Below are 230,686 nucleotides of genomic sequence, written 5' to 3'. Positions count from 1 at the left end.
CGTACCTGGCAAACTGAAACGTTATGGTAAATATTCTGGTTACACTCCAGAGTGGAAAAAAGCCATCGTTAAGCTTAGCCCGGACAGCAAACCGCTTGAATTTTTTGAAGCGGTAGAATAATACTCTGTTGAAGTAAGGAGGGAACTACAGTGCCAATCAAAAAGTACAAACCGACCTCTCCGGCAAGACGCGCTATGTCCGTGTCTACGTTTGAAGAAATTACAACAAACCAGCCAGAGAAATCGTTGCTTTCTCCGCTGTTCAAACATGCGGGACGCAACAACCAAGGTAAAATTACGGTTCGTCACCATGGCGGCGGACATAAACGTAAATACCGTATTATCGACTTCAAGCGGACTAAAGACGGCATACCAGGTAGCGTTGCTACAATCGAGTATGACCCGAACCGCACATCTAATATTGCTTTGATCCACTATGCTGATGGAGAGAAACGTTATATCATCGCTCCTAAAGGTCTAAGAGTTGGGGATAAAGTAGAGTCTGGTCCTGCGGCCGACATCAAAATTGGTAACAGTCTTCCACTGGAGAATATTCCAGTAGGTACAGTTATCCACAACATTGAGTTGAAACCAGGTAAAGGCGGACAATTGGTTCGTGCAGCTGGTACAGAAGCTCAATTGCTTGGTAAAGAAGAAAAATACTGTTCCGTTCGTTTGTCATCCGGTGAGGTTCGTAAGATCCTTAGCGTATGCCGTGCAACTATCGGTTCCGTAGGTAACGAAGATCACGAATTGATCAAAATCGGTAAAGCTGGACGTAGTCGCTGGCTCGGCCGTCGTCCTGAAGTTCGCGGGGTAGTAATGAACCCTAACGATCACCCACACGGTGGTGGTGAAGGTCGCGCTCCAATCGGACGTAAATCGCCAATGTCTCCATGGGGCAAACCAACCCTTGGTTACAAAACGCGTAAGAAAAACAAGGCATCTGATAAATATATCGTTCGCCGCCGCACTAAATAAGACGCTTCTGGCAAGTTAATAAAGCGCGAAGCGTCGATTCGCGGTTTGAAGAACCGGATGAAGGGAGGATTCACACATGGGTCGCAGTTTAAAGAAGGGGCCGTTTATCGATGGCTACCTGCTTAAAAAAGTTGAGGAACTGAACGAGGCTGAGAAAAAGGTTGTTGTTAAAACTTGGTCCCGTCGCTCAACCATTTTCCCTCAGTTTATCGGACATACGTTTGGTGTATATGACGGCCGTAAACACGTGCCTGTATACGTAACAGAAGATATGGTAGGTCACAAGTTGGGCGAGTTCGCGCCAACACGTACTTACAAAGGCCACGCGGGTGACGATAAGAAAACAAGAAGATAATAATAAGGTCTCTGTTTGAAAGGAGGTTAAACAATGGAAGCAAAAGCACATGCAAGATCGGTGCGAATTTCCGCTCGTAAAGCGAAACTGGTTGTTGACTTGATTCGCGGTAAGCAAGTGGGGGAAGCAATTGCTATTCTTCGCCACACTCCGAAATCCGCTTCTCCGGTCGTTGAAAAGTTGCTTAATTCGGCAATTGCGAATGCTGAGCATAACTATTCTTTGGACGTGAACAGTTTGTTCGTTAGCGAGGTTTTCGTTAACCAAGGACCTACTATGAAACGTTTCCGTCCGCGCGCCATGGGCCGCGCAAGTCGGATCAATAAACGCACGAGCCACATTACACTGGTGGTATCTGAGAAATAAGGAGGGATAACACGTGGGTCAAAAGGTAAATCCAATCGGACTCCGAATCGGTATTATTCGCGATTGGGAATCTAAATGGTATGCAGGAAAAGATTTCGGTACTCTTCTGATGGAAGACGTCAAAATCCGGGAATACCTTAAAGGCAAATTGAAGGATTCCGCTGTTTCCCATATCGAGATCGAAAGAGCGGCTAGCCGCGTGAACGTTACAATTCATACAGCTAAACCAGGTATGGTTATTGGTAAAGGCGGAGCAGAAGTAGAAGTACTTCGCAGCGCAGTTACAGCAATCGCTGGTGGCAAAAAAGTACACATCAACATCAATGAAATCAAGCACCCTGAATTGGATGCAATTCTTGTAGCTGAGAGCATTGCTCAACAATTGGAACGTCGTGTATCGTTCCGTCGTGCCCTCAAACAAGCGATTCAAAGAACTATGCGTTCTGGCGCAAAAGGGATTAAAACTCAAGTGGGCGGACGTCTTGGCGGAGCTGAGATTGCTCGTTCAGAAGGTTATAGCGAAGGAACAGTTCCACTTCATACGCTTCGTGCCGATATCGATTACGGAACGGCTGAAGCACATACAACTTACGGTCTTATCGGCGTAAAAGTATGGATCTACCGTGGAGAAGTTCTTCCCCCAGCTAAGAAACAAGCTGCTCAGGAAGGAGGCAACTAATCATGTTGGTACCAAAACGCGTAAAACACCGCAAGCAACAACGCGGACACATGAAGGGTATGGCAAAAGGCGGTACTGAATTGAACTTCGGCGAATTCGGCCTGGTTGCACTTGAACCGTCTTGGATCACTAACCGTCAGATCGAAGCTGCTCGTATCGCGATGACACGTTATATCAAACGTGGCGGTCAAGTTTGGATCAAGATTTTCCCAGATAAACCTATTACTCAAAAGCCTCTCGAGGTTCGTATGGGTAGTGGTAAAGGTAACGTTGAGAAATGGGTAGCCGTAGTTAAACCGGGCAAGATTATGTTCGAACTCGGAGGCGTGTCGGAAGAAATCGCTCGTGAAGCGATGCGTCTTGCCGCTCACAAGCTGCCTGTAAAGACTAAGTTTGTGAAACGTGAAGAATTGGGTGGTGAAGCAAATGAAAGCTAATGAACTTCGCAACTTAACCACTGCTGAGATTGAACAAAAGATCGCTGGATTCAAAGAGGAACTTTTTAATCTCCGTTTTCAATTGGCAACTGGCCAATTGGACAACCCAACTCGGATTCGTGACGTGCGTAAGGAAATAGCTCGTGCTAAAACCGTAATCCATCAAAGAGTGCTTGGGATTAGTTAAGTGAGACGGATCGCAGATCCGTATTCAGGAAGGAGGCTAACTAATGAGTGAAGAACGTAATGCACGTAAAGTGCTAATCGGTAAAGTGGTCAGTGATAAAATGGATAAAACCATCGTAGTTGCTGTTGAAACCTATAAGAAACACAATTTGTACCACAAACGCATCAAGTCTACGAAGAAATTCAAAGCACATGATGAGGGAAATGTTGCAAAGATTGGCGATACCGTAAAACTCATGGAAACTCGTCCGTTGTCTAAGGACAAACGTTGGAGACTAGTTGAAGTGGTAGAAGCAGCGGTTATCATCTAAGATAATCAAGAGAGTTTTTCCGGAAGGAGGAAATTATAATGATTCAACCATTTACACGTTTGCATGTGGCTGACAACTCTGGTGCGAAGGAACTGATGTGTATCCGCGTACTGGGTGGTACTGGACGCCGTACAGCAGCAATCGGTGATTTGATCGTTTGTTCCGTTAAACAAGCAACACCAGGCGGCGTTGTCAAAAAAGGTGATGTTGTTAGAGCGGTAGTTGTTCGTACGAAACGTTCCGTTCGTCGTAAAGATGGATCTTACATCGCATTCGACGAAAATGCAGCTGTTGTTGTTAAAGACGACAGAAGCCCTCGTGGAACACGTATCTTTGGACCAGTTGCTCGCGAACTTCGCGATAAAGACTACATGAAGATCGTTTCCTTGGCACCGGAAGTTATCTAATAAACACGGCACCAATAAGTTGAAGGTTAGTTATAGGAGGTGTAATAAATGCCTAGAGTGAAAAAAGTTCTGGAATCCCATAACAATAAACTGCACGTGAAGAAAGATGACGTGGTGCTTGTGATCAGTGGTAAAGACAAAGGCAAAAAAGGCCGTGTCATCGCTGCTTATCCTCGTGAAAACCGCGTTCTGGTAGAAGGCGTCAATATGGTGAAAAAACACCAAAAGCCGAACCAGCTGAATCCACAGGGTGGAATTATTGAGCAGGAAGCTTCGATTCATGTGTCCAACGTAATGCACATCGATCCGAAGACCGGCAAAGTAACCCGTATCGGTTACAAAGTTTTGGACAATGGTAAAAAAGTTCGGATTGCTAAAAGATCCGGAGAGATTATCGACTAATCTAGCCCTTAAGAAAGGAGGTTAAATCTTCATGGCAGCAAGAATGAAAGAACGTTTTCTTAACGAAATTACACCTGCTTTGATGCAGAAGTTTAACTATACAACTGTTATGCAAGTGCCTAAGATCGAGAAGGTTGTCATCAACATGGGTGTGGGTGACGCTGTTCAAAACTCCAAAGTACTTGATGCTGCAGTTAATGACATGCAGTTGATCGCTGGTCAAAAACCAGTAATCACTAAAGCTAAAAAATCCATCGCTGGTTTCAAACTACGCGAAAATATGCCGATTGGGGTTAAAGTAACACTGCGCGGAGAGCGTATGTATTACTTCTTGGACAAATTGTTCAACGTAACACTTCCACGTGTACGTGACTTCCGTGGTGTTTCCACTAAAGCCTTTGACGGCCGTGGTAACTACACACTTGGTCTCAAAGAACAATTGATCTTCCCTGAGATCGAATATGACAAAGTGGATAAAGTCCGCGGTATGGACATCGTTATTGTAACGACTGCTAAGACGGACGAGGAATCCCGCGAGCTGCTGGGTCAGCTGGGAATGCCTTTCGCAAAATAAAGTCGGTTAATCCATTTTCTCCGAAAATGTTTAGGAGGTGTCAGGCTAAGTGGCAAAAACTTCGATGAAAGTTAAACAACAACGTACGCCTAAGTTTAAAGTACGTGCATACACACGTTGCGAACGTTGTGGTCGTCCACATTCGGTACTGCAAAAGTTCAAAATTTGCAGAATTTGTTTCCGTGAATTAGCTTATAAAGGCCAGATCCCTGGCGTGAAAAAAGCAAGTTGGTAAGAAGTTTATAAACGGGAAGGAGGTTTACACACATGACTATGTCTGATCCTATTGCAGATATGCTTACTCGTATTCGTAACGCTAACATTGTGCGTCACGAGACGGTAGAAATGCCTGCTTCTACTATGAAGAAACAAATCGCTGACATTTTGAAGCGTGAAGGTTTCATCCGCGATGCGGAATTCGTTGAAGATAGCAAACAAGGGATTATCCGTATCTTCTTGAAATACGGCCCTAACCAAGAGCGTGTTATTTCTGGTTTGAAAAGAATCAGTAAACCAGGCCTTCGCGTATACACGAAGAGCAATGAAGTGCCTCGTGTACTCGGTGGTCTAGGAATCGCGATTATCTCCACATCTAAGGGAGTTATGACCGACAAAGAAGCTCGTCAATCAAAATCTGGCGGAGAAGTTGTCTGCTACATTTGGTAATAAACGTCACAAGATAAGGAGGTGCAACACATGTCTCGTATTGGTCGCAAACCAATCGCAGTACCTAGCGGTGTAGATGTCACTTTGGACAACGCCGTTATTACAGTAAAAGGTCCAAAAGGTTCTTTGACTCGTGAGCTTCATAAAGACATGAAGGTTACAGTTGAAAATAACGAAATTACCGTTGTTCGCCCGTCGGATAACAAATTGCATCGTTCACTTCACGGCACAACCCGCTCCGTTGTCAACAACATGGTAGCAGGTGTGACTGAAGGTTTCTCGAAATCTCTGGAACTGGTTGGGGTCGGATATCGTGCAAGCAAATCCGGAGATAAAATCGTTCTGAACGTTGGTTATTCCCACCCGGTTGAAATTACACCGGAAGCTGGTATCGAGTTCGAAGTTCCTGCGAACACGAAGATCATCGTTAAAGGTATCGATAAAGAACGCGTTGGCGCATACGCTGCTAAAATCCGTTCCGTTCGTGAACCAGAACCGTATAAAGGTAAAGGTATCAAATATGAAGGCGAGCGTATCATCCGCAAAGAAGGTAAAGCTGGTAAGAAGAAATAACCAGTTTAAACTTAATTGTAAGATACCCCGTGCATCTTAAAGTGAAGCTGTTTACGGCAAACTGAAGGGAGTGAAAGGGAAGTCATGATTACAAAAGAAGATAAAAACAAGGCTCGTCTCAAAAGACACCTGCGTGTTCGTAAGAAGATCCAGGGAACTACTGAGCGTCCACGTTTGAACGTATTCCGTTCTTCGAAACACATCTACGCTCAACTGATCGATGATGTTAAAGGGGTTACTATCGTATCCGCTTCTACACTTGATAAAGATCTGAGCGCTAACATCGGTAATGGCGGCAGCGTTGAAGCTGCTGCGAAGGTTGGCCAATTGGTCGCTGAGCGTGCCAAAGAAAAAGGATATGCAGTGGTCGTATTCGACCGCGGAGGTTACTTGTACCATGGACGGATTCAAGCATTGGCTGATGCAGCTCGTGAAGCTGGTCTTGAATTCTAGAATAATTCTTAAAAGGAGGTTAACGACTTGCGTGTAGATCCGAACAGTTTAGAACTGACAGAAAGAGTTGTACACATTAACCGTGTTGCAAAAGTTGTAAAAGGCGGACGCCGTTTCAGCTTTAGTGCACTTGTTGTTGTGGGCGACGGCAACGGCTACGTCGGTGCTGGTATCGGTAAAGCCGGCGAAGTTCCGGATGCCATCCGTAAAGGCATTGAAGACGCCAAGAAAAACCTGATTCACATCCCAATCGTAGGAACTTCGATTCCCCATCTCGTTACTGGACACTTCGGCGCAGGACGCGTGTTGCTGAAACCAGCATCAGAGGGTACTGGCGTTATCGCTGGCGGTCCAGTTCGTGCGGTATTGGAATTGGCAGGCGTTGGCGACATTTTGACAAAATCACTGGGTTCTTCGAATTCCATGAACATGGTCAATGCAACTTTGGAGGGACTTTCCCGTCTGAAACGCATTGAAGAGGTCGCGAAACTTCGCGGCAAATCTGTCGAAGAATTGCGCGGTTAAGGAGGGGAACGTCAATGGCAAAATTGCAAATTACCCTCGTACGTAGTGTAATCGGACGTCCAGAAACACAACGTGTTACTGTTAAGACGCTCGGCCTGCGTAAACTCAACACGACAGTGGTTCACAATGACAGTCCTGCAATTCGCGGAATGATCAATAAAGTGAGTCACTTGCTATCTGTAACTGAAATTGAAGGCTAAACGCCTCGCATAAATTAACAAACATAAGGAGGTGCAAACGATGAAGTTACATGAACTTGCTCCAGCTCCTGGTTCCCGCAAAGAACGCAATCGCGTTGGTCGTGGTCCTAGTAGCGGAAATGGTAAAACTTCCGGTCGCGGTCACAAAGGTCAAAACTCACGTTCTGGCGGTGGTGTTCGTCCGGGCTTCGAGGGTGGACAAAATCCGCTCTATCGTCGTCTGCCTAAACGTGGTTTCGTCAATCCTACCCGTAAAGAGTATGCGATTGTGAACCTGGAAGATCTGAATAGCTTTGCAGAAGGAACTGAAGTGACTCCGCAGTTGTTGCTTGAAACTGGTGTTGTCAAGAATTCCAAAAGCGGCATCAAGATTCTCGGCAACGGTGAGTTGACCGTAAAATTGACTGTACAAGCAAATAAGTTCTCTCAATCTGCGGTAGAGAAAATCGAGGCTGCCGGCGGTAAAACCGAGGTGATCTAATGTTCAAGACGCTTAAGAATATCTGGCATGTTGAAGATTTGCGCAAAAAGATCCTGTTTACCTTGTTCATTCTGATTATCTACCGTATCGGTTCGTTTGTTCCGGTTCCTGGTGTGAACAAAGATGTACTGCAAACAGCAAATCAGAGCGGTGACGCTTTGATGGGACTCTTGAACACCTTTTCGGGCGGAGCGCTCAAAAACTTCTCGATATTTGCGATCAGTATTTACCCGTACATTACAGCATCCATCATCGTGCAATTGCTGTCGATGGATGTTGTTCCCAAGTTTGCTGAATGGGCTAAACAAGGGGAGCACGGGAAAAAACAATTGGCGCAAATCACTCGTTACGGTACAGTGATATTAGCCCTGATCCAAGGTTTTGCTACGTCGATAGGGTTTAACCGGATTTATGAAACTCAAATGATGCCGAATGCGACATTTGCTGATTACTTGCTGGTTGCCATTATCTTGACGGCGGGTACTTCTTTCTTGATGTGGCTTGGTGAACAGATTACCGAAAAGGGAATCGGGAACGGGATTTCGATCCTGATTTTTGCGGGAATCGTCGCCGCCATTCCGGGATATATCACAAGTACGGCTAACTCAAGTTTTATTCAGCCGGATCAGGTGTTCCTGAATATTCTTAAAGTCGTTATCGTGCTGATTGTGATTGTAGCGATTATTACAGCAGTTATCTTCGTACAGCAAGGTATTCGGAAGATTCCTGTTCAATACGCTAAACGCGTAGTCGGCAATAAAATGTACGGTGGACAGAATACACATATCCCATTGAAAATTAATGCGGCAGGTGTAATTCCGGTAATCTTCGCCGTATCATTGCTTCAGTTCCCAGTTGTTCTCTCCAGTTTCTGGTCAACACATGCCTGGGCTCAATGGATTGCTAAGTATTTAGCAACCGATGCTCCACTTGGTATGCTTCTGTATGTAGTGATGATCATCGGGTTCACGTTCTTCTATACGTTCGTGCAGATGAATCCTCAGCAGATGGCTGATAACATGAAGAAGAATGGTGGGTACATTCCAGGTATCCGTCCTGGTAAAGCTACAGAGAAATATCTGACTAGAGTAATGTCTCGTCTGACTATGTCTGGCGCGCTATTCCTAGCTCTGATCTCTGTTTTGCCGATGTTCTTCGGTGCTATATCTGGATTGCCTAAAGAAGTTCGAATTGGCGGTACTGCACTGCTAATCGTAATCGGTGTGGCATTGGATACTATGAAGCAGATCGAGAGCCAATTGATCAAACGCCATTACAAAGGCTTCATCAATAAATAGGTGATAGGTTCCGGTGAAGCTTAAGTTTTTATTCTTCCCGGCACCTATTATGCTGTTTCTTGCTTGGTGGCGAACTTTTGGGGGGAGAGAGAAATCGTGAACATTTTATTCATGGGCCCTCCTGGGGCAGGCAAGGGAACACAAGCGGCAGAAATCGTTAAAGAATTTGGTATTCCTCATATTTCGACAGGAGATGCTTTCCGTTTGGCAATCAAACAGGAAACTCCGGTAGGATTGAAGGCCAAATCATTTATAGATCAAGGTTTGCTTGTACCAGATGATGTGACCATTGGGATAGTCGAAGAACGGCTTCAGCAGTCCGATTGCGAAAAAGGATTTCTATTGGATGGTTTTCCAAGAACTCTTTCGCAAGCGGAAGCGCTGGATGATATTCTTAGCCGTTTGAACACTTCTTTGGATCATGTCATCAACTTGAATGTTGACCGTGGATTGCTAATGGCGCGTCTTACTGGACGTCGTATCTGCAGCGTTTGCGGAGCATCCTACCATTTAATCTTCAACCCGCCGAAGCAAGATGGCATTTGCGACATTGATGGCGGTGAATTATATCAACGTCCGGATGACAACGAAGAAAGTGTAGGCAAGCGCCTGGATGAGTATGATAATAAAACAGCGCCGCTGCTTGCGTTTTATGATAATAAAGGTCTTTTGCGTCAGGTAAACGGGGAAAACGAAATTAATGTCGTTACTTCTGAAATCGTGTCTTTAATGCGGGGTTAATGTAATGATCATTTGTAAATCCGAACAGGAACTTGCCTTTATGAGGGAAGCTGGTCGAATTGTTGCCGAGAGTCACCGTCTTATTGCTCAGGCCATCGAGCCTGGCATTACTACGGGCGAGCTCGACAGAATCGCCGATCAATACATTCGCAGTCAAGATGCTGTGCCGTCTTTCAAAGGCTACAACGGTTTTCCTGCCAGCATTTGCGCTTCAGTCAACGAACAATTGGTGCATGGATTTCCAGGTAAACGTAAACTGATCGAAGGCGATATTGTTACGCTGGATATCGGTGCAGAGTACCGCGGTTATCACGGTGATTCCGCCTGGACCTACGGTGTGGGCAGCATTTCCGAAGAGGCTCAGCGTTTGCTGGACGTTACGGAAGGCTCCTTGTACGCGGGACTGGCGTTAGTTAAGCCGGATGTGCGCTTGTTTACAATCTCCCATGCTATTCAGCAATACATCGAAGAGGCTGGTTTCTCAGTCGTACGTGAGTATGTTGGTCATGGTATTGGGGCAAAACTGCATGAAGAACCGCAAATTCCGAATTATGGCATAGCGGACCGCGGACCACGTCTGAAACCGGGTATGGTGCTCGCGATTGAGCCGATGGTAAACGCAGGAAAGAGACATGTCAGAACACTGGAAGATAACTGGACTGTCGTTACGGTTGATGGCTCACTATGTGCTCACTTCGAGCATACAGTAGCAGTTACTCCGGACGGCATGGAAATTTTCACAAAACTGAATGCGTAGGTGATCTCCACTTGAATACTGTGAGCAGCCCGCAGGTTGGTCAATTAGTGAGAATTCTCAAAGGCAAAGATGCCGGAGAGGCAGCCGTTGTTATCGCAGTTGTTGATAGCAGATTTGTATACATTGCAGATGGAGACAAACGTAAGTTTGATGGGCCAAAGAAGAAGAATATTCTTCATCTTGAGCTCATACCCTTCATCAGCAGTGAGGTTGTGGACAGTTTGAAGGAAACTGGGCGGGTAACAAACGGAAAGCTGCGATTCGCAGTTATGAAGTATGCTGGACCCACCGGAATAAGTGCTGATGAGAAAGGAGACTAACTGTGGCTAAGGAAGATGTCATTGAAGTAGAAGGTACTGTCCTTGAACCGTTGCCAAACGCAACGTTTAAGGTTGAGCTTGAGAACGGTCATCAAATACTTGCCCATGTATCCGGTAAATTGCGGATGCACTTTATCCGTATTTTGACCGGAGACAAAGTGGTCGTGCAGTTATCGCCTTATGATTTATCAAAAGGTCGTATAACTTACCGTAAATAGATGGGAACTACGAAAAAAGTTTTGCTTCGCAAAACTTTGAGGAGGTAATTAACATGAAGGTAAGACCTTCTGTAAAGCCCATTTGCGAGAAATGTAAAGTAATCCGCCGCAAAGGGACTGTTATGGTGATTTGCGAAAATCCGAAACACAAACAAAAACAAGGTTAAGAAGGGGGTGTAGCGTAAAATGGCTCGTATAGCTGGAGTGGATTTGCCACGTGACAAACGCGTTGAGATCGCCTTGACTTATATTTTCGGAATCGGTAAAACGACTTCTCAGAAAATTCTTAATGAAACAGGCATTAGCGCTAATACACGTGTCCGTGATTTGACGGAAGATGAAGTCAGCAAACTGCGTGAAACGATCGACAAAACGGTTAAGGTTGAAGGTGACCTGCGTCGTGAAATTTCCTTAAATATTAAACGTCTTACTGAGATCGGCTGTTACCGCGGTGTTCGCCACCGTCGTGGATTGCCTGTTCGCGGTCAACGTACTAAAACGAATGCCCGTACCCGGAAAGGCCCGCGTCGTACGGTAGCAAACAAAAAGAAATAATAAGGGGGGATAAGAGACAATGGCTAAACCGAAAAAAGTCGTACGTACCAAACGTCGCGACCGTAAAAATATCGAATCCGGCGTGGCACATATTCGTTCCACGTTCAACAACACCATCGTTACCATCACGGATCCTCACGGAAATGCAATTTCCTGGGCAAGCTCCGGCGGCCAAGGATTTAAAGGTTCCCGTAAGTCCACTCCATTCGCAGCGCAAATGGCAGCTGAATCAGCAGCTAAAGCAGCTATGGAGCACGGCATGAAGTCGGTTGAGGTTATGGTTAAAGGACCGGGCGCGGGCCGCGAAGCAGCCATCCGTTCCCTTCAAGCTGCAGGGCTTGAAGTTAACCTTATTAAAGACGTAACTCCGGTTCCTCACAATGGATGCCGTCCGCCTAAGCGTCGTCGCGTATAGTGAAATCAGTATTGTGAATGTGGTATAATTCTGACGCATCTGCTAATAATAGGTGTTTAGGCATACTACATGATGCACCTGATGGGGTGACAGTTTCATATAGGAGCGACGTTGAAGGAGGGGTAAACTCGTGATAGAAATCGAAAAGCCGAAGATTGAGACCGTAGAAGCTAATGATGAAGGTACCTATGGGAAATTCGTAGTTGAACCGCTGGAACGTGGGTATGGCACGACTCTGGGGAACTCGCTTCGCCGGATATTGCTTTCTTCGCTTCCAGGAGCCGCAGTGACTTCGGTCCAAATTGACGGCGTTCTGCATGAGTTCTCGACCGTTCCAGGCGTAATGGAAGATGTGACGGAAATCATTCTGAACCTTAAAGCCTTGTCTCTGAAGATTCATTCAGACGAGGAAAAAGTGTTCGAGATTGATGCTGAAGGGGAAGGCATCGTTACCGCAGGTGATATCCGTGCGGACAGCGATGTTGAGATCCTCAATCCGGATCTTCACATTGCAACGCTGGGACCTGGTGCGAGACTTCATATGCGTATTTTTGCAGGCCGTGGTCGCGGCTATGTCCAAGCGGACCGGAACAAACGTGACGATCAGCCAATTGGTGTTATTCCAGTTGACTCCATCTACACTCCAATTTCACGCGTTAACTACGGCATAGACAATACACGTGTTGGTCAAGTGACTAACTATGACAAATTGACGCTTGAAATTTGGACGGATGGAAGTATCAGACCGGAAGAGGCTGTAAGCCTCGGAGCCAAAATTTTGAACGAGCACCTCGTTCTGTTCGTAGGTCTTACGGACGAAGCGAAAGACGCCGAAATTATGGTTGAAAAAGAAGAAGACAAAAAAGAAAAAGTACTTGAGATGACAATCGAAGAGCTTGATCTTTCTGTTCGTTCCTACAACTGCCTCAAACGTGCTGGTATTAATACCGTACAAGAGCTTACCACGAAGACTGAAGAAGATATGATGAAGGTGCGTAACCTTGGTCGCAAATCTTTGGAAGAAGTTCAGGAAAAGCTTGAGGAACTTGGTTTGGGTCTCCGCACAGAAGAATAGCTGCAGATTGCTTTAGTAAAGGAGGGAAAACACAATGGCATACCAAAAATTGGGCCGTGATTCCAGTGCGCGTAAAGCGTTATTTCGCGACATGGTAACGGATCTGTTTTTATACGAGCGCATCCAAACAACGGAAGCTAAAGCGAAAGAAGTTCGTTCTATCGCTGAAAAGCTGATCACTAAAGCTAAAAAAGGTGATCTTCATGCTCGTCGTCAAGTAGCTGCATTTGTTCGCCGCGAGACTGTTGATGGTGAACAAGATGCAATTCAAAAATTGTTCTCTGACATTGCTCCTCGTTACACTGAGCGTCCAGGTGGATACACTCGTATCCTTAAACTAGGACCTCGTCGTGGCGACGCTGCGCCTATGGTTTATCTTGAATTGGTAGACCGCGCGTAGTATCACAAGTATTGATTTCCGATGCTTCCCTTTCATCCAGCCCTCTTTGGAGTAAAGATGGGGGAAATATCAGCGTTATTGTGCTGCAGAGGCGCAAGACTCTGCTGTACTAATAACCGTGGGAATCACCTTGGTTCAATTGAAGGAGCTCCCGCAGGGGCTCTTTTTTTTGAAATTAAGGATCCTATAGGACTTGTAGTTCTATATATGAAAAATGGATGCCGTCCTACTAGGGACGGCGAAGCCATTTCTTCAAATAGAAGATCAGACAGTGCTTCGATCGACGTTCTGCTGACCGGTTTAAAAAGGAGAACGGAATGCGTAATCTATTGATGAAGGTCAATTATGACGGAACGAATTATGATGGCTTTCAGACCCAGCCTCAGGGCAATACGATTCAGGATCGGCTGGAGCAAGCCATACTCCATCTGACAGGTGAGAAGCTTAAGATTACTGCTTCAGGCCGCACAGATGCCGGAGTACATGCCTATGGCCAGCCTTTTAACTTTACAACCTCCTCTCGAATCCCAACTGAACGTTGGTGTCTAGCGCTTAATGCCCGGCTGCCACAAGACATCGTGGTTACAGAGGCTAGGGAAGTTCCGCTAACGTTTCACTCTCGTAGAGGGGCTAAGCGTAAAACTTACCGATACACGATCAATGGCAACAGGTTTCCAGATCCGTTTCAGCGGCGCTGGCAGCTTCACCATCCAGTGAAGTTGGATATTCCTGCGATGCAGCAAGGCTTAACGCAAATTATAGGGACACATGACTTCACTTCGTTTGCATCACGACGGTCTACGAAGACTTCTCATGTACGAACGATCTTTGAAGCTCATATGGAAGTAGACCGCAGTATGTGCCGACCCTCTTCATCAGATCAAGGAGTTATCCATACTTATATAACGGGTAGTGGATTTCTTCAGCACATGGTTCGCATTATTATGGGGACTTTGATCCATGTGGGGGAAGGTAAAATACCTGCTGATAAGGTTGCTGAAATATTGGCAGCATGTGATCGATCACATGCCGGTCCAACAGCTGTGGCCATGGGGTTAGCTTTGTGGAGTGTTGAATATGACGAGATTGAAAGTGAATAGTTTTTTCTATAAATTTCTTCCTGATTAATAGGTTAAATGTTTAAAAATCACTTGCACTTGTTATGTTTATACTGTAATATAAAAGTTGTGTTTTCTTGATGGCTATCCCACAGCCCCGATCGAGAAAATGCCAAAAAAATGCTTTGCTTAACTCACATAATCGTAATTCAATGAGAAACAAGATATACGAAACAGAAGATTTTCGTACGAGAACAAGGAGGAAACATTCATGCGTACCACCTATATGGCGAAGCCGAACGAAGTTGAACGCAATTGGCACATTATTGATGCCGAAGGCAAAACACTCGGTCGTTTGGCCAGCGAAGCCGCTGCTTTGATCCGTGGCAAACACAAACCGCAATTCACTCCACACGTTGATACAGGAGATTTCGTTATCGTTATCAACGCTGAGAAAATTCACTTGACCGGTAAGAAATTGCAAAACAAAAAATACTACCGTCACTCGATGCACCCAGGTGGTTTGAAAGTTACTAATGCTGAAACTCTGCTGAATACTAAACCAGAACGCGTAATTGAATTCGCGGTTCATGGTATGATTCCTAAGACTCGTCAAGGGGACCACATGAAGCTGAGATTGAAAGTATATGCAGGCGCCGAGCATCCACATGCAGCACAAAAACCTGAAGTTTACGAACTTCGCGGATAAGAATAGAGGAGGACAGTTTCATGGCACAAGTACAATACTATGGGACAGGTCGTCGTAAACATTCGGTAGCACGTGTTCGCCTTGTACCGGGTGAAGGACGCATTGTCATTAACAAACGTGAGATGGACGAATATTTCGGTGTGGAAACACTGAAAATGATCGTAAAACAACCTTTGAACCTGACTGAAACACTGGGCAACTACGATGTAATCGTTCTTGCACATGGTGGCGGCATTTCCGGTCAAGCTGGAGCAATTCGTCACGGTATCTCCCGTGCATTGCTTAAAGTTGACCCTGAATATCGCGGTGCATTGAAGAAAGCCGGTTTCCTGACTCGTGACCCACGTATGAAGGAACGTAAGAAATACGGCTTGAAGGCTGCACGTCGTGCGCCTCAGTTCTCGAAACGTTAATATTTACAGAATTCAACCCTTGGCCTTATGGCCGAGGGTTTTATTTTTTATATCAGAACAGAATCATATTTAGAGCTGTGTTTCAAACTAACCTATTTCTTTCGGGAATAGGTTTTTTTATTAATATTTTTTTATTTAATCATAGAAACTTTTTCCAATTATAGGCGTTTAAGGTTATAAAGGAGGAGTTGAATTTATGGAAATTGAGAGTTCTTTGAGTAAGAGGAAATTTATTTTGTCTTCAATCGTTCTAATGGTTGTTGCTTCAATTTTTATCTCTCAGGTAGATGCTTATGTACTTCGCGGAAATAGAGTGGATAGACCTAACCAAGTTAAATATTGGCTTGATGCCTCTATATCTTCAATTGGCTACAATGCCGCTGCCATACATGGAAGTACAGCGTGGAATGGTCTTACTGCTGGTAGACTGTCTATTAACGTTACTTCAACAACTTCAGCCTCTGCTGCTGACGTAAAGTGGTACGCTTCGTCAGAAACAAATGATCTTGGACAATTTTATGCGCAAACCTCTACTTCAGGTACACTAACCTCTACATCAATCGTTAGAATTAACACGGTAAGATTCAAGACAGTAGATGGAAATAGACAAAAAGAAACCACTGCTCATGAAATGGGACATGTACTAGGCTTAACTCATGAAGATACAGTTCCGTCCATTATGCTTTCTGGACCAGCTTGGTTATATGGAACTTACCCAGTACAAGATGATAAAGATGGTATAGCGCATATTTACCAATTTGATTAAGGGGGTCAATATATGAAAAAACAAAATAAGTTTCTTTCAATAGGTGTGTTGGCTTTCGTATTGGTTGTCGGTGCTGCAGGATTCATTAACAATAACAAAGCTGTAAAGGGAGATAATTCTCCTGCATTTATCAGTTCTGAAGCAAAAGTTATTGGTTATCGTGATTTTAATGAGCTAGACAACACGGCTGAATTGATACTGAAAGGCACAAAAGCTAAAGTCATAAATACATTTATCGATAAAAATGAATTTGGTGAAACGATTGATTATCATACGCAATCTGCAATAAAGATTAATCAGATTTTCAAATCTGATAATCAAGATATTGTAGAGGGCTCTGAAGTTACAGTGCAAGAAAATGGAGCTATCGAAACAACAGAAGATGGAACATTGATCTATGGAATTGAAGGTTATCAGTTAATGAATGAAAATGAAGAGTATTTATTATTCTTAGATAAAAGTTTAACCGATCCTAATGTTTATTTTGTTAAAGGAGTTTACTACGGTAAAATTCCTTTGAGTGAACCCAAAGTGAATAAGATATTGGAACAGTCTGAGGAAGAGTCTTCTCAAGATTTAGAAATCTATGGTGAGTATCCTGAAGCGTTAAATACTATATTTAAAGAAGCCTTAGAAAAATACGGGAGATAAAAAAGCACATAAGAAACCTTTAACCTTTATGGTTAAGGGTTTTTCTTGTTTAGCCCCTTTCCACAAGAAATGGGCTTTTTTTGCATCTATTTACTAATTCTAACGGATGAAACGCATTGACTTCCTCAGTAAAAGTTATATACTATTTCATATAGAATTAGTTGGTTTTATTACTTCTTTTACCTCATTTATTCATACGATTAATATTTTGGATGGAGGAATACCTTAATGAACCTGCTCGAGAAAGAGGATTTAATCAAAGTTAAGGCCGAAGAATTAGAAACTGCTTCACCCGAGGAAATTATCCGCTGGGCTGTAGAAACATTTCCTAACATTACTTTTGCCTGCAGCTTTGGTGCCGAAGATGTAGTGCTAGTTGATATGCTTCACAAAGTTAGTCCGTCTACAGACGTCTTTTATCTCGATACAGATTATCATTTTAAGGAAACCTATGAGACCCGAGATTTGATGGCAGATAAATACGGGCTGGAGTTCGTACGAGTGTCTCCACAAATCACTCCGCAGGAGCAAGCACTTCAACACGGTGATGCGTTATGGACAGTAGATCCTAACCAATGCTGTGGGATTCGTAAAGTAGAGCCGCTGACTCGTATCCTATCTCAATATGAAGCTTGGATTACAGGCATTCGTCGTGACCAAGCCCCTACCCGTGCTAATGCCAAAAAGGTTGAGTATGATTATAAATTTGGTTTGGTTAAGTTTAATCCAATTGCAGATTGGACAACCGAGGATGTATGGAACTATATTCGTGAAAATGATGTGATTTATAACCCTCTACATGACCGTAACTATCCAAGTATCGGCTGTGAGCAATGTACACGTCAGGTTATGCCTGGTGAAGATCCGCGTGCTGGACGTTGGGCTGGATCAGAGAAGACTGAGTGCGGATTACACAAGTAAGACCTATCCCCGTGAGAACACAGAAGGAGAGACGATAATGACTTCAATACGTCCGCATGGCGGAACATTAGTTAACCGTGTAGTAGAGGGTACAGAAAGAGAAGAATTGCTGCAGCTTGCACGTGAATATAAGACGCTTGCCGTGAACACTTGGACTTTATCTGATTTGGATCTAATAGCGGTAGGTGCATTTTCTCCACTAACTGGATTTTTGAATGAACAAGATTATCACTCCGTAGTCAAAAACATGCGTTTAGCAGATGGCACAGTGTGGAGCATTCCAATAACACTTGCTGTAGAAGAGGATGTGGCCTCTGGTTTAGCTATTGGAGACAAGGTATCTCTAATCGGTGAAGAGGATGGCGAGATCTACGGTTTTTTGGATATTGAGAGTATTTATACGGTTGATCAAAACCTTGAAGCGCAAAATGTATTCAAAACAACAGACCCTGAACATCCAGGAGTAAGTAAGCTGTTGGCCCGCCCGGCTACCTATGTAGGAGGACCAATTACAGTGCTGAATAGACCACAGCCAGAAAAGTTCGGAGAATTTTATTTTGACCCTTCAGCTACACGTAAGATATTTGCAGACAAAGGCTGGAGAACAGTTGTAGGCTTCCAGACGCGTAACCCTGTTCATCGTGCACATGAATATATTCAGAAGTGCGCTATGGAGGTTGTAGACGCTCTGTTCTTAAACCCGCTAGTGGGTGAGACGAAGTCTGATGATGTTCCGGCAAATGTACGAATGAAGAGCTACCTGGCGCTTTTGGAGAATTATTATCCTGAGGATCGTACCTTTCTAGGTGTTTTCCCGGCGGCCATGCGTTATGCTGGTCCGAGAGAAGCGATTTTTCATGCTATGGTTCGCAAAAATTACGGCTGCACCCATTTTATTGTCGGACGTGACCATGCGGGCGTAGGTGATTACTACGGAACTTATGAAGCGCAAGAAATTTTCGCGAATTTCACCGCTGAGGAACTTGATATTACTCCATTATTTTTTGAACACAGCTTCTTCTGTAAAAAATGCGGAAATATGGCTTCCAGTAAAACCTGCCCACATCCTGGCGATGATCATATGACTTTGTCGGGTACAAAGGTACGGGCTTTGCTTCGGGAGGGTCAATGTCCGCCTCCTGAATTTACGCGACCTGAGGTTGGGCAGATTCTAATTGAAGGCATGACTCAAGAAGTAACAGCTTAATCATCGTTAGCTAGTACTATTTGGCCTTCTTGTCCCATATAGATGAGTATTATCTATCGGGACGAGGGGGTCTTTGTTATGTCTGGCCGAAAACACAGTAAAGTCTCGGTCTGGATCTCATGGAGCAGTATCAAAAAATGTATGCTGGGCGCGACACTGCTGGCTATAATGATCGGCATTATAGCGTATGACATGCCTACTGCCAAAACGTTAAATTATTGGAGTCTGCCTTTGTCTGGTAAAGTGATCGCTATCGACGCTGGACATGGGGGAGCAGATGGAGGGGCAGTTAGCCGGGAAGGGCTAATTGAGAAAGACATTAATCTTGCAGTCTCTCTTTATTTACGTGATTACCTGCAACAGGCAGGGGCTATTGTTGTGATGACCCGTGAGGGGGATTATGATTTGGCTCAGGAGGGCACTAAGGGCTATTCTAAGCGCAAGACTGAAGATCTTAAGCAAAGAGTAAGAAGCATTGAAGAGAAGGGCGCAGATCTTTTTATAAGCGTTCACATGAACAGTGTGCCTTCAAACCGATGGAGCGGGGCGCAGACCTTTTACTATCCCAATCACAAGGATAATAAAGCTATCGCAGAGTTTGTACAGAGTGAGCTGAAGACTACACTGGAGAATACTGATCGTGTAGCTAAGACTGTAAATACTGTTTATCTACTAAAAGCATTAAAAATACCTGCGATCCTTGTAGAGGTCGGTTTTTTGTCGCACCCTCAGGAATCAGTTCTGCTCGGAGATGATGTTTATCAACGCAAGGTAGCGACTAGCATATATCGTGGCATTCTTCGTTATGCTTCCGAGTAGCCGGGACTACTCATCAGGAGATGGGTAATGCTATAATAGACAAAAACTCCGGAAGAATTCTCCTCCGGAAAGGAAACAGAGGTGCTTTCCATGCTGACTAGGGAACATATCCAGGAAATACTGCAGTCAATAACAGACCCGGAAACCGGAAAAAGCCTTGTGGAACTACAGCTGATCCGTGACATTATGATTAAAGAAGATCGTATATCTTTATCAATCGTGTGTCTGGATCCTGAAGAGCAAAGTCGCATGGACCTAGAACAACGGGTTCGTGAGTTACTTGAAGCGGGTGGAGTCACTAATGTGCATATCCGGCTGCGTGATGCAACCGATTATGAACGTGCTCTACTACGCGGAGAGAGTGCTGGGGAAGAGCCATGGGCTGATGAACCGGGGAAACTTAAGGGACATGCAGCAGGTCTTGACGATCATGAATTAATCAATGAGAACTCTGGTGTTAACTTTATCGCCATTGCCAGTGGTAAAGGCGGTGTTGGAAAGTCTACAGTTACTGTGAATTTGGCAGTAGCTTTGGCTAGAAAAGGTAAAAAGGTTGGATTGATTGATGCGGACATTTATGGGTTTAGCATCCCTGATATGATGGGAATCGAAGAGGGACCCGTTGTAGAAGAGGGAATCATTATTCCTGTGGAACGTTTCGGAGTGAAGGTCATGTCTATGGGCTTCTTTATCCGTGAGAATAGTCCGGTAATTTGGCGGGGACCTATGCTTGGCAAAATGCTGCGCCAATTCTTCAGTGATGTGGGCTGGGGAGAACTTGATTATATGCTGCTTGATCTTCCTCCAGGTACAGGTGATGTGGCGCTTGACGTACATCAGATGCTCCCTCACAGCAAAGAGATTATTGTTACTACCCCTCATGCTACCGCAGCGTTTGTGGCGGCTAGAGCGGGCTCTATGGCTCTGCAGACAGAACATGAGATTATTGGGGTCATTGAGAACATGGCTTATTATGAGTGTAAAGACTGTGGTAAAAAAGATTATATTTTTGGCAGAGGCGGAGGCGCTCGGCTTGCGGAGACACTCCATACCGAGCTGCTTGCACAAGTTCCATTGGGCGCACCGGACAACCATATTTCTGAACCGGATTTCTCACCTTCCGTATACAAGGAAGACACAGCTACTGCGTTGTTGTTTGCTGATATCGCCGATAAGCTGATTGCGAAATATGAGCACTAATTATTGTGCATAAAAAGAGGCCGTCCCACTTTGTTAGGTGGGATAAGGCCTCTTTTTGGTTATGTGCTTGAATCATCGCCGCTACCGCTGCCACTTTCACCACCGCTGCCGCTGCCTTCCTGTTTATCGCCGCTTTCGCCGCCCTTTTTCTGTTCCTTCGGTTCGAGCTCGTCCTGAACGACCTTTTTAAGTAAATTCAATACCTCCATCCGGAATAATGGAGTCTGCATAGATTCCTGGATGGTCTTCATGGATTGCTTTCGGTAGTCAGGTGTTTTGGTGAGATTAAGAAACATGGTCATCATTTCTGGAGACTTCATGATTTCCTCGACGGATTTTTGATAGGTGGGATCTTTAATTAGTTGCAGGTGCAATTCTTTGCTTTGTGATTGAATGGCTTTAGCAAAATCGCCTGCGAACTTGGGATCAGTCATAATTTTCTCGATTTCCTTTTGATATTCCGGTGCAGTGAGGGTATCTTTAACAGCGGTTTTTATATCCTCTGTTGTTTGAAGTGGCATCATTTTCATACTCATTCCGCTGGTGCCTCCAGAACTGGAATTTGATAATGATTCCTCAACTGCTTTTTTTCCATCTTCACTTTTTAATATATCAATAACCATGGTCTTCATTTCTTTATAACTGCCCTGACCAGAAGAAGAACTGCTCTGCTCACTTCCGCAAGCCGTTAAGGCCATAACAAAGCTTAAAGCCAAACCCACAGATCCGATAAATCTCCATTTCATTGGCGCTGCCCTCCTTTATTAGGATTCTCCAGTTGTATTATGCCGCATTAACACACATTTATGTTGCTGATGTAATGGTGTTTTGTCGGTATCCTTGGTAAAATAAATCTGACATAGGGGAGGTGAAGTGGCTGAGTATAAAAAAATGGTTTTATTTATTTTGGACAACCCTTCTAATAGGAGCGGGCGGAGCAGTAATCGCAGGTCTGGCACTGCAATTCGTGAACGGTCGAATTGATTTCAAAAGTGTCGCTGATTTCTTTTTATACCCGCTGATACTATTCGGCTACGGTATGCTTGTCAGTGTTTATGCGCAACTTGGTTTTTTTGCTTATCTAATTTTGAATTACATGGGCAATGGTGTTTTCCCGCCAAAAATTTGGAAATACATACAACTGGTGCTTTCTGTGCTCGCATTGCTTGAACTGATTTTTTTGCGTACCGTCGTTGGCGGGGAAAGAAGTGTCTTGTCTGATCTAATATTAGGAATCTTTATTTTGTTAGCTGCCATTATTGTGTCTTATTTCAAAGTGAAAAGTACAAACATCTCAGCTTGGATTCCAACCCTCTTTTTTATGACAGCTATTTCAATTGTGGAAATTATCGGCGTGCTCAGTATAGGTGTTGATAGTGCGACAGTGTTTATTGTTGTTCCGCTCATCGCCTGTAATGCATTCCAGATTTTGATGCTTCACCGTATTCTCAAGCCGGCAGCCGGATAAAGGCTGGGGCGAATTCAGCAAATCATGAACCCCGTACTCTGGCCTTCAGAAAACGGGGTTTTTTGCTCTAGAATGTATCCTAACGATTAAAATCGGCTGGAGGAGGTTAATCTTAAAGAACAATAGAGCGGATTCTTTGTGTGTAGCAACGCTCACAAAACTAAGCAGATGCTTCCGAAGTGAGTTTTGTACGAAGTTTTTCAATGATGCATATGCTTTACAAAACTAAGCGTATGCTTCCGAAGCAGTTTTGTACGAAGTAATACAAGCGTAGCAACGCTCACAAAACTTTTAGGAGGGGAATATATGGACATCAAGCGTTATATGATAAAAGACACAAATGAAATCCAGCTTAACAAGCTGGACCCGGACGATACAGGTAACTTTAAATCAAAAAAAGAAGCAGAAGCCAAAACAGAGCAGTTAAAGGAACGGTTGGCAGAGCTTCAAGATATTCTTTTTGCACAGAAAAAGCATTCACTGCTCGTAATTCTGCAAGGGATGGATTCCAGCGGTAAGGATGGAACGGTTAAACATATTTTTTCAGGGATTAATCCACAAGGCTTTATAGTGACCAGCTTCAAGAAACCTTCTCTGGAGGAAGAAGCTCACGATTTCTTATGGAGAGTGCATCAAAAGACACCCCCTAAAGGCTACATCTCTGCATTTAACCGCTCACACTATGAAGATGTATTGGTACCGCGGGTACATGGGGGATTGAAAAAGGATGATTTGAAGCGCCGCTTTCGTTACATACGGCAGTTTGAGGAGATGCTGGTGGAAGAGGGAACGACAGTTATCAAGCTTTTTCTGCATATTTCAAAAGAGAAGCAGCTTAAGAAAATCAAAGAACGGCTTGAAGATCCCAAAAAACACTGGAAATTTGACGCAAGTGATCTACAGGAGCGGGAGTTTTGGGATGATTACCAAGAGGCATATGTAGATGTTTTTAAGGAGTCAAGTATTGATAAAGCACCCTGGTACTGGATACCAGCCAATCATCAATGGTACCGCAACTATTTGGCCTTATCCATCGTTGTAAAGACACTGGAGAGTCTGGATCTGAGCTATCCGAAGCTGAATACCCCCACACCCGACATATCGGAGCTCATTTCCCCGCGTCATTAATATTTGGATAAGACCAACATCTATTGCGGTACCTAAGATTGGGAGGAGCGTTACAGCCCGGCAGCATCCTCTAAGGCACTATTTAGTGAGGCCGAGTCGCGAACCTCTTTACCCTCCGCATTGCTTTGGCTGATCAGCTCAGAGACGGTAACGAATTCATAACCTTGTCTGCGGAGCTCATCGATAATTTGCGGAAGAGCTTCGTGAGTTTGTTTGCAGGAATCACTGGCATGTAGTAGAACGATATCACCAGGATGTGCTTTAGTCGTTACACGCTTCACGATATTGTCTACACCTATGTTCTTCCAGTCCAGAGAGTCTGTGTCCCACTGGATGACTTTGTAACCAAGATCATTGGCCACTTGCAGAACTCTTTTGTCAAAATCACCATTAGGCATACGAATTAAATTTGGTTCTTTACCGGTTAATTCTGTAAGCACAGTGTGAGCCGTTGTGATCTGAGTGCGAATCTCTTCGTTACTTAGAGTGCTGTAATTGACGTGTTTATGGCCATGACTGCCAATTTCGAATCCTGCGTTTTTAATGCTTGTTACAATATCCGGGTGAGTCTTACTCCATGGTGACGATAGGAAGAAGGTGGCTTTGTCCACTTTCTTGTCTTCAAGTACCTTCAAAATTGGTTCGGGTCTCTTTTCCCCCCAGCTAATATCGAAGGTTAGGGCAATCAGCTTCTTCTCTGTTGGCACACTGTAAATGGCAGAAGGTCCAGCCTCAGAAAAAACGGTGATATTACCCCTCTCGACATAGACAACTCCAGCAGCAAGAAGCACAGCGGCGAAGATATAGATGAACCTTTTGATCTTTTTGCCGCTGAATACATAAAAAGAATTCATTAATGACAGCGCTCCTCTCCCATGCGAAATGCTTGTTTGTTCTAAATGTATGCTCGTACCGCACGGTTATGACCTAAGAAACAGAGATCACAATTTCAGGAGGTATTTATGTTGTCGTTCTTCACGTTTGTTAAAGATATTAAATCAATCCGCAAGGCTTTGCTGCTGTCCTGTCTGCTCTTCGTAATAGGAGCGGTTGTTGGCTGGGTAGCGACAAGTAGTCTGGAAAAACTATTGGTTCAGCAATTGGAAGGGCTTAGTGAGATCAGTGGGAACTTAAGAGATACCTCTAATCCGCAATGGAACTTCTTTGTATTTATATTTCTGAATAACGCCATCAAGGGCGTGGTTATTATTTTCCTGGGAGCGTTGTTCGGCATATTGCCAGCTATATTCTTATTTATAAACGGAGCGGTAATTGGCTACTTGATACATTTATCCGCACTGCAAGGGCAGGATTTGTTCGATTTAATCGTAAAAGGATTGCTGCCACACGGGATTATAGAGATTCCGGCAATCATTATCGCTTGTGCCTTTGGACTGCATTTTGGCGGGAAAGTGATTTCAAGTTTATTTCGATCTACAGATAGAAAAGAGGAGAAAAGCGCAGACTGGTCTGCATTCATGCGTCAAACACTTACTGCTTCCATATGGACTGTAATCCTGTTATTTGTTGCAGCCATTATTGAAAGTACAATTACTTTTTCACTTTTATCATAAAACTTCCGGGAATAGAGCATAACATTAAGGGCGTTCATCCAAGGATTGCCTAAAGGTAAGGAGTATATAATCGAGACGAAACCATAAAGGGAATTTTTAATAATTATGGTTATAAAAAGAGGACTCCGGTTAATCTAGTGTAAGAGGATCTTAAGGCAGCTTTCTCCATGAGATGTACTTACTGATTATCCAAAAAAGGTTTTGGGGGTTTAGAGAAGGTGTTAATTGCAACTTCATGAAGGAGGCCAAGCATATGTTGGGAATGTTGTTTAACGAAAAGGAATGCAAGGAACTGGATTATGTTTTGAGAAAAGAACTAGATGAGATGCTGTTAGATTTGAGTGATCAGCGCTTGGACCAAAATATCAGGCACGCCATCGCTAATAGATATAAGACTGTATTCCGGATGTATGCTCGCTTCGCTCCTCAGAAAGAGCTTTCCAAGTATGCATGGGGTGGGCGTTCTTCTCAGTATAAACACTGAAGATATACGAGAATTGCTACAGTTTTATAAAGTTTTCAGATTATTTAATAAAATAGCTTGACTAAAAAGGAGTGCTCATGATAAATTATATCTCGCGCTCCTTTTGCTTGTGTAAAAGGGAAGCGGAAGGCAAGAAAAATTGAAAAAAAGATTTTTCAAAAAAAAGACTTGCCAAACAGCTTAACACTGTGATATATTATAAAGGTCGCCGCTGATAAACAACGACGACGAAACGAGAGACATTGATCTTTGAAAACTGAACAACGAGTGAGTGGGAAATCACGCAAGTGAAATCCAAATTAGAGAATTAATTTTCTCGTCAGATGTTTCAAAATGAGCATATCGCTCTTTTCAATACTAATTGGAGAGTTTGATCCTGGCTCAGGACGAACGCTGGCGGCGTGCCTAATACATGCAAGTCGAGCGGAGTTACTTTGAAAGCTTGCTTTCAAAGTAACTTAGCGGCGGACGGGTGAGTAACACGTAGGCAACCTGCCCTTCAGACTGGGATAACTACCGGAAACGGTAGCTAATACCGGATAATTTCTTTTTTCTCCTGAGAGAAGAATGAAAGACGGAGCAATCTGTCACTGAGGGATGGGCCTGCGGCGCATTAGCTAGTTGGTGGGGTAACGGCCCACCAAGGCGACGATGCGTAGCCGACCTGAGAGGGTGAACGGCCACACTGGGACTGAGACACGGCCCAGACTCCTACGGGAGGCAGCAGTAGGGAATCTTCCGCAATGGGCGAAAGCCTGACGGAGCAACGCCGCGTGAGTGATGAAGGTTTTCGGATCGTAAAGCTCTGTTGCCAGGGAAGAACGTCCGGTAGAGTAACTGCTACCGGAGTGACGGTACCTGAGAAGAAAGCCCCGGCTAACTACGTGCCAGCAGCCGCGGTAATACGTAGGGGGCAAGCGTTGTCCGGAATTATTGGGCGTAAAGCGCGCGCAGGCGGCTATTTAAGTCTGGTGTTTAAACCTTGGGCTCAACCTGAGGTCGCACTGGAAACTGGGTGGCTTGAGTACAGAAGAGGAAAGTGGAATTCCACGTGTAGCGGTGAAATGCGTAGATATGTGGAGGAACACCAGTGGCGAAGGCGACTTTCTGGGCTGTAACTGACGCTGAGGCGCGAAAGCGTGGGGAGCAAACAGGATTAGATACCCTGGTAGTCCACGCCGTAAACGATGAGTGCTAGGTGTTAGGGGTTTCGATACCCTTGGTGCCGAAGTTAACACAGTAAGCACTCCGCCTGGGGAGTACGGTCGCAAGACTGAAACTCAAAGGAATTGACGGGGACCCGCACAAGCAGTGGAGTATGTGGTTTAATTCGAAGCAACGCGAAGAACCTTACCAGGTCTTGACATCCCTCTGAATCTGCTAGAGATAGCAGCGGCCTTCGGGACAGAGGAGACAGGTGGTGCATGGTTGTCGTCAGCTCGTGTCGTGAGATGTTGGGTTAAGTCCCGCAACGAGCGCAACCCTTAACTTTAGTTGCCAGCAGGTAATGCTGGGCACTCTAGAGTGACTGCCGGTGACAAACCGGAGGAAGGTGGGGATGACGTCAAATCATCATGCCCCTTATGACCTGGGCTACACACGTACTACAATGGCCGGTACAACGGGAAGCGAAGCCGCGAGGTGGAGCCAATCCCATCAAAGCCGGTCTCAGTTCGGATTGCAGGCTGCAACTCGCCTGCATGAAGTCGGAATTGCTAGTAATCGCGGATCAGCATGCCGCGGTGAATACGTTCCCGGGTCTTGTACACACCGCCCGTCACACCACGAGAGTTTACAACACCCGAAGTCGGTGGGGTAACCCGCAAGGGAGCCAGCCGCCGAAGGTGGGGTAGATGATTGGGGTGAAGTCGTAACAAGGTAGCCGTATCGGAAGGTGCGGCTGGATCACCTCCTTTCTATGGAGAATCGTTCTCTGCAATGAGAACATTCAAATCGGAAGCTAAGCTTCCACAATAGAACCTTCGGGTTCGAACACTCACTCGTGTTCAGTTTTGAAAGAGCAAGTCTCTTTCGTATGCGTTTGGTGGCGATAGCGGAGGGGTTCCACACGTACCCATCCCGAACACGACCGTTAAGCCCTCCAGCGCCGATGGTACTTGGACCGAAGGGTCCTGGGAGAGTAGGACGTTGCCAAGCGGACAACCAATTCATTGGTTGATTCACAATGTTATATATGTTATATGGGCTTTTAGCTCAGTTGGTTAGAGCGCACCTCTGATAAGGGTGAGGTCGGTGGTTCGAGTCCACCAAGGCCCACCATATAACATTATAGAGAAATTTTATGGGGCCATAGCTCAGCTGGGAGAGCGCCTGCCTTGCAAGCAGGAGGTCAGCGGTTCGATCCCGCTTGGCTCCACCATAAATTTTAAAATGAATAACTTTTTCAACTTGATCCTTGAAAACTGGATACCGAAACGAATTTGCGTTTTAGAACATCTTTTAGCAACTTGTGCAAACAAGTAAATGTTATTAGTGAGATGATTCCAAAGAGAATGTCATCGTATGATATTTTCCTGCGGAAGAATCAAGGTTAAGCTAATAAGAGCACACGGAGGATGCCTAGGCGCCAGGAGCCGACGAAGGACGTGGCGAACAACGAAACTGCCTCGGGGAGCTGTAAGCAAGCTTTGATCCGGGGGTGTCCGAATGGGGAAACCCAGCTGTGGTAATTCGCAGTTACTCATACCTGAATACATAGGGTGTGTAGAGGCAGACCAGGGGAACTGAAACATCTAAGTACCCTGAGGAAGAGAAAACAATAGTGATTCCGTCAGTAGCGGCGAGCGAACGCGGAACAGCCTAAACCTAAGAGCTTGCTCTTAGGGGTTGTGGGACGTCTCACATGGAGTTACAAAGGAATATGGTAGGTGAAGAGGTCTGGAAAGGCCCGCGATAGAGGTAAAAGCCCTGTAACCTAAACTGTATTCTCTCCGAGACGGATCCCGAGTAGTGCGGGGCACGTGAAACCCCGTATGAATCCAGCAGGACCATCTGCTAAGGCTAAATACTACCTGGCGACCGATAGTGAAACAGTACCGTGAGGGAAAGGTGAAAAGCACCCCGGAAGGGGAGTGAAATAGAACCTGAAACCGTGTGCTTACAAAAAGTCAGAGCCCTATTAATGGGTGATGGCGTGCCTTTTGTAGAATGAACCGGCGAGTTACGTTTAACATGCAAGGTTAAGCCGAGAAGGTGGAGCCGCAGCGAAAGCGAGTCTGAATAGGGCGATTGAGTATGTGGACGTAGACCCGAAACCGTGTGATCTACCCCTGTCCAGGGTGAAGGTGCGGTAACACGCACTGGAGGCCCGAACCCACGTACGTTGAAAAGTGCGGGGATGAGGTGGGGGTAGCGGAGAAATTCCAATCGAACTCGGAGATAGCTGGTTCTCCCCGAAATAGCTTTAGGGCTAGCCTCGGTATAAGAGTAGTGGAGGTAGAGCACTGATTGGGTGCGGGGTCCGCAAGGATTACCAAGCTCAGTCAAACTCCGAATGCCATATACTTATTGCCGGGAGTCAGACAGTGAGTGCTAAGATCCATTGTCAAAAGGGAAACAGCCCAGACCATCAGCTAAGGTCCCCAAGTGTGTGTTAAGTGGGAAAGGATGTGGAGTTGCACAGACAACCAGGATGTTGGCTTAGAAGCAGCCACCATTGAAAGAGTGCGTAATAGCTCACTGGTCGAGTGACTCTGCGCCGAAAATGTAACGGGGCTAAACACACCACCGAAGCTATGGCTAGATACGTATGTATCTGGGGTAGGGGAGCGTTGTGTAGGGGTTGAAGGTGTACTGAAAAGAGCGCTGGACACTACACAAGTGAGAATGCCGGTATGAGTAACGAAAAGATCAGTGAGAATCTGATCCGCCGAAAGCCCAAGGTTTCCTGAGGAAGGCTCGTCCGCTCAGGGTAAGTCGGGACCTAAGGCGAGGCCGAAAGGCGTAGTCGAAGGACAACAGTTTGAAATTACTGTACCACCGTAATCCGCTATGAGCGATGGGGTGACGCAGGAGGGTAGTGACGCGGACTGATGGATGTCCGTCTAAGCAGTGAGGCTGATGTGTAGGCAAATCCGCACATCATTAAGGCTGGGCTGTGATGGGGAGCGAAAATTGTAGTAGCGAAGGTCATGATCTCACACTGCCAAGAAAAGCCTCTAGCCAGGAGAAGGTGCCCGTACCGCAAACCGACACAGGTAGGCGAGAAGAGAATTCTAAGGCGCGCGGAAGAACTCTCGTTAAGGAACTCGGCAAAATGACCCCGTAACTTCGGGAGAAGGGGTGCCCCGGTAGTGTGAATAGCACGAGGGGGCCGCAGTGAAAAGGCCCAAGCGACTGTTTAGCAAAAACACAGGTCTGTGCGAAGCCGCAAGGCGAAGTATACGGGCTGACGCCTGCCCGGTGCTGGAAGGTTAAGGGGAGTGGTTAGGGGTAACCCGAAGCTATGAACCGAAGCCCCAGTAAACGGCGGCCGTAACTATAACGGTCCTAAGGTAGCGAAATTCCTTGTCAGGTAAATTCTGACCCGCACGAATGGCGTAACGACTTGGGCGCTGTCTCAACGAGAGATCCGGTGAAATTTTAATACCTGTGAAGATGCAGGTTACCCGCGACAAGACGGAAAGACCCCATGGAGCTTTACTGCAGCTTGATATTGAATTTGGGTACGATCTGTACAGGATAGGTGGGAGCCGTAGAAATCGGAGCGCAAGCTTCGGTGGAGGCGCCGTTGGGATACCACCCTGATCGTATCTAGGTTCTAACCTAGTGCCCTTATCGGGTACGGGGACCGTGTCAGGCGGGCAGTTTGACTGGGGCGGTCGCCTCCTAAAGAGTAACGGAGGCGTTCCAAGGTTCCCTCAGAATGGTTGGAAATCATTCGCAGAGTGCAAAGGCATAAGGGAGCTTGACTGCGAGACCTACAAGTCGAGCAGGGACGAAAGTCGGACTTAGTGATCCGGTGGTACCGCATGGAAGGGCCATCGCTCAACGGATAAAAGCTACCCTGGGGATAACAGGCTTATCTCCCCCAAGAGTCCACATCGACGGGGAGGTTTGGCACCTCGATGTCGGCTCATCGCATCCTGGGGCTGAAGTAGGTCCCAAGGGTTGGGCTGTTCGCCCATTAAAGCGGTACGCGAGCTGGGTTCAGAACGTCGTGAGACAGTTCGGTCCCTATCTGTCGTGGGCGCAGGAAATTTGAGAGGAGCTGTCCTTAGTACGAGAGGACCGGGATGGACGTACCGCTGGTGCACCAGTTGTTCCGCCAGGAGCATGGCTGGGTAGCTACGTACGGACGGGATAAGCGCTGAAAGCATCTAAGCGTGAAGCCCCCCTCAAGATGAGATTTCCCAATTAGTAAGACCCCTTGAAGACGACGAGGTAGATAGGTTGGAGGTGGAAGTGCAGCAATGCATGGAGCTGACCAATACTAATCGGTCGAGGGCTTATCCTATACGTAGAATGCAGATTTGTTTCGGATTCAGTTTTCAGGCGATTAAGCCTGAGCATTTACGCTGTAAATGCCCGTTTGGTGGCGATAGCGGAGGGGTTCCACACGTACCCATCCCGAACACGACCGTTAAGCCCTCCAGCGCCGATGGTACTTGGACCGAAGGGTCCTGGGAGAGTAGGACGTTGCCAAGCGGATATTCCCTGATAGCTCAGTTGGTAGAGCACTCGACTGTTAATCGAGTTGTCACAGGTTCGAGTCCTGTTCGGGGAGCCATGCTCTCATAGCTCAGCAGGTAGAGTGCTTCCATGGTAAGGAAGAGGTCACCGGTTCGAATCCGGTTGAGAGCTCCACAGATTTGCAAGGCCCGTTGGTCAAGGGGTTAAGACACCTCCCTTTCACGGAGGTAACATGGGTTCGAATCCCATACGGGTCACCAACTTTTACTTGTACTTACCCTTAGAGGGTCCCATAGATATGGAGGCTTAGCTCAGCTGGGAGAGCATCTGCCTTACAAGCAGAGGGTCGGGGGTTCGATCCCCTCAGCCTCCACCATAATCTTGCTAAGAGATTATGGGCAACATAGAGGTACCATCAATGGGGATTAGCCAAGCGGTAAGGCAACGGACTTTGACTCCGTCACTCATAGGTTCGAATCCTATATCCCCAGCCAAGTGCGAGCCATTAGCTCAGTTGGTAGAGCACCTGACTTTTAATCAGGGTGTCGAAGGTTCGAGTCCTTCATGGCTCACTTTTATTATTATCATGCGCGTGTGGCGGAATGGCAGACGCACCAGACTTAGGATCTGGCGTTTCACGACGTGGGGGTTCAAGTCCCTTCACGCGCACCACTTATTGCGGACGTGGCTCAGCGGTAGAGCATCGCCTTGCCAAGGCGAGGGTCGCGGGTTCGATTCCCGTCGTCCGCTCCATAATTTTGCGCCCTTAGCTCAGCTGGATAGAGCGTTTGACTACGAATCAAAAGGCCGGGAGTTCGAATCTCTCAGGGCGCGCCATTTTATTATTAAGCAATTATAGTATTTATAACGGGATGTAGCTCAGCTTGGTAGAGCACCTGGTTTGGGACCAGGGGGTCGCATGTTCAAATCGTGTCATCCCGATTTTCACCTTTGCGGGTGTAGTTCAATGGTAGAACTTCAGCCTTCCAAGCTGATAGCGTGGGTTCGATTCCCATCACCCGCTCCATAATTTTATAGTAACGGGATGTAGCTCAGCTTGGTAGAGCACCTGGTTTGGGACCAGGGGGTCGCATGTTCAAATCGTGTCATCCCGATACTCAGCTTAATCGCTGCTCAAAAGCTCTTACTTCGGTAAGGGCTTTTTGTTATGTATTGAATATACATATAAATACAGCTAAAGAACATATGTTCTATTATTCCTCCAAAAAAAATCGGACTTCCGGTGGAATTCCAATCCGTAGATAATAGTTTCTCCATGATTCCTCTTGTTCGGGGCTTCGGCCCGAAGAAAGTAATTTTACAGCAAAGACATTAGCTTGACGTTCAAGCTTCCCAGGAGAGAAATAGGAGCTTTCCTCCAGAAAAAAGCGATTGATCCCCTTGTGAAGCCGATCATGTCCTAATTCATGCGCACAAACGAAGCGCTGCCATTCTACAGGCAACTCATTATGAATGACGATAAACCTTCTTCTTAGTTTTCGATAATATAATCCCTTTGTGCCAGTCCCCAGGTTCATGAAGCGGATTTGAATGCCTAGTGCTGCGGCAAGCTCGAACGGGCAGTTGGTTTTATATTTTTTAATCAGACTATTGATCAGTTCATCCATGTTCTTCACCTGCAGCATGTTAGTATAGTTATTTAGTGTCTTTGGATTTTTTTCTCTTATTCATCTGTTTGGCTTCCCAGAACAATCCGGTTAGTACATCTTTAATCCTCTGTTTATCTTCTTTGTCTAATGGAATTCCGTCAAACATCAGCTCTCCATCATCCTCTAGCATTTTTCGAAAGTCTCTTTTATCTTTGCTTGTAGCCCAATCTGGGACAGCCTCATCGCTTGAAAGAGTCTGGTCCTGCAAATACCCTGCCTGATCCATTAGCTCCCCGTAGGGGACGCCAGTGGCCTCAGCAATTTTGCGTAACGTGGTTGGTTTAGGAACCCCTCTTAATCCATTCTCAATCCGGGAAATTTGCGAACCGCTAATTCCGGCTGCTGCTGCTAATTGATTAATGGTGAGTCCTTTTGTTTCCCGAAGATGCTTCATATAATCCCCGAATTCCTGTTTCATCTCAACTCACTCCTTATTGGCTTTAACCTTATGATAATAATATAAGCCATTTTTGCCAATAGGTAAACAACAAAGCGTATATTATTGCCAAAAGGCAAGATAATGGAGGGATATACGCTCTTTTTCGATAAAAACAGCCTAAAACGGGGTTTTACGAGATTGGTAAAGAAGTGGTATATTATAGAAAAATACGAACAGAATACGAACAAGGTTTATTTTATCACATTGGGCTGGAAAATTCCGCAAATTAAATCTCATTCAGTTAAACCCAAAAGGAGTGCATAAATGATGAACATATCAACTTTACCAGAGTTGGACCGTCGCCGAACCCAGGTCGCTATAGAGAGCATGTTGGAGAAATACCGTATTTTTAAGACCGTTACATTTGAAGCTAAGGAAGCAAGCACAACTTATTCATACACAGAAAGATTTCATGGTCCTACTAACACTGTAACTGATCAGACTGCTGCGATAGCTTCTTATAATGTGGACATCCCCGCCGCAAGGAGAGCTTATTGTTCCGCAATAGACTCTGTGGTAGAGAGACTCGATACGAGAGAACAGCAGCTGGTACGGGAAAGGTATATGAGAAGAGACGAGATGTACGATTATACGATTTACAATCATGTGTTTGATCCACCGGTAAGTAAGGACACTTACGTGAAGATACGCTCGAAGGCTTTTTACAAGATGGCATTAGCGTTAACGGATCTCGGCTTACTGTCTCTGCAAACTTTAGTAACAACAGCGTCTAAGGTAAAGAAAGAGAAAATGAGTATTACTTAATAGAAATAGAATAGTGTGATTAGTAAAGAAGACTGTATCGTCCGAGCGGATGATGCAGTCTTTTTTTGAATTATAAGAAACTATAAGTTTCAGAATGTACTTTATCCTTATAATCCTCGCACAAAAACTTGCCGTCCATAAAAGGAGGGACCAAGGCTCTTTAGCTTGTCTTCAATTGTCTACCTCCAAAAAACCGCTCAATACCATCCCAAAGCTAGCCAAAACCTCGTCCGTTTACCCTCTCCGCAAGGATAATATGGGGGTATGATTATAACATGGCAAATGAAGCAAAAGAACACCGCAAGAGCATGAATGCTCTGCTAATAGTTCCGCCCTAAGGGTGATGAGAACAACCTAGCGGTGAAAGATTCTTCTCGCATTTGCCTAATGAAGAAGGGATATTATCCAACCTCGGATAGTATCCTTTTTTCTTAAATCTAGTTGAGGGGGTGTCTGCTTAATGTTCATGCAGTTGAAGGTTAACACCATCAAGGATCGACGGACGGTCGCAGATCAGAAAGGAATGGAGTGATGTCGGTACAACAATTGCGAGAACACATTACAAGTACACTTGAACGGTATTTTCCTGATGTGCCTGTATATGTAGAAGGAGAAAAACCTCAAACCGCTTATTTTCATCCCGGATTGATCTCAGCAACACTGGATCGGCAGCGGGAGGGCAGGTATTTAGCGGTCTACCGTTTTGGCATCCGTTATGAGCAAGGCAATTTGCTGGAAGCTGAGAGAATGGCAGATAAGCTGAGTGAGGCGATGGCAGGAATGGAGCAGGATGGTGGAGCTTTTCGTGTAGTTAGGCAAGCTTGGGAAGCTGGAACTGAAGGGCATGGGCCGCTGTTTACAGTTGACTATATGTTGTATTTGCAAAACGACAAGCCTGACAGCATTAAGATGGGACAAATGATTGGAGGAGAACGATTGAAATGAGTACTAAAGGAAGTAACGGGAATGGGTTCAGTAAGGAACAGATTGTGAATTGCCCACTTTTTACGCCGAGGGAAAAGGATATATTGAACGTTATTTTGCAGGATGGCAAGAACTATACGCTAGAAGAAGCAAAGCAATCTATGGGATTGTTCAAAAATAAGGAGGTAATGAACTAATGGCAGGCGGAACATGGACAACGCAAAATAAGGTGCGCCCCGGGGTGTACGTAAATGTAGCATCAAATCAAGGTGCCATCGGCAAAATGGGAGAACGCGGGATTACGGCATTGGCGCTTGCCCTATCTTGGGGAGAGCCGGGAGTAATCATGAGGATTACCCCGCTGGATGATGTGAATAAGCTGCTAGGAGTGGATTTGGAACATCCAACTCTACTGCCAGTGCGTGAAGCGCTGAAACGGGCGGGAACCTTGCTGCTCTATCGATTGAATGAAGGTGTTAAAGCGGCAGTCACGAATAACGGCCTTCAGGTAACAGCTAAATATGGCGGTGTACGCGGAAATGATCTTTCGATTGTAATTGAGAAAAATATAGAGAATGCTGCTCTTTTTGATGTAAAGACGTTGCTTAATGGAACCGAACTGAACAAGCAAACGGTCGGAACGGCTGAAGAGTTGGTCGCGAACGATTATGTTCAATTCCAGAAAAATGGTGCAGAAGGCTTGAAGCTAATTGCAGGCATGCCGCTTACAGGGGGGGCTAACGGAACCGTGACGAATGGAGCACATAGTGACTTCCTGTCTGCTCTTGAGGTGCAGGAATTCCAAACAGTGGGTCTAGTATCGCAGGATAGTGCTCTGAAGGCACTCTACAGTTCTTTTGTGAGACGGCTTCGGGATACAGAAGGGAAAAAGGTACAGGCTGTACTATCCGATTATGTGGCTGCAGGTCATGAAGGTGTGATTAGCGTGAATAATGGGGTAGTACTGAGCGACGGAACTACGATTGATAACGTCAATGCCGTTGCTTGGGTAGCTGGTGCTACAGCAGCAGCTGCTGTTAATGAATCGCTGACTTATCAGGGTTATGATGATTCGGTGGATGCTGATGTAAGACTTAGCCATTCTGAGACTACAGCTGCGTTGCTAAAAGGAGAGCTTATCTTTACTTACAGTGGCGGACGGGCTGTGGTGGAACAGGATATCAATACATTTACCGCGTTTTCACCGGACAAAGGCAAAGCATTCTCCAAAAATCGTGTACTGCGCGTGCTGGATGGAATTGCAAATGATATGAAGCGTATTTTTGAGAACTACTATATCGGTAAGGTCGCAAATAATGAAGATGGCCGTGCTCTTTTCTGGTCACAGTGTGCGACTTATATGAATGATTTGCAGGATATGGGTGCGATTGAGGGCTTTAACGCGCAGACAGATGTTGTAGTTGTGGCTGGTGCAGATAGTGATAGTATCGTGCTGGATGTGGCTGTGAAACCGGTAGATTCGGTAGAAAAAGTATATATGAAAGTGAAGGTGGTTTAAGATGGCATTTTTAAAAGCTAGTGATACAATTTCCGGCCAGGAGGGCCGTGCTTATGCTGTGATTGGTACGCAAACCGAAGAGATGTTCTATGTGAAAACTCTTGAAGCTACAGTAGAAAAAACAAAGGCAGAGGTGAAAACACTGGGCCGCCGGGGTGTTCAGCATAAAGCGACTGGATGGTCGGGCAGCGGTTCGATGACGATTTTTTATATGACTAGTCGTTTCCGCCAGATGATGCTCGATTATATGAATACGGGTGTTGATCAGTACTTCGATATTGAGGTTACGAACGAAGATCCATCGTCCAGCGTGGGGGCACAGCGGATTATTCTAAAAGGGGTGAACCTTGATAGCGTCATCATGGCCTCACTCGATACAGAGTCAGATGCTCTGGAAGAAGAAGTTAGCTTTACCTTTGAAGATGTGCAGATTGTGCAAGCTTTTGGTGCTCCGGCAGGCTCCGGGCTTTAATTAAGCCAACAACTAGATAGATTGGAGCAAGCAAGACCCGAACGTAGAATGAGCGGCGGGTCTCTTCTCTGTCTATTGGCAGCTAGTAGCAGGAGAAGTATCTAAATAAATAATTCTAGGAGGAAGACAATGAGCGAATTAAGTTTATTTTTTGCCCAAAATGTAGCATGTGACACGACCGAGGAGTTTGTAGTATCCCAGCGTTTTAAGGATAAGGAAGGAAATGCGGTAGCCTGGAAGCTGCGCAGTATGACTGAGGATGAGAATCAGGAATGCCGCAAGGCCGCAACCCGCAAAGTCAAAGGTAAAAACGGAGTGTATACCTCCGAAATTGAGCCTAACGATTATATGGCGAAGCTGATGACCTCAAGTGTAGTGCATCCGGATCTGAAAAATGCTGAATTGCAGCGTTCTTATGGCGTACTTGGCGCTGAGACACTGCTGCGTAAAATGCTGCTACCGGGTGAATTCGCGGCGTTGGGTGAGCGGGTGCAGGCCTTAAATGGTTTTGGCACGGACATGAACGAGCTGGTGGATGAAGTAAAAAACTAATCAACGAGGGCGATAGTGAAGCCAATTTTGCTTATTACGCCCTCCATGAGCTGCACATTTTACCCCATGAGCTGATGAAGCTGTCTTCGCGCGAACGCGCCGCAATATATGCGATGATTGCTGTTCGAGTAGAGAAGGAGAAGCGGGATCAGGCACGGAGTAAGGCGAGGAAGAGATAGTTAGGGGGTGAGAGAATGGCAGGTGTACAAAATAATATAGCTGGAATACAGCAAGTCTCTAATCAATGGATCAATGATATAACCAATCAGATTACAACACAGGTTTCGGCAAATATTTCAAATTCCTTCTCAGCAACCTTAAACCGTATCAGTATGAAAATAGTCAATAAACCCGTGTACAACATCACTAATAATTACAGTGCAGCTTATACCAGAATTCAAGCATCTATTGGAGGTGCGGTTCAGGCTCAGGAGAGACTGAATGATGCGGCTGATAGAGGGGCTGGAGGAGCTGAAAAGCAAGCAGGAACCTGGGAGAAGCTTACTGGAGCCTTTGAAAAGGCTAAGGGTATGGTGGAAAAAGTTAAAGGTGTCATGGAGAAGGTGCTTGTGCCAGCTGCTGAGCAGCAAAAGTGGGAAGATCTTTTTAAAGCAAAAACCGGAAATGCTGATGTTGGTGTAGCTATGTTTGATAAATTCAAGAAGAGAGCGCTAGAAACCGGACAGGACGTCAGCAAGTCTATGGAAAGTGTCTTGTCGTTTTATCCTAAAACACAAAATACGGACCAGCTAGATAAGCTAATGGATTATTCCACAAGGCTTAGTATGATGTCTCCAGAAGGTAAGGATATTGGCGATACTTCATCAGCGATTAATTCTGCATTTGATGGAGACTCTAGTGACTTAGCATCGATGCTTCAGGTAGATGAAGAGGAGCTTGGTGGACTCGACCTAGTAGCCAGTACGGGGAACATGGGCGCTTTTTTAAGTACTTTGGGAGATATCATGACAACGGCAGGTATGACGAGTACTTCGCTGCAAACCATGATGGATTCACCCGTAAATCAGTGGCAGACGCTTCTTGGAAACTATAACAATTCCTTAGCTGGTATGGGGCAAGGGGCTCTTGCAGCATTTTCCCCGTTGTTAAGCATTCTTAACGATGCGTTCTCAGAGGGTACCTTTCAGCCTATTATCGATGGGATGGCCATTGGATTGGCTATTATAGCACAAGGTTTTTCACAAGTAGTACAGGGAGCTTTGTTCCTTTGGAGTGTTCTTAGCAGCACGTTGCCTTATGTAGTACCAATTCTTTTGGGAATTGTTGCTGGGATTATAGCTTATAAAATTGCCATGGGTGCAGCTGCAATCGCAACTAATATGTCAGCAATTGCGACTGGGATCGCTACTGCTGCGCAAGGGATTTACAACGCTGTGTTAAATGCTAATCCTATTGCGCTTGTAATTGGACTTGTTATTGCACTTATTGTGGCTTTCCTAGGAATTGTCGCAGCTCTTCAGCCAGTAAGAGATTTTCTTGCCAATATGTTTAGGGCTCTGGGACAGATCGTTGCAGATTTTGTAGGTTATGTGATTGATCTTTGGACCGGGTTTATTAATGGCATCATTGATGCTGCCAATTTTTTATTAGGTGGTATTAATAAAGTAATTGGCGCTGTTGGTAAATTTATTGGTATAGAATCAGAGATTAATCTTCATCTTGAACAGGTTGACAGCAGTCAATTTAAACAGAACGTGGAGATGAGCATTGAAAATACTTTTGATACAGCTGCGAATTTCACGCAAGATTTTGATGTTAATAAATTTAAAGAAAGCCTAAACGTTGGGGGAAACACGAATAACGAGACTACAATCAATCAATGGAATACTACTCATCAAGATGATTCAACGAAACCTCCGAAATCGCCTACCATTCCTGAGGTTCCAGTAGTTCCTGTGACGACGAATCCTGCGTTAAATACGCCTTCCGCTGTAGGTTCTTTTCAAAATGCAGGAGTACCGGGTAATCTGAACACCGTCAACCGTGTGAACGAGCTCGGCTCCATCAACGACACCGTAGACATCTCCAGTGATGATCTGAAAATGCTGCGCGAGCTGGCCGAGATTCAGGCGATCCAGAATTTTGTGGAGCTTACGCCGACGGTGCAGGTGACGACCGGGAATATTAACAATGCCGGAGACATTGATACGATTATCAACAAGATCGGGCAAAAGCTGAACGAGGAGTTTGTCTCTACGGCGCAGGGGGTGTATACGTAACGTGGAAGAGTACGGGATTTTTTTGGGCTTTAATAATCAGGAGGATGCAATCCGGCTGCCAGTCAATCCAGAGACCTTGGAAATCAAGGAGAGTGGAGATGGAAAAAGCTATACCATTATCGATCTGGGTGAGATCAATACGATTGCTTATCCGAAGCTTACGGAGATCACAATTGAAAGTATTTTCCCGGCACAAAGGTATCCGTTCGTATTGGTGCAAGAGGATGGATTGAAAAGGCCTTTTGAATATGTGGAACTTATTAAGAAATGGATGAAGAGTCGTCGGCCTATTCGGTTTGTGTTCTCCGGTGTGAGGTATCCCGATGATACGAAAAAGGATGAGAAGAAGTTAAACAAACCGCAGAAATGGCTAGAGGAATCTTCAATTAGTGAGGATAGATCTTTAGAAATTGATTTTGCTGTGAATATGGCTATGAGCATTGAAGGTTTCACTTGGAAGCTTAGTGCGGGTACGTCAGGGGATATTGAATATTCGTTATCTCTCAAAAAATACGTATTCTATCAGGCGGTAGCTGTGAAGGTTGTCAAAGGTGAAGTGAAGGCGGAACAGAAGCGGGCCAATGAAAAAGCAAAGCCTACTACCTATACCTTAAAAGCTGGAGACAGTCTATGGAGCATCGCTCAAAAAAACCTAGGAGATGGCTCGAAGTACAAAGTCATTCAGAAGCTTAATGGCATTCCGGATAGTGAGCTGAAGAAGCTGCCCATCGGTAAAGTCATCAAGCTGCCGTAGGAGGATGTTATGGAACTGCTAGTGAAGAATAAAGAAGGGAATCTATGGGATATTTCTGGCATCGTCTCAGATATTTCTTGGAAAACCGCACGGTCAGGTAAACCGTCAACGCTAGAGTTAACGCTTGTGGATAGCGGAATCTATCAGCTCCCCAAGTTCGGGATCAGCAATGGTGATATTATTCAGTTCAGTAAAGATAATGTGGATGTATTTTACGGATTTGTGTTCAGCATTGATACGGGCTCGGATCAGGAGATTAAGCTGACTGCCTATGATCAGATTCGTTATTTGCTGGGCAATGGTAGTTATGTTTTGCAGGATGTTACGGCTAGTGATGTGATCAAGAAAATAACAACGGACTACGGATTAAAGACAGGTGTGCTGGAGGAGACAGAGTACCGGATTCCTTCTTTAATTGAAGATGACAAAAAGCTGTTGGACATCATTATGGGAGCCATCGGCAGTGAGCTTCAGTATAAGGGGCGGTTGATGGCTTTTTACGATGATTTTGGGAAGCTGACGCTGCGTAAACCGGATTCTATGCTGCTTAACCTGGTGCTCGGAGCGGGTCATTATCTGTACGATTATTCGCTCAAAAAAAGTATTGATGACGATACGTACAACACGATTTTTCTGTACAAGGATAACGAGGCATCGGGCAAACGCGATTTCTATCCGGTTAGTGACAAGGACAATGTGAAACGCTGGGGTATCCTGCACTTGTATCAGAAGGCTGATGACAAAGCGAATGCTGCCCAAATTCAGGAGAAGGCAAACAATTTACTGAAAATGCACAACCGTGAAAAGCTCAGTCTCTCCGTACAGGCGATTGGTGATATGCGTGTAAGAGCAGGCAATTTCATTTATGTCCTATTGGATGAATTCGAGACTCAATTGTTTCTGGTGGACCAATGCAGCCATAAGATTTCTGGAGGGGAGCATACCATGTCCCTCGATATTAAGGTGGTGTAGAAATGATGTTAGATATTATTAAAAAAGCAAGTCTAGGAGCCGTGGGGAGTACAAATCCCGTGGCTTTTTCTTATGGAACGGTAACGGAGGCAGCTCCTTTGCAGATCCAGGTGGATCAGCGGTTTATTTTATCGGGGAATGCGTTAGTGCTGCCTGAATCGGTAATGGAAAGCAAGATCGACATCGAGGGCAAAGAAGTAATACTTCGGCGAGGACTAGCGAGTGGGGACCGCGTATTAATGGTTCGAATGCAGGGCGGACAAAGCTACATTGTTCTGGATCGGCTGGTGAGCCCGATATGATCCCTGCGATTGGAAAAGCTGGACCGATAACGGCCCTGCTTGAGGGGGAGGTCAACCTTGAGCGTGGGGAAAGCCCTAGTCTTACGTACCGAATGGATTGGGAGAGAAAAAGGATTACAGGCCAAACGGATGGACTAGAAGCAGTTCAACAGGCAGCGGCAAAAATTTTGCGAACCGATCGGTTTGAACATCTGATTTACAGTTCTGATTACGGAACAGAGTGGCGGTTGGTGCTTGGTAGGGACCGGCTGCTGGTTAGAGCTGAAATCAGACGTATCGTTAGTGAGGCACTACTTCAGGATGAACGAATACTTAGCTTAGAGAATATTGTTGTTTCGTTTACCGGAGATAATCTAACTTTTGACTGTAAAGTCGTCACACGTTACGGAAATTTTCAGCTGAGAAAGGAGTGGAATGAGGATGTATGAGGATCAGACGTATGAGGCTCTTTTGGAGCGGATGCTGGACCGGATTCCATCAGGATTGGATAAACGCGAGGGCAGCATCATTTATGACGCGTTGGCTCCAGCAGCCGCTGAGTTGGCACAGATGTATATTGAGCTGGATGTGAATAATAATCTGTATTTTGCAGATACGGCTACCGGAGAGTACTTAGAGCGAAGTATCTCCTGGTCAGGCATTGTAAGGCGTGAAGCTAGCAAGGCGCAGTTGAAAGGGATTTTTTATAAAGCGGATGGAGGATTGTTAGATGTTCCACTCGGCAGCCGCTTCTCACTCGAAATGCTGAATTATACGGCTGTGGAGAAGTTATCTCCTGGAGTGTATCGCTTGGAAAGTGAAACCGCTGGAGAAGAAGGAAATCGATATTTTGGCTCTTTACTGCCAGTGGATTATATCTCAGACCTAGCGCGCGGAGAAATAGCTTCTCTTCTGATCCCTGGGGAGGACATTGAAACGGATGATGCACTACGCCAGCGTTATTTGGATTCAGCCAGACGCCCAGCTACTAGCGGAAATAAATATCACTATATGGAGTGGGCACTACAAGTTCCGGGTGTGGGAGGCGCACGTGTTTTTCCATTATGGAAAGGTCCTAAAACTGTGAAGGTGATTATTGTGGACGCCGAAAAAAAACCAGCATCCGAGCTGTTGGCGGCTCAGGTGCAGCAATACATTGATCCGGTCTCAGGAGCGGGTGAGGGACAAGCACCGGTAGGGGCTGTTGTGACCGTGGCACCGGCTGCGGGCAAAAACATCAGTATAAGCGCCAAGGTAACCCTTGCTTCTGGCTATGCACTGCAAGCTGTAAACCAAGGCTTTCAGGTGATGCTTGAGAAATATCGCAAGGAGAAGGCTTTTTCAGCAACCTATATCAGTCAGTCTGTCATCGGGGCATTATTGCTTGCTACTGAAGGAGTTGCGGATTACACAGAGCTGAAGTTGAACAGTGGAGCGGGCAATGTGATGTTGAACGAAGAAGAAGTACCGTTGTTCGGCAACGTTCTACTGGAGGTGTAGCATGGGTTATCCAGAGCAAATTGATATTTTTCAAGAAAAACTTAATAAAAAAGCAAACGGTAGCAGTTATGTTATCGAAGAGAGATTACCGCTTGTAAATGGCGTTTACAGTGGTCTTCTAGCGCATGACAATATTAATAATCAGACCATTGCGGTGTACACAGGGTCACAGTATTCCGGGATCGAGCTACGCAATTTCACTGTGTCTTTTCCGGATGAGGCGCCCTGGCGGCGGTTGATTAAGATTTTTGCCGATGTGCCTGAGGTATATGTGACTTACGAAACTCCCGGCGATACGGTTGAAGCAGAGGATATTAACGGTTTGCAGGTGAGTCTTACTGCTGTCCAGACTGAAATAGAGCGTTATAAGAACAAGGGCCAGATTGACGGAGGATCATTTAGAAGAGAGGTGTAAAATGGCACAGACCATACAAATAAAGCGGGGTACAAAGGCTGAGCTAACGAGTTATGGCGTGTTGAAGGCAGGCGAGCTTGGTTTTTGCAGTGATACTAAGGAAGTTTATATTGGTGACGGCACGTCCAATTCCATGGTCGGCAGGGCGCTGTCAGGGCCAGAAGCTTCGCGTCCGGTTGCAGGAGCCGTTGGTCGTTTGTATTACGTGACTACGGGTTCGAATAGCGGATATTTATATTTTGATGATGGGGCAGCTTGGCGGCGGGTGAATGCGCAGAAGCTTACCGATCTGACAGGTACAATTGACGATATCGCTGATGGAGCAACCTATGCGAAGGTGCTTAAAGCGGATATTAGTGCGGGACATATCAATAAAGTATCGGATGGCACAAACGTAAAGACTGCCGCTGAGATCAAGACTCACATTGATGATGTGGCCAAGCACCGGACAATCAATGATACAGGGACTACGATTACAGACTTGTGGTCAGCGCAGAAGATTAAAAATGAAATTGAGTTGGCCAAGCATAACATCGAACCGCAAGCATCGGTAAAAGACCAGAACCTGCTGGCTCCACCTGCCAGTCCGGTTGAGGGTGATCGATACATTATTCCAGCGGGAGCAACCGGGGCATGGGCGGGGAAAACGAATCAAATTGTTGAATACCAATCTGCCGCTTGGGTATTTTATGTTCCTGCCGTCGGTTGGACCGCTTACGTCGATGATGAGCAGAAGATTTATAGCTGGAACGGCAGCGCATGGGTACGTACCGGTGGTGCACTACAGACCATTACAGCCGGGAGCGGGCTGATTGGTGGTGGTCAAGCCGATGCTGTGACGCTGAACATTGGTGCGGGTAATGGGATCACGGTCACTGCAGACGCGATTGCGGTTACCGCTGGAAAAGGAATCACCGTAGATGCAGCCGGTGTAGCTGTAAGTGTGGATGGAAGCAGTATCGTTTATGATGCTGCGAATGGCAATAGACTTACCGTAGCCAGTATTGATGGCGGAACATTCTAGGGGGTGGGACAATGGCTCTAAAAACATTGATTCAAATACGCCGCGGCTTGGAAAGCGCCATTGGAACGCTGGCTATTGGTGAGCTTGGGTATTGTACAGACAGTGGCAAGCTGTACATTGGTTCTGCCGCTGGTAATGTCTTGCTGGTAGCCGCGCAGAGTACCGGGGATATGCTGAAAAGCATTTACGATACGAATAACAATGGCAAGGTGGATTTTGCGCAACAAGCGGATAGTGTAGCTTGGGCGGGGGTAGCAGGTAAACCAGTGGTATTTCCTCCGGCGGCGCATACACATGATTATTTGCCCAAAGGCCCCCTAACCTGGAATCAACTGAAGGGGGTGTAGAGGATGAGTTACGGCAGCTCTTTATACAGCGAATTGCAATATTCCGCAGATAAAGATTCGAGCCATCCGGGTGAAGTCGAGGCGCCTGATCTAATGCAGTATTTGCCGGACTATTATAAGGATGTCCGCGAAATGGAGAAGCTTCAGGAGACCATCGGGCTAGAAATTGGTGGACTGGAGCTGGGCACTATAGACGTACTGGATCAGGCTTTTGTTGAAACGGCAACGGTGAGCCTTGGACGATGGGAAGCTGAGCTTGGACTAAATATCGATTCATCCAAGTCATATGCCACACGCCGAGAGATGATTAAGGCAAAGCTGCGTGGAAATGGGACGACCACACCGGAGATGATTCAGCGGACGGCGTCAGCTTTTTCAGGTGGAGTGGTTGAAGTAAAGGAAGTGCCTGAGGAGTACCGTTTTGAGATTCATTTTGTGAGTACGCTGGGCATTCCTCCAAATATGGCAGGGTTGATTCAAATCATCGAAGAGATTAAACCTGCGCATTTAGCTTATGAATTTGTGTTCAGCTATACCTGGTGGGACTCTGTTATGGCTTTGACTTGGGAGAGTGCTCACAGTAAAACATGGAACGAATTAAGAACTTATAGATAGGAGAGTGACATATGCAAACCACAGGAAATTTGGGCTTAAAAAAGCCAGAGGGAACAGATATCGTTGATATTGCCGATTTGAACGGGAATATGGACATTTTGGACAATGCAGTGAATGGCAAGGTCGATAAAGTAACAGGCAAACAGCTATCTACGAATGACTACACCGCAGCTGAGAAAACAAAGCTGGCGGGGATTGCAACAGGAGCGAATAATTATGTGCATCCTAATCACACGGGGGATGTTATAAGTACTGGTGACGGGGGGACCGCAATTGCGGCTGGGGTGATTGTAAATGCCGATGTTAATGCTTCAGCCGGAATTGATGCTTCGAAGATTGGAACGGGAGTGGTCTCTAACGCGGAGTTTGGGTACTTGGATGGGGTGACTAGTGGGATTCAGGGGCAGCTGAATGGTAAGGCGCCGTTGGTTACTACGCCTCAGCAGACGACAGCGGATATTACGTACTACGTACGGACGGACGGGGATGATAATAATACGGGATTGGTGAATACGGCGGGTGGGGCGTTTAGGACGATTGATAAGGCTGTTAGCATGTTGCCTAAAGTTATTAATCATGCTGTTGTTATCAACGTAGCAGCAGGAATGTATACAGAAGAATTACTTCTCGCAGGATTTTCAGGTAGCGGATCAATTTATGTAATAGGAAGCGAAACACTTGCCGGGGCAATAAATTATAAAATTATAAACCTATACGTATATAGGAACAGTATCCGAATGAATGTAAACGGCTTTGAATTTACGGGAGCACCTGCTAATCGCTTTAATTCAAGTGTTCGGATTAATGAAAACCCTGGTTTTTTTGAAGTTGCTTTGTGCAGATGTGTTTTTGTGGATACAACAAAAAATGGTGTAGCTGCAACGGGTAGTCCTTCTGTCGACGTGTATCAATGCGAGATTAGCAATAAACAATTCGCCTGTTTTTCGTCGTACGCATCTCACTTAACTGTGCAGGATTTTTTAGGTAGCGGAAATTCATATCGTTTTAGGGGTTCGGGTGGTGGTTTGATTTCGTACTTTGGTACAACGTCCTCTGGAACAGATGTGTCTGACGCAGGTTCTATCGTTATTTCAACTGTAGGCGTTCTTAACCCATGGGGAGATAATACATGGGGAAGTCGACCTGCTTCGCGTGCTATTACATCTAGTTCTGTTCAACAATCTTTATCGGCAGGTGTTTGGGCGAAAATTGATTTTACTCAAGAAGTATTTGATAACTTGAATAATTACAATTCCATTACTAGCAGGTTTACAGCTCCTCAAAACGGTATCTATCAAATTAACGCGTCAGTTGTTTTCCTTAATCCCATAGGGAACGGTGCGTGCGAATTGAACTTATTTCAAAATGGTGTTAATATCCGTAGATTTGATTATAAAATTGCTACAGCCTTAAGCAGTCTTAGTGTACAAGGATCAGCTGCCATCCTGATGGCGGCGGGAGATTACATTGAAATATTTGCTAGAGGTACTGGCGCAAGTAATTTATCCCTAGGGTACGATAATAACTTTGAGGTTGTAAAAATAGCATGAGGGGGCTTAAAAAATGAATATAGCACTAGCAATTATGTACATCTATCCAAATGCCGATCCAATGAAAGATTTTGTCGTGCAGGACAACGGACCTGAGCCAGTAATACGCGAAGGAGCAGAAGAAAAAGGACGTGTCCGCTACGAGATAAAACCACCAGAGATCGGAGAGGAACTGGTAGAAGGAATACACTATCGTTATATAGTGGACTATAACCTACTGGTTGAAGGCAAAGACTACGACATTATTGAACGCGGTCCATACATTGCGGCCTGGAACCTAGCTGCCCCGCAACCAACGGAAGCGGAACTCGAAGCCGCGTGGGAAGCGTATCTAGAAGCAGAAGCTAACAAGATGCCAGAGTTAAGTGAGGTTGAGCAACTCCGTGCTGAAAATATTGCTTTGCAGGATCGGCTTCAAGATGTCGAAGTTATTATGGCTGAATTACTCAGCATATAAACCCAAAAGGAGGTGAGTTGTAATCATGACAATGAATTCATTAACAGCCGCCAAAATTCGGTTGATGGCTAATGCCTGCATCACTCGTTTTGATCGTGAGGAGGGTCCGATAGAGAATATCATTTCTTCCTATAACATGCAGCCGGATAATGAGATTTTGGTTAAGGATCAGATTATCGAGAAACGATCAGATATTCATTTTGCTGAAAACGATTCGACTGAGCAAGCTTCATCACCAAATAATTAGCACGCATCCACACAGGAGCGTGTTTTTTTGTGCCCTCGGTGGTGCCGGGGGCTATTACGCATCAACATCATTACAGAAAGGAGCGGACGAATGGGCGAAGGGGATATTGCGCAATTGGAGAAGCTGCTGCCGCTGGCAGATAAGTATGGGCTGGCTTATATCGTTGCTTTCATTTTGATGATCGTGCTGATGGTGTTATTGCGTGCGATTGTCAAAGGGAACCTTGTACCGCGAGAAATGCTGGATCGGGCAGAGGAGGATCGGGATCGTCTGCAAGCGATTTTGGATAAGGAGCGCTCGGAGTTTATGCAGCCCACACTGGACGTCTTAAAGAAACTGAAGATTGACCATACGGAAGACAGGGGGAGTTAGGAATGCTGTCACAATGGATTCGGCGGCTGCTTCTCCCCCGGCATGTTGATAAAGAGATGGAGCTCCGCAGAGCCTCTACCAGCGTTACGCTGACCATAAGTCATTATAAAAATGTCTCGCAGGAAATTCAGGAGGAGATTGATCGTAACCGGTTCGCCAAATATTTAGTTTATGATCGAGGGGATCATGATGCACATGATTGATTTTTTATTATTGGTGCTATATGGCACTACTACGGCCTGCGGATTATACATTATTCATCGCCACAGGCAATATTTTTACGAAAGATTCCAAAAAGGTGTGGTCAGCGTGTTTATGCTGGCTATGCTTTTTTTCTTATTGGCTTATACATTCAATATGCTTATCGTTCTACTATTCCGTTTGGCAGAATTACTAGGAGTGGACATGGCAACAGGGCTGACTTGGCTTCATTATAGCTGGGCTATTGCCCAATTCGGTACAACTGGTGGAATTATCATATTAGCGATACTGACACGTTCCGGGAAATACGACCAATTTATTTATCTGAAAAAGATAGACAGAAAAGAGGAACATCATGCTGACATTAACTCAGGTGAAAAATAAATCAGCCCAACGCCTAACAGGCCTTCATCCCGTAGTCCGTTCCGCTGCTACTGCTCTAATCGAACGTTGCTACAAACTCAACATCCCCATTCTCATTACGCAGGGACTGCGCACGATAGCTGAACAGGATGCTTTATATGCACAAGGCCGCACCAAGCCCGGAGCAATTGTTACCAATGCACGTGGCGGATATAGCTATCACAATTTTGGACTGGCCGTAGATTTTGCTCTTTTGCTGCCGAATGGATCTAGTGTGTCTTGGGATATGTGCCGGGACGGCAATAACAACCAGATCGCAGATTGGCAGGAGGTTGTGAAGGAGGCAAAAGGGCTGGGCTTCGAGTGGGGAGGCGACTGGACAAGCTTCAAGGATTACCCCCATTTTCAAATGGCGTTTGGGTTAACACTCACACAGTTACGAGCAGGGACAAAACCCTCAACATCTGCGGTGGAGTCAGCGTATAAGGTCATCCATCGGAAGGAGGAGGAAGAATTGAAGAGTGATGTTATTGCTGTCGTAAAGGTTAACGGGGTTAAGGTTGCAGATGGAGTGCTTGAAAAAGGCATCACCTACGTTCCTGTACGTGTTATTGCAGAAGCGCTGGGTGCTCAGGTAGGTTATGATTCTGCGACTCGAACGGTTGAGATTACAAGTACCCACTAAGGAGGGGAAATGATGGAAACTGGAACAATTTTAGATAATGTTGTGGCATTCGCCTCTATATTAGCAGTATTCGTACTGGCACTGGTTCAGTTGGTCAAAAATAGTATCAACATCCCGCGTAATGCAGTCCCGATTATCGGACTATTGATAGGTTTGTTCATCGGCGTAGTAGCGTATCCTTTTACCGAACTAGATTTAGTGCTTCGCCTTTGGGCTGGGGGCCTTGCAGGTTTATCTGCGACGGGGTTGTTTGAGCTAGCTTTTAAGGATCGCCCGGGCACGACGAAAGGGTAAGCGGATAATAGGTACGAATTATAAAAAGGGCTGTTCCAAAAAGTCTGAAAAAGACCTAAGGAAGAGCCCCATTGTTTTTCTCATGATATTACATAAATAAGTTTCAGAACGAAAGCGTGCTGCCGGGTTGTAAAGAATATAGTCCTGTGAAACCTTCTCCTTTTAATATAGAAGCTACTTGGTCGATATGTGGTTTGGGAGCATGGACGAGCACTGTCCGGTGGCTGGGAATCGTTTGGAGCATTTTGCGAATGTCCGGCAAGCCTTGATGGACTTTATAGCGGATAAGTGAGATTGTACAGCGTATGCTGCTAGATTCTCCGATCATAGCTTGCTTAAGAAGACGATGTCCAAAGCTTCCCGCCGCTAAATGTCCCGTAAAAATCACATGGTTGTCAGGAGAAACAGAGAGCTGGTGAAAGTATTCTTGTGCTTTTGCTGACTGCATCATCCCGTCATTGGTGAATACGATAGCTCCCTTAAGATTCAGCATTGCCTTCGCGCGTTCGTCCGAATTAGATACAACACACAAGTTTTTTCTGTTAAAAAGGGCATTTACGCGCTGAATAGCGTCCTCTTTCAGCCATTCCACCTTGTCGCTTAATGCTCGTAAAGGAGCGACGAGTGCTTCTTCAACGATCAATTGATGATCTGGAAAACATTCATTTGCCCATACGACCAATTCCTGGCTTCTGCCATGGATAGGCACAGGAAGGAGGACGGAACCCCCTTTTTGCAAGGTGTTGTGGATGGCTATCTCTAATTGCTGTAATTTTACAAGCTGCTCATCAGGATCTGCCCCATATGCGGCATCGATAATGGACAGATCAGCTACATTTTTAGCTTCGGCTTCCATAATTGCTGGGGTGTCTGCCGTGAGCAGCTGCGATTCCTCCGAATAATCCCCCGAGAAAAATACAGTTTTGTCCTCCCATTCTAAGCCCAGCCAAACCGAACCTGCTAAATGCCCGCTACGTCCCCATTGAACTCGAAGGTTAGGCGCAAGCGTCAGCCAAGTTTGAGGGGAGACATGCTCCTCTAAATACATGAATTGAATAGCTTCTTTATCCGTTTCCTCATAGGGGAGCGGGGCGGACTGAGCCGCCACATATTTATCCCAGGCCTCGAAATAATCAGGAAGCTGTAATGAGGTAGATCTAGTTGTCCAAACCTTACCTCTGTATCCGTGTTTATAAAGTAAGGGCAGCGCTATGGAATGATCCTCATGAGCATGAGACAGAAATACTGCCTGCAAATGTGGAATAATATCCTTATCAAGTAGGGGGTATTCACCGGGGCCTTCTTTTTTTACGCCACAATCGAGCAGGATGCCATTTCGTGAATCCTTGCCCTGCAAAAGATAGGAGGAACGGCCATGCTCTCCGGCCCCTCCCCAAATCGTTAGTGTGCTCATTGTTGTCTCCGCTTTCTATCTGGGCTTAAATATTCTAAGACTAATAGTAGTATGGTGGTGATACCTACTGAAATTACAGCCATGGCCATCCCCATCGCTACCGCACCTTGTTCAAACTGGGCGAAAATATAGGTTGCCGAGGTCTGCATTGAAGGCGGAAGAATGAGTAATGAGGCTACCAGTTCCCGATTGGAAATGGTGAAGGTCATCATCCAGCCAGCCACCATCCCCGGAAGGATGAGAGGAAGCAGGATACGGCGGAACACATACAGCTTACTTCCTCCGAATACTTGTCCCGCTTGCATCAGAGAGGAATCGATCTGCCCATAGCTTGCTTTTACATACTGAACAGTATAAGGAAGGAAAAGTACGACATAAGTCAGTACAACCATCCAGTAGGTATTATAGAGCGGGATAGGCATCCAGCGGGCATTCCACAGCAGAATTAGCCCTACTACAATTACAATTCCAGGGACTGTATTTGGAAGCAAGCTGAATAAATCTGTAATTTTCTGCTTGAATGTAGCCCCTTTTCCTACCGTCAAGGCAAACCAAGTCCCGAGAATAACAGCGATACTGGAAGCAACGATAGCTAATGTAAAGCTATTTAATAAGGCCTCTAGTCCTTGCGAACCTGGGGATAACAGCTCTGCATAATGTTTTAAGGTTAGATTGCTCCAGGATACACCTTCTCCCCGAAGTTTCAATAATGAGGCTGTTATGATAGAGAAATAAGGAATGCCGATGGATGCCAGAAGCAATAGAAGAACATAACCCCAGCTAAGAAACCCTACGATGCCTGTACTCTTATAACGTTTAGTACGAGTTCCTTTTCCACCGATCAGACGGTAAGAGTAGCGGCTGCTAATTATAGTTTGGATGTACCACATGACAAGACAAACTCCGAGCAGCAAGGAGGCTAGTGAAGTAGCCTTACCAAAATCAATCGGCCAACTGGAGATATATTTATGGATCTCAGAGGTCAGCACGTAAAAGCCGATCCTGCGGCCAAAGGTCGCAGGGGTACCGAATTCAGCAATGGTTTTGACGAAGATGAGCAGTGCTCCAAGCCCATAGCTAGAGAGCAGTAAAGGAATAATCACTCTTTTAAATCTGTAAAAGAAGGGGGCGCCGTGAACAGAGGCTGCTTCCTCCAGATTGCCCCCGATCTGCAAAAGCGCATTGCGCAGCAGCAGGTACAGGAAGGGAAACAGGTGAAGGCTCATGATCAGCACCATACCCCCATAGCTAAAGAAATATGGTGTTAACACGGAGGAGGAGGGCAGAAACTGCTCCATATATCCACCCGTCTGCATAAACAACATCCAGCCCATAGAACCAATGTAAGGCGGCGTCATAAATGGAATTAACAGCACGACATCCAGCCAGTTGTGGCGCCCTAAGTCGGTTTTTGCCATAATCCAGGCTAAAGGTAGCGCAAACAAAGTAGTTAGCAGAATAACGCTTACCCCAAGCCCGATAGAATTCAGCAGCACCTCTACTAGGTCATTGCTCCCCATAATGGTTCGTAGTGGTGCGGCTATGTCGAGATGCCCCTCTGGATAAATACTGGTCCAGAAAATGAGCAGGAGTGGCAGCAGCACGAGCACGGTTAGTATAAATAAAGCCAGTCCACCGCTCACCCATTTAAATGAGCGCAAAGAGTTAGTATTCATTACGCTTATTTAAAAATTTGTGTGAAGGTCGAGGAAACTTCATCGCCGTGCTCATTCATCCATTCCCAATTCACATCAAATGTTTTGATTTCTTCAAGATTGGCACGATTTTCTGCCTTCACGTCAGTTCTGCCTGGCAGCAAATAGGCTTTGGCAACAAGGGCTTGCGCTTCATCGGAGAGCAGGTAGTCGATAAAAGCCTTAGCGTTATCTACATTTGGGCTTGTCTTAATGATCGCAGCCGGACGAGGGCTGATTACAGTTCCTTCAGCAGGATAGACGATATCCACAGGTTCTCCGTCAGCTTTTGCTTTATAAGCCATGTAATCTACGCCAGCAGCAACGACGGATTTAGCACCGGTAATCACCGGATCAAGTGCCTCTTGATTGGCGCCTGCCATAGCTACTTCATTGCTTTTATATTGTTTGAAAAGATCCCAGCCACTGTCCCCCTTAGCACTTAAATACCCAGTCATGAAATCAAGAGCCGAGCCGGAAAGTGAAGGATCAGGGATATTGACTGCACCCTTCCATTCCGCTTTGCTGAGGTCATCCCAGGAGGTCGGCGGTGAGCTTACTTTTTTTGTATTGTAGACAATACCGAGTGCGGATGCACTGTAACTGAAATAGTTTCCTTCATCTATATCTGACCAATCGCTAACCAGCTTGTCTGCATTAATCGTTTCTTTATATGGAAGTAATAATCCGTCGTTTTTCATTCCTTGCATGGACGGAAGAGAGGCGAGGACAACAACATCAACGACCGGGTTGGATTTTTCTGCTTCCATGCGGGCAAGTATTTTTCCTGTAGTGCCTTGGAACATTTCAACCTTAACGCCGGTTTTGGCTTCAAACCCGTCTTTGATTTTATTGGCTAAACCTTCAGGGCCTGCACTGTAAACGACAAGATTGCCGCTTAGTGTCTTTTCTGTTGGTTGTGGGGCTTCAGTTTGCGTCGCCGCCGCAGTATCGGTTTGGTTGTTGCTTGCGTTAGCCGCAGGGGTGTTCGAGGAGCCGCAGCCCACTAAAGTAATACCAAGTGCAGTTGTTAGAAGAAGTGAACTTAACCCTTTTGTCTTTTTCATTTGATTCAATGTTATTGCCTCCCTAATATTGTTGTGTGCATCTTGCTGCATGGAACAGCATCATATAGAGCCATTCCATGCAGTGGACGCTTAATTCAGATGATGGATTTGGTGCTCTGAAGCGTACAGCTGAATCTTTTCCCCTACAGGTAGGCGCCGCTCATGATAAGCGGTCCAAGTCCCATTGTGCTCCATGTCCAGAATGATCTCATAGCGATCCCCCATATAACTCACATGCTGAATAGTCCCTGCAAAAGGAAGAGAGGAAGCATTCTCTCGAGACCAGCGTAAATGTTCTGGACGCAGCATCTGTTTATCCGGAACGATCCAGTTGGATTTACCAATAAAGTGGGCTACAAAAGGATGACTCGGTTTACGATAAATGTCCTCAGGAGATCCACTTTGTAAAATAGTACCACCTTGCATTACAACTACTTCATCTGACATAGACATCGCTTCGGTTTGATCATGCGTCACATACAGGGCTGTAATGCCCATGTTTTTTACCAAGGAGATTAACTCCAGCCTCATTTCATCTCGCAAGACCGCATCCAGCGCACTTAAGGGCTCATCGAATAATACAAGCTGAGGGCGCATGACTACGGCTCTGGCAAAAGCAACCCGCTGCTGTTGTCCACCAGACAACTGATGTGGAAAACGCAGCTCCAGCCCCTCCAGCTTGACCGATCGAAGCGCCTCCTGCACCCGAACCCGTAAATTCTTTTTTTGTTTGGAAGCTCGAAGGCCGAAGGCTACATTCTCGAACACAGTCAGATGCGGCCAGAGGGCGAAATCTTGAAAAACCATGCCAAAGTTACGGCGATGAATGGGGTGGCTAATTCTTTTGCTGCCTGAAAAAATAAACTCATCATCGATCAGAATTTCTCCTGCATCCGGTATTTCCAGCCCAGCAATCAGACGGAGTAGTGTCGTCTTTCCACAACCTGAAGGACCGAGTAATGTCGTAAAGCTTCCAGCGGGAATCTTCAGATCTGCAGCTTTCAAGGCATGCACATCTCCGAATTTCTTTTCCAATCTGTGGATTGTAATTTCCTTCATTCTATCTACCTGCCTGTTCTTAAGCTTGTTCTTAGTGTAAAGGTAAAGAATTCCCGCTATATTTGCTGAATGTAACTGTGATATTAACTTTTTTGCCGATTTATTTTAACATTCATAGAATTCTTCTATGTTACCGTTTAGGAAAAGGCGAGGGAGTGGAAGAGAATGAACCTTAATCTAATGAAGCTGGAAATTGTAGAACTGCTGAATAAACATAAGAAAATTACCACGGTAGCAGATAAACTCGGACTAAAGCAGCCCACCGTTACGTATCATTTGAAGAATTTAGAGCAGCAATTGGGGGAGAAGTTATTTGAATCCAGAATGGATAAAATGATTCTTACGGAGAGTGGCAAAGCGTTTCTTCATTATGCGATCAAAATCAATGCGCTTGCTGCGGAAGCGGAGCGGGTGGTAAAAGAGTTTAGTCAGGCAGGTCGGGGGACACTGAAAATTGGCGCCAGTTATGTTCCAGCTACTTATATTCTTCCACAAATATTGGGGCAGTTTGGCGAACAGCATCCGGGGATTACCATTTCTTTATCGGTTAAGCCTTCACCGGTGATCAAAGAAATGCTTGCCAGCCATGAGATTGATCTTGGTATTTTGTCTACGGAATCTTTTTATCTGCCTGATCTGCATACTCAAGCCTTATGTGAGGATGAGCTTGTCCTTGTTTTTGCACCTACACATGATTTTGCCGGATTTTCTAATTTAAACTCGGCGATGATTGCTTCAGCGAGCTTTATTTTACATGACAAGGAATCAAGCACACGCCAGTTGACGGATAAATGGTTTGAACGAGAGGGAAAAGAATCAAAACCGCATATTTTACTCGATTCACTGGAGGCAATTAAGCAATCGCTCATGAGTGGACAACATGTTTCATTTATTTCACGCCTTGCTGTGGAGGACGAGGTAGCCAGAGGAAGATTGCTAATGCGAGCCATTCCGGATTATAATTTTGAAAGACATATTTATTATTCGTATAACCGTGATCGTCATTATTCTCCTTTAATTGGGCTGTTCATTGATCAGCTCCGCACAATCCGAATATAAGCATACATAGAGAATATACGATAGAGCCATTATATATATGAAAGAATACATAAAATATAAGGACTGTATAAATTCAGAAATTGGTGTATAATCTTAGGTACTGTGTCGCTTTACAGCACAAAAAAGTTGCAGATTTTCAAACGGTTTTATTGTATGATATGAGGAAGCTTTAATAGACGATATTTAGACAGACAAACTTAACACATTGATCCGGAAGAGAATGGGGGGAGCAGCATGACCGAACTTACGACTACCGTCAGCAAAAGCAACTCTAACAATCTGCTGCGACGGGACGTACGGTTCTTGGGGAACATTTTAGGAGAGGTCTTGGTTCACCAAGGCGGTAACGAACTGCTAGAGATCGTGGAGAAGATCCGCGAGACCAGTAAATCGCTACGCTCACTATTTTTACCTGAACTGCATAGTGAATTTAAGGAGTTAATCAATTCTTTGGATCCGGAGAACCGTCATCAGGTAATAAGAGCGTTCGCCATTTATTTTCAATTGGTGAATATTGCCGAACAGAACCACCGGATTCGCCGTAAACGTGACTATGAACGTTCAGCTGGGGAGACAGTACAACCCGGTTCTATAGAAAGCGCTATTCAAGAGCTTCGTGAACGTGATTTCTCTCATGAGGAAGTCAACGAGATTATTGAAGGATTGTCTCTGGAACTTGTAATGACGGCACATCCAACGGAAGCTATGCGCCGTGCGATTCTCGATATTCATAAACGGATATCCGATGATGTTATGGGTCTTGATAACCCTACCTTAACTTTCCGTGAACGTGAACAGCTTCGCGAGAAGTTATTGAATGAAGTGATTACGCTTTGGCAAACGGATGAACTGCGTGACCGCAAGCCTACAGTACTCGATGAAGTGCGTAATGGAATGTATTATTTCCATGAGACGATTTTCCATGTATTGCCCGACGTGTATCAAGAGCTTGAACGCTGTCTGAGCAAATATTATCCAGGACAGAATTGGCATGTGCCAACCTACTTGCGTTTTGGATCATGGATTGGCGGAGACCGTGATGGTAACCCATCGGTAACCTCAACAGTCACTGCGCAGACTTTACGCATGCAGCGTAAGCTGGCCATTCGTGAATATCAGCGTATTATGCGTGAACTCATGAAATATCTAAGCTTTAGCACAAGTATTGTTAAAGTGACGCCTGAGCTCGTAGAATCCATCGAAGCTGATCGTCAGATCATTAACCTAGGCAAGATGGAAGAATGGCGCAATGACAATGAACCTTACCGTATTAAACTTAGCTACATGATCTCTAAGACACAAAATGTTTTGGATGATGAGAAAAAAGATACTCCTGAGCGTTATGCTACACCTGAGGAGTTCATAGATGATTTGAATGTCATTGACCGCAGTCTACGGCATCACTACGCCGACTATGTGGCCGATACTTATATTAAAAAGCTAATCCGCCAAGTGGAGCTGTTCGGATTCCATACGGCAACTCTTGACGTGCGTCAACACAGTCAAGAACATGAGAATGCCATGACAGAAATTTTGGCGAAGATGAACATTTCGCCGGATTACTCTAAATTGACGGAGATTGAGAAGATTGATCTGCTGGAGAAATTGCTGAATGATCCACGTCCGTTGACCTCTTCTTACCAGACGTATACTGAAAGTACAGAGGAGTGTCTGGCTGTTTACCGGACGATCTTCGCATCGCAGGAAGAGTACGGCAAACAATGTATCACCAGTTATCTGATCAGTATGGCTGAAGCTGCGAGTGACATTCTGGAGGTTATGGTCTTCGCCAAAGAGGTAGGACTATTCCGCAAGGATAACGACGGTACAGTTGTATGTACCCTGCAAGCTGTACCACTTTTTGAAACGATTGATGACTTGCATGAAGCACCGCAAATTATGAACACACTGCTCAATATGCCGATCTACCGTGATGCGGTAAGAGCAATGAATGATTTGCAGGAAATCATGCTTGGATATTCAGATAGTAATAAAGATGGCGGCGTGGTTACTGCTAACTGGGAACTGCGTGTTGCCCTAAAAGAAATTACAGCGACAGCGGATAAGTTCGGAATCAAGCTGAAGTTCTTCCATGGTCGTGGTGGAGCGCTCGGTCGCGGGGGTATGCCACTTAACCGCAGTATTCTTGCTCAGCCTGCTTCGACAATTGGCGGCGGGATTAAGATTACCGAGCAGGGAGAAGTAATCTCCTCCCGTTACTCCATGCAAGGGATTGCTTACCGCAGTCTGGAGCAAGCGACATCTGCGCTTGTAACAGCAGCAATTAGTGCGAGAGTGCCACAAGCGGATCTTTATGAAGAGAAATGGGAAGAGATTGTTGCCCGTATTTCTGAGGTCTCGCTGAACAAATATCAGGATTTGATCTTCCGTGATCCGGATTTCCTGACTTATTTCAAAGAATCAACACCTCTGCCTGAGGTAGGAGAGCTTAATATCGGTTCCCGTCCTTCCAAACGGAAGAACAGCGACCGTTTTGAAGATTTGCGTGCAATTCCTTGGGTATTTGCATGGACACAAAGCCGTTATTTGCTCCCAGCCTGGTACGCTGCTGGAACCGGACTGCAGAGTTTCTATGAGGGTAAGGAAGAGAATCTGAAGATAATGCAACATATGTATGAGAACTTCTCATTCTTTACTACACTGATAGATACGCTGCAAATGGCTATTTCAAAAGCGGACTTGATCATTGCTAAGGAATACGCCAGCATGGGCAAGAACGAGGAAGCACGTCAACGGATCTTTGGCCAGATTGAAGATGAATTTAATCTGACCTCTGAGCTAATCCTGAAGATTACAGGCCAGCAGGATATTCTGGATAACGTTCCTGTGATTCAAGAGTCGATCAGACTCCGCAATCCATACGTTGATCCGCTTAGCTACCTGCAGGTTCAATTGCTATCTGAGCTTAGAGCGCTCCGTGAAATTGATGGAGATGATAGCGAGCTGCTTCGCGAAGTATTGCTTACCATCAACGGCATTGCCGCCGGTCTTCGGAATACCGGCTGATATAGTCTTAACAACAAAAAGTCCGCCCTATTTGGGGCGGACTTTTTTTGCCTAATACAAGTTGTTGTGATCATAAACTGTATATTGCTGCTGTGAACTTTATTTGTTCCTAAATATTGGAGAGTCATACCCGATATATCTTTATTACCCTACCCAAGTAACCGAGTTGTAATCGGAGGTAATTAACGTGGCACTTATTACTTCGGTGATGGAGCAGCGTAGAGAATATTTGGAACTGTAGGAGCGCCAGCGTTCGCCTTTATCCTCAGATTTCGACCGCTATATGCGGTTTCTAATCAGGAAATCAGAGGATAACAGCGACCGAAAGTCCAACATTCTTTAGAATGCTATCGTATTCACACCGTGTTTTATTCCTAAAAATTAACTCAGTTTACATAGAAGGTTACAATACAATCCTTGATTTTTACACAAACTTGAATTACGATTTAATTGCTTGTACCGTGGATATTTGCGAAGAAATACCAAGGGCGGCAAGTCTGGGGGAGTTAACAGGTGGAGAATTTGGAAGGCAGATTGACAAAGCTCGCCTTGAAGGGCGACCAAAGGGCATTTGCCGAGCTTGTGGAACTATATAAAGACAAAATATATCATTTAGCTTACAGGATGTTGAACAATCGCCATGAGGCGGAGGATATTGTTCAGGAGACCTTTTTGCGTGTGTATAGGAATTTGGATCGTTATGATGATAAACAGAAGTTCTCCACATGGATTTACCGGATTGGAACGAACCTCTGTATTGATAGATTGCGTAAACGAAAACCAACCTATTCGCTGGATGCTGAAATGAACGATCAGGAGGGCCTTGATGGCTATTCATTGATTCCGAGCGACAATGTGACACCTGAGACCGAACTATTGCTCTCTGAGACGCAGGGGCTAATCTATGAAGCGATTGACAGTCTGCCTGTGAAATACAGGTCGGTGATGATTCTGAGATACCTGCAGGATCTGTCCCTTCAGGAGATTAGTGATGTCCTGGATATGCCCGTGACCACGATTAAGACGCGTGTACATCGAGGCCGTGAATTTTTGCGTAAAAAATTAGGCCCAAAAATGTAAAAATAGATTTTATTTATGAAACATCTTTTCGAGAGCGACGTATGTAAGTTAAGCAAGTCTTATGTGTCCTGACCCTTTGTCTTAGGATAATTAAATAGCACTCATGAAAGGATTGGCTCCTATGGAATGCAAACTGGCCGTCTCTATGATGCATGACTACTTGGATGACGACTTGCCCGAACAGCAGCAGAGGGAATTGAAGGAGCATCTTCTATCCTGTCCAGATTGCCGTGCAAAGTTTAAAGAATTGGAACAGACAGATATGTTGATGTTCTCCCTAATGCATCAGAATCCTGTAGCTTCAGATGATCTTGTGAGCCGGATAATGAGTTCATTGCCAAAGACTAAGAAAGAAAAAGCCTTTATTACCTGGATCAAGAGGCACCCTGCACTTACAGCGGCATCTCTATTCCTTGTCGTTATGCTGATGAGCACCGTAACTTTTTGGAGTCCAGACAGACAACTTGTAGTTAGAGGTGTTGATTTGGATCAAGTAGTCATCAAAGGGGATACTGTAATTGTACCTTCCGGCAAAATAATTACCGGAGACCTTACCATAGAGAACGGTAAAGCACAGGTATATGGAGAAGTGAACGGCAACGTGACAGTCATTGACGGATCTCTATATCAGGCTTCAACAGCTCATATTTCTGGGCAAGTCAAAAGCATAGACCAGGCAGTAAGCTGGTTCTGGTATAAAGTGACGAACATGTTCTCTGAAGTTGCCTACCGTTAATGCGGGCAGTGGTTATCTTGAGCAGGAATATTAATTAGCGCCTCTTTTTCCGGAAAGATGGCGCTTTTTTGTTTCCTTAAATTGGGTGGTTTCGGAAAGGATTGAGGGACTAAACTTGCAACTGAAGCCCGAACGTTATAACCTAGATATGTTACAGAGCTAACAGACATTTTACATAAACCCAGCTAATTTGAAATGACGGGGGTTTTAGGCAATGAGTTATTTTACTGAGCTAACATGGAAAGATTCCATTAAAGATATAATTGATATCCTAATCGTCAGTTACATTATTTATAAAGTGCTTAATATGGTACGCGGGACGCGGGCAATTCAGCTTTTAAAAGGGATACTGGTCTTGGTCTTGATTTGGGCGGTAAGCACAATCTTGGACTTGTATACACTTAAATGGCTAATGAATCAAATGTTTACATTCGGGGTCCTAGCTGTCTTTATCATTTTTCAGCCGGAACTACGAAGGGGACTGGAGCAGCTTGGACGGGGCAGATTTTTCGGACGGGCTGGAGAAAGTGATGAGGAGATCAGTAAGTTAATCGGCGAAGTGATTAAAGCCGTGAATTATTTATCTCGCAGAAAAATAGGAGCGTTAATCGTTTTTGAGCGGGAGACGGGACTAAACGAATATACAGAGTCAGGTATACCCATGCGTTCCCTGGTCAGCTCAGAATTGCTCATTAACATTTTCATTCCCAATACACCTCTGCATGACGGAGCCCTTATTATGCAGGGAAATCAGATTGCTGCGGCTGCTTGTTACTTGCCTTTGTCCGAGAATCCTTTTATCAGCAAAGAACTGGGAACCCGGCATCGGGCTGCTATAGGAATAAGTGAGGTTGCGGACTCGGTGTCTGTCATTGTCTCGGAGGAGACAGGGCAGATTTCCCTTGCGATCAATGGCCAGATCGTGAGAGACATTAAGGAAGAATCTATGATATCGAAGCTCCATCAAGAGCTTAGTGTAAGTTCATCGCTGAAGGAGAAGGGTTCAACTTTCTGGAAACGGAAGGGGGACAAGAATCATGGATAAGTGGATGAACAATAACAATTTCAATAAGATTCTGGCCCTTGTGTTTGGGATCATTTTGTTTACGATGGTTCATGTCGATACTGCGCCTTCTGGACAGACAACAGTGGATATTAAAACAAAAACTATTGAGAATGTGAAGATTGAAGTGACCGGTCTTGACGAGGACAAATATGTCCTTGAACCCTTGGCTGTCGATAGTGTCAGTCTGGAGGTAGCGGGTAAAAATTCCGATATCTCCTTTCAGTTCTCGGATGACTATAAAGTGATGCTTGATCTGAGTAAGGTTGAACCTGGAGACACCACATTGCCACTTTACTATAAACTACCCAAAGGTGTATCTCTGGTAAGAATGAATCCTAAAGAGGTTACTGTACATGTAGAACCGCGAAACACGAAGTCTTTTCCCATAACATTGGTTACAAAGGGAAAACCTGCAGCGGGCTATCAAATAGGCACGCCTGTCCTGCAGCCTACAGATACTGTAAAAGTGACACTTGCGGATAATGAACTAAGCAAGGTAGCCAAGATACAAGGGACTATTGAGCTTAACGGTGAGAACGAAACCTTTGTAGAAAAAAAGCTGAAGCTACACGCTTATGATAATAATGGAAATGAAATTAAAAATGCTGTAATTGAGCCTTCTACTGTATCTGTGGAATTGCCGATTACCTTACCTTTTAAGAGTGTGCCGCTGGAGATTGGCTTTACTGGGCAACTTCCAGATTCACTCGTATTATCCAAAGTGACCCCTGAGCAGGAAACGGTCGTAGTGTATGGACAGGCAGAGGCTTTAAAAGCTTTATCTGCTTATGAAGCTACAGTCGACCTTAGTGCAATAGATTCTGCTGGAACGAAACAAGTGAAGGTTGATCTGAAGGCACCGGCTGGAACGGAGAAAGTTATGCCAGAAGCTGTGAATGTTTCATTAACCATCTCAGAAATTGCTGAGCGGACGATTGAGGCGGTACCCATCAAGCTCCAAGGCGTGGGGGATGATTTGGAAGGAAGTATTGTTAATCCTTCAAGCAAGGAAATTGCGCTTACCTTAAAGGGTGCACCTGCTTTACTTGATCAACTTGATAAGAAAAATATAGGGGTTGTGGCTGATGTTAGCGGACTTTCAGCTGGAACTCACGAGGTTTCTTTGCGGGTATCATTACCCAAGTTCATCGCATTAGCCAATGCAGGTGTGCCACTTACTGTGACCGTGCAGCTGCTATCGCCTGCAGCACCAGTCCCTACGCCTCATCCAGATACGGGGGGTGTGACTACTCCTGAGCCGAGTTCTGAACCTGTTATAGGCGATGTGGAACCTACGGAGAAGCCCACGCATAGTGGAGAGGCTGGTGGAGCAACACCAACGCCTGTCCCGACGGATAACAATCCGGAGAATAACGGCACAGCTAACACAAGTACGAATTCCGAGAATCCTGTAAGTACAGGCGGGACGTAATCTTTTGAGCCCAGAGGTACACCAAAATAGTATGCAATTCATATGATAGTACATTAAGCTAACGTAGCGTATTCAAAGGAGAAAAATAATGGGGAAGTATTTTGGAACTGACGGTGTGCGGGGAGTAGCAAACCGTGAATTGACTGCAGAAATGGCTTATAGTATTGGCCGTTGTGGAGGATATGTACTAGCGGGTAACTTGGATAAACCGAAGGTTGTTATCGGAATGGATACACGTATTTCCGGTCCTTTATTGGAATCCGCGCTGATAGCGGGCTTATTGTCTATTGGAGCCGATGTAATCCGTATAGGCGTAGTGAGTACCCCTGCTGTTGCTTATATTACGAGATTGTTAAAAGCAGACGCAGGCGTCATGATTTCAGCTTCTCACAATCCTGTAGAGGATAACGGCATTAAGTTCTTTGGTGGGGATGGCTTCAAGCTTACAGATGAAACTGAACTGCGCATTGAAGAGCTTATGGATGCTGAGGTAGATGAATTGCCACGTCCTATCGGTTCGGGTTTAGGTATGGTTACCGTAGATAATGATGCTAAGTATCTTTATCTGGAGTATTTGAAAACTACCATTTCTCAGGACTTTAAGGGAATCAAGGTTGTACTGGACTGTGCGCATGGCGCAGCGTATGAGCTTGCTCCAAGACTGTTCAGAGAGCTTGGCGCTGAGGTTATTTCTATCGGGGCTGAGCCAGATGGATTGAATATTAATGATGGATTTGGTTCGACACATCCAGAGACTTTGCGTGAAGAAGTCTTGCGTCATGGAGCCGATTTGGGACTTGCTTTTGACGGAGATGCTGACCGCCTGATCGCTATTGATAATAACGGTGATGAAGTTGATGGCGACTTTATCCTTTGTATTTGTGGTGATGCCATGAACCGTGCAGGTAAGCTGAAGGATAGCACGATTGTATCAACCGTTATGAGTAACATCGGATTCTATAAAGCTACCGAGAAATTATCCCTGAATACTGCTAAGACAGCTGTAGGGGATCGTTATGTTATGGAAGAAATGCGTCGTGGGGGCTTTAATCTAGGCGGAGAACAGTCTGGACATGTTATTTTCCTGGATTACAATACAACTGGTGATGGTATTCTTACAGCTATTCAGCTGGTAGATACGCTTAAGGCTACAGGCAAACAGCTTAGCGAAGTTAAGAGTATGATGACTAAATACCCGCAAGTGCTGGTTAATGTTCGTGTACAGGATAAGACTAACTACCCTAATAACCCGGCTATAGAAGCGGCTATCGCTGAAGTGGAAGGTAAGCTAGGTGACAATGGCCGTGTGCTTGTACGTCCGTCAGGTACGGAATCTCTAATCCGCGTTATGGCAGAGGGACCAGATAAGTCAGATCTAGATCTTTATGTGAATCAAATTGTGGAAGTAGTTCAACGCGAATTGGTATAATCCATTACCCTAACTATAAGGCTGGTGCAGTGTGCGGGAGCGATTCGAACTCGTTGCACCAGTGTTATTTTATTTTAGGATTGGATCGTTTGAACTGCTTTTGTAAAATTTAGGTTGATGCGCCATTGCCAAAGTACTACAAGGTGCATATAATAGATTAAGTGTCATTCTAGAAGGAAAGCGGGGATTGTGAGGTTAGCAATAGCAAGCGCCAGAGCTTGGTCTAGCGCGGGGGAGAAGGGAAAGCTGCTTACTTGTTATGTAGGCTATGGCTTGAACGGATCACGGCAGACGTAAGCTGACGAGGTGGAGGTGTTCGAAATGTTCGGCGGGGACCTCCCGGTGATGCACCAGAGCCGTAAATGGATACGGAAAATGAAAGGGCGACCTTTCACACAACGTTTTCATGGGTGCAACAAATTATATTATTCATGTGTGCGCGCATCAGAAGGAAACACGTTATTTCTGCCACGGCAGAGGAGAAGGCTGTGCATTTCATGAACATTAGAATGTAAGTGACAGTTTATTTTGTTGATCCTAAAATACAACAGAATATTTGCTTTTTCTCAAAAACATGCCGCACGGCACGTTTCTTTCCTTATGCCGCCACATTACGATAACTCGGACGGGGGAAATTATAATGTGTGGTATTGTAGGATATATTGGTAATCAGAATTCGCAGGGGATCTTGGTTGAGGGTTTGAAGAAATTGGAATATCGTGGATATGATTCCGCTGGTATTGCTGTATTTACCCAAGAAGGACTGCAAGTAGTGAAAGCTCAAGGCCGTTTGGCGAATCTGCAGTCGAAGCTCGAAGACAGCCCGCTGGCAGGTAGCGCGGGTATCGGACACACACGCTGGGCGACTCACGGTAAACCATCCGATGAGAATTCACATCCACATACGGATAACAGCATGAAGTTCTCGGTAGTTCATAACGGTATTGTCGAAAACTATCTGGATCTGAAAGAAGAGCTGATCGCTGGCGGATGCCACTTTGTCTCTGAAACCGATACAGAAGTTATTTCACATCTGATTGCTCGCGAATATGACGGAAATATCGTGAAGGCTGTACAAAAAGCGATTACGTTCATGCGTGGTGCGTTTGCATTAGGTGTCCTGACTGAATATGAGCCAGATAAACTGGTGGCTGTGCGTCAAGCTAGCCCGCTCATTATCGGTCTTGGCGAAGGAGAAAATTTTATCGGGTCAGATATTCCGGCACTGCTTGAATATACCCGTAACGTATATATTTTGAACGACGGCGAAATGGCTGTGCTGACAAGAGATGCTGTCGAATTGATGACGATTGAAGGCAACTTTATTTCTCGGGAAATGATTACTGTCGATTGGGATGCAGTTACCGCAGAAAAAGGCGGCTACGAGCATTTCATGCTGAAAGAAATACACGAGCAACCTAAGGCTTACCGCGACACCATGCGTGGTCGTATCAATGCCGAAGGTAACAAGGTTGTATTGCCTGAACTGAACATGACTGAAGAACAAATCAAGAACATTCGTAACATTCAAGTCGTTGCTTGCGGAACGGCATACAACGCAGGTGTGGTAGGACGTACTATGATCGAATCTTTGGTTCGTATTCCAGTTGAAAATGATATCGCTTCGGAATATCGTTACCGTTCACCAATCGTGACTCCAGAAACTTTGGTTATCGTAGTCAGCCAATCCGGTGAGACTGCAGATACTTTGGCAGCTCTGCGTGAAGCGCAAGCTAACGGGGCACACGTATTGGCGATCACTAACGTAGTGGGCAGCTCTATTGCTCGGGAAGCAAACGATGTGTTGGTAACCTTGGCGGGTCCGGAAATTGCAGTAGCTTCGACCAAAGCTTACACTTCACAATTGATCGCATTTGGATTGTTTGCTCTTTACTTGGCTGAAGTTCGTGGTACACAAACCGAAGCACAAGTTACTAAGATTCTTGCAGCTATGCAATCTCTACCAGAGCAAGTAGAAGAGATCCTAGCTCAAAAAGAAGCGATCAAAGGTTATGCTGAACAAATTTCTGAGCACAAAAACTTGTTCTTCATCGGCCGTGGCGTAGACTACGCTGTTGCTCAAGAAGGATCCTTGAAGCTGAAAGAAATTTCTTATATTCACTCCGAAGCTTATGCTGCAGGTGAATTGAAACACGGTACATTGGCTCTGATCGAAGAAGGTGTTCCAGTTATTGCCCTGGCAACTCAGGAAGCTGTACTTGAGAAGACCGTCAGCAACATCAAAGAAGTGAAAGCTCGTGGCGCAGATGTGCTGGCAATCACGCACCAAGAGCATTTAACTGACCTGCTTAGATCAGTTGATCAAGTGTTCGTGATTCCTAAAACACTTCCAATGCTGACAGCAGCTTTGTCCGTAGTGCCTCTGCAATTATTGTCCTATTATGCTTCTCTTGCGCTGGGTCATGATGTGGATAAACCACGTAACTTGGCGAAGAGTGTTACTGTGGAGTAGAATTGGTGATGTAAAAGTACAGTTGTTTGACTAATTACATTAATGTGTTGTTCTGAACATTAAAGTATTGTTTTGAGTAACAAAATTGCAATAAAATGAGTGTGGAACAGCAACACTGACATCTAGAGCCGTCCTGAAAATACAGGGCGGCTTTATCTTTTTTTTTATATGGGGGAAGATGATCTCACAAGGCCGACTTAGTGAAATTGAGCAGGGAAAGACTAAACCCTCTGCCGAAACTCTAAAAGAATTAAGGAAAGAAATTAATGTTGATTTAAACTGGTTATTCGACGAGGATATTTAATTTTGTGAATATGTTGATGGTGTGCTACCCGCGTACGTTCTTTAATAGGTAATTGGAAATGGAATATAATGAGGAGGACGCAGCCCAAGCGAAGGCGCGGGAGCGTTCTTTTTATTAAACTAACGGGAGGATATCCCTCAATTCAATGTTTTAAGTACGGCAGCATAACGAAACAGTAGTTCATTAGCGTTCGAACCAAAACAGTGAGATACAGACAACTGAAGCACGGATGAGTCGGAACGAAACTATCATACGGACGAAGATCCTGTCAGGCAGCATATCTGACCTCCACCTCATGGACAGGTTGAATGAAGGAATGTGGGAGCTAGGCTGTGAGACTTGGGAGGGTTGACCTCCATGAGGAATGTGGAGATCCATAAGTGCAACCATACTTTTCCTAGATAACCACTTTCTTCAGGGTGTGGTTAAGGAAATGTTCTTTTGCGCTTTTCCTCATCCCAACATTTTCTTCGATTTCAACTTGATTCCACCATGAAGTCGTCTGCACTGAACGAATAAAATCAGAAACCTAAGATATTACGAGCATTCAAGAGAAAAGTGATTCCTCATAGAGGGAGAATAGTTTAACAAAGGACAGGATACCGAAGCACCTGTTCTTCAATAATTTCACCATACTTCGGCTACTCTTTGTAAGTGGATTGATCTGTGTCCATGTAGACTACACATTAAAAGACTTATTAGAACATAATATTACATAGAGGAGAATTGGAGATTATTGCGTAAGGAAATTAATATTATAGTAAACTGATGTTCACATGCACTTTAAAAGGTAGTATGATAAAATAAGGAAAATAATACATTATATAGTTTGATCTTTTCCTTTACGGACCTTATCCATTCGTTCAACATTTAAGTGAATATAATGTTTTAAAGTAGGAAATAATTATTGGTATAGAAAGGGCGGGATAATATGTTTAAAAAAATATATTTAATAGCCTTTGCAGTGACTATTATTTCAGGAGTGGCATTAATATCAAATTCAAAAGCAGACACCTATCCAGAAATGGAAACCGTAAATAAGACAGTTGAAAATCCTGTTAACACTAATTTTTCAACAAATAACGTAAAATCCGTAGAATCCGTAGAATCAGTAAAAAACGTAGAATCCGTAGAATCAAAAATCGCAAAAGGGTATTATAGTCAACTATATACACCTCATGGCATGTTCTTGCGAGCAGATAAACAAAGTATCTTTAAGGAATCGGAGATAGCAAGAAATTTAGATCAAATCGGGCCTAATACGAATCAACTAATTTTTGAAGGCGAGTTTTTTTTAAAAGTAGATGAATCAACATTTCTTAAATCGTATCCCAATTCGTTGATCTTAAATGAAACCTTAAATGAAACAGATGAAAACCCGATTAGACTGACGATGCTTCATTAAGCTAACTGGCAGGATGGTTTGAATATTCAATATACGGTATTATTTTAATTATATCGATAGTAGTACTTTTTATATGCATCGGATACATTCAGTTCCAAAGGATGGTTCAAAACAGTCAAACAAAATCATGAAGGTATAAGCCGCTGTAATGCGGCTTATACCTTATTTTGATGGAATTCACTATCAAGCTTATATATTTTGGCCTTCGGGTACATCATAAGATAATCGATTTACGGGTCGGATTAACAACTTTATCAAGGTGCTTTTCCATTACAAGAGGGAGGGATATTGTATCGTTCATAGGCCGGTGGAATAGTCGAAGAGGTAGGACCAGAAGTTTCAAAAGTGAAACAGGGGTTATCCCTTTCAATATTGTATCTGACTTCATACGAGCTAATATTTAACTACTGGCTACTCAGAAAATTGTAAGGTAATATCGCCGTTATTTGTATAAGCAGATAATTTTTTTGAGCCATTCTCTTTATTGGCAGGCAAATTGCTATCTCCTTTCTTTACCTTGCTTAAGATCGCGAAATCATCATATGACCCTAGAATAGAACCGCTAATATTTCCGTTTTTTGTTTCAAGGGTTATAGCCGTCCCTGCATTCAATTTGTCCAGTTGGATATTTCCGTTATTTATGTTTACTTCCACTGTCCCTAAAAACGCGATTGTTGGTAATACAATATTTTCATTTGATGTTTTTAATGTCAAATTTTTTAAAGTTGTATCAGGTATCCATACCTGAATAGTTCTGGTTACTTGCGAGTCTTTTCCTCCGATATAGTCGTTCCATTCCTTATTACTGACACTTACCATTGACAGTTCTTTATCATCAGATAGATCTATCTTGTAAAAATCTTTCTCACTTTCATAGTAAACAATATGAATTTGTTCATCTTTAGATTGGAGAATAGTTATTTTTTTGTCCTTTACATCAATTGTTAAGGTATCAATCTTTTGGGCAGGGATGATGTAATTTTTTTCCTCCATGGAAGTGGAGTGGGAGGAGCATCCTGCCAATGATATCAATAGTGTCACCAATATGCCTATAGTAGTTAGTAATTTTTTTGCAGTACTTTTCATTATAAAATGCTCCTTTATTAAATCATTTTTTTTTTAATATAGCTAGTCCTACGAATGCCAATCCTAAGCTTCTATGCAGAAAAATTGCGATATGCAACAAAGTATTAGAGTTGAACATAATAATCTTGAAAAAGTAATAAATGTCTTTAGAGGGGTTGACTGTGCTACCAGAAGGGGACTATCTGTGTGCAAACTGTACCGAAGAGAATAAGAATGCTGTATTACAAAATTTACTTGAAAGGGCAAAGACGGAATACGATGTGTGTCCAGATTTTGTTCTTCATAACATTATTGTGACTGGAATATTGCAGTGGGATTATCAGATACAACTGTTCATTAAGAAACGCACATGTTAGATTAAATACAAAGGAAAGGGTTTAGAAAAAGAAAATTGTTTGATTAAAAGTCGCTAATTTAGCGGATTTTTTTGATTAAGGAAGCACGTTTCTTGCCCCAGGCTGAGGACAAGAACGTTATACTTCGCCGATTAGCTAAATATTTAACTATAGTTCAATGTTATCTATTTAGCTAACTGGCAGATTAACGCTATAAGTCTTAGGAATAGTATGCTTAAGTGAAAAAAGTATTTTCATGAATTCTCTAATGTGAATAAATACAAATTCCACTGCAGTTAATCCATTTTCTATACATATTTTTAATAGTACATTGAGGTAAATAAAGTGATTATTCACTTTGATAAATTCGAAATTGCTTTGTCGGTATTATTTTATGGCTTCGTAAGGATTGCAAAACCATCGAAATATGGGAGTTTAAAACAGATGTGTGCCGTAGTTAGTTTTATGAAAGGAAGGTATAGCGGTGAGTATTTATTACGCTTCAAGCAAAGAGGATATCACTAAGGATGCACTCCAAGAGTTATTTCTTTCGGTAGAATGGGAGTCTGGCAAGTATCCAAACGAGCTTTTACAAGCAATCGGAGGGTCTCATTCAATTGTTACCGCTTGGGAAGGAGGAAAGCTTGTCGGTTTAATAAATGCTTTGTCAGATGGTGTTTTAACGGTATATTTTCATTATATGCTTATTAATCCGAGTTATCAGAGTATAGGTATAGGTAAGGAAATGATGAATATAATGCTTGATAGATATAAAGGGTGTAAAACAAAGGTATTAATTTCATATCCTCATGCAGTGGTCTTCTATAATAAATTTGGCTTTAATACAGAGGATGGAGCTACACCAATGTTTATCTCAGAGTTGATATGATTAAACTAATGGGACACGATAGTTTAATCGCAACAAGAAGGCAGCCGATCAGAGGATCAGCTGCCGTTTTTATTGAAGTAAAGGGGCAGGATAACTCAGTAATTTCGCGAATACTCAAAAGATGGAATTATCACAAAGTTCCCGAATAAGACGTTATAAGAAATCGGCGAGAAACTATAAGGAGCAGAAAACATGAAATGCCCTCACTGTAACAACGAATTAAGTGAACTTCCTTTATGTTACGGAAGTGAAGCACCATATTATTTTTACACTGTACCAGAAGAGAAAAGAACAGAATTAATTAGAGATTTTTGTGTAATTGATGAACAGCATTTCTTTATTAGAGGCCATATTGAAATACCAATAATCGATAGCAAAGAGAAATTTATATGGAGTGTGTGGGTTTCTCTTAGTGAAGAAAACTTTCTGAAGTCTAATGAATTATTGCACGTAGAAGGAAGGGAGACGGAAGAACCTTATTTTGGTTGGTTATCGACTGAACTTTCAATATATCCAATAACTACATTATCGTTAAAGACAATGGTGCATACACAAGAGGTTGGTGCTGTTCCGTTAATAGAATTAGAACAAACGAATCATCCACTTGCAGTTGAACAAAGAGAAGGAATTACAATGGAGAGAGTTAAAGAAATTGCTCATTTAATAAACCATAGTCAGTAAGAGAAAAATTTGAATCTATAGTCGAAGAAGCTGCCGACAGCTTATTAAATCATATCTACGCCAGCAGACACCCCTGCAAGGCTAAACTCGGTGCGTAATGTCGTTTAAGCTAACAGGAGACTTTTGTTCAATGAAACAGAGACAGTCTTAATATTTTATTTTCTGCTGACAATGACACTTTTTTATCCAATCCAAAAGGCAAACTTTCCGAGGGTATATTCTTGAGGCAGACTAAGCTAACTGAAGTGTTTTTTTATAAGTTGTCGCCCGTGAAACACTCAACGTCACCCCGTACTCCTATAAGGGAGTTAACGGGTGGCGTTTTTTCATGCCCGATTCTACAGATGTAGTATCAACAAGGCGTGCCCTAAATCATTACACCTATAAAGATCACGGGTTAAATTGCAATCAACTTCAGTGATGGAAAGTTAGCTTTACATGTATAATCCAATATATTATTCTTACGGAAAGTTAACTTTCCATAATTGCTTCAGGAGGTAAGATATTGAAAAACAGGCTTGAAGAGATTAGAAAAGAAAAGGGCATTAAACAAGAAGAACTAGCGGATAAATTGGAAGTATCCAGGCAAACGATTGGTTCACTTGAAAATGGCCGGTATAACCCATCCATCATTCTTGCATTTAAGATTGCGCGGTTTTTTGAAATGAGTATTGAAGATATTTTCATTTACGAGGAGGAGCTGGGTAATGAAAACGGCAAGTAAATGGGTGCTCTTAACAATTGCAGGTGCTATTATGGTTTATATGGGTGGATTTATTTTAACTGACGAGAAGCTAAAAGGAATTTCCGGTTTGCTCATTGGTGTGGGTTCAGTCCTTGCAGTGCTTGGAGTAGGAAATATGGTGTATTCGTTATGGCTTAATAAGCCCCAGAACAAAATAAAGAATGATGAGAAAGTTAGAATGAGTAAAATTGAGGCTAATGATGAACGGAAAATAAGAATAAGAGAAAAAGCGGGTTGGAAAACTAATATTGTTAACTTTTACATCCTAATGGCTCTAACTGTTGTATTTAGTTTAATGGGAGTAGATCAAACTGTAGTCACTGTGTTATGTGGTGTTTTTGTTTTTCAAATCTCCTTAGGAATCTTCCTGTTTAATTATTATGCTAAGAGAATGTAATTGGAATGACGTAACATCAATTAGAATATTCGAAAATATTTTGTTAGGAGAGAATGACATGGAAGTATTTGCAGAATATTTAGCGCAGATTGATAACCCGCAACATCGGGAAAGAATGGAAGAGGTTTTAGCTTGGGTAGCTGGAAAATTTACTGATTTAAAGCCAAAAGTTGCGTGGAATCAGCCTATGTTTACCGATCACGAGACTTTTATTATTGGTTTTAGTGTATCCAAACATCATTTGGCGGTTGCCCCTGAAATTGCAGGAATTAATCGTTTTTCTGATGAAATATTGCAGGCAGGTTATGATCACACCAAGCAGTTGTTACGCATCCGGTGGGAAAGTCCCGTTGATTTCTCATTACTTGAAAAAATGATCGAGTTTAATATTTTGGATAAGGCAGACTGTTCAACTTTTTGGCGGAAATAAAACGTATTATTTAGCGTTAAATTCTTTTTAAGCAAATTTATATGTGGAAGCACCGGAGGACAAGTCACTTTTAATATGTGATTTGTCTTTTTTATTTGAATTCTCAGCACGAAATATTCAATATTTTGGAAGGTGGATGGAATGTTGGAAGCGAATTTATACACGTTAGTTCAACCTGCTGAATGCTGAAAAATGGAAGTGAGACAAATGGCTGCTTCCATTCCGAGAGTCTTTTTTAATAAATATGATACAGTTGGACAAGAAGGGATATTGTTGATGGAAGATCTGACCCCGACACATAACAATTTAGCTGACTGGGAAGTACCTATTGAATCTGATAAATTATATTCAGATATCAAAATACAACATGCATCCATGGTGATCTAAATGTTGGCAATTTATTATATCCGATGTTCAGCAGTTCAAGGCCGTGCATCATTGATCCTGAAGCAGTGAAGGTTGGGCTTTGTACGGAGGATCTCGTTATGTTATTTATCCACGATTTGTTTCATGGCAGTGAGGAGACTACACGTATTTTTGATCTGTATTTTCATTCAATTAACAATAAAATCAAGAGCGCATACACGTACACACAATTTGTGGAGGATGTTAGATTATCGATTATGGAAGGAATCTTTTTTCCAATAAAGTTATTTGTTCATGAAGGAATTAAGGATGAGGAGCATATATGGAAATCGATAAATGCTTATAAGGATTTAGTTAGGTTTGATTGAAAGACCACTAACAAGTTGTAAGTCAACAAGCCATTATTTAGTTACATTGTATAAGCTGAAGTGGAATAATTGGGATATAACTGTATTAGGTATTGAGATAAGAAGTATTATATACAACAAAAAGTACGTACTTCAAAAAATTCGCTAAAATTCTCGTTTGTACATCCTGCAGCTGTTGTTAGAATGTCATGAACAGTGGCTTAAATGAACTCTACATTTCTACTTTTGTCGCCACTCGTTAACTGGCGTGTATTCCCAGGTTGATTCAGCTGATAACTTCATCACGCTCAATCGTAATCTCATATTAAATTATTGCTGGTGTTTTCTATCGTTGATAAAGTGATTCATGTATTTATAAGGAATTTAAGATTAGGAAGTATTCTAAATGTGTTTGTTTGAATTATTATGGGTACTAAACTATAATTTAGAGGTCTAGGAATCTTTCGACAATCGCGGACTCTTGATTAATAGGAGGTGTAATATGAAATTCTTTAGAGATTCTTCAAAGTGGCTAAGTATTATTGGCCTAATTCTAGTGTGGATTAGTGTGTCATATATTTTTGGATTTATTACTTATATATCGTTATTCGTTTTACTTTTACTTATCCAAGTAATTCTCATTTCTTCTTCTAATATTCAAATTAAAAAGAATCAGAGACGTGTAATCGTTATAGGTGGACTAGTAGTGTTAATTGGTATTGTAAGTTTTATCATCGCCTTTTTTATTGAAGTACCTATTTGGTATAAGATATTTCTATTAATTGCTCAAGGAGCGTTTGCTTATGCGGAAATTAAAATGTTAATTGAAGCAAGAACATCAAAAAATAGACTGACTAAATAATAGTAATCTGCAAATAAAAATGAGAGGCGATCCCCAATTTGGGTCGCCTCTCATTTTTATATATCAATGTACTTACGCTACTGCTGTATATTCTGTAGTTGTGTAATACGTCCAGTAGGACATGGTTGGATTTACAATAAGTTTTTGCCAAGTAGTAACTGTAACTTTAATTCTAGTGAAATTTTTATAGTCATTTAAGAGGGTATTAAGAATTTCTTTCAACTGATTAGCGGGTGTATAGCTATCAACCTGTTGAATAAGTTGACCAACTGTAATTAGTGTTGCTGCGGCAACAAGAGCACCTGCAATAAAGGGTGGAAGCTTAGCTTTTATAGCGTTAGTAGCTAGCCCGATTCCTACTGAAGTAACAGCGAGACCGAGACCGGTATAACTACTCCCAACGTGAGAGTTAATCATATCTACAAGCTGGGTCTTAGAAATATAATTGGTTTCCGTAGCACGAACTTCCGGACTTCCAACACCTGCCATTACTTGCTGATTTCTTGCTTCTGCCCGTTCTATATTTAGTAATTCTTCCAGCGATGATTCTTTGATAAATTGATTGTTTTCGTTCATTTTAACTCCTCCAAAAAGTTTATTGAAAGAATGGGGGATGTAAGTTCACAAGAAGAATCCCCTTCTTCTAGGAACAAACATTCTTTTCAAGGATTAATATATCATATAGCGTAACGTAACGCAATATATAATTAATAAAAATATCCAATTATGAAAAAACAGACTTTTCATTCATGAGGAAACTTCTCTTTACTAAGGTTTAAGAACATAAAAATAAAGTGTATTGTCACGATACGTTATATCTTTTTATAATATTTTTTTGTGTTACTATAAATATTATTAAATCCTATCTCTATAAATATTCCTGATTAGGAAGGCTTATCTCACTTATTATCAAAATTCCAAAAATCATTGTAATGATTTGATGAGTATTAATTAAATTTTAAAGGATATAACGAATGAAAAAGTGAAGAATATGGTAGGACGTAACAAATCGCTATATAATGATCAAAATAAATAAGGAGGTTAACCATGAAATATACCATAAATCTATTTGGTTATAACGTTGATTGTCAATTAACCGTGGGAAATGAAGGATTGCATATTAACATTCTTGAAGATGATCAGCGGGCTTTGAAGCAATATCTAATTCGAGTGTTGCCTAAGTATGGGAGAGAGGTTTCTAGCGCTTCTTCATTACAAACACTGCTGGAGCTTGCCTTAGATGCGGAAAAAACGCTAGAGGGCCGTATGGCCGAGCCTAAATTAAAGCTACCTTATGAGTTTCAACCCGAAATCAAGGAAAAACTAATCGAGGCTGCTTCCTTGCAAGAAATGTCTGCTACTCAACTATTGATCCGTATTATTGAAAAAAAATATCAAGAAATTATTGGATAGGAGAGATACAAAAATGGCCTATGGTAATAAGGTGAAATTTCATTATGATGTACCAGCTTACATTAAACAACAGTTGGCAGAAGCGGCTAAACAGATGGGAATGACAGCAACAGAACTACTATCAAGATCAATAGAAGAAGAGTATGAACGTATTAAGAAAGAAAAAAACTCATCGTCTACAAATTCGATAGTTGGGAAATAAACTGGCCAAAAGTCACTATCTGTTCTAAAGGCATACTTTGATAGGTGTAATCAATTCCGATTCTATCACAGAAAAAAAAGTGTCCTATTTTATAGGATTCTCTTAGACTACTCTCAATTAAATAAATGTAGATATTTGGAGTCGTATCTTCAATCTTACAAGAAAATTCAGATGTTGAGCTTGCATTCATAATTCTTATGATATGCTCGTGAACATGCGCAGGAATTAGTGGTTCAAGGAAAGTAAACGGGAACTGTTGACGTAAGTTCTCATAAATTAGCATAAGATACTAAACCCCTTTCTAGTTTATTATATGTAATCATAACCAGTTTGTTCATTATAACAAACATACGTTCGTATGTTAAGAGAGCAAATAGCTAATATTTTAGAAAATGAATCCCGACAACATATATCAAATACTTAGCAGATTCATTAATGCTGAAGGAAGTGGCCCTCGTTGTTTTTTCTTCAGATGTCTGGATACCCCGGATCAGGGAAGTCTTCATTAGCCAGAGTAATAGCGCAGCATACTTCTGCTGTTATTCTTGATCACGACATTGTAAAGTCTTCTCTTATGGAATCACTTGGAGTAAACATTGGGTTCAAGGAAGTTGGAAAAATTTCGTATGACATTGAATGGGCTTTGATAGATTTCCACTTATCTCAAGGTCATAATGTTATACTCGATAGCCCTTGTTTATACTCTGAAATGATAGAGAGAGGATTGAATCTGACCCGGAAATATAATGTGGAATATAAATATGTAGAATGTCTATTAAATGACTATGATGAGCTCAATAATAGACTGCGAAATAGAAAAAGAATGATTAGCCAGATTGAAAGAGTGCCTTCTGAAGAGACATTGCTAAAAACTATTGAAAATGCTAAAAAGCCATCTAATGTCAGAATACATATTGTTAATACAAAGGAACCGATTGAATCCTATATTAAAAGTGTCATTGAATACTTAAATACTTAGCCTAAATTTTGAGGAGGGGAACAGATGGATTTTGAGAAAGCAGCCCATTTCATTTGGACACATGGCAGATTATTAGAAAGAAGGGTTTTTGAATATATTTTCCACGGTGGATCAATGAGCAATGTTATGACTTCACTAACAGCCTACCAAAACGAAGATGGTGGGTTTGGAAATGCAATAGAGCCGGATTTACGGGCACCCGGTAGTCAGCCACTTTTCATGGAATTTGCACTACGTTTTTTATATGACTGTAACATAAAAGACGAAGAACTTTCTCAAAAAGCATGTGATTATATTTCAAAGCATGCTGATTTAAAAAAAGGGATTCCAACAATATTTTCTTCATCAGCAAACTATCCAAGAGCAAAACATTGGAATAACCCACTTTCTACAGAGCCATCATTTAGCAGACTTACTGGTCTTGTCGGGCTTCTTAAGTGGCAAGGGATAGAACATTCCTGGCTTGATAAAGCGACAGAAATTTGTTTGGAAGATATTCACGCACAAGCATATGACGATGCGCATACAATTTTGACTGCATTTTATTTATTGGAAAGCCTACCTCAATCGGATTATATCAAAGGATTATTTCAAAAATTATCTAAGGAGCTTATTACTGCCAACTTCTTTTGTATGGATGCCGCATCCCACAGTTATGGACTCTCTCCTCTAGAATTTTCGCCATCACCCACTTCTTACTGTAGCAGCATATTTTCTGATGAAACCATTCTTGATCACTTAAAAGTATTAGAACACCAACAGGAGGATGATGGAGGATGGCAGATAACATGGGAGCCTCCCGGTGAAACAGCGAGGTTGGAATGGAGAGCCTATAAGACGCTAAAGAGTTTGATGATACTAAATTCATACAATAAGATTAATCTATGAGACTATTAAGGAGATAATAAACACTCCAAGGAGAGGAACCTATGAACAAATTAAGGGCAATCATAGTTCCGTTATTCTTAATCTTTTTATTTGGATGTAGTAAGGAGCAAATTAGCGATAATTCAAAAAAAGAATATAGCAAAGCTGAACAATTTATTACCGATATGGGCTATCTGATCATTAGTAATGAAGGAATTGTTTCTGAATATTTATTAGATAAAAAACTGCTGACGGAAATGCCATACATGCAATACTGGAGTGTTCAAAGTGTTGATCCAGTCGATTATATAGGCAAGGAAATAACTACAAGTAAGTTCATCGTTAAAAATCACCCCTTAGATAATGAGAAGGATAATACAAAAAAACAAACCCTGATTTTTCTGCTAGAAGCAGACGATGAAGTGATAGGAGGCTATAGTTTTCCTGATTTCGATGAATTACATATGGGTTGGGTTTACACCATTGATGGAAAAACACTCGAAGAATTGACCGGAGAAGCTTTCCCGAAATGGTCAAAGGAGTGGAATTTAAGATATAAATAACGGTTGGGGAGTATTTATAAAGGAGCAGATATGAAAAAACTAATCCTAGTGCTTGTAGCTGTGGTTATTATTTCGAATGCGATATGGAGTTATTTATATTTCAATAAAGAGGTCGAAACAAATTTAAACACTGGTGTTCAAGTATATACGCTTAAGGGTACAGGGGATACATGGGATGTTTTAGATTACAAAATAATAATTTCATCTAGCAAAATTTTACGGGGACATGGGAAGTTAGTGTTCAAGGGAGACCCAAGCGCTTTAGTGAACAGTAGCTATTATAAGTATGAAGTCAATGAAAAAAACAATAATAATAAGGATGAAACAGTTCTTGTAAATGAAGCTAGGTCAACGGATGGACCCGTTTCAATATTAAGTAACACTGATATCGCGTCTATAACAGGTCCGTATTCGTATGACGAATTAAATAAAAATAGACAAAATTATGAAAATACCACTTTATCTATTACATGGAATGATAATGAAGGGGAGCTTCATTCCGAAACAATAAGTTTAGATATTGCGAGTGGAATTTCTCTTAAGGATGATCTTTAAGGGTGATAAATCCAAGAGACTAAGATTGAATCTCAACGGACTGAAGGAAGATCGTCTACGCCCCAAAAGCCTGCCGGTACTTCACAGGAGACATGCCTTCAAACCTTCTGAACACTTTAATGAAATAGCTGGACTGGGCAAAACCGGACTGAGTCGCAACCTGAGCAATGGAGAGTCCTGTGGACACCAGTAAAAGCTTGGCTTTAGCCAGCCGACAATCGGTTAAATAACGGTTAGGTGTTTTACCCATAACCACCCGGAACAGCCTTAGAAAATGATAGCTGCTGTACCCGGTCAATCTTGCCATCGATTCCAGAGACCAAGGGCTGGCACATTCGACATGGATGATATCTGCAGCACTGCGGATGGACTGCCTAACCTCGTGCGGTACTGAGCCGTGAAGCGGCTCGGAGTTCTGCAGCAATTTTACTAGAAGCTCATACAGCAAAGCAGATAATCTTGGCTCGCTACGGGTCACGTAGGAAGCGCTTAGTAGGTACATTTCCTCGAATAGCTCGTCCAGCTTAGCATCCAAATCAAAAGTGAACAGGTATGCACGAGACTGGTCCACTTCTTCTAATAAGGGAAGGACAATTTCAGTGTTAAAATGAACCCAGCGGACATCCCAAGGCTCGCCTGGGTCAGATCCGTATTGCTGATAAGCCCCTTTAGGGTACAGAAAACCTCGTCCTCTACTCATCGGAATACGTTCGCCCTCATGGAATACATAACCCTCCCCATCAAAGATCAAATGCAGGTTATAACTCCCCAGAAAACCTTCGCTTCTTCTCTCTGTATGTTGTGGAAAGTGAGTGTAATGTCCCAAAAATTCAGGATAACAGACATATTTCGAAAAAGCCGGTGTCGGCAAATACCATTGTTTCTTCATGTTTGGCAGCACCCGTTTCTGTAGCGCAACAGAGCGCAAGTTGGATTAAGGCAATGAACGCAAGATTGTTATATGATAGCAATATTTTGTTATATAAGACCTCTTATCATTGATACTACAATAGAATTATAAAATATTGAAAGCATATTTTTAATACTTTGGAGGTAATGATGAAGAAACCTGTCGCAACTGAAAAATTCGAGCTTGGCGTCTGTTATTATCCGGAGCACTGGCCAGAAAACATGTGGGAGGACGATTATCGCCGGATGCGTGAACTCGGCTTTACGATCATTCGGATGGGGGAGTTTGCTTGGTCTATTTTTGAACCAGCAGAAGGGCAGTTTCAATTCGGGCTCTTTGATCGGGCGATTGATCTAGCACATAAATATGGTCTTCAGGTTGTACTTGGTACTCCGACGGCGACGCCTCCAGCTTGGTTGACTGATAAGTATCCCGAAGTTTTAAATGTTACCTACGAAGGTGTTACACTTCAGCATGGCATGCGCCGTCATTATAATTACAGCAGTCCTAAATACCGGGAACTGTGTGCACGTATTGCAGAACAAATGGCTGAACATTACGGCAATCATCCGGGTGTAGTTGGCTGGCAAATTGATAATGAGCTCAACTGTGAGATCAGTGAATTTTATTCGGAGAGTGACCATAAGGCTTTCCGGGAATGGCTACAGCAGAAATATGTTACACTTGAGCATTTGAACGAGGCTTGGGGAACTGTTTTTTGGAATCAAAGCTATAGTGACTGGTCTCAGGTCTATCTTCCACGTCCGACTCCAGTACCGAAGCAACCCAATCCTCATCAGGCATTGGATGAAAAACGGTTTATTTCGGACAATACAATTTCTTTTGCCAAAAACCAAGCGGATATCATCCGTAAACTTGCCCCTAAGCAGTGGGTAACCACGAACGGTCTGTTCGGGCATCTCGATAGCCATGAAATGACGGATGAACTGTTGGATTTCTTCAGCTATGATTCCTATCCTCAGTTCTCTACTATTTTTTATGACCCGAATGAGCGGAATCCGCTGAATGATAGAGGCTGGGGACTGTCGTTATCTGTTGTTCGTTCGATATCCCCGAATTTCTGCATTATGGAGCAGCAGTCGGGCCCGGGTGGCTGGGTGAACCGGATGGATATGCCTTCTCCAAAGCCCGGGCAGATGCGGTTATGGACTTATCAGTCGATCGCTCATGGAGCAGATATGGTGTTATATTTCCGCTGGCGGACAGCTACGATGGGCAATGAAATTTATTGGCATGGAATCAATGACTATCATAATCAGCCTAACCGGAGAGTGCGGGAAGCGGGGCAGATCGGTCAGGAGCTGGCAGCAGCAGGTCATGCGTTTGTCGGTACTCGTAATCAGGCTAACATTGCTATTGTTCGTGATTATGACAATGAGTGGGATGGAGAATACGATGTTTGGCATGGCCCGTTTATGTGGAAGAGCAATAAGGAGTGGTACAAGGCGCTTCAGCGGAAGCATATCCCGAATGACGTACTCTATTTACGCAAAAAAACAACGCTGGAGGAGCTTGCAAGGTACGACGTGCTTATCTATCCTCACCCAGCGATTATGACAGATGAGACAGCAGCACTGCTGGATGAATATGTTCAGCAAGGCGGCAAACTGATCTTCGGCTGTAGAACCGGCTATAAGGATGAGCGCGGACAATGTTATATGCGTCCTTTCCCAGGTGCTGCTAAGGATCTATGCGGGATCACAGTTGAAGAATTCACAATGGTTAAGGGCAGTCGTCAGCCAACAACAATTAGCTGGTCGGGCGTGACCGAAGTCGTTACAGGAGCAGATGACTTTAATGATATTCTCAAAATAGAGGAAGCTTCGGTTGAAGTGATGGCGGTTTACGCCTCTGATTATTATGCGGGAAAACCGGCGGTAACTAGAAATCGTCGCGGCAAGGGTGAGGTTTGGTATTACGGAGCCGTATTTAATGAACAGGCAGCGGCTGAGATCATAAATTTAATTGATCTACAATCGCCAGCAGATTGGCTGGAGCTCCCAGAAGAGGTAGAGCTGCAAGTCCGTACCGGAGCTTCTTCCAGTTATGCTTTTTTGCTTAATTATAGTGAGACTCCTGTCACGATCCATCTTCATGAGACCAAAACAGATTTACTGAGCGGCACAACATTGTCGGGCGAGGTGCTTCTGGAAGGATTTGGGGTATTGGTGTTAAACTAACGTATACATTGATCTCACATTTGAGTAGATTTGGATAATTCTCTCTTTTCGGTTATACTTTGAAGTAGCAATTATATAGTCACGGGAGCTTGGTGGAACCAGGCTGAGAGGATAGTTATAACTATCGACCGTCAAACCTGATCTGGATAATGCCAGCGGAGGAAATGGAGCTCTATTTCTATTTGTCTACTCTAAGGCCGCATCTTATACAGATGTGGCCTTTTCTATGTGTGGGGAGTAGACCGTCTCCGCTTGATCAAATCACCTTATAGGAGGAATTGAGATGACAAGCGAATTGAACAACGATCCAATCAATCTATCAGCTTTTCCAGCAAGTCAAAAAGTGTATGTAAAGGGTTCACGGCCTGATATTCAGGTGCCTATGCGGGAGATCTCACTTAGTCCAACTGCGGGCATAGACGGCGAAGAGGAGAATGCTCCAATTCATGTCTATGACACAAGCGGGGCTTATACGGATGCTAATATTCATACTGATATTCGTCAGGGGTTAGAGCCCAATCGTCTAAGCTGGATTGAGGAACGAGGGGATGCGGAAGCGTACGAAGGAAGAACCGTGAAGCCTGAAGATAACGGGAATGCAACGGGAAAAGCTGTGGCGGAAGTGTTTCCAGCGCTCCATAGAAAACCTTTGCGAGCGAAAAAGGGGCGTAATGTCTCTCAAATGCATTATGCACGCAAAGGGATTATTACTTCGGAAATGGAATACGTTGCGATTCGTGAGAATGTGACACCGGAATTTGTAAGAGATGAAGTAGCCCGCGGCCGCGCCATCATTCCAGCGAATATCAATCATCCAGAGAGTGAACCAATGATTATTGGACGCAATTTTTTAGTGAAGATCAATGCCAATATAGGAAATTCCGCAGTATCCTCATCCATAGAAGAAGAGGTAGAGAAGATGAGATGGGCCACCCGCTGGGGTGCAGATAATATAATGGATCTCTCCACAGGTAAAAACATCCATACGACACGCGAGTGGATCATCCGTAATTTTCCTGTTCCTATTGGAACGGTGCCTATCTATCAAGCGTTGGAAAAAGTGAATGGGAAAGCGGAAGATTTAACATGGGAAGTGTACCGTGATACGCTCATTGAGCAAGCGGAGCAAGGGGTTGATTATTTTACCATTCATGCGGGGGTTCTGCTTCGTTATATCCCGTTGACGGTACAACGTATGACAGGCATTGTTTCAAGAGGTGGCTCCATCATGGCGGCATGGTGTCTTGCGCATCATCAAGAGAACTTTTTATATACACATTTTGAAGAGATATGTGAAATCATGAAGCTGTACGATGTTTCTTTTTCCCTAGGCGATGGATTACGTCCGGGTTCGATTGCTGATGCGAATGATGAAGCACAATTTGCCGAGTTAGAGACGTTAGGTGAATTAACAGCTATAGCTTGGAGTCATGATGTACAGGTGATGGTAGAGGGTCCAGGACATGTGCCGATGCACTTGATTAAAGAGAATATGGATAAGCAACTTGAAACTTGTAACGAAGCCCCTTTTTATACATTAGGTCCACTGACTACAGATATTGCGCCTGGTTATGATCATATTACCTCTGCTATAGGTGCAGCGATGATTGGTTGGTTCGGTACAGCTATGTTATGTTACGTAACTCCGAAGGAACATCTTGGCCTGCCTAATAAGGAAGATGTACGTATAGGGGTCATTACTTATAAAATAGCGGCTCATGCCGCAGATTTGGCGAAAGGGCATAAAGGAGCACAAGACCGGGATAATGCTCTTTCGAAAGCCCGTTTTGAATTTCGTTGGCGTGATCAATTTCATTTATCGTTAGATCCTGAGCGAGCGCTCGAATATCATGATGAGACATTGCCTGCGGAAGGCGCTAAAACAGCTCATTTCTGTTCCATGTGCGGGCCGAAATTTTGCAGTATGAAGATCTCTCATAATATCCGGAATACGACGAGAATTGAATCAGGAATGCAAGAGAAGGCGCAAGAGTTTCTCCAAGGCGGGAGCCTCATTTATAGATAACTTTTTCTGCTAAAAAGAAATATCTAAAAGAAGTCGTCATTGGCGGCTTCTTCTTTTATACTTTGAATAGATAGGAGTTGATGAAATGGAAGCGATTCGTTCAGAGGAAGCCATTTTAGAGGATTTAAGTAATAGTTTCTATCATTTTTTTGGATTGAAAGTCCTTCATGCTACCCCAATAAAACGTGGCTGGTTAAATCTTAAATGGAAAATCATAACGGATTCAGGACCATTTCTACTTAAACAATACAACAAAAAAAGATATAAATTGTATAACCCAGAAGAGCTGAACTTTGCTTTTTCTCAACAGAAAAGATTGTATCTACAGGGGCTCCCATGTCCCGGATTGTTGGCTTATAACCATAAAGTTTTATTGGAATCAGATATGGGAGAGACGTTTATGGTTATGGAATATTGTGAAGGGCGTGTCATAGAGCCGGGCAAAATTAACATCCTTCAAATGTTTGATTTGGGTCGTGCCACAGGTAAAATGCATCGTTTATTAAATGATGGGACCCTTAGTTTGAAAAGAACCCCACAATTTATTCCCCAAAGCCCTGAGGAACGTTTAGAACATTGGAATGTACTCCTACAACAATCAAAGGAAATGGGCAAAACTTCACTCATCACTGACCTAGAGATACAACTGAGAGCGACTGAAGAAATAGATCCGGAAATATTCGAAGGACTTGTAGCTGGATGGGCACATCGTGATTTATGGGTTGATAATCTTTTATTTCAAGATAGCCAATTGTCTGCAATTCTAGATTTTGATCGGTTCAAATATGATTATCCGCAGCTTGATGTAGCGCGAGCAGTGATGTCATGTGCTTTAGATGAAGATTTAGATGGAGCACTAGCTTCAGCATTTATTGACGGATATCGTGAGGAACGAACGGTGGAGCAGGGGTATTTAACAAAATCATTGCAGTTGTTGTGGTATATGGAAAGCCCGTGGTGGATTAATGCCGCGATGGACAAACATAGTGTACCTCCAAAACGTTTTGCAAAAGAAATGAATTGGCTGGCTAAGAACCTGAACAATTTACCTGCTATCTTAGGGAACTTATAGTGAAAACGATTGAATTATAGCCTAAAAGATGCATTGACCAGCAAAAGTTTGGCGCCTATAATCTTAACAAGGAAAATTCATCAGATATTGAACCATTTGTAAACGCATACAATGAGTTTTTTCCTTATTAATCATTGAAGGAGGAGATTAAAACTATTAAGTATTTCTTTTTTTCTCATTTTTGCAAACGTTTGCACATCACGATGGGCTTAAAATCGTAAGCTGCACTTAAAATTATGAGGAGGTTATTTACTTGGTATCCAAACAATCCAGGCGTTATATTTCGTGGTTAATTATTTTTTCACTCATTTTTAGTTTATTTGGTTTATCGGGTGGAGCATCGGCCAGCAATACGGATCATACAGTCACCTATACCAATCCTACAGCGGCAGCTGTGACCTTACATTGGACTACGAATAACTGGGCTAATACTACGGACACGGTGATGACCAAAAATGGAACCACGTTCATCGCCAACCTCAACGTTCAGGAAGGTGCCACCCTAATTTATTGTTATCACATCACGGCTCCAACGGATAGTTGGGACAATAACGGCGGGAAGAACTGGACGGTTGTTATTCCGGTCGCCGGAAAATACGAAGCAGAGAGTGCATCCCTATCTGGTGGTGCAAAAGTAAATACGAATCACACCGGATATTCGGGCACTGGTTTTGTTGATGGATATACAACTACAGGAGCAGCCACCACTTTTAACGTCCAGGCTTCCGCAGCAGGGTCCTATAATGCCACGCTTCACTATGCTAATGCATCCGGCAGTGCTAAAAAAGTGTCCATTTATGTCAATGGAATAAAGGTTACACAGACAACATTAGCCAACCTGACCAACTGGGATACATGGGCAGACCAAACAGAAACACTCTCTTTACAGGCAGGAAATAACACGCTTGCTTATAAATATGACTCGGATGATAGCGGGAATATTAATATCGACTATGTGACCCTTTCGGCCGGAGCTACACCAACACCAACGATAACTCCTACCCCAACAGTGACACCAACACCTACGGTAACTCCTACCCCAACAGTGACGCCAACACCTACGGTAACTCCTACACCAACAGTGACGCCAACACCTACCATAACACCCACACCAACGCCAACAGTGACGCCAACACCTACACCTACTTCAGCGGGGCTAACCGTTCACTTTAAGAAACCAGCAAGCTGGAATGCAGCGATCCGCATCCATTACTGGAATCTGAATCCGGCAACCGTTCCGACTAGTGGAGCATGGCCGGGAATACTGATGAAATCGGACGGGAACGATTGGTATAGCTATACTGTTCCAAATGCTACAGGGGCAAGCCTGATCTTTAATGACGGCAATGGCAAACAGACGGCTGACTTATCTCGCAGCGTAAAAGAGGGCTGGTATAACTCAGATAACGTATGGTATGACGCCAATCCAGACGTTCCTAAGGTTCCGGTGATATCCGTCTCTCCTGTGCCCAAAACCTATGATTCTGCCCAAACGGTGACCCTATCCAGTACAAATAGCGGCGATAAAATTTATTATACGACCGACGGATCAACACCTACGACAACCTCAACGTTGTATACGACTCCAATCCAAGTACCTTCTTCTTTGACTATCAAAGCATTCGGCGTTAACTCTATAGGGCAAGCGGGTAATGTCGGCTCTTTTGCTTATGTGATTGATCTGAATGCCGATTTGCAAGCTCCGATTATCACTGCGAATCTGCCTGTTGGGAATTCGAGCTCAGCGGTTTCCGTATCTTTTAATATAAAAGACAACAAGGCGGCAACGACCACAGCATATTACACAGATAATGGTACGGAACCAACAACGAGTTCAAAAGTCTATATTTCAGGCAATGCACTGACATCTCTTACCGGACCGTCTATCTTGATTAACAAGACGACAACCTTAAAATTCCTTGTGATCGATGGTGCCGGAAATGAAACTAAACAGAGTTTTGTTTATAACATTGGTAATAAGGGCGATTTTCGTGAAGATACGATTTATTTTGTAATCACTTCCCGGTTTTATGACGGTGATCCGAGTAACAACGAACATGCATGGGAGGATGCCAAGGCAGGAAATCCGGACTCTGATCCAGCTTGGCGAGGGGATTTCAAAGGACTGATTCAAAAGCTCGATTACATTAAAGCCTTAGGATTCAGTGCCATCTGGATTACACCTGTGGTGCAGAATGCCAGCGGATATGATTATCATGGGTACCATGCAATAAATTTTGCAAAAGTAGATCCAAGATATGAATCCGCAGGGGCATCCTATCAGGATTTGATCAATGCAGCACACGCTAGAGGGATAAAGGTTATTCAAGATATTGTCGTCAATCATACCGGTAATTTTGGAGAAGAAAATCTGTTCCCGATGTTCAAAAAAGATCCAACGGCGGCGGACACCGTGAGTAACATGCTCAAAATTACGGATAAGCTGCCAGCTAACTATGATTCCATGACCCCGGATCAGCAATATCAGGCAAGACTTGCCTTAATGAAGACTGCGGAGACTAACAATAACATTTACCATACGGAAAAAAGTCTTTCTTGGGAGTCTTACACCGTCCAGACAGGACAGATTGCGGGAGACTGTGTGGACTTAAACACAGAGAATCCTCTAGTGAATCAGTATCTAATCGACAGCTATAATCAATATATTGATATGGGTGTGGATGCTTTCCGGGTCGATACTGTAAAGCATGTAAGCCGGTATATTTTTAACAAATATTTTGTGCCGGCATGGAAAACAAGAGGGGGCTCAGACTTCTTTGTCTTTGGGGAAGTGGCTACTCGGTACAGAGATGTGTGGAACAGTGGAATTCCGGCGATATCAACACCATTTTATACTTGGAAAAGCTCAAAACCCTATCCAGGTGACGGTCAAAATGACTACGCTTCCAACAAGCTATCGGTGGAACAAGAGTGGGCAGATAACTCTACTACAGCAGGACAACCTACCTCGAACAATGCATTTTTAACAGGAAATACTTATCATGCGCCTGACTATTCGATGAAATCGGGTATGGATGTTATTGATTTTCCAATGCACTGGGCCTTCAAGACTGCTCAGGAAGCATTTAGTATGAGAAGCGGTGATCAATTCTATAATGATGCTACCTGGAATGTAACTTATATTGACTCTCATGACTATGCACCTGACCAGGCACCAGAAAATCAAAGATTTGCAGGCACACAGGACACTTGGGCTGAGAATCTCGCGCTGATGTTCACCTTCCGAGGAATACCTGCGATCTATTATGGTTCTGAAATTGAGTTCAAAAAAGGATCAGTCATCGATGTAGGTCCAAATGCGCCGTTAAGTACAACAGGCCGTGCTTACTTTGGCGATCATATTGAGGGTAGTGTTACTGTTCAAGATTACGGTAAATATATCAATGCTACTGGCACACTTGCAGACTCATTAAATTATCCTCTGGCGAAACATATCAGACAACTTAATTTAATTAGAAGAGCTGTTCCTGCTTTGCAAAAAGGCCAATATTCTACAGAAAATGTATCAGGTGATTTGGCATTTAAAAGAAGATACACAGATAGTAGCAAAGGAATCGATAGCTTTGCTTTGGTTACGATCTCAGGAAATGCAACATTCACCGGAATTCCTAACGGAACATATGTGGATGCGGTCACTGGTGATACCAAAACCGTTACCAACGGTGTGATCACAATCAACTGCTCCGGGAAAGGAAATGCGCGAGTGTATGTATTGAACGGTAGTGGTGGAATCGGAGAGTCAGGAACCTATCTGAAGTAGAACCTTGTATATTAGTTATCAAGAATAACCTCAGTTCGGGATGAACCCGTACTGAGGTTGATTTTATATAGTACAGATTGAAACGTCAGTATTTTTACCCGTGTTTAATGCAAAGTTCTTGCCATTTCATAAGCCAACTATATTGTTCATCGCAGAATTCTTTGGATATACTTTGCAATCCTTGACACTGCACTATTCTTGAGATGATTTGAAAATGTCTGATCGCAATAAAATCGAAAAGAGCCTTAAACTCATTACTACTTATTGTACGTGTTGTACTATAACCCGAATAAAAACGTTCGTACAAACGCATGGTTTGATCATACATCGATTCATTTGAGTGATTAAAATCGGTAGCATCACACATGTATGCAACATCCATACTCGGATAATCACCCGAAGCATCATCGAAGTCCAAAAGAATATATTCACCGCACTCATTTCTGAGCATATTTCCTGTGTGAAGGTCACCGTGACAAAAGCTTTTGGGAAGCCTTGTGATACGTTCCCATAATTCATTGCCGTAATGATTTAGTTCAAGGATTTTTCCTGGGTCAAATTGGAGATCTTGCATATTGGAGATATAACCATCGATGTAATCGAATTTTGTTCTACGGATAAGCTTCTCGGGGTATCGCTCCATTAAGTTATGGAGTTTCCCGATCTGTGTCCCGATGCTCTTCGCCTCGATTTTACCATCGGGTGTTGCTCCCTCGACATAATCGTATAGTATTCCAACGCAGCTGCCAGCCTGACTACTGAGTATAATGTGGCTATCATTCTGTACAGTTCTAATCACAGAAACTGCTGGATATGAGTTAGCTTTTAAATAATCGAGGATGCGAACCGTCTGCAGAGCATCATCCGTTTTAAAGCTACGAAATATTTTGAACATATACTTTTTCTCTTGGTTCTGCAAAAAATACACCCTACCGATCATCTCACGATGAAGGTTGATATTCTCTATATTTATTTGATAGGAGTGTTTAATTTCATTGATAAGGCTATCATATTCCATATACAAAGATCTCCTTCTGATATATATCGAGCTATAAAAAAGTATATTCTCTTTGTACTTTATAACTAATATATAAAGCTTACACATACCATATGTCACAAGAAAATATTTAAGACAACCAAATAATGCTTGTAAATCATGATTGGAGATATTTATGCATACTATAGACGTCGATTTAGTAGCAAGATTAATAAATGAACAATTTCCTGAATGGTCCGATTTAGAGATCAGGCCTGTAAAATTCAGTGGGCATGATAATCGGACTTTTCATTTAGGTGAACAGATGAGTGTGCGATTACCAAGTGCAGCCGCTTATGTTCCTCAAGTGGAGAAAGAACAAAAATGGTTACCTTTTTTAAAGAAAGGACTTACGTTACCTATTTCAACACCATTAGCGAAAGGGACACCTACCAAAGAATATCCCTGGCCTTGGTCTATTAATAATTGGCTAGAGGGAGAGACTTTATCCCATGAGAACATTAATGATCTCAATCAATTTGCGAGAGACTTGGGAAGCTTTTTAATTGAATTACAGTCTATTGATGCTAGTGGGGGACCTTTAGCCGGAGAGCATAATTTTTATAGAGGTGGGTCCTTAGCTGTATATGATGAGGAATCTAGAAATGCGATTGAGCATAATAAAGATATTTTTAATGAAGGTCTATTGAAAAAGATCTGGAAACTGGCATTAGACTCTGAATGGGAGTCAGAACCAGTTTGGGTTCATGGTGATGTCGCACCTGGAAATATATTAGTCAAAGACGGACAGCTTTGTGCAGTCATTGATTTTGGCATATTAGGGGTGGGTGATCCTGCTTGTGATGCTGCAATGGCGTGGACTTTTTTTGATGAGGCTAGTAGAAGAATCTTTAAAAAGGTATTAAACATGGATGCACAAACGTGGAATAGAGCAAGAGGGTGGGCTTTATGGAAAGCACTGATCACCTATAATGGAAATCGATATTCTAATCCAACAGTAGCGGAAGAATCCTTGAATATTATCAATCTAATAGTAGAAGACATCGAATTGTAGAAATTGAACTACATAAAACATGTAAACTAAACCATAATAGTCAATAAGCACGAATGAGCATCAGTCAGATGATAAAGTGTTGTATTTAAATCCGAAAGAAAGGAATTTGTATGAACATTTAGCGACTGACAACGATTATCATATTAGAATTATTATAAATAACTTGACAGGCCTTAATTTGGTTAATTATAATAATTATAAATAGTATCCACTCTATTCATAAATTAAACCCAAAGGAGATTAAACAATATGTCATTAATCGGAACAGAAGTACTACCATTCAAAGCAAGCGCATTTCAAGATGGGAAATTTATCGATGTTACAGAAGAAAACTTCAAAGGTAAATGGAGTGTAGTTTGCTTTTACCCAGCTGACTTCACATTCGTATGCCCAACTGAACTAGAAGATTTGCAGAACCAATATGAAACCCTCAAACAACTAGGTGTTGAAGTATATTCCGTTTCTACTGACACACACTTTACACATAAAGCATGGCATGAAAGCTCCGCAGCAATTGGCAAGGTGAAGTACATTATGATCGGCGATCCTTCCCATGTGGTTTCCCGCAACTTTGATGTATTGATCGAAGCTGACGGTCTTGCAGATCGTGGTACATTCATCATTGATCCAGACGGTGTTATTCAAACTGTTGAGATTAATGCTGGTGGTATCGGTCGCGATGCTAGCGCTCTTGTTAACAAAATTAAAGCAGCGCAATATGTACGCAATCATCCAGGTGAAGTTTGCCCAGCGAAATGGTCGGAAGGTGCAGAAACTCTTAAACCAAGTCTCGATCTTGTAGGTAAGATTTAAGGAGCGAAAGCTAAATGAAACTAGATCAAGAAATAAAAGCTCAACTAGCGCAATACCTTGAACTCTTGGAAGGCGATGTAGTACTGAAACTCAGTGCAGGCGCTGACGAGGCATCACAAGAGATGACCGAACTAGTTGATGAAATTGCCAAAATGTCACCTAGGATTACGGTGGAAAGAACCGAACTGTCTAGAACCCCAAGCTTTAGTGTAAATCGTGTGGGTGAAGATACGGGCGTAACCTTTGCCGGAACTCCGCTTGGACACGAATTTACTTCATTAGTATTGGCTCTGTTGCAGGTTAGCGGAAGAGCTCCTAAGGTTGAGCAAAGTGTAATTGATCAGATCAAAGGCATTAGTGGTGAATATAAGTTTGAAACTTATGTTAGCCTGAGCTGTCATAATTGCCCTGATGTTGTACAAGCACTGAATCTTATGAGTATCTTTAATCCGGGCATTACCCATACGATGATTGACGGTGGAGTATTCAAAGAAGAGGTAGAAAGCAAAGAAATTATGTCTGTTCCAAGCGTCTACCTTAATGGTGAATTTTTCGAAAGTGGTCGTATGACGGTTGAAGAAATTTTAGCTAAAATGGGCAGCAGTGTGGATGCATCTGAGTTTGACAATAAAGCTCCATATGATGTGCTTGTTGTCGGCAGCGGCCCAGCTGGTGCAAGTGCAGCCATTTATGCGGCACGTAAAGGTATTCGTACAGGTATTGTTGCTGAACGCTTTGGCGGACAGGTTAACGACACGCTTGGTATCGAGAACTTTATTAGTGTGAAGTACACTGAAGGTCCTCAACTCGTAGCTAAACTTGAAGAGCAAGTAAAAGAGTATGGCATTGATGTGATGAAATTGCAGCGTGTCAGACGTCTAGACAAAAATGACTTAATTGAAGTTGAACTCGAGAACGGTGCTGTTCTAAAGAGTAAGACGGTCATTCTGTCTACAGGTGCTCGTTGGCGGAATATGGGCGTGCCTGGTGAAGCTGAATTCAAGAACAAAGGTGTAGCCTACTGCCCACACTGTGATGGTCCTTTGTTTGCAGGCAAAGATGTTGCAGTTGTTGGCGGCGGTAACTCAGGTATTGAGGCAGCTATTGACCTTGCAGGTATAGTGAAGCATGTAACGGTTCTGGAATTTGCTCCAGAGCTCAAAGCTGATGCTGTACTGCAAGATCGTCTCTATAGCCTTCCTAACGTTACTGTTCTTAAAAACGTGCAAACTAAAGAGATTACCGGAACTGATAAGGTAAATGGTATTTCTTATGTTGATCGTGCGACAGAAGAGACTCACCATGTTGAATTGCAGGGTGTATTTGTACAGATTGGTCTGGTTCCAAATACAGAATGGCTAGGTGACACAGTTGAACGTACTCGCGTAGGTGAGATTGTTGTAGATAGCCATGGTGCTACTAGCTTACCAGGAGTATTCGCTGCTGGTGACTGCACTAATAGTGCTTATAAACAAATCATTATCTCGATGGGATCCGGTGCAACTGCAGCGCTAGGAGCATTTGATTATCTGATCCGTAACTAATCGATATTATTAGTAACAGCAAGAGAACGAAAGCCCTCACTTTTCACAAAGTGGGGGCTTTTTTTATGTTATTCGTCTTTTGTGAGAGAGAAATGGGTGTTTGTAAACTTTTTTGGAGGATTTTATGAAGATTTTCGCGAATACATATCTAAAATATGAATTAAGCAAAATTAAGGATTTAGATTAAATGCATGTCTGCAAGGCATAATCTGGTTAGACTTGGTGCGCTATAAATAACGTTTTGCTGGAATGGAGACTATATTTCTGTGATTAACAACATTGAATCTTTAGACAAATTTATCTCACTTATACCAATTATAAAATTATCTATCCCCTCTGATTTATCAATAGCGATATGTGATTTGGAACGGTTCGTTGCTTATTTTCCTGGCGACACTATAAATTTAAACATTAACGAAGGACAACCTTTACACAAAGAAGAACCACTTTACTTAGCGATACAAGAGAATCGTACCTTGAAGTCCGATGTTCCAGCCCACTTTTATGGATTTGAGTTTACAGGTACAGCAACACCTCTTCACGATCAAACGGGACAAGTCATTGGCGGGATTGCAGTTCAGATTCGAAGACAAAGTGAATTAAAAGCCATTGTAGAACAAATCTCGGAATCATTATCCCAAGCCAATGAGCAAATTAATAATATTTCCTATGGCGTAAGTTCACTTTCGGATCACTCTCAGGAACTACTCATTCAATCTCAGCAGGCTGGAAAAGATGTGGAGAATACAACAGAAGTCCTATCCATTATAAACAGGGTTGCTGATCAAACGAATTTACTTGGGCTGAATGCTGCAATAGAAGCAGCGCATGCAGGTGAGAAAGGTAGAAGTTTTGAAGTCGTAGCCAAGGAAATCCGGAAATTTTCAAGGGAAGCCGTCGCCTCGACGCAAAACATAAATAAAACCATGTTACAGATTAAGGGAATTACGAATCAAATGGCTAATTCGATAGAGAAGATAGCAGCTATCGGGCAAGAACAGGCGGCATCTGTTCAGCATACTTCTACATTTATTGAGGAAATAAAGATAATGTCCCAAAAACTTAATGAGTTTGCTAATAAATTATAAAAAGAGATTCAGTAGCAGTATTTTTGTCGCAATAAAAGAAAATTTTAAACGTATATTTAAAATCATGAATGGTATAGTAAGATAGTAATGAGTAATCAACATAGGAGGAATAAATTATGTCAACGCCGCACAATGCAGCACAAAATGGTGAAATCGCCAAAACAGTATTAATGCCAGGAGATCCTTTGAGAGCGAAGTATATTGCAGAAACCTATTTGGAGAACCCAACCCAATTTAATACGGTACGTAATATGTTTGGATATACAGGAACTTATAAAGGCAAAGAGGTTTCGGTAATGGGTTCGGGAATGGGAATGCCAAGTATCGGTATTTATTCTTATGAACTATACAAAAACTATGGTGTGGAAAACATCATTCGTATCGGTAGTGCTGGAGCATATACTGATAAATTGAATTTATTTGACGTGGTGTTGGCGGATAGCGCGTGGAGTGAATCTACATATGCCTATGTGCAAAGCGGTGTAGAAGGAGATATCCAGCTGCCAAGTAAAGAATTGAACGAAGTCATTGAAGCAGCGGCTACACGTATTAACAAGCCAGTTCTGACGGCGAGAATTCATTCCAGCGATGTATTCTATCATGAAGACAATGTGCCTGGAGTTAATGAATTTTACAATGAACATGGCTGTGTTTGTGTAGAAATGGAGAGTTATGCGTTGTTCCATAATGCGAAAGTGTTAGGTAAACAAGCTGCATGTATTCTTACCATTTCCGATTCGTTAGTTACTCATGCTGTAACCACGGCAGAAGAAAGACAAAATTCTTTCAACGGCATGATGGAAGTAGCTTTAGAAGCAGCGATTTCTATTTAATAAAAAAGATTAAGCAGCTTAAAAAGTTCTACGAGAAAAAGCTTGAAAGCCTATTAAATTCAGGATTAAGTCCTGATATTTGATAGGTTTTTTTCTCATTTGTAAGGTTGTGGAAATGGATAGGTGAAGCGTGTAAATTATTGTTGTTTTTAATCAAAATTTAATGTTAAATTCGTAATAATTCTCTCGGATTATACCGATATAAAAATCAAACCAAATGGCTACAAATCTTAGACAAGACATCTAATCTCCATATGGTGGAAGTAATTATATTTTGGTGTAATGCCAAAGGGGGAAAATTGTGATTAAGCGGAGTGGCAATCTTTTATTAGCAATAAGTTTAGTATTCTCTATCGTCAGTTCTCTGTTTATGCCTGCAGTAATTTATGCAGCACCCAGCAATAGCAATATCATAGATCAAAGCTCCACATCAGCTGGAAATTTGAGCAGTGTTGCTTTTGGTAACAATGTTTTTGTAGCGGTGGGCCAAGGAGGGATATCTACATCATCAAATGGCGTAGATTGGTCTATCTCAAAAAAGGCGGGGAACCCCAAACTAACTTCTATTGTGTTCGCTAATGGGCTGTTCTTAGCTATTGATGGTAGCGAAAAGGCAGTTTACAATTCACTCGATGGTGAAAATTGGACAAAAAAAACGTTAGCTATCACACCGGAAAGGTTGAAAGCGGTCAATGAAAAGTTCTTTGTATGGCAGTCAGTATATAAACCTGGCACCAATCCACCTTCTTATGATGTAACTCTACTACAATCCTCGGATGGCATTAACTGGACAGACACAGGAATCACTTCTACCAATGCAATATTCGGAATGCAAAGCTTAACGGATATTGCTTATGGCAACAACAAATATGTGGTCTCTGCTAACAATGCTGTCTATTATACCTCAACGAATCTGATCAATTGGACAACGGTCACCTTAACCGATCTTGTGATCAACCACTATAACTCTAGTTGGCCTTATGTTACGAATGTAATCTATTTAAATAATCGTTTCTTTAGTTATATCGTGACTCCGTATGCTAAAAAAGTATTCACCTCTACAGACGGTGCTAATTGGACCGTTGATGCCTCATGGGATAACAAGCAATTTTATGGGGGAGGTTCTTTAAATGGGAGCTATTTGTTGTTTGGGCAGGGTGTAATTTATAAATCTTCTGCGGCTCCGCTGGACAGCACCCAGTGGACATCTTCGGATTCCCATACAACAATGATGGTGAACAATATGGTTTACGGAAATGGCAAATATGTTGCCTCAGGGGGCAGCGGCTTACTGGTTTCTTCTGACCTATCGGCGTGGAGTAATGTCAGCGGTAATCTGAAAAGTATTGCTAAGGATGGTAATGGCAATTATGTTGCCGTCTCATCCGGGGAATATGGCTCTATTTACAAATCTAATAGCTCCGCAGTATGGAACGATGTCACACCCTCCAAGCTGCCGGGAATGAATGCGGTCACTTATGGAGCAGGGAAGTTTATTGCGGTTACAGATAAAGAAAACTACAATCTTAACGCCAAAGTGGTGACCTCGACCAACGGTGATACTTGGACTATGACAGATACCGGAGTGCAGGACAATCTGACTGGCGTTGCTTTTGGCACAAATCAGTACGTTGCTGTTTCCGATTATGGCGGAATTTATTCTTCAGTTAACGGAACCTCATGGACAGAGAAATTTAAAAATGGGGATTTTGCATTTAATACAGTAGTTTACTTGAATAATCAATTTGTAGCTCTTGGGATGAAATACAATAGTACTACTTATGAGCAAGAGAGCGTTGTTATCGCAAAATCATCAGATGGAATACAGTGGAATGTGCCCTTAGAGATTGGGTTCCCCAATACTTCTTTAAAGGGAATTGCCTATGATGGTAGAGCTTATATTCTGGTTGGAGAAGATACACTTAGCCAGCAGGCAGTAATTCTAACCACAGAAGATTTGGTAACTTTTACGAAGGTTACAATATCAGCTAGCGCACTAAATAATATCAGCTTTGGTAATGGAAGTTTTCTGGCTGTTGGATTGAAGGGGGAGTTATTCTCTTCGGCAGACGGATCCACGTGGACTCAGGAAACATCAGAGCTTACCTCTAATCTTAATGGCATTATTTACGATGGTACTAATTTTAAGGTCGTGGGGGATTATTTCACTAAAATGACCCTGAACCTAGGACCTACTCTTGCATATAGCATCACCGCCTCAGCGGCGACGTTGACACCTGTCGTAGGTGTAGATAATGGGATTACGCTGACCGTGAAAAATTCGCTGGGCAATACGGATACAACGTTCACCGGAACAAAAGAAGTGACGGTAACGGGTTATGGTGTTGCGCCGGACGGAACGTACGGAAGCTTAGGAAGCACTGCTTTGGCAGCTTCACCGAACAAGATCAACGTTAATTTCGTTGCGGGTGTAGCACAGGTGAACCTTAAGCTGAATAAAGCGGGAGCACAGGCTGTTGTGTTTAGCCAAGCAGGCGTAACTTCGCCAGCGGCAACAGCGCTGAACATTGCACCTGTCGCAGGTAGCACAGCGACAATGAAGCTGACTACGGGCGTAAGTGCCCCGCAGGTCAATGGCGGCAGCTTCGCGCAGCAGCCAGTGATAACGCTGCTGGATCAGTTTGGGAATGTAAACCTTGGCGACAACAGTACGGTTGTTACTGTGTCGAAGAAGGACACAGGAAGCTGGACGTTGACGGGGAATACGACGTTGACGGCAGTAGCGGGTGTCATTTCCTTTACGGATCTGGGAGCTACGAATGCAGCTGGAATCACCGGAGCGCAACTGGCATTTGATGCGACAGGTCTTCCACAGAACACTAGCGCTACCGTGAATCTTCCACAACCACAGGGAGCGCAAAGCATCACCGCCTCAGCGGCGACGTTAACACCTGTCGTAGGTGTAGATAATGGCATTACGCTGACCGTGAAAAATTCGCTGGGCGATACGGATGCAACGTTCACCGGAACGAAAGAAGTGACGGTAGCGGGTTATGATGTTGCGCCGGACGGAACGTACGGAAGCTTAGGAATCACCGCTTTGGTAGCTTCACCGAGCAAGATCAACGTTGATTTCGTTGAGGGTGTAGCACAGGTGGATCTGAAGCTGAACAAAGCTGGCGCGCAAGCGGTTGTGTTCAGCCAAGCAGGCGTAGCCACGCCAGCAGCAACGGCGCTGAACATTGCACCTGTCGCAGGTAGCACAGCGACAATGAAGCTGACTACGGGCGTAAGTGCCCCGCAGGTCAATGGCGGCAGCTTCGCGCAGCAGCCAGTGATAACGCTGCTGGATCAGTTTGGGAATGTAAACCTTGGCGACAACAGTACGGTTGTTACTGTGTCGAAGAAGGACACAGGAAGCTGGACGTTGACGGGGAATACGACGTTGACGGCATTAGCGGGCTTCATTTCCTTTACGGATCTGGGAGCTACGAATGCAGCTGGAATCACCGGAGCGCAACTGGCATTTGATGCGACAGGACTTCCACAGGTCACTAGTGTAGCGTTGAATCTTCCACAGCCACAGGGAGCACAAAGCATCACCGCCTCAGCAGCGACCTTGACGCCTGTCGTAGGTGTAGATAATGGCATTACGCTGACTGTGAAAAATTCGCTGGGTAATACAGATACAACGTTCACGGGAACGAAAGAAGTGACGGTAACGGGTTATGGTGTTGCGCCGGACGGTACGTACGGAAGCTTAGGAATCACCGCTTTGGCGGCTTCACCAAGCAAGATCAACGTTGATTTCGTTGCGGGTGTAGCTCAGGTGGATCTGAAGCTGAACAAAGCTGGCGCGCAATCGGTTGTGTTCAGCCAAGCAGGCGTAGCCACGCCAGCAGCAACAGCGCTGAACATTACACCTGTCGCAGGTAGCACAGCGACAATGAAGCTGACCACAGGCGTAAGTGCCCCGCAAGCTAATGGCGGCAGCTTCGCGCAGCAGCCAGTGATAACGCTGCTGGATCAGTTTGGGAATGTAAACCTTGGCGACAACAGTACGGTTGTTACTGTGTCGAAGAAGGACACTGGAAGCTGGACGTTGACGGGGAATACGATGTTGATGGCAGTAGCGGGTGTCATTTCCTTTACGGATCTGGGAGCTACGAATGCAGATGGAATCACCGGAGCGCAACTGGTATTTGATGCGACAGGTCTTCCACAGATCACTAGCGCTACCGTGAATCTTCCACAGCCACAGGGAGCGCAAAGCATCACCGCCTCAGCGGCGACTTTAACACCTGTCGTAGGTGTAGATAATGGGATTACGCTGACCGTGAAGAATTCACTGGGCGATACGGATACAACGTTCACAGGAACAAAAGAAGTGACGGTAACGGGTTATGATGTTGCGCCGGACGGAACGTACGGAAGCTTAGGAATCACCGCTTTGGCAGCTTCACCGAGCAAGATCAACGTTGATTTCGTTGAGGGTGTAGCACAGGTGAACCTGAAGCTGAACAAAGCTGGCGCGCAAGTGGTTGTGTTCAGCCAAGCAGGCATAGCCACGCCAGCGGCAACGGCGCTGAACATTGCACCTGTCGCAGGTAGCACAGCGACAATGAAGCTGACTACGGGCGTAAGTGCGCCGCAGGCTAACGGCGGCAGCTTCGCGCAGCAACCAGTAATTACTTTGCTGGATCAGTTTGGGAATGTAAACCTTGGCGACAACAGTACGGTTGTTACTGTGTCGAAGAAGGATGCAGGAAGCTGGACGTTGACGGGGAATGTGACGTTGACGGCAGTAGCGGGTGTCATTTCCTTTACGGATCTGGGAGCTACGAATGCCACTGGAATCACCGGAGCGCAACTGGCATTTGATGCGACAGGTCTTACAGAGATCACTAGTGCAGTTATTGACCTTACCTGGCCTGAACTTGCTGCGCCAAGTATTGAGTCTGTAACAGCAGGGAACGGACATATTCGAATTACTTGGAGTCCCGTATATGGTACCGATAGTTACGCTGTATATCAGTCTACAGCTTCAGGTGTTTATGGAGCTGAGGTAGCTACTATAAGTGGCTCTGAGAACAGTTACGATGCTGTAGGATTAATTAATGGAACTGCTTATTATTTTATTGTTAAAGCTGTTAATCCTGATGGTATCAGTGCGGCTTCCAATGAAGTAACTAGAACGCCTCAGGTTCCAGCGCCGGGCGCGCCAATACTTCATTCACCTGTGGCAAGTAATGGCCTCATCGGCTTAACATGGGATCCGGTGAAGGGTGCGATTGGATACACTATATATCAAGGTATCACTTCTGGAATCTATGAGACCCAAGTGGCTACAGTAAGCGAATCTGTCTACAACTATGATGTGACAGGGTTAACTAATGGCCAATCTTATTATTTCGTAGTTAAGGCATCTAATCCGGGCGGGGAGAGTGCAGCTTCTAACGAAGTCAGCACGAAACCAAGAACATCACCATCTGCACCTACGGACTTAATAGCGGTAGCGGGAGATGGCGAGGTGACTGTGACATTTGCAGTTCCTGATTCGAACGGGGGAACTCCAATTACGAATTATGAGGTAACTGCTTCTCCGGGAAATATCGTAACGGTTGGGGCAACAAGTCCAATAAAGGTAACTAGTCTAGCGAATGGAACCACTTATTCGTTTACAGTTAAAGCGATTAATAGCGCTGGTAGTAGTGTAGCTTCTGAAGTTTCGAACTCCGTGACACCGAAGTCATCAACGGAGGTTGAGGTTACACCTACACCGCCAACACCAACGCCAACGCCAACAGAATCACCGACATCAACACCGACATCAACACCGACTGCACCACCTTCAACAACTGCACCAACTGCAACAGCAGGATCCACTGCTACAGCTACAGCTACACCATCTAGCAGCATGGTTGAGGTATTGGTGAACGGTAAGGTTGAAAATGCCGGAACAGCAACGATATCTGAGTATAACGGGCAGACGGTTACCACGATTGTTGTAGATCAGGCAAAAATAGAGCAACGTATCGAAAAGGAAGACCAGAATGCAATTATAACTATCCCTGTGACTGCGACTTCAGATGTGATTATTGGCGAGCTTAATGGCCAAATCATCAAAGATATGGAGCAGAAGCAGGCGCTGCTAATCATTCGTACTCCAAAAGGTACTTATACAATATCAGCAGCACAGATTGATATCAGTGCAATTTCAAAACAGTTTGGCACAGACATTGCTCTACAAGATGTGAAGGTGCAAATTTCAATTTCTGTTCCGACTGCGGATGCACTGAAAAGAATAGAAATGTTGGCAGCCAATGAAAAGCTAACGTTGGTAGCTCAGCCATTAGATTTCACGGTGAAGGTTACTTACGCTGGGAAAACTGTTGAACTCACTAAGTTTAATACCTATGTGGAAAGAACTATTCCTCTAGCGGATGGTGTAGACCTTAAGAAGATCACGACTGGGCTAGTGCTTGAAGCGGGGGGGACATTCCGCCATGTACCCACACAGATTGTTGCCATTGATGGCAAACACTTTGCGAAAATACACAGTTTAACGAACAGTACGTATTTTGTAGTTCAAGATCCACAGAACTTCAAGGATGTCGCCACCCACTGGGCTAAGGACATTGTCAATGAGATGGCTTCCCGTAAGGTTATTAATGGAGTCGGCGACGATTTGTTTAACCCTAATCTGGAGATTACACGTGCAGAATTTGCGGCGATTATCGTACGTGGATTGGGATTGAAGTTGGAAAGCGGGACAACATCCTTTGCGGATGTAAAGGTCTCAGATTGGTATAATGATGCGGTGCAGACAGCTTACTCCTATAAGCTAATCAACGGTTTTGAAGATGGAGCGTTCCATCCAACAGACAAGATTACTCGGGAACAGGCGATGAGTATTATTGCTAAAGCTATGGTGATTACCGATTTGAAGACAAATCTTCCGGCCAAAGAAGCAAGCGAGCTGCTGAGCATTTACACGGATGCGAATGAAGCATCAGACTGGGCGAAGAGTGGCATCGCAGACAGCCTGCAAGCAGGAATCATCACGGGCAGAAGCGGAAATGTACTTGCCCCACAAGCCTTCATTACGAGAGCAGAAGTTGCGGCTATCATCCAAAGATTGCTGCAACAATCAGATTTGATCTAATACACGGTTCTGATTCGAGAGGATCCTTCATGCAGGAAGAGCTGCGGAGGGTCCTCTTTATTTTATTAGGTCAGAGACAATCATTTGTTGCTTTTTTATTGACAAGAAGAAAAATCCAGTCAATAATAACATATGAACACATGCTCATATGTTATTATTAACTGGAGCTTTTGAATGTAACTGCGCAGGGCTACGAATACTATCTAGCTGAAGGTAATAGGAGGTTAAGCATGATGAACAAGAAGAACAAACGCAATCATCAGGTCGAAAATGTACACGGGCAACGGTCCAATCACGATCACAGTAACCACGACCACGCTCATGAAGGACACAGTCACTCCCATGGCTCTCACGGGCATCAACATTTTGATCCTAGTGGAAATAAAAAAGGGCTTTTGATTGCGTTGATCATTACGGTTGGAATTATGTTTTTGGAGTTTTTTGGTGGGTTGATTACTAACAGCTTAGCCCTGTTATCGGACAGTGGGCATATGCTAAACGATGCAAGCTCTCTAGCATTAAGCCTAGTAGCGGTCTGGTTTGCAACTAAACCTGCTTCTCCGAACAAAACGTATGGTTTTCATCGATTTGAAATTTTGGCGGCACTCTTAAACGGAGTTACTTTATTTGTAGTTGCTGGATTTATTATTGTAGAAGCTTATGGGCGGTTTTTTGAGCCGCCGACAGTTGCCAGCGGATCTATGATGCTGATCGCAAGTATTGGTCTTTTAGCCAATGTGGCTAGTGCATGGTCGCTTATGAGAAAAGGGGATGTAAAAAATAACATTAATCTCCGTAGTGCTTATCTCCATGTGCTTGGTGATGCTTTAGGTTCAGTAGGGGCAATTATTGCCGGTTTAATCATGATGATTTTTGGCTGGTATGTTGCTGATCCAATCATAAGCGTACTGGTTGCTCTATTGATTCTTAGAGGGGCATGGGGAATTATCAAACATACCGTTCACGTCCTTATGGAAGGCACCCCGATTACAATTAATCCAGCTGAAGTAAAGGAAATCCTCGAAAGCATTGAGGGGGTTAGAAATGTTCATGACCTGCATATCTGGACCATTACTTCGGGTTTAGATTCACTCAGCTGTCATATCTTAATTGAAGAGGAAGCAGATGGGCAACACATTTTGCAGCAAGCTATTCGGTTAATTGCCGATCATTTCAAAATTCAACATACAACCATTCAGGTTGAAACTTTCGCTATAGTTCATGAAGAATTGAAAATCTAATCAATGATTTATTTTTTGAATAGAATAGGGGGGCTATAGTATAATAAAAATACGAGGAAAGGGGTGACCGGTGCATGGATAATCTGACTCACGAGCATGAATCATGCAGTACGGATGAGCGGAAAAGTCATCACTCAGATAAAACTAAAAAGAATTTGATTAGCCGGCTCAATAGAATTGAAGGTCAGGTTAGAGGGCTAAAAGGGTTAATTGAAAAAGACACCTATTGTGATGATGTGCTGCATCAAATCTCCTCGGTCCAATCTGCATTGAACGGCGTGGGCAAGCTTTTGCTGGAGCATCATATGAAAAGTTGTGTAGTGGAACGTATCCAGGAAGGTGAGAACGAGGTACTGGATGAACTATTAGTTACCATCAATAAATTAATTAGATAATTGATCAATCGGAAGGATTCCCCGGAATCCTTTTTTATTTGCTCAAATTGGGTATATATAGAGTAGGGGACTATCCTAATTTATGATTTGAGAGGAGAATGTGTTATGGCACATCAAAACTACAAAGAGTGTATCGAAGAGTGTTTAAAATGTATGATAGCTTGCAATCACTGTTACTCTGCTTGTTTGGATGAGGATCATGTGGGGATGATGAAGGAGTGCATTCGCCTGGATCGTGAATGTGCAGATATATGCGAGTTTGCAGCTCATGCCATGTCGATGAACAGTAAATATGCAAAAGAGATTTGTTTAGCTTGTGCAGAAGCTTGTGAAGCCTGCGGCAACGAATGCCAAAAGCATGATCATGAACATTGCCAGCAATGTGCAGAAGCTTGTTTTGCTTGTGCAAAAGTTTGCCGTGAAATGGCGGCGTAATTTAAAGCTTGAAACTGAAGGGGCTGCTGCGGCAGCCCTTTATTCATGAATAGGAAGCCAAATCTAAGGGCAACTAGTGAGGTTTTGTAAAATTATTAAGTAATATAGGTAAATATAGTGTTAAAATTTATTGAAATAATACCTTTATAATCAAGAGATATAGATGCCATAGGGGATGGCTGAGAAAAATAAACAGTTATGAGAGGGATGTTAACGACGGTATGATCAATCTTAGTCCAGAACGACTCCAGCAAGTTAGCTACATAGGGATTAATGAGGCTGATTTAGAATTATTAAAAAGCAAGGAGAAAGAATTCAACTTAATCGTTAGCTCATTGGTTGAGGAGCTGTATAAACAGATGACGATGGAGCCAGAGCTGCTCCTCATCATTGAGCAGCACAGTACACTGGATCGATTGAAAGAAACACAGCAGTGGTATTTTTTATCCATGGCCGCTGGTGTGATCGATGAAGCATTTATTGAAAGACGTTTGCTTATCGGGAAAATCCATTCTCGTATTGGATTAACAACGAATTGGTATTTGGGGACGTACATATTATATCTGGATTTGGCTACTGCTTATTTTGAACGGATATTACCAAACGAATGGAAGCCTGTTATTCATGCCTTAACCAAGATGTTTAATCTCGATTCACAGCTCGTTCTTGAAGCCTATGAAGTGGATGAAAAAGCAAAAATAGAAAACTTGCTGGAGAAGCAAAATCACCTGCTTACAGGAGTGAGTTCAGCCGTTCAGGAGCTGGTATCTTTGATGGTTCAATTAAAGGATAGCAGTGAATCGATAGAAAGTTTAGCTAGTAAAAATGCTGATTATCAAGAGAAAACGCATCAAACGGTATTATATTTGGACAAAGAGGTGGAGTCTATTCATCAAGTGGGTACGATGATTAGAGAAGTGGCTGATCATACGCATCTTTTAGGCCTAAATGCAGCTATTGAAGCAGCCAGAGCTGGGGAGTTTGGAAGAGGTTTTGAAGTTGTGGCTAATGAAGTTCGTAAGCTAGCCCGTCGCTCAAAGGATTCACTGGTAACCATTGACCAGAAACTCGACAATATCAATGCCACCCTTTCCAAGGTGAAAAAAGAATCGGAACACAACTCCATGTATTCCAAGGATCAGGTCAAAAGCTCTCAAGAGCTGGCTTCCTTCGTGAACTTAATTGAAAAAGTGACTGCTGAGTTAGAGAGCTTGAAATGAAACTGCTACGGATTGAAACACTCCTTCAGAAAATTCTGAGGAGTGTTTTTTTGTTTGAAGAAGTTATTAGCGGTATAGCTTAAACATCAGTTTTGGAGACACCGTTTAAGCTGGGCACATAATCAGCAGCCTTATCGATGTTCACCATCTGAGCGGCTTCATTGAAATTGTTGTTATTCTCCGCATTGTTTTTCTTACTTGGTTGATGTTTTCCTGGAGCTTCTTTGGGATTGGCACTATTTTTGGGCATGACATTCACCTCCATATTCTTCACCTAGTATGAGAAGGTAGTTTGAATTTTATGCCAGCAGTTGACAAGTGTATCATTAAAAGATATAGTTCATTTAATGATATATCTTTTAATGATACATATGAGGAGGTGATTAAGTGTCAAGAACGGACTCATTGGAAATGGGAGAGCTCACAGACACTGCATTTTATATTCTCTTGTCTTTAGTCGAAGCCAAACACGGATATCTGATTATGAAATCAATCGAAACGATGACGAACAATCAATTTTCAATTGGGCCTGCTTCCATGTATACAACCATTAAGAAGCTGTTAGCGGCTGAATTTATTGAGCTGTATAAAGAAGAAGAGGACGACAAACGAAAAACGTATATTGCAACGGAAAAAGGAATTGGATTGCTAAGAAAAGAAGTAGAGCGCCGAAAAGAAATGATTAGACATGCAGAACAAATTCTCAAATAAAAGGTGGGGAATAGGCATGAAGAATACAAAATATGTGACCAGCGGGGGCTTAGCTTTTACTGAAAAAGGAGATATGCAGAAATTGAGTAAGTATGCCAAAAGGGGCTGGCTCCTGGAGAGCTTTGCACCTTTTGGTTATAAGTTAAGAAAGGGAGATCCCCAGAATCTTGAGTACAGTGTAGATTATCACACGAATGTCGATGAGGAGTATTATTTGATTTTTGAAGATGCCGGATGGACATATGTCTGTTCTGCCGGAAATGGGTTTCATATCTTTCGGGCAGCTGCAGGCACGGCGCCTATCTACTCGGACACAGGGACCCTCATTGACAAATATGAACGTGAAAAGAAAACGATGAGCAAAGTAGCCTTGCCATTGCTTATAGCTTTGATTGCTTTTATCTTCCTAGCGATCTTGGGCGTTAATGGATGGTTACCTGAGATCGTGAGGAATATCAGCCTGGTGTTAGTAGTGGTCACACTTTGTATGTTGGTCTTTCCGGGTCTTCCATACATTGCGTATCGATTCAAATTGAATAAATTACGAGAATAGCGAATGGATTTTTATCTAAAGGATGTTTGCACAGCCATGAATGAAGTTGGTTGTGGAACCATCCTTTTTTTAGTTGAGGAGTGAGAACAAATCTAAGTCTCAGATATATAGTACTAATGATCTATTAATGGAATTGCTTATATATTAATTCCATATTCTGTATTACAATGATAGCGAATACGAATTAGCTTGCTGTTTTCTTTCAAATTTATTACCACAATTGAAGAGGAGGCAATGAATGATGAAGAAGGATGCAAAGCTTAGGTTGAGTTGGAAAAGCCTTATTGTCGTATGCTTGGTAATTAGTATTCTTCCTGCCGGTTCCGCGTTTGCAGCAGTGAACAAACCTTTTCCGCAACATTCCACCTACACGAGTGGATCTATCAAGCCAAACAATGTAACCCAGACCAGTATGGATAATTCAGTGAAGACCAAATGGGATGCGTGGAAAACGGCCTATCTCAAACCAGCTGGCACTGGCAAATATTACGTTAAGTATAATTCAGATGGAGAAACGGTATCTGAAGCACATGGTTACGGGATGTTGTTCACAGTTTTGATGGCTGGTTATGACAGCAATGCTCAGACTTATTTTGACGGCTTATATAATTATTACAAGGCTCACCCAAGTGCAATTAACCCTTATTTGATGTCCTGGAAGCAAAACAGCAGCTTTCAAAATATTGAAGGCGAGGACTCTGCTACAGATGGAGATATGGATATAGCGTTCTCATTGCTGCTTGCGGACAAGCAGTGGGGAAGTAGTGGTACGATCAATTATTTACAAGCTGCAAAAGATATCATTAATGCGATTATGGACAATGAGATTAACCAGACACAGTGGACGATCCGTCTAGGTGACTGGGCGAATAGCGGCTCGTATAATACGGCAACTAGACCTTCTGATTTCATGCTAAATCATTTAAAAGCATTCCAACAGGCTACAGGAGATACCCGCTGGACGAATGTTATCGATAAAACGTACACGATTATAAATAGCCTTTATACGGGTTATAGCTCTAGCACTGGGCTGTTGCCTGATTTCGTAGTTTACTCTGGGGGTGTGTATAAACCTGCTGCGGCGAATTTCCTTGAGGATGCCAATGACGGGAATTACAATTACAATTCTTGTCGTACCCCATGGCGGATCGCAACAGATTATTTGATTACTGGAGACAGCAGGGCGCTTACGCAGCTCAATAAGATGAATAGCTGGATTAAGACTAAAGTAAGCAGTACACCTGGTAGTATAAAAGATGGGTATAAGCTAAACGGAACCGTATTTGGAAGTTACAATAGCGGTGCCTTCTATGCTCCATTTGGAGTCAGTGCGATGACCTCATCAACTTACCAAAGCTGGTTGAATTCTCTCTGGAGCCACACAGCAAGCAGTGCTGCAGAAGATTACTATGAAGACAGCATCAAGCTGTTTTCGATGATCGTTATGTCTGGTAACTGGTGGACCTATTAAGATAACGTATAGTTAGAAAAAGGCTGTCCCCAAAACGTTCATGCCCAAAACCATAAAAGTCAAACAGAACAGCGATTCTCCTAATATTGGAGAATCGCTGTTTTGCATTTTTGGTCAACTACTGTTTGTTTCAGTAGATTAGGGGCAAAAGTAAAGCCACCTGATCTCTAATGTTACGGTGGAGCATCCTTTATTTGATAACCAATTGAATCAAGGGGCGTACCTATTGATGCTCCAAAGGATGCAATAAGTGAAGCACTTATACAGCAATTGGGGAATTTCTCCCTAAAATTCAGAGATTTCTGTTCATCAGACTTATAATTAGGGAAAACTTCCCTGAATTTTGGCCGATTCAGTAACTAATAAAGAAATCCCCCTGATTATTAGGGAGGAATTCCCTGATTCCGTCCTTTTAGAGCCAAAATCGGCTATTTTCAGGGAGTATTTCCCTAATTAGTTTACACTTACGCTGCACATCGCACATCGCACATCGCACATCGCTCACCATTTCACTATTTTTAGGACAACCTTACTGAAGACTTTGCGGCATACAGATATGCAGTACCGCAAAAGAATTGTGGTTTTAACGAACGTTGTTTTCGGTGAAACGTCCTGCCTGGTTATATACAATTGGATTAAATAGGAAGATATAGTTCCTTATATCTAAAAAGGTTAGGTGATAATATTGCTCTCAGACAAGAAACAATCTCTTCTATTTATTATTATCGTATGGGCAATGGCGTTAGGGATGTTGCTGCTTCCGGAATCGGCACAAGGTCTGTATGGATTTACTCCTTTTTTCACAGTATGTATCATGATGTTTCTGATTGTGAGAGATGGATACAGTGCTGAGGGATGGAGAAGGTTGGGCTTCAAATTTAGGGGAGGCAAAGAATACATATTGGCTTTAGTTATTCCCTTAGGTTCACTGGGAGCGGGATATGCTGTCTATTGGATGGGATGGAACTCAAGCTTAATTTCTCCAGATTCATGGATCAAGACTGCTATATATTTGCTCGTTTACATTGTTCTTGGTTCATTATCTGCTTTGGGGGAAGAGATCGGTTGGAGGGGTTGGCTGCTCCCGCGTTTTCAATGGATGGGAAGAGTAAGTTCTAGTGTAACAATGGGCTTAATCTGGGCTATATGGCATTATCCGGCGATTCTTGGGCCGCGTGCTTATCATTCCTCTGGAAGCCGCTGGCTCGTGGTGGTGCTCTTTACCTTATCTGTTATGTTTGCGGGCATCATTATAAATGAACTGCGTCTGACCTCCGGTAGTATTTGGCCGGCAGTGCTTTTACACGGAACTAATAATGCTGTAGATAGTGTTTTGCACAATATTACTGTCAGTTCTTCACCTATGTTGGAGTATGTAGCCGGGGAGAGTGGTTGGTTTCCAGTGATTTTATATGGCTGCGCAGCGATATGGATTCTGAATCGAAACCACAGAGTGAACCAGCAAAAAGCCAGGATAGAGCTATAATTCAATGCGGATATTTAGAGGAGAAGGAATATCATGCATAAAAGTATATAATTCCCTTTGTGATTCATATAAAATGGTAGGGGAATACCAAATAAGAATAGAGATATGTATAATTTTGTTCGTTCGGGGGATTTGAAATGACAGTAAAACTCCGCCAGTTATTCATATCAGGGTTACTTTGCCTTTTTGTTTTTCTTATTATTCATTTTGTGTGGGTCATTCACTCTAACATCTTGCTTGGCGTTGGTCTGGAGCAGAATGAAGAAGGGCAATATTATATTGCTGAGGCAGACGTTTCAAGCGAAGGGTATAAACAGAATCTAAGGGAAGGGGATATCTTATTACGGGTTAATGGGAAACCGATTGATAAAGTGGATGAAGCTGTGAGATATGGAAGCTTAACTCAGGTTCAATCCGTTGACCTTCTTCGTAACTCCAAAGGGGGGGCTCCACTTGCTTTGCATTATGATATTGAGAATAAGTCCTCCATCTATCATACGTTTACCCAGCTTGTAGTCCCTGGAGCGACATTTGTTTTTTTGGCAGTGTTAAGCCTTCTATTATACCGCAGGAAAAGCGGGGATCGCTCAGCAGAGCTGCTGATTTTATTCTTTTTATTAGTCGGAATAACTTACTTTGCGGGATATGCCTCAAGTAGATCTGATCTTATAGGTAGAATCGCGATGGGTAGCGTGTTGGCTTTAATTCCACTGGTTTTTATTCACTTTCTCCAAGTATATCTGAAACGATTTGATGTATTAGTTCTATCTACTACTGTAATCAAAATATACTATGGCCTGGTCATTTTACTAAGCCTATTTTCCACCTCCAGTCTAATGGTTTACTCCTGGGATAGATCCTTGTATTCCTTTGTAAGGTTAATTATTATTGGGTTCTTTGTTTTTGGGATTTTTTACAGCATATTTAAGCTGCTATATTTATACATTACTTATCGAAGCACAGCGCTTAAATCGATGTTTAAAATTATGCTTACCGGACAAATCCTTGCGTTTACACCGTTTGTTCTCTTCTCAGCTGCACCCATTGCTGTTGGGGTCAACCTGATTCCTTACGAAATTACTACGATCTTTTTGTTTTTGATGCCAGTTACTTATTTTTATCTGCTGACGGCTAGGCAACTATTTGATATTGATTTCGCTTTTAATCGGTTTAAATATTATTTATTAATTGCTTTTTTTCCGGCGCTAATGATTGTAGCCGTACTTGCGATCATTCAGAGCAGGCAAGAGTATGATTGGATCAAATGGATTCAGATGTTTTTGGTTGTATATTTATCTATTACAATCTTTTTATTCTTTAAGGAGAAAATAGATTATTATTTCCGGCCTAAACTGTTCCGTGAGCTTTATCATTATCAAGGTAGTCTGGAGCGATTCTCGAAGCAAATCTCCAAGGTTATGATGCGGTCTGATTTGGAGGCTGCAATTTACAAGGAAATCAATGAGATTTTACCGGTTAGTCGGTCTGCTTTTTTTGAGAGAGATGAGGATATGAGTAACCTCGAACAAATAGTCGACAATTCGGGCCAAGAGATCAACATAGAATTTGTATCGAAATCTCCAGTTTTTAAGGTAGGAGAAGTAGTTCAACTCAAACAGGGGATCTTACTCGTAATCGGACGTCACCAAAAAAAATTTCATCTCCTCTGGATTGATCATAAGAAGAACCATACAAAGCTTAATTCGGATGAGCTTAACTGGTTAAATACCCTCGCAAATTATGCGAGTATTGTCTATGAGAATTTATATCTTATTGAAGGCTTGATTGAAGACCTTGAAGCAGAGATGAAAAAAGAGCTACATGCAGCACCATGGGTTCTACGCCTGATCTTTAACTTATCAGAGAAAGAACGCAGAAAGCTGGCGGCGGATTTACATGATTCTGCTCTTCAGGATCAGCTTATTTGGCTTCGCAGGCTGGAAACACTGATCTCGGATCATGATATTGAGGCGGATATTTTGCCAGAGCTGCTTCAGATTAAAGAGGGACTTCTGGATGTGATATATCAGATTAGGGAGACCTGCAATGAACTGCGTCCACCGCTGCTAAGAGAGACCGGAATTGTGAAGGCACTGGAACTATTGTTTGAGTATGCCCAGCTGCAGTCCAACTACATTATCACTTTTACATCCAGTCCGATTGGTGAGCTAAGTGATGACCTGGTGATTGCGTTGTATCGAATAGTACAGGAGCTCCTGCGGAATGCCGGGAAACATGCCAAGGCGAATCAGATTGAAATTGAGCTGGACCAGCAAGAGCATCTCTATTTTCGATATAAGGATGATGGGATTGGCATGAATATAGTTGATATCAGGGAATCTTTTCAGCATATGGGCCTGTCTGGAATCAAAGAACGTGTTGCTAGCTTAGAGGGGGAGTGCACTTTTACCTCGGAGAAAGGGAAGGGACTGGAGGTTATTATTTATTTACCGACAATGGCTTTTGTAGAAGAAAAGCACAGAGGAGGCGATGACGATGATACGTATCTTGTTGGTTGATGATCATCCTTCAGTCGGAGAAGGAACCAAAACTATGATTGAGCAGGACGCGGATATGGAGGTTACTTTTGTTTTGTCAGCGATGGAAGCTTTGGATAGGCTGGAGCAACAAGAATTTGATGTGATCTTATGCGACCTCAACATGCCTACGATCAGCGGACTTGAATTCGCCAAAAGAGCCGTTCAACGTGATCCTGAATCTAAAGTGGTGATTTATACCGGATATGAGATCAGTGCTCATTATAATCTTTTGATGGAGTCAGGGGTCACAGGATTTATCTCTAAAACAGCTTCCCGGGAACAGTTGTTAAATACCATTCGTTGTGCACTAAGGAATGAGGCGGTCATTCCGGTGTCTTTACTTAAACAGCTACGAAGAAATGATATCAAGATTTCTAATCACCGGGATAATCGGCTGCTTGAAGAAGTGTCCATTAATCAAAGAGAACAGGAAATACTCCAAGAAGTAGCTAGTGGAAAAAGCAATAAAGACATAGCCAGCAAGCTTTTAATGTCACAAAGGACTGTAGAGTATAACCTGACGAGAATCTTTGAGAAGCTTAGTGTACATTCCAGATCCGAAGCTATAGTGGAAGGGAAGCGACTAGGTCTTGTTAGGATGGAGACTTTCTAAGTTGAAGCCCATACAACCCAATACATAGTTTTGTTAGTTTTATTCATGGTGTTAAGCACCTCACTTTTGCATCTTGATCGTCATTACCTGTAATTCATAATTCTGAACCATTCAGGTATTTAGAGTATTATTCTGAAGAAATCAAGGAGGAACATCCATATGATTGACATGAACCAAATATTTTTGATTACAGATATCCCAGGTTACTCCCCGCAAATCAGCCGACTTTTATCCATGATGAACTATGCAAGATATACAACATTAGAAGCCGTTAAGGGTCTAACTGTGGAACAACTGGATTATTTATTGGATGCTCAGAGTAACTCTATTGGAGCGTTATTATTGCACTACGCTGCTGTAGAATATGCATATCAAGTGGCAACGTTTGAGCAAAGAGATTTGTCTGAAGAAGAGCTAACGAGATGGGGGCCAGCATTAAATTTAGGAGGCGAAGGACGAGCCAATATTAAGGGGAATGACCTGAGCTATTATTTAGATCGCCTAAATGAAGTTAGACAAAAGACTTATGAATTATTCGCAACCGTCGATGATAATTGGTTATATACTGAAGAGGAATTCTGGCATAACAAACCTGCGAACTACTATTTTATGTGGTTTCACGTTTTTGAGGATGAAATCAATCATAGAGGCCAGATTAGGCTGATCCGAAAAAGAGCACTAGCTTAAGAAAGGAGGCGCGCGCGAATGGAGTACATAGAGAAAAATATAAAGCCTTTATTTAAGAAATATCCGCTGCTCTCGAAATTTATATTAACAGTGGTGATTATAGACATCGTTTATTACGCCGGAAAACAAGTTGGAGGATTAGCTTATCACCTCATGCACTAATTTCTTTTGAAAATAAGTCGAATAGAAAAGGTGAGTTCCACTCATTTTGAGTGTGAATTCGCCTTTTTATATTGCTTAACCTAAATATTTGCTGTAGCTCTGACTCTTCCATGTGGCTAGCCAGTTCATTATCAGTTCACACAAATTTGTTAGGATATGAAACATCAAAAGAGATATAGAGCATGACCAGGAGAGGAAGAGAAACAAATGAAAATATTAGAAGTTAAACATGTAAAGAAATCATATACTTTGTACGGTAAAGAAAAGGTACCAGTACTCCATGATGTGAATCTAAGCTTTGAGACAGGTGAATTCGTCTCTATTCTAGGTGAGTCTGGCTGCGGAAAGTCCACACTGATGAACATCATTGGGGGAATGGACTCCGATTATGAGGGCGAGGTCCTTGTCCGCGGAAAGAATTTAAGCACGATGACCGAAAAGGAAATGGATGATTATCGTAAGAACAATATTGGTTTCGTTTTTCAAAATTTCAATCTGATCCCGCATCTATCAGTTTTGGAGAATGTTACAGTGGCGATGCAGATGACGGATACCAGTGAGAAGGACCGTAATAAACGTGCTATAGATATTTTGACTGAGGTAGGCTTGAAAGAGCACCTGAAAAAACGTCCCAATCAGCTGTCCGGTGGACAGAAGCAAAGAGTGTCCATCGCCCGCGCGCTAGCGAATAATCCTGATATTATTTTGGCAGATGAACCTACAGGGGCCTTGGACAAGGATACCGGCGATCAAATTTTAGCCTTATTGGACAGCATAGCCAAAAGAGGGATATTGGTCATTACCGTGACCCACTCACAGAAAGTAGCCGACTCTGGTACCCGTATCGTAAAGGTGGAAGAAGGACGGATTAAAGATGATATTCAGTTAAAGGACCGCTCTTTGATTAGTTACGATGGAGGAGAGGGGTCATCCCGGAATCTCAGTTTATTTGCATCTTTTAAAATGGCTCTGCAGAACATGAAACTCAACGCCAAACGTAATGTATTGGTAGCTTTGGGTGGGTCTATTGGTATTTTAAGCGTACTGTTGATGCTTTCCTTAGGGAATGGAATTACGAACTATATGAATGACGAAATTAATTCAAGTATGGATCCTTTACTCGTGGATATAACTAAACCCAGTGAAGAAGCTAAAGGCATGCAAGGTCCAGAGGCAATGATGTTGCCCGGCGAAACGTTTACGGCTGCCGATATTGAAACCATCCGAAATATTCCAAATGTTGATTATGTAGAAACCATCACTTCCATTTCGGGCAAATCTACTATGGTTTATGCAGATCAGACGGTTAGTCTTACACAATTAACAACCTTAACGGATGCTTTTGCTAAAGAGACGATTACCGCAGGGGCTTTTCCAGAGGGCAAAGAGATATTATTACCCGTGAAAACGGCAAGTAAATTAAGCGGAAATGACAGTCCAGAGTCTTTAGTAGGGAAATCGATTTATCTATATATTAATGAAATGGATGCTAAGCATAAACCGATCACATTGGAACAAGAAGTCACTATCTCTGGTATTTATGAAAGCACTGATCCAAGAGCGCAAATGCAACCCACGGGTTATCTTCCAGCGCAGACTTTGGAGCAAATGTATGTTGACAAGGGGATTACAATAGGTCCAATTCAAGTTAATGCTTTTGCAACCGATATGAAATATGTGAATGATATTAATGCAGCCGCTGTTGATGCTGGATTCTCAGGTTCTCAATCGGCAAAAATCATGGAGCGAATCACAACTTATGTGAATATGGCTACTATAGTTCTCTCTGGTATTGCCGGGATTTCACTTCTCGTATCAGGGATCATGATATTGGTTGTGCTATATATCAGTGTAGTGGAACGGACTAAGGAAATTGGGATTCTTCGGGCAATTGGCGCAAGGAAAAAAGATATCAAACGTATATTCTTTTCTGAATCAGCTTTATTAGGTGTATTCAGCGGTATCTTTGCGGTACTCTTTGCCATTGTCATTAGTTATGTGTTAAATATTCTCTTGGACAATGCTTTTGGAGTGAAACTTATTAATCTATCCGGTTATTATGTGTTATTTGGGATCGTTGTGAGTACCCTGATTAGTATTATCGCCGGTTTGATGCCATCCTCTAAGGCTGCCAAACTGGATCCAATGGAATCTCTACGATATGAATAAATAGGTTAGCGGAGAGGAAAATTGAGAGATGAACACGATTCTAGTGGCGGATGATGATTCTCATATCCGTAGATTAATACGATTATATCTTGAAAAAAACCAATTTTCCGTAGTGGAAGCAGCAGACGGTCAAGAGGCATTAGACATTCTAGCGCATACAAAGATCGATTTGGTGATTGTAGATGTGATGATGCCAAATGTAGATGGTATTGAATTGACCGAAGATATCCGGTCTTATATCGATATTCCAATTCTGATGGTTACAGCTAGAGGAGAATCTAAGGACAAAGTCAGAGGATTTAATGCCGGATCAGATGATTATTTAGTCAAACCGTTTGATCCCATTGAATTGGTCCTGAGGGTAAAATCACTATTAAAAAGATATCATTTAACCTCCTCGAGTGTGATTCAACTAGGCGCAGTGATGATTGATCTGGGGAATTTGAACGTTGTTACGGCTCAGAGAACGGTGGAGTTGAAGAAAAAGGAATGTGAGTTGTTATTTGCTCTGGCGGGTTCGCCAGGGCAAATATTCACGCGTTCTCAGCTCATAGAAAATATTTGGGGTGTCGATTATGAAGGCGACGAGCGTACGGTAGATGTGCATATCAAACGTCTGAGAGAAAGACTTGAATCGATTCCCGAGCTAATTATTTCTACGGTAAGAGGACTTGGATACCGTCTGGAGTTGGCCTGAATGTTGAAAAAAAGCCTGCGTCTGCGTATTGTCATTACGTTCATTGGGATTGTGATCGTCAGCTTAATGATCTCTTTTTTGCTAAATGTACGGTTTTCCGAAAATAATGTGACCCCAAACCATATCTTCATTAGAGTAGCTGGAGACGTAGCCAAAGTGCTTACCCTAATCGATGATCCGGAAAAAGCACAGGCATTTACTAAACTGCTCAATAAATATGGGGTCGATATTGCGAAAGTGAGAGTGAATGAGTGGAGTGATGCTGTTTTTTCAGTGGATAAGGAGAAGGTTGCCGCTCTATTTAAGCCGGATTCCACAGACGCAGTGATGCTTAATGATAAGTCTGGTGTTGCTATTGTTGGCATTCCCATCGTAGATAAGGAGAAAGCTGCGCTCATCATTAAAATTGATTTTTCGTCGAGCTTGATCACATTCAGACGCAACGTGTTTTTTACACTTCTAACGGTTTTAGTCATTGGAAGTTTACTGATTCTCTTGATGTCCGGATTCATTGTTAAGCCTATCAAACGTCTGACGGAAGCAGCTAAAAAAATGGCATCAGGCGATTTATCTGTGCGCTTGACGCATAAAAATCAAGATGAGTTCGGGGAACTGATGGAAAGCTTTAATCATATGGCTAGTGAGCTGCAAAAGATAGACTCTGTTCGTGATGATTTTGTCAGCAATGTCTCTCATGAAATGCAGTCTCCGCTTACGTCCATTAGAGGGTTTACTAGAGCGCTGCAAGATGGTGTGGTTCCAGTAGAAGAGCAAAAAGAACATCTGGATATTATTTATCAGGAAACGCTGCGCTTATCCCGCCTAAGTGACAATCTGCTTAGATTAGCGTCGCTTGATTCAGAACATCATCCGGTTAATCTCACCACTTTTCAGCTGGATGAACAGTTAAGAAGAGCGATCGTTCTGGCGGAGCCACAATGGGCACAGAAAAACATTCAGATAGAATTGGATTTATTACCCTGCCAAATTACGGTGGATAAAGATTTGTTTGATCAAGTCTGGCAAAACCTAATCAATAATGCTATAAAATATACAAGCCAAGAGGGTATCATTCATGTCGAAATCGAGCGTTCTATAGCGTTTGTGAAGGTTTCTATTAAAGATTCTGGTCAAGGCATACCAGAGGCAGCATTGCCCCGCATTTTTGATCGTTTTTATATGGTGGATAAAGCGCGGAGCAGCGTTCATAAAGGGAATGGACTTGGATTATCTATTGTATTAAAAATTCTAAAAATGCATGATTGTAAAATAGAAGTGGAGAGCAAGGTTGGGGAAGGAACCCAGTTTATCGTCTGGATCCCTGTCTCTCAACCCTATGAATAGTTAACAGGCTGAAGCTTAAGGCAACCGCAGACCCTTTCATTTGTGAACCAAGCAATAGAAGACTCTCAAAAAGTTCCCAGAACTCGGTTCGCGCAAGCCATAGTTGCAGTAGGAACTGAACATTTGATCGGCATGATTGAATTAAATATTAGAAGCCATACAGACAGAAGCGGCGAAATCGGCTATATTGTCCATCCTGATGCCTGGGGACAGGGAGTCGCTACAGCAGCGGCCAGACGAATGTTGAAATTTGGTTTTGAAGAACTGCAACTACATCGAATATATGCGACCTGTGACCCTAGAAATAGCGGATCATCCAAGGTACTCACCAAGATAGGTATGACCTATGAGGGAAGATTAAGGGATGCTTTGCTTATTAAAGATGGATGGCGGGATTCTTTGATGTTCAGTATGTTGGAGCATGAGTGGACGATAGCCCGCTAAAAATCAACTCTTGCTTCCGACTGGTAGATTCACTAGAATATAAGTATTAGCTTATATACTTTCAAGAGGAGGAGAGAAGGAATGCAGACACTAACGGAGATTGCTGAAGACTTGAAGCTGTTCGGAGATAAGACACGATTGGCAATGCTTTCTCTTCTGAAAGAGCGGGAATGGTGCGTGTGTGAATTCGTTGATATCTTTGACATTTCCCAGCCGGCGATTAGCCAGCATTTACGGAAATTGAAAAGTAGAGGAATCGTTCGGGAAAGCAAGCGGGGACAGTGGGTACATTATTCGTTAAATGTCGAGGATAAACCACATCTTAAAGCTGTTCTTCAACAGATGCCTAGTTCCAAATCGATATTGGCTGAACTGAATAAAGAGGCTAAAGAGCCATGCTGCGACTAAATTTCAGGTAAGAATTTTTATGACTTATATATAACTATATAGTTATATAATGATGTTGGATTGAAGTCACATGCTTATATAGGAGTGTTGAAAAAGATGTGGATTGGCAGTAAAAGGGGGATGGCACTTTGGCTATTGTAGCTATCCTTATATTTTTAGTAACTTTAATCCTTGTAATCTGGCAGCCCCGTAATTTATCGATTGGATGGTCAGCCTGCGGTGGCGCGATTATAGCTTTGCTAGCTGGGGTAGTCAGCTTTAATGATGTTCTGGATGTAACGCAGATCGTGTGGAATGCTACTTTAGCGTTTGTGGCTATTATTCTGATTTCTTTAATTCTGGATCGAATCGGATTTTTTGAATGGGCTGCTTTACATATGGCGCGGGCTGCCCGCGGGAATGGCAGACGAATGTTTGTGTATGTCATCGTTCTTGGTGCGTTAGTGTCTGCATTTTTTGCGAATGATGGAGCGGCTCTGATTCTTACGCCTATTGTGCTTGCGATGGTAAGGGCGCTGCATTTTGATGAGAAAAAAGTATTTCCGTTTATTATCGCCAGCGGTTTTATTGCCGATACCACCTCATTGCCGCTCGTGGTCAGCAATCTGGTCAATATCGTATCAGCGGATTTTTTCGGGATTACGTTTATGGAGTATGCAGGCAAGATGATCATACCTACGCTGTTCTCACTTGTGGCGAGCATCGTGGTGCTCTATTTCTTTTTTCGCAAAAGTATTCCCAAGCACTTTAACGATTCACAGCTAAAAGATCCGCATGAGGCGATTAAAGACAAAAAAATGTTCCGGCTGTCATGGATTGTATTGGCTGTTCTTTTGGTAGGATATTTTGTCAGCGAATTTTTGGGTATTCCGGTATCTGTGGTTGCGGGGATCATAGCTATTTTGTTCCTTCTTCTCGCGAGAAGAAGCCCTTACGTCAAGGTGAAAGAAGTGATTACCGGAGCGCCTTGGGCGATCGTGTTCTTTTCTATCGGAATGTATGTCGTAGTATATGGACTTCGAAATGTTGGGCTGACGGATTTACTTGCTAAGATGATTGGGTCTATTGCTGATCAGGGCTTATTTGCCGCAACGATGGGTATGGGCTTCATAGCTGCATTGATCTCATCGCTGATGAATAATCTGCCTACCGTTCTGATTGACGCGCTTGCCATTGATGCGACGCATACCACTGGAATCATTAGAGAGGCTTTAATATATGCGAATGTTATAGGTTCGGACTTAGGACCGAAGATCACTCCGATTGGCTCACTCGCCACACTGCTGTGGCTACATGTACTTTCGGCTAAAGGCGTGAAGATTTCTTGGGGAACGTATTTTAAGACAGGTATTATTTTAACCATTCCAACGTTATTTATTACGCTTTTAGGTCTTTATATGTGGTTGTTGATTAACTAATTTGGACAGGGGAAGATCAAGATGAACAAGAGAACGATTTATTTTTTATGTACAGGGAATTCCTGCAGAAGTCAGATGGCTGAAGGCTGGGCTAAGCAATATCTAGGAAAAGAATGGAGCGTGTACAGTGCAGGTATTGAAGCTCACGGTCTAAATCCAAAAGCTGTACAAGCGATGAGCGAAGTAGGCATAGATATTTCCGGCCAGACTTCGGATATTATTGATGCTAATCTGCTGAATAATGCCGATCTGGTCATTACCTTATGTGGAGATGCTGCGGATAAATGTCCAATGACCCCTCCGCAGGTCAAACGGGAACACTGGGGCTTCGATGATCCGGCAAAAGCGCAAGGGAGTGATGAAGAGAAGTGGGCAGTGTTCCAGCATGTGCGTGACCAGATTGGTGAAAGAATCAAACAATTTGCGGAGACGGGTGAATAAGCAAAGGGAGAAAGTAACCTATTCTTTTAACTTAGGGTATTTCACCACTGGCCATTTCACTTTCCGTAAGGCATTGATCACTTCGGGCCCAACGTTCAAATTACTTTGAACCAATTCATGGGGAGTGAGAGCCATCCATTGGTTCAGAGAGACGTCGGCAAAACGGTCACTTTTGAACATTTCGAGGAACCACAACGATTCTTCTCCTGTATTCTGAATATAATGTCCAAATGCAAAAGGAACATACCCAACATCGCCAGCCCTGTAATTAAAGGTACGTGCTGCACCGTTTCCGGCAAACACAGTCATCCGTCCTTTTCCGGTAAGATAATATTGCCACTCATCGTTGTTGGGGTGCCAGTGGAGCTCTCTCATTCCTCCAGGTTCAATCTCTACCAGTGCAGCAGCCACGGTCTTGGAGACCGGAAAGTTGCTGGAGTCAACGATTCTGACGCTCCCGCCAGGAGTCTTCAATGGAGGCTGTGCCAACAGCGAATGTTTGAAGCTCTGTGGAATTTCTCCATATGGCGATTGCACCTTTTGGCTTTGTAATGACCCGGGAACTTGATCCTGATAAATGTAAACCTGTTCAGTGGGGATGGAGTCGAAGGCCTCGGCAGGTATTCCAAAGTTAGCTGAAAGTACCTCTTTAGGCGTATGGGCGAACCAATCGGAAATAGACAAGGTATTCAGATCGGAGAAGCTCCCGTCGTCAAAGACTAGGAGGAATTCGCAGCCTTCTTCAAGACCTTGTATAGAGTGAGGAATACCCGGCGGAAAATACCATAGATCACCAGGTCCTACATCTGCTATAAAGTTCCGTCCATTCTGATCCACAGCAGTAATCCGGGCGCGGCCTAACAGCATATAAGACCATTCCGCTTGCTGATGCCAGTGAAGCTCTCGTACTCCACCGGGGGTCAGGCTCATATTCACACCTGCCAGTGTAGTTGCGATAGGGAGTTCTCTGACGGTTACTTCTCTGGACCAGCCACCATGATTAAGCTGCATATGCGTATCTGAGAAAGAAAATTTTAAATTGGGAACCAGGCCCGCATCAGTCACCGGAGGTACGAACATATCCGGGTTCTCAAGATCCCGCATAACATCGCGGGGTCCTTTATCTAATCCCCCTGTGCCATCGCTTCGGATGGGCTGGGGGATGTTTGTTTTGTTTGCCGAATCCTGTCCAGCAGAAGTCATAAGAGGTTCTCCTTTCTTGTTCCTAAAGCGTTCAATGAAAATATATGCGGAATGCTGTCTTTTATGATGGATAGCAGAAGTGGTACAAGTTGACATGTGTAGGGTCATCATTGATTATTACTAATAGAGGCTAAGGTTCTAGATGAACTGGAGAGGGGTTTGTGATGATTCACATCAAGGAGTCCTTACAACGATTAGGGAAAATAAAAGCTTACGTAATAGGTCTATTAGTGATTATGTTCGCCGCGGGATCTGCGGTTACACCTACATCGGTGTCGGCAGCTGTCCAGTTAGGGACACAGGTAATGCCACTGTCATACGGGGGATATTACGTGCTTTTTCCAGGTAAACTCGCCCCTTATTTCAAAGCAGGTAAATTAATGGTGCCGATTCGAGCCTTCTCCAATGCGATTGGCGCAGATTTGCTCTATGACGCTCTGAGCAAGAGTATTACTGTTTCACTGCTGGACCGATCGGTAGGAAATATTAAAGCAGGGCAGCTAGAGGCAGATTTTAATGGGGAGACCGTAGATTCATTAGGCGTTGCTCCAGAGATAAAGGATGGCACTCTGTTTGTTCCGGCGTCCCCCATTTTAGAAGGGCTTAAGTCTTTTCGCTGGGAAGTGCAATTTAATAATGTGAATAAATTAACCCTTGGCATTGGAGCCAGAAAAGGGGAGGAATGGGTGAAGTCTGAGGCAGATCGTGCGCTTGCTCCTTATCCACTCGAAACGACAGCACATCCGTATCCGTTATATCCTACTATGCTAACGCAGGCTCAATCCGGGAAAGAATATAGATTAACCTTAGGCGTGCAAAATACCTCCGGATTCATCATCCCTAAAGGAAACGCGGAATTAGAGCTGGTGAGTGTGGACAGTAAAGGGAATTCTTTTTATCAAACGTTGAAAGGACCTGATTCGTCAACCTCCAAGGCGGCATTATTAACATTTTCCGTTACCATTCCAACAGAGGCTGAATACGTCATTTTCAGGTCACGCACCTTGAGAGCGCAATAAGGCAATTGCTATAGATTATTCCAACAAGCTAGACAGAGAGCGGGTAAAGAAACAGATGACAGGTAACAAAGAGCAGCAATATCGCTTCAGCGAAGCACCGATTTGGGAATTGCAACGAACATATTATGAAGAGCAGGGATTAAAGGCTTGGAATAATGATCAGGTCCCGCAGTACATCACGAGTAACCCTATGATTGCGACAGCATACGCAGAGATGATCTTTGGATTTCTGCAAGACCGGGCTGGACAAGGGCATCTCTCAGAGACCGTTACGATTCTAGAACTTGGAGCGGGAGCAGGCCGGTTAGCCTTCCATGTGCTTAAAAAGTTATGTGAAATCGTAGACTACGCAGATATTCCTCTTCCTCCTTTTCGTTATGTGATGAGTGATTTGCCTTCCAAAAATATATCCAGCTGGCAGCAGCACCCGAGCCTACTTCCTTACGTAGAGCAGGGTATTTTGGACTTCGCTCGTTTTGATGCTGTGCAGGATGTAGAACTACATTTAGTACACGCTAAGCTCAGCATTCGGCCGGGTGATTTACAGCAGCCATTGGTGATTGTGGCAAATTACTTTTTTGACAGCATTCCGCAAGAATTAATTTATGTGGATGAAGGAAAAATATATGAATGTGAGGTTTCGATCCAGTATTCGGCGGAAGTTGATCCGGATAACCCCTCCGATGCGCTCGGCAAAATCATCCCGCAGTACCATTATCGGCGTGCGGCTAGTTATGAAGAGGAGACTTATCCCTATCATGACGTTATAACGCTTTATCAGCAGAAGCTGGAGGATTCACATATACTCTTTCCGGTGGTGGGGCTTACTTGTCTGGAGCGGCTTGCGCGGCTCTCTACAGAGGGATTCGTGCTGCTTACAGCGGATAAGGGTGACCATCGCTTAGAGAACTGGGAATTTGCAGAACCTCCATTGCTGATTCATCACGGAAGCTTCTCTTTGACCGCGAATTATCATGCGATAGAGCATGTGCTGAAACAAAAGGGTGCGCATTCAATATTCACCAGTCATCACTATAAAAACCTGAACATCGGCTGTATTCTTATGCTTCCAACACCGCTGAGCTATACAAACACTCGGCTGGGTTACAAGCGGTTTATAGAACGTTTTGGCCCGGATGATTTCTTTAGTATGAAGGAATGGATGGATCAGCAATTAGATACGATGGGGCTGCAGCAAATTTTGGCCTTTTGGCGTTTGGGTGGGTATGATGCTGAATGGTTTATCCATAGCGCTGAACAGATTTCGGAGCTGCTGCCGGGTGCCAGTGATGAAGAAATGCTGGATCTACAGCGAGGTATACAGTTGATGTGGACGGGCTATTATCCGATGGAACAGAGTTATGATTTGTCGCTAGATGCGGGGTTGCTGCTGTATGAAATGGATAAATTCGCGGAAGCATTGGGTTACTTAGAACGCTCCATGCATGCGAGTACGGAAGAACCATTGGCATCAGTGCTGTATAGCATGGCAATCTGTAACTATGAGCTAGGAGCTGAAGCTGCTGCATTGGAATACGCGCGTAGAGCTTTGGCTGCAGAGCCTGACAATGAAGTAGTATTGGAGCTCCTAACGGCGCTTAGCGGGGAATAAGCACATTTACATAGGGTTATCTTTTTGGTATCCTATACAAAATAATCAAACGCGATGACGAGAAGAGTACATGAAATCATTCCTTCACAGAGAGCCCTGGATGATGAGAACAGGGTAAGGGGGATTTTATCGAAACAAGCCTCTGAGCGGCATATCGGAACCGGACTAAGGGGATGGTATGACGGGAGCTCCTGTTATAGAGCTAGAGTATAAGCATTGCGCAAGATGTTTTGCCGTACTTGATGAGATTAATATGGCGACATATTAATGAACCTGGGGTGGTACCGCGAGAATTTCGTCCCCAAGACCATAAGTCTTGGAGGTGAGGTTCTTTTTATTTTGCAGATTAAGCAGGCGGATATCACTTATAAACAGGAGGTAACACCAATGAACGAGGAACCGGAAGTATTAACAGAGAGTTACATCGACAGATTGATTCAAGAAGAGCTGGAAGCAGGGACTTACAGTAGAGATATATGCACGAGATTTCCACCGGAGCCTAACGGGTATCTGCATATTGGCAGTGCGTATGCTATTCATACAAACTATACGACTGCGAAAAAGTATGGCGGGAAGTTCCATTTGCGCTTTGATGACACCAATCCTTTAAAAGAGGATCTGGAGTATGTAAATGCCATCATCGAAGATATTCAATGGATGGGCTATCCACCGGACTATATTTTTTATGGATCAGACTATTCTGAGAAAATATACAATAGCGCAGTTACGTTAATCCGAAAAGGAAAGGCGTATGTCTGTGATTTATCACCTGAAGAGGTGACAGCCTATAGAGGGACGCTTACGGAGCCGGGAAAAAACAGCCCGTTCCGGGAGCGTTCTGTGGAAGAGAATTTGCGGTTATTTACGGAGATGAAAGCTGGAGATTATCCAACGGGAGCCAGAGTGTTGCGGGCTAAAATAGATATGAGCTCACCTAATATCAACTTACGTGATCCGGTGATTTACAGAATCATTCATGCGGAGCATTATAGAACGGGTAACGAATGGTGTATCTATCCGATGTATGATTTTGCCCATCCTATACAAGATGCTATCGAAGGGATTACGTATTCCTTATGCTCGATTGAATTTAAGGATCATCGGCCGCTCTATGAGTGGGTATTGAAGGAGCTGGATATCCCTGAGGCTCCTAAGCAAAGAGAGTTTGGACGGGTGAACATCACCGGAGTTGTGACGAGTAAACGGTATATCAGACAGCTGGTTACAGGCCATTATGTGGATGGCTGGGATGACCCGAGACTTCCTACGCTTCGCGGTTTACGCAGAAGAGGTTTTACGCCGGAGAGTATCCGGAATTTTGTGAAGGAAATTGGCTTTGTCAGAAATAGCACCATTGTGGATATTGCCATGTTAGAGCATGCGCTTAGACAAGATCTGAAGGCAAAGGTTCCAAGTGTGATGGCTGTTCTTAAGCCTTTAAAAGTGGTCATTACTAATTATCCTGAAGATCATAATGAATGGCTGACGATTGAGAATAACAGTGAAGATAAGTCACTTGGAGAAAGAGAGGTTCCTTTTTCACGAACCCTTTATATTGAACAAGAAGATTTCATGGAGGAGCCGCCAAAAGGGTATCACAGGCTGACTATGGGGAACGAAGTAAGGCTGAAGGGTGCTTATTTCATAAAGTGCAATGAAGTAATCAAGGATGAAGTTACCGGAGAAATCCTAGAGCTTCGCTGCACCTATGATCCGAGAACGAAGAGCGGAAGCGGGTTTAATGAACGGAAGGTTAAGGCAACCATTCACTGGGTATCGGCAGACCAGGCTATCAAGGCTGATGTTCATCTATATGAGCGTCTGCTGAAAGATAACGACGGTCCTAAAGAAGACGGTGAGCGCTGGGACGCGTATCTTAATCCAGATTCCTTAACGGTCCTGAAGGATTGTTTGCTGGAGCCATCGATGGGCAACGCAAGACCAGAGGATAAGTTTCAATTGATCCGGCATGGATTTTTCTGCGTGGATAAGAAGTATACCACGGCAGATAAGCTGGTGCTGAACCGGATAGTACCGCTGAAGGACACATGGAAGAAAAATTCATAAGCAGCTTAAGCTGGGCGAAGATCGGGTAATTCCTGATCATCGTCCAGCTTTTTTTGTGCCTAGTCGTTGGTGAACAAGCAAATGAAAATTCCATATGAAACATGTTTACATTTTTCAGAAATAAGCATATACTTTAAATATAAGTTGCACAGGGGAAACTTTCGTGTATATAGACAACTTTTTCAGGGCAAGAGGAGGAATTGAAATGCTCGAACAAACTTTAGTAGAACAACCACATATAAAACAACATAAGAACTCGATTTCAGCACAAGCCGTACTTAACGGGGAGATCAAAGGGATTAAACGATTACTTCCTTTTCTAGGCCCAGCTTTTATCGCTGCTGTTGCTTATCTGGATCCAGGTAATTTTGCCACCAATATTACGGCGGGCTCCAAATATGGATATCTCTTATTGTGGGTGATCGTGGCCTCTAATCTAATGGCTGTGCTAATCCAAGCGTTATCCGCCAAGCTGGGGATTGCGACAGGCAAGAACTTGCCTGAGATCGCCCATGATCGTTTTCCGAAGAGTGTATCGATCTTCTTATGGATTCAAAGTGAGCTAGTGATTATAGCTACGGATCTGGCAGAGTTTATCGGGGCGGCATTAGGACTATATCTCTTATTTGATATTCCGATGCTGCCAGCAGCACTGATTACTGCGGTGGGCTCATTTGCTATCTTAGAGCTGCAACGCCGGGGATATCGCTCCTTAGAGGCAGGGATTGCCGCGATGATCCTTATAGTCGTATTAGCCTTCGCTTTTCAAGTTATTGTAGCTAAACCGGATATGGGAGCAGTTGCCGTAGGCATGTTTACACCTAAGTTTGAAGGGGTGGACAGCATCCTATTGGCCGCAGGAATTTTAGGCGCAACCGTGATGCCACATGCGATTTACCTGCATTCATCACTTACACAGAACCGTATCGTCGGGGTGAATGAATCGGAGAAAAAACAGATTTTCAAATTGGAATTTATAGATATTATTATTGCGATGATTATCGCAGGTGCAGTAAATCTGGCTATGGTTATTGTCTCCGCGGCATTGTTTTTCAAAAATGGTCTCGTGGTTGAGGATCTGGATGTCGCGTTTCAACAATTTGGTCACTTAGCTGGGCCAGTAACGGCGATCTCGTTTGGGTTGGGACTACTCATTGCGGGACTGTCGAGTTCCTCCGTAGGGACTATGGCTGGCGATGTGGTTATGCAAGGCTTCATCAACAAAAGAATTAACCTGTACTTGCGCCGTGCGATTACCATCATTCCGCCACTAGCGATCATTGGTTTTGGTGTGAATCCAACCAAAGCGCTCGTGATCAGTCAGGTGATCCTGTCCTTTGGGATTGCGTTCGCGTTGATTCCGCTGGTTGTGTTTACAAGCAATCGCCAGATTATGGGCGGGTTAGTGAATCGCAAAATGACAGCCACTCTGGGCTGGATTATCTCCGGTCTGGTTGTATCGTTGAACTTGTTCTTGGTCTATCAAATGCTCGTATAAGGAAGCAGTCAAAAGAGCCCGACCCACAGATCTCCTCAGATCATACCTGAGAGATACATGGGTCGGGCTTTTTTTTGGAGTGTTGTTCCAGCCAGTTATTTAAAATAATCCGCAACGCCTTCAGCGATGGCTTTAGCCGCTTTTTTCTGATAGGAGGCCTTGCGGACAATGGACTCGTCTGTAGGATTGGTAAGGAATCCAAGCTCAACCAAGGTAGCTGGAATCCGATTCTCCCTTAGGATGTGATAATCGCCAAAGGACAACCCGTTGCTTTTCAGACCGATGCCTTGCCCCAGCCGGGTTTCAATCGCCCGCGCCAGCTTCAAATCATCCGCTTCTGAATAAAAGAAGGTCAACGTTCCGGACACATTTTTAGGTGAAGAATTATAATGAACGCTTACAAAAGCATCAGCACGCAGGGCTTGGCTCATCTGAACACGACGCGCTAACGTCGGCTTCTGATCATCTCGGGTGCGCGTCATCTCTACCCGTGCTCCTTTAGCAACAAGAGCATCGCGGACATAAAGTGCAGTATGCAGATTCAAATCTTTTTCCATGGTGTTATATGTAGTGCCAAGCATGCCTGGATCACTCCCGCCATGACCAGGATCGATGACGATCAGCTTTCCTCGTAGTCCGCCTTTATGCTGGACGGTACTTATGCTGCTCGTACTGCTTGATGTGCTTCCACTTCGGATATACTGCTCTGCCACCCAACCGGTTTCACCGCTGGCTGTACGAATTCGAGCCCAGCCGTTCTGATGAAGAAGGAGAGTGACTGTATCCTTGGCTTTTAAAGAACCGAGCACCTTATATTGTGTTCCTGGGCCATTTCGGATGCGCAGAGAATTAGCCGTGACTGTAGCCTTTGAAGTTCTACTAGAAGCATTGGCTGATGTTGACGAGGCAGTATTGGTTTTAGTAGCAATAGACGTTCCAGAAGCGCTGGATTGCAGGGAGTTGCTGTTCACCTTTTTTAGGTAATAACCCGCTACCCAGCCAGAGGTGCTCCCCGCCTTAACCTTTAACCATCCGTGCTGCTCATCAGTCACAGTAACCCGAGCCCCATTCTTAATTGATCCTACAACAGTTGCATTCTTAGCCGGTTCATCGCGTACATTTAAAGAACTCGCATATACCTGTGCGGTATAACTTCCCGCTGCTGTCTTTGCTCCAGCAGACTGTGGCGCTGCTATACCCAAAAGGCAAGCTGTGAGCAGGGTGACACCTATCATTTTGTTCATAGTATCCTCGCTTTTTGAGAGTAGTCGTAATTCCTTACCCAATTTACGAGGTTTAGAATAATATTTTTTGAGAATATGGCCTCTTTTCTGGTGGTCTAAAGACTTGTATAATTATTACATATCGGGAAAGAGGATGAAGGAGCATTGCCGTGACTAAACCAAAGCTATTCATTGGATCTTCCAGGGAGTCTATACGTTATGCAAGAGCGATTCATGAGCAGCTGAAGAGGGATGCTGAAGTGCATCCTTGGTATGCCAACGCTTTTCGGGCGAATGAATACACTATGGAGGCGTTGGAGCGAAATTTGGATGAGAGCGATTTTGCCGTATTTGTGTTCTCGCCAGATGATGTCGCCAAAATCCGTGGTAAATATTATTATGTGACCCGCGATAATACGGGGTTTGAAATGGGTTTGTTTTGGGCTAGATTACGGCGCAGCCGTGTTTTTTGTCTAGTGCCTGATCAGGTAACTGCGCGTGATGATCTCATCCCTGGAGAAAATGTAGAAGAATATCATCTGCTATCTGATTTAGCGGGAATTACATCTTTAGAGTATGAAGTACATCACGATAATCCTACGGCTGCTGTGGATGTGAGCTGTGGTAAGATTATTAATAGTATTCAAGAGCGTGGAAGATTCCGTGACCCGCTTAAAGATTTAGAGCAGCTAAGGATGGATTTAAGGCGCAAGGAAAGTATCCTTCATTTTTTTTGGCAATATAATAGTAATGTGACCATCTCCGAGAATGGAGAGAAGTATCACGCACTTAGTGAGGCGATACGCAATTCCTTTTTACCTCCGAAGCATTGTCGTGTAATCGGTGCAGCCATCTGGCAGGCACAAGAGAAGGAACAACTTGTTCAGGTGGGGGGGAATGTCGGACGCGGTCACTCCTATCCCTTGTCTGTAACGAAAGGGAATGAGAAGCAGCCTAGTGTGGTAGATGCATTTTTATCGAGTAAATGGACTTTTTTTCAACGCACGGAAGTTGCAGAGGTATATATCCTATGCTATCCTCTAGGTAAGAAGTATGTTCTTTCCGTTCATTTCTCAGGAAGTGATGGATTATCTGCAGATGATCTTAAGGCGGTAGTTGGGAATAATCAGGATTTATTCCGTACCATCAATCATTTAGTAGGAGAGGATTCAGCATGAAGAGAATAAAAGGTATTAACAGCTTATCCGATGCTGTTCTCCGATCTGCGAGTGGTGGGAGCAGGAGTGCAGGCGGCGATGACAAAAGCACCAAAAGAAAAGCAGGCTCGAGTCATTCTGCTCAGCAGCCAGCTTCAGCTCAGATTTATACTGCACCTTCTTTGGACGGCGGAGACGACGAATATAAGAAGCTTATCAGCGGAAAAGTAGATAATAATAAACCATCCTTTGCGTGATTTTTCTTATAAAAAGGGGGCCTCAGCCGTTGGCTTGAGGGCCCCTTTTTGGTATTCCATTCTAACGGCTGTTCTTCTTGGCGATCTCACGCCGTACGACAGGTGCAACCTCTGTTGCCAAAAGTTCAATGGCTTTGGCTACCTTAGCGTAAGGAAGGCCGCCGATATCGAGCTGAGTCATAAAGCGGCTATGACCGAACAGCTCATGCTGATAGAGAATTTTTTCGATAATTTGCTGCGGGCTGCCCACAGCCATCGTGTTATCAGCAGATACATATTGCCCAAAGTCCTCACGAGACACCTTGTACTCTTGACCCGGTTTTGGACTGATAGAGTTACGGTAACTATAGTAGTAAGAGTAATATTCATCCAAAGCCTGCTGTGAGGTTTCAGCAATGTAGCCGTGGCTAGTGATCGCAATCTTTAGATCCTCAGGTGGATGTCCTGCTTGAATTCCGGCACGCCGATAGGTTGCGGCAAGCTCTTGAAAAGGCTCTGGACTGCCGCTTAGGATGGCGATAGCCATTCCGGTCCCGAGCATCCCGGCCTTCTCCGCGCTTTCTGGAGAACCGCCTACACCAATCCAGAGCGGAAGATTCTCTTGCAATGGACGTGGAGCAATCTCCGAATCCTTCAGAGATGAACGGAAGGAGCCCTCCCAGTTCATAACTTCATGTTTGTTAAGCTCCAAGAGTAAATTGATGTTCTCGGAGAATAGACGGTGATAATCTTCAAGCTCATACCCGAAGAGCGGAAAAGACTCCACAAAAGCACCACGCCCCGCAATAATCTCTGCACGTCCATTCGACAGCAAATCAAGTGTGGCGAAATCCTCGAACACCCGTACAGGATCAATGGTACTTAATACGGTTGTTGCGCTCGTTAGTTTAATTCTGTTAGTAACCTGAGAAATGGCAGCCAGCACCACTGGCACCGAAGAAATTACAAAATCAAGACGGTGATGCTCACCTACACCAAATACATCAAGTCCCGCCTCATCTGCCAGCTTAGCTGCAGCTACAACTTCGTCGAGACGTTGTTTTGGACTGATCTTTTTCCCTGTATGACAATCCGCTACGATGTCTCCTAAGGTATAGATACCAAATTCAAAATCGGATGCTGGTGCTGCGGTTGCTTCGTTACTCATGCTCACAAACCCCTTGTTATTCATATATTTGCTAAAGCCTGTCCGTGTATGGAGGAATGTGATTATTATAACACAATGACTTACAAAATGTAAGTTTGTGAGTAAATGTTTTGATTTCTTCTATTGTTTTTGACAAAATGGAATAATAATCCATAAGGATTATGTCCTGCTCGTCCAATATTATTATATTTGATTTTAAGAAGCTATCCAAATGAGGCAGTTACTTATACGAGGAGGAGTTTGGTGGTGAGAGGAACAATATTGAAATCTTATCTTCGTACTGCAGTTATTGGTTTAGGGGTATTGCTTATGGTAAATCCGGTACAAGCAGCTGCGGTTGATCCACACACCTCTTTTATAGGCTCGAATGGTGATGATTACTATGCAAACCTGCCTGCTGCGAAGGTTGAATGGTCAACAACAATGGATTTGCCAGCTTTGAAAGATGTACCGTCGGATTATATCATGGGTAAGGGTGTTGTTGCAGTTGGCGCGGGCAAAGCTTTTATCCTTCAAAAGGGTCAGCTTTTAGCGATTAACGTCCAGACTGGAAAAGTAATGTGGAAATACGGCTCCAAATTAAAAACGCCGCTGCTCTATCAGGATGGCGTGGCTTACGTCACTTCGGAGGCAGGTACGATCTATGCAGTTAACGCGGCTACGGGCAAAAATAAATGGAGCTCATCGGCGACCAGTAAAGGTGTTAGTAAATTGGTAATTGATAAAGAGCAGCTATTTGCTGCTAATGGCGATATTCAAGCCTACAATCTGAAAGATGGCAAGTTGCAGTGGCGCGATAATTTCAGCGAAATGCTGTTTGAACCATTTATGGTTGAGGGGAATCTGGTGCTAGCTCAAAACTCAGAATCCGGAGCATATACGTATGACATTTTACATGCGTTTGATCGAACAACAGGTAAAGAGCTTTGGAGTAGTGATAATCATAGTCTTCCGATTGCAGCAGATGGGACTACGCTTATCTCACAACGGGAAGCTACATTGGTAGACCCTCTTCCTTTGACGACACTCGATCATTTGGATGTGAAGACAGGTAAGCTTGTAAAGGCTGTAGAGTATAACCCCACTCATATAGATCCTAATCATCCGAAACCAGAAGAAGAATATATGACTAGCGGAGGCAGAGCCTGGATCATTGGGGACAGGATATATATTGGGGGACAAAAAGGAGTCTATGGCTACCCAGTAAATGTTGATCCAGCTGCCGTAACACGAGATAATTATTCGTATGAATCCATCGGAGCTAAGTTATCCTACGCGGCGGGTCCTTATGATGGAAGAATTCTTTTTAGTAACGAACAGAGCATCTATGGTGTTAAAATATCTAATAAATCTGTGTTCCAGTACGGAGGAATCAGCAATCCGATTGCCCGCTTCGATCTGCTCGGACATGGCATGTATGTTGCCCAGACCGATGGGAAATTGGTTGCTATTGATCTAATTACCGCCAAACCGATCGTGCAGCTCAAAACATCTGGTAGAGTATTCGGCCCAACCTTGCTGGAGGATGGGATGATTATTGTGCAGAGTAAAGGGAAGTTAACTGCTTTCAAGGAGCCTCAGGCTCTGAAAATGAAATAATCGAATCCACAACGGCTCTCCGATAAACATCCGGCAGAGTCGTTTTTTAGTGGAATGATTCCACAATCCCAGTGCGAAAAATACAAATCTATTTTATGATAATAAGGTTATAGGATGAGTAGACTGTAAGTTAACGAAATTACATAGAAGGACCGAGGGATATTATGGAACAGCAAGCGGTTTGGGCGATAGGTATTTTTCTGCTGATTTATGGACTTATTATTTCCGAAAAGATTCACCGTACCATTCTGGCGATGTTAGGAGCTATCGTCATGATAGCGATGGGCATTGTGGATCAGGAGACGGCACTACAGCACATCGATTTTAATACTATAGGATTGCTTGTAGGGATGATGATGATTGTAGGGATTACCGCTGAGACGGGTCTCTTTAAATACGCAGCTGTGAAATCAGCTAAGTTGGCGAAGGGGAAGCCGAAGAGAATACTGATTGCTTTGTTTGTGATTACCGCAGTGGCTTCGGCCTTTTTGGATAATGTGACGACAGTGCTGCTTATGGTGCCAGTCACCTTCAGTATTACAAGACAACTGCGCATACACCCGCTGCCTTTTTTGATGTCACAAATTATCGCATCTAATGTAGGGGGAACGGCAACCTTGATCGGAGACCCGCCTAATATCATGATTGGCAGTGCGGTTAAGGAGCTGACCTTCATGGCTTTTATTAGCAATCTGACACCCGTGATTATCATCATTGTTTTGGCGTATATCCCGCTGCTGTTATTGATGTTCGGTAAACAAATTAAAACTACACCTGAACTGCAGCAGAGCATCATGGACATGGATGAGAAGGTTATGATTACGGATCATAAGCTGCTGCGAAAATGTTTGATCGTACTGGCAATTACGATTGCCGGGTTCTTTTTACATCAGGCGTTACATTTGGAGTCCGCTACGGTTGCGCTGGCTGGTGCATTTTTACTGCTGCTGCTGACCGGAGGGGAACATATGCTGGAAAAAGCTTTTCACAGCGTGGAATGGATTACGATCTTCTTTTTTATCGGACTGTTCGTGTTGGTGTCAGGGCTTGTAGAGACAGGTGTGATTGCAGAGCTGGCAGCAAAAGCGATTGAAATAACGAATGGTGATGTGCTGATGAGCTCAATGATGATTTTATGGGTCAGCGCCATTACCTCGGCATTTCTGGATAACATCCCTTTTGTAGCAACTATGATCCCGCTGATTCAGGAGATGGGCAATATGGGGATCAGCAATTTGGAGCCGTTATGGTGGAGTTTGGCCTTAGGCGCTTGTCTGGGTGGGAATGGCACATTGATTGGTGCGAGTGCTAATTTGATCGTAGCGGGTTTGGCAGGAAAAGAGGGGTACCCGATTACATTCATGAAGTATTTGAAGGTCGGATTTCCTTTAATGCTGTTATCCATTGTGATCTCCAGCGTGTATTTATATTTAAGATATCTGATGTAAGCAGCGTTGCTAAGAGCCGGGGGAGCGATATGCTTGAAGTGATATTTTGAAACGGTAGAAGTTGTGGAGGAAGTAGAAGGAGTAGAGGAAGTAGAGGAAGTAGAGGAAGTAGTGGAAGTGGTGGAAGTAGTGGAAGTGGTGGAAGTGGTGGAAGTGGTGGAAGTAGTGGAAGTGGTGGAAATAGAGGAAGTAGTGGGAGTAGAGGGAGTAGATGCAGAAGTATAAGTAACAAGTGGAGGCAAAATGCAGATTTTGAAGCGGTAGACATAGGTTGGAGTGACGGTGGGAGCATATAAGTGTATTTTGTACAGTTATAACTCATCGAATAAATTGTCCCCAAAAAATAGCTGTATTCAGTACACTTATTTTCATGATTTCCTCAGCTAAAGGTGATTTTTCTGGATTTTAATTGTATAGAATACAGTTATATTCAGGACAACCCCTTTTTTATACGAAATAAGTGTACAGAATGCAACTAAATCAAAGATTGGGTTTAGATTCGGTAATTAAAATATACGGGGGGTCCGGAGGAGTTATTCCGAGGTTTACCCAAAGTCGACTTAACCCTACGCAATGCAGATAAACAAGCAGGCAGTGTTTCTCCAATATCTGGAGGCTCACTGCCTGCTTGTTTTTTACATTAGAAAGGGCTGCTTAAGGAGTATGGCTTCCAAAATACTGGTAAGTTCCTTTGGGATATTGATTCCACTCGCCCTCAAGTGAATACTGCTGTGATCCAGTGTATATACCAGATTTACGGACAATAGTTCCACCTGTGGAGAGGAATTGCTGAGTAGAGGTAGGGTCACCGATAACATCTACGATTTGGCCGTTTTTCTTCAGTACTAATGCTGTAATATTATATGTTTTTGGATTATATAGACTCAGCTCATCATTGTAATAGGAGATATTCATTAAATCAAATGCGTCCCCAAAAGTAGAATCTATAAACATATACGGCATTGCTACAGGTACAGGAAATAATGGCCGGGAATAAACCTGTTTGGTTTGGGTGGCTTTCATAAATTGGTGAACTTCAAGGGTGTAACCTTCTGCTTTTCCTGCGGGATTACCATTTCCTTTATAGTACAGCTCAACTGCGATTCTGCCGTCACCGCCGTCCAGATACTCTGAGAAGAATAGCTCAGAGGTACCCTGTGAAGCCACGCTTATAGATAATACAACCGCTTTGCCATCAGAACCTACTATCCATACCGTTCCTGGACTTGTAGGACCATTCCATATAGCTCCATTCAGAGTTGCAGGTCCGCTCAATGAACCTGTGCTGCTTTCTGTATACACTTTAAATTGACTCTGATTAGGAATCAGCTTGGAAATATCGAAGGAAATATTGGATACACCTTGCTTGGTGGTTATTGGCACAAAGCCGTTGTTTACAAGCTGGGCTGTAATCAAGGTGAAAGTTGAGGTAGCTGAACCTCCTTTATCATCCGTTGCTGTGAGGGTCACTAAACCACTAGCTGAACTATTAGCTGCCGGAGTTACCGTCAGAGTGTTGCCATTAAGGCTAAGTGTACCAGCATTTACGTTATCTATAGAAGCTGAATAAGTAAGCATGTCATTGTCGGGATCTTGAAAAAGCTGGGCCAGATCAAATGTACGTGGTGCAGTGATACCTGGTGTTAAGAGTTGAGTAGTGATTCCAGATATCGCAATGGGTGGCTGATTAGACGTTACAGTGAATGCAAAAGTAGCAGTGTTAACGCCACCTTGGCCGTCCATTGCTGTTATTGTAATCATGGCTGTGCCTGAATCGACCGGCAAAAGGTTGAGATGATTCCCATTTACAGATACAGTGGCAACGCTAGCGTTAGAGGATGCAGCTGCGAATGTAAGCGGGTCGCCGTCCGGATCAATGAACACATTACTGATGTCGACGTTTTGGACACCACTTGTGATCAGAGCAGATATTGGATCAATATTATTTTGCACGACTGGTGCATGGTTCACCGGAGTAGGACTAGGAGTCGCGACCGGAGTAGGCTCAGGAGTCGTCGCCGGAGTAGGCTCAGGAGTCGTCGCCGGAGTAGGCTCAGGAGTCGCCACCGGAGTAGGGCTAGGAGTCGCGACCGGAGTAGGCTCAGGAGTAGGCTCAGGAGTCGTCACCGGAGTAGGCTCAGGAGTCGTCACCGGAGTAGGACTAGGAGTCGGCGCCGGAGTAGGCTCAGGAGTCATCACCGGAGTAGGCTCAGGAGTCATCACCGGAGTAGGCTCAGGAGTCGTCACCGGAGTAGGACTAGGAGTCGCCACCGGAGTAGGACTAGGAGTCACTACGGGAGTAGGCTCAGGAGTCGCGACCGGAGTAGGACTAGGAGTCGCTACGGGAGTAGGGCTCGGAGTCGTCACCGGAGTAGGGCTAGGAGTCGCCACTGGAGTAGGAATCGGAGTCGCGACCGGAGTAGGCTCAGGAGTCGCAACGGGAGTAGGCGTCGGAGTCGGATCGCTCACGGCGTTAGCAGACGTGGACGAAGTATACACAGGAGCAACGGCTCCAGATGCATTTTGAACCTTTTGGATATTATTTTGAATGGCTGTGTAATTTGTTATGAAATGTGAAGGCAGACTGTTGCCAGGCAACTGCAGATTTTGAATAGACAAGGAGGGATCGATGGTGATCTTAGCGCCGCCTTCAACTATTTTTAAGGTTTGCAGGGAACCGCTGCCATGAATAGTAACTGGAGTTATAGAATCCACAATGATCTGCCCAACTTGGCCCTGAAAAGTTATACTCGAAACGCCATTTTTAATCTTCAAATCACCGGTAACATTGCCTTTAATAACAACATCATTTCCAGAAATATTGAGCAAAGAACCGGAGGGTAAGCCGGCGGTATTTAGTTGAACCCCTTTTTGTACAATTTCAAGCTCTTGCAAACCATCTACATGACGATTCAAGGAATTGAACTTAAGGACAGCTCCTCTTAAAGCATCATGGTTGCTATCACCCATTAATTCTTTGAGTGTACCTTCAATGAGGTAAGGCGTGCCATTGATCGTTACGAAATCTCCATCTATATTGTCGATCGTTGCAGTTTGTTGTTCTTCTTTAAAAATATTCAGCAGAAAAGAAGCCATATCCTGCCGCTGAACAGTACCTTTGGGGCTGAACATATCTTCGGGAGAGTCTATAAGTTTAAGACGTAGTGCGACATCAGTATACTCTTTTGCCCAATTGCTGATTGTGGATTCGTCATTAACCTTGTTGGCTTGTCCGCCTTGTGCTCCAGTTCCGCGGATGGCACGTACAAATATAACTGCAAGCTCTTCTCTAGTTACAGGTCTGGATGGATTAAAATTACCTGTAAGATCACCCTCCATAAATCCTGCCTTTTTAACAGCCTCAATAGCGGAGACACTCCAACTGGAATCAGATACGTCTCTAAAGGAAGAAGCGGAATTCACTGGGGAATCTAGCTTTAAGGTCTTCGCTAAAATGGCTGCCAGCTCTTGGCGAGTCATAGTCGCAGTGGGTCTGAATTGTCCATTGGGATCGCCTTTAAGCAATCCTAGACGAGAAGCCTCAAGGATTGCGGCACTTTTCGTCTGTTGTATTTCGGTTAAATCGGAGAACGGTGGAGTGATTTCAGCTGCAGATGCATAGAGAGTACCACCGAACAAGGTGTTAAGGGCAACAAGTGTTGCTCCCCATTTTAATGATATGCTTTTCAAGCAAAAGCCCCTTCCTTAGAACCAATTTGTCATAAGCTTACTTCATTATATCGACGCAAAAGCAAAGTTTTTTAATACTTTCATCCTACTAAAAGTGATTAAATTCATTGCTTTTCAAACTTATGAACTAGAAATAACTCCACTTCTGTTCCATAAAAGGGCTTGTTTTTTGTTGACAGCTTATAAAATCGATGATATTTTAAATATTATAATTCCAATTGATTTACTTTGAATAATGATTGCCGACTGTTCCTACAGAGGTATTGCGAATGTAAAAACGCAATGCCTCTGTTTTTTTGTCCATACAGATTAAAGGAGGGGTCAAGGTGGGAGAAGCGTTGCTGTCTATTTCGAACCTAAATAAACGTTTTGAGTCTGCCGGTGGTCATGTTCAAGCACTCCATAATGTAGATCTCCATGTACAGGAGGGCGAATTTATTACAGTCATCGGCCCCAGCGGCTGTGGAAAAAGCACACTATTACGCATCGTAGCCGGTCTGGATAGCGGGTACACTGGCAGTGTCACCCTGGAAGGGGCGGAGATTGGGGGTCCTGGGATCGATAAGGGTTTTATTTTTCAGGAGCATCGCCTCTTTCCCTGGCTTACCGTTGAGAAGAATATTGCCTCTGATTTACCGCTAGGGAACAAGGAGGTTAGGCGGAAGGTCGATGAATTGATTGATCTGGTGAAGTTAAATGGATTTGAGAAATCTTATCCCCGCGAGTTGTCGGGAGGGATGGCCCAGCGGGTGGCAATAGCTCGTGCACTTCTGCGCAATCCGAAAATACTGCTGCTGGACGAACCGTTTGGTGCACTGGATGCATTCACTCGGGCTCATATGCAGACGGTATTGCTGGACATTTGGCGGGCTAACCAAACAACCATGATTTTTGTGACACATGATATTGATGAGGCTGTGTTCTTGGGGAATCGGGTAGTGATTCTAGAGCCGCGTCCCGGGAAAATACGTAAAATTGTACCGATAGATTTACCGTATCCACGGAAAAAAACAACGACCTCCTTTCAAGAGCTGCGTTTGAAGGTGTTGAATTATTTTGAAAAGGTAGATGAGCTAGAGCTTACAGACGGAGCCGGAATATAAAATAGGTCGACCATACCCATGGAGACTTTCGAAGGCATTACATTCGAGGGTCTCTTTCTGTTTATTTAAAGTGATTGTAAATCTGGAAAAAGGTGGGTACAAAGTATGACAAATCGGGCTGTAGCCATAAGAACTTCCGGAAGACCCGGAAAGGCGGCAACACTAGGACTTGGTCTTTTGCTGCCGGGCAGTGTGCTAATTCTGTGGCAGACGCTCGGGCATTATGGAATGATCTCGGAGATGCTGTTCCCTACGCCGTATACGATTGCGGAATCTTTTGTAACTTTAGCGGCTTCAGGCGATTTGTGGCCGAACTTTAGGATCAGCTTGGTCAGAGCCTTTTCTGGATTCCTGCTAGGTGGTGGACTGGGGCTGCTGTTAGGACTTCTCGTAGGTCTGTTCCGCAGATCGGAGAAGCTGTTAGATCCCTCCCTGCAAATGATCCGCATGATTCCCAGTCTGGCGGTAGTACCGCTGTTCATTTTATGGTTCGGGATCGGTGAGGAGTCGAAGGTGCTATTGATTGCCAAGGGAGCTTTTTTCCCGCTTTATATTAATACGTTCATGGGAATTCGCGGCGTGGATAACAAGCTGTTCGAAGTTTCCCGGGTACTTGGCTTCAGCCGGTTGAAGCAGATTGGCAGGTTAGTACTTCCAGCAGCGCTGCCGAACATTATTCTCGGAGTGCGTCTCTCTCTAGGGCTTTCTTGGCTGGGGTTAGTAGTGGCAGAGCTTATTGCATCTACCTCAGGCATTGGGTACATGATGTCCGATGCGCGTCAATTTGCGGACACACCAGTGGTGTTCGTGGGGATTATTATTTTTGCCGTAGCTGGATTGTTGAGTGATTCCATTGTTCGTTACATTGAACGACGGTTGTTGAGATGGCAAGACAGTTATCGCGGATAACCTTGAACGCTCATTAAACAAAAGGGGGATGCACCATGAGCGATGGAGTAGAAGCTATTATCAAAAATACTAAAAGAGCCAGAGAAACGCTGGATAGCGGCGGCACAGCTCCTTTATCCAAGAAGACACCGAAGAAACCCGCAATACAAGTTGCATGGAAACCCCTGCTCTCTGATTGGGGAATAGGTGCAATTATCCCGGTGGTGACGTTAGTCCTTTGGCAGCTGGCAGGGAGTACGGGGCTGGTCTCAGCAACCTTTTTGCCGACTCCGCTTTCGATTGCAAGAGCTTTTACCGACTTGTTGGTTACTGGAGAGTTAACTCATCATCTGGGCGTCAGCATGGGTAGGGCGGGCATCGGATTTCTTATTGGAGGTGTGTTGGGTCTTCTATTCGGCGTACTGACTGGCTTGTTTCGCAGTGTAGAATATGTGCTCGATCCTAGCGTACAAGTGCTTAGGCTTGTTCCCCATTTAGCTATAGCGCCGCTCATTATTCTCTGGTTCGGGTTTGGAGAGATGTCAAAAGTTGTGATCATTATGACAGGCTCATTTTTTCCGCTCTATATTAATACATTTATGGGCATCCGCAATGTGGACAATAAATTGTTCGAAGTAGCTCGTGTATTGGGATTCAGTCCATATCAGAAGCTGCGCAGGCTTATACTCCCGGCGGCGCTGCCCGGAATTTTGTTAGGGCTAAGATTGTCGCTGGCTGTAGCTTGGATTGGTTTGGTTGTAGCAGAGCTTATTGGATCACAGTCAGGTATTGGTTTTCTTATCAATGAGGCGAAGCAGAACTCTAATACGGATGTTGTATTCGTAGGCATTATTATTTTCGCAATTGTCGGTAAGCTGATCGATTCCTTGTTCCGGATTATTGAACGAAAGTTCCTGTTCTGGCGCGATAGTTACGAAGGCTAAACAAACTGAGGAGGTCTTAAACATATGAGTGGATCGGTGAAAAAAGGATCGGTGAATTTGGTGGCAGACGTGCTCGTTATCGGAGGAGGTCCGGCAGGAACGTGGGCAGCCCTTACTGCATCAGCGAAGGGGGCCAAAGTAATCCTTGCAGATAAAGGGTACTGCGGTTCAAGTGGGGCAACGGCACCGTCGGGAACGGGAGTCTGGTATGTGAAGCCGGATGAGAAGCTCCGGAAAGAGGCAAAAGCAAGTCGTTATGCGCTTGGCGGGCAGCTGGCTGAATCTCGCTGGATGGACCGGGTGCTGGATCAAACCTATGCCAATATGAACAAGCTGGGTGTTTCCGGTTATCCATTCCCTGTAGATGAGCAGGGCAATCAATTCCGAAGAAGTCTGCAAGGACCGGAATATATGAAATTAATGCGTAGGCTGGTGAAAAAGGCAGGCGTTAAAATTCTAGATCACAGCCCAGCCTTGGAACTCCTGGCAGATGAGCATGGCGTAGCTGGAGCGGCTGGAGTTCATACCCAGAGTGGAGAAACCTGGACTGTTCAGGCAGGAGCAGTCGTCATTGCTACCGGAGGGTGCGCCTTCCTAAGCAAGGCACTTGGCTGCAACGTGTTGACCGGAGATGGCTATCTCTTTGCTGCTGAGGCTGGGGCGAATCTGTCCGGCATGGAATTCTCTAATGCCTATGCGATCTGCCCTACGTTCTCTTCGGTGACCAAGACGGCGTATTACAGCTATGCCAGCTTTTATTATGAGGATGGAAGCGTTGTGGAGGGAGCCGGTTCCAAGAAGGGCCGTTCTGTAATTGCCCGGAATTTGTTGGCAGGTAATCAGGTGTACGCCAAGCTGGATGGGGCACCAGAGGATTTGAGACCGCTGCTGCGGGTGGCGCAGACGAACTTTTTCCTTCCTTTTGACCGCCAGGGAATTGATCCGTTCAAGGATGCGTTTCCGGTTACTTTGCGGCTCGAAGGCACGGTTCGGGGGACGGGTGGCATCCATATTACAGATGAAAGCTGCGGCACAGGTGTTCCCGGACTTTACGCGGCAGGAGATGCGGCTACCCGCGAGCTGATTTGCGGAGGTTTTACTGGCGGTGGCAGCCATAATGCGGCGTGGGCGATGTCTTCAGGTTCTTTTGCTGGTGAAGGAGCTGCTGTCTATGCACAGAGTCTGGGGTCGCACGCTGCGCAGCGTAGTCCAGTCGGCTTATCATCATCACCACTGGTGCATCAGGAAGTGAAGCCGGGAGTGGCGGCCCAAACGGCAGAGTATGTGTCTGCTGTACAGGCTGAGGTGAAGCCGTATGACATCAATTTGTTCCGGACAGAACAAGGGCTGACTTCTGCACTAGATCGTCTGGATGGATTGTGGAAAGAGCAACGAAGCCGCGAAATTCAGCGTACGCCAGAAGGGGTCAAGGCACGGGAAGCCGAAGCCATGACCGCAACAGCCCGCTGGATGTACAATTCTGCACTTGCTCGTACAGAGACGAGAGGCATGCATAAGCGTGAGGATTTCAAGGCTACAGATCATGGCCAGCATCACCGCTTGATCAGTGGCGGATTAGATCAGGTATGGGTGAAGACGGAAGCCGTGGCTAAGGAGGGTGTTCTATCGTGATTGAGGTGATCAGCGCTGCCAGATGTGTAGAGTGCAACCAATGTGTATCTGTCTGCCCGACTAATGTTTTCGAACGGGTAGAGGATGGCATTCCTGTTATTGCCCGGCAGAGCGATTGCCAGACTTGCTTTATGTGTGAGCTGTATTGTCCTGTCGATGCTCTCTACGTTGCACCAGACTCTGAGAATATTATTGGTGTGACAGAAGCGGAACTTCAGGAGCAGGGACTACTTGGCGGTTATCGTGAAAAAGTAGGCTGGGGTAAGGGCAGGCAGCCGGTAGCAAGCCATGAATTTATGTATAAATTGGCATCGAGGGCAGGGTTCTGAGCTGGATCAAGATTTAAATAAATAGCATAAACCTAGGGGGAGAAACAATGAAACAAGCGTACAGAGAGATTCAAGGGAAACGTTCTAGGAAGATTCGGTTTGCACTTTTAACTACAATTATGATGGCCATGCTGGTGCTTCAGGCTTGCGGAAATAATACGGGCGGCAATGGAGCGTCTGCCTCCGGGGGATCAAATACGGAGAAGGCGGGAGAAGAGGCCACGAGCACGAGCAATGTTCCAGCGGTATTGAACTTTGGGTTTATCGGTTCCAACAAATTGAATGTGCCCGGCGGTGCAGAGGGTTGGGGCTTTTATAAAGGGATTATTCAAGAAGAGTTGAAGAAATACGGCATTACTGAAGTAAAGCTTACTGGCTTTCCAAACGGTCCGGATCAGACAGAATCCTTGATTAGTGGTCGGCTGGATATCGGCAGTCTTGGAGATACACCTGCTATTATTGCCTACGCTTCTGGGGCCAAGACCCGTCTGATTTCACAATCTTCCGCGAACACGATTGGTTATTTGATCGGCAAGAAGGATGGGCCCAAGACGGTGAAAGATCTGCAAGGTAAAACTATCGCGATTCAAAAAGGCTCCTTCATGCACCGATATGTAGTTGGATTACTACAGGAAGAAGGCGTGACCGACTACAAACTCGTGCATATGCTCATTCCTGATGCTACTGCAGCTTTAGCCCGTGGAGATGTAGATGCTACAACAAATCTAGGTGTTCCTGCGCTGAAGCTGATTGACCAAGGTTACACTCACTTGGATGATGCCTCGAAGCACCCGAACCTGCTTGGTTCTAGCGCAACAGTTGTGTCTGAGGATTATCTGGCGAAATTCCCTGATTTTCCGAAGGTATGGAACGAAGCTAGAGAGAAAGCCTTGGCAGACTTGAAGCAGCATGAAGATGAGTATTATCAATTTCTGGCTGAAATCGGAGATACAACGCCTGAGCTGGCGAAGCAAGTGAATCCGATTAGTGATATCAAGGATACTGCGTTCACTGATGAAGGAACAAAGCTGCTGGACGGTACCAAAAACTTCCTCGTCGAAGAGAAGTTAGCGAAAAAAGACTTCAATATTAGCGATTGGCAGCTGAAATAAGTTGCTTAAAGGTTGCTTTAATTGAACTTAAGATTCTTCTGTAAAGGTAATTGAGTGACTGCGGTGAATGTTTGGACTTTCGGCCGCCTCTCCGCCACTTCTCCCTTTAGTGATTTTTAAGTTCAACTAACTCAGCTAATGGTGTAGGAGGAAAAAATATGTCGCAGCTTAAGAAGGAAATGACAGTGGATGTCCTCGTGCTTGGCGGAGGTCCTGCTGGGGCGTGGTCGGCATGGAGTGCAGCCTCGCAAGGCGCAAAGGTAGTCCTGGCGGATAAGGGCTACTTGGGCACTAGTGGCGCAACTGCACCGGGAGGAACAACGTTGCTCGTTATTCCTCCCATTGCCGAGCTGCGGGAGCAGGCAGTGCAGGCCAGACTTAAGGCCGGCGGATATTTGTCGGAGAATGCTTGGATTCACCGGGTGTTGGATCAGGTCGAACAGAACCTGGCTCAAGTGGAGCAGTGGGGGTATCCCTTTCCGAAGGATGGAGAAGGAAACTCACTGCGCACTCACCTCCATGGACCAGAATATATGCGGATTATGCGAAAAGTTGTGCGCAAAGCAGGGGTCACAATCCTCGATCAGTCACCAGCGCTGGAACTTCTTCACGATGAACACGGTGTCGGTGGAGCGCGTGGGATCAACCGCCTGACAGGAGAGTCCTGGGAAGTGAAGGCTAATGCCGTTGTGATGGCTACCGGCGGCTGTGCTTTTCTCAGCAAAGGCCTTGGTTGCAACGTGCTGACAGGGGAAGGATTGTTGATGTCCGCAGAGGTGGGTGCTGATCTTTCGGGTATGGAATTCAGCCGCCAATACGCCCCAAGCTTTGCGGACGGAACCGTAACACGTGGCCGCATGCTGGCTTGGGCCACCCTTTATGATGCGGACGGTCATCCGTTGCATAGAGGGGATCGGACCTTTGGCAGCATTCCTGAGCTGATGCTGAAGGGTCCGGTTTACGCTTCGCTGGATCTGGCGGACACCGCGGAGAAACAGGATTTTCTGCGCAAAGCGCATCCAATTTTCTTCATGCCGCTGGAGCGGGCGGGAATTGATGCGTTTAAGCAGAAATTCCCGCTTACCCTGCGCTATGAGGGCACGATGCGCGGCACTGGGGGTCTGCGCTTGAGCGGTACGGATTGCCAGACGACCGTGCCCGGACTCTATGCGGCCGGAGATGCCGCATCTCGCGAGAAAGTGACCGGCGCCATCTCCGGCGGCGGGGCTTATAACGCTTCCTGGGCCATGTGCAGCGGAAGCTGGGCTGGGCAGGGAGCCGCGCAGCATGCGCTGTCCTGCCGAGGACAGGCGAACAGCCGCAAGCTGACCGCAGCGGGACGCTACGGGCTGGCGGCTGGCGCCGATGCCTCGGAAACGCTGGAGGTGAAGCCGCTAATCGCGGCAATCCAGCGTGAAATCTTGCCGCTGCAGATCAATTATTTCCGCAGCGAGCCGGGCATTTCTTCAGCCTTGAAGCGGCTGAATGCCTTGATGCCCTATTTGAACGGGCAGGCTCCTGCCAGCGTTCAGGGCATCGTGCAATCGCGTGAAGCCGCGGCTATGCTCGCGGTCGGCAGGTGGATGTACACCGCGGCACTCGCCCGGAAAGAGACCCGCGGACTGCAAAAGCTAGCGGAATATCCGGAGCTTGATCCGCGCCAGACTCACCGGCTGATCTTATCCGGTATTCAACATATAAGCGTCAGTACAGAGGCTGTGCCCCATGCTCATGAACTGAATGCGCTGAAGGAGGGGCAAGCGATATGATCGAATTAATCAGCTTGGAGCGTTGTGTTGGTTGTAAGCTGTGTACGAAAGTATGTCCGACGAACGTATTCGAAATGCAGGGGAAGATTCCGGTCATTGCCCGTCAGGAAGATTGCCAGACCTGTTTCATGTGTGAAGCTTATTGTCCTGTAGATGCTTTATACGTGGCACCACAGGCGGATCAGCTGATCGGTGTAAATGAGGAGGCGCTGATTCAGTCAGGTGTGTTGGGAAGCTGGCGTGCTGAAATCGGCTGGGGACCTGGTGCGAATGGTTCGATGGCGGAGAGGGACACGACTCCTTATTTTGAAGTGTTTACCGAGCAGTACCGAACATGATTAAGCAGATGCCTAAACCCAAAAAATCCGCCCGAAAGCTGGGCGGATATTTCATATATTAGAAACTTATAGCAGGGCTTCGATAGCTGGTTCAATATCCAGCGGGTCCACCGTAGATTCGAATCTAGTGACCACATTGCCTTCGCGATCAATCAGGAATTTAGTGAAGTTCCACTTGATTTCGTCATTGTTCAGAGCCTCTGGATCTTTGTCTTCAAGCATGCTTTGCAGCAGCTTTCCTGAAGAATGGTTGATGTCGAACCCTTCAAATCCAGCCTGTTCTGTTAGGTAGGTGAAAAGAGGGTGTTTAGCTTCGCCTTTTACGTCAACCTTTTCAAAGAGTGGGAAGGTTACCCCGTAATTGATTTGGCAAAATACATTAACCTCTTCATTGCTGCCGGGTTCTTGCTCTCCAAATTGATTGGAAGGAAAGCCGAGAATTTGGAGGCCGCGTTCCTCGTACCGCTCATAAAGCTTTTGCAGATCTGAATATTGGTGGGTAAATCCGCACTTACTTGCTGTATTCACTATCAGTAGCACTTTACCTTTGTATTGCTCTAGCTCGATATCTTTTCCCCGAATACTGCGTGCTGAATATTGATAAATGCTCATGGCTGCTACATCCCTTCAGTTATCTATGCTTTTTGAAAAAGAACAGGAAATATTTATAATAATTAAATTGTAAACAATTCAATTATCGCTGTCAAACAATTCAGCTTGAAGGAATTGGAACCGTAATTGCAAGGTTGGAATAGGATAGATAATGGGTATGGATCAGTCAAAAAAATTTATTGCGTTAAAGCTACTCTGCGTTCCATTATTATCTTGCATCGGGAACGTTTTTTGATTAAGATAGCAGAAACCAGCGCAAAAGCCGCGCTGACATAGATAAGGACTATGACGAAGAGAGTAAGCATTATAGCGGATCTTAACAGGGAAGGCGTGCCGGAGACTGAGAGCACCCTCATGAGACGATTAATGCCGAAGTTCACTTCCGAGTCGGCCCCTGAAGTAGTTTGTCACAGGTTGTGGCAGGTATGAGTAGGGAGGCCCGCGCCCCGCGTTACCGGGTGAAAGACAGAATTAATTCTTAGTCAGGGGAATATGAGATTCTATTCCTTTGTGCTAGTATTCGGGTTAATTCTAAATAAGGGTGGTACCACGGCTCCTCGTCCCTTGCGACGGGGGGCCTTTTTGCGTTCCAAATTATAACAAAAAGAGGGAGTGGAAGGGTAATGAGTAACGTGGAATTGGATGTTCTTAGAGGTCGTCTGGATGAAATTAATGGGCAATTGCTGGAGCTGATCTCCGAGCGGGCTAAGATTGTTCAGGAGATTGGAGGAGTTAAAGAAAAACAAGGTGTCCCTAAATTTGATCCAGAACGGGAAAAACAGATGCTGGATAAGCTCGTAGCGAGCAACAAAGGCCCTTTCACTAACGGGACGATCCGTAGCCTCTTCAAACAAATTTTCTCAGCTTCTCTGGACTTACAAACAGATGATCATAAAAAAACTTTACTGGTAGCCCGAAAGAGCCACAAAGAGGATACAGTGATTGTTCTGCCGGGAGATGTAACGGTTGGCGGTGCTTCTTCACTGATGGTAGCCGGTCCTTGCTCCGTGGAAAGTGAACTACAGACTCGCACCGTAGCTGCCGCCCTGCAAAAAGCCGGAGTACGTGTAATGCGTGGCGGTGCCTTCAAGCCTCGGACTTCACCTTATGATTTTCAAGGACTGGGAATGGACGGTTTAAGAATATTACGAGAAGCAGCAAATGAATATGGACTGCTGACCATCAGCGAAATTGTAGATCCAAGACATATTGAAGAGTCACTTGATTATGTGGATATCATCCAGATCGGTGCACGTAATATGCATAATTTCGAGCTGCTAAAAGCGGTCGGAGAAGTCGACAAGCCGGTGCTGCTGAAACGTGGATTGGCTGCCACACTCGATGAATTCATCCATGCAGCGGAATACATCATGTCTCGTGGAAACACACAGATCATGCTGATTGAACGTGGAATTCGTACCTATGAAAAAGCGACCCGCAATACGCTTGATATCTCAGCAGTGCCAATTCTCAAACAGGAATGTCATTTGCCAGTATTGGTTGATGTAACTCACTCGACAGGCCGCAAAGACATCCTTATTCCATGTGCGAAAGCCGCACTCGCAGCTGGAGCTGACGGCATAATGGTGGAAGTGCATCCTGATCCTGCAACCGCATTGTCTGATGCCGCTCAGCAGCTGAACATTGATGAATTCAACACCTTCTTTAATGAAGTGAAGGCTTCCGGATTGTACCGGTAATCTAGAAATATAGAATTTGCATGATATTTTAAGGATTCGCTAGAAAATGAGGTGTATAAGCGCTTACAAGTCTAACTAATCTTTTTGTGAAGGTGAAGGTGGGTCGAGTACAATAAGCAACATTAGCGTTGCACCGGCCCCGGGTCTTTTCTGACAAAAGATCCACACATTTTAATAGTCACAGGAGGAAAATAGATTTTGAAGCAGCTTACCTTAAATAATGGGTGGTTTTCTAACACTCGAACCGATATTTTATCGGGGATGACCGTAGCCGTTGCGCTGATTCCTGAAGCGATCGCTTTTTCGATCCTGGCGGGAGTAAGTCCGATGGTTGGTTTATATGCCTCTTTTTGCATTGCGATTGTAACGGCACTTACCGGAGGCAGACCCGGAATGATCTCGGCGGCTACGGGAGCTATGGCTCTGTTAGTCGGAAGTCTCGTACTAGAACACGGAATAGAGTATCTGTTCGCGGCAACTGTACTGGCTGGTGTGTTTCAGATATTGATGGGGATGCTAAAGCTGGGGCGGTTTATCACCTTTTTGCCACAGCCGGTCATGACGGGTTTTGTCAACGCGCTGGCGATACTAATTTTTATGGCACAGCTTACCCATTTTAAAGGACAAGGCTGGGTGATGTACGGACTGGTAGCTCTGACCTTGCTTATTATCTACACGGTTCCTCGGTTTACCAAAGCCGTACCTTCAGCACTTGTAGCGATTGTTATTGTTTCTATTCTTAGCATCGCTCTTCATCTGGACGTAAGAACCGTAGGCGATATGGGGAATATTACAGCAACTTTGCCACTATTCCATCTCCCACAAATCCCATTTACGCTGGATACGCTGCTTATTATTTTGCCATATTCACTTTCGCTGGCTGTAGTTGGGCTATTGGAATCCCTGATGACTGCCACCTTAATAGATGATATTACGGGCACAGGTAGTGATAAGAACAGAGAGGCGAAGGGACAGGGGCTTGCGAATGTAGTCACTGGTTTTTTCGGAGGGATGGCAGGCTGTGCGATGATTGGCCAATCGATGGTTAACATGAAGTCAGGAGGACGCACGCGTCTGTCCACGTTTGTATCAGGGATCTTTTTATTATTCTTAATTATCGTACTTGGCGATGTGGTGAAGCAGATCCCGATGGGGGCGCTCGTCGGCGTAATGATAATGGTCTGTATCAGCACCTTTGAATGGGGCTCACTCAAAACTTTAACCCGTATTCCGCTAAGCGATGCGCTGGTTATGATTGTGACGGTGGTCACTGTGGTGGTTACGGACAACCTTTCTATTGGGGTTTTGTTTGGAGTTCTGCTAAGTGCTTTAACGTTTGCTTGGAAAATAGCTTCGATCCGCCTAACTGTTCAGGAAGCAACCTCTTCCAAAACATATGCGGTATCCGGCCAGTTGTTCTTCGGCACGACAAGCCACTTCATTCATGAATTCGCCTACGATAGCGATCCGGATCATATTATTATCGATTTTTCACACTCCCATGTGTGGGACCAATCCGCTGTCCATGCCATAGCGAAGACGATGAGCAAATACGCCGAGCATGGTAAAAAAGTCACCATTACCGGACTTAATGACCAGAGCTCACAGCTGGTTCAGCGGGTGGGATTATCCATATAAAAAAAAGATTGCGCTATATGCGCGATCTTTTTTTTATAGCAGATATTAACTGGAAGAAAGGCCAGCAAGGTTTTACTTTGGGTTTAAAATAATATAAAATATAAAGTGGATAATGTTTATCCGCTTTATACGCGGATGGTATTATCTACAGTTTGAATCAAGCTATTTACGTAAATCGAGGTGCTGTACATGCATATGAAAACAGGGGTAGAGCAGTCGGTATATGCACTGGTTCTACTCAACATGCTGCCGGATAAGGCGGTGTTGTCTGGGGAAGCGATTAGCCAGCAGCTCGGAGCATCGGCGACCTATTTTCAGAAACTGTTAAGAAAGCTGGTAACCGCAGATATCATCACGTCTGTTCCCGGCATTAAAGGCGGTTTTAAATTAAAGAAAAGCCCTGAAGATATTCGTGTATATGACGTTTACCTCGCGGTGGAAGGCCAGCAGTCGCTGTATTCATCGAATGGTATTCTGGTAGATATGTTGGATTTAGAAAAAGAAGACAGCTGCTGCCTGTTATCGAATCTGATGGAAGAAGCTGAATCCTCTTGGAAAGCCGTATTAAAGCGGGAGACTATTGCTTCGTTGTCGGAGGAAATGCGTGGTGAACGCTTTAAAGATAAGATTGCAGCCCTAGAGGAATGGGTTAGTAATAAAATGGTCATCTAACCAAAGAAGGGATGTATTCGCATGAGATTAAGCATATTGGATCAGGCACCCGTGACAAGCGGCAACACTGCGGAAGGTGCCCTGAATAAAGCAGAAGAACTCGCTATTTTAGCAGATGAGCTGGGATATAGCAGAATGTGGATGGCAGAGCACCATGGCGGAAATACATTTGCTAGCTCAGCTCCGGAAGTAACGGCTGCCCGTTTAGCCGCCAAGACCAATCGTATTCGAATCGGCACCGGCGGTGTAATGATGATGCATTATTCTCCGCTTAAGCTGGCTGAAGTATTTAAAACGTTAAGTGCTTTTTCCCCGGGGAGAATTGATTTTGGTGTGGGACGAGCTCCTGGTGGCGATACAAGCGCCATGTACGCTTTATCTGAAGGCCGTGAGTTAATGCTGCATAATATGTATGACAAGCTTGGCATTACCATGCAGCTGCTCAGTGATCAGATTCCGGAAGATGAGCTATATGCCAAAAATCTCGCTGCTCCAACGAAGGTGGCGCTCCCTGAAGTATGGTTGTTAGGCTCGAGCGGCAATAGCGCGCGAAAAGCTGCACAAATGGGGGTCGGATACTCCTTCGCACAATTTTTTAATGGTGCGATGAGTAATGAAATCTTGGACCATTACCGTAATAACTACCAGCCTTCTATCTTTATGGACAAACCAGAGATCAGTGTATCCTATATGGTGACCACAGCAGAAACGAAGGAAGAAGCTGAGTATGAAGCATTACCGCAGGATATTTTTCGGTTGATGATGAGTAAGGGCCGGATTACTCAGGTGCTGACACCAGAAGAAGCTCAGAACATTTCGCTATCGGAAATTGACCGGATGTCAATCAAGGAAGGGCGCAAGATTCATTTAGTTGGTGCGGTTAAAGACATCGCCGTACGTTTGCAAGAAGAACAAGCACAATATGGATTCCAAGAAGCAATGATATGCAGCATCCCACATTCGCAGGAGAAACGGCTGGAGGTTTACCGGCTGCTGGCGCGTGAACTGCTAGGCTCTTGATTCTGGATAGCTAACCTTAACCCGCATTTGATGCGGGTTTTTTGTATGCCAATTTAATTTTTTTTGATCGAAGTAGGTCCTCAAAAGACAATAAATTAACCCTCCCGCCTCCTAAAAGTAACATTTGAATGCCTAACTTCATCTATGATTAGTGAAAGATTTATTTTTAAAAAGAGGTTAGGAAGTGATCAAGGATGTTTCCTTTACATAAATCCGTTACGCTGACAGCCTTGCTTCTAATGAATCTGCTGGCAGGTTGCCAACCTCAGGTGGACCCATCCCCCGCTCAATCGGCTAACGACTACCACACCTCAAGACCGAAGCCAACAAACACCGCTGCTAACCTCATTAAGCTGGAGTGGAACCTGGTGGATACAATGCCCATAGTCTCTCAACTAAGTGCTCCACCCACAGGCGCTACTTTGATTACAGAGAAGAAGCTGGAGGATTTTGGAGGAGTCAAAGTGAGTGTGTATACGATGGCTAGTGACGAAGACTATGTGTATGCCAGAACTTCTACTTCCAAAGGACAATACAGTCTAGGGGCGATAGGAACTTATAATTATCGTCAACCGGAGAATATCAAGGTAGAAGTAGTGCGGCTATTTAGCGAAAAGGTGTTGAAAATCACCGGGGGACTAGGAGCAAATAACTCGCTCAGTAACTATTATTTAATCGACGAGAGCGGTAACCCCTCGGGTTTGCTGCAAATTGATACCGGACATTCCAAAGAGCTGGATGTTGATCAGGATGGATCTTTTGAGGGTGTAGCCGCACATGGAAATCCAATGAGTGCCTATATTTACCGCTGGAATGTTGATCACGCTGAGATAACTTTTGTTAATGATGCTTTAAAGGCGGACTCCGTGGTGCTAACGGATGAAGGAATATATGAAGCTTCTAATAGCGGGGACAAGCAGAGCAAGAAATTCCGGTTGACCGTAGAAGGATTGATCCCAGAGCGGTAACGCCATGACCACTGCTGTTGAAATATTTCCTGCGACCATTTACCCTAAACCTCCGTATAGACGGTTAAGCTTGAATGATTATCCATAATCTAGGAGGGGTATTGGATGAATATGCAAATGAATCCGAAATTGAAACAGCTGCGTCCGGGAAAAATAGTCACCGGTATTGCAGCGGTGCTTATTGTATTGTTGATCGGCGCGAACTCTTTTGTATCTGTGGAATATGGGCATGTAGGTTTATACAAAACCTTTGGTAAATTAAATGACAATACATTGTCACCCGGCATTCATTTTAAAATTCCATTTATTCAGACGGTGATTCAGGTCAATACACAGGTAACGAAGGCGGAGACCGATACTTCAGCCTCTTCAAAAGATCTTCAGCCCGTGTCCACACATGTGGCGGTGAACTATTCCGTAAATAAGGCTTCCGCCTTTAATCTGATGAACAATATCGGAGGTAATTTTGATAGTGTAATTATTAATCCGGCCATTCAAGAAATCGTTAAAGAAGTGACAGCCAAATATCCAGCAGAGGATTTGATTACGCGTCGTGATGTAGTGTCGAGTGAGATCAGTGAGCACTTAACCGCTAGGCTGGCAAAATATGACCTGATCGTCAACGATATTAACATCGTTAACTTTAAATTCTCGGAGGCATTTAACCAGTCGATTGAAGCAAAGCAGGTCGCCCAGCAGCAGGCATTGAAGGCCGAAAATGATCTCCGGCGGATTGAAATTGAAGCGAAGCAAAAAATCGCCCAGGCGCAAGCAGAGGCTGAATCTTTAAGACTTAAGAAGCAAGAGGTTACACCTGAGCTGGTGCAGCTGAAGCAAATTGAGGTTCAGGAGAAAGCGCTGGAAAAATGGAACGGCGTGTTGCCATCTGTAACAGGGGGAGCCACACCTTTTGTGGATGTTCAATCTCTGACTAAATAATTCATTATTGGGTTTCAGATTTATTTCACAATTTGCTGTTCTGTGATTGAGATCGTAGCTGTCTGCTTCAACAGAGTATTTATTATCCCTTTACGCTTACGGACTCAGAAGATGTTATTTGTAAGTTTTAAGGCTTAGGAGCATGGCTTCGGACTCCAGTGGCGCTATCCATTAGGTAGAGGTTCGGATTTGGTGTTTTTTATGCCAATAGCGGCTATGGGGTCCGATAGTTTCCCAAATGTGCAATTAGGCTGCCTATAAGGTCAGCTGTGTCCGATAGTGGCTCGTACGCAATAATTCTCCCTATTTTACCTTATATAATTTCGGGTTTGGCAATAAGGACAGCCCATAGTGTATCAACAACTGATCCTCTGATAGGAAAGCCCTACTTCTATAGAAGTAGGGCTTTTTATGCTATTAATATTGATAAAGCATCGTAGGAATTTGCCAGCCAGCGCCAACTGACCAAAAGAAGACATAATCGCCACGTTTGATTCGTCCGTCCTCGACTCCGCGTTGAAAGGCGATAAAAGGACTGCTTGTGGCTGTGTAGCCGAACTCGTCGCCTACATAAATGAACTTTTCTGCGGTTAGCCCAAGTCCGATTTGGATGAGCTCGATATTTTTCAGTGAGAATTGTGAAAGGCAGAATGCAGAGATATCATCCGTAGTCAGACCGTTGCGTGAGAGAAGCTCCTTCATATCCGCTATAGCCGCATCCACACACACTGTACCGTCAAAAGGGGTCCACCGTATCCGAATCTGCTCTGGGGTCATACCCTCTTGATAAATATTCGACAGGCCGCAGGCCGGGAACATAATATTCTCGGAGCCTTCAGAATCGGTGTAATAAAGGGAATCTATGAAGCCTGCATGCTCACTGCTGCGCTCTAGAATCACTGCTGCTGCGGCGTCCCCAAAGTTAGGGTAAGTAATTTCATCATCTGTATTGCAGTTCACTGAGCTGTAGTCGCTTCCTACAACGAGTGCGTACCTGATGCTGGGGTTGGCTTGCATATAACGACTTGTCTGCTCCACGGCGGAGACCATTCCTGCGCAGTTAGCATTGGAATCCTGCGTAATGGTCCGGTGTTTACCTTGAAGCATACGGTGTAGGAGAAGTGCATTGGTAGGATAGGTGTACTCTGGCGTCTGTGAAGCGAACATGATCATGTCCATATCCTCACCTTGCAAATTCGCTTCGCTAAGCACTTTTTGGGCAGCCTTTAATCCCATCGTCAGAGCATTTTCACCCTGTTCTTTTACGATGTATCTCCGGTCGCGACCCATGACTTCTAGGAATCGTTTGATGTCCTTGCCCATACTCTGAAAATGCTTCAGATAATATTCGTTATCTACGATATGCTCTGGGTGGTAATAAGCAGCTTGGCGAATCGCTATATGTCCCAAGTGGCGCCTCCTATGCTTCAATAATTTCGTAATTTTCTAATTTCGTTGCCCGTGCCACTCGGCTTAACTGCATTTTTAGGACAGGGCTTTTGGCAATAATAAAGGTTACTTTTTTAAATCCGGATTGTTTGTACAGTATGTAGCATTGCTCAAGCATGGGAAGTGTGTCCTTTGAGGATACATTCAATGTCTTGCAATCTAGGATGATCTCATATTGTTTCGGGTCGAATGCACTTATGATTTGGTTGTACTCATTAATGAAACGTCCTGCATCTTCTGGCGACATAGTTCCTTCGACTTGTACATTCAGTTTTTGATGTGCAGCATTTGTGGCGAAATTGAAGGTTCCCATTTTTGATTAATCTCCTCCTAAGTTTTATCTAAGAAAAATTTTGATGAATAGGATAAAAAAACCTATTTATCTAAGACTATTATCGTATTTTTAATTGGGAAAGTTTAGGGGATTAAACCTTTATTTTTTTAAAAAGATAATTTAGGGAATGAGAAACTACTTAAAATCCATAAAATCTGCACAAATTAAGGTTTGAGGTAGGCATGCCCACCCTGTTTGCTTTGCAAAGCACAGTTCTATTGGTATGATTACAGAGATGAAAAAAACTACTATCCAAATCATGGAGGAATAATAAAAATGAGCGAAATTACACTATCGGGGATCATTGATCATACACTGCTTAAAGCAGATGCACGGAAAGAAGACATTATTAAATTGGCGGAGGAAGCTAAAACTTATAAGTTTGCTTCTGTTTGCGTAAACCCTGCTTGGGTAGCTACTGCCCATGAATTGCTGAAAGATACGCCTGAGGTTAAAGTATGTACAGTAATCGGCTTTCCGCTGGGGTCATCGACAACAGAGAGCAAAGTATTCGAGACTACCGATGCTATCGCTAAAGGTGCAGGCGAGGTGGATATGGTCATCAATATCGGAGCATTAAAAGATGGCAACGATGAGCTGGTTAAACGTGATATTGCAGCTGTTGTAGATGCAGCGCGCGGCAAAGCCCTGACAAAAGTCATCATTGAGGCTTGTCTGTTAACGGAAGAAGAAAAAGTTCGTGCCTGCAAGCTATCTGTTGAGGCCGGAGCAGATTACGTAAAAACATCCACTGGATTCTCTACAGGCGGGGCAACGAAAGAAGATATCGCGCTTATGCGTGCTACAGTTGGACCTAATATCGGGGTAAAAGCTTCCGGTGGTGTACGTAGTGCAGAAGATGCACATGTAATGGTACAAGCAGGTGCAAGCCGTATTGGAACTAGTGGTGGTGTAGCGATTGCTAAAGGCGAAACAAGCCAAAGCAATTACTAAGCCGAAGGGCTGAATCGGAAGCGGCGAGTGAGGAGGACAAGCTCATTCGCCGCTGTCCTGATTCAAACTATTAACCGATCAGCTTGATTAGCGATTGTGTTTTATACATAAGGTTGAGGTTTTTATTAATTTATATTGAAAGCGTTATCCAGTAGGTAGAGGACACTAGCAGAAGCATTTGACCAAAGTACAATAATTCACACCGGAATAATGAGATTTTTTTCTTTTCAAATGACGTGGTTTGTGAGAGAATGGGTACAATTCAAAATTGTTAATCATTTCTATACTTAATTATAGGGGAGGAAATACCTATGTCAGAAGATCGCAAGCTGTCGTTTGAAACTTTGGCTGTCCATGCAGGCCAGGAAATTGATCCAACTACTTTCTCACGTGCTGTACCGCTTTATCAGACCACTTCCTACGGGTTCCGGGATGCTGATCATGCAGCGGATCTGTTCGCGCTTAAAGAATTCGGTAATATTTATACTCGGCTGATGAACCCAACTACGGATGTATTTGAACAGCGTGTGGCAGCACTTGAGGGCGGGGCAGGTGCGCTTGCTACAGCTTCCGGGGCAGCGGCTATTTCCTTTTCCATTCTAAATATTGCGGGCGCTGGGGATGAAATTGTATCTGCAGCAAGCCTATATGGCGGGACTTATAATTTATTTTCGACAACACTGCCTAAGCTTGGTATTAAGGTACATTTCGTAGATTCGGATAATCCTGAGAACTTCCGTGCTGCGATTACAGATAAGACCAAAGCCTTGTATGCAGAAACAATCGGCAACCCACAGGGAAATGTTCTGGATATTGCGGCAGTTGCAGCGATCGCCCATGAACATGGGATTCCTCTCATCGTAGACAATACGTTCCCAAGTCCATATTTATTGCGTCCGATTGAGCATGGTGCAGACATTGTTGTCCATTCGGCAACCAAATTTATCGGCGGACATGGTACATCCATTGGCGGGATTATTGTTGACGGCGGTAAATTTGATTGGAAGGCAAGCGGTAAATTCCCAGGTCTTACGGAGCCAGATCCAAGCTATCATGGAGTGGTTTATACGGAAGCGGTGGGCCCGATTGCTTATATTATTAAAGCCCGCGTTCAATTGCTTCGCGATTTAGGGGCGGCGATTTCACCGTTCAACTCTTGGATACTGCTGCAAGGTCTGGAGACTCTTCATTTGCGGATGGAACGTCATAGCCAGAATGCGCTGAGGGTAGCGCAATATTTGGAGGCACATTCAGATGTGGAATGGGTAAGTTATTCGGGACTTCCTACGCATCCATCTCATGAATTAGCGCAAAAGTATTTGCCTAAAGGCCAAGGTGCGATCCTTACTTTCGGTATTAAAGGTGGAAGTGCTGCGGGACGTAAGCTGATTGAGAATGTGAAGCTGTTCTCTCATTTAGCGAATGTTGGGGATTCCAAGTCATTGATCATCCACCCAGCGAGCACAACCCATGCACAGCTGTCGGATGAAGAGCAAATCACAGCCGGAGTAACGCCGGAATTGCTGCGTTTGTCGATCGGGACGGAGTCCATTGATGATATTATCTATGATCTGGAGCAAGCTATTGCTGCCAGTCAACAATAGAAGTTTATATTTCGAAAAGCATTACCGCTCTGCGGTAATGCTTTTTTTGTTGCCTAAAAAAGTTGGAATATTCATCGGATTTGGCAACGCTTGCATATTTCAGGTGTGGCTCCCGTATTTATAAGTGAGGTAGGTAATGAAATGTCGGTCGCTTATGTTATATAGCTTGGCATACCGGCAGCAATCCAAAGATAAAGGGTGGGTGCGAGGATGAAGGGTGAACGTCAGCAGGATGGTTTGCGGAGTAGTGAAGAGCGCCCGTTCAAGTTCATGTATAAGGCTGGTGATCGGACTGTGGGAATGGAAATGAGCCAAGCTGGATCCGTAGCCTCCGCTGCCGCAGAATTTATCGCTGGAGTAGAGCAGAGGGATGTCATTGAGCCTTTGAAGCGGTCTTATTTTAAGCGGCCGGGGGAACCATCGACATTCCTAGTGCTGCGTGAAGGAAGAGAAGAACGTCTTGCTGGACGGGAAGGAACAAGGACTGTTCAAGCGGGCCCGTGTTTGATACGGAGTGAGGAATGGCTGCTGGAACCAGAGCTGTTCTGTCTTTATGAGAACTGGTTATCTAGCGAGGATGAACTCCAAACAGCGCGTATTCTGCAGCGAATCTCTTATCGTCTGCGCGCAGCTGTTGCCGAGCTGCTTGAATCGCCAGATGGTGAATGGGCAGCGGTCACCCTGCTGCATCCAGAGTCGCTTGCGGTGGCGCAGCCCGCTAAGCTTGCCGCGCTTCAGGACGCGCAGCTCGAAGCGCTGTTCGCTGCGGTGGCGGAGAGCCAGCGGCAAGGCGGCGATTGCCGCCTTGACCTGCTGGTCGCCTACACCGCAAGCGCAGCCGAATTCGCCGCAAAGCGCGAATTCATCGAAGACGTGGCCGATCAGACACTCGGCCACGCTTATGCGGCGGCATGCCGCATCGGGGCGCTGATCGCGCCCGATGTGGAGCCTGCCGCCGCTGCGGAAATCGCGCGTATCGCCGATTTCCTAGTGCTGGACGGCGCGGCGGGCGAGCACGCGCCGGAAGAGACCGCCGCGGAGGAATTCGCCCTGGCGGCGGGGAAGATCTTTGCCGCCGTGACGAACGTGAAGCCGGCGGCGGTGGTGCTCGCCGCGGGGACACCGGCGGCGTCGGCTTTGGCCGATCTGTATCAGATCGGGCTCAGCGGGATCTTTTGCAGCGCCGGTCAGCGGACCGAAGCGCTGCTGAGAGCGGCCTGCCTGATCTGGATCGCCAGGCAGCGTGAAACGCTGGATACTGCCGCCGGGGGAAGGCAGTAAGCTTTTTCTGCTGAACGATACGGTGCAGCTCATATAAGAATCGAAAAAAGACTTCAGAGCAGCGATTATCCGGTTATCGGAGAATCGTTGCTTTGTTTTTTTGGTCGTTAGCTACCTGCTTCAACAGCGTACATATATCCCTTTACTCAATCACTATACTCAACCTCCGTGCTCAATACTGTGCTCAACCTCCGTGCTCAATACTGTGCTCAACCTACGTACTTAAACTAATCTGCACTCATGCTTTGGATGCAACCTCCGAACTCAACCTCCGAACTCCCACCCTGTGCCCAACCACCGCACTTAAACTAATTTGCACTCATGCTTTGCATTTAAAGTCTGCACTAACCTCCGCACTCCTCAACCCCCGATGCTTAAGGACCCAGATGACGCTATTTGCCTGATTTTAGCTTTTTAAGCGTAGTTTCGGACACCAGAGATGCTATTCGTTAGGAAGAGGTACATATTTGGTGCTTTTCAGGTCAATAGCTGCAATGGGGTCCGTTAGAATACAGAATGTGTTTAAAACCAGCGATTAGGGTCAGCTGAGTCCGATAGTAGCTTCATACGCGAGCACTTGCATCATACATCCATCAATCGTGTCGTACTCATACTTTGCGCTCAACCTCCACACTCAACCTCCTGTACTCCTACCCTGTGCCCAACCTACGTACTTAAACTAACCTGCACTCATGCTTTTGGATGCAACCTCCGCACTCCCACCCTGTGCCCAACCACCGCACTTAAACTAATTTGCACTCATGCTTTGCATTCAAACTCTGAACTCAACCTCTGCACTCCTCCGCCCCCTGATGCTTAAGGACCCAGATGACGCTATTTGCCTGATTTTAGCTTTTTAAGCATGGTTTCGGACACGAGAGACGCTATTCGTTAGGAAGAGGTACATATTTGGTGCTTTTCAGGTCAATAGCTGCAATGGGGTCCGTTAGAATACCAAATGTGTTTAAAATCAGCGATTAGGGTCAGCTGAGTCCGATAGTAGCTACATTTGCGAGCAACTTGCATCATACGCTTATCAATCGTGTCGTATTCATACTTTGCACTTAACCTCCGCACTCAACTCCGTACTCAACCCCCGCACTCAAACTAATCTGTACCGATCCTCTGGACTATCACCAATAGCTACAGACAACATTAGTTTTGGAACCTCCGCATTTGTTTCCAGCTTCTCCTTACATTTTACATAAACAGGATAATGAGAGTGGAGGCTCGAATTTTATTAGCATCTTGCTGAATAGGGGTGCTGTAGATGTCTACAAATTTTAGAGTTGGCCTGCAAAAGGTTGTAGATCATTCTTACGATATTGAGATTGGGGAAGGTCTTTTTGGCGCTCTGATCGAGGATTTGAAACATGGAATTGTCGAGAATGTAAGCAAATTCGCGATTGTTACAGATTCAAAAGTTGAAGCCCTGTATGGACAAGCCTTGCTGGAACAACTGCATCAGAATGATTTTCAAGCGGAGTTATTTTCTTTCCCTGCTGGAGAGAAGTCTAAAACCCGAGAAACGAAGGCACAGCTGGAGGACCGGCTATTAAGCCGTTCTTACGGACGAGATTGCTGTATCCTTGCCATCGGAGGTGGAGCGGTAACGGATTTGGCAGGTTTTTTGGCTGGAACATTTGGTCGGGGAGTGCCAAGTTTGAACTATGCAACTACCCTTTTAGCAGCAGCGGATGCTTCAATTGGTGGTAAAACGGGCGTGAATACACCAGTTGCAACCAATCTAATTGGTGTTTTTCATCAGCCTAAAAAGGTCTACATCGACCTAGCCACTTGGAAAACGCTTCCGGTACGTGAGCTTCGTAGTGGTTTGGCTGAAACAATCAAACATGCCTGCATCGCGGATGCTGACTTTTTTGAGTTTCTTGAACAGAATATGGAGCGAGTGGTCTCCTCAGATGGCGAACTTGTATTAGATCGAGAGGTTTGCGAACGGATTGCTTTTCATAATTGTGAGATCAAGTATAGCGTGGTGGAAAAGGATGAACTGGAGAGCAACCTGCGACAAATTCTAAATCTGGGGCATACTGCTGGCCGGGCGTTAGAGGCTTTAAGTGGTTATGAATTATTACATGGTGAGGCTATTGCGATTGGACTCGCGGTTCAGGTGCAGCTGGCAGAGCAGTTGGGGTATGTAACGGCTGACCAAACTCAGCGTGTGATTGCTTTGTTGAAGAAGGCGGGACTTCCGACTGAAATACCAGCAACCATTACAAATAGAATGCTGATTGATAAGATGTATACGGATAAAAAGGTTCGCAAAGGGCGTATACGGTTTGTGTTCCAAGCTGGAATTGGAGCGATGAAGTCTTTTGAAGGTGGAGCTTATTCGACGCCAGTTGAAGAGCAAGTCCTATCCGAGCTTTTAAATAAAATACGCAGCTAAGATAGGAAAAAGTTATTCTAAATTTATGACGAATAGCCCAGAAGGTAGGGTTTACTTTTTCGTTCAAGGTGGTATTATTAAAATATAAGTTGCACTAAGGAAATATAGTTGTACTGTTGCAACAATGATTATCATTCTCACTACTCATAGTTATCATTCATGCTGTCCCGGCTAAGCCGGGGCAGCATGTGTCATTTTAGGGGTCTTAAGAATGGCTCTCATTATCATTTAGACAAAACAAAACGTATGCTCCCGAAGCAAGTTTTGTTGCAAAGAGAAGTCAATGAAGTAATCCTACACAAAACTTTCAGGATGGTGATTATTATGCAAGCAACATCAAAACATTTACCCCAGCAAACCTCAATCTCCGGCAGCATGAAGAAACCAGGCGCTCCAAAACGCCGGTTCGATCTGAGAGCCATGCTCAGCAACTCCGAGATGCAGGCTGCGCTTGGCAGCGGAGTACTTATGCTTTTTGCTTGGGCTATGGGCAGCTGGTCAGAAGTTTTCTCTATAGTACTTTATGTTATTTCGTATACCATTGGTGGCTGGAACAAAGCCAAAGAAGGCGTTGAGACGCTCGTCAAAGAACGTGATCTCGATGTGAACCTGCTGATGATTGCGGCCGCACTAGGCGCAGCTACCATTGGGTACTGGAATGAAGGTGCTATGCTCATCTTTATTTTTGCGCTTAGTGGAGCTTTAGAGAGCTATACGATGGAACGGAGTAAGAAGGATATTTCCTCACTTATGGCCTTGAAACCTGCCACAGCCATGCGGATTGAGAAAGGAAGCATGAACGAGGTAGCTATCGATCAGTTAGTAATTGGAGATCTGTTGCTTGTACGTCCAGGGGATCTTATTCCTGCAGATGGTAAGGTGTACAGAGGAGAATCGGCAGTAGATCAGGCTTCCATTACAGGAGAGTCAGTGCCTGTTGAAAAATGTGCCGGCAGCGAAGTATTCGCAGGTACGGTCAATGGAGAAGGTCCACTTTATATTGAAGTAACGAAATCAGCAGAGAACACACTTTTTTCCAAGATCATTAAGATGGTAGAAGAAGCAGAGTCGGATGTTCCAAACTCACAGCGATTCATTAAAAGACTGGAAGCCATCTATGCACGGGTAGTCGTTGCCTCGACTGTGGCTCTTATTTTCCTTCCACCCTTTTTGCTGGACTGGAGCTGGAGCGCAACCTTTTATAAAGCGATGGTTTTTCTTGTAGTAGCCTCGCCTTGTGCGTTGGTCTCATCGATTATGCCTGCGATGCTGTCGGCCATTTCCAAAAGTGCGCGAAAAGGGATTTTATTTAAAGGCGGGGTCCACCTCGAAAATATGGCCCGGACCTCTGTTGTAGCTTTTGATAAGACAGGGACCCTTACAGAGGGAACTCCGCAGGTGACAGACTTTATTGCAGCTGAAGGCTACAACCGGGAAGAATTACTGGCGATTAGCGCATCCATTGAGCATATGTCACGCCATCCATTGGCGGAAGCCATTGTGCGTAAAGCTGAGGAAGAATATCTGGAGCTGCGGGGAGTGCAGGAAAGTAAAACCATCACTGGCTGGGGAATTGAAGGTCAAGTTGACGGGCATCTCTGGAAAATTGGAAAGTCCAATTTACTGGATGAGCTGATTTCATCTGCGATGAACTCTGAGCTTGCATTCTGGAGAACTAAACGGCAGCAGTTGGCGGAAGAGGGGAAGACTGTCTCCATTATTTTGGACGGTGAGCATATTGCAGGTATGATTGCATTGCAGGATACAGTTCGCCCACAAGCAGAAGCCGCAGTGCAGAAGCTGCAGGAGCTGGGGATTAAAGTGGCTATGCTTACGGGTGACCGGGAAGCTACAGCAAAAGTTATTGCGGCTTCAACCGGAGTAGATTTAGTATTTGCCGACCTTTTACCAGAGGATAAAGTAAAGCATATTAAGGCGCTTCGTGAAAAGCACGGTAATGTTGTGATGGTGGGTGACGGTGTGAATGATGCGCCTGCTCTGGCTACAGCGACTGTTGGTATGGGAATGGGCATGAAAGGCAGTGGTGCAGCGCTTGAGATCGCCGATGTAGTGCTTATGAATGATAATATTGAAGAGATCGCCTCGACCATTTCATTGGCACGGCGCTCACAGCGTATTGTGAAGCAAAATATGATTTTTGCTGTAACAGTAATCGCGGTTCTGATGATCAGTAACTTTGTGCAGGGCATCGCCCTTCCTTTTGGCGTGATCGGTCATGAAGGCAGTACGATATTGGTTATTCTTAATGGGCTGCGATTGTTGCGGTAAGAGGTCAGTGATGTTACTGTGTATTATTTATTGCCAAAAATTAAATTGTTCACAAATGATTTTTCCCTGAGGGAGTCTGGCTTATTGACATTTTTGCTTTCAGTTAGCATAATTAAGACTACATTATAATTATTTTAAATAAGAAGCGACGTCACTGCCGTCTAACTCAAGGAGGATATAGATATGTATAAATCAATAATTGTTGGAACCGGACCGGCGGGGTTGACTGCTGCTATCTACTTGGCTCGTGCCAATTTGAACCCACTAGTAATCGAAGGACCTCAACCTGGCGGACAATTGACCACCACTACAGAAGTGGAGAATTTCCCGGGATTTCCTGATGGAATTATGGGTCCAGACTTAATGGATAATATGCGTAAACAAGCTGAACGTTTTGGTGCGGAATTCCGTACGGGTTGGGTGAACAGTGTAGAACTTGGAGAGCGTCCTTTTAAGCTTAATGTTGAAGGATTGGGTGTTCTTACGACGGATACCCTGATCATTTCGACTGGCGCTACGGCAAAATACCTCGGTATCCCAGGCGAGCAGGATAATGTGGGACGCGGTGTAAGCACCTGTGCTACCTGTGATGGATTCTTCTTCCGTAATAAAGAGATCGTGGTTGTTGGCGGTGGGGATTCTGCGCTTGAGGAAGCGGGTTTCTTGACTCGTTTTGCCTCCAAAGTAACGCTGGTACACCGTCGTGAAGAGCTACGTGCTTCCAAGATCATGCAGGATCGCGTTCGCGATAATGTTAAAGTAGCTTGGAGCCTGAATCGTACTCCTCTGGAAGTAACTTCTGGAGACAAAGGCGTGAGTGGACTAAAAGTGTTGAACAATGAGACCGGACAAGAAGAAATCATTGAAGCAAGCGGAGTGTTTGTGGCGATTGGCCACCATCCTAACACTGCATTTTTGGGTGGACAAATCACAACTAATACTGAAGGTTATATCATGACTAACCCAGGTACTTCTGAAACTAATATCCCAGGCGTATTCGCTTGTGGTGATGTGCAGGATACCCGTTATAGACAAGCAATTACGGCAGCAGGCAGTGGATGTATGGCAGCTATGGATGCTGAGAAATACATTGAAAGTCTGGAACATAGCGCGGTTATTCTGTAACATAACTGTAATCTTCCATAGGAGGTCTAATGATGGAAAATGTAATTGTATATACATCAACAAATTGTCCACATTGCCGTCAGGTGAAGAGCTTTTTGAGTGAAAAAGGCGTAGCCTATGAAGAGCGTAATATTGAGCAGAATGATGATTACGCGCAGCAGGTTTGGGATATGGGAATGAGAGCTGTTCCTGTAACTGTAATTGGTGAGCACAAAATCGTGGGGATGAATAAAACTCAGTTCGACAAAGCATTGGCGACTGTTTAATTAAATATATTTCTGTGAGGAAATTGCAAAAGGTCGCTTCCATTTTGGAGGTGATCTTTTTGTGGTCTAAGTATACAAAAATAGCCTGACGCTAATATGCGCAGGCTATTTTTTATGATGTAAATCGCAAAGTTCAATTTAAGCTTGAGTGAAGGAGGTAATGATCTGAAATAGGACGTATACAGCAACACCGCTGCCGATCAGAATGAATCCTGATTTCTTTTTGGCTTGAAAAAAACGGAGCACACCGAGACTGATCAAAGGGGCAATAATGAGCAGAAAAAGCAACACAGTGATGAACATCTGTGCCGAGATATCAGACGTATCAACATAGGTCATGGACTCGCTCTCCATTTCAAAAAAGGGGTTGTAGTGATAAATGTCACACTAACTTATCCTTTATTATATAGGATTTAAGTTGCTTTTACTGCACTTTTGATCCACCTAAATGCGGCAATTTTACGTCAATTCTATCCGCTCTTGAATTTCACCCGTGAAACTGTCCCGCAAAACGTTGTCCATTAGACTACATTAAACGGTCACCCGAATATCGCCTAGAAAATGCATAACTGCAGAGAACCCCGCGCCTATCATCGTGCCTCGGCTGCCCAGCTTGGAGAAGGTAATCTCGAGCTGCTGCTTATGATAAGGAAGTGTACGCTCGGCTACAACCCGGCGAAGGGGCTCCCCTAACCAGGCTTCTGCTTCGGATAAGGCTCCACCGATGACAATCAGCTCTGGATTAAAGCTATTGATTAGATTCGTTACTCCGATGCCGAGATATTCACCCATAGATGAGAAGTGGCGCAAGGCGTCTTCTTGTCCAGCGGCTGCATAACGGACCAGTTCTTGTGTGGTATGAGCAGGGAGGGAGAACTCGGAATGGTCATAGGTTTTCTCCGAGGCATATAGCTCCCAACAGCCACGGCTCCCACAACTGCACGGCTTGCCTTGTGCTTCAATCGTCATATGTCCGGTCTCGCCGGCATATCCTCTTGCACCTTTGTACAGTTCTCCGCCAATAATAATACCGGATCCGATCCCTGAACCCGCACTGATATAGAGCAGATGTCTAACATCTTTTGCCGCCCCAAAGTTCAGTTCACCTTGTGCACCTGCGTTAGCTTCGTTATCAATAGTGACTGGAACCGCGAATTCCGCCTCCAAAATACCCCGCAGGTCGACCATTTCCCAGCCGAGGTTGGGAGCAAAAAGAACAACCCCGTTCTCATCCACCATCCCGGGGACACCTACTCCGATGCCGACGATACCGTATGGGGATTCAGGTGCTTTATCAATCAAGTCTGAAATTGTTTTTTTCATCCGTTCCAGTACATAAGGCAGAGCATGATTGTCCAGGGAGAAATCGCTTTCGAAAAGAATGCCACCACTTAAATCACATAAGACGGCTGTCAGTTGCTTCACCCGTAGCTCTATACCGATTACACTGCCGGCCATGCTGTTAAAATGCAGCATTAGCGGCTTACGTCCGCCACTGGATTGACCTGGTCCAACTTCAGTCACTAATTCTTGAGCGCATAGCTCAGCCACCAGATTGGATACGGTAGCTTTATTCAGTCCGGTCATCTCTGAAACCTTGGCGCGCGAGAGCGGAGAGTTCCTTCGAATAGTATGTAGTACGATCGATTTATTGATTTTTTTGACCAGCGCCTGATCTCCGGTAACCTTCACGAATCACACATCCTTTTTAGCATAGTTCCCTTTTGTTGTATGCCACTTAGTCTAGAGTGATGTGCTGGAAATTGCAATACATCGGCAGAAAAGAGGAAATCTATGTTTGTTGGATTTTTTGAATATTAAACGGATAGACAAGGGAGACTTAAAGAGGCGGAAATTTTATAAAAAAACTTTGTTTAACCAATATACAAAGTCAAAAAGATGTGTTAAGATGATGCTGTAAACGCTTGCTAGCGTAGCACAATATGAGGAGGATTACACAATGGCTTATTTTGAGACAGTGAACAAAATCTCTTACGAGGGAAGCCGTTCCACCAACCCTTATGCATTTAAATTCTACAATCCTAAAGAAGTCGTAGCCGGCAAAACTATGGAGGAACATCTGAAATTTGCAATGGCTTATTGGCATACATTAACTGCTGGCGGTTCTGATCCGTTTGGCGCTGAAACTGCAATTCGCAGCTGGGACAAATTGAGTGGTCTTGATAAGGCTAAAGCTCGCGCTGAAGCAGCATTCGAATTTATGGACAAGATGGATCTGCCTTACTTCTGCTTCCATGATGTAGATATCGCACCAGAAGGCGCATCTTTGCGTGAGTTCTACAGCAACATCGACACTATTGTTGATATCCTTGAACAAGGCATGAAGACTTCCGGCAAGAAATTGCTGTGGAATACAGCTAATATGTTCACTAACCCGCGTTATATGCACGGTGCAGGTTCTACACCTAACGCTGATGTTTTCGCACATGCAGCAGCACAAGTGAAGAAAGGTCTGGAAGTTGGTAAACGTCTGGGCGCAAGCAACTATGTATTCTGGGGCGGCCGTGAAGGTTACGAAGAATTGCTGAATACAGATATGGGTCTTGAACAAGATAACATTGCACGTCTGTTCAGCATGGCTGTAGATTACGCTAAGGAAATTGGTTTTGATGGTCAATTCCTGATCGAACCTAAACCAAAAGAGCCTACTAAACATCAATATGATTTCGATGCAGCAACAACAATTTCGTTCTTGCAAAAATACAACCTCGACAAGCACTTCAAGCTGAACCTTGAAGCTAACCACGCTACGCTTGCAGGTCATACTTTTGAACATGAACTTCGTGTAGCTCGTATTAATGGCATGCTTGGATCACTTGACGCTAACCAAGGGGATACACTGCTTGGTTGGGATACTGATGAATTCCCAGTAAACATCTACGATGCAACACTTACTCTTTATGAAGTATTGAAGAATGACGGTCTTGGCAAAGGCGGAATTAACTTCGACGCTAAAGTACGTCGTCCTTCCTTCGAGCCACAAGATCTGTTCTTGGCACACATCGCTGGTATGGATACTTACGCAAAAGGCTTGAAAGTTGCTGCTAAATTGATCGAAGATCGCGTATTCGAAGATTTCATTGACAAACGCTACAGCAGCTTCACAGAAGGCGTTGGTGCAGACATCGTTTCCGGTAAAGCAACATTGGCTTCTTTGGCTGAATATGCTTTGAACAATGAGAACCCACGTCCTAACCAATCCGGACGTCAAGAATACCTGAGAGCTACCCTTAACCAATACATCTTGGCTGAGTAGTCCTTATAGGGAGCTTGAAGCTTAGGCTTTGAGTCGAGTTTGAACAAATGCAACGGGGGTTGCTGAAGAGAGCATTCTTCGGCAGCCCCCTTTTTGTAGTAAAAACTAAGCAAGATGCTTACGAAGTAAGTTTTGCTCGAAGTAATTCAATGAAGTCTATGCTAACAAAACTTTTAGGAGGTCAAAAATGAAATACGTTATAGGTGTTGATCTGGGGACTAGTGCAGTGAAGACTGTTCTAGTGGACCCGCAGGGGAAGGTGGCTTTTGAGCATTCCGAGTCCTACCCGCTAAGCAGACCCCAACCGAACTGGAGTGAGCAAAATCCTGAGGATTGGGTAAAAGGCACGCTGGTCAGCCTGCGCCGTCTGATTGAAGTATCAGGCATAGACCCGTCTCAAGTAGACGGTCTAAGTTTCTCCGGACAAATGCACGGATTGGTACTAGTAGATAAAGAAGGGCAAGTGCTGCGTCCAGCTATTCTTTGGAATGATACCCGTACTACTGCACAATGCCGTAAGATTGAGAAGATGCTTGGAGCGAAGTTGATCGATATCGCCAGAAACAAAGCATTGGAAGGTTTTACACTGCCTAAGATTCTGTGGGTTCAAGAGAATGAACCAGAAGTATTATCACAGGCGCATCAGTTCCTGCTGCCAAAAGATTATGTTCGTTATCGGTTGACGGGTGATTATGCAATGGATTACTCCGATGCTGCCGGAACGTTGTTATTGGATGTAGGTTCTAAAGAATGGAGTGCAGAAATCGCAGAGGCTTTTGAACTTCCGCTTTCTCTTTGTCCTAGATTGGTAGAATCCTTTGAACAGACTGGAACTTTATTGCCGGACATTGCTGAAGCGTCAGGTCTTTTATCTTCAACGAAGGTATTTGCTGGTGGTGCAGATAATGCTTGTGGCGCGCTCGGAGCGGGTGTATTGGGAGAAGGCCGGACCATGTGCAGTATTGGTACATCTGGTGTAGTTCTTTCTTATGAGAGCAATAAAGATTTGAATCTCGAAGGCAAAGTCCATTTCTTTAACCATGGTGAAAAAGATGCCTACTATATTATGGGGGTTACACTAGCTGCTGGTCATAGCCTTACGTGGTTCAAAGAAACCTTTGCGGCGGACAAAAGCTTTGATGAGCTGTTAAGCGGAGTTTCCTCTATTCCACCTGGCAGCGGCGGCCTGTTATTCACACCTTATATTGTAGGAGAACGTACACCACATCCAGATGCGAATATTCGCGGAAGCTTTATTGGTATGGATTCAGGGCATACGTTGACGCATTTTACACGTGCAGTATTAGAAGGCATTACCTTCTCACTGCGTGAATCCATTGAGATTGTACGTGAGTCAGGCAAAGAGATTACAGAGATCATTGCAATTGGTGGTGGAGCTAAAAATGAGGCTTGGCTGCAAATGCAGGCTGATATTTTCAATGCATCCATCGTGAAGCTGGAAAGTGAACAGGGTCCGGCAATGGGAGCAGCTATGCTGGCGGCTTATGGAAGCGGATGGTTCACATCCCTTACGGAATGTGCAGAAGCGTTTATCCGTCCTGCTGATGTTTATAAACCAGATCCGAAACAAACGGCAATCTATGATGGTCTATTCAACCTCTATCAGGAAGTTTACGGCCAGACCCGCGAATTGAATAACAAGCTGGCTGCATATCGCCAATAAAACGCCATTTATCAATCTGTCAGATATAAAAAAGGTCTTTCGCATCTGGCGGAAGGCCTTTTTAAAGACCATCTTCTTTATAGAGGTGATGAACGGCAATATTCAAAAATGTTGCCGTTTTCATTTTTCTTCTGTAAAGTATGGAATATCTCCAAGGTAGTGGCAGCCTGTACATGAGATAGTGAAGGTTTCGGGGGGCGAAAGGCCATGTTTCAATGGTTTGTTAAGGTGCTGAATGACATCAAAATCCGCAATAAGCTGCTGCTTGCTTTTTTACTGACTACACTTTTACCGGTATTACTGGTAGGTGGTTATCTTACGATTGAGATGAGGACCATGGCGTTTGAGAACGCACTGGAGCAAGCTTCAATTAACGTAGATCGGGTAAAAAAAAGAACAGAAGAAGTCATCGGTGTATCGCAAGATATAGCGTATCGATTGTCCAATGATGCCCGGCTGAAAAAACTCGCCATACGCCAGTATGTAAGCACTTATGATGTGGTTGAGGCTTATCGGGATTACACTGATATGCGTGAATACCTAAGATTATATAAAGACATATCCAACATACGTTTATACACTGATAATGCTACGCTGCTTAACAACTGGGAGCTGATCAATCCTTCGTCTGCCATTAAGGAGAGCCAGTGGTATCAAAGAGCACAGCGGTACGATAGCCTCGTCGGTTGGGAATATATAGAGGATGAGCGTGATCAGCGGAATTATTTAAGTCTTGTCCGCAAAATCGAGCTGGAGGGCTCCAGTAAAATTGGCGTGCTCGTTATTAATGTAAACAGTCACCAGCTAACCTCAATTCTGAGCCAGGAATCATTTGATACCATGATCGTGGATGATCAGGATAATATCATTGCTGCGAACCGGAGCGATCGGACAGGAAAGAAACTGGCAGATGTTTCTTTTGATACAAAGCTTTTGGGGCAAGGAAGCGGGAGCTATGAGGCAGAAGTAGATGGTGAAGCCTCCAAAATAGTGATAGAAGAACTTAAACCACAAGCCAGCCGTAACGCCCTGCGAATTATTTCTGTTTTTTCTATTGATAGTATAGTCAAAGAACCTAATCGGGTGATTAAGCTTTCGATTACCGTGATTGCCGTAAGCGTTTTATTGGCCTTTTTAATCATATATAGTTTCTCTTCATTATTTTCACGTCGATTATTGCAGTTAAGCAGACATATTAACCGCGTTAGTACGGGTGATTTTGACACTTCATTAAAAATTGATGGCAAAGATGAAATTGCCCTGTTAGCTCGTCAGTTCAATTCTATGGTACGGAGTATTAATGATTTGATGTACGAGGTACAGGAATCTAATGACCAGAACAGTCTGCTGGAACAGAAACAGAATGATATCCGTTTTAAAATGCTGGCAAGCCAGATCAATCCTCATTTCTTGTTCAATGCGCTGGAATCTATTCGTATGGAGGCCCATATGAAAGGGCAAGTGGAGATTGCACGGGTAGTGCGTCTTCTTGGCAAAATGATGCGCAGTAATCTGGAGGTAGGCCGAAGTAAAATTTTGCTTAGCCAGGAGCTTGAAGTGGTTCGTTGTTATTTGGATATTCAGCAATTCCGTTATGAGGATCGTTTGAAATATCAATTTATTGTAGACCCTGCCGTCGAATCACTCTACATCCCGCCGCTGATTGTGCAGCCGCTTGTGGAAAATGCGGTGATTCATGGGTTAGACAACACGATGGATGGAGCAATGGTTACGGTGAATATCAAGCGTGAGCAGAATCATGCGGTCTTTACCATTACCGATAATGGAGCCGGGATCAATCCGGACAAGCTGGAGCAGATCCGTTATACCCTTGAGGTTCGTGATGAGCAGGAAGAGGCACGGATCGGGCTGCGCAATGTACACGACCGTTTGAAGTTATCCTACGGTGTTGAATATGGACTGAATATCGAAAGCCGGATGAATGAAGGAACATCTATTACGTTTCGTATTCCAATGGAGGACATAAATCTATGATCAAAGTATTGATTGTTGATGATGAGCCAAAGCTGCGGGAAGGCCTTCGGGCTCTAATCCCTTGGGAAGAGCTAGGGTATACGGTGGTGGCTACGGCCGCCAACGGCTTGCAAGCTCAGGAGAAATATCATATTTTTTATCCGGAACTGATTGTGGTGGATATCCGCATGCCTGGTATGGACGGGCTGGAGTTAATCGGTGAGCTGCGCGAGGAAGGCTCGACCAGCCATGTGCTAATTTTAAGTGGTCATGCGGATTTTGAGTATGCCAAACGAGCCATTTCTTACCGCATTGACGGCTATTTACTGAAGCCGGTGGATGAGGAAGAGCTAATCAACTATTTGGAGGAACTCAGAGTCACGATCGCTCAGGAAGATCGCTTTAGCCGCTGGAATGAAGAGGAGCCTGCCCGTAATCGCGAAAGCCTGCTGCGTACATTGCTGCAGCCTTCAACTGCGGAGGAGGGGGAGAATGATCCTGTTAAGCAGGCGGCAGCACTGGGTCTTAAATCAGACCGTGTCGAAGTGATCCTACTCGAACTACTCGCGCCTGCGGGCGGCAGTGAGGAAGGAGAGCGGGCCGTTAAGGCCGCGGTAGAACAGTATTTTGGCAGCAGTGAAGAGCGGATGTTTTTCACGATGCCGCCATATATTGGATTCCTGCTGCAAGAGCCGCTGCCAGGAAAGCAGGAACAGGAGCGGCTGATGGAAGAGCTTGCTTCCTTAATTTGCCGCGAGGGATACGACTTCAGCGCAGCAACGGGAGGCCCAGTAGCTGGACCAGAAGAGGCGGCGCAGTCTTTTCAAGTGGCGCGTGAACTGCTGCGCCGGGCATTCTTTTACCGCAAAGGGATTCTGATCAGCGCCGATCTCTCCGGTATGTTGTTTCCTGGAGTGGCGGAGGCGTACACCGAAGAAGGGCAGGATGCGGAGAGCCGCCTAATGCTTGCTGTTGAAACCGGAAGCCGCGCGGCCATTGAACCGCTGGTGGATACGATCTGTGCGGAGCTACTGGCTGCGGGCAGTGAGGAGCAGCAGATCAAAGATACATTTGTGCGGATTCTCAGTACGGTGTTGGCCCGTCTCGAACCGGTCTATCCAGAGATTCGCAGCAATGCCGCTAAGCATTCCCCGCCGATCGGTGAGCTCTACCATAGTCATTATCTGGCAGACCTGCAAGAGCAGGCCGTTAATTTCATGGCGGAGATCGCCGATCAAATGTCCAGTGGCAGCAAAGGGAATGAGATCAAAAAAATTACGGAGCTAATCAACCGCCGTTACAATGAGAACCTTAAGCTTGAGACCTTATCTGAGTTATTTAATTACAACAGCGCATATCTAGGTAAAATGTTCAAGAACACTACCGGGGAATACTTCAATACGTATGTGGACAAAGTGCGGATTGAGAAGGCGAAGCAATTCCTAGCGCAAGGCATGAAAGTATATGAGGTGGCCGAGAAAGTTGGGTACATGAACCCCGATTACTTCAACGCCAAGTTCCGTAAATATGTAGGACTCTCCCCAAGTTCTTTTCGCAAAAACATCTAAAATAGAAGCCCAAAAAGCCACAGTTGCAATTCAGGTATAACCTGAGCTTTTGCTGTGGCTTTTTTTCTTACATTAAAGCTACTTCACTAATAATAAATCTAATCTTTGTTGCAATTCTTGATTTGCAGGGTCCTTTAGAAGGGCCAGAAGTAACTCTTGAATTTGATCCATCTCTTTAAAAGGTTCATTTTGTACATATTTGTCATGTATTCTGGTTTCCAAGGTATATCCATAATCGAACCCTAATGTTGAATACGTCGAAAGGGCAGCAACTTTACTCGCTTGCTCTACAGCAAGAATGCTTGGTGTTGAGGATCGTTCTAATTCCACTCTTAGACCGTCGAGTTCTGATGTCAGATTCAGGTCCAGCCTATTCATTAATCTGTTATGGCTTACGTTGTTATTGAATTGAAATAAATTTAGTGTCAATAATACTGCGGCGATAATCAATAATAATGTCTTGATGTTTTTGTTTTTCATTGCTCTCCTATTACCCTCCTTTAGGAAAAGAAATTGCAGGTACAACAGATAATGTCGACTCGGTATGTGCGTATAAGGAATATGTATCTGAAATAGTTGAAGTACTGATGTATCAGGTAATATTTTCTAGCTTTAATGATATTAAAGTAATTAATTTTAATTGAACCATACGGAGGTTTTCGTTGAGGAGCAGGGCAGGGGTTACGGGTATGCTTGTTACGCCTCATCTGAGAGCACATTATAGTTTTCATTCGCGGGTATGACGGACTCCAGAGTCGTTATTTGGGCTATTTCGAGTCCGATTTCGATTTATCGGACTCCATGTACGTTATTAGCTGCAAATGTTCTCCAAAAGGTGGTTTTTTAAGTGAATAAGGTCTTTATAGTCCGCCTAACCCAATAAGATGTGCAATTTGCTTAAATAAGGTCATTTCAGTCCGCGCCTTCGCTTCCGGCCACGTTCACTCATAGAACGTTAGCTCGGGGCGTTTTTAATTATGGGATGAAGTATTAATTGTGTGAAATAGACAGGGGATTAAGTATCGTATTGATTTATGAAATCAAATAATTTCACTTAATTTTATTTTCAGTAAATTCATGTTTGTTTTCAGTGTTTTCAACGATGTATCCGCTTTATTTGGGCTCTAAATCTCTAATTTTCACCTGATTTTAGGTCGAATTTATAGGGTACTGCAATCGCTTACAGAGATTTAGAATATAGACATAGAGAGGAGGGGCTTTATGAAAGCGGACACAGTAACTTCTCAAATCCCGCCGGATACCCGAACACGCAACAAAAAGCCTGCTTCAGGAGGACGGTTTTGGAGAAGCTTTAAGAATCAAAAGTACCTATGGATGATGTCGATACCTTTTGTGATCTGGGCATTCGTCTTCAGTTATCTCCCATTATGGGGCTGGACGATGGCTTTTCAAAAGTACAAGCCCGCACGTGGTTTTTTTGAACAAGAATGGGTAGGTTTTGAACACTTTAAGACACTGTTCAGTGACTCGCAATTCCTTCTGGCGCTGCGTAATACGCTGGCGATGAGTGGAATGGGCTTAGTCGCAGGATTTATCTTTCCAATAACGTTTGCAATATTGCTCAACGAAGTGCGTCTTGGCTTCTTTAAAAGATTTGCTCAAACAGTCTCGTATTTGCCCCACTTTGTATCATGGGTGGTTGCAGCGGGGATTGTAACTAAAATGTTATCTGGTGAAAATGGTCTTGTAAACGATATCTTGTTAGGAATAGGATTCATAGACGCACCTATCCAGTTTATGGCCCAGGGCCATCTCTTCTGGGGAATCGTTACCTTATCGGATGTCTGGAAAGAGACCGGATGGAACGCCATCATCTACCTTGCAGCTATCGCAGGTATTGGGCCTGAATTGTACGAAGCGGCCCGGGTAGACGGTGCCAGCAGGCTTCGTCAGGTATGGCATATTACACTTCCGGGTATTCGCCCAACAATTACTGTACTACTCATTATGTCGGTGGGTAATTTGCTCAATATCGGCTTTGAGAAGCAATTCTTGCTCGGAAACAACCTCGTTACCGACTATTCTCAAGTGCTAGACTTGTATTCACTGAAATACGGACTGGGCATGGCGAGATATTCCTACGGTACTGCGATCAATATATTCAACTCAGTGATCAGTGTAATTCTACTGTTTACGATTAATGGAATCTTCAAACGTACAACAAAAGAGAGCCTTCTGTAGCACAGAAGGCCCTTCTACCCAATCGTGGCAGTAAATTGCCCTTTTCATGAAAGGAGAGCGTTACAGTGGGAAATTCAGCTATCACCGGAAAGTCATGGTCAGACCGGATCTTTGATTTCTTTGTATATTTTGTAGTACTGTTCGTGGTTGTAATCACGATTTATCCGTTTTTGAACGTGCTTGCCATCTCACTGAATGATTCAGTGGACAGTGTGCGCGGTGGAGTGACCATCTATCCCCGGGATTTTACCTGGGACAATTACCTAAAGATCTTCACTTTCTCCGGATTAATCACCGGGTTTAAAATATCCGCTTTGCGGACAATTATCGGTACTTTGTTCGGACTGATCAGTGCCTCGATGCTGGCGTTTACGATCAGCCGCCCTGACTTTGCAGGTCGCAAGTTTGTCTCCACATTCTTGGCAATGACCATGTATATCTCAGGAGGAATGATTCCAATCTATATGCTGATCAAGGATCTGCATATGATGAACAGCTTTGCAGTCTATGTATTGCCTGGACTGGTTAGTGCCTTTAACGTCTTCGTTATCCGCTCCTTCATCGACGGCCTGCCATATGCGCTGCAGGAATCGGCGAAGCTGGATGGAGCCAATGACTTTACTATCTACTTCCGCGTTATTCTGCCATTGATGAAGCCAGCGCTAGCAACGATCGCGCTGTTCCTAGCAGTAGGTCAATGGAATGCTTGGTTTGATACTTATCTGTACAATGGTTCAAGCCCTAACTTGACCACATTGCAATATGAATTGATGAAGGTTCTACAGACCACAACCAGTGGTAACGGAGGCGACTACCGCTCCAACATTGCTTCGCTGGCTTCCAATCAGGTCTCGCCGGAGTCGCTCAAAATGGCGATTACGATTGTCGTAACCGTACCGATCCTGTTGGTTTATCCGTTCATTCAGAAGTATTTTGTTAAAGGTATGACACTTGGTGCTGTGAAGAGCTAATCACAGTTTAACGGGGGAGCTTAGTCTCCCCTATGCTTAAAACCTATTGTGTATCCGTTTTCTTTTGGCAAGCTGGGTAAAGTATTAACAGGTCTTCACCTGTGATACGATAGATAAACAATTTTAAGGAGGGTTTATTTAATGGGAAGTAATAGAAAGATAAAAGCCAAAGCTACGGCATTAACGCTCACTTCTATTATGCTGCTCGGTGTGCTTGCAGGCTGCGGCGGTAACAATGGCAACAATGGTAATGCTGCAGCTGGAAATACAGGCGGCAATGCAACTAATGCTGGAAATGCGACCAATGCGGCTGAGGATATTTCCCCGCTCACGATGACCTTCTTCAGTGCAGACCCTAACCCGAACTGGACAGGTATGCAAGATGAAGTTGGTAAAGTGATTACGGAAAAAACGGGAGTAACCCTAAATGCTGAATATGCAGTTGGTGATCCTCAACAAAAAGTAGCCTTGATCGCAGCGAGCGGCGAATATCCGGATTTGATCAGTGCTAAGACTGATGTCAGCAAGCTGGTAGATGCAGGCGCAATGCTTGATCTAACAGACCTGATTGAAAAATATGCTCCGAATATCAAAAAAGTATTGGGCGAAGAAGGCATGAAACGTTCACGTTACAGTGACGATGATCATGCGATTTATGCCATCCCTACCTATGCAGGTGTGGACAACAAATATTTTGATGCTGGTGGCGGATTTGAACTACAGCACCGTGCTGTTAAAGAAGCTGGATATCCTGCAATCAAAACTGTTCAAGATTATGAGAACGTAATCAAGGCTTACCTGGAAAAACATCCTACCGATGAAAATGGTAACAAAAACATCGGCCTGACTCTGAATGCAGATGATTGGTACATGTACATTACAGTAACTAACCCAGCATTTATTACTACTGGTTCTCCTGACGATGGTGAATATGCGATTGATATCGACACCCAAGAAGTAACTTATCACTTCCGTCGTCCGGCTGAAAAAGAATATTTCCGCTGGCTCAACCACATGAACGATATCGGATTGCTTGATCCAGAAAGTTTCGTTCAAAAGTATGATCAGTACAAAGCTAAAATCGCTACCGGCCGCGTTATTGGTTTGATTGACCAAGACTGGGGTTATGGCGACGGAGAAAGAGCATTGAAAGCTGAAGGCAAGCTGGATCAAGGCTATGGACACTATCCTGTAACCTTGTCTGAGGAGTACAAAGAAACTTCCTTCTGGCCTACAGGCTTCATGGGTGGTAACGGAATTGGGATCAGCGTAGATGCTAAAGATCCAGTTCGTGCAATTAAATTCCTGGACTACCTAGCTTCCGACGAAGGTCAAGTATTGGTTAACTGGGGTATTGAAGGCAAACACTACAATGTTGTTGATGGCAAACGTGTCATTCCTGAAGATGTGAACGACCGTAAATATAATGACACTACCAACTTCCAAAAAGAAACTGGTTTGGGTAATGTCGGATCAAACTATGCATTGCTGAGCGCTCACTATGGCGACGGTGTATTGGATCCATCTGGTAACTACTACACAACTCGTTTCCCTGAGCAAGTAACCGTAGGTTACAATGCGGTTGAAAAAGAAACACTTGCTGCTTACAAAGCAACAACTTGGAAAGACCTCTTCCCAAGTGAAGATGAGTTCAAAGTTAAACCTTGGGGCGCAGCATGGAACATCACGATTCCTGGGGATAGCGAAATTGTCGTTCTTGACAACAAGCTGAAGGATATCAGTTGGAAACGGATCCCAGAAGCAATCTTGTCTAAACCAGCTGATTTCGATAAAGTTTGGGATGCTTACATGGCTGAGCTTGATAAAGCTGGTGTAACGAAAGCTGAAGATTTGCGTGAAGAGCTGGTTAAACAACGCGTGAAACTTTGGAATGATTAATTATTAAATTTCGTCTAATCCAATAAAAGCATGAAGATGGCGGGAAGTCCGAACGAAAGTCCGGGCCTCCCGCTGATTGCTTTTCACCGGTAATAACAGGACAGGAGGAATATACATGGGAGAGAGCAAGAACTCCGGACGGCATGAGTTATGGTACAAGCAGCCGGCGGCTGTATGGGAAGAGGCGCTGCCCGTAGGTAACGGCAGGCTGGGCGGCATGGTCTTTGGTGGAATCGAAGAAGAACGGATTCAAATAAATGAAGACACTCTATGGTCAGGTTTCCCGCGGGATAAAGCCAACTATGAGGCACTGCGGCATTTGGCTCCAGCTAAACAGCTAGTTGCAGAGGGGAAATACAAGGAAGCAGAAGCACTGGTGGACGCCAAAATGTTAGGCAGCCGGACGGAATCCTATCAACCGCTTGGAGATTTGCGATTGAAGTTTAATTTTGCAGGTCCTGTAGAGGATTACCGGAGAGAGCTTGATCTGGATCAGGCGTTGGCTACGGTAACCTATACTGCCGGTGGTGTAAGGATCGTACGTGAAGTATTGGCCAGCAGACCGGATGACATTATAGCTCTTCATATCCGTGCTGAGGGGGGGGAGGGCCAAGCTACTCTGCCAGATTTCTGGGCGGATCTGGCATCACCACATCCTTTCAACTCGGAGATTACTCCGGATGGCATGCTGATTATGACTGGCCGTGCCCCGTCGCATGTGGCTGATAACTACGTAGGGGATCACCCGCGTGCCGTATTATATGAAGAGGGGCTTGGCATAAGTTTTGCTGCGGTTATGGAGATCCAGACGGAAGGTGGGACTTGTGTAGCGGAGAACGGCTCGCTGTTGATTTCTGGCGCGCACTCCATTACCCTTCGTCTGGCTGCGGCAACCGATTATGCCGGGTATGACCGGATGCCGGGAAGCGGTGGCAAGCTGCCAGCGGAGTTGTGCCTAGTGCAGTTAGCTTCAGCCTCTAAAGGATACGCAGAGCTTAAGCAGCGCCACTTAGAGGATCATCAATCCTTGTTCCACCGTGTGGAGCTGACGCTTGCATCTGCTGCTTCCCGAGGAGAGCTTCCGACTGATGAGCGCCTGGTACAATACCGCGAAGGACAGGCAGATCCTGAACTGGAAGCGTTGCTGTTCCAGTATGGCCGCTACCTGATGATTGCTGGCTCACGGCCGGGGACGCAAGCTCTGAATCTGCAGGGCATTTGGAATCCCTATATTCAGCCACCATGGAACAGCAATTATACGACAAATATAAACACCGAAATGAATTATTGGCCAGCCGAGTTATGCGGATTGGGCGAATGCCATGAACCTTTAATAGATTTTATCACGGAGCTTAGCGTGGCTGGCAGCCGTACAGCGAGTATTCATTATGCCGCACGTGGCTGGACAGTACACCATAATACCGATTTGTGGCGGATGACTTCTCCATCAGACGGTAAGGCGATGTGGGCTTTTTGGCCGATGGGCGGGGTATGGCTCTCTCGCCATCTATGGGAGCGTTACGCTTTTCGTCCAGATGAGGACTATTTGCGCACAGCTTATCCCATATTAAAGGGAGCCGCATTGTTTTGTCTGGATTGGCTAGTAGAGCTGCCTGATGGAAGATGGACCACAGGTCTGTCTACCTCGCCAGAGAATGTATTTCTGACTGCTGACGGCACACCATGCAGTGTCTCGGCTGGCTCAGCTATGGATTTATCGCTTATCGCTGAGTTGTTCAAGCACTGCATTCAGGCTGCTGATATTTTAAATACCGATGTAGAGCTGCGTCAGGAGCTTATAGAGAAACAGAAACAGCTTGCCCACCAAGGGATCGCACCGGACGGAACTGTCCGCGAATGGAATGAGGATTTTGCTGAACAAGAGCCTGGGCATCGTCATGTTTCTCATTTGTATGACCTGTACCCTGGGAACGTAATTAGCCCTTCCTCCACACCAGAGCTAGCGGAGGCGGCAGCCTTAACACTGAAGAAACGCATAGAACATGGAGGTGGCCATACAGGCTGGAGCGCAGCATGGTTGCTTAATCTTTATGCGCGTCTGAAGGATGGCGAGAGTGCGGTTAGCTGTCTACGTCGCATTTTGCAAGATTCCAGTTTGCCGAACCTGTTCGGAAATCATCCTCCGTTTCAGATTGATGGAAACTTCGGCACTACAGCCGGAATAGCAGAAATGCTTTTGCAGAGTCATCAGGAGGGTCTGGAACTATTACCTGCTCTTCCAGAGGAATGGTCTGAAGGCAGCGTGAAAGGGTTGGTGGCACGTGGTGGCTTTGTCATGACTATAGAATGGAGCGGGGGCTGTTTAACTAGGGCAGAGGTTACCTCGACTCATGGCCGATCCTGCAGAATTGTTCAACACCAGCCTTTGCTCATTCAAAAACCGGATGGTACACAGATTGAAGGAGCGGGGCTGGAATTTGAAACAGTAATAGGAGAGACTTATATCATTACACCCCTAAAGAAATAATTCATATTGATCTGGCTTAGAGGCTGTTCTCAGAGTAGAATTATTCTACAGAGAACAGTCTTTTTTTGCCCAAGTCTTCATTATCTATTAAATGGAGGGTTTTGAATAAGTCTGTAGGAGCCGGAGGATCAGAATAATTATGTGGAAAAAACGCTTCACGTTGGCAAAAGTCATTCTTGGAGGAGTGATTATTTGCGCAGCCATTCCCCCGACATTGTATTGGACCTGGGGGCATGCTTATGCGGCCACGACTTCACCGACCGTTCGTTCTGTGAGTGAAATTGCCCAGAAGCTAACCGGTGCGATGAATAATCGTAGAGAGACTATCACTTTTACTTATGAGGGGAAAACCTCGAATTTAAAAACACAGATACAAACGGGTCTAGATCAAGCGATGAATAGCGATCCCTATTTGTATTACATCATAGACAGCTACGGATACACTTATCGAGGGAGCAAAAGTTCTGTAAAGGTTACGGTAGAAGTGAAATACTTGGAAACGCTGGAGCAGACCGCCTTTGTGAACAAAGAAGTAAAGGCAACGCTCAAGAAGATCATTACACCGGGCATGAATAATCATCAGAAGGTTAAGGCTATCCACGACTGGGTGGTGCTGCGTCTGAAGTATGATACCTCTTATCGTAAATATACGGCTTATGAAGGCCTGAAGAGTGGCAGTGCCGTTTGCCAAGGGTATTCGCTGTTGACCTATAAGCTGCTCAAGGAAGCGGGATTCAGTAATAAAATCGTCGAGGGCACTGCAAAACAGCCGGGAGGACGCAGCCAGTCTCATGCTTGGAATCTAGTGCTGCTCGAAGGGAGATGGTATCATCTCGACACAACTTGGGATGACCCGACACCTGATAAAGCCGGCGTGGTAAGCACCGCGTATTACTTGAAGACGGATGCACAAATGCGTCAGGACCATAGCTGGACGAAGTCTTATCCGGCAGCTTCGGTTGCCTATTATAAGACCTTGTCAGCACTTGTAGAGCGTGGAGGACAGAGCGCCGGGGTGTATAAGCAGCTTCAGAAGGACCTTAATTATGAGCTGTATGCCGAGGAACGGATTGTACGTTCAGCAGCAGATTTAATTCAGCTGGCGAATAAGGCTGTCGCTTCAGGAGAGGGATCTTTATTATTCCGTTATCACGGTAGTGGAACCCAGTTGAAGAATGATCTACAGGAGTTATATAAACTTGGACTAGAGGAAGTGTCTTATTCTAGCACTTCTTTTGATAATACGGGTGATCTAAAAGTGTATGTGATTTGGGAATAGGCAAAGGGCTAAGTAAAATCAGGAGTTGAATATACTAGATTGATTTATATAAAAAGGGATATCCTGCAGCCTTTCAGGCTTCTGGATATCCCTTTTTTGCGGAGTCAGTTTATTCTGGGTGAGTACTAAGATCGCATTTTTCCAAAGGAATAATATTACTCTTGCGGAAGAAGCGATAGCCGGCCCAAATCAAGACGAATAATGGCAGGCTGATATAGGAAACGGCAATACCGTACCAGTCGATGTTTCCACCTGAGAAGGCACCCATATTCTGGCCAAGGATGGCTACCGTACAAAGTACTAAGGCAAATATAGGCCCAAACGGGAACCATCTAGCCCGGTAAGGCAGCTCATCAAGGGAATGACCTTGAGCTATAAAGGCGCGTCTGAAACGATAATGGCAGACAGCGATGCCGAGCCAGTTAATAAATCCACACATACCGGAAGCATTAAGCAACCAGTTGTATACAACACCATCACCAAAGAATGATGCTAAAAAGGCTAACATACCAACGGCTGTGGTCACGAGCAAAGCACCAACAGGAACACCGCGGCGATTAAGCTTGCCTAGAGCACGTGGAGCCATTCCATCCTTAGCCATAGCGTACAGGACGCGGGTGGAGGCGTACATTCCCGAGTTCCCGGCTGACAATACGGAGCTGAGAATGACAGCATTCATGACGGATGCGGCAATAGCAAGTCCTGCTTTATTAAATACGATCGTAAACGGACTGACTCCGATATCATCAATACCACCGCGCAGCAGATCTGGATTCGTGTAAGGAATCAGCATTCCGATTACTAGTATAGCGAGAATATAAAAGATTAATATACGCCAGAAGACTTGGCGAATAGCAATAGGTACGTTACGGCGAGGGTTCTCACTCTCACCTGCTGCAACACCGATTAGCTCGGTGCCTTGGAAGGAGAATCCCGCAGCCATAAAGACACCGACGAAAGCGAAGAAGCCACCGTGGAACGAGCTGCCCCCGATCTGGAAATTGCTGAAGCCTACGGCTTTTCCGCCCATGATTCCGAAAATCATCAAAACTCCGACAATAAGGAAGGCGATAACAGTAATAATTTTGATAATGGCAAACCAATATTCTGATTCTCCGTATCCACGAGCAGATAGGAAATTAAGACCGAACATCAGCAGCAGGAACACGAGACTCCAGAGAAAGGAGGGACTGTCCGGGAACCAATATTTAATAATGACGGTGGCGGCAGACAATTCTGCTGCAATCGTAACCGCCCAGTTATACCAGAAGTTCCAGCCGATGGCGAACCCAAAAGCGGGGCTGACGAAACGCGTGCCGTAAGTGCTGAATGAGCCCGAATCCGGCAAATAGGTAGCGAGCTCTCCCAGACTGGTCATGAGGAAATAAACCATAACACCAACAGCCGTATAGGCTAGAAGTGCTCCACCGGGTCCGGCTGAAGCGATAGCGCCACCACTGGCCAGGAAGAGTCCAGTACCAATAGATCCTCCAAGCGCAATCATGGTCAAATGCCTTGCTTTAAATGATTTTTTTAGCTCAGGCGGGTTACTTACGTTGCCTTGTGCTAGATTTTGCTGCTTGCCCTGCATGATTTGACACTCCTTATGATCTAATCTTTCAATTCATGAACGGGGAGTGCTGAGCTGCTTCCTCCCGCAGAGCGGGAGAGTGTATTTGGTGGTCTCCATAAGGTTATGGACAAACACTAAATATACAAATTCTGTAAACGCAAAGAAACCGCAGACTATATCTGCGGTTTCCATCTATACAGCTCCGCATCATACTCCCTGTGAAGATAGCGCAACACATTATGACCTGCTGCTTATGCAGGTTATACAATGTGACAGTTCCGTACCTTTCGGCAACGGCCCCAGCCTGCACCGCTGTAAGAGCGACAGTGCAGACTTCGGCAGATATTCCTTTCGACGCGATTCATAGACGGCTCTAACGTCTCCACGCGCGTACTCTTTATATCCGCGACCTCTACCTCATCTTAGTATGACGAGGCTATCTTTACTTCATTCATTTATAAACAACAGGAATTAGTATAAAGCAAGTTCGCAAGTCAAGCAATGACAAAATCCGGTAGGGAATGTTAGCTGCGACGACGCTCTGACATTTGCTGCCAAACGGTACCCGCCGCTGCTTCACCGGAAGCGATACGTTCCAAAGCCATTTTGGCCTGAAGTCCAACCTCGAATTCCGGATCTTCCGCCGCAACTGACAGCGCTTCTTGGGCATCGGATGTGCCCACCTCATAGAGGAAACGAGCTGCGCGCCAGCGGACAAGCTTGCTCTTATCTGTCAGTGCTGCCGTCATCACTGGCGTGGCGGCAGGATCGCCGATGTCGGACAGCGTATCGCCTGCCGTACGTCTCACGGCTGGCGCGCTGTCTGCCATCGCCTCATAGAGCAGCTCCATCGCTTCGGGCGTGCGAAGGTCGCCTAGATACACGACCGCAAGCCTGCGAATATGCAGCTTGGGATCGTGCAGCGCCGCCTTAAGCTCCGGCAGGAGCTCCGCCGTCGGCGTAAGATCCTCCAGCGCGGCGTAACGCACGCGCCAATCCTCATGCTTCAGGTCTCGCAGCAGCTCATCCTGACTGCGGGTTCGTCTCTGCTCGACGAACTCGCCTTCGGCGCCGTGCGCAATGGCTTGCTGCACGAGAGAGTCGAGGCGTTCCTGCGGATACGCCGCTTCGACCTCTTGCTCCACCTCGCGTGCAATCTCCGCGGGCTCGCCATAACGCACGCCGTAATCAGTGAGCTTACGCTCTTTAATCATCACGGCGCTAGCCACATCCATAACCGCCTTCGTGAAGCGGTTTGCTAAGGAGATGCGCTCTTCATTCGCGCCGGTCTTAACGCGGATTTGCAGCGGAATTCCGCGGAACATCTGGACGAAGACTTGAGCTTCGCCGAAATGAGCGCCAGCGTTCTCATCGGCAAGATTCCAATCGTCATTTAAGCCTTCGCTGTTGCCGAAGCGGTTCTGGACTTCTCTTAGAATCGCTGCCCAATCCGCATTGCCCTTGCGTTCGAGCGCTGCAAAGTCAGCAGCGTGATAGATGCTAATAACGCCCGGTATCGTTAACATTTCGCGTGCCCAGGCCGGCGCGGAACGTTCACTTTCTGGTGTATAGGTTCTGCGAATTCCAGGTTCCAGACTTTCGTCCAAATGAAGCTTCATCGTATTTGGACTTGGAGTCGGTTCAATAAAAGTAATCTTCATACGTAGCTCCCCCTTGAACGGTATATGCACCGCCATACTTTATACACATATTATCTCATTTCTGGCGTGAAACACAAAAGGGTACTTAGATATTTTGCGGAAAAAGGGCGCACCATTACCAAGTAACTTGTATATTTTGCAAAATACTCTGCCGTTCAATATAGTTGTATTATATTCGCTAAAGTAAAGCATGCTCTGCAAACTTCTAAAGATGAGGTGCTCTATGGCTAAATTTCGCTACAATAACCTCGACAATGTGAGTACCGATAAAACACTTAAAGAGTTTCGTAAGTGGCGGGAGGAACGTCGACGGAAGAAAAAAGATTATTCATATGTAGTGCCAAGTACGCCGCCGAGGTTAGCTTATCTGGCGGAGAATCGCCTGGAGACCACCATTACGTGGATTGGGCATTCAACGTTTTTCCTTCAATATGAAGGGATGAATATCATTACTGATCCAATCTGGGCGAGAAGACTAGGCTTTGAGAAAAGATTGGGGCAACCCGGGATTCCGCTTAGCGAAGTGCCTCCCATTGACCTGATTCTGATCTCGCACTCTCATTATGACCACTTGCATATGGCTTCTATCCGTAAATTATATAGAGCAGGGACAACCCTTGTTGTTCCTATAGGCTTGAAACGAAAGATGCTCCGCAAAGGATTTCGCAACTGCATAGAAATGGAATGGTGGCAGGAAAATACGCTAGGTAAAATTAAGCTTACCTTTGTGCCGACTCAGCACTGGACGCGGAGAACACCTTGGGACACGAATACTTCTCATTGGGGAGGATACATTCTGCAGCCGATCGAATCGGATAGCGACAAGCTGCCCCCTAACCTGTATTTCGCAGGAGATAGCGGTTATTTTCCGGGTTTTAAGGAGATTGGGAGCCGCTATAAGCTTCATGTTGCACTCATGCCGATTGGAGCTTATGAACCGGAGTGGTTCATGACCTCGCAGCATGTAACCCCTGAAGAGGCTATACAAGCATTTGTAGATGTTGGAGCGGAGACCATGATTCCGATGCATTACGGCACCTATAGACTTGCTGATGATACGGCCCGGGAAGCGCTGGATCGGATGGAAAGTGCCCGGCTTAAACAGGGTATTTCTGAAGAACGAATCCGTACGCTCAGCTATGGCGAAACGCTTATTATACAACCCGAGAATCGCATAACTGGACAATAATTGAAAAAATTCCTCCTAACTGGCGACCTCTGTACAGCAGCTGGAATAACTTTAGTATTGGAGAGAACAGCTGAAAAGGCTATTTTACGGGCTTTTTGCTCTCTATTTATGCTATAATGAGCCGAAACCCTAAGTGAAAAGGATGGTAATGCGTAATGATTAGCACAAGCGGCGTAACACTCCGCTACGGAAAACGCGCTCTCTTTGAAGATGTAAACATAAAATTCACCCCTGGTAACTGCTACGGTTTGATTGGTGCCAATGGTGCCGGTAAATCAACCTTTCTGAAAATTCTGTCTGGTGAGATCGAAGCAAATACCGGTGAGGTACATGTTACACCGGGCGAACGTCTCGCAGTACTCAAACAGAACCATTTTGAGTATGATGAATTCCCAGTACTTGAGACCGTAATTATGGGTCATACACGTCTTTATGAAATTATGAAAGAAAAGGACGCGCTTTATGCGAAGTCCGATTTCACAGAAGCGGATGGCCTGCGTGCAGGAGAGCTTGAAGGTGAGTTCGCTGAGCTTAACGGCTGGGATGCTGAGCCAGATGCAGCTGCCATGCTGATTGGTCTCGGAATTATGCGTGAACTGCATGACAAAAAAATGGCCGAACTGAGCGGCAATGAAAAGGTACGGGTACTCTTGGCGCAAGCCTTGTTTGGCCGTCCAAATAACCTGCTGCTAGATGAGCCTACCAACCACTTGGATCTCGAATCTATTGGCTGGTTAGAGAACTTCCTCATGGACTATGAAGGTACTGTTATCGTCGTATCCCATGACCGTCACTTCCTGAATAAAGTATGTACGCATATTGCGGATATTGATTTTGGCAAAATCCAGATGTACGTCGGCAACTACGACTTCTGGTATGAGTCCAGTCAGCTTGCGCAAGCTTTGCAGCGTGATTCGAACAAGAAGAAGGAAGATAAAATCAAGGAATTGCAGGCATTTATCCAGCGTTTCTCGGCCAATGCTTCCAAGTCTAAACAAGCGACATCACGTAAGAAGCAACTTGAGAAAATTACACTGGACGACATTCGTCCGTCCAACCGTAAATATCCGTTCCTTAACTTCAAACCAGAACGTGAAGCGGGTAAACAATTGCTGACAGTCAGCGGATTGTCCAAAGCGGTTGAAGGTGAAAAGCTTCTTGATGAAATTAGCTTTGTAGTAAATAAAGGGGATAAGATTGCTTTTGTAGGCCCTTACTCCCAGCCTAAATCACTGCTGTTTGATGTGATCATGGGTGAGCAAGAAGCGGATGCGGGCGAATATACATGGGGAGTAACTACAACTCAAGCGTATTTCCCGAAAGACAACTCCAGCTATTTCGATGGTGTGGAAATGAATCTTGTAGAATGGCTACGCCAGTATTCAAAAGATCAGGACGAAACTTTCCTGCGTGGATTCTTGGGCCGTATGTTGTTCGCCGGAGAAGAAGCACTGAAGAAAGCAAGTGTGCTGTCCGGGGGCGAGAAGGTTCGCTGTATGCTGGCCAAAATGATGCTCAACGGCGCGAACGTGCTTGTGTTCGATGAACCAACCAATCACTTGGATCTGGAATCCATCACGGCACTGAATAACGGGCTGATCGATTTCGATGGCACGATTCTATTCACTTCCCATGACCATCAGTTCATCCAAACCATTGCTAACCGCATCATCGAGATTACACCTACAGGTGTAATTGATCGCTCCATGAGCTACGATGAATATTTGGAGAATCCAGAAATTAAGGAAATGCGCCAGCGCATGTATCCTGTAGAAGTATAATATTTAATTTCCGCTATGCGGAAGGAATCCATGAAGCAGCTACACTAATCCTTTTAGGATCAGGGTAGCTGTCTTTATAATTTCAATTTTGAAAAGTTATTAACAAGTAGAATTCTACGGGGTGTATGCGGGGTTTCCAAGACAGGAGTCTTTAGCCCTTAAGGTTTCCCAAAGCGCATGTTTTCAGCTGGCTAATCGTACATTAAAGAGAAGCAATTATGAATTTGAAGAGTTCTAATCCATCCTATCAGGCAGGACGAACGTATAAACGGCTGCGTTTCCCCGAGGGATTCGCAGCCGTTTATGTTTAAGTATAAGTAAATACTAAGATCCGCCAGTACGACGGCGTTGGTTGTTAGGCTTTTTGTTATTTTGGCTTTTTAGCGGTTTGGCGGAACCGGCCTGAAATGTGGATCCAGGCTTGGAGGAAGATTGTTGCTTCTTCTGTTCCAGTTTTTTACGGATAGCTTCCGCTAAGTTGATTTTTCCTTTATCGTTGCTTTCGCTCATTATGATAACCTCCTTCGAAGCAAGTCCTTACACTTTATTCTAATTGTTTTTAAATGCTGCCACAAGGGCAAGAATAATTGAAAGAATTCTTTTCCGTATTTTAAATAATCGGGGAAAAGAGGGGGAGCCAAGAATGACTGATATTTACGAAGATATACGTAAAGGTGAACGAGGAGCTTGGGTGAGCATAGCGGCTTACCTCATCCTATCATCATTCAAGCTGGTTTGTGGTTATTTATTTGCATCCAGCGCACTCGTAGCGGACGGGGTCAACAATTTAACAGATATCGTAGCATCCATAGCTGTACTGGTGGGGTTACGGATTTCGCGGAAGCCACCTGACTCTGACCACGCTTATGGGCACTTCCGGGCAGAGACCGTAGCGGCGTTGTTGGCTTCTTTTATCATGGCGGTAGTGGGCCTTCAAGTGATTGTGGAGGCGGTGCGTTCCTTTTTCGATCGTACAAAAGAAACGCCGCAGCTCTGGTCGGCAGGGGTGGCTATTGTATGTGCAGTAGCTATGATGGGGGTATACATATATAACAAAAGACTGGCCAAACAAATTAACAGTGGAGCACTTATGGCAGCGGCTAAGGATAATTTTTCGGATGCAATGGTCAGTGTTGGAGCCGCAGTTGGGATTGTGGGTGCACAGTTTGGTTTGCCATGGATTGATTCCGCAGCAGCTGTTCTTGTCGGACTCATTATCTCCAAGACCGCTTGGGATATTTTTCGTGATTCGACCTATCGGCTTACCGATGGCTTTGATCAAGATAAATTGATGGATCTACGCAGTACGATTGCTCGAACGCCGGGAGTAGAAGATATTAAAGATGTGAAGGCACGGGTTCATGGTAATCATGTGCATGTGGATGTTGTAGTGGAAGTGGATGCGAATATTTCTGTGACGGAAGGTCATGAAATAAGTGATTCCATCGAAGAAAGAATGAGCAAAATGCATAATATTATGAATGTGCAGGTGCACGTGGAACCTAAGAAATAAATCACGAAATGCTATATTAAGGAAAAATAACACATATTCAAGGAGAAATCGAGACTTTAGACCTGTGTGTTACCATAAAGTGGCATGATTATATGTGAAATTTGGAGCATGTTCCAAATCCCGGGCAAGCCTATAATGAGGGCATAAAGGAATAATGTAGTACAATCCTTTATTGAAATCTCATCATGGAATTTGGGGGAACGTATGATCAAATCACATAAGCAAATTACAGCATCTTTGTTAGTATCTGCTGCAATTGTTGCAGGTTTAGGAGTATCTGCTCCTGGACAAGCAGCGGCAGCCTCAAGTTCATCTAATTCAGTTACAGTAGCTTCAGCCGTACAAACAGGTGTGATCGAGGCTAGTGTTCGCCTTCGTAGCACCCCTTCTAATGACGGAGAAATAATGAAGTACTTGCAAAAGGGAGATCAAGTGCAGATCCTTTCGCAGCCGAACAGCTATTGGTACCAAGTAAAAACGGCTGATGGTTCAGTGGGTTATACAAGTGCAGGAGATAAGTATATCAGCGTATCCTCTGCTTCAATAACGACACCATCGGCACAAACTGGCACCATTAAGTATGGTGTGAATCTTCGAGTTTCACCTTCAACAAGCGGGAAAATAATGAAGCTTTTGAATAAGGGAGAAAAAGTAGAAGTTCTGGCGCAGCCTAACAGTTACTGGTATCAAGTTAAAGCGGCGGATGGTAGCATCGGATATATAAGTTCAAGTGAACAATATAGTACACTTTCAGGAAACGGTGGGGGATCTGGAACGGTATCACCAACGCCTACACCAACGCCTACACCCAATCCACCTATAACAACACCGGGGGCTTCAGCCCAAATCGAACGGGTAATTGCTGCGGGCATGGGATATCTAGGAACGCCTTATGAGTATGGCTCCAGCAGAAATGATACAAGCACTTTTGACTGCTCGGACTTCATCCGGCAAATTTTTATGGATGCGACCAATCTCAAATTGCCAGCGGATTCCCGTCAACAGGGAGATTGGGTGAAGGCGAATAGTACAGTGGTTACGTCTATTTCCAATTTGAAGCGCGGCGACTTAATGTTCTTTATGGATTATAAGGGGAATTCAGCTTCTGCTTATGAGGGGATCGATAAATCTACGGCTAGAATATCGCATGTTGCTATGTATCTAGGAGATGGACAAGTTCTACAAACTTATTCCGTAGCTTCAGGCGGGGTAAGAGTAGATAAACTAAGCGCTTCTTGGATGAATCGTTTTCTCTACGGAGGTTCGGTCATTCGCTAAATATATGAAAATGCAGGAAGCGACAGCATCGCATGTTTGTGACGGGTGAACGATGGCGGGCGTACGCGCAAGAGGGCTATCCTTTTAGTAGAATTCTCTACTGAAGGGGTAGCTCTTCTTGTTTATCTGTTCGGAATATGTACTCTCCACATAAAAAAAGGGCAGTACCATCGGCCATTTTCGTGGCTCTTGGGACACCCCTTCTTCGCTTATTGATTAATTAAGGCAAAATGACATTGGCTGATACAGGAACCTTAACCCATGCTTTTCCTAGCCAAGTGTAAATTTCTCTCCATTCATTACCCCAAGTATCCGAAATGACTTCACCAGTTGTATCAAGAGTCTGAACGCCAAGCCAGCCTGCTGGAATTATACCTCCGACTGAAAAGTAGAAAGGTGTTTTCTCAGTCAGCACTATTTGCGGTGTAGCTGGACTCATATCCGCTGGAGTAATAATGGTTTCAAAAGAATTGCTGTAAGTGCTTCCAGTAACGTTTGTAGGAGCCGTAGTAGTTTCTGTTACTTCAGCTGCTGAAGCTGTAGCGGCAATGGAAGCCATAAGTCCTAAGGCTACTGTAAGGCTGGCGATTTTTTTCATGTTTGGTTCCTCCTGTGGGGGTTGGATGTATTTTTTTCCAAAAGCGCTGTTTGTTAATAAGCTAGTAAACGTAATTGATGCGTGATGAACCACCCATTCAACATTTCTTATTTTCTCAAGTGACATCCGTGCAGGAATGACCTATACTTTCTGCATGATGAATAAGATATATGGATAGATATGGGAGGGATACGAAAGTCACACCATTGAAATGAGGGGCTACATTGATCTACCTCTGCGTCCCGTGAAGAGAGAAATTACAAACAGAACCAGGAAGACGAAGAACAGGATCTTAGCAAGACCAGCAGCGGCAGCTACTAGGTTGAAGAAACCAAAGATTCCGGCGATTACTGCGACTACAAGTAGTATTGCGGACCATTTTAACATTACATATCACCTATCCTTTTTTGATTAATGTAGTCATTGTATAAACGGGGGCTTTGATTTTGAAACAAAAGGGAAGAGGGACTCTTGACAACGCTCGACAAGATGTTTCGGCTTATGGGACCAGGGGTAACTATGCAGTATACAAGGCTGATTAGCCGATATTTATGAGATATGGAAGGGGTTATGAATATGATCATTGAACTTAGTGTAGCACTCGTCGCAATTGCATTCGCAGTACTTGTTTTCTTTTTAATTAAAACTTTAAAGTCGGCAAAGGATTCACTCGACAAAGTCAGCCAAACCTTGGTGGAAGTACAGAAGACGATGGATGAGCTTACTTATGAAGTGAAAACGACGGTCAGACACGCAAATGAAATCACTGCCGATGTACAGCATAAGATTCAGAAGATTGACCCAGTCATCGATTCTGTCAAGAATCTGGGTGATGTCATGAATGAGTTGACCTTAACGGTCAAACAAGTGTCAGTCACAGTGATCGAGAAATATCGTAAATCGCGTGAGCTGAAGGAGAAGAGTAAGGAAGTCTCTATAAAAGAAGCTCCGCTAACTCCTGCTGAAGAACGTACTGTTAACTCCTATGATGCCATTTATGCTGAGAAGTCACCGGGAAAAATAGCTACAGTGCTAAAAGGTGTAGACGTAGCTGCAACTCTTTGGAAGAAATTTCGTCATTAAGCATAAGATAGTAAAGCTTCTGTAATCGGTGGCTGCAGATAAGAAAGGTGGGACACAACATGAACATGATGATCCTTTTATTTGGTCTTCTTTTCCCATACTTTGATGCGTCTCCACAGTTGGTGCCTATCTCTACTTTTATTGAACAACCTAAGTCGGTTCTCGCATTTGAACATGTTTCAGAATCCAGCCCATATATAAATCGCTTTGATTCTCTGCAAGGTGTCGCTTTATACACTACAAAGGAAGAACTGCTTCTGACCAAAGGCAATCCGCTTGCGGTGACAAATGATTCATTGCTAGAGACAGTGGAGTACCACTATGCAGATGTGACAGTGGGTGTGGGCGAGGGTGTTGTACTTTATGTGCATGTTGCACCTCCGCAAGCACAGCAGTTCGGTTTATATGTAGATGGCGTAGAAATCGATCCTTTAACAGATAATCTGCAAGATACTTTGGGCAAACCGTATTTTATAGCCGAAGATGGGGATGTATACCTGAGAGGGAATAATGCACTCAAAATATATCGAAATTTGGCGGGTGAATTTGAAGGAATTGATTTATTTGATAGTATTTCGTCCTAATGTGTTTCATATTTGAGCAAATTGGTTAATAAACATAGGCTGTCTTTAGAATAGAGTAACCTCCAGAACCACTAGGTATAGTGGGGCTGGAGGTTACTTTGCTGAATACGTAAATTGATCCTATGACTATATTTACATATTATGAAAATAGAAATAACACTGTAAAATAGCGTATGATATAGTTAATAGGTTTGCAGAATTTTACGGTCGTAATACTATTCGTGTGAGGTGAAGATGATGAGAATCTTAATCGTGGATGACAATCCGACTAATGTTATCATTATCCGTGAAATCCTGAAAAAAGAAGATTACCGAAATTTCGTAACCGCATCCTCTGCCAAAGAGATGCTGGAACGGCTTGGAATCGGTTCGGGGAGTGAAGATGGACGTCCCCGGATGTCAGATATTGATCTGATTTTACTGGATATGATGATGCCAGAAATGGATGGGATCGAAGCATGTCGTGTTGTGCAGCAATACGAACATCTTAAGGATATTCCAATAATAATGGTTACAGCTGTAGGCGATTCTAAGAAATTGGCCGAAGCGCTGGATGCAGGTGCAGTAGATTATGTTACGAAACCTATTAATAAAGTGGAGCTAATGGCCCGGATTCGGCTTGCTCTGCGGTTGAAACGTGAGAAAGATTGGCATAAGGAACGGGATCAGCGGATTCAGGAGGAATTGAGACTGGCTGCACTCGTGCAGAATGCTGTACTCAGCCTACCCCTGCAGGAAGAGAATTTCGAGGTGCATGCTATCTATCAGCCTTCCTCTGAATTGGCGGGTGATTTATATGCCTGGTATCCCCTTGGGGATGGCCGATATGGCGTAATCCTCCTGGACATTATGGGACACGGTATATCGTCCTCTCTTTTTTGCATGTTCCTTGCGTCAGTATTAAAGGATACGGTAACTACCTATGTAGAGCCGGAAAAGGTAATTCAGGAACTCAATCGAAGGTTTAACCAACTTTATATTGAGAAAAAGCTGATTCAATATTATTTTACGACGATTTATCTTGTGATCGACACTCGTATAAAGCGTATTGACTACGTTAACGCCGGGCATCCACCTGCGCTATTTTTTGAGGGCGCAGCTAAGACTCCGGTCTTGCTGGAAAGTAATTGTCACCCTGTAGGCCTGTTTGAACGGATTGATATTCAGCCTCAGAGCTTGACCTACGAAGATGAAGGGCATTTGGTTCTCTATACAGATGGTCTGCTGGAGCTGGTTGAGGGTGAACAGGAAGAGCAGCTGAAGTTTATGATTAAGCATTTAAATGTTGAGCATGAATGGAAGGAAGAAACTATACGGGCTGCTTTTTTCAATGCTGATGTTCCTAAAGAGCGTGACGATGACAAATGTATAGTGTGGATCTCACTGAAGAAGGGAACAGAATGAGGATGAAAATAAAGGCTAAACTCTTAATTGGTTTTAGTGCGATGCTGGCGATTATGCTGGCACTTACTATGATTGGATACGATCGTTTGGATTATATGAATGGTCAGCTTGAGGGTTACCAGGATAGATATATGAAGGGGCGCTCTTCTTCAGGTATGCGTGGAGAAGTGAATGATATGGCGCGCATATTAACGACGACCATGTTAAGCGCGGATACATCAACGGTAGAATCACAAAAAAAAGAGATTGATAAAAAAATAGCTAAGGCGAATGAGCACTACGACAAAATAAAAGAATCAATGACTAGCGCTGAAGAGATGCAGATCGTTAATCAAATTGATGATTCTTATACGATCTATCTAAATTATCAGGAAAAAATATTGAAGCTGCTATCAGCTGGTTATTTCCAGAATGCCAGCACGTATTCTAACACAGAGGGACAAGCGATTCAGAATGCCGTGTTAAATGCTCTGAACAGTCTCTCTGATTATAATGCCTTTATTATGAATGAAGAGAGCGCAAAAGCTAAAGATGCCTATCAAAGCTCTACTCAGATGGTCATCTTGATGATGATTGTGGGCCTGCTACTTGGACTTGGAGTTGTTCTATGGATCATTCCAAGCATTACGCGGGGGCTTAATGTCGTTTCGATGATGATTACCAGCTTTGGCAACGGCAGAATTCGGGCCATAAGGCGCATAAAGGTTACTTCGAAAGATGAGATTGGTGAGGTTGCCCTTGTCTTTAAGAAAATGGCGTTAGATCTTGAAGAGAAACAGCAAATGGAACAGGCTTATGCACAGGCACAGAATGATCAATCCTGGCTGAATGCAAATGTTGCTCAGGTGACAGAACTTCTCCGGGGGGTTAGCTCATTGGATCAGGTCTCACAGACCTTTATCAACGAGTTCACCCCTGTGCTCGGAGCCCAGTTTGGAGCTGTGTATTTGAAGGATGCTAATCGTCCCGATTTTTTACGAAGCAGTGGTTATTATGCAGTAGATAACGATAAGAAACCAAAGGAAGGTTTTTTGATTGGAGAAGGGCTTGTAGGACAAAGTGCGCTTGATATGCACCCAATCAGATTGGAGCGGGCTCCTGAAGATTATATCTCCGTGAAATCCGGCTTTGTGGATTCACAGCCAGGATATATTTCCATTCATCCGCTTATTTTTGAAGACGAGCTGCTCGGTGTAGTAGAATTCGCTTCATTCCAGCCATTTAGCAGTTTGAAAAATGATTTGCTGCAACAACTTGCGAATAATTTAAGCATTATTTTCAATAATATTAGTCGTCGTCTGATTGTAGAGAAATTACTGCGTGAGTCACAAGCACTTACGGAAGAACTGCAATGTCAGTCAGAGGAGCTGCAGACTCAGCAAGAAGAACTGCGTCGTTCTAATGAGAACTTGGAAGAGCAGACGGACGCGCTTAAGCGTTCAGAAGAACTGCTGCAACGTCAGCAGGAGGAACTGGAGCATTACAATACGGAACTCGTCGCCAAGACTCGTGCACTAGAGGAGCAAGTGCAGGAGGTTGAGGAGAAAAAAGATGAAATTGAGCATGCTAAGGTTCAGCTAGAGAAACAGGCTATGCAATTATCCGTGACTAGTAAATATAAATCGGAATTTATGGCGAACATGTCCCATGAATTGCGGACGCCGCTTAACAGTCTGCTGATCTTGTCTCAGCTGCTTACTGAGAACAAGGATGGTAATCTAACGGAGAAACAGGTTGAATTTGCCCATACGATTTACATGTCAGGTGCTGACCTGCTTAAAATGATTGATGAAATTCTCGATCTATCCAAGGTTGATGCAGGAAAAATGGAACTGAATCATGAAGAAATTAAACTGACTGAGCTGAAAAGCTTTGTGAAGCAGAATTTTGCTCCGCAGGCGATCAAAAAAGGACTCTCCTTACGGATAGCCTTTAACGAGCCGCTGCCAGATAGCGTAATTGCCGATAGTCACCGGTTGAAGCAGGTTTTAAGAAACCTGCTTTCCAATGCCTTTAAATTTACAACCGAAGGTTTTATCGAGTTTTCAGTTAGCCCGGCAGATAATAATCTCTTGCCACTAAATCTGCCGAGTGATAATGAATATATTGCTATTGCTGTGAAGGACAGTGGCATTGGTATTCCGGCTGACAAAACAGATATTGTATTCGAAGCCTTCCAGCAAGTAGACGGAACAACCAGCCGTAAATATGGAGGCACGGGGTTGGGATTGTCGATCAGCCGTGAATTGGTTCGTATAATGGGTGGAGCTATTGTGCTCGAATCCCGTGAGGGACAAGGCAGTACCTTCACTTTATATTTGCCGGTGAAGGCAAATTACAGTAAACAACGTGCAGAAATAGAAGCTGCGGTGTCCAAAGAGGATTCCACATATGATGAATATATTGGAGACATGCTTCCAACCTTAGTGCCAGCAGCCGTTAACGTACCCCTTCCACAACTGACAATTGAGGATGATCGTGACAATTTGACGGCGAATGACAAAGTCCTGCTTATTATTGAAGATGATGAAAGCTTTGCGAAAATCTTGTTAGACATGGCTCGTGGGCGCAGATTTAAAGGTCTAGTAGCGCTTCAAGGCGATATAGGACTGCAGATGGCAAAAACTTATTTGCCAGATGCGATCATTCTCGATATACAGCTGCCTGTAATGGACGGCTGGACCATCCTTAGAGAGCTGAAAAGTGCATCTCAGACCCGTCACATTCCTGTTCATGTTATCTCAGTGAACGATGAAGTGAAGCAAGGATTAATGATGGGAGCTATGGCGTATCTTAGAAAACCATCTTCAAGAGAAGCATTGGAGCGGGCTTTCTCACAAATTGAGAACTATACGTCCAGCACAGTGAAGTACCTTCTGATTGTTGAAGACGATGAGATTCAACGTCGTTCCATTATGGAATTGATAGGTCACGATGATGTAGCTATCACCGCGGTATCAACCGGCAATGAGGCACTGATGGAGCTGCGCAAGCAGAGATATGATTGTATGGTTCTGGATCTTATGCTTGGGGATATGAACGGCTTTGAATTGCTGGATCAGATTCGTGATGATGAAGAATTAAATGATCTTCCTATTATTATTTATACAGGTAAGGATTTAGATAGCAAAGAGGAGACACAGCTCCGCAAGTATGCTGAATCCATAATTATTAAGGATGTTCGTTCTCCGGAACGACTACTGGATGAGACAACGTTGTTCTTGCACCGGGTAGAAGCCAATCTTCCGGAAGATAAACGTAAAATTTTGCAGAAGCTGCATAACAAAGAAGAGTTATTCGAAGGGAAGAAAATACTGCTCGTCGATGATGATATTCGTAATGTTTTTGCACTCTCTAGTGTACTGGAAGAATACCACATGGAAGTGAAGTTTGCGGAGAATGGACGTGAAGCGCTGGAAATGCTGGTAGAGCAAGAAGATTTTGATCTCGTGCTTATGGATATGATGATGCCGGAAATGGACGGATATGAAGCTATGCGCCGAATCCGTGAAATGCCGCAATATCAGAAACTGCCTATTATTGCGCTTACCGCCAAAGCAATGAAAGAGGATCGCGCCAAATGTATTGAAGCGGGAGCTTCTGATTATATGAAGAAACCGATCGCAACAGGTCAACTTCTTTCGTTAATGCGTGTCTGGTTGTATTCGTAAACTCAAATTTGGGGTAATACCTTTTTAAGAACTAACATGACTAGAATTACGGTGTGTTAATAAGGGAGTCGGGATAACAATGAAAGCGATAGAACACGGATATGAGGAGCAGCCCGTTATGGTAGGAAGTGACGAGTTGGAGCAAATTGAGATCGAGCTGCTCCTTGATGGAGTACACCGTTTATATGGATATGATTTCCGGAATTATGCGTTGCCTTCTTTGAAGCGACGTATCTGGCATCATGTGCATGCGGAGAATGTACACAGCATATCCGCGCTGCAAGAAAAGGTGCTGCATGATCGTGCCTGTTTTGAACGATTTGTCTATAGTCTCTCCATTCCGGTTACCGAAATGTTTAGGGACCCGGGGTTATTTTTAACGTTTCGCCAGAAGGTAGTTCCGTTGTTGAGGACTTATCCCTATATTCGTATCTGGCATGCTGGATGCTCCACTGGTGAAGAAGTATACTCTATGGCCATCCTGCTTCATGAAGAAGGGCTTTACGATAAGGCTCGGATTTATGCCACAGATATGAATGAGCGTTCTTTACAGCAGGCTAAGGAAGGCGTCTATGATATTAGCAGAATGAAGCAATACACTAAGAATTATTTGGAGGCGGGAGGTACCCGGGCATTCTCTGAATACTATACAGCGAAGTATAACTCGGTTATTTTACAGCCATATTTACGCAAAAACATTATATTCGCTGAGCATAACTTGGCTACAGATACTTCTTTTAATGAGTTTAATGTTATTTTCTGCCGCAATGTGATGATCTATTTCAATGATGAGCTGCGGGATCATGTTCACGGCTTGTTTCATGAAAGTTTAAGTCGTTTTGGAATACTTGTTCTAGGCTCTAAAGAATCCATTCACTTTACGAAGTACAGCGATTGTTATGAGTCTTTGGACAGAGTAGAAAAAATATACCGTAACATAAAATAACGCATGAAGGAGGGTGGTCCTATGGGGTTTCAAGAACCAATTCATATACTACTAGTAGATGACCGTCCTGAAAATCTGCTGGCGCTGGAGGCGGTACTTGAAAGCCAGCATTATGAGCTAGTCAAAGCCACCTCCGGCGAAGAAGCGCTGCGGTGTTTGTTAAGGTATGATTTTGCTGTCATCGTACTGGACGTGCAGATGCCAGGTATGGATGGGATCGAGACCGCAAAGTTGATTAAAGCCAGAGAAAAAACAAAGGAAATTCCGATTATCTTTATCTCTGCGAATAGTAAGGAAGCGGAGCATTTATTCGCGGGCTATTCTGCAGGGGCTATTGATTATATGGTCAAGCCCTTCATTCCACAAATTCTGAAGTCTAAGATACAAGGTTTTGTCGAGATGTATATTACGAGCAAGAAGCATCAGACTCAGACCATGCTGCTGCAGCAAAAGACGAAAGAACTGGAAATCATAAATAGTGAGCTCGTAAAGGCTAAGGAAGAGGCGGAGATCGCCTCCAAAGCGAAGTCGGAATTTCTGGCTATGATGAGTCATGAGATTCGTACACCAATGAATGGCGTAGTGGGTATGATTGATTTATTAATGGAGACTGACCTTGCTCCTGAGCAGAAGGAGTATTCCGAGATCATTCGGAAAAGTGCAGACACGTTGATTACGGTTATAAACGATATTCTTGATTTCACCAAAATGGAATCCGGTAAAATGGAAATCGAAGAGCAGCTGTTCGAACTTCGCACATGTATTCAAGAGGTGTTCAGCCTCTTTTCGGTGGAAGCGGGAAAAAAGAACCTGGAGCTCGCTTATTTTATCGATCAGAAGTTGCCTAGACTTTTATATGGAGATATGGCCCGTTTACGCCAAGTATTAATTAATCTGATTGCTAACGCAGTTAAATTTACGAATCAAGGCGGTGTCTATTTAGTCGCTTCCATCAAAGAAACATCTGGGAACAAGGTAGAAGTCGAGTTCACGATCATGGATACAGGGATTGGTATTTCTCCAGAGAAATGCGACCGATTGTTCCAACCGTTCTCACAGCTGGATTCTTCAATGACACGGAAATACGGGGGGACAGGGCTTGGTTTAGCCATATGTAAATCCCTTGTAGGCATGATGGGCGGAGAAATACGGGTAGAATCCATGGAGCAAAAAGGAGCTACCTTTATTTTTACGATACAAGCATCCGTACCTGGAGAAGATTTGACAGGAGGTTATCAAGAAGAGGAATCGCCTCATCTTCTTCTTAATCAGGAGAGCAGAAGCCGAATCCTTGTTGTAGATGACCATCCTATCAATCAGCGTCTGATGGTTAGCATGCTAGATAAGCTCGGCTATGAAGCTGATATGGCTGAGGACGGGAAACAGGCTGTGCAAATGGCGCTTAAGCAGCCCTATGATTTTATCTTTATGGATCTCCAAATGCCAGTAATGGATGGCCTGGAGGCAACCGCTCAAATCCGTCGAGAAGGCGGTCCGGCGGCTGAGAAGACTATTATTATTGCAATGACTGCGAATGTCATGGATGGCATCCAGAATCGCTGTAAAGCCTCAGGAATGGATGACTATATCAGCAAGCCACTTAAGATGAGTAGTATTAAGCAGATTATCTCTCGGTATTCTAGCAGCGATAATCGGATGGTTGAAACAGATACCTCTATTTTTCAGGCGTAACCCAAGATTTACTAGTTTATATTTTAATGTTATTTGTTTCAAAGGTAGGACTATGAGGTTATTAATATAGAAAATATTTATCAGGAGAGATCGTCTATGAACACGCATAAAAGTAATAAGTTTCACGCTAAGACAGAGACAAAAGAAAGTGTATGTACGGTTTTCCTGAATGGTGAACTTGATCTATCCGTGGCTTCCGATTTCCGTTTGGTAATGGAGCCGCTTGTAGGTGATACGAAGCATGATTTAGTAATAAATCTTAAAGAATTAAAATACATCGATAGCACGGGTATTGGTATTTTACTTTCGATCCTGAAATCAAGACAAGGTATGGACGTTAAGTTTATGGTTGAGGATGTTCCTCCCCAAATTCAGAAGCTGTTTGACATGACTGGTATTACCAAGTTTTTTGCCTCCCAAGAGAATTCCCACTAGGAAAGGATAGAACAAAGAATGAGTGATGATGTGCAAAAAGTAATTCTTCAGCTGCCGGCTAGCGCAGAGTATGTGGATATTGTTAGGTTGAATTTATATGGTATTGCTTCAAAAATGGGCTTCACCTACGAAGATATTGAAGATATGAAGGTAGCTGTATCAGAGGCGTGTAACAACTCAGTATTGTACGCCTATGGACAACAAGACGGAATGGTGGATGTAATCTTTGAGGTGGGTGAAAGTGCCCTATCCATTACAGTCAAAGACGAGGGGGAGAGCTTTGACGGTTTGGAAGACTCGTCCAGTGAGCGTATGACACTGCATGATAAAGAGTTAAGTGACGTTCAGGTCGGCGGTTTAGGGTTCTACTTAATGCAAGCGTTGATGGATGACGTGAGCGTCGTAAGTGAGGCCGGAAGAGGGACGGTAGTAACTTTGAAGAAGCACCTTAACTTTAGCGAGGAAAAGGTATGAGTGATAAGGTGACTCCCCCCGAGTCCATGAATGAAGCAGTCACCCAAATTTGGGAATATCAGCAGACTAAGGATAATGAACGCGCAACAGTGCTGATTAAGAAATATGAGCCTATGGTAAAAATGGCTGCTGGAAAAATTTCTCGCAACCGCCCCGACTTGTATGAGGATTTATATCAGGTCGGGCAAATGGCGCTCATCCGGTTATTACAGCAATATGATATTAGCCTTGGAATCCCTTTTGAGCCCTATGCGATGAAAAGCATGATTGGACATATGAAGAATTTCCTACGTGATAAATCTTGGTACATACAGGTACCTAGACGGATAAAAGAAAAGGGAGCACTTGTTCAACACGCGATTGACGAACTAACAGTAAAGCTGGAACGTTCGCCTGCGGTGGATGAGATTGCTCATTATCTTGATTTGTCTGTTGAAGAAACTGTAGAAGTACTGGCGGGCAGAGAATGTTATCATTACGTCTCCCTAGACTCGCCCCTTTCTCAAGAGGAGACAGGAGCCACACTAGGCGAGCTGATCAGCTCTGACGCAAATGATTACGAGACCGTAGAGAAACGTATGGATTTGCAACAAGCACTAGGTCAATTGAAGGAACAGGAGCAGCAGGTGCTGCTGTTAGCGTTCCAAGATGGACAATCCCAGCGGGCGATCGCCCAGAAGCTGGGGGTATCACAGATGAGCGTTTCACGCATACAGAAGCGGGCCACTGAGAAGTTAAAGCAGATTATGGCCAACTCTTCCTATTGAGTTCCTGTATGGGTAATATACATTTTCGACGATAAGGACATGCCTCTCTCCGCTGACTGGAGACCCGCATGTCCTTTATTTGTATACTGTTGTAGACTTATTCCCCCGCTTGTCCGTCCAACCTAGAGGATTAGACGGACAAGCGGGGGAAGCGGTCGATAGTTGGGGAATAGATTGATAGTTTTGCGGTTAGCTATTAGCATCAATGTATTTTTTAATTTCGCCAAGATACTCTCCGATTACTGGAACATTAAGAAAAAGACTAAGAATGTAGCCTAATAAACCAAGGACTACAAATGTTCCGAGAGATAGTCCAAGTCCCCGAGATATACCGGCCATCAGGTTTGTGATGATTCTTTTTTTCGGATCTGAATAGTTGTCGAGAATGTCTTTGAATTCTGATTTTTCCAGTGAGTGAGCGATCTTATCAAGACGACTGTTTAAGCGTTTCACTTCATGTCGCAACTCGAAAGGATGTTCATCAATTTCATAAGGTTTTGTTTGGTTATTTGAATCTGCCATGCGCCATCCCTGCTTTCTATAGCCCGAACGGGCATTAATTAAATGTCTAGTTGTATCTGCTGATGTGAATAAAGGTGTAACTAAACAACAGCCAGCTGCGGTCAGCTGGCTGTTGTTTGTTAAAGTGATAGCTGTATGATGCCGCAGATTAGTAATTGGATTTATAGGAGGATTTTACATCCTCTTTCGCATCCTTAGCCTGATTGGCAACCCCTTTAGAGGATGCTTTAGCTTCATCAGCTACGTCTTTAGAGGCGTCTTTAACATCCGAGCTTACATTGCTTGAGGCTTCACTTACAGTGTCACCAATTTTACTTCCAGCCTCTTGAAGAGTGGCGGCAATTTGTTGTTTGCTGTCACTGACAGTGGTATAGATATCAGAAGCTTTATCTGACACCGTACTAGCCAAATCGGTTGCTTTTTCGCCAACTGTTGTCGCAATAGCTTTGGTTTTGTCAGTTACGGCACCAGCAACTTCTTTGGTCTTGTCTGTAGCTTGAGAAAGTTTATCTGACAGATCACTGCGCATTTCACGACCAGGCTTTGGTGCAAATAGCAGGGCTGCTGCGGCACCAATTAAGCTACCAATAAAGATACCTTTTAATAAGCTGCTTCCGTTCTCTACTTCATGTTCTACGTTACTCATCACCAATCACTCCTTATAATTTATCTTACTTCGTATATAAACTTTGGCGTATGGGCTGAAACAGTTGAAGAGCAAGGGAGAGATTACGGGAGTTTAAGGGAGGATACGGTAACCTAGAGGGCTTTAGGTCATATAAACCGCCTTTTTAAGGCTTTATCAAGATTTGTTTATGCGCAAAAAGAAGGGCGAAGACAGGCTGTGATATGCAGCATATGTCTCCATCCTTCCACGATTGAATTTATAATGTTACGGATTAATCATTAACGGCTTGGAGTACCGCATAGCCGAATTCAGGCAGATTCAGATGCAGCTGGGATGTGGAGGTTTCAGTCCGCTTCTGCGTCTTTAGATTTACCCATATCGTGTCTGCTCCGGTTACAGGAATGATGACTTCGGCCATAACATCTTCATTGTTCAATACGATTATGAACCGGCTTTGTTTGTCCCACCGCTCATATACAAGCAGCTTTGGATAACCCGGAATCTCCAGCGCTTTAAATCCACTGCTCCGGAATGCGGGATGAGATTTACGAAGGCTGATCGTCCAGCGATAGTATTCGAACAATTCTTGATTCTGTTTCTGGGAGTCCCACTCCATACATTTTCGGTTGTCCGGATCGTATCCGCCATCCATGCCGATTTCATCGCCATAATAAACACAGGGTGCTCCTTGAAAGGTCATCTGGAACAAAATGGCCAGCTTTAACTTCCTGATGTCACCGCCACAAAGTGTCAGGAAACGAACTGTATCATGGCTGTCTAGCAGATTAAAGGCGGCTTCCGTAATTTGCTGCGGATAATTCGCTAGCATAGTAGCAACCGACTGAGAGAATTGTGCAGCATTGATCTGTCCGTGAGCGAAAAAATTAATTTGAATATTCGTTAGCGGGTAATTCATAACGGCGTCAAATTGATCGCCAAGCAGCCACGGCAAGGAATCATGCATGATTTCTCCTACGAGATAGGCTTCTGGATTAATGCTTTTGATCGTACTGCAGAATTGCCGCCAGAACGAATGGGAGACTTCATTTGCGACATCAAGCCGCCAGCCGTCTATACCGATTTCCTCGATCCAATAGCGGCCTGCATTCAGTAGATATTCTATGACTTCAGGATTCTCAGTGTTGAACTTAGGCATGATAGGCTCAAATGCAAAGGTGTCATAGGTGGGAATTCCGTCGATGACCTGTGGCGGCCACTCGCGTACATGGAACCAATCCGCATAACGTGAAGATTGCCCGTTTGCGAGCAGATCAACAAATGGCGGGAAGGTATGACCGCAATGATTAAAGACACCGTCGAGGATGACACGGATGCCTTTGGAGTGACAGGAGTCCACAAGCTCTTTCAGCAATGTATTGGTGCCAAAATGAGGATCGACCAAATAATAATCTTTTGTATCGTATTTATGATTGGTGGTTGCCGCAAATAAAGGATTAAAATATATAGCATTGATGCCCAATTCACAGAGATAATCCAAATGATCTAGTACACCCTGTAAGTCTCCTCCGAAGAAATTCCGAGGACTCGGCGTGCCGCCCCATTCCAATACATCTGTCGGATCGTTGGTGGGATCCCCATTCGCGAAACGCTCCGGGAATATTTGATAAAATACTGCATCTTTCACCCACGATGGAGGGGAGTGCACATCTTCGCGATTCAAAAATGGAAAGTCGAACAAGCCCTCATATACCACAGCAGGTGGCTCTGGATAAAAACCTTTTTCCAAAAAATAAAGAACTTCGTCTTTGTCATAAAGCGCAAAGTAATACGCGAGTCTGCGGTAAACGGGACGGACGGAGGCTTGCCAGTAATCGAACAAGCCGTCAGAAGCGAGGCGCTGCATTGGAATGACCTCATGCGTTTTGTCCCAGCCAAATTTATCTCCACAGAAAAGATCGATCTGTGATACGTTGTCCCGCTTAGTTCTTATGCGAATATGAAGTGTAGACTCATCGTAGGCATATGACCAATTTTGTCCCATACGGTGATAAACGGCTTCCGGTTGAATCATACTCATTTTCCATCCCTTCGGGCATGTAAACGCAAAAAAAGGGCCAACCTCATGATTTTCAGAGGTTGAACCCTTGGCGGTTTCATTGCCTTTAAATTTGTCTGCATCTTACCATAACCCTCAAGAGCAAAGCAAGAGGTTATTTCACAAGAATTTACAATATGGAATTTTTAGTATGTGGTAGGGATAAAGAGAAAATAAAAGAAAAGAAAAGATAAACTTTGTTAAACCGTCTTTTTTGGACTTATACTCTGATTGCAATCAAAATTATGGATATTATAGAATGAGGGCGAACGAACTTGATTTTTCATAACACGCATTCAAATTAAAGGCACTGTTACCTGGAAAGGTACAACCTCGGCACTTTGTGCAAATGAGGTTGTACCTTTTTTATATGCTTTTTTTCAATGCGGGTTAGGTTTAATCACTCATGAACGAAGGGGAGATGAGCAAATGAAGAAGAGTAAACGTTCCAAAATGCAAGCGGTAACATTTAGTTTAGTCCTATGCCTGCTGTTAACTTTGACGGTCACCGCTTGCGGTTCAGGCAATGGGAACTCCGCATCAAAGCCGAATTCGAGTCCGAATTCCGCAGTGAACGAGCCGGGGGGAACCACAAATGAGACAAATACTTCCGGAGAGAATACCACCGATGAGGAAATGAAACCAGAAGCAGGGGCCAAACTGATGGTCTGGGAAGCCAAGGAGCAGCTTGAGTACATGAAGCAGATTGCTGCTGATTTCGAAAAAGAATATGGTGTTCCCGTCACAGTTGAGGAAATGGCAGGTGGTGATCAAGGCGCAAGACTGGCGACGGATGGTCCGTCTAAACTTGCTGCAGATGTGTTGACTCTGCCCCATGACCAGATCGGGCAAGCCGTAAAAGCAGGGCTGCTTTTGCCAAATGATGTTTTTGAGGAAGAAACCAAATCAACGATGGTGGCAACAGCCGTTCAGGCATCGTCTTATGATGGCATTCTTTACGGTTATCCTAAATCGGTAGAAACCTATGCGCTGTTCTACAACAAGGACCTGATTCCTGACGCTCCTAAAACGTGGGATGATGTGATTGCTTTTGCAGATACGTACAACAATCCGAAGGAAAACAAATTCGCAATCATGTGGGAATTCGTCGGATATTACAGCTATCCGTTTATTGGCAGCTTCGGCGGATATATTTACGGAGACAACAATACGAATTTCAAGGATATTGGATTGAACAATGAAGGCACTATCAAAGGGTTTACGTTTCTGCAGAGCCTCAAAAAAATTCTGCCTTTGAATGCAGGAGATATCACTTATGACGTGAAAACACAGTTATTCCAAGAAGGTAAGCTGGCGATGAATATCGACGGGCCGTGGTCCATAACGGCGTTTAAGGAAAATGTTAACCTGGGTGTGGCGCCTCTTCCAAAGGGACCTGACGGTCAAGACAGTCTTTCTTTCTCCGGGGTCAAATCGTATTATGTCAACTCATATACGGAATATCCGGTCGCAGGCCGTTTGTTCGCACATTTTGCAAGCAACAAGGAGAATCAGCTTAAGAATTTTGAGATGACGGGAGCGATTCCTGCGAGTATAGAGGCTGGAGAAGCGCCGGAAATCAAAGATGACCCTATTATTGGCGGATTCTTCGAGCAATTCCAAAATTCCGTTCCAATGCCTTCCGTTTCAGAAATTAAATCGGTCTGGGAACCCCTAAAAGCAGCGTTTGTGTCCCTGTGGAACGACTCAAATCTTGATGTTAAACAGACGCTGGATCAGACTGTAACCACGATTCAGGCCGATCTGGAGTCGAAGTAAAGGGCAGGTGATTTAACCATGAGGAAAAAAACAGGCGCAGCGCTACTCTCGGCTATTATTCCGGGACTGGGCCAGTTCTACAACCGGCAGTGGCTGAAAGGATTGGTATTCCTGCTGGTGGGGTCTGCTGGAATCTACTATATTGCTCATGATCTGATGGGACATTTGCATGGCTTAATTACGCTTGGTGAATTTCCAAGCCGTATGGTCAAGGTAGGCAAATTAACCCGGATGGTGGAAGGCGACCACTCCATTTTTATGATGATCAATGGTCTAATGGCATTGCTGGCGCTGCTCTTTTATACAGCTTTTCATTTACTGAACATCAGAGATGCATTCCTAGTTGGAGCTGCACGGGACCGGAAAGAGCCCATTCATTCATTCGCTGAATCGCTCAGAGCTATGGGGCGGAGGAATTTTGCCTATCTTGTCCTCGCGATTCCCTTTGTGGCCGTGGTTTTTCTGACGATATTACCACTTGTTTTTTCGGTGCTACTGGCGTTTACGAACTATGCCGACCCGATTTTACCGCCAGCACATCTGGTAGACTGGGTGGGTTTCGGTAATTTTAATAAAATGCTTAGTCTGGATGTCTGGAGTTCCACCTTCGGTGGAGTGCTGACTTGGACCTTGATCTGGGCGGTTATTGCTACTGCGACGACTTACATTGGAGGTGTGCTCATTGCAGTACTTATTCACCAGCCACGGGTCCGCTGCAAAAAGCTTTGGCGCACACTTCTGATCGTTCCATTCGCTATTCCCAATATGATTTCTCTGCTCGTCATGCGCAATATGTTCAATAATCAATTCGGACCGATCAATAGTTATTTAAGAGCCTTGGGACTGGAGGGTGTGGCCTGGCTAACCAATCCTTTCTGGGCTAAGGTCACTGTAATTCTGGCTAATATGTGGATCGGCATTCCGGTAACCATGATTCTGGCCTTCGGGGTGCTGACAACAATTCCGAAGGATATGTATGAAGCGGCAGAAGTAGACGGTGCTGGGTCATTTTATAAATTCCGCATGATTACGCTGCCCATGGTATTGTTCGCAACCGCACCTATCCTGATTATGCAGTTTGCCGGCAACATTAACAGCTTTAATGTCATTTATCTAATGACTAATGGAGAACCGGTTAATCCTAACTACCAGTACGCGGGCCACACTGACCTGCTGGTGACTTGGCTTTATAAACTGGCGCTGAACCAGTCACAGTACAGCTTTGCTTCTGTTATCGGGATTGTCATCTTCCTGATGGTCGCGACATTCTCCATCTGGAGCTACCGGCGGACGCGATCCTTTAAAGAGGAGGATATGATTGCATGAAGCTAAGACTGACGGAAGCGTTAAAAACGTTTGGAAGCCATTTATTGCTGATTGTGCTCAGTTTTATTAGTCTTTTCCCAGCCTTCTGGATTATTATGTCTTCGTTCAAAACAGGAAACAGTTTGTTCAGTGACTCATTGATTCCTAAGAATTTCACCTTTGTTCATTACAAGGAACTGTTTGAGCAAACTAAATATTTGTTATGGTTCATGAATACGCTAAAGATTGCGGCGTTGTCTACGCTGCTCGGCACCTTTTTGCTGCTGCTGACTTCGTACGCCATTTCTCGTTATCGATTTACGGGCAGAAAAACTACACTAACCACGCTCCTAGTTCTGCAGATGTTTCCGGGATTTATGGCTATGATAGCAGTTTACGTGCTGCTGAACACACTTGGGCTACTGAATTCTCATTGGGCACTTGTGCTCGTGTACAGCAGCGGTGCTATTATCACGAATGTTTTTGTGGCTAAAGGTTTTTTTGATACGATTCCTAAAAGCTTGGAAGATGCTGCGCGAATGGATGGGGCGAGTCATATGAAAGTATTTCTTTCTATCATGATCCCGTTATCTAAGCCGATGCTCACCTATGCCAGCCTTATGATTTTCAACGGCTGCTTTGTGGATTTTATATTCGCCGACCTTGTATTGCGTACGGAGGATACAAGAACGCTCGCCGTTGGGCTTTACCGGATGGTGAACCAAAGTAACTCAACCGAGTTTACGTTGTTCGCTGCCGGAGCGGTATTGGTCGCTCTCCCAGTCACGCTGCTGTTCATTTTCCTACAGCGTTTCTTGGTGGATGGCCTGACCGCAGGTGCAAGCAAAGGATAAGACGAACTGCGCTACCCTTGTGAGGCTACGCTGAATTCCATAAAAACCGCTTTCTACTCAGAGATCAAGGTTCTGAGAAGGAAGCGGTTTTTTATATTTTATCCGGTTTCTAAAATCTTCTTGGTGGGGACAGGATTGAAGAATAATGAAAATAGGAGTAGAATTCCTCATGGAACCAACACTTAAGGGAGTTTGTAGAGTACTCAAAAATCCCGGAGCACGGGGTTATTTTCTAGCATTTATTAAATGTGAATACTAATAAGTCCTTGTGAGTTATAGAGCATCTAGTTAAAAGAGGAGAGAAATCATGGAAACCGTATTAGTACGAGAGTATCGGGCGGATTTGCTGGAATGTGTCCATAGTGGGCATATTGCCATCGTAGGAGAGAACGGAAATTTAAAGGGGTATGCAGGTGATCCGGAATTTGTATCGTTCACCCGTTCAGCTGCTAAACCCCTTCAGGCTATTCCAGGCGTACGTGGGGGGATTGTGGAGCATTACGGCTTTACACCCGCAGAGGTTGCCCTGATGACCGCCTCTCATCGGGGAGAGAGCTACCATGTAGCTGCGCTAGAGAGCATATCCTCCAAGATTGGCATCGATGAGCAACAAATGATCTGTGCAACGAGTTACCCGCTGGATTATTCCAGCAGGGAGAACGCCATTCGTGGTGCGGGCAAAAGAAAGTTCTATCATAACTGTGCGGGCAAGCACATGGGTATCTTATCTTACAGTAAGCTCAAAGGTTTGCCGCTTGAAGAATACTCACAGCCGGAGCAAACGGTGCAGCGTGAGATTATCGACACCATTGCTTATATGGCCGGTGTGGCCCCAGACAGTATCGGTTTAGGTACGGACGGATGCGGGCTGCCGGTATTTGCTCTGCCTCTGACCGCCTTGGCGACGGCCTATTTGAAATTAGCCAATCCGGATTTGATTGCAGATGAAGCTACTCGCAAAGCGGTTACTACTATTACAACGGCAATGAATGCTTATCCGGAGATGGTTTCTGGATCTGGTCGCCTTGATTCTATTCTTTTGGAAGATGATAATATTATTGCTAAGGGTGGATTTAAGGGTGTGTATTGCTTCGGCTTACGCCGTGAGCGACTGGGGATTGCCTTCAAGATTCTGGACGGGTCGGAAGAAGAGTGGGGACTTATTGTACAGGGAATTTTAAATCAAATTGGTTATAGTCAGAAAAATACCTTGGAAAAGCTGCGCAATGCATTTTCAGGCGTGATTTACAATGACGGGGGTACACGAGTAGGCCATGCGGATACTGAGTTCAAGCTTAATTTCATAAAGTAGGATCATATAAAAAGAGCCCTTCGACTACGAATCCATCTTCTGGATACACAGCGAAGGGCTTTTTTCTACGAGAAGCGGTGGTCATCTTTAAAGGACGGCAACATCGGTTCTTCTTGTAATAGGGAGAACTATTATTTATGACGTAGACGGCCGAGTTCGGAGACGAGTGCTTCCACCTGAGAAATACTCAGTCTGTCGCTGCCCATGGCTACCTCATAAACATCATAGATATCTTCATAATGATCTACTGAAAAAGCGGAGGCTTGCATCGCCGCGGCACTGGCCATTTTTAATTTGTTCTTGATAGCCTCGATCATATACTCAACATTTTCCTGACTAGGCTTTGTTAAATCCATTAGGTTAAAACATCCTCTCTGTATACTGATTCATGTATTTTACCATGTTTGGCAGGTTGACCACCATTTTTTTGTCGGGTTCACTGAAATCATGTTAAATTAAAGGCATGAGATCAAAAATATCATCGAAGGGAGGAAATGTATTGGCAATCAGAGAACAGGGAAGCGGAAAACGCATTAAAATGGACGATGCTGGATTAGTGTCCTTTTTCATGGAAATAGCTGCTCTGCATTCCGCCGAGGAAGTCACGTTCCTGTGCATTGGAACAGATCGGTCTACAGGAGATGCACTCGGTCCGCTGACGGGCAGCAAACTTGTGGAACATGGCTTCCGACATGTAATCGGTACGTTGCCGTCTCCTTGCGATGCAGATAATTTGGTGGCCAGAGTGGCTGAGATTCCCTCCGGGCATATTGTAGTTGCGGTAGATGCTTGTCTGGGTCCTCCGATCGCGCTTGGATATTACTTCGTTTCGAGTGAGCCACTGCAGCCTGCACAATCGGTGGGGGCAAATCTTCCAGCCGTAGGTCACTATAGTTTGGCGGCCGTTGTAGATATGAATGGCCCGAAACCCTATAGAACGTTGCAGACCACTCCACTGCATAGAGTGATGGTTATGGCAGAACATATCGCTATAGCGGCAGCAAAAGGATTCGGACTCCAGTAGTACCCATTGGGCACTTAAAAATAAGTTGTCCGTTTCAAGGCGGGCTGTTTTGCTTAATAATAGATATTAGACACATTATCTTAGTATTCTAGAAAGAGGGAAGCAGCCATGGAAAGAGTTCGTTGTGACGGAAGCAATATATGCTACAGTGATCAGGGGAAAGGCGAAGTTATTGTATTGCTGCATGGCTTTTGTGGAAGCGCTGAATATTGGGAACAAGTCATTCCTGTCTTAAGCAGCGGCTACCGAGTGATTGCTCCCGATTTACGTGGTCACGGAGCTTCGGAAGCTCCATTAGGACCTTATAGTATTGAACAAATGGCAGATGATGTTCTGGGTCTGTTAGATTCGCTGGAGATTGCTGAATGCATCATGCTTGGTCATTCGCTTGGCGGATATATTACGCTATCGTTTGCTCAGCGTTATGCTTCTCGATTGAAAGGCTTTGGATTAATTCATTCTACTGCTTATCCAGATAGTGAAGAAGCTAAGGAAAAACGACTGAAGAGTGTCAGCGCGATTCAAAATGAAGGGATTACTCCTTTCGTAGACAGCTTCGTACCAGGATTGTTTGCTGAAGCAACCCCTTCTACATCTCCACAGCTGCTGGAGCGCGCTAAAGAAATCGGCTACAAAACGCCTCCACAAGGAGCGGCAGGAGCTGCACTGGCGATGCGTGAGCGTCCAGATCGACGGGATGTAATTACGGCCACTACGTTGCCGGTATTGCTTGTTGCTGGCGAGCAGGATGGATTGATTCCTGCTGAACGAACCTTTACTGCGGATAAACCGAATATAACGCAAGCAACGATATCGGGTGTAGGCCACATGAGTCTTTTTGAAGCTCCTGAACGGTTAGCCGAGATCATAAAGGATTTTGTTCAGGCTTCCGTTTTAGACAATAGCCGCGTATAAAAAAAATATCTACAAAGAGGCAGCACGGCGCCATTATGGCGTGTGCTGCCTCTTTTTTTAAGGACTATCTAATGATCTGGTATTTTCCTTAACTGGCATAGAATTCGGCAATGGTTTAAGATAAATCAATAGAATAACTTAAGTGGTCTGAGTCCTGAATTTTTTGCTACCACAGTACGGAAAAGGAGGAATTGCATGTTTCGAAGAGACTATATTGTCCGGATGATCGAAGATATGACGGCGATGGTTGCCAAGGTATTTTCTCTGAAGCAGGAACGGAAGACGACAGAAGCTTTATGGGAAATCGATGAGCTGTTGAACCGGCATTTTCCGCTGAATTCACGTCTTTTAAATTCACTATCTGTAGAAGATATCATAGATATGTTTCGTTTTGGCGGTGTGGTTGAGTCCGATAAGCTTCAAGGTTTGGCCAAACTGCTGAAGGAAGAAGGCAGCATTTATGCGGCAAATGGCGATAAGGATGCAGCATTATTTAGAAGTATGAGAGCTTTACACTTATATTTGTACGCGGATCTTCATGGAGCAGACAGGGAGCTGCTGCATATGACTCAGGAAATTGATGAACTCTTGCAGGATGTGCAGGCCTATCGTCTCCCGTCTAAAACGGAGCGGCTACTGTTGGAGTATATGGAGTCGGTAGGACGATATAGTAAAGCGGAGGACAGCCTCTACCGGCTGTGGGAGCAAGGAGAAGATGTTGTAATAGAAGGGGATAAGCTGTACAATCGGCTGCTGCTCAAATCATCTGCAGAATTGGAACAAGGTGCCCTTCCTCTGGAGGAAGTAGAGCAGGGGTTAAAAGAGTGGGGCAGGGTAACAGCGATACGAAAGGAAGCAGGAACCTGATGAATACGATGAATATCCCTTTATATATTATCGATGCTTTTGCAGAACAGGCTTATTCAGGCAATCCTGCGGCGGTATGTTTACTGGAGCATCCCGTCGATGAAGGTTATATGCAGAAGACAGCAGCGGAAATGAACTTGTCAGAGACAGCTTTTCTCTGGCCAGAGGAAGAGGGATATCGCTTGCGATGGTTTACACCTAAAGTTGAGGTCAAGCTGTGTGGGCATGGGACTCTAGCAAGTGCGCATGTACTATGGGAGAGCGGATTGCTAGCGCCTGACATGGAAGCAAGGTTCTATACACGCAGTGGGTTGCTCAGAGCTTCTCGTTCAGGAGATTTGATCTCACTGTACTTCCCGCCTTATCAGCTTCAACCCTCTCCTGTAATTTCAGGTCTCGCAGCAGCACTTGGTATTGCAGAAGCCAATGTGGTGGAAACTATGCGATATGCTGACAATGTACTTGTACGACTGGATCAGGAAGCCCGGGTTCGCGAACTCAGCCCTGACTTCGGAGCTTTATCCGGGCTTGAAGGGAGAGGTTTCGCGGTTACCGCAGAAAGCTCTATCGAAGGTATTGATTGTATATCACGTTTTTTTGCGCCGAAGGTAGGAGTGAATGAGGATCCGGTAACAGGCTCAGCGCATACTGCATTGGCACCTTTTTGGGCGGATAGACTCAATCGTACGCAGTTGACCGCTTATCAAGCTTCGAAACGTGGAGGTTTGCTTCAGTTAGAGGTAAGTAAAGACGAGATTAAGATGTCTGGGCGAGCATTAACTATAGTTAGTGGAGAGCTGCATGTTAAGCCCTGCTAGAACAAGGAACGCCCCTTGTTAACACGTGATATAATGAACGATGATGGTTAGGAGACATAGATTCTCCATTTTTAATCCCGAAAGTGAGATGTGCGTTGTGGAATCTTTAACAGCTCTAATTGAACAACTAATTAATGACCGTACTTTGATTACGGCTACCCTAAGTCAAGTACGTTATAAAGGCGAAAATTGTACCAAAGTGCAGGTTAAACCTGTTGAACTAAAGGGGAAGCTGCATTATCAGTTTGCGTCCTATATTGGTACAAAGGTAGAACATCGCAACGTACCCGCAGAGTTAGCGGCGGAAGAAATATCTCTTTTATTTAGAGAAACGTATCGGCAAGGTTTGTTGTGTACAGTAGAAGCCGATTATCAGGTGCTTATTAGTAAGAAATTCAAAGTATCAATCCTAACCAAGTCTCCAAGTAAAAAGGAAGAGCCGGATCTAGCTCACAACCGTCGCAAACGTTATGTGCTGGAGGATGGAGAGCCTGTGCCATTTCTGGTGGAGCTTGGAATCATGAATAAAGAAGGTAAAGTGCTAGCCAAAAGATATGATAAGTTTCGGCAGATCAATCGTTTTCTGGAGATGGTAGAGGACGTGCTTGCCGATCTGCCAACAGGCCGACCGTTGACGATTGTGGATTTTGGCTGTGGAAAATCATATTTGACCTTTGCGCTGTATCACTATCTGACCGTTCGCAAGAAGCGGGAGCTTAATATCATTGGGTTAGATTTAAAAGCAGATGTGATTGAGCATTGTAACGAACTTGCTGCCAAAATCGGTTATGATCACTTGAAGTTCTTCGTGGGTGACATTGCCGAGTATAATGAGCTGGAGCAAGTGGACATGGTGATCACACTCCATGCTTGCGACACAGCTACCGATGCTGCCCTTGAAAAAGCAGTACGTTGGGGAGCGTCTGTTATTTTGTCCGTGCCTTGCTGCCAGCATGAATTATTCGCACAAATCGAAAATGAAGTAATGAGCCCTATGCTCTCGCATGGCATATTGAAAGAGCGTTTTTCCGCCTTGGCTACAGACGCCATTCGCGCCAAATTGCTCGACATGATGGGTTATAGTAGCCAGCTGCTGGAATTCATCGATCTGGAGAATACACCGAAGAACATTTTGATTCGTGCCGTTAAGAGCTCCGCCGGAGACAACTCCGTCAAATGGCGTGAATACACCGCATTCCGCGATTTTCTGGGAGCAAAACCCTACCTCGAACGCGTATGCGCCGATCTGCTTCCTACTGAGAGTTCGGTAGAAGGGTAGAGGATATTAAGGTAGAAAGCGTAGGACGGTGCAGCTCATGCGATCTAATGGCGAGTTGATTTAGTTGTACTTTATGCAATTAAATATGCTCTGAAGCTGCGTTTTAGTGATTTAGTTGCACTTTGTACACTTAAAAACGAACAATACTCCGCATATGGCGGGATTCTCGAAAAACAGTTGCACAAAGTACAATTAAAGTGGAAGTCAGCAGCGAAAGCACGGGAATAGCTGCACTTTTTACAACTATATAGCTTTTTTGATGAGAATTCGGATAGTGCAGCAAGTGTGATCTAATGGTTAGGACGGTGCGGCTCCTTTGTGGAGAGGTATCGTCTTTTTGCGTTCTAGTCTTGTAAAGGGGAAATGTGGAAAGGATATTGATAAATTAACGAATATAGGGGTATCTATATGTGGCGTTTTAAAAAAGACCGGAGTCTGGAATCATCAATCGCATATATTTGTGGAGCCTTAGTGATAGCAGCTGGGGTGGGTGCTTGTTTGTTGCGGGGATTGTTTTTTACTGAGGAGATGTATCCCTTTCTAACCTTATGGTTTGTGCTGTGTTGTGCATGCTCGCTTTATTATCTAGTTGGGGTTGGCGCATGGAGAAAAAGTGGGGGAGGAGTAGGTGCAGGTGCAGGTGCAGTAAGAGGTATTACAGGAGTTAGTGAAGTTAGTGGAGAAAATAAAGCCTTAAGAATATTATTAAGCGTCCCTTTAATTATTCTATCGCTTTATGTGATTCATTGGTTGCGCGGGCTGCTTTCCTCCCAGGGAACTATGAATGAAATGCTGCGGTGGGGCTTGTATGCTAGCTTTGCATTATTGGTTTGTTTTTGTGCGGTGAACCGGGTGGGGCGGCGGATTGTAAATGTAACTTGGTCTATGGCGGGTATGTTTTTGAGCATGAGCGCTTTGTTGGCTGTTTGTGGAGTGGTAAAGTTGCCTTTCGCTGTCGCCTACAGCAATTCATCGGAAGTGAGCGCCACAGGGGTTAGGTTAGCAGGATTGATGGAATATCCGAATGCTTTTGGTGCTGTGATGGCTGTTTTTCTGCTGGAACGGCTATTTATTGTTGCTGTTTATTACGGGGAGCCAAAAAAGAGCGTGAATATGTTGGGAGCAAGAAGTGTTGGGCTGGGGATGGAGTGCGCAGAAGCAGAACGGAGGAGCAAAGGGGCAGGAGGCGTGGAAGCGGAGCAGGGAAAAGCGGGAAGCACGACCGCCGCGCTGCTGCGCTTGCTGCCGCTGTTCCCGTACACCACCGCGCTGCTCCTCAGCGAGTCGCGCGGAGCATGGCTGACGGCGGCTTGCGCCTGCGCCGCCGTCTTGCTCTGGAAGCGGCAGCTAATCGCGCCGCTTCTTGCTGCTGGCGCCGCGCCCGTGGCCGCCGCGGCGCTACTCTACCGCCAACTGGCCCGTGCCGGGTTGGCGGTAGAGCCAGTGCCCGGCCTGCTGTTGCTGGCCGGGCTTTGGGCCGGCGCGCTGCTAGCCGGCCTGTGGCTGTGCCGCCGCCAGCGCAGCGCGGCGGGCACTGCCCGAGCCGCCATGCTGGCATTGGCGGCGGCGGGTTGGACGGCGGCCGGGATCGCCGTCCTCCTGCACGTGCGCGAGCGGATCACCGGACCGTCATCGACGGTATCCGCGCGCGGGCTGTTCTACCGCGACGCCTGGCGGCTAGCGGCAGAGGCACCTTGGCTGGGACGTGGGGGTGAGACTTGGCGGCATGCCTACCTTGCCGCCCAATCTCGCCCTTATGTAGGCAGCCAGGTGCATAATGGATACCTTGACATCCTGTTGAACTTAGGATTCGTTGGTCTTGCAGCCATACTCCTTATGCTGTTGGCAACAGGCTGGCTGCTGGCTACTAAATCGCCGCGGTTGCTGCCGCCGTTTCTGGTCATCGTCTTACACAGCGTCGTCGATTTTGACTGGAGCTACGGATTATTTTGGCTGCTGCTATTCTGGCTGCCAGCGCTTGCTCTGGCTGAGGATAAGCAGAAACATCAATCTGCGCCAACCCACCCTCAGTCTGAGACCAAGCTGCCAATTCAATCCACATCTACGAACCCGCTCACCAATGTCACTATACCAGCGAATCCGCTAATCGCTCACTCCACATCTACGAACCCGTTCACCAATGTCTCTACACTAGCGAATCCGCTAATTGCTCACTCCACATCTACGAACCCGCTCACCAATGTCTCTACACCAGCGAATCCGCTAATCGCTCAATCCACATCTACGAACCCGCTCACCAATGTCACTACACCAGCGAATCCGCTAATCGCTCACTCCACATCTACGAACCCGCTCACCAATGTCACTACACCTACGAATCCGCTAATCGCTTACCCCACACCCAAGAAATCGCCCCAAATCCGCCTTCGCCAACTAATCGGAACTACGGTATGTTGTTTTTCGCTTCTGCTGGGGGTGCTATCTTTTCACGCCGCTCAAGGAGAGAAGTTCTATCGACAAGCGATTATGTCGGTGGATCCTTCGGTGAAGGTAGAGTTGCTACAGCAATCGCTGGGTTGGAATCCCCGGTCACCTCGAACGGTTATAGCATTATCTAGGCTGCTCTCGGGTGAACAGAGCGTGAGTCTGCTTCGGCAGAGTTTGTTGTATTCTCCCGAGAATGCCAGCTTAAGCTGGGAGCTGGCTGAACGATGGATGAGCAGTGACCATCCGGGGGCAGCGTTATATTGGATAGACCAGAGCTTTAGGCTGGATAAGTACAACAATGCCAAGTGGGTGAAGGCGATTGAAGGGATGCTTCTTATGGGGCAAAAAAAGCTTGCAGAAGGAAATCGAAAGGAAGGCCTAGTCTGCGTCGCCTCTGGGAATGAACTTCTTCTGGAATATAGAAGGTTGGCAGAAGAGGAGGCTAATAAAGGAGGGCAACATAATGATCGTGAGTTCCAAATGACAGAACAAGCCGACGACTTGAGTCGACGGCTTAGTATGTTGGCTTTACGATTTTAGCGGACGTGAAATCATCCAGGAGTAGAGAATGGGCACGATAATTGCAAGTACGAGTGCCGTAATAATAAGAAGCTGAGACAAGGCTCCGCTCAAAAAGGCTCCTGCAAAAATAAGTAGGCCACCGATCATCCACATTATCCCGGATAGACGATGTGTTTTTCGCCATACCTCGGGGTTGGCGAGCGTCCAGGCTGTACGAACCCCAAACAAGTAATTATCTTTTACCTGTGGCATGTAGTTGCCAAGAGCAATAAACATTATTCCAACAGCGCCTATGGCGATCTTCCCAACATTTATATCTTTACCTAGACCGTAAGCAATCGACAGCACCAGCATTAGATTAAAAAGCATCCCAATAGCAAGTCTGCTCATGGCATAGGCATTTTCGAATTTTTTGTAATTGTCCCGCTTAGGGTCGATGCTGCGTGTGAACTGCATGATCAGCGGGAGCACAATGCCTAAGATTCCGAACACAAAAATAGCTATATTTTTGTCCCAGTATCTGTTGACCTTACCCGTAATTCCAAATTGTGCCGGTAACTCCTGCGGAAGCTTGCTGTAATTGATCAGAGCGTAGGCTAATGTAGCTAAACCTAATATTACGATGAGGGTATCCTGCCATCTCCATTTGAAATCTTTCATCATTAATCCGCCTCCTTTTTGGAATCGATATCCTGATGTTGCTGCTTTCCGTCCAGTGATTTACTCTCCGTCTCCGTTTGCTTACCTGTCCCAGTGAGCTCCAATAACCAACCGAGAACCTCTTCGAGGACTGTTGTGTTTAGCGAGTACATAATAAATTGTCCTTTTCGCTCATCCTGTACAAGATCGGCATGCTTCAGCGCATTCAGATGGTGAGAAATGCTTGGCTTAGACATGTTGAAAAAATCTGCGATTTCACCTGCGGTTCGATCTTTCTCCCTTAGTAACCGAATGATTTGGCGACGGGTAGGGTCAGCTAGTGCTTTAAAGGATTCATTCATATTCCACCCTGCCTTTCGATATTTAAATAATTATCTAAATATATAATAGCTCTTTGCTTTGATAGCTGTCAATGCAGTATTCACTTAGCAATAGCGTGTGTAAAAGTGTCACTGAATCTTTAAAATTAAGGACCGTTCAAAGCCTCCTCCTGCTCATACTAACGAAGGGCATGCATTCCTTGATGCACCGAACATACGATGCAGAGGAGCGGATATATGATACTAACCAATAAAGTCGCAGTTGTTACGGGTGCAGGATCGGGGATTGGAGAAGCGATTGCTCTGCTTTTTGCCCGACAGGGTGCTAAAGTGATTGCTGCGGACATCCATCTGGCGAATGTAGAAGCGGTAGCCAAAAAGGCGGAAAAGGGTGAGGGACACGGAGTCGTCTACCCCGTAAAGGCTGATGTCTCGAAGGAAGAGGACACACAGCGAATGATTGATGCCGCAACCACACAGTTCGGAGGCCTTCATATCCTTGTTAATAATGCCGGAATTATGGATAAAATGACGCCAGCTCACGAGATCACTGATGACTTGTGGGAACAGGTGCTTGCGGTCAACGTAACCGGTCCGATGAGAGCCATTCGTAAGGTTTTGCCGATTTTTATGGCGCAGGAAAGCGGATGTATCATCAATGTAGCCTCTATTGGCGGCTTAGCGGGCTCACGTGCGGGAGTGGCTTATACTTCCTCTAAGCATGCTGTAATCGGGATGACCAAAAATATAGGATTTCAATACACTAAGCTTGGAATTCGCTGTAATGCCATAGCACCGGGCGGGGTAAAGACAAATATTGATCTGTCTGATCCAAGTCCTTTTGGGAGTCAAAAAGCGGGCGAAGGTATGGCGTCGATGCCACGGACAGGGGAGAGCAGTGAGATTGCTTCAGTAGCTTTATTTTTAGCTTCAGATGCTGCAAGCTTTTTGAATGGATCGGTGATAACGGCGGATGCCGGCTGGATGGCTTATTGATTGAGCGCAGATAAAAAGGTGTTCATTTTCCCTTTATTGGTGGAATTTGTTCATCTTTTTTGTTTATGCCTATTACTCAAACTCTTTTTAAGTATGGATTGGAAGATGGAAGCTGCTTGCCGCGTAAGTAGAAGTGATAAGGTTGCTTGTGCTAGAATAGGCTAAGAGAAACTGGAAAATATAGCAGAGCGGCAAAGCTTTTAAAAATATAAGAAAGTATAAGATTAGTATCTATGCTTTTATGTTCTTATATTTCACTCGCTTAAACGCTTAGTGTCTTATAAAGATGCCAAAGGCGATTAGCTTGATACATGTAGCCATATTCTGCGGAAAAGGGAGGAGGAGCACGTTTGCATTTTATTTCTGATCTGATCTCGACATTATTTGAATGGATTCAGAGTCTTGGTTATTTTGGGATTATGATCGGACTGATGATTGAAGTTATTCCTAGTGAAATTGTATTGGCTTTCGGTGGTTTCTTGGTATGGAGTGGAGATATTAATTTTTTTGGCGCAGTATTGTTTGGTACGATAGGCGGAGTGATTGCCCAGATCTTTGTATATTGGATTGGCCGTTATGGGGGCAGGCCTGTACTGGAGAAATACGGGAAATATATTCTTATCCAAAAAAAGCATATTGATCATTCGGAAGAGTGGTTCAATAAATATGGGACAGGCGTAATCTTTACGGCACGCTTTATTCCCGTTGTTCGCCATGCCATTTCCGTTCCAGCGGGGATTTCTCGTATGCCTTTAGGTAAGTTCACTTTATTGACTACACTTGCTGTTATTCCATGGAGTGCTTTGTTCGTATATCTCGGTATGACATTGGGGAATAAGTGGGAAGATATTGACGAGGTAGCAGCTAAGTATACCAACGAAATTATTCTCGTAGCGTTAGCACTAATCATCATTTATTTTGTGTATAAGTGGTTTAAATCCAAGAAGAGGGGGACTGCAAAATGAAACCGAATGTAGCTCATAAATTTGGAAAAGGTCTTACACCGCGCCAATTTGTAGAAAGCATGACGAAGAACCAGCAGGCTTTTGAATCCTGGTATGAGAAGTTTTCTTGGGAAGATGAGAGTGACAAGGAATTTTTTGAAAGCCTGAACCATCGTGATGATTTGCGGGTACTTATCCTTGCCGCTGATTGGTGTGGAGATGTAGTTCGTAATGTCCCTGCGGTATTCCGTATTTTGGAGACTGCCGGAATGAAGACAGAGGTATTCATTTTGGAGGAGAACCAGGAGCTTATGGATGAATTCTTGACCATGGGCGGAAGATCTGTTCCGATTGTGATCTTTGCAGATACCGGCGGATATGTGCTTGGACATTGGGGTCCTCGTCCAGAGCATGTGCAGAGCCTAATGAGAGAGTTCAAACGTGAGAATCCTGATCGCGAGGCCGCTGATTACGACAGCAAAATCGCAGAAGTACGTAAGGCTATGGGGCAAGCTTATGGGGAAGGAACGGAATCACAGGCAGTTATCGCAAAAGAGCTGCGAAGTCTGATTTCCGGATTCTAGACCAATGCTAAATATACGTTCGTTTAATTTAGGTCCGCTTCAGACCAATGCCTACTTGCTGACAGGTGCGGATCCAACGAAGGGTATCATTATTGATCCCGGTATGAATCCTGCGGCATTAGTGCGGAGTATTGAAGGGATGGAGATCGAGGCTATTTTGCTGACCCATGCGCACTTTGACCATATGGGCGGCGTAGACGAAATTCGTAAAGCTAAGAAATGCCCTGTTTATTTACATCCACTAGAGAGTGAATGGCTCAGCAGCCCTAAGCTGAATGGTTCATTGATGTGGCCTGATGTTTCACCTCCTTTGACTACAGATCCTGCAGAGTATGATCTGGCAGAAGGACAAGTTCTGCAATTCATCGGACATACCTTCCGCGTGTACCATACACCTGGGCACTCTCCGGGCAGTGTCAGCTTCCTATGCGGGAATGATTTATTCTCTGGAGATGTGCTGTTTAAAATGGGAGTTGGGCGCACCGATTTGCCTGGTGGCAGGGAACGTGATTTGTTCGATTCTATTCGTGGCAAGCTGTACAAAATGGATGATGAAGTGAAGGTTTATCCAGGTCATGGCTCCCGAACAACCATCGGTTTTGAAAAAGTTCGTAACCCTTATATCCCTCAATAAACAATCATTCTAGTAGAACTGACAAGAATCGAGGAATTTTTGATAGACAAAGGGATACAAAAGGACTACAATATTGTTAATTAAATGTAACATTAACCTCGCGAAGCACGCAGACTGCGGAATTAATCCCGGTTTGCGTTCTTTTTTTTGTCTACATATAGGTTTAAAAGCATGGGGGGAAATAGATTGGAGAAGAATATATATTACCCGTTGGATTACGGATGGTATGACTCCAAGGAGAAATGGACTAGTTTTTGCAGCAGTAAATGCCGATGTTTTTCAGAATGTTCTGGAAAGGGCGGTTTTTGTACTTCCATCGAACGCAGGGACATACAATCTGAGAATAAGGATGGGAGAATACCAGTGAATTCAGGAGGCGAGCCTAGAAGAACGCCTCTATTTTGGCATTTCCCTGCTGAAGCAGGATTGCTTCAGCCATGGCGGCGTAAGCTCTGGGAGCTCAAAAAATAAAATTAAAGCGCATTGAACGAATCACTATACATAATCGTATTACAAATAAGAACGAAATCCTGAATGGAGGGGCAGATGAGCGATCAGGCGCTGGATAAAATCAGACGGGCACAGCAGGGAGATACTTCAGCACTGTCTTCACTGCTGCGAGAACATTATACTTTTCTGTTCAAATATCTACTCAAAGTGACTATGGATCCGTTGCTGGCAGAGGATCTTGTACAGGACACGATGGTCAGATGTATGGAAAAAATCAATACCTATAACGGTTCTTCTTCGTTCTCCTCTTGGTTAATTACGATAGCCACCAGAATATTTATCGATCGAAAGCGGCGCTGGAAACGTGAGGCAGAATGGAAGAAACGGGAACAGCAGGCGCAGGGCACCCGTTCGATTCGTTGGCGGTTTGAGAGCAGGGGGGAAGAATGGAGTGAAGTACTTGATTCCATTTCCAAGCTACCCTCTGCTCAGAGGGTAGCTGTGCTGCTGAAGCATTATTATGGCTATAGCTATGAAGAAATCGGTGTGATCATGCAAATTCCTTCTGGCACGGTCAAATCGCGTGTGTCCCTTGGTCTTAACCAATTGCGAAAGGAGCTGAATGAGGATGGAGAAGGATAAGGAGCCAGAACTGTATTTGCACAAGCTTACTGAAGAGCTTGAACGTTTGGATGCGCAATATGATGACCTCACCCCACCTTCGTTACAGGAACTGGAGTGGTTAATGGCTGATGCAGCTGTGCAGAGAAAGAGAAGGGAACGCAAAGAACTACTGTTATTCTGGGGGGTCTCATTGATCCTGATCTGCGCATTTTTATCCATTCTCACTTCTGCACCCATGATCTATTGGATTATTCAGGCGATCATTCCTATTGTAGGACTGGGTGGCTTAGGGATCGCCAGGATCAGAAGAAATAGAGAAGGTGTACAAGAATGAATGAGCTGCAGGATGTGCCTCTTTGGTTGTGGTTTGGCATAGCAGTAGCGTTAATGCTGCAGGGGACCTTACTGTTCCGGGATGCAAGACGGCGCGGGAAAAAAGCTTGGTTCTGGGGATTGTGGGCGATTACTACAGTTCCGTCACCCGCATTAGTCTACTTACTTGTTGTTATTCTTCCTGAGCGACGTAGACGGAATAAGCAGTTGTGAAGCTTTAGTAAGAAGCTCGTTCCTTTCATCCTATTACAAGGAGTGGTACTTCATGGAAGAGGTAAAATGGGGTTTAATCATGCCGTTAATTATTCTGCAGGCTTTGCTTGCTATTATTGGTCTGATATCTCTGGCCAAAGCGGATAACGTTCGTGGTCCAAAATGGATGTGGATTATTATCATTATTTGCGGAAATATATTAGGCAGCGTAGCTTATTTCACAATAGGAAGGAAAGATGTCTGATGTCACTCCTTCAAGTTAAGAATTTGCGCAAAAGCTATGGGGCGCATATTTCCGTAAATGATATAAGCTTTGAAATTGAGAAAGAACGGTGCGTCGCTTTACTGGGGCCTAACGGTGCTGGGAAAACGACCACACTTCGTATGCTGGCAGGGCTGCTAGAACCCACCTCTGGAATGATTTCATTTGAGGGGAGCCGTCCTGGAGCCGAATATCGCAGAGGATTAGGATATGTGCCACAGTCCCCAGCTTTTTATGGGTGGATGACTGGACATGAATATGTTGTTTTCGCTGCAAAGCTTAGTGGAATGGGAACTAAAGACGCAACCAGCAGGGCATTGGAATCGCTTGAGCGTGTAGGGCTTAAAGGTGATGCTCGTCGCCGGATTGGTGGATACTCCGGTGGGATGAAGCAGCGGCTGGGTCTGGCTCAGGCGCTTGTGCACCGGCCTCGTCTGCTGTTGCTTGATGAGCCTGTATCTGCACTTGATCCGATTGGCCGCAGAGAAGTAATGGGACTGCTGCGGGAGATACGTGAAGAGACAACTGTAGTTTTTTCTACACATGTGCTGCATGATGCAGAAGAAATTTGCGATGATATTATTTTAATGAATCAGGGCTTGATTGCTGAGAAGGGGTCTTTATCACAGCTGCGTACACAATACAGCCTTCCTGTTATTCGTTTACGTACAGAGAAGCAAGAAAAAGCTATTCAGTGGCTGGAGTCTCTTGCTGCCAAACCGTTTGTACTAGAGACTCAGTTGTTCGGAGATCAGGCAATTTTTAATGTGAACGATGTAGACATGGCCCGATGGACGATTCTGCAAGAAGCGGCGCAGCTCGAAATTCCATTACTGCAATTTGAAGCGGGTTCTTCCACGTTAGAGGATTTATTTATGAAGGTGGTGGGAGTATGAGAAGCGCCTGGGTCCTTTATCGCAAAGAAATGCTCGAAATGGCTCGCAGTTATAAGTTAATCTGGATACCTGTCGTTTTTATCCTATTAGGTATTATGCAGCCGTTAACTACTTATTATTTGCCGGAAATATTAAAAGCTTCAGGTGATGTTCCCCCAGGTCTGCTAGAGGGGTATGAAATACCGAGTGCCGCAGCTGTGATGGCGCAATCTCTGGGACAGTACGGAACGATCGGAATGTTAGTATTGGCGCTTGGCGCGATGAATGTTTTAGCCGGTGAGCGCTATAGCGGAACTATGGAATTAATTCTGGTAAGGCCGGTTTCTCCAGCCGCAATAGTGTTCGCTAAATGGGCAGCGCAGCTGACCCTGTTGATCGTTGCTCTAGGATTAGGTGCAGCGGGGGCGGCTTACTACACGGAGCAGTTGATTGGTTCACTATCTTGGGGAGATGTCATCGCAGCTTCTGGAGTATATGGATTGTGGCTGTTATGTGCTGTCTCAGCTACGTTGTTGTTTAGTGGATTTTTAAAATCTCCAGTTGCCGCCTTTTTAGCATTGGCGCTAATGGCAGGATTATCATTAGGCCAAAGCTTATTACCTTCATGGTTTGAATGGGCACCTGCGGGTCTTTCCGGGTTATCGGCTGGAATTCTTATGGCTGGAGAAGGCTTCAGGGTTGGACCCTATCTTTCAGCAGCTATTTTGATCTTGATTTGTTTAGTGGGTGCTGCACTTTTGACAAGGAAGAATAACTTACCCGCTTGAACCATAAGTTATATTTTTATTAAATATAGTATATTTTCATAGAATTTGTAGGATCGGCCAGCCTTCAACTAGACAGTTCTATCTTTTTTTAGTAGACTGTTGAAACAAGCAAAATCTTGAAAGATTTTGGGGTTAGGAGGTAGGGCGATGCTGCGTTTAGGAGAGAAGATTGTCATTGTTGCGGACGCTTTCGAGCAGAGTCTTCCTATCGGGGAATACGGCTACCTAATTGCTTACGACCGCAATCCCGATAATGCGTTTGACTATGTTATTCGTGTACCAGAGGCTAATAGGAACTTTTATGTTCCGGCTGAGGACATTGAGGCGGAAGAACATTTATTAGTAGCTGAGGCTGAGAGAGCAACGCATGAAGCGTTGATTGATTATGCTTTGTCCACGTACAATGAGAAGCTGTTCCATCATTTGATGAACGGTGAAGATATGGATATAGAAGAGACGGAATCAACGTCAAGCGAAAGCATGTCCCAAGCGGATTTCATCAAACAAGTGAATCTTCGAGCTTGGATTTAAGGAAGGCCGGCGCAAGCCGGCTTTTTTGTTTTGTCATACCGCTGCTAAATGCTGTGAAATCACTGACTGTCAAAACCCTTCTCTATGAATATACTAACGATACGCTCCTTTAAAATGTGTAGGAATCCCCTTCACTTTGATAAAGGAGCGTTTGTTTTACAGCCCATCATTGAATTGTCCAAGCTTCTACAATATAATTAAAAACGTTATCCGGGCGCTTTAGCCCTTTAAACAGGAGGGATTTTTCTTATGAGCATTACCGTTAAAGATGTGCAGCATGTGGCCAAGCTGGCTCGTCTGCAGCTGAGCCCGGAAGAAGAGGCAACCTTTACAGAACAAATGAATGCTATTTTACAATATGCCGAGAAATTAAATGAGCTAGATACGGAGAATGTAAAGCCGACCACGCATGTGCTGCAAGTCAGCAATGTAATGCGGGAGGATGTTGTGAAGGATAGCCTTACGCAAGAGGAAGCACTTCTTAACGCTCCAGATGATGAAGACGGACATTTCAAGGTTCCAGCTGTTTTGGAATAACTACATAATTAGAAAGGGGGAAGAATCTTGAGCCTGTTTCAAAATCGATTGCCTGAAGTACACCGCATGTTAACTGCTAAAGAGGTATCGGTCAGTGAACTGACTGAAGAATCGCTGGCGATTATCGCTGAGCGGGATAAGAACGTAAATGCATTTTTGACCTTGAATGAGGAGGGCGCTCGTAGCACTGCACGCGCTTTGGACGACAAACTGGCATCCGGAGCAGCACGTGGGTTGCTGTTTGGTCTTCCTGCTGGAATCAAGGATAATATTGTAACTAAAGGCCTGCGCACAACTTGTGCCAGCCAATTTTTGAGCGACTTCCAGCCGATTTATAACGCTACTGTAGCTTCTAAACTGCAGCAAGCAGATGCCGTAACGATCGGTAAATTAA

Annotated in this window: 227 protein-coding genes, 14 tRNA genes, 4 rRNA genes, 2 riboswitches and 1 other annotated feature (2 of these 248 running past the window's edge); of the genes, 211 read left to right on the top strand and 34 right to left on the bottom strand. The window is 44.5% G+C overall.

Going from position 1 to position 230,686, the window contains the following annotated elements; translation table 11 throughout:
* From rplW to MHI51_RS27620, 37 genes are all read left to right on the top strand, one after another.
* On the top strand, positions 1-121 hold the 3' end of the coding sequence (rplW, locus tag MHI51_RS27800) for a 50S ribosomal protein L23 (RefSeq protein ID WP_036680537.1). Its footprint begins 173 nt before the window's first position; 121 of the gene's 294 nt are visible here — the last part of the coding sequence; its start codon lies off the left edge, out of view; it ends in the stop codon at positions 119-121.
* Positions 122-150: 29 nt separating this feature from the next.
* Positions 151-981, top strand: a complete 831-nt coding sequence (gene rplB / locus MHI51_RS27795) for a 50S ribosomal protein L2 (RefSeq protein WP_036680541.1) — start codon at positions 151-153, stop codon at positions 979-981.
* Positions 982-1,057: 76 nt separating this feature from the next.
* On the top strand, positions 1,058-1,336 hold the full coding sequence (gene rpsS, locus MHI51_RS27790) for a 30S ribosomal protein S19 (RefSeq protein WP_036652940.1): 279 nt from the start codon (positions 1,058-1,060) through the stop codon (positions 1,334-1,336).
* Between the two features lie 33 nt (positions 1,337-1,369).
* Complete coding sequence (gene rplV, locus MHI51_RS27785) at positions 1,370-1,702, top strand: 50S ribosomal protein L22 (protein WP_036680546.1); 333 nt, start codon at positions 1,370-1,372, stop codon at positions 1,700-1,702.
* 13 nt (positions 1,703-1,715) lie between these two features.
* The gene (gene rpsC, locus MHI51_RS27780; protein ID WP_038573452.1) at positions 1,716-2,381 is read left to right on the top strand and encodes a 30S ribosomal protein S3; all 666 of its coding nucleotides are present in this window, start codon (positions 1,716-1,718) and stop codon (positions 2,379-2,381) included.
* 2 nt (positions 2,382-2,383) lie between these two features.
* Positions 2,384-2,818, top strand: a complete 435-nt coding sequence (rplP, locus tag MHI51_RS27775) for a 50S ribosomal protein L16 (RefSeq protein WP_036680552.1) — start codon at positions 2,384-2,386, stop codon at positions 2,816-2,818.
* Positions 2,808-3,005: a 50S ribosomal protein L29 gene (gene rpmC / locus MHI51_RS27770; protein WP_019908232.1), complete on the top strand. Its 198-nt coding sequence runs from the start codon at positions 2,808-2,810 to the stop codon at positions 3,003-3,005. The genes rplP and rpmC overlap by 11 nt, the downstream gene beginning before the upstream one ends.
* 43 nt (positions 3,006-3,048) lie before the next feature.
* On the top strand, positions 3,049-3,315 hold the full coding sequence (gene rpsQ, locus MHI51_RS27765) for a 30S ribosomal protein S17 (RefSeq protein WP_036680554.1): 267 nt from the start codon (positions 3,049-3,051) through the stop codon (positions 3,313-3,315).
* A gap of 38 nt (positions 3,316-3,353) precedes the next feature.
* Positions 3,354-3,722, top strand: coding sequence for a 50S ribosomal protein L14 (rplN, locus tag MHI51_RS27760; RefSeq protein ID WP_036680556.1), 369 nt, complete (start codon positions 3,354-3,356; stop codon positions 3,720-3,722).
* 48 nt (positions 3,723-3,770) lie between these two features.
* A complete protein-coding gene (gene rplX, locus MHI51_RS27755) occupies positions 3,771-4,124 on the top strand; it encodes a 50S ribosomal protein L24 (RefSeq protein ID WP_076099615.1) in 354 nt (117 codons plus the stop codon).
* A 31-nt stretch (positions 4,125-4,155) separates the two neighbouring features.
* Complete coding sequence (rplE, locus tag MHI51_RS27750) at positions 4,156-4,698, top strand: 50S ribosomal protein L5 (RefSeq protein ID WP_036680558.1); 543 nt, start codon at positions 4,156-4,158, stop codon at positions 4,696-4,698.
* Between the two features lie 49 nt (positions 4,699-4,747).
* Positions 4,748-4,933, top strand: coding sequence for a type Z 30S ribosomal protein S14 (locus tag MHI51_RS27745; protein WP_013312154.1), 186 nt, complete (start codon positions 4,748-4,750; stop codon positions 4,931-4,933).
* A gap of 32 nt (positions 4,934-4,965) precedes the next feature.
* Complete coding sequence (rpsH, locus tag MHI51_RS27740; RefSeq protein WP_036680560.1) at positions 4,966-5,364, top strand: 30S ribosomal protein S8; 399 nt, start codon at positions 4,966-4,968, stop codon at positions 5,362-5,364.
* A gap of 30 nt (positions 5,365-5,394) precedes the next feature.
* Complete coding sequence (rplF, locus tag MHI51_RS27735; protein WP_036680562.1) at positions 5,395-5,937, top strand: 50S ribosomal protein L6; 543 nt, start codon at positions 5,395-5,397, stop codon at positions 5,935-5,937.
* An 84-nt stretch (positions 5,938-6,021) separates the two neighbouring features.
* Complete coding sequence (gene rplR / locus MHI51_RS27730; RefSeq protein ID WP_036680564.1) at positions 6,022-6,390, top strand: 50S ribosomal protein L18; 369 nt, start codon at positions 6,022-6,024, stop codon at positions 6,388-6,390.
* Positions 6,391-6,417: 27 nt separating this feature from the next.
* A complete protein-coding gene (gene rpsE, locus MHI51_RS27725; RefSeq protein WP_036652980.1) occupies positions 6,418-6,915 on the top strand; it encodes a 30S ribosomal protein S5 in 498 nt (165 codons plus the stop codon).
* Positions 6,916-6,929: 14 nt separating this feature from the next.
* The gene (rpmD, locus tag MHI51_RS27720; RefSeq protein ID WP_036680567.1) at positions 6,930-7,115 is read left to right on the top strand and encodes a 50S ribosomal protein L30; all 186 of its coding nucleotides are present in this window, start codon (positions 6,930-6,932) and stop codon (positions 7,113-7,115) included.
* 40 nt (positions 7,116-7,155) lie between these two features.
* A complete protein-coding gene (gene rplO, locus MHI51_RS27715) occupies positions 7,156-7,596 on the top strand; it encodes a 50S ribosomal protein L15 (protein WP_036680569.1) in 441 nt (146 codons plus the stop codon).
* Complete coding sequence (gene secY, locus MHI51_RS27710) at positions 7,596-8,894, top strand: preprotein translocase subunit SecY (RefSeq protein ID WP_405173408.1); 1,299 nt, start codon at positions 7,596-7,598, stop codon at positions 8,892-8,894. Before rplO ends, secY begins: the two co-directional genes overlap by 1 nt.
* Positions 8,895-8,990: 96 nt before the next feature.
* Positions 8,991-9,635 carry an adenylate kinase gene (locus tag MHI51_RS27705; protein WP_038573451.1) on the top strand — a complete coding sequence of 215 codons (645 nt, stop codon included), beginning with the start codon at positions 8,991-8,993 and terminating at the stop codon, positions 9,633-9,635.
* A 4-nt stretch (positions 9,636-9,639) separates the two neighbouring features.
* Positions 9,640-10,392, top strand: a complete 753-nt coding sequence (gene map / locus MHI51_RS27700; protein WP_038573450.1) for a type I methionyl aminopeptidase — start codon at positions 9,640-9,642, stop codon at positions 10,390-10,392.
* A gap of 11 nt (positions 10,393-10,403) precedes the next feature.
* On the top strand, positions 10,404-10,712 hold the full coding sequence (locus MHI51_RS27695; RefSeq protein WP_036680581.1) for a KOW domain-containing RNA-binding protein: 309 nt from the start codon (positions 10,404-10,406) through the stop codon (positions 10,710-10,712).
* Between the two features lie 2 nt (positions 10,713-10,714).
* Positions 10,715-10,930 carry a translation initiation factor IF-1 gene (gene infA / locus MHI51_RS27690; RefSeq protein ID WP_036652996.1) on the top strand — a complete coding sequence of 72 codons (216 nt, stop codon included), beginning with the start codon at positions 10,715-10,717 and terminating at the stop codon, positions 10,928-10,930.
* Positions 10,931-10,983: 53 nt separating this feature from the next.
* Entirely contained in the window at positions 10,984-11,097 is a 114-nt protein-coding gene (gene rpmJ, locus MHI51_RS27685; protein WP_003322638.1) for a 50S ribosomal protein L36, read from the top strand.
* Positions 11,098-11,116: 19 nt separating this feature from the next.
* Positions 11,117-11,485: a 30S ribosomal protein S13 gene (gene rpsM, locus MHI51_RS27680; RefSeq protein ID WP_036680583.1), complete on the top strand. Its 369-nt coding sequence runs from the start codon at positions 11,117-11,119 to the stop codon at positions 11,483-11,485.
* Positions 11,486-11,504: 19 nt separating this feature from the next.
* A complete protein-coding gene (gene rpsK, locus MHI51_RS27675; RefSeq protein WP_019908251.1) occupies positions 11,505-11,900 on the top strand; it encodes a 30S ribosomal protein S11 in 396 nt (131 codons plus the stop codon).
* A 130-nt stretch (positions 11,901-12,030) separates the two neighbouring features.
* On the top strand, positions 12,031-12,975 hold the full coding sequence (locus tag MHI51_RS27670) for a DNA-directed RNA polymerase subunit alpha (RefSeq protein WP_036680585.1): 945 nt from the start codon (positions 12,031-12,033) through the stop codon (positions 12,973-12,975).
* Between the two features lie 34 nt (positions 12,976-13,009).
* Positions 13,010-13,375 (top strand): 50S ribosomal protein L17, encoded by a 366-nt coding sequence (rplQ, locus tag MHI51_RS27665; RefSeq protein ID WP_019908254.1) that lies wholly within the window; start codon positions 13,010-13,012, stop codon positions 13,373-13,375.
* A gap of 317 nt (positions 13,376-13,692) precedes the next feature.
* Positions 13,693-14,475: a tRNA pseudouridine(38-40) synthase TruA gene (gene truA / locus MHI51_RS27660; protein ID WP_036680587.1), complete on the top strand. Its 783-nt coding sequence runs from the start codon at positions 13,693-13,695 to the stop codon at positions 14,473-14,475.
* 229 nt (positions 14,476-14,704) lie between these two features.
* Positions 14,705-15,142 (top strand): 50S ribosomal protein L13, encoded by a 438-nt coding sequence (gene rplM, locus MHI51_RS27655; RefSeq protein ID WP_036680589.1) that lies wholly within the window; start codon positions 14,705-14,707, stop codon positions 15,140-15,142.
* Between the two features lie 20 nt (positions 15,143-15,162).
* A complete protein-coding gene (gene rpsI / locus MHI51_RS27650) occupies positions 15,163-15,555 on the top strand; it encodes a 30S ribosomal protein S9 (protein ID WP_025706574.1) in 393 nt (130 codons plus the stop codon).
* Between the two features lie 235 nt (positions 15,556-15,790).
* The gene (locus tag MHI51_RS27645) at positions 15,791-16,321 is read left to right on the top strand and encodes a matrixin family metalloprotease (protein ID WP_179087049.1); all 531 of its coding nucleotides are present in this window, start codon (positions 15,791-15,793) and stop codon (positions 16,319-16,321) included.
* 12 nt (positions 16,322-16,333) lie between these two features.
* Positions 16,334-16,972 carry a hypothetical protein gene (locus MHI51_RS27640; RefSeq protein WP_076219352.1) on the top strand — a complete coding sequence of 213 codons (639 nt, stop codon included), beginning with the start codon at positions 16,334-16,336 and terminating at the stop codon, positions 16,970-16,972.
* Between the two features lie 228 nt (positions 16,973-17,200).
* On the top strand, positions 17,201-17,893 hold the full coding sequence (locus MHI51_RS27635) for a phosphoadenylyl-sulfate reductase (protein WP_036680616.1): 693 nt from the start codon (positions 17,201-17,203) through the stop codon (positions 17,891-17,893).
* Between the two features lie 37 nt (positions 17,894-17,930).
* Positions 17,931-19,100, top strand: coding sequence for a sulfate adenylyltransferase (gene sat / locus MHI51_RS27630; RefSeq protein WP_405173407.1), 1,170 nt, complete (start codon positions 17,931-17,933; stop codon positions 19,098-19,100).
* Positions 19,101-19,178: 78 nt separating this feature from the next.
* Complete coding sequence (cwlD, locus tag MHI51_RS27625) at positions 19,179-19,919, top strand: N-acetylmuramoyl-L-alanine amidase CwlD (RefSeq protein WP_038573445.1); 741 nt, start codon at positions 19,179-19,181, stop codon at positions 19,917-19,919.
* A gap of 90 nt (positions 19,920-20,009) precedes the next feature.
* On the top strand, positions 20,010-21,119 hold the full coding sequence (locus tag MHI51_RS27620) for an Mrp/NBP35 family ATP-binding protein (protein ID WP_076277844.1): 1,110 nt from the start codon (positions 20,010-20,012) through the stop codon (positions 21,117-21,119).
* Positions 21,120-21,178: 59 nt separating this feature from the next.
* On the opposite strand, the gene gerD is transcribed toward MHI51_RS27620, so the two are convergent.
* Positions 21,179-21,865 carry a spore germination lipoprotein GerD gene (gene gerD, locus MHI51_RS27615; protein WP_036680627.1) on the bottom strand — a complete coding sequence of 229 codons (687 nt, stop codon included), beginning with the start codon at positions 21,863-21,865 and terminating at the stop codon, positions 21,179-21,181.
* A gap of 131 nt (positions 21,866-21,996) precedes the next feature.
* Between gerD and MHI51_RS27610 the strand changes: the two genes are divergently transcribed.
* Positions 21,997-22,587: a KinB-signaling pathway activation protein gene (locus MHI51_RS27610; RefSeq protein ID WP_405174081.1), complete on the top strand. Its 591-nt coding sequence runs from the start codon at positions 21,997-21,999 to the stop codon at positions 22,585-22,587.
* A gap of 306 nt (positions 22,588-22,893) precedes the next feature.
* A complete protein-coding gene (locus MHI51_RS27605) occupies positions 22,894-23,715 on the top strand; it encodes a PPK2 family polyphosphate kinase (RefSeq protein ID WP_076280126.1) in 822 nt (273 codons plus the stop codon).
* Between the two features lie 50 nt (positions 23,716-23,765).
* On the opposite strand, the gene pdaB is transcribed toward MHI51_RS27605, so the two are convergent.
* Entirely contained in the window at positions 23,766-24,569 is an 804-nt protein-coding gene (pdaB, locus tag MHI51_RS27600) for a polysaccharide deacetylase family sporulation protein PdaB (RefSeq protein ID WP_036680629.1), read from the bottom strand.
* Positions 24,570-24,677: 108 nt separating this feature from the next.
* On the opposite strand from pdaB, the gene MHI51_RS27595 reads away from it, so the two are divergent.
* The 20 genes from MHI51_RS27595 (at position 24,678) to MHI51_RS27500 (ending at position 32,540) form a co-directional block, all read left to right on the top strand.
* Positions 24,678-25,289 carry a stage II sporulation protein M gene (locus MHI51_RS27595; RefSeq protein WP_076186601.1) on the top strand — a complete coding sequence of 204 codons (612 nt, stop codon included), beginning with the start codon at positions 24,678-24,680 and terminating at the stop codon, positions 25,287-25,289.
* Positions 25,290-25,542: 253 nt separating this feature from the next.
* Complete coding sequence (locus MHI51_RS27590; protein WP_036680631.1) at positions 25,543-25,773, top strand: hypothetical protein; 231 nt, start codon at positions 25,543-25,545, stop codon at positions 25,771-25,773.
* Between the two features lie 358 nt (positions 25,774-26,131).
* Positions 26,132-27,689 (top strand): 16S ribosomal RNA (locus tag MHI51_RS27585).
* A gap of 124 nt (positions 27,690-27,813) precedes the next feature.
* Positions 27,814-27,930, top strand: a 5S ribosomal RNA gene (gene rrf / locus MHI51_RS27580).
* Positions 27,931-27,976: 46 nt separating this feature from the next.
* Positions 27,977-28,053, top strand: a tRNA-Ile gene (locus tag MHI51_RS27575).
* 24 nt (positions 28,054-28,077) lie between these two features.
* Positions 28,078-28,153, top strand: a tRNA-Ala gene (locus tag MHI51_RS27570).
* A 169-nt stretch (positions 28,154-28,322) separates the two neighbouring features.
* A 23S ribosomal RNA gene (locus tag MHI51_RS27565) occupies positions 28,323-31,249 on the top strand.
* Between the two features lie 74 nt (positions 31,250-31,323).
* A 5S ribosomal RNA gene (gene rrf, locus MHI51_RS27560) occupies positions 31,324-31,440 on the top strand.
* The 16S, 23S and 5S rRNA genes sit together here with 14 tRNA genes alongside, the layout of an rRNA operon.
* Positions 31,441-31,446: 6 nt before the next feature.
* A tRNA-Asn gene (locus tag MHI51_RS27555) sits at positions 31,447-31,522 on the top strand.
* Between the two features lies 1 nt (position 31,523).
* Positions 31,524-31,599 (top strand) — tRNA-Thr (locus MHI51_RS27550).
* Between the two features lie 11 nt (positions 31,600-31,610).
* A tRNA-Glu gene (locus tag MHI51_RS27545) sits at positions 31,611-31,685 on the top strand.
* 40 nt (positions 31,686-31,725) lie between these two features.
* Positions 31,726-31,801 (top strand) — tRNA-Val (locus tag MHI51_RS27540).
* A gap of 43 nt (positions 31,802-31,844) precedes the next feature.
* Positions 31,845-31,919: transfer RNA gene (locus MHI51_RS27535), tRNA-Gln, on the top strand.
* Between the two features lie 5 nt (positions 31,920-31,924).
* Positions 31,925-31,997, top strand: a tRNA-Lys gene (locus MHI51_RS27530).
* Positions 31,998-32,013: 16 nt separating this feature from the next.
* Positions 32,014-32,097 (top strand) — tRNA-Leu (locus MHI51_RS27525).
* Positions 32,098-32,103: 6 nt separating this feature from the next.
* A tRNA-Gly gene (locus MHI51_RS27520) sits at positions 32,104-32,178 on the top strand.
* A 7-nt stretch (positions 32,179-32,185) separates the two neighbouring features.
* A tRNA-Arg gene (locus tag MHI51_RS27515) sits at positions 32,186-32,262 on the top strand.
* Positions 32,263-32,293: 31 nt separating this feature from the next.
* A tRNA-Pro gene (locus MHI51_RS27510) sits at positions 32,294-32,367 on the top strand.
* A gap of 11 nt (positions 32,368-32,378) precedes the next feature.
* Positions 32,379-32,452, top strand: a tRNA-Gly gene (locus tag MHI51_RS27505).
* A gap of 14 nt (positions 32,453-32,466) precedes the next feature.
* Positions 32,467-32,540: transfer RNA gene (locus MHI51_RS27500), tRNA-Pro, on the top strand.
* A 99-nt stretch (positions 32,541-32,639) separates the two neighbouring features.
* On the opposite strand, the gene MHI51_RS27495 is transcribed toward MHI51_RS27500, so the two are convergent.
* Together MHI51_RS27495 and MHI51_RS27490 are read right to left on the bottom strand one after the other, a co-directional pair.
* The gene (locus MHI51_RS27495; RefSeq protein ID WP_036681396.1) at positions 32,640-33,053 is read right to left on the bottom strand and encodes an ImmA/IrrE family metallo-endopeptidase; all 414 of its coding nucleotides are present in this window, start codon (positions 33,051-33,053) and stop codon (positions 32,640-32,642) included.
* A 28-nt stretch (positions 33,054-33,081) separates the two neighbouring features.
* Positions 33,082-33,513, bottom strand: coding sequence for a helix-turn-helix domain-containing protein (locus MHI51_RS27490; RefSeq protein WP_076277838.1), 432 nt, complete (start codon positions 33,511-33,513; stop codon positions 33,082-33,084).
* Between the two features lie 288 nt (positions 33,514-33,801).
* Between MHI51_RS27490 and MHI51_RS27485 the strand changes: the two genes are divergently transcribed.
* The 24 genes from MHI51_RS27485 to MHI51_RS27370 all read left to right on the top strand — a co-directional run bounded on the left by MHI51_RS27485 (position 33,802) and on the right by MHI51_RS27370 (position 50,083).
* The gene (locus MHI51_RS27485; RefSeq protein ID WP_405174080.1) at positions 33,802-34,299 is read left to right on the top strand and encodes an ArpU family phage packaging/lysis transcriptional regulator; all 498 of its coding nucleotides are present in this window, start codon (positions 33,802-33,804) and stop codon (positions 34,297-34,299) included.
* A 531-nt stretch (positions 34,300-34,830) separates the two neighbouring features.
* Positions 34,831-35,244 (top strand): DUF6838 family protein, encoded by a 414-nt coding sequence (locus tag MHI51_RS27480; protein ID WP_038573440.1) that lies wholly within the window; start codon positions 34,831-34,833, stop codon positions 35,242-35,244.
* Positions 35,241-35,420: a hypothetical protein gene (locus MHI51_RS27475; protein WP_405173406.1), complete on the top strand. Its 180-nt coding sequence runs from the start codon at positions 35,241-35,243 to the stop codon at positions 35,418-35,420. Before MHI51_RS27480 ends, MHI51_RS27475 begins: the two co-directional genes overlap by 4 nt.
* Positions 35,420-36,742 (top strand): phage tail sheath family protein, encoded by a 1,323-nt coding sequence (locus tag MHI51_RS27470; RefSeq protein WP_076277836.1) that lies wholly within the window; start codon positions 35,420-35,422, stop codon positions 36,740-36,742. The genes MHI51_RS27475 and MHI51_RS27470 overlap by 1 nt, the downstream gene beginning before the upstream one ends.
* A 1-nt stretch (position 36,743) precedes the next feature.
* Positions 36,744-37,214 carry a phage tail tube protein gene (locus tag MHI51_RS27465; RefSeq protein WP_036681245.1) on the top strand — a complete coding sequence of 157 codons (471 nt, stop codon included), beginning with the start codon at positions 36,744-36,746 and terminating at the stop codon, positions 37,212-37,214.
* 129 nt (positions 37,215-37,343) lie between these two features.
* Positions 37,344-37,766: a phage tail assembly chaperone gene (locus MHI51_RS27460; protein WP_076129761.1), complete on the top strand. Its 423-nt coding sequence runs from the start codon at positions 37,344-37,346 to the stop codon at positions 37,764-37,766.
* Positions 37,767-37,960: 194 nt separating this feature from the next.
* Positions 37,961-40,006, top strand: a complete 2,046-nt coding sequence (locus tag MHI51_RS27455; protein WP_076220431.1) for a hypothetical protein — start codon at positions 37,961-37,963, stop codon at positions 40,004-40,006.
* 1 nt (position 40,007) lies between these two features.
* The gene (locus MHI51_RS27450) at positions 40,008-40,760 is read left to right on the top strand and encodes a LysM peptidoglycan-binding domain-containing protein (RefSeq protein WP_076186589.1); all 753 of its coding nucleotides are present in this window, start codon (positions 40,008-40,010) and stop codon (positions 40,758-40,760) included.
* A gap of 9 nt (positions 40,761-40,769) precedes the next feature.
* Complete coding sequence (locus tag MHI51_RS27445; RefSeq protein WP_076099867.1) at positions 40,770-41,732, top strand: hypothetical protein; 963 nt, start codon at positions 40,770-40,772, stop codon at positions 41,730-41,732.
* A 5-nt stretch (positions 41,733-41,737) separates the two neighbouring features.
* Positions 41,738-42,034 (top strand): DUF2577 domain-containing protein, encoded by a 297-nt coding sequence (locus MHI51_RS27440; RefSeq protein WP_076099903.1) that lies wholly within the window; start codon positions 41,738-41,740, stop codon positions 42,032-42,034.
* Positions 42,031-42,462, top strand: coding sequence for a DUF2634 domain-containing protein (locus MHI51_RS27435; RefSeq protein WP_076186586.1), 432 nt, complete (start codon positions 42,031-42,033; stop codon positions 42,460-42,462). The genes MHI51_RS27440 and MHI51_RS27435 overlap by 4 nt, the downstream gene beginning before the upstream one ends.
* Positions 42,455-43,513: a baseplate J/gp47 family protein gene (locus MHI51_RS27430; RefSeq protein ID WP_036681258.1), complete on the top strand. Its 1,059-nt coding sequence runs from the start codon at positions 42,455-42,457 to the stop codon at positions 43,511-43,513. Before MHI51_RS27435 ends, MHI51_RS27430 begins: the two co-directional genes overlap by 8 nt.
* Before the next feature lies 1 nt (position 43,514).
* Positions 43,515-43,928, top strand: coding sequence for a hypothetical protein (locus tag MHI51_RS27425; protein WP_036681259.1), 414 nt, complete (start codon positions 43,515-43,517; stop codon positions 43,926-43,928).
* Position 43,929: 1 nt separating this feature from the next.
* Positions 43,930-44,952, top strand: a complete 1,023-nt coding sequence (locus tag MHI51_RS27420; RefSeq protein WP_405173405.1) for a DUF2793 domain-containing protein — start codon at positions 43,930-43,932, stop codon at positions 44,950-44,952.
* 11 nt (positions 44,953-44,963) lie between these two features.
* On the top strand, positions 44,964-45,299 hold the full coding sequence (locus MHI51_RS27415) for a hypothetical protein (RefSeq protein WP_076129768.1): 336 nt from the start codon (positions 44,964-44,966) through the stop codon (positions 45,297-45,299).
* Between the two features lie 3 nt (positions 45,300-45,302).
* The gene (locus MHI51_RS27410) at positions 45,303-45,914 is read left to right on the top strand and encodes a putative phage tail protein (RefSeq protein ID WP_405173404.1); all 612 of its coding nucleotides are present in this window, start codon (positions 45,303-45,305) and stop codon (positions 45,912-45,914) included.
* An 11-nt stretch (positions 45,915-45,925) separates the two neighbouring features.
* Positions 45,926-47,464 carry a hypothetical protein gene (locus MHI51_RS27405; protein WP_405173403.1) on the top strand — a complete coding sequence of 513 codons (1,539 nt, stop codon included), beginning with the start codon at positions 45,926-45,928 and terminating at the stop codon, positions 47,462-47,464.
* A gap of 13 nt (positions 47,465-47,477) precedes the next feature.
* The gene (locus MHI51_RS27400; protein ID WP_405173402.1) at positions 47,478-47,921 is read left to right on the top strand and encodes an XkdW family protein; all 444 of its coding nucleotides are present in this window, start codon (positions 47,478-47,480) and stop codon (positions 47,919-47,921) included.
* Positions 47,922-47,946: 25 nt separating this feature from the next.
* The gene (locus MHI51_RS27395; RefSeq protein ID WP_405173401.1) at positions 47,947-48,168 is read left to right on the top strand and encodes a hypothetical protein; all 222 of its coding nucleotides are present in this window, start codon (positions 47,947-47,949) and stop codon (positions 48,166-48,168) included.
* 90 nt (positions 48,169-48,258) lie between these two features.
* Positions 48,259-48,540: a hypothetical protein gene (locus MHI51_RS27390; RefSeq protein WP_036681272.1), complete on the top strand. Its 282-nt coding sequence runs from the start codon at positions 48,259-48,261 to the stop codon at positions 48,538-48,540.
* A 2-nt stretch (positions 48,541-48,542) separates the two neighbouring features.
* Positions 48,543-48,743: a hypothetical protein gene (locus MHI51_RS27385; protein WP_036681274.1), complete on the top strand. Its 201-nt coding sequence runs from the start codon at positions 48,543-48,545 to the stop codon at positions 48,741-48,743.
* Positions 48,736-49,125 (top strand): hypothetical protein, encoded by a 390-nt coding sequence (locus tag MHI51_RS27380; protein WP_405173400.1) that lies wholly within the window; start codon positions 48,736-48,738, stop codon positions 49,123-49,125. The genes MHI51_RS27385 and MHI51_RS27380 overlap by 8 nt, the downstream gene beginning before the upstream one ends.
* Positions 49,097-49,789 (top strand): M15 family metallopeptidase, encoded by a 693-nt coding sequence (locus tag MHI51_RS27375; RefSeq protein ID WP_341004009.1) that lies wholly within the window; start codon positions 49,097-49,099, stop codon positions 49,787-49,789. Before MHI51_RS27380 ends, MHI51_RS27375 begins: the two co-directional genes overlap by 29 nt.
* Positions 49,790-49,801: 12 nt before the next feature.
* Positions 49,802-50,083, top strand: coding sequence for a holin (locus MHI51_RS27370; RefSeq protein ID WP_076280160.1), 282 nt, complete (start codon positions 49,802-49,804; stop codon positions 50,081-50,083).
* Between the two features lie 103 nt (positions 50,084-50,186).
* Here MHI51_RS27370 and MHI51_RS27365 read toward each other — a convergent pair whose 3' ends face one another.
* The 4 genes from MHI51_RS27365 to MHI51_RS27350 all read right to left on the bottom strand — a co-directional run bounded on the left by MHI51_RS27365 (position 50,187) and on the right by MHI51_RS27350 (position 55,317).
* Positions 50,187-51,497, bottom strand: coding sequence for an MBL fold metallo-hydrolase (locus tag MHI51_RS27365; protein WP_341004008.1), 1,311 nt, complete (start codon positions 51,495-51,497; stop codon positions 50,187-50,189).
* Positions 51,494-53,173 carry an iron ABC transporter permease gene (locus tag MHI51_RS27360; RefSeq protein ID WP_342410212.1) on the bottom strand — a complete coding sequence of 560 codons (1,680 nt, stop codon included), beginning with the start codon at positions 53,171-53,173 and terminating at the stop codon, positions 51,494-51,496. Before MHI51_RS27360 ends, MHI51_RS27365 begins: the two co-directional genes overlap by 4 nt.
* Before the next feature lie 5 nt (positions 53,174-53,178).
* Positions 53,179-54,258: an ABC transporter substrate-binding protein gene (locus tag MHI51_RS27355; RefSeq protein WP_342410927.1), complete on the bottom strand. Its 1,080-nt coding sequence runs from the start codon at positions 54,256-54,258 to the stop codon at positions 53,179-53,181.
* Positions 54,259-54,348: 90 nt separating this feature from the next.
* Positions 54,349-55,317 carry an ABC transporter ATP-binding protein gene (locus MHI51_RS27350; RefSeq protein WP_405173399.1) on the bottom strand — a complete coding sequence of 323 codons (969 nt, stop codon included), beginning with the start codon at positions 55,315-55,317 and terminating at the stop codon, positions 54,349-54,351.
* A gap of 165 nt (positions 55,318-55,482) precedes the next feature.
* On the opposite strand from MHI51_RS27350, the gene MHI51_RS27345 reads away from it, so the two are divergent.
* From MHI51_RS27345 to MHI51_RS27300, 10 genes are all read left to right on the top strand, one after another.
* A complete protein-coding gene (locus tag MHI51_RS27345) occupies positions 55,483-56,376 on the top strand; it encodes a LysR family transcriptional regulator (RefSeq protein ID WP_076129777.1) in 894 nt (297 codons plus the stop codon).
* 234 nt (positions 56,377-56,610) lie between these two features.
* Positions 56,611-59,403, top strand: coding sequence for a phosphoenolpyruvate carboxylase (gene ppc / locus MHI51_RS27340; RefSeq protein ID WP_038573414.1), 2,793 nt, complete (start codon positions 56,611-56,613; stop codon positions 59,401-59,403).
* A gap of 513 nt (positions 59,404-59,916) precedes the next feature.
* A complete protein-coding gene (gene sigW / locus MHI51_RS27335) occupies positions 59,917-60,483 on the top strand; it encodes an RNA polymerase sigma factor SigW (protein ID WP_036681288.1) in 567 nt (188 codons plus the stop codon).
* 121 nt (positions 60,484-60,604) lie between these two features.
* Positions 60,605-61,219 carry a zf-HC2 domain-containing protein gene (locus tag MHI51_RS27330; protein ID WP_036681404.1) on the top strand — a complete coding sequence of 205 codons (615 nt, stop codon included), beginning with the start codon at positions 60,605-60,607 and terminating at the stop codon, positions 61,217-61,219.
* Between the two features lie 214 nt (positions 61,220-61,433).
* On the top strand, positions 61,434-62,264 hold the full coding sequence (gene cdaA / locus MHI51_RS27325) for a diadenylate cyclase CdaA (protein ID WP_036681290.1): 831 nt from the start codon (positions 61,434-61,436) through the stop codon (positions 62,262-62,264).
* A complete protein-coding gene (locus MHI51_RS27320; RefSeq protein WP_081387644.1) occupies positions 62,257-63,717 on the top strand; it encodes a YbbR-like domain-containing protein in 1,461 nt (486 codons plus the stop codon). The genes cdaA and MHI51_RS27320 overlap by 8 nt, the downstream gene beginning before the upstream one ends.
* Before the next feature lie 88 nt (positions 63,718-63,805).
* A complete protein-coding gene (glmM, locus tag MHI51_RS27315) occupies positions 63,806-65,146 on the top strand; it encodes a phosphoglucosamine mutase (RefSeq protein ID WP_076129780.1) in 1,341 nt (446 codons plus the stop codon).
* A 640-nt stretch (positions 65,147-65,786) separates the two neighbouring features.
* Positions 65,787-67,619 (top strand): glutamine--fructose-6-phosphate transaminase (isomerizing), encoded by a 1,833-nt coding sequence (gene glmS, locus MHI51_RS27310; protein WP_076277827.1) that lies wholly within the window; start codon positions 65,787-65,789, stop codon positions 67,617-67,619.
* A gap of 178 nt (positions 67,620-67,797) precedes the next feature.
* On the top strand, positions 67,798-67,923 hold the full coding sequence (locus MHI51_RS27305; protein ID WP_081383471.1) for a helix-turn-helix domain-containing protein: 126 nt from the start codon (positions 67,798-67,800) through the stop codon (positions 67,921-67,923).
* A gap of 931 nt (positions 67,924-68,854) precedes the next feature.
* The gene (locus MHI51_RS27300) at positions 68,855-69,328 is read left to right on the top strand and encodes a hypothetical protein (protein WP_405173398.1); all 474 of its coding nucleotides are present in this window, start codon (positions 68,855-68,857) and stop codon (positions 69,326-69,328) included.
* A 411-nt stretch (positions 69,329-69,739) separates the two neighbouring features.
* Here MHI51_RS27300 and MHI51_RS27295 read toward each other — a convergent pair whose 3' ends face one another.
* Positions 69,740-70,414, bottom strand: coding sequence for a DUF4097 family beta strand repeat-containing protein (locus MHI51_RS27295; RefSeq protein WP_076277825.1), 675 nt, complete (start codon positions 70,412-70,414; stop codon positions 69,740-69,742).
* Positions 70,415-71,233: 819 nt separating this feature from the next.
* On the opposite strand from MHI51_RS27295, the gene MHI51_RS27290 reads away from it, so the two are divergent.
* The 8 genes from MHI51_RS27290 (at position 71,234) to MHI51_RS27255 (ending at position 75,466) form a co-directional block, all read left to right on the top strand.
* A complete protein-coding gene (locus MHI51_RS27290; RefSeq protein ID WP_076277823.1) occupies positions 71,234-71,638 on the top strand; it encodes a GNAT family N-acetyltransferase in 405 nt (134 codons plus the stop codon).
* A gap of 192 nt (positions 71,639-71,830) precedes the next feature.
* Entirely contained in the window at positions 71,831-72,319 is a 489-nt protein-coding gene (locus MHI51_RS27285) for a DUF2199 domain-containing protein (protein ID WP_076208636.1), read from the top strand.
* 505 nt (positions 72,320-72,824) lie between these two features.
* Entirely contained in the window at positions 72,825-73,043 is a 219-nt protein-coding gene (locus MHI51_RS27280; RefSeq protein WP_036681352.1) for a helix-turn-helix transcriptional regulator, read from the top strand.
* Positions 73,027-73,461 carry a hypothetical protein gene (locus MHI51_RS27275; RefSeq protein ID WP_076129794.1) on the top strand — a complete coding sequence of 145 codons (435 nt, stop codon included), beginning with the start codon at positions 73,027-73,029 and terminating at the stop codon, positions 73,459-73,461. The genes MHI51_RS27280 and MHI51_RS27275 overlap by 17 nt, the downstream gene beginning before the upstream one ends.
* Before the next feature lie 58 nt (positions 73,462-73,519).
* Positions 73,520-73,891 carry an iron chaperone gene (locus tag MHI51_RS27270; protein WP_076277822.1) on the top strand — a complete coding sequence of 124 codons (372 nt, stop codon included), beginning with the start codon at positions 73,520-73,522 and terminating at the stop codon, positions 73,889-73,891.
* Positions 73,892-74,098: 207 nt separating this feature from the next.
* Positions 74,099-74,278 (top strand): hypothetical protein, encoded by a 180-nt coding sequence (locus tag MHI51_RS27265; protein WP_076221028.1) that lies wholly within the window; start codon positions 74,099-74,101, stop codon positions 74,276-74,278.
* 98 nt (positions 74,279-74,376) lie between these two features.
* Positions 74,377-74,625, top strand: a complete 249-nt coding sequence (locus tag MHI51_RS27260; RefSeq protein ID WP_081387643.1) for a hypothetical protein — start codon at positions 74,377-74,379, stop codon at positions 74,623-74,625.
* Positions 74,626-75,106: 481 nt separating this feature from the next.
* On the top strand, positions 75,107-75,466 hold the full coding sequence (locus MHI51_RS27255) for a hypothetical protein (protein WP_076220911.1): 360 nt from the start codon (positions 75,107-75,109) through the stop codon (positions 75,464-75,466).
* Positions 75,467-75,538: 72 nt separating this feature from the next.
* On the opposite strand, the gene MHI51_RS27250 is transcribed toward MHI51_RS27255, so the two are convergent.
* Complete coding sequence (locus tag MHI51_RS27250; RefSeq protein ID WP_076220913.1) at positions 75,539-76,042, bottom strand: hypothetical protein; 504 nt, start codon at positions 76,040-76,042, stop codon at positions 75,539-75,541.
* A 471-nt stretch (positions 76,043-76,513) separates the two neighbouring features.
* On the opposite strand from MHI51_RS27250, the gene MHI51_RS27245 reads away from it, so the two are divergent.
* From MHI51_RS27245 to MHI51_RS27220, 6 genes are all read left to right on the top strand, one after another.
* Positions 76,514-76,879, top strand: a complete 366-nt coding sequence (locus tag MHI51_RS27245; protein WP_076277820.1) for a hypothetical protein — start codon at positions 76,514-76,516, stop codon at positions 76,877-76,879.
* 13 nt (positions 76,880-76,892) lie between these two features.
* Entirely contained in the window at positions 76,893-77,081 is a 189-nt protein-coding gene (locus tag MHI51_RS27240; protein ID WP_076219833.1) for a hypothetical protein, read from the top strand.
* A 457-nt stretch (positions 77,082-77,538) separates the two neighbouring features.
* Positions 77,539-78,060, top strand: coding sequence for an AAA family ATPase (locus tag MHI51_RS27235; RefSeq protein ID WP_342410192.1), 522 nt, complete (start codon positions 77,539-77,541; stop codon positions 78,058-78,060).
* Positions 78,061-78,084: 24 nt separating this feature from the next.
* On the top strand, positions 78,085-78,948 hold the full coding sequence (locus MHI51_RS27230; RefSeq protein ID WP_342410191.1) for a hypothetical protein: 864 nt from the start codon (positions 78,085-78,087) through the stop codon (positions 78,946-78,948).
* 41 nt (positions 78,949-78,989) lie between these two features.
* Complete coding sequence (locus tag MHI51_RS27225; RefSeq protein WP_076219829.1) at positions 78,990-79,490, top strand: hypothetical protein; 501 nt, start codon at positions 78,990-78,992, stop codon at positions 79,488-79,490.
* 30 nt (positions 79,491-79,520) lie between these two features.
* On the top strand, positions 79,521-80,045 hold the full coding sequence (locus tag MHI51_RS27220) for a hypothetical protein (protein WP_342410190.1): 525 nt from the start codon (positions 79,521-79,523) through the stop codon (positions 80,043-80,045).
* Between the two features lie 55 nt (positions 80,046-80,100).
* Here MHI51_RS27220 and MHI51_RS27215 read toward each other — a convergent pair whose 3' ends face one another.
* On the bottom strand, positions 80,101-80,934 hold the full coding sequence (locus MHI51_RS27215) for an AraC family transcriptional regulator (RefSeq protein ID WP_342410189.1): 834 nt from the start codon (positions 80,932-80,934) through the stop codon (positions 80,101-80,103).
* A gap of 170 nt (positions 80,935-81,104) precedes the next feature.
* On the opposite strand from MHI51_RS27215, the gene MHI51_RS27210 reads away from it, so the two are divergent.
* From MHI51_RS27210 to MHI51_RS27195, 4 genes are all read left to right on the top strand, one after another.
* Entirely contained in the window at positions 81,105-83,156 is a 2,052-nt protein-coding gene (locus tag MHI51_RS27210) for a beta-galactosidase (protein WP_076277815.1), read from the top strand.
* A gap of 71 nt (positions 83,157-83,227) precedes the next feature.
* A riboswitch (TPP riboswitch) is annotated at positions 83,228-83,336 on the top strand.
* Between the two features lie 103 nt (positions 83,337-83,439).
* Positions 83,440-85,182, top strand: a complete 1,743-nt coding sequence (gene thiC, locus MHI51_RS27205; protein ID WP_405173397.1) for a phosphomethylpyrimidine synthase ThiC — start codon at positions 83,440-83,442, stop codon at positions 85,180-85,182.
* 85 nt (positions 85,183-85,267) lie between these two features.
* Positions 85,268-86,254 (top strand): phosphotransferase, encoded by a 987-nt coding sequence (locus MHI51_RS27200; RefSeq protein ID WP_076219825.1) that lies wholly within the window; start codon positions 85,268-85,270, stop codon positions 86,252-86,254.
* Between the two features lie 253 nt (positions 86,255-86,507).
* A complete protein-coding gene (locus MHI51_RS27195) occupies positions 86,508-90,035 on the top strand; it encodes an alpha-amylase family glycosyl hydrolase (protein WP_081387642.1) in 3,528 nt (1,175 codons plus the stop codon).
* Positions 90,036-90,129: 94 nt separating this feature from the next.
* On the opposite strand, the gene MHI51_RS27190 is transcribed toward MHI51_RS27195, so the two are convergent.
* Entirely contained in the window at positions 90,130-91,053 is a 924-nt protein-coding gene (locus tag MHI51_RS27190; protein ID WP_339169891.1) for a phosphotransferase, read from the bottom strand.
* A gap of 154 nt (positions 91,054-91,207) precedes the next feature.
* Between MHI51_RS27190 and MHI51_RS27185 the strand changes: the two genes are divergently transcribed.
* The 10 genes from MHI51_RS27185 to MHI51_RS27140 all read left to right on the top strand — a co-directional run bounded on the left by MHI51_RS27185 (position 91,208) and on the right by MHI51_RS27140 (position 106,781).
* Positions 91,208-92,086, top strand: coding sequence for an aminoglycoside phosphotransferase family protein (locus tag MHI51_RS27185; protein WP_341003952.1), 879 nt, complete (start codon positions 91,208-91,210; stop codon positions 92,084-92,086).
* A 249-nt stretch (positions 92,087-92,335) separates the two neighbouring features.
* Positions 92,336-92,899: an alkyl hydroperoxide reductase subunit C gene (gene ahpC, locus MHI51_RS27180; RefSeq protein WP_036681373.1), complete on the top strand. Its 564-nt coding sequence runs from the start codon at positions 92,336-92,338 to the stop codon at positions 92,897-92,899.
* A gap of 14 nt (positions 92,900-92,913) precedes the next feature.
* Complete coding sequence (ahpF, locus tag MHI51_RS27175) at positions 92,914-94,443, top strand: alkyl hydroperoxide reductase subunit F (protein WP_076277814.1); 1,530 nt, start codon at positions 92,914-92,916, stop codon at positions 94,441-94,443.
* Positions 94,444-94,709: 266 nt separating this feature from the next.
* Positions 94,710-95,531: a methyl-accepting chemotaxis protein gene (locus MHI51_RS27170; RefSeq protein ID WP_405173396.1), complete on the top strand. Its 822-nt coding sequence runs from the start codon at positions 94,710-94,712 to the stop codon at positions 95,529-95,531.
* 116 nt (positions 95,532-95,647) lie between these two features.
* Positions 95,648-96,364 carry a purine-nucleoside phosphorylase gene (gene deoD, locus MHI51_RS27165; protein WP_036681380.1) on the top strand — a complete coding sequence of 239 codons (717 nt, stop codon included), beginning with the start codon at positions 95,648-95,650 and terminating at the stop codon, positions 96,362-96,364.
* Between the two features lie 301 nt (positions 96,365-96,665).
* Positions 96,666-103,490, top strand: a complete 6,825-nt coding sequence (locus MHI51_RS27160) for an S-layer homology domain-containing protein (protein WP_405173395.1) — start codon at positions 96,666-96,668, stop codon at positions 103,488-103,490.
* Positions 103,491-103,723: 233 nt separating this feature from the next.
* Complete coding sequence (locus MHI51_RS27155) at positions 103,724-104,731, top strand: cation diffusion facilitator family transporter (RefSeq protein WP_076277160.1); 1,008 nt, start codon at positions 103,724-103,726, stop codon at positions 104,729-104,731.
* Positions 104,732-104,805: 74 nt separating this feature from the next.
* Positions 104,806-105,126: a metal-sensitive transcriptional regulator gene (locus MHI51_RS27150; protein WP_076128794.1), complete on the top strand. Its 321-nt coding sequence runs from the start codon at positions 104,806-104,808 to the stop codon at positions 105,124-105,126.
* A gap of 105 nt (positions 105,127-105,231) precedes the next feature.
* Positions 105,232-105,561, top strand: a complete 330-nt coding sequence (locus MHI51_RS27145; protein ID WP_076185472.1) for a four-helix bundle copper-binding protein — start codon at positions 105,232-105,234, stop codon at positions 105,559-105,561.
* 221 nt (positions 105,562-105,782) lie between these two features.
* A complete protein-coding gene (locus MHI51_RS27140; RefSeq protein WP_076219251.1) occupies positions 105,783-106,781 on the top strand; it encodes a globin-coupled sensor protein in 999 nt (332 codons plus the stop codon).
* 79 nt (positions 106,782-106,860) lie between these two features.
* Here the strand turns inward: MHI51_RS27140 and MHI51_RS27135 are convergent, their stop codons facing one another.
* Positions 106,861-107,031, bottom strand: coding sequence for a hypothetical protein (locus MHI51_RS27135; protein ID WP_155288200.1), 171 nt, complete (start codon positions 107,029-107,031; stop codon positions 106,861-106,863).
* A 137-nt stretch (positions 107,032-107,168) separates the two neighbouring features.
* Between MHI51_RS27135 and MHI51_RS27130 the strand changes: the two genes are divergently transcribed.
* The 15 genes from MHI51_RS27130 to arsC all read left to right on the top strand — a co-directional run bounded on the left by MHI51_RS27130 (position 107,169) and on the right by arsC (position 121,925).
* Positions 107,169-107,492, top strand: coding sequence for a PadR family transcriptional regulator (locus MHI51_RS27130; RefSeq protein ID WP_036681391.1), 324 nt, complete (start codon positions 107,169-107,171; stop codon positions 107,490-107,492).
* A 16-nt stretch (positions 107,493-107,508) separates the two neighbouring features.
* Positions 107,509-108,045: a DUF2812 domain-containing protein gene (locus MHI51_RS27125; protein WP_342410185.1), complete on the top strand. Its 537-nt coding sequence runs from the start codon at positions 107,509-107,511 to the stop codon at positions 108,043-108,045.
* 238 nt (positions 108,046-108,283) lie between these two features.
* The gene (locus MHI51_RS27120) at positions 108,284-109,516 is read left to right on the top strand and encodes a glycosyl hydrolase family 8 (RefSeq protein WP_256717231.1); all 1,233 of its coding nucleotides are present in this window, start codon (positions 108,284-108,286) and stop codon (positions 109,514-109,516) included.
* Between the two features lie 685 nt (positions 109,517-110,201).
* Entirely contained in the window at positions 110,202-111,002 is an 801-nt protein-coding gene (locus tag MHI51_RS27115) for a type II CAAX prenyl endopeptidase Rce1 family protein (protein WP_405173394.1), read from the top strand.
* A gap of 137 nt (positions 111,003-111,139) precedes the next feature.
* Positions 111,140-113,521 carry an ATP-binding protein gene (locus tag MHI51_RS27110; protein ID WP_405173393.1) on the top strand — a complete coding sequence of 794 codons (2,382 nt, stop codon included), beginning with the start codon at positions 111,140-111,142 and terminating at the stop codon, positions 113,519-113,521.
* A complete protein-coding gene (locus MHI51_RS27105; RefSeq protein ID WP_038573390.1) occupies positions 113,499-114,155 on the top strand; it encodes a response regulator transcription factor in 657 nt (218 codons plus the stop codon). Before MHI51_RS27110 ends, MHI51_RS27105 begins: the two co-directional genes overlap by 23 nt.
* A gap of 168 nt (positions 114,156-114,323) precedes the next feature.
* On the top strand, positions 114,324-114,842 hold the full coding sequence (locus tag MHI51_RS27100) for a DinB family protein (protein WP_405174079.1): 519 nt from the start codon (positions 114,324-114,326) through the stop codon (positions 114,840-114,842).
* 18 nt (positions 114,843-114,860) lie between these two features.
* Positions 114,861-115,004, top strand: a complete 144-nt coding sequence (locus MHI51_RS27095; protein WP_175620025.1) for a hypothetical protein — start codon at positions 114,861-114,863, stop codon at positions 115,002-115,004.
* 207 nt (positions 115,005-115,211) lie between these two features.
* The gene (locus MHI51_RS27090; protein ID WP_076128781.1) at positions 115,212-117,173 is read left to right on the top strand and encodes an ATP-binding cassette domain-containing protein; all 1,962 of its coding nucleotides are present in this window, start codon (positions 115,212-115,214) and stop codon (positions 117,171-117,173) included.
* A 28-nt stretch (positions 117,174-117,201) separates the two neighbouring features.
* Positions 117,202-117,870 carry a response regulator transcription factor gene (locus tag MHI51_RS27085; protein WP_076128780.1) on the top strand — a complete coding sequence of 223 codons (669 nt, stop codon included), beginning with the start codon at positions 117,202-117,204 and terminating at the stop codon, positions 117,868-117,870.
* The gene (locus tag MHI51_RS27080) at positions 117,871-119,214 is read left to right on the top strand and encodes a cell wall metabolism sensor histidine kinase WalK (protein ID WP_076277125.1); all 1,344 of its coding nucleotides are present in this window, start codon (positions 117,871-117,873) and stop codon (positions 119,212-119,214) included.
* A gap of 42 nt (positions 119,215-119,256) precedes the next feature.
* Complete coding sequence (locus MHI51_RS27075) at positions 119,257-119,658, top strand: GNAT family N-acetyltransferase (RefSeq protein WP_076304790.1); 402 nt, start codon at positions 119,257-119,259, stop codon at positions 119,656-119,658.
* 81 nt (positions 119,659-119,739) lie between these two features.
* Entirely contained in the window at positions 119,740-120,066 is a 327-nt protein-coding gene (locus MHI51_RS27070; protein WP_076128778.1) for a helix-turn-helix transcriptional regulator, read from the top strand.
* 128 nt (positions 120,067-120,194) lie between these two features.
* Positions 120,195-121,484, top strand: coding sequence for an arsenic transporter (locus MHI51_RS27065; protein ID WP_076277127.1), 1,290 nt, complete (start codon positions 120,195-120,197; stop codon positions 121,482-121,484).
* A 21-nt stretch (positions 121,485-121,505) separates the two neighbouring features.
* A complete protein-coding gene (gene arsC, locus MHI51_RS27060) occupies positions 121,506-121,925 on the top strand; it encodes an arsenate reductase (thioredoxin) (protein WP_405173392.1) in 420 nt (139 codons plus the stop codon).
* Between the two features lie 18 nt (positions 121,926-121,943).
* Here arsC and MHI51_RS27055 read toward each other — a convergent pair whose 3' ends face one another.
* Positions 121,944-123,128: an oxalate decarboxylase family bicupin gene (locus tag MHI51_RS27055; protein ID WP_405173391.1), complete on the bottom strand. Its 1,185-nt coding sequence runs from the start codon at positions 123,126-123,128 to the stop codon at positions 121,944-121,946.
* Positions 123,129-123,292: 164 nt separating this feature from the next.
* Here MHI51_RS27055 and MHI51_RS27050 point away from each other — a divergent pair, with 164 nt between their 5' ends.
* The 4 genes from MHI51_RS27050 to MHI51_RS27035 all read left to right on the top strand — a co-directional run bounded on the left by MHI51_RS27050 (position 123,293) and on the right by MHI51_RS27035 (position 129,324).
* Positions 123,293-124,147, top strand: a complete 855-nt coding sequence (locus MHI51_RS27050) for a copper amine oxidase N-terminal domain-containing protein (protein ID WP_076219329.1) — start codon at positions 123,293-123,295, stop codon at positions 124,145-124,147.
* A 55-nt stretch (positions 124,148-124,202) separates the two neighbouring features.
* Positions 124,203-125,759 carry an SAM-dependent methyltransferase gene (locus MHI51_RS27045; protein ID WP_076280271.1) on the top strand — a complete coding sequence of 519 codons (1,557 nt, stop codon included), beginning with the start codon at positions 124,203-124,205 and terminating at the stop codon, positions 125,757-125,759.
* A 45-nt stretch (positions 125,760-125,804) separates the two neighbouring features.
* Positions 125,805-126,065: a binding site (T-box leader), on the top strand.
* A gap of 81 nt (positions 126,066-126,146) precedes the next feature.
* Positions 126,147-127,826 (top strand): glutamine--tRNA ligase/YqeY domain fusion protein, encoded by a 1,680-nt coding sequence (locus MHI51_RS27040; protein ID WP_405173390.1) that lies wholly within the window; start codon positions 126,147-126,149, stop codon positions 127,824-127,826.
* 205 nt (positions 127,827-128,031) lie between these two features.
* Entirely contained in the window at positions 128,032-129,324 is a 1,293-nt protein-coding gene (locus tag MHI51_RS27035) for an Nramp family divalent metal transporter (RefSeq protein WP_076219332.1), read from the top strand.
* A gap of 95 nt (positions 129,325-129,419) precedes the next feature.
* On the opposite strand, the gene MHI51_RS27030 is transcribed toward MHI51_RS27035, so the two are convergent.
* Positions 129,420-130,568, bottom strand: a complete 1,149-nt coding sequence (locus MHI51_RS27030; RefSeq protein ID WP_076193640.1) for an N-acetylmuramoyl-L-alanine amidase — start codon at positions 130,566-130,568, stop codon at positions 129,420-129,422.
* Between the two features lie 149 nt (positions 130,569-130,717).
* Here MHI51_RS27030 and MHI51_RS27025 point away from each other — a divergent pair, with 149 nt between their 5' ends.
* Complete coding sequence (locus MHI51_RS27025; protein WP_179087513.1) at positions 130,718-131,725, top strand: TIR domain-containing protein; 1,008 nt, start codon at positions 130,718-130,720, stop codon at positions 131,723-131,725.
* Positions 131,722-131,961, top strand: a complete 240-nt coding sequence (locus MHI51_RS27020) for a hypothetical protein (RefSeq protein ID WP_036680302.1) — start codon at positions 131,722-131,724, stop codon at positions 131,959-131,961. Before MHI51_RS27025 ends, MHI51_RS27020 begins: the two co-directional genes overlap by 4 nt.
* 61 nt (positions 131,962-132,022) lie before the next feature.
* On the opposite strand, the gene MHI51_RS27015 is transcribed toward MHI51_RS27020, so the two are convergent.
* Entirely contained in the window at positions 132,023-133,108 is a 1,086-nt protein-coding gene (locus MHI51_RS27015; protein WP_340392899.1) for an LLM class flavin-dependent oxidoreductase, read from the bottom strand.
* 246 nt (positions 133,109-133,354) lie between these two features.
* Between MHI51_RS27015 and MHI51_RS27010 the strand changes: the two genes are divergently transcribed.
* From MHI51_RS27010 to MHI51_RS27000, 3 genes are all read left to right on the top strand, one after another.
* Positions 133,355-134,707, top strand: a complete 1,353-nt coding sequence (locus tag MHI51_RS27010; protein WP_076219336.1) for a PQQ-binding-like beta-propeller repeat protein — start codon at positions 133,355-133,357, stop codon at positions 134,705-134,707.
* A gap of 164 nt (positions 134,708-134,871) precedes the next feature.
* Positions 134,872-136,155 carry an SLC13 family permease gene (locus MHI51_RS27005; RefSeq protein ID WP_036680299.1) on the top strand — a complete coding sequence of 428 codons (1,284 nt, stop codon included), beginning with the start codon at positions 134,872-134,874 and terminating at the stop codon, positions 136,153-136,155.
* 63 nt (positions 136,156-136,218) lie between these two features.
* Complete coding sequence (locus MHI51_RS27000; RefSeq protein ID WP_179087514.1) at positions 136,219-136,380, top strand: hypothetical protein; 162 nt, start codon at positions 136,219-136,221, stop codon at positions 136,378-136,380.
* A 429-nt stretch (positions 136,381-136,809) separates the two neighbouring features.
* Here MHI51_RS27000 and MHI51_RS26995 read toward each other — a convergent pair whose 3' ends face one another.
* The gene (locus MHI51_RS26995; protein ID WP_405173389.1) at positions 136,810-139,845 is read right to left on the bottom strand and encodes an S-layer homology domain-containing protein; all 3,036 of its coding nucleotides are present in this window, start codon (positions 139,843-139,845) and stop codon (positions 136,810-136,812) included.
* Between the two features lie 326 nt (positions 139,846-140,171).
* Here MHI51_RS26995 and MHI51_RS26990 point away from each other — a divergent pair, with 326 nt between their 5' ends.
* From MHI51_RS26990 to MHI51_RS26955, 8 genes are all read left to right on the top strand, one after another.
* Positions 140,172-140,948 carry an ABC transporter ATP-binding protein gene (locus tag MHI51_RS26990; RefSeq protein WP_036680296.1) on the top strand — a complete coding sequence of 259 codons (777 nt, stop codon included), beginning with the start codon at positions 140,172-140,174 and terminating at the stop codon, positions 140,946-140,948.
* Between the two features lie 105 nt (positions 140,949-141,053).
* The gene (locus MHI51_RS26985) at positions 141,054-141,857 is read left to right on the top strand and encodes an ABC transporter permease (protein WP_076185456.1); all 804 of its coding nucleotides are present in this window, start codon (positions 141,054-141,056) and stop codon (positions 141,855-141,857) included.
* Positions 141,858-141,892: 35 nt separating this feature from the next.
* Positions 141,893-142,780, top strand: coding sequence for an ABC transporter permease (locus MHI51_RS26980; RefSeq protein WP_405173388.1), 888 nt, complete (start codon positions 141,893-141,895; stop codon positions 142,778-142,780).
* A 24-nt stretch (positions 142,781-142,804) separates the two neighbouring features.
* Complete coding sequence (locus tag MHI51_RS26975; RefSeq protein WP_076128751.1) at positions 142,805-144,412, top strand: FAD-dependent oxidoreductase; 1,608 nt, start codon at positions 142,805-142,807, stop codon at positions 144,410-144,412.
* Positions 144,409-144,741, top strand: coding sequence for a ferredoxin family protein (locus tag MHI51_RS26970; protein WP_076128750.1), 333 nt, complete (start codon positions 144,409-144,411; stop codon positions 144,739-144,741). Before MHI51_RS26975 ends, MHI51_RS26970 begins: the two co-directional genes overlap by 4 nt.
* 47 nt (positions 144,742-144,788) lie before the next feature.
* Positions 144,789-145,853, top strand: coding sequence for an ABC transporter substrate-binding protein (locus MHI51_RS26965; protein ID WP_076277137.1), 1,065 nt, complete (start codon positions 144,789-144,791; stop codon positions 145,851-145,853).
* A gap of 158 nt (positions 145,854-146,011) precedes the next feature.
* Complete coding sequence (locus tag MHI51_RS26960) at positions 146,012-147,622, top strand: FAD-binding protein (protein ID WP_076185452.1); 1,611 nt, start codon at positions 146,012-146,014, stop codon at positions 147,620-147,622.
* A complete protein-coding gene (locus MHI51_RS26955; protein ID WP_076099941.1) occupies positions 147,619-147,960 on the top strand; it encodes a 4Fe-4S binding protein in 342 nt (113 codons plus the stop codon). Before MHI51_RS26960 ends, MHI51_RS26955 begins: the two co-directional genes overlap by 4 nt.
* 66 nt (positions 147,961-148,026) lie before the next feature.
* Here MHI51_RS26955 and MHI51_RS26950 read toward each other — a convergent pair whose 3' ends face one another.
* Complete coding sequence (locus MHI51_RS26950; RefSeq protein ID WP_038573366.1) at positions 148,027-148,572, bottom strand: glutathione peroxidase; 546 nt, start codon at positions 148,570-148,572, stop codon at positions 148,027-148,029.
* A 623-nt stretch (positions 148,573-149,195) separates the two neighbouring features.
* Between MHI51_RS26950 and MHI51_RS26945 the strand changes: the two genes are divergently transcribed.
* The 6 genes from MHI51_RS26945 to MHI51_RS26920 all read left to right on the top strand — a co-directional run bounded on the left by MHI51_RS26945 (position 149,196) and on the right by MHI51_RS26920 (position 155,509).
* Positions 149,196-150,272: a bifunctional 3-deoxy-7-phosphoheptulonate synthase/chorismate mutase gene (locus tag MHI51_RS26945; protein ID WP_076185451.1), complete on the top strand. Its 1,077-nt coding sequence runs from the start codon at positions 149,196-149,198 to the stop codon at positions 150,270-150,272.
* A gap of 195 nt (positions 150,273-150,467) precedes the next feature.
* Positions 150,468-151,910: a SulP family inorganic anion transporter gene (locus MHI51_RS26940; protein ID WP_405174078.1), complete on the top strand. Its 1,443-nt coding sequence runs from the start codon at positions 150,468-150,470 to the stop codon at positions 151,908-151,910.
* Positions 151,911-152,099: 189 nt separating this feature from the next.
* Positions 152,100-152,582 (top strand): Rrf2 family transcriptional regulator, encoded by a 483-nt coding sequence (locus tag MHI51_RS26935; protein ID WP_076137019.1) that lies wholly within the window; start codon positions 152,100-152,102, stop codon positions 152,580-152,582.
* A gap of 21 nt (positions 152,583-152,603) precedes the next feature.
* Complete coding sequence (locus MHI51_RS26930; protein ID WP_076128737.1) at positions 152,604-153,602, top strand: LLM class flavin-dependent oxidoreductase; 999 nt, start codon at positions 152,604-152,606, stop codon at positions 153,600-153,602.
* 194 nt (positions 153,603-153,796) lie between these two features.
* Entirely contained in the window at positions 153,797-154,570 is a 774-nt protein-coding gene (locus tag MHI51_RS26925) for a hypothetical protein (protein WP_405173387.1), read from the top strand.
* A 105-nt stretch (positions 154,571-154,675) separates the two neighbouring features.
* On the top strand, positions 154,676-155,509 hold the full coding sequence (locus tag MHI51_RS26920) for a prohibitin family protein (protein ID WP_076128733.1): 834 nt from the start codon (positions 154,676-154,678) through the stop codon (positions 155,507-155,509).
* A gap of 417 nt (positions 155,510-155,926) precedes the next feature.
* Here the strand turns inward: MHI51_RS26920 and MHI51_RS26915 are convergent, their stop codons facing one another.
* Together MHI51_RS26915 and MHI51_RS26910 are read right to left on the bottom strand one after the other, a co-directional pair.
* Positions 155,927-156,919, bottom strand: coding sequence for a ketoacyl-ACP synthase III (locus tag MHI51_RS26915; RefSeq protein WP_076277142.1), 993 nt, complete (start codon positions 156,917-156,919; stop codon positions 155,927-155,929).
* A gap of 10 nt (positions 156,920-156,929) precedes the next feature.
* Positions 156,930-157,271: a hypothetical protein gene (locus MHI51_RS26910; RefSeq protein ID WP_076219607.1), complete on the bottom strand. Its 342-nt coding sequence runs from the start codon at positions 157,269-157,271 to the stop codon at positions 156,930-156,932.
* A 297-nt stretch (positions 157,272-157,568) separates the two neighbouring features.
* Here MHI51_RS26910 and deoC point away from each other — a divergent pair, with 297 nt between their 5' ends.
* The 7 genes from deoC (at position 157,569) to MHI51_RS26875 (ending at position 167,221) form a co-directional block, all read left to right on the top strand.
* Positions 157,569-158,246 (top strand): deoxyribose-phosphate aldolase, encoded by a 678-nt coding sequence (gene deoC, locus MHI51_RS26905; RefSeq protein ID WP_076219608.1) that lies wholly within the window; start codon positions 157,569-157,571, stop codon positions 158,244-158,246.
* Between the two features lie 311 nt (positions 158,247-158,557).
* Positions 158,558-159,850 carry a homocysteine synthase gene (locus MHI51_RS26900; RefSeq protein WP_405173386.1) on the top strand — a complete coding sequence of 431 codons (1,293 nt, stop codon included), beginning with the start codon at positions 158,558-158,560 and terminating at the stop codon, positions 159,848-159,850.
* A 210-nt stretch (positions 159,851-160,060) separates the two neighbouring features.
* Positions 160,061-161,131, top strand: coding sequence for a hypothetical protein (locus MHI51_RS26895; RefSeq protein WP_405173385.1), 1,071 nt, complete (start codon positions 160,061-160,063; stop codon positions 161,129-161,131).
* Between the two features lie 1,270 nt (positions 161,132-162,401).
* Positions 162,402-163,541 (top strand): 3-dehydroquinate synthase, encoded by a 1,140-nt coding sequence (gene aroB / locus MHI51_RS26890; protein ID WP_076185442.1) that lies wholly within the window; start codon positions 162,402-162,404, stop codon positions 163,539-163,541.
* A gap of 324 nt (positions 163,542-163,865) precedes the next feature.
* The gene (locus tag MHI51_RS26885) at positions 163,866-165,830 is read left to right on the top strand and encodes a heavy metal translocating P-type ATPase (protein WP_076277145.1); all 1,965 of its coding nucleotides are present in this window, start codon (positions 163,866-163,868) and stop codon (positions 165,828-165,830) included.
* A gap of 183 nt (positions 165,831-166,013) precedes the next feature.
* Positions 166,014-166,955, top strand: a complete 942-nt coding sequence (gene trxB / locus MHI51_RS26880) for a thioredoxin-disulfide reductase (protein ID WP_076128718.1) — start codon at positions 166,014-166,016, stop codon at positions 166,953-166,955.
* Positions 166,956-166,987: 32 nt separating this feature from the next.
* Positions 166,988-167,221 (top strand): glutaredoxin family protein, encoded by a 234-nt coding sequence (locus MHI51_RS26875; RefSeq protein WP_076128716.1) that lies wholly within the window; start codon positions 166,988-166,990, stop codon positions 167,219-167,221.
* Between the two features lie 138 nt (positions 167,222-167,359).
* On the opposite strand, the gene MHI51_RS26870 is transcribed toward MHI51_RS26875, so the two are convergent.
* Complete coding sequence (locus MHI51_RS26870) at positions 167,360-167,560, bottom strand: hypothetical protein (protein ID WP_036680251.1); 201 nt, start codon at positions 167,558-167,560, stop codon at positions 167,360-167,362.
* A 192-nt stretch (positions 167,561-167,752) separates the two neighbouring features.
* Entirely contained in the window at positions 167,753-168,913 is a 1,161-nt protein-coding gene (locus MHI51_RS26865) for an ROK family transcriptional regulator (protein ID WP_076179356.1), read from the bottom strand.
* A 268-nt stretch (positions 168,914-169,181) separates the two neighbouring features.
* Here MHI51_RS26865 and xylA point away from each other — a divergent pair, with 268 nt between their 5' ends.
* From xylA to MHI51_RS26845, 4 genes are all read left to right on the top strand, one after another.
* Positions 169,182-170,498 (top strand): xylose isomerase, encoded by a 1,317-nt coding sequence (gene xylA, locus MHI51_RS26860; RefSeq protein WP_076128712.1) that lies wholly within the window; start codon positions 169,182-169,184, stop codon positions 170,496-170,498.
* A 187-nt stretch (positions 170,499-170,685) separates the two neighbouring features.
* Positions 170,686-172,182: a xylulokinase gene (gene xylB, locus MHI51_RS26855; protein WP_405173384.1), complete on the top strand. Its 1,497-nt coding sequence runs from the start codon at positions 170,686-170,688 to the stop codon at positions 172,180-172,182.
* A gap of 207 nt (positions 172,183-172,389) precedes the next feature.
* Positions 172,390-174,177, top strand: a complete 1,788-nt coding sequence (locus MHI51_RS26850) for a sensor histidine kinase (protein WP_076219214.1) — start codon at positions 172,390-172,392, stop codon at positions 174,175-174,177.
* Complete coding sequence (locus tag MHI51_RS26845; protein WP_076219215.1) at positions 174,174-175,724, top strand: response regulator transcription factor; 1,551 nt, start codon at positions 174,174-174,176, stop codon at positions 175,722-175,724. Before MHI51_RS26850 ends, MHI51_RS26845 begins: the two co-directional genes overlap by 4 nt.
* Before the next feature lie 78 nt (positions 175,725-175,802).
* On the opposite strand, the gene MHI51_RS26840 is transcribed toward MHI51_RS26845, so the two are convergent.
* Positions 175,803-176,204 (bottom strand): hypothetical protein, encoded by a 402-nt coding sequence (locus tag MHI51_RS26840; RefSeq protein WP_076277147.1) that lies wholly within the window; start codon positions 176,202-176,204, stop codon positions 175,803-175,805.
* Between the two features lie 741 nt (positions 176,205-176,945).
* Between MHI51_RS26840 and MHI51_RS26835 the strand changes: the two genes are divergently transcribed.
* The 5 genes from MHI51_RS26835 (at position 176,946) to MHI51_RS26815 (ending at position 184,563) form a co-directional block, all read left to right on the top strand.
* The gene (locus MHI51_RS26835) at positions 176,946-177,926 is read left to right on the top strand and encodes a sugar ABC transporter permease (RefSeq protein WP_076100584.1); all 981 of its coding nucleotides are present in this window, start codon (positions 176,946-176,948) and stop codon (positions 177,924-177,926) included.
* 65 nt (positions 177,927-177,991) lie between these two features.
* On the top strand, positions 177,992-178,897 hold the full coding sequence (locus tag MHI51_RS26830; RefSeq protein WP_076128700.1) for a carbohydrate ABC transporter permease: 906 nt from the start codon (positions 177,992-177,994) through the stop codon (positions 178,895-178,897).
* Positions 178,898-179,038: 141 nt separating this feature from the next.
* Positions 179,039-180,796 carry an ABC transporter substrate-binding protein gene (locus MHI51_RS26825; RefSeq protein WP_080742630.1) on the top strand — a complete coding sequence of 586 codons (1,758 nt, stop codon included), beginning with the start codon at positions 179,039-179,041 and terminating at the stop codon, positions 180,794-180,796.
* Positions 180,797-180,911: 115 nt separating this feature from the next.
* On the top strand, positions 180,912-183,284 hold the full coding sequence (locus MHI51_RS26820) for a glycosyl hydrolase family 95 catalytic domain-containing protein (protein WP_405173383.1): 2,373 nt from the start codon (positions 180,912-180,914) through the stop codon (positions 183,282-183,284).
* 139 nt (positions 183,285-183,423) lie between these two features.
* Positions 183,424-184,563: a transglutaminase domain-containing protein gene (locus MHI51_RS26815; protein ID WP_076219967.1), complete on the top strand. Its 1,140-nt coding sequence runs from the start codon at positions 183,424-183,426 to the stop codon at positions 184,561-184,563.
* A 109-nt stretch (positions 184,564-184,672) separates the two neighbouring features.
* On the opposite strand, the gene MHI51_RS26810 is transcribed toward MHI51_RS26815, so the two are convergent.
* Both MHI51_RS26810 and MHI51_RS26805 read right to left on the bottom strand, forming a co-directional pair.
* Positions 184,673-186,154: an amino acid permease gene (locus tag MHI51_RS26810; protein ID WP_405173382.1), complete on the bottom strand. Its 1,482-nt coding sequence runs from the start codon at positions 186,152-186,154 to the stop codon at positions 184,673-184,675.
* Positions 186,155-186,353: 199 nt separating this feature from the next.
* Positions 186,354-186,559, bottom strand: a riboswitch (Lysine riboswitch).
* Between the two features lie 101 nt (positions 186,560-186,660).
* On the bottom strand, positions 186,661-187,797 hold the full coding sequence (locus tag MHI51_RS26805) for a virulence factor (RefSeq protein ID WP_076128692.1): 1,137 nt from the start codon (positions 187,795-187,797) through the stop codon (positions 186,661-186,663).
* Positions 187,798-188,020: 223 nt separating this feature from the next.
* On the opposite strand from MHI51_RS26805, the gene MHI51_RS26800 reads away from it, so the two are divergent.
* Both MHI51_RS26800 and MHI51_RS26795 read left to right on the top strand, forming a co-directional pair.
* Positions 188,021-188,986: an MBL fold metallo-hydrolase gene (locus MHI51_RS26800; protein ID WP_076277150.1), complete on the top strand. Its 966-nt coding sequence runs from the start codon at positions 188,021-188,023 to the stop codon at positions 188,984-188,986.
* 155 nt (positions 188,987-189,141) lie between these two features.
* On the top strand, positions 189,142-190,767 hold the full coding sequence (locus MHI51_RS26795) for an ABC-F family ATP-binding cassette domain-containing protein (protein ID WP_036680232.1): 1,626 nt from the start codon (positions 189,142-189,144) through the stop codon (positions 190,765-190,767).
* Positions 190,768-191,091: 324 nt separating this feature from the next.
* Here MHI51_RS26795 and MHI51_RS26790 read toward each other — a convergent pair whose 3' ends face one another.
* Positions 191,092-191,277, bottom strand: a complete 186-nt coding sequence (locus tag MHI51_RS26790; RefSeq protein ID WP_036680230.1) for a hypothetical protein — start codon at positions 191,275-191,277, stop codon at positions 191,092-191,094.
* Between the two features lie 133 nt (positions 191,278-191,410).
* On the opposite strand from MHI51_RS26790, the gene MHI51_RS26785 reads away from it, so the two are divergent.
* Positions 191,411-192,280 carry a cation diffusion facilitator family transporter gene (locus MHI51_RS26785; protein WP_076219969.1) on the top strand — a complete coding sequence of 290 codons (870 nt, stop codon included), beginning with the start codon at positions 191,411-191,413 and terminating at the stop codon, positions 192,278-192,280.
* Between the two features lie 204 nt (positions 192,281-192,484).
* The gene (locus MHI51_RS26780) at positions 192,485-193,558 is read left to right on the top strand and encodes an SH3 domain-containing protein (RefSeq protein ID WP_405173381.1); all 1,074 of its coding nucleotides are present in this window, start codon (positions 192,485-192,487) and stop codon (positions 193,556-193,558) included.
* A gap of 220 nt (positions 193,559-193,778) precedes the next feature.
* Here MHI51_RS26780 and MHI51_RS26775 read toward each other — a convergent pair whose 3' ends face one another.
* Complete coding sequence (locus MHI51_RS26775; RefSeq protein WP_076220907.1) at positions 193,779-194,156, bottom strand: hypothetical protein; 378 nt, start codon at positions 194,154-194,156, stop codon at positions 193,779-193,781.
* A gap of 219 nt (positions 194,157-194,375) precedes the next feature.
* On the bottom strand, positions 194,376-194,543 hold the full coding sequence (locus MHI51_RS26770; RefSeq protein WP_036680225.1) for a DUF1328 domain-containing protein: 168 nt from the start codon (positions 194,541-194,543) through the stop codon (positions 194,376-194,378).
* A 189-nt stretch (positions 194,544-194,732) separates the two neighbouring features.
* On the opposite strand from MHI51_RS26770, the gene MHI51_RS26765 reads away from it, so the two are divergent.
* The 9 genes from MHI51_RS26765 to MHI51_RS26725 all read left to right on the top strand — a co-directional run bounded on the left by MHI51_RS26765 (position 194,733) and on the right by MHI51_RS26725 (position 205,212).
* Entirely contained in the window at positions 194,733-195,239 is a 507-nt protein-coding gene (locus MHI51_RS26765) for a DUF948 domain-containing protein (protein ID WP_036680224.1), read from the top strand.
* Positions 195,240-195,298: 59 nt separating this feature from the next.
* Positions 195,299-195,823 (top strand): hypothetical protein, encoded by a 525-nt coding sequence (locus MHI51_RS26760; RefSeq protein WP_076277152.1) that lies wholly within the window; start codon positions 195,299-195,301, stop codon positions 195,821-195,823.
* Positions 195,824-196,060: 237 nt separating this feature from the next.
* Complete coding sequence (locus tag MHI51_RS26755; RefSeq protein ID WP_076128679.1) at positions 196,061-197,227, top strand: SpoIIE family protein phosphatase; 1,167 nt, start codon at positions 196,061-196,063, stop codon at positions 197,225-197,227.
* Positions 197,228-197,229: 2 nt separating this feature from the next.
* Positions 197,230-200,898: a response regulator gene (locus tag MHI51_RS26750; protein WP_076128810.1), complete on the top strand. Its 3,669-nt coding sequence runs from the start codon at positions 197,230-197,232 to the stop codon at positions 200,896-200,898.
* A gap of 79 nt (positions 200,899-200,977) precedes the next feature.
* Entirely contained in the window at positions 200,978-201,844 is an 867-nt protein-coding gene (locus MHI51_RS26745; RefSeq protein WP_051491113.1) for a protein-glutamate O-methyltransferase CheR, read from the top strand.
* Between the two features lie 21 nt (positions 201,845-201,865).
* Complete coding sequence (locus tag MHI51_RS26740) at positions 201,866-203,536, top strand: response regulator (RefSeq protein WP_076128677.1); 1,671 nt, start codon at positions 201,866-201,868, stop codon at positions 203,534-203,536.
* Positions 203,537-203,632: 96 nt separating this feature from the next.
* Positions 203,633-203,971 (top strand): STAS domain-containing protein, encoded by a 339-nt coding sequence (locus tag MHI51_RS26735; RefSeq protein WP_076128675.1) that lies wholly within the window; start codon positions 203,633-203,635, stop codon positions 203,969-203,971.
* Between the two features lie 18 nt (positions 203,972-203,989).
* Positions 203,990-204,445, top strand: coding sequence for an anti-sigma B factor RsbW (rsbW, locus tag MHI51_RS26730; RefSeq protein WP_036680217.1), 456 nt, complete (start codon positions 203,990-203,992; stop codon positions 204,443-204,445).
* The gene (locus tag MHI51_RS26725) at positions 204,442-205,212 is read left to right on the top strand and encodes a sigma-70 family RNA polymerase sigma factor (RefSeq protein WP_076128673.1); all 771 of its coding nucleotides are present in this window, start codon (positions 204,442-204,444) and stop codon (positions 205,210-205,212) included. Before rsbW ends, MHI51_RS26725 begins: the two co-directional genes overlap by 4 nt.
* A 189-nt stretch (positions 205,213-205,401) precedes the next feature.
* Here MHI51_RS26725 and MHI51_RS26720 read toward each other — a convergent pair whose 3' ends face one another.
* From MHI51_RS26720 to MHI51_RS26710, 3 genes are all read right to left on the bottom strand, one after another.
* Positions 205,402-205,734, bottom strand: a complete 333-nt coding sequence (locus MHI51_RS26720) for a DUF5665 domain-containing protein (RefSeq protein ID WP_036680215.1) — start codon at positions 205,732-205,734, stop codon at positions 205,402-205,404.
* A gap of 148 nt (positions 205,735-205,882) precedes the next feature.
* Complete coding sequence (locus MHI51_RS26715; RefSeq protein WP_405173380.1) at positions 205,883-206,380, bottom strand: YtxH domain-containing protein; 498 nt, start codon at positions 206,378-206,380, stop codon at positions 205,883-205,885.
* A 253-nt stretch (positions 206,381-206,633) separates the two neighbouring features.
* A complete protein-coding gene (locus MHI51_RS26710) occupies positions 206,634-208,400 on the bottom strand; it encodes a glycoside hydrolase family 13 protein (RefSeq protein ID WP_405173379.1) in 1,767 nt (588 codons plus the stop codon).
* A gap of 447 nt (positions 208,401-208,847) precedes the next feature.
* Here MHI51_RS26710 and MHI51_RS26705 point away from each other — a divergent pair, with 447 nt between their 5' ends.
* From MHI51_RS26705 to MHI51_RS26690, 4 genes are all read left to right on the top strand, one after another.
* Positions 208,848-210,197, top strand: coding sequence for a maltose ABC transporter substrate-binding protein (locus MHI51_RS26705; protein ID WP_405173378.1), 1,350 nt, complete (start codon positions 208,848-208,850; stop codon positions 210,195-210,197).
* Positions 210,198-210,215: 18 nt separating this feature from the next.
* Positions 210,216-211,523, top strand: coding sequence for a carbohydrate ABC transporter permease (locus MHI51_RS26700; protein ID WP_076128669.1), 1,308 nt, complete (start codon positions 210,216-210,218; stop codon positions 211,521-211,523).
* Positions 211,520-212,356, top strand: coding sequence for a sugar ABC transporter permease (locus MHI51_RS26695; protein ID WP_076128667.1), 837 nt, complete (start codon positions 211,520-211,522; stop codon positions 212,354-212,356). Before MHI51_RS26700 ends, MHI51_RS26695 begins: the two co-directional genes overlap by 4 nt.
* Positions 212,357-212,663: 307 nt before the next feature.
* Positions 212,664-213,668, top strand: a complete 1,005-nt coding sequence (locus MHI51_RS26690; RefSeq protein WP_076128665.1) for an asparaginase — start codon at positions 212,664-212,666, stop codon at positions 213,666-213,668.
* Between the two features lie 131 nt (positions 213,669-213,799).
* On the opposite strand, the gene MHI51_RS26685 is transcribed toward MHI51_RS26690, so the two are convergent.
* On the bottom strand, positions 213,800-214,024 hold the full coding sequence (locus MHI51_RS26685) for a DUF1128 domain-containing protein (protein ID WP_036680203.1): 225 nt from the start codon (positions 214,022-214,024) through the stop codon (positions 213,800-213,802).
* 143 nt (positions 214,025-214,167) lie between these two features.
* Here MHI51_RS26685 and yyaC point away from each other — a divergent pair, with 143 nt between their 5' ends.
* From yyaC to MHI51_RS26655, 6 genes are all read left to right on the top strand, one after another.
* On the top strand, positions 214,168-214,692 hold the full coding sequence (yyaC, locus tag MHI51_RS26680; RefSeq protein ID WP_248549634.1) for a spore protease YyaC: 525 nt from the start codon (positions 214,168-214,170) through the stop codon (positions 214,690-214,692).
* Between the two features lie 108 nt (positions 214,693-214,800).
* On the top strand, positions 214,801-215,607 hold the full coding sequence (locus tag MHI51_RS26675) for an alpha/beta fold hydrolase (RefSeq protein ID WP_076277154.1): 807 nt from the start codon (positions 214,801-214,803) through the stop codon (positions 215,605-215,607).
* Positions 215,608-215,802: 195 nt separating this feature from the next.
* The gene (locus MHI51_RS26670; RefSeq protein WP_076128661.1) at positions 215,803-216,474 is read left to right on the top strand and encodes a DUF6483 family protein; all 672 of its coding nucleotides are present in this window, start codon (positions 215,803-215,805) and stop codon (positions 216,472-216,474) included.
* Entirely contained in the window at positions 216,474-217,292 is an 819-nt protein-coding gene (locus MHI51_RS26665; RefSeq protein WP_256719029.1) for a PhzF family phenazine biosynthesis protein, read from the top strand. The genes MHI51_RS26670 and MHI51_RS26665 overlap by 1 nt, the downstream gene beginning before the upstream one ends.
* Positions 217,293-217,380: 88 nt before the next feature.
* Entirely contained in the window at positions 217,381-218,571 is a 1,191-nt protein-coding gene (locus MHI51_RS26660) for an SAM-dependent methyltransferase (RefSeq protein ID WP_076303094.1), read from the top strand.
* 408 nt (positions 218,572-218,979) lie between these two features.
* The gene (locus MHI51_RS26655; RefSeq protein WP_076277155.1) at positions 218,980-221,559 is read left to right on the top strand and encodes an O-antigen ligase family protein; all 2,580 of its coding nucleotides are present in this window, start codon (positions 218,980-218,982) and stop codon (positions 221,557-221,559) included.
* On the opposite strand, the gene MHI51_RS26650 is transcribed toward MHI51_RS26655, so the two are convergent.
* Positions 221,548-222,204 (bottom strand): SdpI family protein, encoded by a 657-nt coding sequence (locus MHI51_RS26650; protein ID WP_052097330.1) that lies wholly within the window; start codon positions 222,202-222,204, stop codon positions 221,548-221,550. The two genes, MHI51_RS26655 and MHI51_RS26650, sit on opposite strands and share 12 nt — an antisense overlap.
* Positions 222,204-222,542 carry an autorepressor SdpR family transcription factor gene (locus MHI51_RS26645; RefSeq protein WP_076179758.1) on the bottom strand — a complete coding sequence of 113 codons (339 nt, stop codon included), beginning with the start codon at positions 222,540-222,542 and terminating at the stop codon, positions 222,204-222,206. Before MHI51_RS26645 ends, MHI51_RS26650 begins: the two co-directional genes overlap by 1 nt.
* 216 nt (positions 222,543-222,758) lie before the next feature.
* Here MHI51_RS26645 and MHI51_RS26640 point away from each other — a divergent pair, with 216 nt between their 5' ends.
* The 13 genes from MHI51_RS26640 to gatA all read left to right on the top strand — a co-directional run.
* Positions 222,759-223,517: a glucose 1-dehydrogenase gene (locus tag MHI51_RS26640; RefSeq protein ID WP_076219277.1), complete on the top strand. Its 759-nt coding sequence runs from the start codon at positions 222,759-222,761 to the stop codon at positions 223,515-223,517.
* Between the two features lie 350 nt (positions 223,518-223,867).
* Positions 223,868-224,482, top strand: a complete 615-nt coding sequence (locus MHI51_RS26635; RefSeq protein WP_036680184.1) for a DedA family protein — start codon at positions 223,868-223,870, stop codon at positions 224,480-224,482.
* Positions 224,479-225,045, top strand: coding sequence for a thioredoxin family protein (locus tag MHI51_RS26630; protein ID WP_076128653.1), 567 nt, complete (start codon positions 224,479-224,481; stop codon positions 225,043-225,045). Before MHI51_RS26635 ends, MHI51_RS26630 begins: the two co-directional genes overlap by 4 nt.
* A 4-nt stretch (positions 225,046-225,049) precedes the next feature.
* A complete protein-coding gene (locus MHI51_RS26625; protein WP_076208640.1) occupies positions 225,050-225,679 on the top strand; it encodes an MBL fold metallo-hydrolase in 630 nt (209 codons plus the stop codon).
* A 546-nt stretch (positions 225,680-226,225) separates the two neighbouring features.
* Positions 226,226-226,771, top strand: a complete 546-nt coding sequence (sigY, locus tag MHI51_RS26620; protein ID WP_076219278.1) for an RNA polymerase sigma factor SigY — start codon at positions 226,226-226,228, stop codon at positions 226,769-226,771.
* Positions 226,758-227,087 (top strand): YxlC family protein, encoded by a 330-nt coding sequence (locus MHI51_RS26615; RefSeq protein WP_076128645.1) that lies wholly within the window; start codon positions 226,758-226,760, stop codon positions 227,085-227,087. Before sigY ends, MHI51_RS26615 begins: the two co-directional genes overlap by 14 nt.
* Positions 227,084-227,299, top strand: a complete 216-nt coding sequence (locus tag MHI51_RS26610) for a hypothetical protein (RefSeq protein WP_076128644.1) — start codon at positions 227,084-227,086, stop codon at positions 227,297-227,299. The genes MHI51_RS26615 and MHI51_RS26610 overlap by 4 nt, the downstream gene beginning before the upstream one ends.
* Positions 227,300-227,351: 52 nt before the next feature.
* Positions 227,352-227,543, top strand: coding sequence for a PLDc N-terminal domain-containing protein (locus tag MHI51_RS26605; RefSeq protein WP_036680175.1), 192 nt, complete (start codon positions 227,352-227,354; stop codon positions 227,541-227,543).
* Positions 227,543-228,457 carry an ABC transporter ATP-binding protein gene (locus tag MHI51_RS26600; protein ID WP_076128642.1) on the top strand — a complete coding sequence of 305 codons (915 nt, stop codon included), beginning with the start codon at positions 227,543-227,545 and terminating at the stop codon, positions 228,455-228,457. Before MHI51_RS26605 ends, MHI51_RS26600 begins: the two co-directional genes overlap by 1 nt.
* Positions 228,454-229,224, top strand: a complete 771-nt coding sequence (locus MHI51_RS26595) for an ABC transporter permease subunit (RefSeq protein ID WP_076128640.1) — start codon at positions 228,454-228,456, stop codon at positions 229,222-229,224. Before MHI51_RS26600 ends, MHI51_RS26595 begins: the two co-directional genes overlap by 4 nt.
* A gap of 147 nt (positions 229,225-229,371) precedes the next feature.
* Positions 229,372-229,755: a hypothetical protein gene (locus tag MHI51_RS26590; RefSeq protein WP_036680170.1), complete on the top strand. Its 384-nt coding sequence runs from the start codon at positions 229,372-229,374 to the stop codon at positions 229,753-229,755.
* 249 nt (positions 229,756-230,004) lie between these two features.
* A complete protein-coding gene (gene gatC, locus MHI51_RS26585) occupies positions 230,005-230,292 on the top strand; it encodes an Asp-tRNA(Asn)/Glu-tRNA(Gln) amidotransferase subunit GatC (protein WP_036680166.1) in 288 nt (95 codons plus the stop codon).
* Between the two features lie 27 nt (positions 230,293-230,319).
* Positions 230,320-230,686, top strand: the beginning of a protein-coding gene (gatA, locus tag MHI51_RS26580) for an Asp-tRNA(Asn)/Glu-tRNA(Gln) amidotransferase subunit GatA (RefSeq protein WP_076128638.1). It continues 1,091 nt past the right edge of the window; the window shows 367 of its 1,458 coding nt (coding positions 1-367); its start codon is at positions 230,320-230,322; its stop codon lies beyond the right edge, outside the window.

The organism is Paenibacillus sp. FSL H8-0260, assembly GCF_045040625.1.
Classification (GTDB): Bacteria; Bacillota; Bacilli; order Paenibacillales; family Paenibacillaceae; genus Paenibacillus_AQ; species Paenibacillus_AQ odorifer.
This window is presented reverse-complemented; position numbering and strand designations above follow the sequence as displayed.

What these genes read in the sequence shown, in the direction of transcription:
- rpsS (WP_036652940.1), top strand. Translation starts at nt 1,058, where the DNA reads ATGGGTCGCAGTTTAAAGAAGGGGCCGTTTATCGATGGCTACCTGCTT.
- rplV (WP_036680546.1), top strand. Translation starts at nt 1,370, where the DNA reads ATGGAAGCAAAAGCACATGCAAGATCGGTGCGAATTTCCGCTCGTAAA.
- rplP (WP_036680552.1), top strand. Translation starts at nt 2,384, where the DNA reads ATGTTGGTACCAAAACGCGTAAAACACCGCAAGCAACAACGCGGACAC.
- rpmC (WP_019908232.1), top strand. Translation starts at nt 2,808, where the DNA reads ATGAAAGCTAATGAACTTCGCAACTTAACCACTGCTGAGATTGAACAA.
- rpsQ (WP_036680554.1), top strand. Translation starts at nt 3,049, where the DNA reads ATGAGTGAAGAACGTAATGCACGTAAAGTGCTAATCGGTAAAGTGGTC.
- rplN (WP_036680556.1), top strand. Translation starts at nt 3,354, where the DNA reads ATGATTCAACCATTTACACGTTTGCATGTGGCTGACAACTCTGGTGCG.
- rplX (WP_076099615.1), top strand. Translation starts at nt 3,771, where the DNA reads ATGCCTAGAGTGAAAAAAGTTCTGGAATCCCATAACAATAAACTGCAC.
- rplE (WP_036680558.1), top strand. Translation starts at nt 4,156, where the DNA reads ATGGCAGCAAGAATGAAAGAACGTTTTCTTAACGAAATTACACCTGCT.
- rpsH (WP_036680560.1), top strand. Translation starts at nt 4,966, where the DNA reads ATGACTATGTCTGATCCTATTGCAGATATGCTTACTCGTATTCGTAAC.
- rplF (WP_036680562.1), top strand. Translation starts at nt 5,395, where the DNA reads ATGTCTCGTATTGGTCGCAAACCAATCGCAGTACCTAGCGGTGTAGAT.
- rplR (WP_036680564.1), top strand. Translation starts at nt 6,022, where the DNA reads ATGATTACAAAAGAAGATAAAAACAAGGCTCGTCTCAAAAGACACCTG.
- rpmD (WP_036680567.1), top strand. Translation starts at nt 6,930, where the DNA reads ATGGCAAAATTGCAAATTACCCTCGTACGTAGTGTAATCGGACGTCCA.
- rplO (WP_036680569.1), top strand. Translation starts at nt 7,156, where the DNA reads ATGAAGTTACATGAACTTGCTCCAGCTCCTGGTTCCCGCAAAGAACGC.
- secY (WP_405173408.1), top strand. Translation starts at nt 7,596, where the DNA reads ATGTTCAAGACGCTTAAGAATATCTGGCATGTTGAAGATTTGCGCAAA.
- map (WP_038573450.1), top strand. Translation starts at nt 9,640, where the DNA reads ATGATCATTTGTAAATCCGAACAGGAACTTGCCTTTATGAGGGAAGCT.
- rpmJ (WP_003322638.1), top strand. Translation starts at nt 10,984, where the DNA reads ATGAAGGTAAGACCTTCTGTAAAGCCCATTTGCGAGAAATGTAAAGTA.
- rpsM (WP_036680583.1), top strand. Translation starts at nt 11,117, where the DNA reads ATGGCTCGTATAGCTGGAGTGGATTTGCCACGTGACAAACGCGTTGAG.
- rpsK (WP_019908251.1), top strand. Translation starts at nt 11,505, where the DNA reads ATGGCTAAACCGAAAAAAGTCGTACGTACCAAACGTCGCGACCGTAAA.
- rplQ (WP_019908254.1), top strand. Translation starts at nt 13,010, where the DNA reads ATGGCATACCAAAAATTGGGCCGTGATTCCAGTGCGCGTAAAGCGTTA.
- truA (WP_036680587.1), top strand. Translation starts at nt 13,693, where the DNA reads ATGCGTAATCTATTGATGAAGGTCAATTATGACGGAACGAATTATGAT.
- rplM (WP_036680589.1), top strand. Translation starts at nt 14,705, where the DNA reads ATGCGTACCACCTATATGGCGAAGCCGAACGAAGTTGAACGCAATTGG.
- rpsI (WP_025706574.1), top strand. Translation starts at nt 15,163, where the DNA reads ATGGCACAAGTACAATACTATGGGACAGGTCGTCGTAAACATTCGGTA.
- MHI51_RS27640 (WP_076219352.1), top strand. Translation starts at nt 16,334, where the DNA reads ATGAAAAAACAAAATAAGTTTCTTTCAATAGGTGTGTTGGCTTTCGTA.
- MHI51_RS27635 (WP_036680616.1), top strand. Translation starts at nt 17,201, where the DNA reads ATGAACCTGCTCGAGAAAGAGGATTTAATCAAAGTTAAGGCCGAAGAA.
- sat (WP_405173407.1), top strand. Translation starts at nt 17,931, where the DNA reads ATGACTTCAATACGTCCGCATGGCGGAACATTAGTTAACCGTGTAGTA.
- cwlD (WP_038573445.1), top strand. Translation starts at nt 19,179, where the DNA reads ATGTCTGGCCGAAAACACAGTAAAGTCTCGGTCTGGATCTCATGGAGC.
- MHI51_RS27620 (WP_076277844.1), top strand. Translation starts at nt 20,010, where the DNA reads ATGCTGACTAGGGAACATATCCAGGAAATACTGCAGTCAATAACAGAC.
- gerD (WP_036680627.1), bottom strand. Translation starts at nt 21,865, where the DNA reads ATGAAATGGAGATTTATCGGATCTGTGGGTTTGGCTTTAAGCTTTGTT.
- MHI51_RS27605 (WP_076280126.1), top strand. Translation starts at nt 22,894, where the DNA reads ATGGACATCAAGCGTTATATGATAAAAGACACAAATGAAATCCAGCTT.
- pdaB (WP_036680629.1), bottom strand. Translation starts at nt 24,569, where the DNA reads ATGAATTCTTTTTATGTATTCAGCGGCAAAAAGATCAAAAGGTTCATC.
- MHI51_RS27595 (WP_076186601.1), top strand. Translation starts at nt 24,678, where the DNA reads ATGTTGTCGTTCTTCACGTTTGTTAAAGATATTAAATCAATCCGCAAG.
- MHI51_RS27590 (WP_036680631.1), top strand. Translation starts at nt 25,543, where the DNA reads ATGTTGGGAATGTTGTTTAACGAAAAGGAATGCAAGGAACTGGATTAT.
- MHI51_RS27495 (WP_036681396.1), bottom strand. Translation starts at nt 33,053, where the DNA reads ATGGATGAACTGATCAATAGTCTGATTAAAAAATATAAAACCAACTGC.
- MHI51_RS27490 (WP_076277838.1), bottom strand. Translation starts at nt 33,513, where the DNA reads ATGAAACAGGAATTCGGGGATTATATGAAGCATCTTCGGGAAACAAAA.
- MHI51_RS27485 (WP_405174080.1), top strand. Translation starts at nt 33,802, where the DNA reads ATGAACATATCAACTTTACCAGAGTTGGACCGTCGCCGAACCCAGGTC.
- MHI51_RS27480 (WP_038573440.1), top strand. Translation starts at nt 34,831, where the DNA reads ATGTCGGTACAACAATTGCGAGAACACATTACAAGTACACTTGAACGG.
- MHI51_RS27475 (WP_405173406.1), top strand. Translation starts at nt 35,241, where the DNA reads ATGAGTACTAAAGGAAGTAACGGGAATGGGTTCAGTAAGGAACAGATT.
- MHI51_RS27470 (WP_076277836.1), top strand. Translation starts at nt 35,420, where the DNA reads ATGGCAGGCGGAACATGGACAACGCAAAATAAGGTGCGCCCCGGGGTG.
- MHI51_RS27465 (WP_036681245.1), top strand. Translation starts at nt 36,744, where the DNA reads ATGGCATTTTTAAAAGCTAGTGATACAATTTCCGGCCAGGAGGGCCGT.
- MHI51_RS27460 (WP_076129761.1), top strand. Translation starts at nt 37,344, where the DNA reads ATGAGCGAATTAAGTTTATTTTTTGCCCAAAATGTAGCATGTGACACG.
- MHI51_RS27455 (WP_076220431.1), top strand. Translation starts at nt 37,961, where the DNA reads ATGGCAGGTGTACAAAATAATATAGCTGGAATACAGCAAGTCTCTAAT.
- MHI51_RS27445 (WP_076099867.1), top strand. Translation starts at nt 40,770, where the DNA reads ATGGAACTGCTAGTGAAGAATAAAGAAGGGAATCTATGGGATATTTCT.
- MHI51_RS27440 (WP_076099903.1), top strand. Translation starts at nt 41,738, where the DNA reads ATGTTAGATATTATTAAAAAAGCAAGTCTAGGAGCCGTGGGGAGTACA.
- MHI51_RS27435 (WP_076186586.1), top strand. Translation starts at nt 42,031, where the DNA reads ATGATCCCTGCGATTGGAAAAGCTGGACCGATAACGGCCCTGCTTGAG.
- MHI51_RS27430 (WP_036681258.1), top strand. Translation starts at nt 42,455, where the DNA reads ATGTATGAGGATCAGACGTATGAGGCTCTTTTGGAGCGGATGCTGGAC.
- MHI51_RS27425 (WP_036681259.1), top strand. Translation starts at nt 43,515, where the DNA reads ATGGGTTATCCAGAGCAAATTGATATTTTTCAAGAAAAACTTAATAAA.
- MHI51_RS27420 (WP_405173405.1), top strand. Translation starts at nt 43,930, where the DNA reads ATGGCACAGACCATACAAATAAAGCGGGGTACAAAGGCTGAGCTAACG.
- MHI51_RS27415 (WP_076129768.1), top strand. Translation starts at nt 44,964, where the DNA reads ATGGCTCTAAAAACATTGATTCAAATACGCCGCGGCTTGGAAAGCGCC.
- MHI51_RS27410 (WP_405173404.1), top strand. Translation starts at nt 45,303, where the DNA reads ATGAGTTACGGCAGCTCTTTATACAGCGAATTGCAATATTCCGCAGAT.
- MHI51_RS27405 (WP_405173403.1), top strand. Translation starts at nt 45,926, where the DNA reads ATGCAAACCACAGGAAATTTGGGCTTAAAAAAGCCAGAGGGAACAGAT.
- MHI51_RS27400 (WP_405173402.1), top strand. Translation starts at nt 47,478, where the DNA reads ATGAATATAGCACTAGCAATTATGTACATCTATCCAAATGCCGATCCA.
- MHI51_RS27395 (WP_405173401.1), top strand. Translation starts at nt 47,947, where the DNA reads ATGACAATGAATTCATTAACAGCCGCCAAAATTCGGTTGATGGCTAAT.
- MHI51_RS27390 (WP_036681272.1), top strand. Translation starts at nt 48,259, where the DNA reads ATGGGCGAAGGGGATATTGCGCAATTGGAGAAGCTGCTGCCGCTGGCA.
- MHI51_RS27385 (WP_036681274.1), top strand. Translation starts at nt 48,543, where the DNA reads ATGCTGTCACAATGGATTCGGCGGCTGCTTCTCCCCCGGCATGTTGAT.
- MHI51_RS27380 (WP_405173400.1), top strand. Translation starts at nt 48,736, where the DNA reads ATGATTGATTTTTTATTATTGGTGCTATATGGCACTACTACGGCCTGC.
- MHI51_RS27375 (WP_341004009.1), top strand. Translation starts at nt 49,097, where the DNA reads ATGCTGACATTAACTCAGGTGAAAAATAAATCAGCCCAACGCCTAACA.
- MHI51_RS27370 (WP_076280160.1), top strand. Translation starts at nt 49,802, where the DNA reads ATGGAAACTGGAACAATTTTAGATAATGTTGTGGCATTCGCCTCTATA.
- MHI51_RS27365 (WP_341004008.1), bottom strand. Translation starts at nt 51,497, where the DNA reads ATGAGCACACTAACGATTTGGGGAGGGGCCGGAGAGCATGGCCGTTCC.
- MHI51_RS27360 (WP_342410212.1), bottom strand. Translation starts at nt 53,173, where the DNA reads ATGAATACTAACTCTTTGCGCTCATTTAAATGGGTGAGCGGTGGACTG.
- MHI51_RS27355 (WP_342410927.1), bottom strand. Translation starts at nt 54,258, where the DNA reads ATGAAAAAGACAAAAGGGTTAAGTTCACTTCTTCTAACAACTGCACTT.
- MHI51_RS27350 (WP_405173399.1), bottom strand. Translation starts at nt 55,317, where the DNA reads ATGAAGGAAATTACAATCCACAGATTGGAAAAGAAATTCGGAGATGTG.
- MHI51_RS27345 (WP_076129777.1), top strand. Translation starts at nt 55,483, where the DNA reads ATGAACCTTAATCTAATGAAGCTGGAAATTGTAGAACTGCTGAATAAA.
- ppc (WP_038573414.1), top strand. Translation starts at nt 56,611, where the DNA reads ATGACCGAACTTACGACTACCGTCAGCAAAAGCAACTCTAACAATCTG.
- MHI51_RS27330 (WP_036681404.1), top strand. Translation starts at nt 60,605, where the DNA reads ATGGAATGCAAACTGGCCGTCTCTATGATGCATGACTACTTGGATGAC.
- cdaA (WP_036681290.1), top strand. Translation starts at nt 61,434, where the DNA reads ATGAGTTATTTTACTGAGCTAACATGGAAAGATTCCATTAAAGATATA.
- MHI51_RS27320 (WP_081387644.1), top strand. Translation starts at nt 62,257, where the DNA reads ATGGATAAGTGGATGAACAATAACAATTTCAATAAGATTCTGGCCCTT.
- glmM (WP_076129780.1), top strand. Translation starts at nt 63,806, where the DNA reads ATGGGGAAGTATTTTGGAACTGACGGTGTGCGGGGAGTAGCAAACCGT.
- glmS (WP_076277827.1), top strand. Translation starts at nt 65,787, where the DNA reads ATGTGTGGTATTGTAGGATATATTGGTAATCAGAATTCGCAGGGGATC.
- MHI51_RS27305 (WP_081383471.1), top strand. Translation starts at nt 67,798, where the DNA reads ATGATCTCACAAGGCCGACTTAGTGAAATTGAGCAGGGAAAGACTAAA.
- MHI51_RS27300 (WP_405173398.1), top strand. Translation starts at nt 68,855, where the DNA reads ATGTTTAAAAAAATATATTTAATAGCCTTTGCAGTGACTATTATTTCA.
- MHI51_RS27295 (WP_076277825.1), bottom strand. Translation starts at nt 70,414, where the DNA reads ATGAAAAGTACTGCAAAAAAATTACTAACTACTATAGGCATATTGGTG.
- MHI51_RS27285 (WP_076208636.1), top strand. Translation starts at nt 71,831, where the DNA reads ATGAAATGCCCTCACTGTAACAACGAATTAAGTGAACTTCCTTTATGT.
- MHI51_RS27275 (WP_076129794.1), top strand. Translation starts at nt 73,027, where the DNA reads ATGAAAACGGCAAGTAAATGGGTGCTCTTAACAATTGCAGGTGCTATT.
- MHI51_RS27270 (WP_076277822.1), top strand. Translation starts at nt 73,520, where the DNA reads ATGGAAGTATTTGCAGAATATTTAGCGCAGATTGATAACCCGCAACAT.
- MHI51_RS27265 (WP_076221028.1), top strand. Translation starts at nt 74,099, where the DNA reads ATGGCTGCTTCCATTCCGAGAGTCTTTTTTAATAAATATGATACAGTT.
- MHI51_RS27260 (WP_081387643.1), top strand. Translation starts at nt 74,377, where the DNA reads ATGTTATTTATCCACGATTTGTTTCATGGCAGTGAGGAGACTACACGT.
- MHI51_RS27255 (WP_076220911.1), top strand. Translation starts at nt 75,107, where the DNA reads ATGAAATTCTTTAGAGATTCTTCAAAGTGGCTAAGTATTATTGGCCTA.
- MHI51_RS27250 (WP_076220913.1), bottom strand. Translation starts at nt 76,042, where the DNA reads ATGAACGAAAACAATCAATTTATCAAAGAATCATCGCTGGAAGAATTA.
- MHI51_RS27245 (WP_076277820.1), top strand. Translation starts at nt 76,514, where the DNA reads ATGAAATATACCATAAATCTATTTGGTTATAACGTTGATTGTCAATTA.
- MHI51_RS27240 (WP_076219833.1), top strand. Translation starts at nt 76,893, where the DNA reads ATGGCCTATGGTAATAAGGTGAAATTTCATTATGATGTACCAGCTTAC.
- MHI51_RS27230 (WP_342410191.1), top strand. Translation starts at nt 78,085, where the DNA reads ATGGATTTTGAGAAAGCAGCCCATTTCATTTGGACACATGGCAGATTA.
- MHI51_RS27225 (WP_076219829.1), top strand. Translation starts at nt 78,990, where the DNA reads ATGAACAAATTAAGGGCAATCATAGTTCCGTTATTCTTAATCTTTTTA.
- MHI51_RS27220 (WP_342410190.1), top strand. Translation starts at nt 79,521, where the DNA reads ATGAAAAAACTAATCCTAGTGCTTGTAGCTGTGGTTATTATTTCGAAT.
- MHI51_RS27215 (WP_342410189.1), bottom strand. Translation starts at nt 80,934, where the DNA reads ATGAAGAAACAATGGTATTTGCCGACACCGGCTTTTTCGAAATATGTC.
- MHI51_RS27210 (WP_076277815.1), top strand. Translation starts at nt 81,105, where the DNA reads ATGAAGAAACCTGTCGCAACTGAAAAATTCGAGCTTGGCGTCTGTTAT.
- thiC (WP_405173397.1), top strand. Translation starts at nt 83,440, where the DNA reads ATGACAAGCGAATTGAACAACGATCCAATCAATCTATCAGCTTTTCCA.
- MHI51_RS27200 (WP_076219825.1), top strand. Translation starts at nt 85,268, where the DNA reads ATGGAAGCGATTCGTTCAGAGGAAGCCATTTTAGAGGATTTAAGTAAT.
- MHI51_RS27190 (WP_339169891.1), bottom strand. Translation starts at nt 91,053, where the DNA reads ATGGAATATGATAGCCTTATCAATGAAATTAAACACTCCTATCAAATA.
- MHI51_RS27185 (WP_341003952.1), top strand. Translation starts at nt 91,208, where the DNA reads ATGCATACTATAGACGTCGATTTAGTAGCAAGATTAATAAATGAACAA.
- ahpC (WP_036681373.1), top strand. Translation starts at nt 92,336, where the DNA reads ATGTCATTAATCGGAACAGAAGTACTACCATTCAAAGCAAGCGCATTT.
- ahpF (WP_076277814.1), top strand. Translation starts at nt 92,914, where the DNA reads ATGAAACTAGATCAAGAAATAAAAGCTCAACTAGCGCAATACCTTGAA.
- deoD (WP_036681380.1), top strand. Translation starts at nt 95,648, where the DNA reads ATGTCAACGCCGCACAATGCAGCACAAAATGGTGAAATCGCCAAAACA.
- MHI51_RS27155 (WP_076277160.1), top strand. Translation starts at nt 103,724, where the DNA reads ATGAACAAGAAGAACAAACGCAATCATCAGGTCGAAAATGTACACGGG.
- MHI51_RS27150 (WP_076128794.1), top strand. Translation starts at nt 104,806, where the DNA reads ATGGATAATCTGACTCACGAGCATGAATCATGCAGTACGGATGAGCGG.
- MHI51_RS27145 (WP_076185472.1), top strand. Translation starts at nt 105,232, where the DNA reads ATGGCACATCAAAACTACAAAGAGTGTATCGAAGAGTGTTTAAAATGT.
- MHI51_RS27140 (WP_076219251.1), top strand. Translation starts at nt 105,783, where the DNA reads ATGATCAATCTTAGTCCAGAACGACTCCAGCAAGTTAGCTACATAGGG.
- MHI51_RS27135 (WP_155288200.1), bottom strand. Translation starts at nt 107,031, where the DNA reads ATGCCCAAAAATAGTGCCAATCCCAAAGAAGCTCCAGGAAAACATCAA.
- MHI51_RS27125 (WP_342410185.1), top strand. Translation starts at nt 107,509, where the DNA reads ATGAAGAATACAAAATATGTGACCAGCGGGGGCTTAGCTTTTACTGAA.
- MHI51_RS27120 (WP_256717231.1), top strand. Translation starts at nt 108,284, where the DNA reads ATGATGAAGAAGGATGCAAAGCTTAGGTTGAGTTGGAAAAGCCTTATT.
- MHI51_RS27110 (WP_405173393.1), top strand. Translation starts at nt 111,140, where the DNA reads ATGACAGTAAAACTCCGCCAGTTATTCATATCAGGGTTACTTTGCCTT.
- MHI51_RS27105 (WP_038573390.1), top strand. Translation starts at nt 113,499, where the DNA reads ATGATACGTATCTTGTTGGTTGATGATCATCCTTCAGTCGGAGAAGGA.
- MHI51_RS27100 (WP_405174079.1), top strand. Translation starts at nt 114,324, where the DNA reads ATGAACCAAATATTTTTGATTACAGATATCCCAGGTTACTCCCCGCAA.
- MHI51_RS27095 (WP_175620025.1), top strand. Translation starts at nt 114,861, where the DNA reads ATGGAGTACATAGAGAAAAATATAAAGCCTTTATTTAAGAAATATCCG.
- MHI51_RS27090 (WP_076128781.1), top strand. Translation starts at nt 115,212, where the DNA reads ATGAAAATATTAGAAGTTAAACATGTAAAGAAATCATATACTTTGTAC.
- MHI51_RS27085 (WP_076128780.1), top strand. Translation starts at nt 117,202, where the DNA reads ATGAACACGATTCTAGTGGCGGATGATGATTCTCATATCCGTAGATTA.
- MHI51_RS27080 (WP_076277125.1), top strand. Translation starts at nt 117,871, where the DNA reads ATGTTGAAAAAAAGCCTGCGTCTGCGTATTGTCATTACGTTCATTGGG.
- MHI51_RS27070 (WP_076128778.1), top strand. Translation starts at nt 119,740, where the DNA reads ATGCAGACACTAACGGAGATTGCTGAAGACTTGAAGCTGTTCGGAGAT.
- arsC (WP_405173392.1), top strand. Translation starts at nt 121,506, where the DNA reads ATGAACAAGAGAACGATTTATTTTTTATGTACAGGGAATTCCTGCAGA.
- MHI51_RS27055 (WP_405173391.1), bottom strand. Translation starts at nt 123,128, where the DNA reads ATGACTTCTGCTGGACAGGATTCGGCAAACAAAACAAACATCCCCCAG.
- MHI51_RS27050 (WP_076219329.1), top strand. Translation starts at nt 123,293, where the DNA reads ATGATTCACATCAAGGAGTCCTTACAACGATTAGGGAAAATAAAAGCT.
- MHI51_RS27045 (WP_076280271.1), top strand. Translation starts at nt 124,203, where the DNA reads ATGACAGGTAACAAAGAGCAGCAATATCGCTTCAGCGAAGCACCGATT.
- MHI51_RS27040 (WP_405173390.1), top strand. Translation starts at nt 126,147, where the DNA reads ATGAACGAGGAACCGGAAGTATTAACAGAGAGTTACATCGACAGATTG.
- MHI51_RS27035 (WP_076219332.1), top strand. Translation starts at nt 128,032, where the DNA reads ATGCTCGAACAAACTTTAGTAGAACAACCACATATAAAACAACATAAG.
- MHI51_RS27030 (WP_076193640.1), bottom strand. Translation starts at nt 130,568, where the DNA reads ATGAACAAAATGATAGGTGTCACCCTGCTCACAGCTTGCCTTTTGGGT.
- MHI51_RS27020 (WP_036680302.1), top strand. Translation starts at nt 131,722, where the DNA reads ATGAAGAGAATAAAAGGTATTAACAGCTTATCCGATGCTGTTCTCCGA.
- MHI51_RS27015 (WP_340392899.1), bottom strand. Translation starts at nt 133,108, where the DNA reads ATGAGTAACGAAGCAACCGCAGCACCAGCATCCGATTTTGAATTTGGT.
- MHI51_RS27005 (WP_036680299.1), top strand. Translation starts at nt 134,872, where the DNA reads ATGGAACAGCAAGCGGTTTGGGCGATAGGTATTTTTCTGCTGATTTAT.
- MHI51_RS26985 (WP_076185456.1), top strand. Translation starts at nt 141,054, where the DNA reads ATGACAAATCGGGCTGTAGCCATAAGAACTTCCGGAAGACCCGGAAAG.
- MHI51_RS26980 (WP_405173388.1), top strand. Translation starts at nt 141,893, where the DNA reads ATGAGCGATGGAGTAGAAGCTATTATCAAAAATACTAAAAGAGCCAGA.
- MHI51_RS26975 (WP_076128751.1), top strand. Translation starts at nt 142,805, where the DNA reads ATGAGTGGATCGGTGAAAAAAGGATCGGTGAATTTGGTGGCAGACGTG.
- MHI51_RS26965 (WP_076277137.1), top strand. Translation starts at nt 144,789, where the DNA reads ATGAAACAAGCGTACAGAGAGATTCAAGGGAAACGTTCTAGGAAGATT.
- MHI51_RS26960 (WP_076185452.1), top strand. Translation starts at nt 146,012, where the DNA reads ATGTCGCAGCTTAAGAAGGAAATGACAGTGGATGTCCTCGTGCTTGGC.
- MHI51_RS26955 (WP_076099941.1), top strand. Translation starts at nt 147,619, where the DNA reads ATGATCGAATTAATCAGCTTGGAGCGTTGTGTTGGTTGTAAGCTGTGT.
- MHI51_RS26950 (WP_038573366.1), bottom strand. Translation starts at nt 148,572, where the DNA reads ATGAGCATTTATCAATATTCAGCACGCAGTATTCGGGGAAAAGATATC.
- MHI51_RS26945 (WP_076185451.1), top strand. Translation starts at nt 149,196, where the DNA reads ATGAGTAACGTGGAATTGGATGTTCTTAGAGGTCGTCTGGATGAAATT.
- MHI51_RS26935 (WP_076137019.1), top strand. Translation starts at nt 152,100, where the DNA reads ATGCATATGAAAACAGGGGTAGAGCAGTCGGTATATGCACTGGTTCTA.
- MHI51_RS26930 (WP_076128737.1), top strand. Translation starts at nt 152,604, where the DNA reads ATGAGATTAAGCATATTGGATCAGGCACCCGTGACAAGCGGCAACACT.
- MHI51_RS26925 (WP_405173387.1), top strand. Translation starts at nt 153,797, where the DNA reads ATGTTTCCTTTACATAAATCCGTTACGCTGACAGCCTTGCTTCTAATG.
- MHI51_RS26920 (WP_076128733.1), top strand. Translation starts at nt 154,676, where the DNA reads ATGAATATGCAAATGAATCCGAAATTGAAACAGCTGCGTCCGGGAAAA.
- MHI51_RS26910 (WP_076219607.1), bottom strand. Translation starts at nt 157,271, where the DNA reads ATGGGAACCTTCAATTTCGCCACAAATGCTGCACATCAAAAACTGAAT.
- deoC (WP_076219608.1), top strand. Translation starts at nt 157,569, where the DNA reads ATGAGCGAAATTACACTATCGGGGATCATTGATCATACACTGCTTAAA.
- MHI51_RS26900 (WP_405173386.1), top strand. Translation starts at nt 158,558, where the DNA reads ATGTCAGAAGATCGCAAGCTGTCGTTTGAAACTTTGGCTGTCCATGCA.
- MHI51_RS26895 (WP_405173385.1), top strand. Translation starts at nt 160,061, where the DNA reads ATGAAGGGTGAACGTCAGCAGGATGGTTTGCGGAGTAGTGAAGAGCGC.
- aroB (WP_076185442.1), top strand. Translation starts at nt 162,402, where the DNA reads ATGTCTACAAATTTTAGAGTTGGCCTGCAAAAGGTTGTAGATCATTCT.
- MHI51_RS26885 (WP_076277145.1), top strand. Translation starts at nt 163,866, where the DNA reads ATGCAAGCAACATCAAAACATTTACCCCAGCAAACCTCAATCTCCGGC.
- trxB (WP_076128718.1), top strand. Translation starts at nt 166,014, where the DNA reads ATGTATAAATCAATAATTGTTGGAACCGGACCGGCGGGGTTGACTGCT.
- MHI51_RS26875 (WP_076128716.1), top strand. Translation starts at nt 166,988, where the DNA reads ATGGAAAATGTAATTGTATATACATCAACAAATTGTCCACATTGCCGT.
- MHI51_RS26870 (WP_036680251.1), bottom strand. Translation starts at nt 167,560, where the DNA reads ATGACCTATGTTGATACGTCTGATATCTCGGCACAGATGTTCATCACT.
- xylA (WP_076128712.1), top strand. Translation starts at nt 169,182, where the DNA reads ATGGCTTATTTTGAGACAGTGAACAAAATCTCTTACGAGGGAAGCCGT.
- xylB (WP_405173384.1), top strand. Translation starts at nt 170,686, where the DNA reads ATGAAATACGTTATAGGTGTTGATCTGGGGACTAGTGCAGTGAAGACT.
- MHI51_RS26850 (WP_076219214.1), top strand. Translation starts at nt 172,390, where the DNA reads ATGTTTCAATGGTTTGTTAAGGTGCTGAATGACATCAAAATCCGCAAT.
- MHI51_RS26845 (WP_076219215.1), top strand. Translation starts at nt 174,174, where the DNA reads ATGATCAAAGTATTGATTGTTGATGATGAGCCAAAGCTGCGGGAAGGC.
- MHI51_RS26840 (WP_076277147.1), bottom strand. Translation starts at nt 176,204, where the DNA reads ATGAAAAACAAAAACATCAAGACATTATTATTGATTATCGCCGCAGTA.
- MHI51_RS26835 (WP_076100584.1), top strand. Translation starts at nt 176,946, where the DNA reads ATGAAAGCGGACACAGTAACTTCTCAAATCCCGCCGGATACCCGAACA.
- MHI51_RS26825 (WP_080742630.1), top strand. Translation starts at nt 179,039, where the DNA reads ATGGGAAGTAATAGAAAGATAAAAGCCAAAGCTACGGCATTAACGCTC.
- MHI51_RS26820 (WP_405173383.1), top strand. Translation starts at nt 180,912, where the DNA reads ATGGGAGAGAGCAAGAACTCCGGACGGCATGAGTTATGGTACAAGCAG.
- MHI51_RS26815 (WP_076219967.1), top strand. Translation starts at nt 183,424, where the DNA reads ATGTGGAAAAAACGCTTCACGTTGGCAAAAGTCATTCTTGGAGGAGTG.
- MHI51_RS26810 (WP_405173382.1), bottom strand. Translation starts at nt 186,154, where the DNA reads ATGCAGGGCAAGCAGCAAAATCTAGCACAAGGCAACGTAAGTAACCCG.
- MHI51_RS26805 (WP_076128692.1), bottom strand. Translation starts at nt 187,797, where the DNA reads ATGAAGATTACTTTTATTGAACCGACTCCAAGTCCAAATACGATGAAG.
- MHI51_RS26800 (WP_076277150.1), top strand. Translation starts at nt 188,021, where the DNA reads ATGGCTAAATTTCGCTACAATAACCTCGACAATGTGAGTACCGATAAA.
- MHI51_RS26795 (WP_036680232.1), top strand. Translation starts at nt 189,142, where the DNA reads ATGATTAGCACAAGCGGCGTAACACTCCGCTACGGAAAACGCGCTCTC.
- MHI51_RS26790 (WP_036680230.1), bottom strand. Translation starts at nt 191,277, where the DNA reads ATGAGCGAAAGCAACGATAAAGGAAAAATCAACTTAGCGGAAGCTATC.
- MHI51_RS26785 (WP_076219969.1), top strand. Translation starts at nt 191,411, where the DNA reads ATGACTGATATTTACGAAGATATACGTAAAGGTGAACGAGGAGCTTGG.
- MHI51_RS26780 (WP_405173381.1), top strand. Translation starts at nt 192,485, where the DNA reads ATGATCAAATCACATAAGCAAATTACAGCATCTTTGTTAGTATCTGCT.
- MHI51_RS26775 (WP_076220907.1), bottom strand. Translation starts at nt 194,156, where the DNA reads ATGAAAAAAATCGCCAGCCTTACAGTAGCCTTAGGACTTATGGCTTCC.
- MHI51_RS26770 (WP_036680225.1), bottom strand. Translation starts at nt 194,543, where the DNA reads ATGTTAAAATGGTCCGCAATACTACTTGTAGTCGCAGTAATCGCCGGA.
- MHI51_RS26765 (WP_036680224.1), top strand. Translation starts at nt 194,733, where the DNA reads ATGATCATTGAACTTAGTGTAGCACTCGTCGCAATTGCATTCGCAGTA.
- MHI51_RS26760 (WP_076277152.1), top strand. Translation starts at nt 195,299, where the DNA reads ATGAACATGATGATCCTTTTATTTGGTCTTCTTTTCCCATACTTTGAT.
- MHI51_RS26755 (WP_076128679.1), top strand. Translation starts at nt 196,061, where the DNA reads ATGAGAATCTTAATCGTGGATGACAATCCGACTAATGTTATCATTATC.
- MHI51_RS26750 (WP_076128810.1), top strand. Translation starts at nt 197,230, where the DNA reads ATGAAAATAAAGGCTAAACTCTTAATTGGTTTTAGTGCGATGCTGGCG.
- MHI51_RS26745 (WP_051491113.1), top strand. Translation starts at nt 200,978, where the DNA reads ATGAAAGCGATAGAACACGGATATGAGGAGCAGCCCGTTATGGTAGGA.
- MHI51_RS26740 (WP_076128677.1), top strand. Translation starts at nt 201,866, where the DNA reads ATGGGGTTTCAAGAACCAATTCATATACTACTAGTAGATGACCGTCCT.
- MHI51_RS26735 (WP_076128675.1), top strand. Translation starts at nt 203,633, where the DNA reads ATGAACACGCATAAAAGTAATAAGTTTCACGCTAAGACAGAGACAAAA.
- rsbW (WP_036680217.1), top strand. Translation starts at nt 203,990, where the DNA reads ATGAGTGATGATGTGCAAAAAGTAATTCTTCAGCTGCCGGCTAGCGCA.
- MHI51_RS26725 (WP_076128673.1), top strand. Translation starts at nt 204,442, where the DNA reads ATGAGTGATAAGGTGACTCCCCCCGAGTCCATGAATGAAGCAGTCACC.
- MHI51_RS26720 (WP_036680215.1), bottom strand. Translation starts at nt 205,734, where the DNA reads ATGGCAGATTCAAATAACCAAACAAAACCTTATGAAATTGATGAACAT.
- MHI51_RS26715 (WP_405173380.1), bottom strand. Translation starts at nt 206,380, where the DNA reads ATGAGTAACGTAGAACATGAAGTAGAGAACGGAAGCAGCTTATTAAAA.
- MHI51_RS26710 (WP_405173379.1), bottom strand. Translation starts at nt 208,400, where the DNA reads ATGAGTATGATTCAACCGGAAGCCGTTTATCACCGTATGGGACAAAAT.
- MHI51_RS26705 (WP_405173378.1), top strand. Translation starts at nt 208,848, where the DNA reads ATGAAGAAGAGTAAACGTTCCAAAATGCAAGCGGTAACATTTAGTTTA.
- MHI51_RS26700 (WP_076128669.1), top strand. Translation starts at nt 210,216, where the DNA reads ATGAGGAAAAAAACAGGCGCAGCGCTACTCTCGGCTATTATTCCGGGA.
- MHI51_RS26695 (WP_076128667.1), top strand. Translation starts at nt 211,520, where the DNA reads ATGAAGCTAAGACTGACGGAAGCGTTAAAAACGTTTGGAAGCCATTTA.
- MHI51_RS26690 (WP_076128665.1), top strand. Translation starts at nt 212,664, where the DNA reads ATGGAAACCGTATTAGTACGAGAGTATCGGGCGGATTTGCTGGAATGT.
- MHI51_RS26685 (WP_036680203.1), bottom strand. Translation starts at nt 214,024, where the DNA reads ATGGATTTAACAAAGCCTAGTCAGGAAAATGTTGAGTATATGATCGAG.
- MHI51_RS26675 (WP_076277154.1), top strand. Translation starts at nt 214,801, where the DNA reads ATGGAAAGAGTTCGTTGTGACGGAAGCAATATATGCTACAGTGATCAG.
- MHI51_RS26670 (WP_076128661.1), top strand. Translation starts at nt 215,803, where the DNA reads ATGTTTCGAAGAGACTATATTGTCCGGATGATCGAAGATATGACGGCG.
- MHI51_RS26665 (WP_256719029.1), top strand. Translation starts at nt 216,474, where the DNA reads ATGAATACGATGAATATCCCTTTATATATTATCGATGCTTTTGCAGAA.
- MHI51_RS26660 (WP_076303094.1), top strand. Translation starts at nt 217,381, where the DNA reads ATGTGCGTTGTGGAATCTTTAACAGCTCTAATTGAACAACTAATTAAT.
- MHI51_RS26655 (WP_076277155.1), top strand. Translation starts at nt 218,980, where the DNA reads ATGTGGCGTTTTAAAAAAGACCGGAGTCTGGAATCATCAATCGCATAT.
- MHI51_RS26650 (WP_052097330.1), bottom strand. Translation starts at nt 222,204, where the DNA reads ATGATGAAAGATTTCAAATGGAGATGGCAGGATACCCTCATCGTAATA.
- MHI51_RS26645 (WP_076179758.1), bottom strand. Translation starts at nt 222,542, where the DNA reads ATGAATGAATCCTTTAAAGCACTAGCTGACCCTACCCGTCGCCAAATC.
- MHI51_RS26640 (WP_076219277.1), top strand. Translation starts at nt 222,759, where the DNA reads ATGATACTAACCAATAAAGTCGCAGTTGTTACGGGTGCAGGATCGGGG.
- MHI51_RS26630 (WP_076128653.1), top strand. Translation starts at nt 224,479, where the DNA reads ATGAAACCGAATGTAGCTCATAAATTTGGAAAAGGTCTTACACCGCGC.
- MHI51_RS26625 (WP_076208640.1), top strand. Translation starts at nt 225,050, where the DNA reads ATGCTAAATATACGTTCGTTTAATTTAGGTCCGCTTCAGACCAATGCC.
- sigY (WP_076219278.1), top strand. Translation starts at nt 226,226, where the DNA reads ATGAGCGATCAGGCGCTGGATAAAATCAGACGGGCACAGCAGGGAGAT.
- MHI51_RS26615 (WP_076128645.1), top strand. Translation starts at nt 226,758, where the DNA reads ATGGAGAAGGATAAGGAGCCAGAACTGTATTTGCACAAGCTTACTGAA.
- MHI51_RS26610 (WP_076128644.1), top strand. Translation starts at nt 227,084, where the DNA reads ATGAATGAGCTGCAGGATGTGCCTCTTTGGTTGTGGTTTGGCATAGCA.
- MHI51_RS26605 (WP_036680175.1), top strand. Translation starts at nt 227,352, where the DNA reads ATGGAAGAGGTAAAATGGGGTTTAATCATGCCGTTAATTATTCTGCAG.
- MHI51_RS26600 (WP_076128642.1), top strand. Translation starts at nt 227,543, where the DNA reads ATGTCACTCCTTCAAGTTAAGAATTTGCGCAAAAGCTATGGGGCGCAT.
- MHI51_RS26595 (WP_076128640.1), top strand. Translation starts at nt 228,454, where the DNA reads ATGAGAAGCGCCTGGGTCCTTTATCGCAAAGAAATGCTCGAAATGGCT.
- MHI51_RS26590 (WP_036680170.1), top strand. Translation starts at nt 229,372, where the DNA reads ATGCTGCGTTTAGGAGAGAAGATTGTCATTGTTGCGGACGCTTTCGAG.
- gatC (WP_036680166.1), top strand. Translation starts at nt 230,005, where the DNA reads ATGAGCATTACCGTTAAAGATGTGCAGCATGTGGCCAAGCTGGCTCGT.